Source organism: Ruegeria sp. AI3, from assembly GCF_056541245.1.
The window spans coordinates 1-226,617 of the sequence record NZ_JBQFYA010000009.1; the positions used below are offsets into that span (position 1 = coordinate 1).

Sequence of the window (226,617 nt, forward strand, 5' to 3'; positions counted from 1 at the left end):
TCACCTCGTTAGGCTCATAACCTGAAGGTCGCAGGTTCAAATCCTGCTCCCGCAAACATCACAGTCGAACAAAGTACCGAACAAGCCGCCCTGAACCGTTTTTTGTGTCCGGTCCATGCCCGGTTCGTGATCCATCTTGACAACACCTTTCATTCGGTGATCTGAGGATAGTCAGAACCCACACCACCCTTTTCGACGGTGTTAGCCGAATACTGCGACCGCCGCGTGATCTAAAGTCTTTGAACTAGTGCAACATGCAACGGCCACTCGCGCAAGCTTCGATCCCTTTTTGTTTGATCATGATTGTGAACAGTAATGCGCAGCTTGAACAGGTGAATGCCCCCAGTCAAAAATCGCTATTTCGCGCTATTTCAACAGCTTCGCGCGGGTCTGTAAAAAAATCCAATCCCTGAAGAAATGCCCTTGTACTTCCGCTGCTTGCACGGATATACCCGTCCGTGGAGACGTGGCCGAGTGGTCGAAGGCGCTCCCCTGCTAAGGGAGTAGGCGGGAAACCGTCTCGAGGGTTCGAATCCCTTCGTCTCCGCCATAAACCTATTTCGGATAACTGGCGCGTCCTTTCTAACTTGCCGTTTAGCTATAAATTATCAGCGTTTACTATCTCATCGTATCATCTTGAGCGTTACTAAGTTAACCTTAGTACATCTCATTGAGTGGTATATTTTGTGGTATTTTAATGGCTGCGCTCTGCGGGAAGCTGGTAGATAATCTTGGCCTAGGTCGGCATGGCGACGGTTCTGGACTGTATCTTTTTGTTGATCCCTCTTATGCGCTGCGCTGGATCGTGCGCGTAACGGTCAAAAGACACGAGAACCACAAGGGTGTTCCGCTGCGCACGGATTTCGGCTTATCCGCATCGGACGGAGGATCGCTTGTTACAACGCGGATCTGAACGCCTGGCTGGCGGCGCGGCGCACCGATCCCGACAACCAGGCTACATAGTGAAAAACCCCAACTCCAAGCGCGGACATGGGGCTTTTCCAGTGACATCAACTGCCAACCTAGCAAGTCCAGTTGATGCCACAGGATGCCCCGCGCCGACAAGACAAAACAAGCGCCGGTACTACTGGTCGCCGCTGAGCCACCCGGTCGAACGGGTGATCGTAGGGAAAGGAAGGATCGAGCATGGCTGATATCTCCCTTTCCAAGTCGATCAATACCTCACACGACAGGGGGCTAGACACATGCTCGCTTCCCCGAACTGATCATCGAGAAACCGCTGAGAACTACAGCGGCGAGCTCTTGCGCCATGGTGTCTACCGCATCGCCGTATGTCGGGACGGCGTCCAATGGCTGTTTCAGCGCCAGAGCCCCCAATTTCCCGCTGGGGGAGCAGCATGGGACACGCTAGGGTACTGTGTGTCCAAATCCGGTCTGACCCGGCTCGTCCGGGCGCATATCGGCTGCGACGTTCCGAAGTCAGATGCCATTCCCGAGCATTTCCAGAGGAGGTGCCGCGATGAGTAGGCGTCGATCTCCGAAGGGCAAACGGTCAGATGAGGGCCAATAAGTCCCTCTGCCCTACGCCATGATCAAATCTCCGGCATGGCGGGCTCAGTCCGGACCTGCAGTGAAGCTCTGGCTGGAGCTTCACTCCCGCTCTAACGGCAGCAACAACGGCAAGGTGTTTCTGTCGATGAACGAGGCGGCAGAAATCTTGGGGTTGGCGATGCATTAGCTTGGCACAGCAGACTACCCGTTCTTCGAAGGCGTTATGGATCAAGTCGCGACTCCCGGACAGCAGGACAGTTCTGTCTCGGAGACAACATCGAACTTCGTGATGTCGGTTGTTGCCGGGGTTAAACCGCAAGACGAGATCGAAGAAATGCTGGCGATCCAGATGGGAGCGATCCGATTTGTTCCATTCTTCTGCCTTCATACGTTTAGAATGAATGACCGGATAGCGCGCAGAGCAGACTTAAAGTTGAATTCGAGGAACGACTGTTTCGAGCACAATGCAGACACTTGGTTCAAGCGCAGCATCTGTCGAAAAGGACTAGAAACGTTCATTCGCTGCGTCCTGCGCCTTGGTTCACGAAGCAAAGTTAAGCCACCATTGCTTTTTCATTCTGTACTAGTCCACACTGACTCTCCGTGAATGGTAAAGGGAGACCTCGATGAGCGAAGAAACGATAGGATTTGTTGGTGTTGGCTTGATGGGTCAGGGTATGGCCGCAAATCTGCTAAAAGCCGGCTTCAAAGTTAATGTGGTTGCTCATCGAAACCGTGGCCCTGTCGGTGACTTGGTCGCTCAGGGTGCGATGGAGGCGGAAAACCTCGCGGAGCTCGCTGCAGGTTCCTCAGTTATCCATATTTGTGCACCCGGTTCACCTCAGGTCGAGGCAATTGTCGCGGCGATGATGCCAGCCATGCAGGCCGGTAGCGTCGTTGTGGATTGTTCCACGTCAGACCCGAATTCCACTATGGCACTCGCGAATAAGTTAGCGCAGGCCGGTCACCATATGGCGGACGCGCCGTTGGGCGGGACACCCGTGCAGGCACAAAACGGAGAGCTGGCGACCATGGTCGGCGCTGACCCTGTTGTTTTTGAGCGGTTGAACCCGGTTATCGCAGCTTGGGCAAAAACCATCGTTCACATTGGCCCATGTGCTGCAGGACACAAAATGAAGCTTCTGAATAACTTTCTTTCACTGGGATATGCGGCGCTCTATTCGGAAGCGTTGGCACTGTCCGAAAAAGTCGGAATTTCCACCAAGGAATTCGACTCGGTCATTCGTGGCAGCAGGATGGATTGCGGGTTTTATCAAACCTTCATGGGGTACGCCGTTGAAGGCAATCGAGAGTCCCACAAATTCACTCTGTCCAATGCTCTAAAAGATTTGCGTTACCTCGAAGCCATGGCAGATGAAGTGGGGCTGTCCAATCCAATCGGAAACGCCGCAAAAAACAGTTTTGCAATGGCGCTGGCCGCTGGAGGTGATGGGCCGAACGACTATGTTCCCCACCTTGTCGATTTCGTGGCTGCGAGAAACGGCGTATCCAAGGCGTAGTTCTGGTCGCGTTGTGCGCGCAGGTAAGAGCGAAATCTTTAAGATGCAGGAACTTTGATTTCAGGTAGTCCCGACAATCATGCTGAGGATCAAAACCGAGAAGTTTCTTTGCCTTGGCGTTTGAATGGAAGGTTTGATCCTGCGTCATTTCCTTCTTAACATCAAAGCCTTCGTAAAACCGCGCTACTAACTCTGACGTCGTTAAATTTACAGAGTGGTTGTCTTTTGTTGCTTTGAAATCCGGATACCTCAAATCACGGATGCTCACGAACTGTTGGCGCTCGGAGCAAAAACCTATCAATTGACCTCCTCCGAACCGCTTCCAAATGCGGCCTGCTGCCGGTTAGTTGAGCTCAACTGACGGGCTGAATGAAAAGGCGCGGGACTTCTTTGCCAAGTCACTCACGCAACAATAAAAAAGAATAATGAAATACTTACTCCAAACCCCAAGTGCCAGAGCAATCCTGATGGCACTCTTCATAACCATTGTTGTGAGGGTGTGCAGCCATGAAGGAGCTGGATATCAAGAGCCTGATAAAGCGTTTTTGGACAGTAGAGGCAGGCCCTAACTCGCACTGCCACACCCTTGTGTGTCTTCTTTCCGTTCATAAGCTGTCATCTGAGAAAAATGTTCAGATGGCCAAGTTGATCCCAAACCTGACCTTCGGCATACTTAAAAATCTTAGTTCAATGGTCGGTTTAAACGTGCCCGTTCTTTGGTCAAGGAGTTACGCTTGATGATCGGAGGCGCTAAGACTGCATTTGAGGAAACAGGCAGGTTAACGTTATGCGAAGTGCAATCTTCTTGCCCTTAGTGGCTTATTTCTTAGGCACCAATGTTATAGCTCAATCCGCAACGGCAGCTTCACTTGGGCAATACGAGGTTTTTGGCGTTGAAGACGGAGGCATGCTGAAATTGCGTGCAGGACCCGGAATAGGGTTCAATGTTATAGTGGGCCTTCCAAATGGAACCGCTTTAAGAGTTCACAGTTGCGAGCAGACCGGCAGCACCCGTTGGTGCCGTGTGTCCTTGCAACGTGCGCGTGGTCTAAAGGGATATGTCTCTTGGGCATATTTGCGAAAGTTGTAAGTATAACTTTGTAAGTATAACTTTGTTGCGGTGCCATCTTAGATGCCCAGATTTTGTCAGAAGAACCAAAATTGAGTCGGTTAAGGTGTTGTCCTAAATTCGGCCAATATTGCAATCATAGTAGCTATTCAACCGAATGGCAGCGAGCGACTGCTCCGAACCCTTAGTGAACGTTGCGGCGCGCTCAACCGACGAAAGCTATGCGAAGGAAGCGGACTTTGCAAAGCGCGGTGATCGAAATATTCCAGCGGTTCACTTACAGAGCTAGTGTCAAAGAGCGGCCTACCATTGCAAACATAACTTACAACTGCGCAATCTGGATGTTTTTGAGCCAACACGTTGATCCCACAAAGCCGATCCTGTTGAAGGGGCGAATTCCCTTAATTCGAGTTCTCAGGTAATACGTAGTAATGGATATTGTCGTCATTACGACCATCATCACTTCATTTTTTGTTGTAATCGGCGTGGCAGAACCGTTGGCTGCACGTATGCGCCTGCCTTACAGCGTTATCCTAGCGGTCCTGGGGATAGTGATCGGACTTGGCGCAACGTTCTTTCTCAACACTGACTTGACGGATGCACTGAACCCGGGAGCGCAGGCGATTATTGATTTGCCGATCCGGTCAGACGTCTTCCTCTATGTTTTCCTGCCAACGTTGCTCTTCCAAGCGACACTTGGCATGAACCTGCGCAGGATGCTGGATGACTGGATGCCCATCCTGATGATGGCCGTTGTCGCGGTGATTGTGGCTACCCTCTCTATTGGCTATGCGCTCAGTTGGGTAAGTGCTTTACCGCTGGTCGCCTGCCTGTTGATTGGTGCTATCGTATCGACAACTGATCCCTCGGCGGTTGTAAGCATTTTTAGGTCAATCTCCGCACCACGCAGGTTGTCGCGAATAATCGAGGGCGAAAGCCTCCTGAACGATGCTGCCGCGATTGCTCTTTTCGGGCTATTCATGAGCTTTGTGATGCTCGGGAGACCTGATCCATCATTAAATGAAGCCGTGGGGCAGTTTCCGCTGTTGATCGCCGGCGGAGCACTCACCGGTTGGCTTATGGCGCGTATAGCGGTTTGGATGATGGCCTTCGTAGACCGTTGGGACAAGGCACAAATTTCAATTTCTGTCGCGCTGCCGTACCTCGCCTATATCGTTGCGGAACAAAGCGCCGGGGCTTCGGGTGTTATCGCAGTGGTGATCACAGGACTAACGCTCAACCTCACCGGCCCCGGTCGTTTGTCACCGATCGCATGGACAAATCTGCAAGAAGTATGGGATCTTCTTGCACACTGGGCCGGAGCGCTAATTTTTATTCTTGCAGCATTGTTGATACCTCGGCTTTTGGAAGGGGTGCAGCCGTCTGACTTTGGCCTGCTGGCAGTGGTGGTTCTTGCTGCAACACTGGCGCGGGCGGCGGTTCTGTTCGGCTTGTTGCCCTTGCTCACGACAATCGGTCTGTCGCCAGTTGTGGAACGCCCCTATCGCACCGCAATGCTTTGGGGTGGGCTGCGGGGCGCTGTGACTTTGGCATTGGCACTAGCAGTCACCGAAAGCACTCAAGTACCGCTCGAAACAAAGCGTCTGGTCGGCATTTTGGCCACTGGCTTTACGCTGTTTACACTGATTATCCAAGGGACAACCTTGCGAACGGTGATCACAAAGCTAGGGCTCGACGAACTCACTCCGCTTGATACGGCATTGTCGCGCCAGGTGGTCGCGGTCGCCTTGCAATCGGTCCGCGAGGATGTATCCCGCACCGCAGAAAACTACGACCTGACCCACCAAATTGTAAGAAACGAAGCCAAACAGTTTAGCGAACGCCTCGACGAGGCTGTAAAGGCCGCCGAGGACAGCGCGGAGATCCTTGATCGCGACCGGGTCACGCTTGGCCTTATTGCGTTGGCCGGTGCGGAGCGTGATTCAGTTTTGGCCCGAATGCGAGAGCGCACCATGTCATCCGTTCTCAGCGAAAAAATTCTGTCAGACGCGGATCGGCTCATTGAAGGCGCAAGGACCGGTGGGCGGATCGGCTATCAGCGCGCGTCCAATCGATCCGTCGTCTATGGCAAGTCTTTTCGGATCGCCGTGTTCCTGCACAACCGCCTACGAATCTCGTTTCCGCTCACTCGTATAACAGCGGACAGGTTCGAAAGACTGCTTATGCAACGTCTGATCCTTCAGGATCTCGATGGGTTTGTCCGTGGTCGCATACGCCGGATCCACGGTCGCCGGGTTGCGGAGTTGCTAGACGACCTTTTGGAGCGCCGATCCGAGGCGGTTGAAACAGCGCTTGAAGGATTGCGGCTCCAATATCCAGGCTATGCGGAAAAGCTGGAGCGGCGGTTCATCCGAAGGACGGCATTGCGACTGGAGGAGCGAGAATACTTGGTCATGCGCGAGGATGGCCTGGTAGGCGAAGAGCTCTATTCAGTGTTGATGCAGGAAGTGGCGGCACGACGTGCTTTGTCCGAAGGGCGTCCTGTACTTGACATCGCCCTGAAGGGGCGGGATCTGGTCAGGCAGTTTCCACTATTCTCTGATCTCGACAAAGCTTCATTGCGAAAACTCAGTAGAGCGCTTCGTACCCGTTACGCCAACGCGGGTGACACGATCCTTTCCAAAGATGAATTGACCCGGAGTGTGTTTTTTATCGCTTCTGGGGCAGTCGAAGTGGAGTTCGGCAGACACATCACGCGGTTAGGTCGTGGCGAAATGTTTGGGCAATTGGCCATGCTAATGAAACGACCCCGTCGCGTGAACGTGCGGGTGTTGGCACCTTCGACATTGCTTGTGCTCGACGAAGCGCGTTTTCGGAGATTGCTCCGGCGGAGTAAAGCCATGCGGAACTCAGTCAGGATGAGCGCGAGCAAACGCATGATCGACCCTGCGGTTTTGGACCTGGACGAGCATGAAGATTCTCCTGATTAAGGATAGCTGTAAAGAAAGCTCATCAATTAGAATGGAACCGCTACAACTGTTTTTTCATTTCGCGATAGCGCGATGTCCATTTTTTGGTCGAAGCGAATGCTTTAACTGAGGTGATGCACTTCTTGAAGGCCGTAGACCGGCGTCGGGATACCCTCCATTCGGGCCTTTATCTGCAGCGACAGGAATTGTGAATAATGCCGAGACTGATGCAGGTTTCCACCATGCATCCAAAGGTTTGAAACCTGTGTCGGCTTCCACATATTGCGTTGCTCGCCTTCCCAAGGCCCTGGGTCCTTGGTTGTGTCAGAGCCCAGACCCCAGCATTTCCCAAGCCGATCTGCCGTATCCTGACCCATCAGGTCCGCGACCCAGCCGTTCATCGAGTTATACCCGGTCGCGTAGACCACCAGATCGGCATCCAGATGCGTGCCGTCATCAAGGATAACTCCGGTTTCATCAAGCGCGGTGACCTGACCGCGTTTCAGCTTGATCTCACCATCAATGATCAACTGACTGGCCCCGATATCGATGTAGTAGCCTGATCCGCGACGCAGGTATTTCATGAACAACCCGCTATCGTCATCGCCCCAATCCAGCCAGAACCCGGCCTTTTCCAGCCCGTCATAGAACTCTTTGTCCTGCTCTTTCATCGCGGCATAGGCCGGAATCTGGAATTCGTGCAGAATGCGATAGGGCAGCGATGCAAAGATCAGATCGGCCTTTTCGGTCGTCATGCCAGACCGCACCGCACGTTCAGAATAAAGATCGCCCAGACCGATTTCCATGAGGGTGTCAGAGCGGACAATATGGGTTGAGGACCGCTGCACCATTGTCACATCGGCATCGTTTTCCCAAAGCGCCGCGCAGATGTCATGGGCCGAGTTATTGGACCCCACCACGACAACTTCCTTGCCCGCCCATTTGTCGGGACCTTCATGTTCCGACGAATGCACCTGTTCGCCCTTGAAAACATCCATACCCGGAAAATCGGGCATGCGTTTCTTGCCGGACATCCCCGTCGCCATGATCAGTTGCTTGGGCCGCAGTACAACCTCTTCGCCGTCCCGGTCCACCGTGATGGTCCATTCGCCCTTACTTTCATCGAACGTTGCGGATTTGGCCGCCGTGCGGGTCCAATAGTTCAGCTCCATCACCTTGGTGTACATCTCAAGCCAGTCACCGATCTTGTCCTTGGGCGAGAAGACGGGCCAGTTTTCCGGGAACTTGATATAGGGCAGATGGTCGTACCAGACCGGGTCGTGCAGGCAGAGGGATTTGTAGCGATTGCGCCAACTGTCGCCGGGCCGATCATTCCGTTCGACGATGATCGTCGGTACACCCAGCTGACGCAGCCGCGCGCCCATAGCGATCCCGCCCTGACCACCGCCGATGATGACGCAGTAGGGCTGTGTTTCGAAACCCAGTTCAGCCTCTTCCTTCGCCCGTTCTTCTGCCCATGTGGTCCTGTGTTTGCCCGCACCGTGCTTGGCCCCAAGTGGACGGTTGAACCCTTTGGGCTCTTCATGACCTTTCAGCTCGAGCATCGTGGTCAGCAATGTCCAAATCTTGCCATCCTTGAGGCGGATCAACCCGTAGCCGCGTGCCACTTCGGTTTCGAACTCGATCCAAGCGGTGGTTATTCCGCCGTCTTCAGTTGGAACTTCACCTTCGGCTATTTTCCAACCACTCGGCTTGGTTGTGGCCAACTGATGCGCGAGCATATCTGCTACCTGCGCCTTGCCCTCGACCGTCTTAATATTCCAGGTAAAGCTTACCAGATCGCGCCAATAGCAATCGTCCTGGAACATATCACAGGCGGCATCGATATCGCCTTGGGACAAAGCCGCGCCGAAGTCATCCAGAAACCCCTGCACCTGATCCGAGAGTGTTGTGTCGAGCATATCATCCTCCCTATCTCCACAGAGCAGAAGGCTGGCAAATCCGCGACCCTTCGGGCAAGCGGATTTGGCGCATAAACACTTGGTGCGGTCCAAAAACGCCATTGCTTGTTGCGCGCGCAACAAGGGCGCAACACGGGTACATATTCGTTTAAGCGGGCGGTCTAAGCCCGGCTTTTCGCATACGGCGCAGGATCGTCGATCGGTTCACACCAAGGCGCCTTGCCAGTTGGGACATGTTCCAATCGCAAGCACGCAGAAGTGCTTCCAGATCATCTGAGTCCTGCTTTTGCGTAGGGGCTAGTGCCGTGGCGGGCAAATCCGTTAAGTCGATGATGTTGTCCTGACACAGGGCGACCGAACTTTGTAGCAGGTGTTCCAGTTCACGAATATTGCCGCGCCACAATCGCGATTTCAGGTCGGCGCGGGCAGCGGTCGAGAGGCGAATATCATGGCTGGCAAACCGTCGGAGCAGACGATCAATCAGCCAATCCAGATCCGCACGGTGGCGCAAAGGCGGCAGAGACACTGTGGCCCCCGCAATCCGGTGCAGCAGATCTTCGCGCAGACTGCCCTGCAATCCCGCCGGGGGCTGCCCGCATGACGCGATGATCCTCAGATCAGCCCGCCGCTCAAGCACTGCTAAAAGAGAGGCCTGAGCAGGCTCACTCAGGTCTTCAACGCCACGCAGGAACAGTGTGCCGGGTTCGATACCATGGCAGAAATTGAATGTTGGCGTATCGCAACAGATCACGGTGTGGAAATCCTGTGTCGCAGGATCAGCCATATGGATCGCGCGCGCCAGCTTGGTCTTGCCCGTCCCGCTTTCACCGGTCAGCAAAAGCGGCAGATTGGTCGGCGCAAGACGGGCCGCTTTGTTCAAAAGTTGCTGAAGGCCCGGATCCGGCCCTGCAAAACTACCAAGGGCACCAGGCAGAACCTGTTCCCGTTTGCGCAGAGCTGCCGTCATCTGCGGCGTCTGTGGAGCAACGGCATGACCATAGAGCGCGCGCCCGTCCTTTAGGTGTAGAACGCGGTCTTCGGACGGTCTGCCACGCATGAACTCGGGCATGTCATCAACACTGATTTCAAGCCAGTCCTGCAATTGCGACCCGATCAGGTGGCCCGAACCGTCCGGGTCCAGCGCACGTCGGGCCCCCGAGGTCATACCGATGATCTTGCCACCTCCGTCCACTGCAACCGCCGCTTCGGGATCGACCTCAAGAAACTCGGGGCTGGCTGAAAAGCGCAGGACCCAATCTCGCCGGGTCGATGCCATCAGGTTTGCCATTTCGACGCGACGGGCGGAGTTCGTCACCAATGTCATGGCCAGATTCTGCGACGCCTTTGGTGAGGGTCCACGCAACAATGACACATCCAGAACAGCCGCAAGAGCTCCTTTGGTGTCAAAAATAGGCGCTGCCGTGCAAGACAGCGGCGTATGCGTGATCGAAAAATGATCGCCCTGATGGATAGTCACTGGCTGACCTGTAACAATGCACGACCCCACTCCGTTCGTTCCTGCCAACTCTTCCGTCCACTTGAAACCCAGATGAAGACCCGCAGTTCTGAGCTCGTCCTCGAAGTTCCGGTCGCCAAAGAAATCGACGCAGACGCCATCTGCATCCGCAAGCAGCAGGACGTAGTTCTGCCCTGCCACCTGCGCAAACAGCGATTGCAGCCCCGAACGCGCGGTCGCGATCAGACGTTCGGATTGCTCCAGATGTTCTCGGAATTTGGTGTCAGGCAGGATGTGCGCAGGTTCTTGTCGTGAGGGATCCATACCGTAGGTTTCAACACAGCGCTGCCAGCTATCCGCGACAAGTCGGTCTCGCCCTGTATCGAAACCGCTTAAGACGCGGTCAATCTCTTTTGAATGCTGGCGATCCAACAGCTTCCCGCCCTACAAACCCATCTTAAAAATAGCATGAGTATGGCTTCGCGCCTATGTTCAAATTTCGTCTGGCAGACGTTTGGCGCTTTGCCTTGTCAAGCTGACCTGCGTCGAACGCGCAGCGTTGGGCCCTTTAGGCTCAGAGTTGTCATTCTCTGAAATTTGTATGAGTGGCAGCGATGTGTTTCGAAACGAGAATTCTAGCATTCTAACCTTGGGCTTTGCTCCGCTAGACACCAAGTTCAGTTCAGTACTTTAATAGTTTAACCCACTGTTTTTCAAATTCAATATATACCTTTCAGTAACTTGCAGGCATAGTTCCGCACTTCCACTCCGCCGCAACCTTAAATATTGGCAAATTTCGGATAAACTTCTAGGCCAACTCGGCCAGAGCCGTGTCGATCCGGGACAGCATCGGGGATTGGCCCGCGGTTTCAACGATGACGCGGGCTTTGCTCAGGTGTTGCACGGCCAATTGCTTCTTCTTGCGCGCTTTGTAGAGCAACCCAAGGATCATGTCGCAGCGGGCGATATAATGCCCTTTGTCGTCGAATTGGGGGTTGCTGCGCACCTCGTCCAGCATCGCAACCAGTTTCTTTTCGCCAAAGAACAGCACCCAAAGGATTGAGCGGAAGTTCCGAAGAAAGACACCAGCCGACGCTCCGCCCTCACCCGTCAGGATGGCAAGATACATTTCGCACAGGAATAAACGCGCCCAATCGGCCGAGACTTTGGTGCCTTCGTCCGTGCGCTTTTGAACGGCTCGCTCGATCTGCCGTAGCCCGTCGGCGATGCGTCCCTTCAGAGCGTAGGCTACCCCGAGCATCGTTGCCGGGCCCATGGTGAACAGGGTCCAGCCGTGTTCATTGCAATTGTCTATATGGGCCTCAATGATCTCGATCGCGCCGGGTGTTTCCGTGGGCACCATGGCTGATACGCGGGCGGCCTCGGCGATGGCGCGTTCGAACTCGACTTTTGAAGCCTTGTGCGCCTCTTCCGCGATGGCCAGCGCCTTTTCGTGGTCATCGGCGACCATGGCGATCAGGGCTTTCATCGCTGTGCCATAGCCCAAAGCCCTTGGGTCGTTGGTCTTTTTGCCCAGTGCTATCATCTTGTCTGCGGTGGCGTGTGCGCGGGCGACCCGTCCGCGCGTCAGTTCGTTCCAACCGATGGTGGCGAGGTAGAAGTTCTGGATATAGGCGTCGTCGATCTTTTCCAGTTCGGCCTCGATCATGCGCGCCTTTGCTTCGAACTCGGCGTTAGAAATCGGGGAGAAATAGATCGACACCGAAAGCTCATTCACCATGGCATAGGCCCGTGAGGCCGGATCGCCAAGGCGCTCAGCCATGGCGGTCAGATCCTGTTGCACCCAGTGCGCCTCACGGTATTTGCCATTACAGACAAGACAGGACACGTAGTGGTGCAGGAACAGCGCGTGATGAGAGCTGTCGCCCACCTGTTCAAGGATGGGGCGCACGGACCCGGCAAGGTCAATGATCGTTTTGACCCTGAGCGAGATGTTCGAACACAGCGCAAAGCTGGCCAGAAACGCGGCGAACTCGGACTTTGAGGCGCAGTCTGGGTCGCTTTCATAGAGGGCATAGGCTGCCGTGTAGTAGTTGTTGGCCTCATCCAGCGAATAGACACCCAGAGACTTGTCCCCGGCCATCGCCGTATACCGGAACGCTTTGTCGGTCTGGTCCGTCTGGCTGTAGTGATAAGCCAACATTTCGGCCACTTCCTGCAGGCGGTTTGCGTTGCGCAGAACCAGACACTCGGCCACTTCAAGATGCAGGCCCGCGCGGCGGGTGGCCACAAGGCTTTGATACACGGCATCGCGCAGTAGGACATGCTTGAACACGTAGTCCGAGGAGTTTTCGTCGCGATACAGCACGTCCTGAGCCTGAAGTCGCTGCAGGGCGTCACCGGTTTCGCCGGGGTCTTTGGCCAGTTGCGAGAGCAGACCGGGATCAAACCGTCGCCCAATTACGGCGGCGGCTTGCAGCAGGTCTCGATCTTCGGTCGACAGACGATCAACGCGGGTGGTCAGCAGGTTAAGCATGCTGGCCGGCAGATCGGCCTGCGCCATGTCGATATCCAGATGCGCTTCGGCAGCGTCGACCCGCAGACTGCCTTGTTCCAGCAGATAGGTTAGGATTTCTTCGCCAAACAGCGGATTGCCACCGGCACGTTCGGCCAGTTGCCGGTCCAGTCCAGCGGGCAAAGTGGTCACGCCCAGCCGATTGCGCGCCAGGTTGGCGAAATCTTCGGTCACCAGCGGTTTCAGCGCGATGGTCCGAACCTTGTCGTCATCGCGCCAAGCAGGCGTGTATTCCGGGCGGTGCGTCTGGATCAGCAACAAGTTGGTCAGGTCCGACCGGTTGACGATGCCCTGCAACAGCTCTTCCGAGGCGCTGTCGATCCAGTGGCTGTCTTCGATGAACAGGATCACGGGCTGCTTGGCGCATCGCGCTTTCAGCAGCTCGGGCAGCAATTCACGGGTGCGCAGGCCAATGAGAACGCCGTCAAGCCCGTCCAATGCGTCCGGCGGTGGTGTCAGGCCAAGCAGGTTCATCAGCAGGCCCAAATTCTGTTGAGAAAAGCACTCCCAAGCTTTCAGGCCGGTTTCGATCTTGTAGGCGATGCGGGTTGGGTTGTCCTGATCCTTGATGCGGAACCCGGTTCGGACAATCTCGATGATCGGGAGGAAGGGAACCTGCTGCCGATCCGCAAAACAATAGCCAGTCAGGACGTCAATCTGATCGCGGGGCAGGCGGTTGAGGAACTCGAACACAAGCCGGGTTTTGCCCAAGCCTGGTTCCGCCACCAGATCCACCACCGAAACGCCGTTGCGCGCCCGAGCCAATGAATCAGCCAATTGAGTCAGTTCGCTTTCGCGCCCCACATAGGTGCTGAGACCACGCGCGACCGAGGCATCAAATCGCGAGGCATCGGCCCGTACGGATTGCAGTTGCCACAATTTCTGAGGGGCAGCGAGACCTTTGAGTTGATGTTCCCCATCAAAGCGCAGCTCAGTCACCCATTCGACAAGGCTGCGGGTCTTGTCGCAGATCAGCGTACCCCCCGATGGGGCCAGGTTTTCGATGCGCGACGCCATGTTGACCGTGCTGCCCACCGCTGTTGCCGGGCCGTCTGCGCCCTGTACGGCAGCCATCAGAACGGTGCCGGAACTGATGCCGACCCGCATCTGAGGGCGCACACCAAAGCGGGCCTCGATCTTTTGGGCGGATGCGCGGAAAGCGTGATGAATGGCGTCGGCGGCGCGGCAGGCCCGTTCGGCCGGGTCCTCTAGCGCGTCAGGGATGCCGAACAGCGCCATGATGCTGTCCCCGGCAAAATCGCGGACCGTGCCGCCATGCTGTGATACCGCACCCGAGAGGGTGTCGTAGACCAGACGCACAAACTCCAACGCTTGTTCTTCGTCCAGTTTCGAGACGATCGATGTATAGCCAACCATATCCGCAAACAGGACCGAGACCTGGCGCCGCTGCCCCAGATCGCCCTGTTGTTGTGAAGATATGACCCCGCCGTCCTGCATTACCACCGGAGTGATACAGCAGCAAAGCACGCGCCGCCAGCCGTTGCGGACATGTTGGTGTTATTGGCCTGTGAAATGTACGCGAAAATGTCACGCAGATACGCGCAGATGCCCGCAGCCCTGTGATCGGGCTGCGGGGCGTGGACTTACTTGAACACGTCCACCAGATCTGAGACGCTGACACCTTCCTTGATCTCCTTCAGGCGAGCAAAGATCAGCGCGATGGTGATGCTGAGCCAACCGTAGGCAATCGCGTTGAGCGCGGCCTCAAAAAAGACCCAGGGACCCAAAGATGCCGTTGGATCAGCAATTCCGGAAAACCCGAACGCAGCTGCGAAAACAAATGTGACTACCATGACGACCAGCACAATACATATACCCATCAGGATCAGCGCGCCGATGATGGGCCATCGGTAGTTCTTGGTCAGAGTCGCGCTGCGTCCCATCGCGCCGAACCCGGCCTTGTCGATCACGATGGCCGGTACGATGACGGAGAATACGGCGTAGATCCAGATACCCGGCACGACCAGAAAAACAAGTCCGATAAAATACAAGATCGTGGTTACGATCGACAGAACTGCAATGGCAGGCAGGTTGACGACAGCCGCCGAGAAATAACTGCCAATACGCGCCGCGCGCCCCAGTTTTGCGTCATAGGCGAACTGTATTATCACGGCCGTGGTGACGGCATATGCGAGCAATGTGATCAGAGCCGACACGATCACACCAGAATAGAAGGCGGTATTGTCGAAACTGGCGGTGCCAATATCGTCGAAAGACTGCGCCACCGTGTAATTGTTCACAATGACTTCGATCAGGGCCGGAATGAACCCCAACAGAAGCACAAGGTGGAGCTTTTTGAAAAAGATCGAAAACGTCTCGCCGACAATGGCTCCGACGCCTAGGGGCATGTGAGCCTCGGGGTATTCGGGATTGGCTGTATCTGTCATTTTTTGTTCCAAACCATTCTAATGTTCTGTCTCTGATAGAGCCTTTAGAACGGGTTCATCCTCAAGACGAGTTTCGTTTTTCTGCTTCTCGCTTGGGTAAATCTGCAACAGGCGTGGTTAGCCTTGTTTGTCTGCCTCGCCGTGGAATTTATCGGCGCGTTTGTCGCCGAACAACTGGCGCTGTTCCAAGAAGGCGCGTTGTGCTTTGTAGAAGGCCTCGAGAAAGGCAAGCTGGTCTTCGGGGCGGACCGCATCGGCGTAGTCGATCTTGCGCCGGACCTGTTCGAAAATTGCGGCCATGGTTTCCTTTTTCCGTTTGTGTGCCTCGGGCCCGGTCGAGCGTGCCGCGCCGCGCAAAAACCCTTCGAGGGTCTGCAACTCGAACGCGCCGTAATGTTCAAGCTGATGGGTCAGAAATTGGAATCGGGGCTGGGTGGCGGTGGCGGGCTTGATTGCTTTGGACATATCGGGCAGCAGGATCGGCTTGGGCAGGTGGATCACATAGGTGCCTGCGATAATGTCCCCCAGCCGTTGGCTGCGCTTGTTGAACACCGGCACCGCAACCACGCCCAGTATCCAGGCCAGCGAGATCAGCGAAGGGATCAGGGCCTCGGCATTCAGGGTCAGAACCAGCGTGCCAGGCAGAAAAATCTCGGCCTCTTTCATCAGGTTGCGAACGACGAGGGATTGCGTTGTCAGCGCCTGACCATCGGCCGAGACCACCTTGATCTTCATCATGCGCTTACCGATGGTCTGGCCATTCCACACCAACTCGGACGCGGCGTAGTAGGGGATGCGGATGATGAAGAACAGCATCGCGGCAACGGCCACAAGCGCCTCGGGCGGGACAACGTCGATGGCCAGCAAAAGCAGGAAGAAGGCGACGGCGCCGACCCCAGTAATCAGGATGTCGGCGAATTGGGCGGCCATGCGCACGCCCACACCCGCAACCCGGAAGTACAGCGGCACACCTTCGGGGGGCAGTAGACGGTCGAGTTTGGGTTGGGTCATGACCGTTTCCTTCCGCCCATGCAGAACCACAGCAGCCACAGCGCACCGATCCCCCAGCCGATGGCGATGCGCGTGGTGCGGTCCTGTACCAACTGCCTACCGAAACCTTCCAGCAGGGCGGCGGCGACCAGCATCATGGCGGCAATCAGCGCCAGTTTCACCGCATCATGCCCGGCGGCCCGCAATGCCGCGCGGCGTGTGAGCTGGCCGGGGAACAATACGGCGAGGCCCAGTTTCAACCCGCCCGCGCCCGCGATGCAGATCGCCGAAAGCTCGGTCACGCCGTGGATCGACAACCAGCCGAAAAGGTCCCAGCCCAAGCCCCGATCAATGTGCAGCGCATAAAACACGCCCAAAATCAGCCCGTTATAGAATAGCAAGAGAACCGTTGGCGCGCAGAGGAATGCCCCAAGCCCAAACACAAAGATCGCGATACGTGTGTTGTGCGAGAACAGGTAAGTAGCAAAAGCCCCCAGCCCGGATCCGTCCTCCTCGCCATAGATGGCCGAGCGCAGATAGTCCGTACTGGCATCTGGCCCGCGCCCCCCGGCCAGTTCGGTGGGCATGAAGACGAAGAACCATTCGGGATTGTCGAAGTAGAAGAAATACCCGGCGATAGCGCCAGCCGCCATGCACAGAAACCCCAAAAGGGTGACGCGCCAGGAGGACCGCATCGCTTGTGGCCCACCGCTGGTCAGGAACTTGCGGATGATCCCGCCCAGCCGTTGTTGCGGGGCGTAGACACTCAGATAGGCGCGGCTTGTCAGCGCCTCGAGATACTCCAGCAACCCGCGATCCAATGAGATTTCGCGCGCGATGGATAGTGATGTTGTGGCCTGCCGGTAGAGGTCGGCCAGATCGCGCGCCTCTTGAAAGCTCATGCGGTGCAGGCCCTGACCTTCGGCCTTGTCGACCAGATCGGACAAGCGTCGCCAGTCGCCTTCGCGTTCCTGCCGGAACCGGGCCGAGCGGATCAGGTCAGCGTTGGACATCAGATCATCTCTCGCGCTTTGATTTCCAGATAGGTGGAGATCAGCCGCGCCGAGATCTCGCTCGGTTCGGCGTCAATCACGGTCACGCCGATCTGTTGCAGCCGTTCCAGCACAAGGCGGCGTTCGCGCAGAAGCTGCCCGGTCGAAACGGTCTCGGCCACGTCGTTCATGTCCTGCGGAGCCGTGTTGACCTGCGCATCGAGGACTGGATCACGCAGGGTGACGAAAACGATCAGGTGCCGCTTGGCCAGCGCGTTGATGTTCTCGACCATCAGCTCTGCCGAGGTGGTATCGACGAAATCCGAAAACACGGTGATCAGGCTGCGTTTCGGGGTGCGCCCGTTCAGCTCGGTCATGGCGAGGGTGTGGTTGGTCTCGACGCTTTCATATTGCAGCTCGGCTGTGCGGCTGCGCAGTCGGGTGAACGCTGCGCGCCCCGGTTCGGGGGGCAGGAACATGCGCGGCTTGGCGTCATAGGCGTAAAGTCCGACCAGATCCCCCCCGATGGCTGCGGCCCAGGCGGTGGCAAGTGCCGCGGTGATGGCATGGTCGATCTTGGGCAGGCCCGCAATCTCCTCGCGCATCTGATAGCCGTTGTCCAAGGCGATGATGACATGGTGGTTGCGCTCGGCCCGAACCTCTTTGGCGACCAAAGACCGATGCCGCGCTGACCGCTTCCAGTCGATCGAGTTCGCATCCATGCCGGGTACGAAATCCCTCAACTGGTGAAACTCGGTACCCTCACCGATGGCGCGGTTTTCCTTTACGCCGAACAGACGGGATTGGACCGTTGTCGAAATTTCACCCGATTGTACACGGCGGATGTTGGGCACGATCGCCAGTTCAAGCCCAAAGGCGATTTTCGGGACGAATTCGAACAGTTTGAACCGGGAAGACCAGCTGAGCCATAGATGCGAGAGGCGCCATTTTCCCCGGCGAATGGCGCGAAATGGAATGCGCATCTGACCGCTGGACAGATCGAACCGGGCCGGTCCTTCTATGCCTTCGGGCCAGTGTACCTGTCCGGTCATGCCTGAGGTCGCTGGGGTGACGATCAAGGCGATCTCGTCCTGTTCGCCCACGAATATATCGCCCAGCGGCTCGACCGAGACAGAACGGCGGCGTGGCCAGGACAGTAGCAGGTCACCTACGGCCAGCACGCACAGAACCACCCACGGCACCCCGGCTACGGTGCGGGTTGCTTCGCCCATGACAACGGCGACCAGTGACAGGCCAAGCGCCACGCAGGCCGCCACCAGCAATATGCGCGAGGGACGGATCAGCGGGGGGCCTCGATCTGGTTGAGGATGTTCTCCAATACCTGCTGAGGCCCGCGGCCTTCGATTTCGGCGGCGGGGGACAGAACGATGCGGTGTTGCAGCGCGTGGATGATCAGTGTTTTGACGTCATCAGGAATGGCAAAATCGCGCCCGTTCAGCGCAGCCGTTGCACGGGTCGCCCCGGCAATGGCATCCGCCGCGCGGGTCGAGGCGCCAAAGGCGATATCCGCGCTTTCACGTGTCGCGCGCACGAGACGCAGGATATAGGCCAGAATGTCGTCATCCAGCACGATCTCATCAATCAACTGCCGGGCCGCTGCCATTGTCTGGGCATCCAGCAGAGGGCGCACTGTTTGCGTCGCACTCAAGGGGTCCAGAGGTGCATTGGCGTGTTTGCGCAGGATCGATAGTTCGACGTCTTCGGGCGGGAAGCTGAGGTTCACTTTGAACAGGAAACGGTCCAACTGCGCCTCGGGCAGCGGGTAGGTGCCTTGTTGTTCGATCGGGTTTTGGGTGGCAACAACGATGAACTCGGACCCCAGCGAATGGTCGGTGCCGTCGATGGTCACCATGCGTTCGTTCATCGCCTGCAGCAAGGCGGCTTGGGTCTTGGGCGGCGCGCGGTTGATCTCATCCGCCAGCAGAATCTGGCTGAAGACGGGGCCCTTGGTAAGAACAAACTCACTGGTCTGGAAATTGTAGATCGAGGTACCCAGAACGTCGCCCGGCATCAAGTCAGGTGTGAACTGAATACGCCCGAACTCAAGGTTCAACGCCCCAGCAAAGCTGCGCGCCAGAAGCGTCTTGGCGGTGCCCGGAGGCCCCTCAAGCAGCACGTGACCTCGCGCAAACAACGCCGTTAGCAGCAGGTCAACCGCCTCTTGCTGGCCTTGCACAACTTTACCGATTTCAGCCCTGAGGCTTTCGGCATGGGAAAACAATTCATCAAGCGTCATCGGCAAGTTGCTCCAGTATCAACTCAAATTGGTCCACATAGGGAATGGCATGTTCCGGTCCAAGATGCGGGGGCAGGGCGCGGATGGATGCGACCAGATCTTCCAATTTTGCAGTCAGGTCCGGCTTTCGGGCGCGAATGTAGGTGAGGTACGCCTCCTCAGGCGCGCCGCGCAGGGCGTGCGAGGTACCGAACACCGATGCCGCGCGGGCGCGCAGGCGGGTGTCGACGAAGTCCGACAGCAGCGCACCGTCCTGATCCGTCATGCGCATCAATCGGGCCCGGACCCGGTTGGCGGTGCGTTTGCCCGAACCGAGGCCAAGCGATAGATCAGCGACCGGCCCGCTGCGCACCCCACCGCGCCAGACCGCAAGGGCCAGCAGAAGCCCCGCACCGATCCAAAGGGTCAGGAAGGGTGGTTCGAACAGGCGCTTCAGGTCGTCCCAGGTGCGTTCGCGCGCGACATGCTGTTGCGGGTCGGTCAGCCAGTTGCGGTCGCTATAGTCGATGATGATCCGCTTCTCGCCCGCGATCCCGGCCAACACTTGCGCCGCGATCCGGGCGTTGTCCCCCAAAACCAGCCCATGGTTGTTCATCAGATCCGGGTCGGACAGAACATAGATCTTCTGTTGTTCACGGTCGCGCGGCAGTGGGCAAAGGCCTAAAACCATAGCGCCCCGACGCCCCACCAGCGGCTCGCAGCCTTGCCCGTCAAAGACCTGCGCCGCATAAAGGCGGGCGGTCAGCGCATCGTCAGAGGCCACGTCAAAGTCGGTGAATGGAACGCGGGCCGAGCGGATTGTGCCGACATCCGAACCAACAATCCCATGTAGAACGCCCTCGATCCCTTCTTCGGGGGACAACAGAATAGGGTGCCCCAACCCGGTCAGCCTCAGGCCCGAGCGCCATTTGGGCAAGATCACAAGGCTGGGGGTGGACTGCGCCTTGTCGCGGATCACGTCCAGAGTCTGATCGAACTCATCCGGTTGCAGTAGCAGTTCGTCTTTGGTCTGCGCGCGCGCGCGATCTTTGCCCGGCTGAGTGTCATAGATGGGCTGGATCAACAGGCCAATAGTGCTGCGGTCCAGCGGCCAGCCGCCGGTAAAGGTTTGTGCGATGTGGCCTTGATCACGCAGCCATAGCTCTAGCCCGTCGAACCCGGTCGAGGAGTCGCGCAGCGCATATTGCCGGCCGGCCATCACATAGAGGAAAATGCCGATGCACAGCGCGCCGATGATGCCAAAGATGATCCAGTCGACCCGGACCCGCTCGGGTGCTGCAATATTGGCCGTATCGCTCATGCGCGGACCTCGCGCAGAATTGGGCGGATGCGCGCCAGCAGCGCGTTGAAGTCGGGATCGCTGATGGAGCGGTGGCCGAAATGCACCCGTTCACTTTCCAGCACCAGCGCGCGCAAGTCGGAGATGTACCAGAGGCTCTGCGGCAGTCTGCGCAGCGCCTCGCGGTGGGTCCAGCTGCGCTTGAAAAGAACCTCATTGGCGCTGAGGCAACGGGTCAGGACCAGTTGCGCCAGCCCGACGACGGCCTGGTTGCGATCCTCCTGCCTCAGAATGGCGTCCAGATCGGGCAATTCCTCGTCTGTCTCGGGCGCGTCCACTGACGGCTTTCCGGCGCGCTTTGCGTTGCTTGCCCCCGACCCGAAAGAAACCGACGTTCGACCCACGCTGAGGTACAGGATCCATGCCAACACGGCCAGAACCAGTGCCGCGATGATCCCCACCGTCCAGTTGGTATCAAGAGAGACGGTCTGAGATTCCGCCTCGGGTTTGGGTGAGAATTTGGTGTCCAGCGGAGGGGCCGGTTGGGTGGGGTCGAAATACACCACATCCGTGTCGATCCCGCGATAGCGAACGGTCTTTAGATAGTCCTGTCCCGAAGGGCTAAGTTCAGTCGGCGAAAGCGCTTTGTCTTGCGCTGTCGCCAGTGTGGGAGCGCAGAAAAGAAACGATAGAAATAGGGCCGTCAAAAAACGCATTGGGCTATCGTTAGTTCACTCTCGTCATGCATGCAATCGGCAGAATGCGCCTCGCGCATGGATTGACCACGGCGGGTACTCGACCGGTGTTTGTCGCGCCCATGTGGCGATTTCATGACAGGTTTGCAGAGCGAGGTCGGGTGTGACTATTCGGGCTCTTCCGCGTAGAGGCCAAGCTCATGCCTGCGCTGGTGGAACCGCGCGACGCGATCAACGATTTCATCACTGGAAACGGCGATCACGAAGGACAAAAGCGTCTCAAGCAAAGCAATGGTCGAGACCGACGAGGGGAAGAACTGCGGCGTGTCCGCAGACAGAACAAACCCGTGCTGTGCGTTCAGGATCACAGGGCTGGCCGGGCTGTCCGAGATGCCAACGACCGTCATACCTTGCTGGCGCGCCAGCTTGATCGCCTCGATCACTTCGGTCCGATAGGGGTGGCAGGTAATCGCAATGAGCACGTCCTGTTCATCCGCCCAAGCCAGATCGTCCACCGGGGTCGAGCCGGAACGGGGGATGGCGTGAAACTGCTTCATGCCGGTCGAGGCGAGATAGGTGAAGTTGCGGGCGTTCGAGTTGTTCACCCCAACGCCTAGCGTAAAGATCTGGCGGCAATTCCAGATATCCTCGGCAGCGGCCTGCAGTTGTTTGGCGTCGATCCTGGCAAAGGTCTCTTCGATATTGCGGATCGCCGCGCCGATCATATCGGCATAGAGCCCGCCCAGCTCACCGGACTTACCGATATCCTGAAGCCACCGGGCGCGGTCAGGAAATGAGACCGATCCCTGCCGGATCGCCTGTCGGAACGGGGCGCGAAAATCCTCATAGCCTTCAAAGCCGACTTGTCGGGCCATGCGGACAAAGGTGTTGGGTTTGACATTGGCGGCTTCGGCAATTTCACGCACGGTTGAGACACCGACATCGGTGGGGTTCTCCAACACATAGCGCGCGGCCTTTTGGGCCTCGGGTGTCAGGGCCTCCCACTCCTCGGCCAGACGGTCGAGAACGATTGATGATACATTTGTGTCATTCATTGTTGACCGTGGTACACTTGTGAAATTAGCCTGTCGAGCAGATTCGCACACCGGGCGCACCAAGATGGTCGAAAACGCCGGTATGTGGCCCCCGAAACACCTCTGCCGACCTGCGGCGCATTTGAGGAGACTACTGGATGAGTTTGCCTGACACAATGAAGGCGATGGTGACCATGGGTCATGGCGGGTTGGAGCAGATGGTGCTGCACGAAAACTGGCCCCGCCCCGAGCCCGCTGCTGGTGAGGTGTTGATCAAGGTTGCCGCTTGCGGGCTGAACAACACGGATGTGAACACACGCTCGGGCTGGTACTCCAAGACCGTCACAGATGCGACCACGGGCGGTGCGTTTGAAGAGGTGGGCGAGGATGACCCAACCTGGGGCGGCGCTCCAATTACCTTTCCTCGCATTCAGGGTGCCGATATCTGCGGTGAAATCGTTGCCGTCGGTGCAGGCGTGGATGCAGCGCGGATTGGCCAAAGGGTGATCACCGATGGCTGGCTGCGCGATCCGGATGATCCCGAAAACATGGACAAAACGGGCTACTATGGGTCCGAACGGGATGGCGGTTTTGCTGAATACGCAACGACGCTGGCCGTCAACGCGGTGCCGATCACATCAAACCTGTCGGATGCCGAGCTTGCGACCTTCTCCTGTTCCTATTCCACGGCCGAGGGCATGCTGACCCGGGCAAATGTCACGGAAAAAGACACGGTTCTGGTTCCGGGGGCCTCAGGTGGCGTCGGAGGGGCGCTTGTGCAACTGGCCAAGCGGCGTGGCGCTCGGGTGATCGCGTTGGCGTCTGAAGCCAAACATGCCGATGTCGCAGCTCTGGGGCCAGACATGATCCTGCCGCGCGCGCCGGAAAACCTGCGTGCTGCGCTGGGCGATGAGAAGATCACTGTGGTGGCCGACGTGGTCGGTGGTCCCTACTGGGCGAAGCTGATCGACATTCTGGAACGGGGCGGGCGTTATACCTGTTCAGGTGCCATCGCTGGCCCCATGGTCGAGTTTGACCTGCGAACCTTCTACCTGCGCGATCTGACCTTCACAGGCTCGACTGTGATTGACCCGCAGGTCATGCAGAACCTCGTGAAGTACATTGAAGCGGGTGAGATCAAACCTGCACTTGCAGCCACCTATCCGCTTGAGGAACTTCGGGACGCGCAAGCCGCGTTCATTGCCAAGCAACACACTGGCAATATCGTGGTGATCCCATGACCTTGGATGATGTGCTGCAGGCCGCGCAGTTGGTGCATCAAACGCACCCCAATCTGTCCGCCTTTGGAGAATGGCCATCGGACCTTTCGGCGGTAGAACTTGAACCGAACCATATCCCTGCTGCGGATCAGGTTCGCGAGCTGACCCTCTCGGGCAGTGCTGAGACGCAGGCTTTGGTTGAGGCGATAAAGGCGACCACCCATTTGGCCCAGTGGAAACACACCTACACGGTGGAGGAGGTCGGTGCCGAGTTTCTCAGCCGCTATGGCTACTACGAATTGTTCGGCCCGACCGGTCATTTTCATTCAACCCAGCTGCGCGGCTATGTCGGCTATTGGGGGCCGGGTCTGGCCTATGGCTGGCACAGCCATCAGGCGGAGGAGCTTTACTTGACGCTGGCCGGGGGTGCTCTGTTCAAGGTCGATGGGGAAGAGGTGTTTGTCGGCCAGGGTCAGACCCGCAGTCATGAAAGCTGGCAAAGCCACGCGATGATTACAACGGATCAGCCGATCCTGACCTTCGTGCTTTGGCGTGGCGAAGGGATGGGGGATTTGCCCAGAATGGACGCAGCATGAAGATCACCCGAATCCGCGTGTTTCAAACCGGGCTGCCCTATGTCGGCGGCGCGTATGTCTGGGGTGCGGGGAACGCCATTGAGACGGCCACGGCCTCAGTCGTGGTCATCGACACGGATGCAGGTGTGCAGGGTTGTGGCGAGTTCACGCCCTGCGGCGAGAACTACATGGTCGCGCATTCCGAAGGCGTTGTGGCGCTGGCGCGGCTGGTCGCGCCGCACTTGCTGGGAGAAGATCCGCGTCAGGTTGGCCGGATCGAGCAGTTGATGGACCATCTGGTGCAGGGGCATGGCTACGCGAAGGCTCCGTTCGATGCGGCGTGCTGGGATATCCTCGGGCAGGCCTGTGATCAGCCAGTCTGGATGCTACTGGGTGGGAAGCTGACGGATGGCGCGCCTATGTACCGGGTCGCGCCGCAAAAGGCGGTAGATGAGACGGTGGCCGAGATGAATGCCTATCGCGATCAAGGCTACCGGCAATTCCAGATCAAGGTCGGGGGTGACTGGGCCGCCGATATTGACCGTATCCGGAGCACGGTTCCTTTGTTGCAACCGGGTGAAAAGGCGATGGCGGATGCCAATCAGGGCTGGCGGGTCGACAATGCCATCCGGGTGGCGCGCGCGACTCGGGATCTGGACTTCATTCTCGAACAGCCCTGCCGCACCTATGAAGAATGTCAACAGGTCCGCCGTGTCGCCGAACAACCGTTGAAGCTGGACGAATGCGTGACCGGTATCCACATGGCGCAACGCATTGTCGCAGATCGTGGGGCCGAGATCTGCTGTCTGAAAATCTCGAACCTCGGTGGGCTCAGCAAGGCGCGGCGCGTGCGGGACTATCTGGTCGAAAACCGCATTCCTGTGGTCAGTGAAGACACCTGGGGAGGTGAAATCACAAGCGCGGTCGTGGCGCATTTTGCGGCCTCGACTCCACCCGAGTATCTTCAGAACACGACTGACCTGATGAACTACAACACCCGGTCGACCGGAATTGGCGGCCCGGTGTCGCGGAATGGCAAGCTTTATGCCTCGGATACGCCTGGCTTGGGGGTCGTGCCGGATTTCGAAAGCCTCGGCGCGCCGGTAGAGGAGTTCCGCCTGTGAGAGACCAAGCCAAAGCAACCCAGATGATTGACGACGCGCGCGTACGGGTCACGCGGTTTGACTTTGCCCCCGGCGCCGAAACCGGCTGGCACCGCCACGCGATGGACTATGTGATCACCGCCGTCACCGATTGCCACATGCGTTTGGAATTGCCCGATGGAACAGTCAATGAGGTGACAGTGCCTGCCGGAACATCCTACCGCCGGGACCAAGGGGTCGAACACAATGTGATCAACGCGGGGGACCACCGCATGTCCTTTGTGGAAGTGGAACTGAAATGAAGATCACTCGACTAACGGTTTTTCAGGTCGATCTGCCGCTGGAGCATCCCTATTGGCTGTCTGGTGGGCGGCTGAAGTTCGAAAACCTCGACGCAACGATTGTGAAGGTTGAAACGGATGCGGGTCTGACGGGATGGGGTGAAGGCACGCCCTGGGGCCACACCTATGTGCCGGCACATGGGCCGGGTATCCGGGCCGGGATCGAAACCATGGCTTCTTTCATTCTGGGTCTTGATCCTCGTAAGGTGCTGGAGGTCGAGCGCGCGATGGACCTCGCACTGCCCGGTCACCTCTATGCCAAAAGCCCGATTGATATGGCCTGCTGGGACATCGCTGGTCAGGCCGCGGGTCTGCCGATTGCCGATCTGATGGGCGGAGGCTCGCGCACGCCGCGCCCGATTGCCTCGTCCGTCGGGGCGAAGACCGTTGTGGAAACCCGCGAAGTCATCGAACGCTATCGCAGCCGGGGTTACATCGCGCATTCGGTCAAGATCGGTGGTGATGTGGAGAGAGACATCGCCCGCGTTCGGGATGTGGAAAGCCTCCGCCGACCGGGTGAAATTGTCCTCTACGACGTCAATCGAGGCTGGACTCGGCAACAGGCTCTGCGCGTGATGAGCGCCTGTGAGGACCTGAACGTGATGTTCGAACAGCCGGGCGAGACGCTGGACGACATCGCAGCGATATCGGCGAAACATGCCTCGCCCGTCTCGGTGGATGAGTCGCTTGTCACCTTGCAGGACGCCGCCCGGATCGCGCGGGATGGTCTGGCCGAGATATTCGGGATCAAGCTGAACCGGGTTGGTGGGCTGACCAAGGCTGCGCGGATGCGGGACATTGCGTTGGCTCATGGGATCGACATGTTCGTCATGGCCACTGGAGGCTCCGTGCTGGCCGATACTGAAGCGCTGCATCTGGCCGCCACCATCCCCGATGACAATTGCCACGCCGTCTGGGCCTGTCAGGACATGATCACCGTCGACATCGCAGGTGGGCGCGGCCCGCGCAACGTGGACGGCCATCTGCATCTGCCCGACACGCCCGGCCTTGGTGTGCATCCCGACGAAGACGCTCTGGGCGCCCCGGCGGCCGTTTATAGCCTCTGATTTTCTTGACGATGGAGATCGCGTGATATGCTCAAGATAAACACTCAATCCGAATGGATCGACCGCGCCAAGGCGGCTCTGCCGGCGGGTGGGTTCGGCAATTTCGACCCTGGCATCATGGTCTCACGCGGCGAAGGCAGCCGCGTCTGGGATGAGGATGGGAACGAATACATCGACTACCTGATTGGCTCGGGCCCGATGCTTTTGGGTCATGGCCACCCCGAAGTGCTTGAGGCCGTTCTGGAGCAACTGCCCAAGGGCATGACCTTCTTTGCAAATAACAGCAAAGGTGTCGAACTGGCCGAGGCGATCATTGACGCCGTGCCTTGCTGTGAACAGGTGCGCTTTGTCGCCTCGGGCGGTGAGGCGGATATGTACGCGATCCGTCTGGCGCGCGCCTATACCGGTCGGGACAAGATCCTGAAATTCGAAGGCGGCTATCACGGCATGAGCGCCGAAGCGCAGATGAGTCTCGCCCCCAGCCGCGAGGTGAATTTCCCGCAAGCCGTGCCTGACAGTGCTGGTATTCCTTCAGGCGTCGCCGAACAGATGCTGATCGCGCCCTTCAACGACCTTGAGGCGGTCGAGACCTTACTAAACGAACATGACGATATCGCCGCGATCATGGCAGAGCCTTTGCAGCGCATCATTCCCCCACTGCCGGGATATCTGCAGGGCCTGCGCGCGCTGTGTGACAAATACAATGTGCTGCTGATCTTTGATGAGATCGTCACCGGTTTCCGTCTGGCCTATGGCGGGGCGCAGGAACGGTACGGTGTGACACCCGATATCTGCACGCTGGGTAAAATCACCGGCGGTGGCTTCCCTCTGGCCGCGCTGGGCGCAAGCGCTGAGATCATGAAGCATTTCGACAAATCGCAGGTGGGTGAGGCCGGATGGCTGATGCAGTTGGGCACTCTGTCAGGTAACCCTGTGGCCTCGGTCGCCGGGTTGAAAACGATGGAGATTTTGCGGCGCGAGGGGACATATGAGCAGCTGCGCGCAACAGGCGCGGCCTTGCAGCAGATGCAGGTGGATGAGCTAACGAAAGCGGGTATTCCCCATCAGATCTGCGGCGACGAAACGCTGTTTGACGTCTATTTCACCGAAACCCCCTGCCGCGACTACCGCAGCGCTAGACACGACGACCCCAAACGGAACGCGCTCTACAATGATGTTCTACGGGAGAACGGGATTTTCAAATCTCCGGGCAAACTCTACCCGTCTCTGGCGGTGACCGAGGCCGATCTGGAGCAAACGCGCGAAGCGGTGAAACAAGCGGTCGCGGCACTGGGCTGATCAAAAGAAAACGGGCCGCTGTCGAAATTGACAGCGACCCGTTCACCTATTGCAGTCTGGGCGTAGCCTCGCCCCCTCGAATACTTGTTAAAACACCAACAATCTGAAAACTTTCGATACTTTCGAGGCTATCCAGTCTTGCAACCGGTATAGCCTATTAATGCCTGTCTTTTCGGAATGCCACAGTGAACAAGTTCACTTTGGTTAAAATTATTTAGGATTTTTTCCAATCGAAGAAACCGGGGCCTGCCTGACGCAGCAGAGTGCCGGCCATTTCCCAGCCCATCTCGGTGGCGTCTTCAATTGCGCCCGTTGTGTTTTCCGCAATGGCCTCGGATCCGTCGGGGCGCAGAACCTCGCCCCGCAGCCGCATTTGACCGTTCTCGATTTCGCAAAGCCCGGCGATGGGGGTCTCGCAAGATCCGTCCAGCCCGGCCAGTAGCGCACGCTCCGCTGTCAGACGTTGACCGGTTTCAGCGTGATGAATCGCTTCAAGCAGTTCGGCGGCCCGGCTGTCTGTTTCGCGGCGTTCAATGCCGATCGCGCCTTGCGCGATGGCGGGCAGTATATCGTCCGTCGAAATCGCGGTGGCAGGGACGTCCTCCATCCCCAGTCTACGGATGCCGGCCATGGCCAGAAAGGTGCAATCAGCCACGCCGTCCGCCAGTTTCTTCAGGCGGGTCTGCACGTTGCCACGAAATTCAACCACATTCAGGTCAGGGCGGCGGTTCAGCAATTGAGCCCTACGCCGCAGGGATGAGGTGCCGACAACGGCGCCCTCGGGCAGGTCGTGGATCGAAGTGAATTGCGGGGAAATGAACGCATCGCGCACATCCTCTCGAGGCAAAAACGTATCCAACACCAGCCCAGCGGGCTGTTCGACGGGCATATCCTTGGTCGAATGAACGGCGATATCGATATCGCCGCGCAGCATCGCCTCTTCGATTTCCTTCGTGAAAAGGCCTTTGTTGCCGATCTCTTTCAACGGGCGATCTGCGTCGATCATGGCGCGGTTGTCGCCGGTGGTTTTGATCACCACGATCTCAAACGCCTCATCGCTCAACCCAAATGCATTGCGCAGCCTCTGGCGGGTCTCATAAGCTTGCGCCAATGCCAGCGGAGAGCCTCGGGTGCCAATTTTGAGCGGCGATGCGGGGGTGGGCAGAGTCAGTGTCATGGACACCAGCTTTAGTCGCGTCACATTGCCCTGACAATGGGGGCAGTGCTTGACAAATTGCCACTGAGCGCCGACCCGTGGACGAAACGCAAGATTGAGGGCGATGATGGCTGAGACGAAGAAATTGCTGCGGGCACTGGCCGGAGAGGTTCAGGACATTCCGCCGATCTGGATGATGCGTCAGGCCGGGCGGTATCTGCCGGAATATCGCGCGACACGCGCGCAAGCAGGAGATTTCCTGTCGCTCTGCTACAATCCCGAACTGGCGGCCGAGGTCACCTTGCAGCCCATTCGCCGCTATGGGTTTGACGCCGCAATCCTGTTTGCTGACATCCTACTGGTTCCCCAAGCGCTGGGTGCGGACTTGTGGTTTGTCACAGGCGAAGGCCCGCGCTTGTCTACGATCACGCAGCAATCCGACTTTGACGTGTTGAAGCCGGTTGAGGACATTCATGAGACCCTGTCCCCGGTCTATGAAACTGTGCGTATCCTGTCGAAGGAACTGCCGTCCGAGACGACCTTGATCGGATTCGCAGGCGCGCCTTGGACTGTCGCAACCTATATGATCGCAGGGCGCGGCACGCCTGATCAGGGTCCTGCGCATGCGCTGCGCGAGGAGAATAACGCCCTGTTTGAGGCTCTGTTGGAGCGGATTACACTGGCGACGATCGAGTATCTGTCGGCTCAGATCGACGCCGGGGCCGAGGTGGTCAAGATCTTTGACAGCTGGGCCGGGTCGTTGAAAGGCGACGCCTTCCAGAAATACGCGGTTGAGCCCTGCCGCGTGATCACGCAGGCCATTAAGGCACGCCATCCCGGTATTCCAGTCATTGGCTTCCCGCGTGAAGCGGGCGAGGGCTATGTCGGGTTTGCCAAGGCAACTGGTGTGGATTGTGTGGCGCTGGACAACTCGGTCGCGCCTGACTGGGCGGCGGCGCATGTGCAGGTGGACGGTTGTGTGCAGGGGAACTTGGCGTCGTCCCATATGGTGACGGGCGGTCAGGCGCTGGTGGATGAGACGCGGCGGATTGTTGAGGCGTTCCGCAAGGGGCCGCATATCTTCAACCTTGGCCACGGGATTACGCCGGATGCGGATCCTGAGAACGTGCAGTTGATGATCGACACGGTGCGCGGGCGATAGAGGGAAGGGGGCCAGCCCCCTTCTTGGCCTTCGGCCAATTCATCCCCCGGGATATTTTTGGCCAGATGAAGAGGCGGATCGGTCTTGGCCGGAGAGTTCGTCCAGAATGTCTTGCGTGTGTTCGCCTCGGGCCGGGCTGGGTTTGGCACTCCATTGCGTGTTCAAAAAACGGGGCGCTGCGGCGGCTTGCAAGGTGCCATCCACAGATTGCCAGGTTTGGCGGGTGGTGTTCATGGGGTGGTTTTTCGCCTCAATCGGGTCAAGGACCGGGGCGACGCAGGCATTGGTTTCGTGAAACAGCGCGGCCCAGTGATCTCGGGGCTTGGTCAGGAATAGGTCCGTCAGTTTCTTCGTTTGGTCCGGCCAGAGTTTTGGGTTGAATTGCTCCTGCAACTCGGCGTTTTGTGACAGGCCCAGAACGTTCAGGAATTCGGCGTAGAATTTTGGCTCAAGGCATTGGACCGTGACGAAGCCATCATCGGCGCAGCGGTAGGTGCGGCTCCAATGTGGACCGTCAAGCAGGCTTTGGCCGCGCGTCTCGGACAGGTTTCCGGTTTGGCGCATGCTCATCAGCAGGTTCATCATATGCGCCGAACCATCGTAGATGGCCGCGTCGACGACGGTGCCCTGACCGGTGTGCCGGGCGTTGAGCAAACCGGCGAGGAGGCCGGTGACCAGATACATCGCGCCGCCGCCAATGTCTCCGACGAGAGTAGCTGGGGTTTGCGGCGGTGTTTCAGGTTGCGCCGCGTACCAAAGCGCGCCCGAAAGGGCGATGTAGTTGAGGTCATGCCCGGCGGTGTGTGACAAGGGGCTGTCCTGTCCCCAACCGGTCATGCGTCCGTAGACCAGTTTGGGGTTCAGCGCATGGCAGATGTCGGTCCCCAGTCCCAATTTCTCCATCACGCCGGGGCGGAAGCCTTCGATCAGTGCGTCGGCGGTGGTGATGAGTTCCTTGGCGGTGTTCAGGTCGGTTGCATCCTTTAGATCAAGCGCAATGGACCGTTTGCCCCGGTCCAGCACCGAGCGTTCCGGCATGCCGGGTGTCACACTGCCGCCCTTGCGATGGATGGTGATCACATCTGCACCGAGATCAGCCAGCAGCATGGCCGCGAAGGGGCCGGGGCCCAGGCCTTCGATCTCGATAATGCGTATTCCGTTCAGCATGGATCTCTCCGGTATATGCAGCGTTCCCCGGACCCTACAGCAATTCTGCGCAGAGCTCTGTGCGAAATTGGCCTGTTCCACCGGGAGGCGAAACGATAGGGTCTCTGCCAGAACGGGGAAACAGGCATGACTACCATTTTGTCGATCAAGGATTTGCGCAAATCCTATGCGGACGGGTTTGAGGCGCTGAAAGGCGTGTCGCTGGACATCGAGGAAGGTGAAATCCTTGCTCTGCTCGGGCCGAACGGGGCGGGGAAGACAACGCTGATCTCGACCATTTGCGGGATCACCACACCGACCTCGGGCAGTGTCTCGGTTGGCGGGCACGATATCCAGGCCGAGTTCCGCGCCGCCCGCAAAATGATCGGTCTGGTGCCGCAGGAAATCGCGTTGGAGCCGTTCGAGAAGGTCTATAATACGGTGCGGTTTTCCCGAGGGCTGTTTGGCTATGGCAATGACAGCGCGCGGATCGAAGAGATCCTGCGCAAACTGTCGTTGTGGGATAAACGCAAGAACGCGATCAAGGAACTTTCCGGGGGCATGAAGCGCCGGGTTCTGATCGCCAAGGCCTTAGCCCATGAACCGCGCATTCTGTTTCTGGATGAGCCCACCGCCGGTGTCGATGTCGAGCTGCGCAAGGATATGTGGGAGATCGTCGCTGAGCTGAAGCAGGCGGGCGTAACCATCATTTTGACAACGCATTACATCGAAGAGGCCGAAGCCATCGCTGACCGTGTGGGTGTCATCGACAAAGGTGAGCTGCTGCTGGTTCAGGATAAAGACACTCTGATGGCGCAGATGGGTAAGAAACAGATCGAGGTCATGCTGACCGAGCCCATCTCGGCCATCCCGGACGGTTTGGCCGCGCATAATCTGGTTTTGAACGGAAATCGCGACGCGCTGATCTATACCTATGACACCAATGCGGATCGAACCGGGATTACGACGCTGCTGAATGACGTGGCCCAATCGGGGCTGGTCCTGCGGGATGTGCAGACAAGGCAATCCAGTCTGGAAGAGATCTTCGTCAATCTGGTATCGGGAGAGGCCGCATGAACTGGACCGCCATTGCCGCCATCTACCGGTTTGAGATGGCCCGCTTTTTCCGCACTCTGGCTCAGAGCTTTCTGTCGCCGGTCCTGTCGACCTCGCTGTATTTTGTGGTCTTTGGCACGGCCATCGGTAGCCGGATTCAAGAGGTTGAGGGCGTCTCATACGGGGCATTTATCGTGCCCGGGCTGATCATGTTGTCGGTGGTCATGCTGGCGATCTCGAACGCATCGTTCGGGATCTATTTTCCCAAGTTTCTGGGCACGATCTATGAGTTGCTCTCCGCCCCAGTCAATTTCATCGAGATTGTCATAGGTTACGTAGGCGCGGCCGCCACCAAGGCGCTGTTCGTCGGTCTGGTGATCCTTGCGACTGCGACATTCTTCGTCGACATCCGGATCGAGCATCCGCTGGCGATGGCCGCGTTTCTGGTGCTGTCCTGCCTAAGCTTCTCGCTGTTGGGGTTCATAATCGGGATATGGGCCAGTAACTTTGAGCAGATGTCGTTGGTGCCGCAGTTGGTTGTCACACCGCTGATCTTTCTAGGGGGCACGTTCTATTCGATCTCGATGCTGCCGCCGCTATGGCAGACGATCACCTTGTTCAACCCGGTGGTTTACCTGATTTCGGGCTTCCGCTGGTCGTTTTATGGGCTGGCAGATGTACCGATCGTGTTCAGCCTTTTGGCCATCGTGGCCTTCACCGGACTGTGCCTTGCGATCATCTGGTGGATCTTCAAAACAGGCTGGCGCATCCGCAGCTAGTGCGTTGCATTTTTGCCCATCGGTGTGAGGAAATTGTCTAACGCCGCGTTTTGCATTCGGCGAGTCCCTTGTTTAGCCGATGGGGGCACTCTACATCGGCACCCATGAAACTCAGCCTGCCTTTTATCAAAAAACCGCCCGTTGTGGCCGTCGTTCGCCTGTCCGGTGCCATCGGTATGGCCGGGCGTGGCGCGTTGAATGATACCTCGCTGGCACCTGTGCTGGAAAAGGCCTTTCGCAAAGGCAAGCCTGCGGCCGTCGCGCTCGAGGTCAACTCGCCCGGCGGGTCGCCTGTGCAAAGCTCTCTGATCGGCGCGCGTATCCGACGGCTGTCGGATGAGCTTGAGATACCGGTCGTGGCCTTTGTCGAAGACGTGGCGGCGTCGGGCGGGTATTGGCTGGCGGCGGCAGCAGATGAAATCTGGGCTGACGACAGCTCGGTCCTTGGGTCGATCGGTGTGATCTCGGCCGGGTTCGGAGCACATGAGTTTCTGGTGAAACAGGGTTTTGAGCGGCGTGTTCACACGGCCGGGAAGTCGAAATCCATGCTCGACCCGTTCCGCCCGGAAAAGGAAGAGGATGTCGCGCGGCTGGAACGCCTTTTGGAAGACATCCACGGGAATTTCATCACCCATGTCAAAACCCGTCGTGGGGACAAGCTGGACGCAGATGCTGATCTGTTCACAGGCGAAATCTGGCTGGCGCGACGCGCGCAGGAGCTGGGCTTGATCGAAGGCATCGCCCATCTGAAACCCAAGATGCAGGAGCGTTTCGGCGACAAGGTGAAGTTCCGCCGCTACGGCGTGCGTAAACCACTTTGGTCACGTTTCGGGGCCGCGCTGGCGCAGGACGCCGTAGCGGGGCTAGAGGAGCGGGCGGCCTTCGCGCGTTTCGGTCTGTAGCGTGATCATCAAGATCGTCACTCTGTTTCTGGTCGCCATGGGTGTATTGGCGATGTTCGGAAAGCTGCGCTTTCCGGGCCAAAACCGGTTGAGTTCTGCCAAATGTCCGCGTTGCGGTCGGTTCAAGATCGGCAAAGGCCCCTGTGCCTGTGAAAAAGGAGGCCGGACATGACGGCATGGCTGCTCTCCGGCCTCGGATTGGTGATCTTGCTGCTGGCAGGTGATGCGCTGGTGCGCGGTGCGGTCAACCTAAGCCTGCGGTTGGGCGTGCCCGCCCTGATCGTCAGCCTGACGATCGTTGCCTTTGGGACGTCTGCACCCGAGCTTTTGATTGCGATCAGCGCGGTGAAGGAGAACGCACCGGGCATCGCATTGGGTAACGTCGTCGGCTCCAACACCGCGAATATCCTTTTGGTTCTGGGCTTGCCTGCCTTGTTGGCAACGCTGCACACCAGCGAATGCGATAGCCGCAAGAACTATGTCTTCATGCTGTTGGCGAGCGTCCTCTTCATCGGCCTGGCCTTCTGCGGGGTATTCAATCTGATCAGCGGCGCCATTCTGCTGGCTGCCCTTGGGCTTGTGTTGTGGAACGCGTTTCGCGAAGCCAAGGCTCATCGCAAAGCCTGCGCCGATGCAGCCGGGGCATGTGGCGACGACGAAGAGCTGGACGGTTTGGAAGAGGCCGATCCGAACATGCCCTATTGGAAGATATCGATCTACGTGGTCCTTGGCCTGATCGGTCTGCCCATGGGCGCGCATCTATTGGTCGAAAACGCCACCGAAATCGCCCTGATGTACGGGATCACCGAAACGGTGATCGGTTTGACACTTGTGGCTGTCGGAACGTCTCTGCCTGAACTGGCAACGACCGTTATGGCGGCGCTACGGCGCCAGGCGGACGTTGCGCTCGGCAACGTGATCGGCTCGAACATGTTCAACCTGCTGGCAATCGTCGGTATTGCCACGTGGTTCGGAAACATCCCAGTCGACCCGGAATTCCTTGAATTCGACCTGTGGGTCATGCTGGGCGCCTCGCTGTTGCTGATCCCGTTTGTGTTCTTCAAACAGGATATTTCGCGGATCTGGGGTCTGGTGTTGACTTTCCTTTATGCGCTTTATGTCACCACATTGCTGATGTGATCTGACGGAAAGAGGTATCCATGTCCCGAGCGCTAGTAACCGGAGCCGGCATCCGCTTGGGCCGAGCCATGGCCCTTTATCTGGCAGGGCGCGGGTATGATGTCGCCGTACACTATGCGACCTCGGAACAGCCCGCGGCTGAGACGGTTGCAGAAGTTCAGGCGCTGGGCCGCAAAGCTGTGGCGCTACAGGCCGATCTTCTGGATGAGGCGCAGGTGACCGCCCTGCTGCCTCGCGCGGCTGAGGCTCTGGGCGGGCCGATCACTTGTCTGGTCAACAACGCGTCGGTCTTTGAGTATGACAATATCCACACGGCCACGCGCAAAAGCTGGGACCGGCACCTCGACAGCAACCTGCGCGCGCCCTTTGTTCTGACTCAGGCCATGGCCGAACAGGGCTTGCAACCTGAGACGGATGCGCAGGGAGAGCCGCAGGCCTCTGGCTTGATCGTCAACATGGTCGATATGCGGGTGCGGAAACTGACGCCCGAATTCATGAGCTACACCATCGCCAAGATGGGCCTGTGGGCGCTGACGCGCACGGCTGCCCAAGCGCTGACACCCGCAATCCGCGTCAACGCCATTGGTCCCGGACCGACCATGCAGGGACATCGTCAGAGCGAACAGCACTTCAAAACCCAGCGCGCCAACACAGTGCTGGAGCGGGGCTCGAACCCGTCAGATATCACCGCAGCACTGGGCTATTTTCTGGACGCGCATGCTGTCACTGGGCAGCTTTTGTGCGTGGATGGTGGGCAGCATTTGGGATGGCAAACGCCGGATGTGCTGGGCGTAGAATAAGTAAATCCGCTGCAAGTTTTGCACCGCTCTCATTGGCGTTACTTAGCCGTTACAAAAACGTCTTATTTTTCATACACTTGCTAAGCGTGTAAAAAAATATCGATAAAAAACAATCACTTAAGTATGTGCCTGTTTTTTGTGCAAATTGACGAACAAGCAAGGAAACAAGGAAGATTCTACGCTCACGGAAACTTATCTTCATACTTATCCACAGAAACCGTGGATTTGTTTTCTCTTGAACTGAAGCGCCCAAGATTGCAGCCATAGACAGAGAATCATATCTCAGGCCCATGACAACCCAGGACGAATCGACACCCGAGCTTCAGCCCACCGGTTATGCCTGCATCCAGCGCTATGTGAAAACGCTGGACAGCTCGCCCGGTGTGTATCGGATGTTGGATGCGGACAGTCGGGTTTTGTATGTAGGCAAGGCGCGGAACCTTAAAGCGCGGGTGTCGAACTACACGCGCCCGGGGCATTCGGGACGGATCGAGAAAATGATCGCGTCGACCGCCTCGATGATGTTCCTGACCACAAGGACCGAGACCGAGGCGCTGCTGCTGGAGCAGAACCTGATCAAGCAGCTCAAGCCCAAGTACAACGTGCTGCTGCGCGACGATAAGAGTTTCCCGAACATTCTGGTCGCCAAGGATCATGCTTATCCTCAGATCAAAAAGCATCGCGGTGCCAAGAAAGAGAAGGGCGCGTATTTCGGCCCATTTGCCAGCGCAGGTGCAGTGAACCGGACGCTGAACCAGCTGCAAAAAGCATTCCTTCTGCGCAATTGCTCGGATTCCATGTTCGACAGCCGCACGCGCCCCTGTCTTCTCTATCAGATCAAGCGGTGTTCGGGACCATGTGTCGGTTTGATTTCCGAGGGTGACTACCGCGAAAGCGTCAAGGATGCCGAACGCTTCCTCTCGGGCCGGTCCACCAAGGTGCAGGAGGAGTTGGCCGAACAGATGATGGCCGCCTCGGAGGCGATGGAGTTCGAACGTGCCGCCGGCCTGCGGGATCGTATTCGTGCGCTGACGCAGGTTCAAACCAGTCAAGGCATTAACCCGCGCGGCGTGACCGAGGCGGATGTGATTGGCCTTTATATGGATAGCGGGCAGGCCTGTGTGCAGGTGTTCTTCATCCGCGCGAACCAGAACTGGGGGAATAAGGATTTCTACCCTCGGGTCGGTGCGGATGTGTCCCCGGCTGAGGTGATGGAGGCGTTCCTCGGCCAGTTCTACGACAACAAGGAACCACCGCGTCAACTGATCCTGTCGGACGGGATCGAAAACGCGGATCTGATGGAGCAGGCGCTGACTGAGAAAGCCGGGCGCAAGGTTGAAATCCTCGTGCCCCAGCGCGGTGAGAAACAGGAACTGGTCGCCGGGGCCCTGCGCAACGCGCGTGAATCTCTGGCCCGTCGCATGTCTGAAAGCGCCACGCAGGCCAAACTACTGCGCGGTGTGGCTGAGGCGTTTGAGCTCGACGCGCCTCCGGCCCGGATCGAGGTCTACGACAACTCGCATATTCAGGGGACCAATGCGGTCGGCGGTATGATCGTCGCTGGCCCCGAGGGGTTCATGAAAAACGCCTATCGCAAGTTCAACATTCGCGGTGACGATCTGACACCCGGCGATGACTTTGGGATGATGAAAGAGGTTCTGACCCGCCGCTTCACCCGCCTGCAAAAGGAAGACCCGGATCGTGAAAAAGGCATGTGGCCCGATCTCCTGCTGATCGATGGCGGGGCCGGGCAGGTGAGTGCCGTGCATGAGATCATGGTCGAGCATGGCGTTGAAGACATCCCGATGGTTGGTGTCGCCAAAGGCGTTGATCGGGATCACGGCAAAGAGGAATTCCACCGCATCGGTCAGCGTGCTTTTGCCCTGAAGCGCAACGACCCCGTGCTGTATTTCATCCAGCGCCTGCGGGATGAAGCGCACCGTTTCGCCATCGGCACCCATCGCGCGAAACGGGCCAAGGCTGTGGGCGCGACACCATTGGATGAAATCCCCGGTGTAGGGGCCGCTCGCAAACGTGCACTGCTCACTCATTTCGGCAGTGCCAAGGCGGTCAGCCGGGCCAATCTTGCGGATCTGAAAGCGGTCGAAGGGATCTCGGCCGGGTTGGCGCAGAAGGTCTATGATTTCTTTCACGACAAGGGCTAGGCCTTTCGGCCGCGCCATAGAATATACAATCCCGAGGCCACGATCAGCGCGCTGCCGATCCACATGGTCTGATCCAGCGTCTCGCCAAACATTATAACGCCCAGCCCGACGCCAAACAGCAGGCGGGAATAGCGGAACGGCGTAACGGCCGAGACCTCGCCGGTTCGCATGGCTTTCATGAGCGAGGCATAGGCGGCAGTGCCCATCAGGATCGCTCCGCCCATGTGCAGGCTCGTATTCAGGTCCAGCGGAGCCATCGGCACCCCTTCCCAGAACTGATAGGCCAGACCGGCGACGATGATGCAGAGGAAGCCGTAGAAGCCCAGAACCTCGGTCCCCAGTGTCGCGGGTGCGGCGCGGCTGGCCAGATCGCGCCCGGCAAAGCCCAGCATGCCCAGGACGGCCAGGATCGACAGAGCCGAGAAGCTGTCTCCGGTCGGTTGAATGATGACCACGACGCCAATCAGACCAACCAGAATCGCGCTCCACCGTCGCCATCCGACGGTTTCGCCGAAAAACAGCGCGGCACCTGCCACTACCACCAGAGGGGTCGCCTGCAGGATCACGGTCGCCGCTGACAGAGGCGTCAGCGTGATTGCCAGCACGTAGAACATCCGCCCCAGGATCTCGAACAGAACGCGCACCTTCATGGGCCGTGACAGCACATCCCGATGCAACAGACTGGCGCCACGCAGCAGGGCGACGGCGGCGAAGATAATCGCGCCACCGGCACCGAACAGGATCAGGATCTGCCAGATCGGCAAATGCGCCGAGGCGCCTTTCAACAGCGCATCCTCGAGCGCGAAAAGTGCCATGCCCGCGATCATCCATGCGCTTCCGATCAGGTTTGATCGGGGGTCGGTTCGAATATGTGCAGTCATGGTCTTCCGTCGCTGCTGAGCCGTGCGCCAATCTGACCGCAAAGGCGCCCCGGGCCAAGCTGTATCTGGCCGAGAGTTCCCGGTTGCGACCCTTTGACTTTTTGCCCCACAACCCTCTGTGAACGGGTCAGTTTTTCATTTGTCTGTCTTTTCTGTCCGTAGGTGGCGATGTAGTGTCGGTTCATGAAGTGGAACTTGCCCAATATCCTGACCCTGCTCCGCCTACTGGCCGCGCCCGGTTTGGCCGTGATGTTTTTGTATTTCACCCGCCCTTATGCCGACTGGTTCGCCCTGATCCTGTTTATGTCCGCCGCGATCACCGACTGGTTTGATGGCTATCTGGCGCGGGCTTGGAAGCAGGAAACCAAGATGGGCGCGATGCTGGATCCGATTGCCGACAAGGCCATGGTCGTCATCGCGCTGATGATCCTTGTTGGCTATTCGACCGAGCATTGGACCCCGTGGCTGGTGCTGCCGGCCACCGTGATCCTGTTTCGCGAAGTGTTCGTCTCGGGCCTGCGCGAATATCTGGGTGATGTCGCCGGAACGCTCAAGGTGACGAAGCTGGCCAAGTGGAAAACCACGGCCCAGATGTTTGCCATCGCCATTCTGTTCTCGCAGGGGATATTCGAGCACAACTTCGTTATGGCCACGTTTGGTATGGATCCCACGATCATAGATCAGGTCTTGACCGGAGAGGCTGAGGACATCAACAACATCCGCTGGCACCTTGAGGGGATGTTCTGGTCAGGACGCATTGGCCTGTGGTTGCTGTGGATTGCCGCCACGCTGACATTGATCAGCGGCTATGATTACCTACGTAAAGCCATGCCGCATCTGAAGGAGAGCTAACCGATGGACGTGCTGTATTTCGCTTGGGTTCGCGAACGTATCGGCCTGCCGAAAGAAAAGGTCGAAACGCAAGCTGCGACCGTGTCTGATCTGGTAGCTGAACTCAGCGCACGCGAGGATCGCTATGCCGCGGCCTTTGCCGATCTCTCTGCGCTTCGGGTGGCATTGGATCAGGAACTGTCGGATTTTGATGCCCCTCTGGCCGGTGTGCGTGAGGTTGCGTTCTTCCCGCCAATGACGGGCGGCTGAGATGCGGATCGCGGTTCAGGAAGAGGCGTTTGATCTGGGGGCCGAGGCCAATGCCTTTGCCGCTGGTGATGACGCCAACGGGGCGATCGTGACTTTTACGGGTGTCGTGCGCGATCTGGCCTCGGGCGATCTGGATGTGATGGAGATCGAACATTATCCCGGCATGACCGAACACGCTCTGACAAAGATCGCGGAAGAGGCCAAGGAGCGTTGGTCTTTGGGTGATGTTCTGGTGATCCACCGCCACGGCAGGCTGGCTCCGGGCGACCGGATCATGATGGTCGCGACAGCCGCACCGCATCGCAAGGATGCGTTTGAAGCGGCAGAATATCTGATGGACTACCTGAAATCCCGCGCACCGTTCTGGAAGAAAGAGATCACCAATTCAGGTGCCGAATGGGTGGCCGCGAAGGACGAAGACGAAGACGCCCTGACGCGGTGGTAGAGGTCGGCTCCGGCACCCGTTTCCAAGTGCCGGGCCAAATGGAATAGCTTAGCTATTCTGCTCCGTATTGCAGGTCCGCGCCGCCTCGATCGCTTTCAAGGTGCCATCAAGACTTACGGTAAATCCGCTCTCTTTTTCCGGGAAGACTGTCATATCGTACTTTTTCATGACGTCCTCAACGAATTGCGGGTTGTTGGCCAGAATGTAGCCTCCTGTATACCCTTCCGCGAGATGCTTGGTCTTCTTGTAGGCTTTGGCTTCGTAGACATTGCCGTCCAGCGACAGGATAATGTCTTCCTTTTTGCCTTTTAGGCCAATGTCATTCTGAGTGAAGACACCAAGGTATCCCATTTCCTGATCCTTGGTCAGGCCCATCTGTACGACGTTGTTATTTTCGTCAACACGCTCAATGAGGCATGAGCCGCGGGTATCATCGACATAGATAGTCCAGCCGGATTCCTCACCCCATTTCGAAAACGTGTCATTCTCGGACGGGATAACATCACTTGAGGCGAAGGCGGCAGTTGCGCCAAATGCGGCAAGGGTAGCGGCGGTCTTCAAAGTAACTTGGAAATTCATGATAGACTCCAGTTTTACAGAAAAAGGACAGTTCTGTGTGCAGGCAAAAACACACTCATTCATTATGTTGAATTTGTTGAAAAACTAAAGAAACCGGAGTCAGACCGGCTAAAATCCGCCGACCCAAGCCGCGCAGGCGCTTCGGGTTTAACCGGGATACGAAGACTCTGCCGCGCTTTCAGCAGACTTGGGACGTTCGTGTTGCCGGATGACTCAGGTAAAATCCGAACCGCCATCACTAACTTCGACGGCGGCGCATGCTCCCGTGTCGTCGTCTGAACGGAGCGCGAGACAAAAGACCCGGCGGGTCTTACTAGTCCGCGTTGTTGATGCGTCCGCGCATTTCTTCGGCCTCTTGCCGGGCGGCGCGGAGGCCGTCCATGGCAGCGGCCAGTTCTGCCTCGGTTTGGGTCAGCTGGTTGGTCAGCTCGGCCTCGCGCTGCTGCAGATAGGTGATGGCCTGATCGCGGGTTTCCTCGGCCTCGTGCAGTTCCTGGCTCATACGGTCCAGATCGGCGACGTCACTTTGGCGCACGCGGGACAGGCGATGGGCCAGCCAGTTTGCAAACCATCCCATGCAGAAAGCCGCGAACAGGATGACGGCGGTGGCGATGATGAATTCTACTCTGTTCAACTTACTGGTCCTCTGCTTCCGCATCCGGCGCGGTCGTCTCGGTCTGATTTTCTGATGCGGACGTCTCGGTCTGGTCTTCCGCCCCGGTCTCAAGCGCCTCGAGGCCGGTTTCCGAGGCCTCGGTGGGTTCCGGCCGGATAAGGCGGAACTCAATCCGGCGGTTTTCTTCGCGGCCCTCTTCGGTGTCATTGTCGGCGATTGGCTGTGTTTCGCCATAGCCGACGGCTGTATAGCTTGAGGTCGGTATGCGCCGTCCGCGTAGCTCGTTCAGGATCGACTGCGCGCGCGCCTGGCTGAGCTGTTGGTTCATTTCTTCGCGGCCCTGACTGTCGGTATGGCCCTGAATCTCCATCCGGATCGGACCGCAATCACGCAAGATATCGGCGATCTGATTGACCGTATCGCGCGACTCTGCAGCTATGGTGGCCGAGCCCGGCTCGAACGCGATTTTGCTGGTGGCCTGAATTTCAGCGATACCTTCTTCACAGAGTTCAGGATCGGGCAGTGCGTCTTCGGGTTCGGGCGGGGCGACATAGGTGATCGACAGGTTGAAGTTCTGCGCATCGCCCAGCTTGTCCGACAGCAGACCCGCGATCCGAGCCTTGGATTCTTCATCATGGCTGATGCCGTTCAGGTCGACCAACTCGGGCGTTACAGTCAATGCGCCGTTATGCAGTTGGGACAGGGCCTCAAGCCCGGCCAGAACGCGTACGGGCCAGTCCATCGGCAAATCCGAGGTGATGCGGGTCGCGGTATAGACATTGTCGGACCCAAACGCCGCACGGGCATAGCTGTCGACCATGTCGCGCAGAACGTCGTCACCGACGCGGCCGCGCAATTGGATCAGGCCCTCAGGGCTGCGGGTGGCAGAGAACTCAACGGGCCCGGTCTCATCCGCAACCTCGGGTTCAGGCAGCACGGCATGCAGGGCGAACACCTCGGGCAATGCGTTTTCCAGCTCACCCACGACGCGGTCGAACAGCGCTGAGTTCGTGCCTTGAGCTGCGACCAGAGTGATATCCGCATCCGACATCGTCACCGATCCTTGCCCGATTTCAGCAAGCGCGTTGATGCTCTTTTCTGCGGCTTCTGCCCAGCGGGGGGAGGGTACACCCAGACCAATGGTGCAGAATGAGGGTCCGGCAAGACCGGCCTCCTCCGCTACTGCGATGATCTGATCACGGGCGTCTTCATCCTGGGCGGAACAGGCGTCGAACTGCCCTCCGGCCTCGTCAATCAGGTAGCGCAGGGTAAAGGGCGTGATCACCGGACGCGGGGCTGATATGGACAAACCGATGCGGACACTTGGCGGCGCGGCGCGGGTCAGATCTTGCTCCAACCTGTCTTTTTCCTGCTGGCTGTTGGCAATGGCAGTGATCCGGACAAGGCCGGGGCTGGCCGAGATCTTGGCGCGGGGCAGGTCGGACAGGGCCAGCACGGCATAGGCCAGCGCATCGTCCCAGCCATCGGGTTTTGGGTAGTCGGCTGTCTCAACTAGGTCCGAGACGGTATGGTCGCCGTCCAGCGCCTGTAACCCGTCCATAAGGGACTCACGGTCCTCGCTGGCCGGGATCAGGCCGATCACCGAGACACCGCTATCATTGCGCAAGATTTCCACGGAAAACCTGGGGGCGGCCAGCTCCGAGGTGGCGGCCACGTCCATCTCGTCAATGACGCGAGAGGTATCGACCTCGGTCCCAGCAGCGGTCAGGGCATTGAAGCGGATCGCCTCATCCGGCGCGGTGCCTGTGAGGATGACGCGCAGACCGTCGGATTCGACCTCGGCCCAGTTGTGACCTTTCAGGTCCAGCGCGCGCCGGACGGCGAATTCCGAGGCGTCTTCGACCTTTGTCACGGCAAAGCCCGCAGCCAAAAGGGACAGGCCGGCAGAGACGAGAAAGATCAGGCAAACAGCTACAAAATAGGGCAGACGCATATGCGGGCTTCAGACTCCTCGGGCGTTTGGGCGGGGTTGTACAGGCCCCGGCGCGCAGGTGCAATCAGAGCAGCAGCGCGACGCAGAGGAAGATCAGCGGAATTAGGCCGGTATCCCGGTTCGACCGGAAAAGCATCAGCAATTTGGCATTGTCCTCGATGTTCAGATTGCGCAGCTGCCATAGCATATGCCAGCCCATGGCCCATGGTCCGCCCAACGCAATCGTGACAATCCAGAACGGTGAATCCGGCACGCCAGCATCAATGATTGCCAATCCCATCAGCGAGATTGTGGCGATTAGAAAATACTTCAGCCATCTAGCCGTATCCGCCCCGAACAAACGCGCGGTGGATTTGATACCGATCAGCGCGTCGTCCTCGGTATCCTGATGCGCATAGATCGTGTCGTAGAACAGCGTCCACGCGATACCCGCCAGATACAGCATCACCGCAGGCCAGCCCAGCGACCCGGTATGGGCGACCCAGGCCAGCAGCGCGCCCCAGTTGAAGGCAAGTCCCAGAAACACCTGCGGCCACCATGTGAAGCGTTTGGCAAAGGGATAGAGGGCAACTGGCACCAGCGACAGAACGCCCATGAGGACAGCTGCAGTATTGAAGCTGAGCAGAATGCCCAGCGATATCAGTGCCTGCAGACCCATCCAGATCACGGCTTGCCGCACGCTGACCTGACCCGAAGGGAGCGGACGGGATTTTGTGCGTTCGACTTGCGCGTCGAAATGACGGTCGGTGATGTCGTTCCACGTGCATCCCGCACCGCGCATCAAAAAGGCCCCAATGGCACAGCCGACCACAATCCATGCATCCTCCAGCCGCGGCGTGCCATCGCTGAGGATCGCCAGCGCCAGCCCCCACCAGCAGGGGATCAGCAACAGCCACGTTCCGATCGGCCGGTCCGCCCGGCTCAACCGCAGGTAGGGGCGGGTGAAGGCGGGCGCGCGGGTGTCCACCCAATTGCCGGTGACAGCATCAGCGACCTGACCGTCTGGTGTTGGAGCATTGCCTTGCATATGTAGGGTCTCATGAGTGCGAAGATCAGACTGTATGTAGAGCAGCCCTTGGGTCAGGGGCAATCGGTTCCTTTGACGCGTGAGCAGGCGCATTACCTGTTCGGCGTGATGCGGCAATCCATCGGCGCGCAGATTGCGCTGTTCAATGGCCGGGATGGCGAATGGCTGGCCGAAGTCTCTGAGGCGGGCAAGCGCGGTGGCGTTCTGTCCTGCCGGCAGCAGACCAAGCCTTTGCAATTGCCCCCGGATTTGTGGTTCCTGTTTGCGCCGATCAAGAAGGCGCGCACGGATTTCATTGTCGAGAAAGCCGCAGAAATGGGGGCCGCGCGCATTATGCCTGTGCAGACGGAGTATACAAACTCCGAGCGTATCCGACAGGACCGGCTTCAGGCGCATGCGGTTGAGGCCGCCGAACAATGCGGCGGTACTTTTGTGCCCGAGGTCGTGGATCTGCAAAAACTGGACCGTGTGCTGGAGGATTGGCCTCAGGATCGGCAATTGATGTTCTGCAATGAGGCCGAGGTCGGTTCAGCCCTACGATTGGCCGCGCAGGAAAAAGGCCAGCCCTGGGCCATTCTGATTGGCCCCGAGGGCGGGTTTTCGGACCAAGAGCGCATGCGTTTGACTGCGCTGCCCTTTTCGCACGTGGTTAGCCTCGGCCCGCGAATCCTGCGCGCGGATACGGCGGCGGTAGCCGCGCTGACCATGTGGCAGCAGGCCTTGGGGGATTGGTTTTAGTGTGAGTTCAATTTGGGCAGGCCCTGGCTGCTCGCGGACAGTGGCGGCAATTTGACGAGTTTGTATCGCAGGAAAATACAGTCTGAAAAAAGTATCGACCACGTGATCAAAATTATTTGTCGTGGCAGATTTCGAGAAATTGGTAGCTTCTCTCAAAACGATACAAATTATATGAATGTTTGCAGGCCTGCATTTCTGGTCAAGCCTTTGAAAGTAAACTGCCTCTTCAGGGTCCGAAAAGCATCAAAATGTTGACTAAATTTTAATTTCTCTATTTCTTGATTTAATGTGAACTTAACAAGTGAAGTGGACGCCGCTGGTCGTCATGAAAAACGCGCTGATTGATTTCGTTGATGCTTTGGCCGGACTCACCTCTGCAGAAGACCGATGGAATGAAGCTGTCGCGCAGTCTCAGAAACAGGGTATTGAGGCGATCCTGGTCGGTGAGGCCGACGGGATAAAAAAGCAGATCTTCTGGATGAACACCAACATGCCAGAAGACTGGATCACCGAGTATCTCGAAGAAGACTACATGTCGGTGGACGCCATGCTCGAGACATTGGCCTGGCAGAACGAATACCACATTGTTGAATCCGGCCAGATGAAACGCGTTGATGCGCGATCTGACAAGGAATACGCCCTGGATCACGGGTTGAAGTCTGCCGGCCTGGCCTCATTGATCGGGTCTCGCTTTGGCGAGCCTGGGCGTCGCGGGGTCTATGTGACGCTTTGTTCTAGCGACAGTATGAAAGCTGCGCATAACAACAGTGCTGTCGATTTGACGATGCTGGCGGCTTTGCTGGCCACTTCCATTACCGAACCCATTCACTCACCAGCCAATCTAAAGTTGAAAGCAATGACTCAGGTCCTTTCGCAACGTCAGCAAGAAGTATTGGAGTTGCTGGCCAGTGGGTGTCAGACGGCCCGCATCGCCGAACGTCTCAACATCAGCGAAGCGGCGGTGAACAAGCATTTCTCACTGGCGCGCAAGGCGTTGGGGGCGTCGACCCGTGAACAGGCGCTCGCCATAGCTTTGAAAGAAAACCTAATTAACCTGTGAAGGTATATATATCTCTACCTTGGGCGAACGCCGCCTGTTTCCTAGAGTGAGGTAGCAAATTTTCGCCGACGAATAGTCGGGGTCCGTTTTTGGCCTCGCTTTACCAGTATTTTCGATGGAGCCACCTCTCACATGAATATGCAGTCGCAACTGACAGGCCGCCTGGCCCGCACGCCTTCGTTCTCCCTATCTACTGTTGAGCTGCGCGGTGTCTCAGCCGAATTCGATCAGTCTATCAATGCGCTGCCAGAGACATTGGCGCAACCTGTGCGGGTTCCCACCGACACCAAAGAGCGAGGCGACTTTCTTAAGCAACTGGCGGCCAAATCCGCTGCCAAGCTGGCCGCTGGTAGTACCGCGCTAGTCCTTGTTTTGTTGAGTGCTGAGTCTGCCCAAGCGCAGTCTTCGGAGGTGTCTCTGCGCACATTGGACGGGGTGAAGTCCATTGAGGTTCTGCCCGATGGCACCGCCGAGGTCACATTGGAAAACGGAGCCGTCATGCGCCTGCCTGCGGGTAGCTTCACCGTGTCTGGCAGCGATGTTCTGGTCTCTGAGGCAGTTGCGCTGCAGATGACAGAAGCCGCAGCCGCGGGCGGAGGTGTGTCCGGGGGAACGCTGGCCGCAGTCGGCGGAGGGCTTGCCTTGGCCGGAGCCGCCGGTGGTGGCGGAGGTGGCGGTGGCAGCAGCGATGGAGGTGGCTCGGGATCGACGACTGCCCCCACCACGGGTACGGTCGTAGACGGCTATTTGGTCAACGCCACCGTTTTTCAGGATTTGAACGGCAACACGATTTTTGACGCCGGTGAGCCGAATACAACCACTGATGCACAGGGCAACTATTCCATTACCCTGGATCCGTCCAACCCGACTGCCAAGATTGTGTCGATTGGTGGTACGGATTCCTCGACGGGCCAGGCGTTCACGGGCACTCTGACGGCACCGGCGGGTTCAACCGTCATCACCCCGCTGACCACACTTGTACAGAGCCTTGTCGAAGCCAGCGCCGATAGCGACACGCCGCTGACCGCAGCCGAAGCAAATGAGCAACTGGCCGCCGCGCTGGGTTTGGGCAGCGACACCAACCTGTTGGAGCTTGACCCAGTTCAAGAGATCGAAAGCGCCAGCGACCCTTCGGATGCCGCAGCGTTTGCGGCGGCCGCTCAGGTTGCCGCAATCATCTCGGCAGCGGCGGCAACGCAATCCGATGCTCAGGGCAGTTCAAACGCCTCCGAGGCCGTGGCCGCATCGCTCGCTCAACAATTGCTGGACGCGGCGGCTGGCCCCGGTGATCCCGATCCGTCTTCGGTTCTGAGTGACGCCGATGCGATTGCAGAAGCGTTGGAAGAGGCTGAGGTTGAAGCGGGCGAGGCCAGCGCGATCGCAAATGGTGTTCAGGCCCTGAACGAGAATATTGATGAAGCCGTAGAGAATGCGGATCCCGGTGATCTTGATGCCCTGCAAAACGAGATCGTCGCCAACCAGGAAGTTGCACAGGGTACATTGGTCGATTTGGTTGAGTCGGGTGATATCGCCACGACTGATCCTGCAGATCTTGCCGATGAGGCGGACAATATCGTTCCGCTGGAACCGGTTGTCCTGTCTGAGGACTTCTTGAGTACCTACGGCCCGTCAAACTTGGATAGCGCTCCGGTCATGTCCGGCACTGGCCGCCCTGGCAGCATCGTTCGTGTGACCTTCAGCGATGGCGATGATGCGACACCTGACGCCAGCCGGACCACGACGGTTGATGGCGCTGGCAATTGGTTGTTCACGTTCGACGCCTCTGATTTCCCCGCTGCAAGTGGGGCTTACACGGTTGAGGTTGCGGCTGCGCCCTCTGGGGCATCTGTGTTCACCGTTCCGGCCGTCTCGGGTGGCAGCTTTGATGTTGATCTGACACCACCGGATGCACCTGTCCTGGGCACGTTGTCCAGCGATGACGCTCTGGCATTGGAGGAACGCGAGTCGGATCTGACGGTTTCAGGCACGGCCGAGGTGGGCGCCACTGTGGCCGTGACGATCGGCGGGGTCACTCTGACGGATAACGCCGCCGCCGATGGTTCGTTCAGCGTCACGTTCGATGCAAGCGACATCCCGAATAGCGACTTTACCATCACAGCCGAGGCTGCTGATAGCCTAGGTAACACTAGTGACGCTTCTGATCGTGACATCATGGTTGAGCCTGAGGTGAATCTGGACCCGACCATTGATCCAGTCTCTGGTACGCTGGGGTCTGCGGAACTGGCATCGGGCCTGACGGTCACCGGCACAGGCCGCGCAGGCAGCACGATCACCGTGTCCATCGACGGCGAGGATCAGAGCGCAACCGTTGGCGGTGACGGTACGTGGAGTGTTACATTTGCCGAGACAGATCTGCCAGGTGCAAGTGGCGACTATACGGTTTCTGCCGTGGCAACCTTGCCGCCGACCTCGTTCACCAGCGGGCCGGTTGACGGCGGAGGGTTCTCGGTCGATCTGACAGCCCCCGATGCGCCGTCGCTCGACACCATCGCGGGCAACAACGCGCTGGAGCTTGAGGAGCAGGGCGCGGACCTGACTATCACCGGTACCGCCGAGGCCGGCGCAACGGTTGAGGTTACCCTAAACGGCGCGGTTGAAACAGCGATTGCGGATGCGGGTGGCGCGTTCTCGGTCACCTTCGGCGCGGCCGATGTTCCTGGTACGGATTTCTCGGTAAGCGCCACGGCGACGGACCCGCTGGGCAATGAAAGCAGCGCGGCGACGCAACCCGTAACGGTCGAGCCGGTCTCGGCCCTGACCCCGACAATCACGCCGGTCTCGGGCACGTTTGGTCCGACCGAACTGGCCGCAGGGCTGGTGGTGTCCGGCACGGGCCGCGTGGGTAGCACCGTGACCGTCGATATCGACGGCGTCACGCAGGACGCAACCGTTGATGGCGACGGCAACTGGACAGCCACCTTTGCTGAGGCCGATTTGCCGGACGCGACGGGGGACTACACGGTCTCTGCTACGGCGGCCTTGGCGGGTACTTCTTTCTCCAGCGGTTCGGTCTCGGGCGGTGGGTTCTCGGTCGATCTGGACGCCGCCGCCGCGCCTGTTCTCGATGTGGTCGCAGGCAACAATGCCATCGAGTTGGAAGAAAGTGGCTTGGACCTGACCGTAACCGGTACCACGGATGAAGGTGCGACGGTTGAGGTCACAATCGGCAGCGTCACCCTGACAGACGTGGCCGGTGTGGGGGGCGTGTTCAGCGTCACATTCGATGCCGCTGACGTTCCGACCTCGGACTTCTCCATCAGCGCTGTGGCGTCGGATGATCTGGGCAATACCAGCGCTTCGGCAACGCAGGCGATCTCGGTCGAGCCGGTCTCAGCCTTGACCCCGACCGTTGATCCAGTCTCGGGTGTCCTGGGTGCGGATGATCTGGCAGCCGGCCTGACGGTCACCGGGACAGGCCGCGCCGGCAGCACGGTCACCGTGACGATTAATGCTGAGGATCAGGAGGCCGTCGTGGACGGCGACGGCAACTGGAGCGTGACCTTCGCTGAGGCAGACCTGCCTGCGACGACGGGCGACTACGCGGTGTCTGCCGTGGCGACCTTGCCTCCAACCGCGTTCACCAGCGGATCGGTTGATGGCGGCGGGTTCTCGGTCGATGTGACCGCGCCCGATGCGCCGGTGATTGACAGCGTCGCGGGCGACAACGCTCTGGACCTGGAAGAGCAGGGCGGAGACCTGACCATCATCGGCACCGCCGAGGCCTTCGCCTCGGTAGAGGTAGAGATCAACGGGGTCGTGGAAACCACCGTCGCCGACGATGGTGGCGTGTTCTCGGTAACCTTTGCAGCGGCGGATGTACCGGACGCGGATTTCTCGGTCAGCGCAACGGCCACGGACGCGGCAGGCAATACCGGTGACGAGGCCACTCAGGCCGTGACGGTTGAGCCGATTTCGACCCTGACGCCCACAATCACCCCGGTCTCGGGCACGTTTGGCCCGACCGAACTGGCCGCCGGGCTGGTGGTATCTGGCATGGGCCGTTTGGGCAGCACCGTCACCGTAACGATCGATGGTCAGGATCAGCAGGCCGTCGTTGACCCCGATGGCAGCTGGAGTGTGACCTTCGCTGAGGCAGATCTGCCGGACTCCAGCGGCGACTATTCGGTGTCTGCCGTGGCAACTCTGCCGCCGACCTCTCTGTCCAGCGGGTCGGTTGATGGCGGCGGTTTCTCGGTTGACGTAACCGCACCTGACGCGCCGCTTCTGGACGCGGTCGCTGGTGACAATTTCATCGACCCGTCCGAGCAAGCCGATGATCTGGTCATCTCGGGCACGGCCGAGGCGTTCAGCACCGTCACCGTCACAATCGGTGCGGAATCCCAGCAAGCAACTGCTGACGTGAATGGTGATTTCTCGGTCATCTTCGCTGCGGCGGATGTGCCGACCTCGAATTTCCAGGTGACTGCGGTCGCCGAAGATGCGCTTGGCAATACCAGCGCGGCAACCGATCGGTCGGTTCTGGTGGGTGCGGTTGGTCAGACGATCACCGGCACCAACGGCGATGATGAGCTGTCGGGCACACCCGGTGACGACACGATCAACCCGGAAGGCAACGACGGTGAGGCCGGTGGTCTCGATATCATCAATGGCTCTCTGGGAGATGATGAGATCGACCTGAGCACATCCGGCGGCACCAGCTTTGTTGAACTGAACTACGCCGTGCTGGACGGCCCGATCAACGTTACACTGGACTATGCCAACAACACGGGTTCGGTGGATAAAGATGCCGATGGTACCGACACGCTGATCAGCCCGGAAACTCCGGGCGAGGCGTTCGGGATCGGCCTTGTTGGGACGCAGGGCGACGACACATTTACTGTCGTTCAGGACGGTGTCGAGACATGGGCGGGCATCTTCTACGAAGGCGGAGATGACACCGTCAACGTAACGTTGGACACCGGCATCGTGCGTGTGAATGCGGTGACCACCGGCCCGGTGGAAGAAGATGTCACGGCGGATCTGACCACGGGCGATATCACTTTCGCCAGCGGCTCGATTGATCTGAACGTGACCGGCTCCGGCGGCCAGATTGAATTGGAAACCGGCGATGGTGATGATGACGTAACCGGCTCTGATGCGGATGAGCGTTTCATTCTGGGCGCAGGCACTGACACGCTGGATGCGGGCGGTGGGTTCGACCTTGTGCGCTATGACCGTGCTGTCGTGACCGATGGTGTGACAGTCAACCTGCAAACCGGGGTCGCAACCGGTATTTGGGACGGTCAGGCCTTTACCCATAGTCTGTCTAACGTTGAGCGCGTGCGCGGTTCACGCACGGGCGACGACATGCTGACGGCGGCTGATACCGGTTCGCGGCTTGAGGGGCGTGGCGGCGACGATACGCTCGTCGGCGGTGCTGGCGATGATCTGCTGATCGGTGGTGATGGTGCGGATACGTTCTTTGTCGGACGTGGCAACGACACCATTCAGGACTATCAGGGCGACACCATCGACACAATCGAGCTGGACCCTGCCTATACCGAGGCCGAAATCGACGCAGCCGTTGCGGCGGCGGTGCAGGATGGCGACGCTGTGGTGGTCACTTTCGTCTCGACCGGTGCAACGCTCCGGCTGGAAGGCTGGACGGTTGCCGAGCTACAGGCCGAAAATGCAGGTGGTGGTTCCGACGTCATCGGCACTCCGGGTGATGACGTTCTGGATGGCACACCCGGTGACGACACGATCAACCCGGAAGGCAACGACGGTGAGGCCGGTGGTCTCGATATCATCAATGGCTCTCTGGGAGATGATGAGATCGACCTGAGCACATCCGGCGGCACCAGCTTTGTTGAACTGAACTACGCCGTGCTGGACGGCCCGATCAACGTTACACTGGACTATGCCAACAACACGGGTTCGGTGGATAAAGATGCCGATGGTACCGACACGCTGATCAGCCCGGAAACTCCGGGCGAGGCGTTCGGGATCGGCCTTGTTGGGACGCAGGGCGACGACACATTTACTGTCGTTCAGGACGGTGTCGAGACATGGGCGGGCATCTTCTACGAAGGCGGAGATGACACCGTCAACGTAACGTTGGACACCGGCATCGTGCGTGTGAATGCGGTGACCACCGGCCCGGTGGAAGAAGATGTCACGGCGGATCTGACCACGGGCGATATCACTTTCGCCAGCGGCTCGATTGATCTGAACGTGACCGGCTCCGGCGGCCAGATTGAATTGGAAACCGGCGATGGTGATGATGACGTAACCGGCTCTGATGCGGATGAGCGTTTCATTCTGGGCGCAGGCACTGACACGCTGGATGCGGGCGGTGGGTTCGACCTTGTGCGCTATGACCGTGCTGTCGTGACCGATGGTGTGACAGTCAACCTGCAAACCGGGGTCGCAACCGGTATTTGGGACGGTCAGGCCTTTACCCATAGTCTGTCTAATGTTGAGCGCGTGCGCGGTTCACGCACGGGCGACGACATGCTGACGGCGGCTGATACCGGTTCGCGGCTTGAGGGGCGTGGCGGCGACGATACGCTCGTCGGCGGTGCTGGCGATGATCTGCTGATCGGTGGTGATGGTGCGGATACGTTCTTTGTCGGACGTGGCAACGACACCATTCAGGACTATCAGGGCGACGCCATCGACACAATCGAGCTGGACCCTGCCTATACCGAGGCCGAAATCGATCAAGCCATTGCAGACGCAGTGCAAGATGGCGACGCAGTAGTTGTCACCTTTGTCTCAACCGGTGCGACTGTGCGGTTCGAGGGTTGGACTGTAGCGGATCTACAAGATGAAATCGGGGGTAGTGGTTCCGACATTATCGGCACGTTTGGTGATGATGTTCTGGACGGTACCGCTGGTGATGACTTCATCGACCCGCAGGGCAATGATGATGGGTTTGACCTCATCAACGCCTCGACTGGAGATGATGAGATCGACTTCTCGAACTCGGGTGGTGAAAGCTTTGTCGAGCTGAATTATTCAGTGCTAGACGGCCCGATCACGGCCTCGATCGACTATGCCAACAATACGGGCTTTGTCGACAAGGGCGCGGACGGGTTCGACTCGCTGACCAACCCCAACACAACCGGGGAATCTCTTGGTATCGGTCTTGTCGGAACCGCTGGCAATGACACCTACAATATCACGCAGGGTACTGGCTTTTCGTGGGCTGGGATTGTTTATGCCGGTGGCAATGACGTGATCAATGCCAGCCTGAACGAAGGTATCGTCCGTGTCGATACAAGTGGTGAGGCGACCACGGCCGATCTTTCGACTGGCCTGATCAGCTTTGCTAGCGGAAGCATCCAATTGAATGCGACAGGCTCTGGCGGTCGGATAGAGCTGCGGACATTTGACGAAGACGATTTCATCACCGGTTCGGACGCGGATGAGCGGTTCATTTTGGGTGCAGGGACCGACACGCTTGACGGTGGCGCAGGTTTTGACACCGTGCGCTATGACCGTGGTGATGTGACGACGGGTGTGACCGTGAACCTTGCCACCGGGATCGCGACCGGCTTGTGGGATGGTCAGGCTTTTGAACACAGCTTGTCCAATGTCGAAGCAGTGCGCGGTTCTCGGACGGGAGATGATACCCTGACTGCGGCGGATACGGACGCGTTCCTGGATGGTCGCGGTGGCAATGACACCATCACTGGCGGCGCGGGTGAGGATATCCTCATCGGCGGCGAAGGTGATGATACGTTGCAGGGCAACGCTGGCGAAGACTTGTTCATCGTTGGACGTGGTAATGACATCATTCGCGACTTTGAGGCCGGGATCGACGACATCGAACTGGACAACAATGCCACAGATGAAGAGGTCGCTCTGGCCGTGCAAAACGCCGAGCAGATCGGCGATGATGTCAGGATTACCCTGCCGGATGGCGCGACGATCCTGTTCGAAGACTGGACGGTTGCGAACTTCCAGCAGGAATACGCGGATCGCTTTGCGGTCAATCCGATCATCGGAACGGACGGTCCGGATGTTATCGATGGAACCGATGGCAATGACTTCATCAACCCGCTGTCTAGCGGTGATGGAGATGACGTCATCAACGGCTCGCTCGGGGATGATGAGTTTTTTCTGTCAAACGTGGACAGTGAGAGCTTTGTCGAGTTGCGCTATGACGGGCTGACCGGACCGATAGAGGCCTTCGTTGATTTTGCCAACAACAATGGTGTGGTCAACAAGGGCGGGGATGGCGTGGATACCATTACCGATCCGCTTGCAGCTGGCGAAGCCTTTGGTCTGGGAATCTCGAGCACCTCTGGGGATGACACGATCAACATCACTCAGGGCAGCGGTTTCTCGTGGTTCGGAGCATTTTATGCGGGCGGCAATGACACCATTAACGCCAATCTGAACTCGGGCATCATCCGCATTGATACGGGCGGTGGCGCGACGACTGCAAACCTTGATACCGGCGACATCACCTTTGCAGGTGGTTCCATTGACCTGAACGTGACCGGCTCGGGTGGTCGGATCGAGCTGAGGACCTTTGACGAGGATGACAACGTGACCGGCTCGGACCGGGATGAACGCTTCATTCTGGGCGCAGGTACGGATGTTCTGAATGCGGCTGGTGGGTATGACGTCGTGCGTTATGACCGCGGCGATGTCACCACCGGCGTGACGGTGAACCTGGAAACAGGTATCGCAACCGGTATTTGGGACGGCCAAGCCTTTACCCATACGTTGTCGAATGTCGAAGAGGTTCGTGGCTCGCGTACCGGCGATGACACACTGACGGCGGCGGATACCGGCTCGGTCCTTGAAGGGCGCGGCGGTGTAGACACCTATACGGGTGGTGCGTCCGAGGACATCTTCATTGTGGGTGAGGGTCATGATGTCGTCTACAATTTCGATATCGACGTCGATCAACTACAAGCTCGGAATGGTGCCTTTGAATTCGGGCTGCCGGACTATGAGGATGTCATCTTCGACGGTCAGCCGTCCCTGCGCTTCAACCTCAGCCCTGACGACTCTGTCACACTGGTCGGATGGCGCGCACAGGACCTTGAAAACTCGATCGCGGAGGAGCTTCTGTCGCTGACACCCGGGCGGATGAACAATCCGGCCACGCTGACAGTCGCTGGTGCGGGGAACCTTGCTCTTATCGCGTCGGACATCACCGAGTTCCTGCAGACGCAATCGACGACCGAGTTCACATTCTTCGAAGTTGGTGCAGCGGAAAACTACGCCTTGTCGGTCACCGGCAGTGGGTTGTCTCTGTCCGGCCTACCCGGCAGCGAAGTTCTCTCGGGCACGGTCGACGCAGCCAACCTTACCTTGGATGGCAGCCCGGTCTGGTCGCTGACTGATCTGGGAATTCCGTTTGCTGACTTTGCTGCAATGCTCGACAGCGCCACGAATGAAGGTGCGATCGACTACTCGCTCGGCCTTGGCGCGCGCGATCTGATCGTTGTCGCCGATGATGCGGCGCAGGATATCCGTATCGAAGGCGTCGATCACTGGATCGAGGCGGGCGGTAGCGACGATGCTGTCACCTTCAACGGCGGCGGCAATGCGGCCATCATCGTCGGGGATGGAGCCGATACGGTTGATATCGCAGGAAGCACCCCGGCAGAGGATCGTGCGTTCATCTATATCGACCCAGCCGACTCGGGCACCAATGTGATCAACGGCTTCCGCTTCACCGATAGCGAAGACTCCGGCGATCGCATCGTAGTCGAGTATGATCCGGCCGAGTTCTCGATCGCGTGGGAGGTCGATGACGCGACTGATCAGGCGGACCTGAATTCCATCGCGGCAACGTTTGATCCGATTGGACCGGGCGAATACGCTCTGTTCTTCGATCAAGGCGGCAACGCCGTGCTGCAGGATCTGATCGAAAGTGGCGCACCGGGGGTCAACTATACCCTTGGCGACACAATCGCGAGCTTCACCAATGCGGATGTCAGCGGGCTTTCGGGCAGCAATCTCGGTGGTTACAATATTGAAGGTTTCCTGCAATATTCCGAGATCGATCTGCCACCCGCGTCCGAGCTGGTTTAACACCCCGGAGGGTGCCCATGACTTCACCCGTCGCGATCACGCCGCGACCTCTGACACACAAGGACTGCGCCGGTTTACACTGGCGCAGTCCTTCCGATTTCGGTTTTGTTGATCATGTGCCCTCGGTTCTGGTCGGGGCGTCGGAACTGTCCTCGGTAACGCTTGAGATGCCCTGGTATTTTGCGCAGGCCAACGGCAAGTGGCACGCGCTTGCGCCCTTGCGTTCGGACGCCAGGCTGAAATTCAACCATGTGCCGTTCTTGCTACGCATGTATCCGTTCACCCTTCTGTCGGACGCGGACAGTTTCGTGCTTGGCATCTGGCAAGACCCTGACTGTATCGGCGAAACCGGGCACCCGATTTACGACGGTGCGCAATTGCACCCGAGGTTAGAGCCGGTTGCCAACGCGTTCTCTCGTTTTGTCAAAGGCTTGGATGCGCTGCGTAAAATCGGTGCTGCGTTGCATGAGGCGGGTATTCTGCAACCGACCCCGCAGCAAGCCAGTGACACGGGCCAGCTGTTCCAAACGGATGAGGACGCCCTGCGCGCTCTGCCAGCAGATACCCTGTCTGAACTTGCGAAATCCGGTGCGCTGGGGGCGGCATATGCGCAGTTATTGTCACGCACGCATTTAAAAAGAACGGCAAGGCCCGAGGTTGCTTCCCAACCGCAAAATACTCCTGTAACGCGAGAAGAAGACCGCGCCTTTCTGGATGCATTGACCGATGATCTTCTGGAGGGCGCTGAACTAAAACCAGGAGCGTTGGCACCATGAAGACTTGGTTGTCGGTTGTGATGACCACACTTGTTTTGGCGGGGTGCAGTGAGGATTTGCAGGGCACGCAGTCGTTCGACCCTGCAGCCGAACCCGCCGCGCAGCCTGCGGCGGCGCAAAGCAACCTGAAGGGTAGCGTCGCGCGCACGGACTTTGCCGAACTGGTGCGCAGATCTGTCGCCACGTCGCCGACGACTGCGGCTGGAACCGCCAATGTTCTGGCCTCGCAATCCCGGATCGAGGCCGAAAGGGGTGCGTTCCGACCCCAGCTAAACGCCGAAACCTCTCTGACCTCTGACGGGGATACGGTTCCGATCCTGAGGTTGAGCCAGATCATCTATGACGGCGGCAAGGTTTCAGGCCGTGTCGGGCTGCGCCAGATCGAGGCGCGTCAGACCTGGTTGAGCGAGCTGTCAGAGCTGAGCGCTCAGAGCTTTGAGGCGATTGAGGCCATCATTGACCTTGACCGCAACCGTCGTCTTGAAGATCAGGCCCGACAAAACCTTGAACGCACCAAGGCGTTGGTCAGCGATTTGCAATCCCGGTTCGATGCCGGTGCCGGATCGGTGGCGGATCTGCTGGCGGGTCAGGGCCGCCAGTCCAATGCAGAAACCGAGCTGGCGCAGGCCGAAACAGATGTCGAACTGGCAACCGCCACCTGGATCGAAGTGTTCGGCAGCCGCCCGAGTGCCATTCCAACCATCCCTCCGGCACCGGTTCTGGCGGGCACAACCTCGCAGGCTATGGTCGAACGCAGCCCGCGACTACGAACACAGGTCGCCGTCAGTGAGGTACGCCAGCAAGAGGTTGTCGTGGCCGAGCGCGCGACGCGCCCGACCCTGTCCGCGATCCTTGAGACCGACTTCAACGAAGGCAGTATCGACAATGGGGCGCAGGCCCGTCTGGGCGTGAATGTCCCGATCTATCAGGGTGGCTCGGCCCGCGCCAATGTGGAAACGGCAAGGGCCAATCTGCAGCAAAGTGAGGCCGATGCAGAAGAGCTGCGCCGCGAATTGCAGCGCAATCTGTCTCAGGCTCTAGAAGAGACGAACTCGATCCAGCGACGACTTGCGACGGCCCGCCGTGCGGTCGAGATCAACGAACAGGCACTTGATGCAGCGCGGGGGCAGTTCAACATCGGACGGTCGACCATCGTGCAGATTCTGGATGCTCTGCGCGAGCTGAACCTGGCTCAGGTCCGGGTCATCCAGCTTGAGGCACAGGCGCGCCGGGCTGAATATGCGGTGCTTGCGGTGACAGGCGATATTCTGGATGCGCTGGGCGTCGCACAACCGACTGATCCAACCTTGTGATATTCCCATGACCCCAACCGCCACAGACCCGCTGATCACCCATCTTCAGCTTTTGACAGAGCGGTTGGGCCACGGGCTGTCCGAAGCGGATCTGTTTCGCGTTTTCAAAAGCAGCAGTGAGGCTTACGCGGTCAAAGACGCGGTTAGCGCGCTTGAAGCGGCGGGCTACAAGGCTGATTTTGGTAAGGCACGCTTGCTCAAGCTCGACCCGATCCTGTTCCCGGTCCTGGCTTTCGATGCGGATGGGGTGCCGTTTGTGGTGCTCGACCGCGAAGACAAGGACCGCTTTCTTGTCATAGATGCCAGTAGCGGATCGTCGGAGCCTCAGATCTGGCGTCGCAAGGACCAGCGTATTGCCAAAGCGCGCTGGATCCTGCGCGCCTCACGCGCCCGGCGCTCGGAGGAGGATCGCACGACGCCGCAAGGCCATTGGTTCTGGTCGGCGTTCAGCGATCTGCGTGGCGTGTATGTTCAGATCATCCTCGCCGCGATGGTGACCAGTATTCTGGGGCTGGCGACCTCATTGTTCACGATGGTTGTCTATGACCGCATCCTGCCGAATGAGGCCGTGGACAGCCTGTTGGCGCTGGTCGCCGGGGTCGGGTTCGCGCTGCTGTTCGACTTTTTGATCAAGAACCTGCGGTCGCGCTTTATCGATACGGCCGGAAAGCGCGCGGATATGAAGATTGCAGAGCGTCTCTTCAACCAACTCATGGCGCTGAAGATGAAGGCGCGGGGCGGGCAGAACGGGCGCATGGCCTCAATCCTGCGGGATTTTGAGGTGGTGCGGGATTTCTTCACCTCGGCCTCTCTGGTCGCGCTGGTCGATCTGCCGTTCCTGCTGGTGTTTATCGGGGTGATTTGGGCCATCGGCGGCCCGCTGGCGCTGGTCCCGGCGATTGCGGTGCCGATTACTCTGCTGTCCGGCCTGCTGGCGCAGCCGTTCCTCAGCCGCTATGCGCGCGAATCCAGTGTTGATGGGCAGACCAAACAATCGGTTCTGATGGAAACCCTGACGGGGATGGAGACGCTCAAGACCACCGGTGCGGAACCGGTCATGCGCGCTCGCTGGGACGATACGGTGCGGGCGCAAGCGGACAGTTCCGGCAAGACGCGGTTGGTGTCTCAGGGCACGGTGAACCTGACGCTTCTGGTGCAGCAGATCGCGCAGGTCGCCATCGTGTTCTATGGCGTTTTCCTGATACGGGACGGGGTGATCTCGATGGGCGCGCTGATCGCCTGTGTGATCCTGACGGGCAAGACGCTGGCCCCGCTGTCGCAATTGGCGCAGGTGCTAACGCGGCTGAATCAGGCGCGGGTCGCCTATGGCCAGATCGACGCGCTGATGCAGCAGGAAGTCGAGCGTGAGGCCGGTCGCCGCTACCTGTCGCGCCGCACGATCGCGGGGCAGATCGAATTCAAAGGCGTCAGCTTTGCCTATGATGAGGCCTTGGGCTCGATCCTCAAGGATATCGACCTGTCGATCAAACCCGGTGAGAAGGTGGCCATTCTCGGCCCTGTCGGGTCGGGCAAAAGCACGCTGGCGCGCCTCATTCTGGGCCTCTACGAACCCGATGACGGTGCGGTGCTGCTGGACGGTCTGGATGCGCGCGCCGTGGATCCCGCAGACAAGACGCGCAACATTGGCGCCGTCTTGCAGGATTGCTGGCTGTTCTCGGGAACGCTGCGCGAAAACATCATCGCCGGGCGCTTTGGCGTGACGGATGATGAGGTTCATAGCAAGGCCGCCATCTCTTTGGCCGACCGCATCGCGGCGGCGCATCCGCATGGCTACGATATGCAGGTGCATGAGGGCGGCGCAGGTGTGTCTGGCGGGCAGCGTCAAGCGGTGGCCATCGCGCGGGCGCTGATTGGTGATCCGCCGACGCTTGTGATGGACGAGCCGACCTCGGGCATGGATGTGCAGACGGAATCGCAGGTGATCGAGAACCTGAAAGGCTGGCTATCGGAGGACCGGACGCTGGTGCTGGTGACCCACAGAACCAGCCTGTTGCAATTGGTCGACCGGGTTATTGTTCTGAATGGCGGCAAGGTCACTTATGACGGCAGCAAGGACGATATGTTGGTCCGCAACCGCCCGGCAGCGCGCGCCGTGAAGGAGGCGTAAGGATGGCCGGGGCAGATTTCACCGCAACAGCGCGCGAGCTGCGCGGCAGGCGTGGTGCCGCCGGTGGCCTGATCCTGCTGTCGGTCGTGACTTTGCTGGCCGTTGTGCTGACCTGGGCCTATTTCACCGAGATCGACGATGTAACGCGGGCCGAGGCGCGCGTGGTGCCCTCGCAGCTTGTGCAGGTGGTTCAGGCGGCGGAAACCGGCACCATCACTGAGATCAACATCCGCGTCGGCGATACGGTTGAGGCCGGGGACGTTCTGATGCGCTTCGACCCCGCGCTTCTGCGGGCCGAGCTGGACACCGCCGTATCCGAGGCCACCGCCCTGCGCCTGCGCCGCGCCCGGCTTGAGGCGCAGATTGACGGAGAGCCATTCGACATGCCTGATCGCGAGGGCGTTGAGGGGAAACTGCTAAACGCGGAACGGGATCTGTTCTCGGCCATGGCAGCACATCTGACCGCCGATCTTGAGGTTCTGGACGCCCGCCGCGAGATCAAGCTGGCCGAGATCGAGGCCGCCCGGATCAGCAAGGATGTGAACAATGAGACCATCGGCCTGCTGGAGGAAGAGATCAGCGTGATCCAGCCTCTGGTCGAGCGTCGGATCGAAAGCCCCATCGCTATGATCGACCTGCGCCGGGAACTCAGCCGTCAGAACGGGCAGTTGAGTGACGCCGGTAACCGTATTCTGATGGCGCAGGCTGCACTGACCGAGATCGACAGCCAGATCGTGGCCCGCAAGCGGGAGTTTCGCTCGATCGCCAACCGCGAATTGACCGAAACGCAGGCCGGGCTGGCCGCGCTTGAAACCCGCATTCCTGCGCTTCAGGCCCGATTGGCGCGGGCGGAAATCCGTGCCCCGGCGCGGGGTGTGGTCAATCAGGTGTTGATCTCGACGCTGGGCGGAGTGGCGCAGCAAGGCCAGACCGTGGCCGAGATCGTGCCCTTTGGCGACACCGTCACGGTCGAGGCCTATGTAGCCCCCGATGACATCGCCTTCATCCGGCCCGATCAGGATGTGAAGGTGCGTATCACCGCCTATGACGCCTCGCGCTATGGCGCGCTGGATGGGCGGGTGACGCGGATCGGCGCGGATACGATTCTGGCCCCGGATGGGGAAACCTCGGTCTATGTGGTCGAGATCCAGCTGGACGGCTCGCTGACCGATGCCGATGGGCAGAAACTGGATGTGATCCCCGGCATGGTCGCGCAGGTCGATATGCTGTCCGAGCCGAAGACGGTGCTGGAATATCTGACCAAACCGGTGATCCGCGTCAAAGACCGCGCCTTCCGGGATTAGGTCAGGAAACCAAGCCCCCTCTTGAACTCTGTACCGCTCGGCCCGATTTTGAGGGGGCTGGGGATCGCCCACCATGTCCAAGCGCTGAAACAGGAAAACCGACATGAGTTTCATTCGACCCGAAGCCAAATTGGCCCTCTGGCGCTGGCGCGAAGTTGTCGCTGCCGGTTTCGTTCTGGTTTTGGGCCTCAGCTGGGTCAGTGGACCCGGCGGTCTGCTGGGCGTTCTGGGCTGGGTACTGGTGGCTGTCGCAGTCGCTCTGACCGTGATCGGCGTGCAGCGTGCCCGGTTCCGTACCGGCGCAGGCGGGCAGGGCGTAGTCAGCGTCGATGAGGGGCAGATCACCTATCTCGGCCCGCTGGATGGCGGCATGGTGGCAACGCGCGAGATCGAGCGACTCGCGCTTGATCCAACCTCAAGCCCGGCGCATTGGGTGTTGGACCAACCGGGTCAACCGACGCTTCACATTCCTGTGAATGCAGAAGGGGCCGAGGCGCTATTCGACGTGTTCTCGGCGCTGCCGGGGTTGAAAACGCAACAGATGCTGGCCGAACTCCACGGCGGGTCGCGCCATCCGGTAGTGATCTGGGAAAAAACCTCCTCGCGCCCGGCCCACCTTAGGCTGCATTGACACTGGCGCGGTTTGCGCTCAGGACTGACCGATAAGACAGACACATCAGGATCGGAGATCGGTTCATGTCCATCCCTCAGTCCGGCGGCGGTCCGATCGAGCGCCACGAGCAATTGGCCGAATATCTGGAATCGGGCTGCAAGCCCAAGGCCGATTGGCGTATCGGGACCGAGCATGAGAAGTTCGGCTATTGCAAAGACACCCTCAAACCGCTGCCATTCGAGGGCAAGCGTTCCATCGTTGCGGTGCTTGAGGGGCTGCGCGACCGCCATGGCTGGGCCGAGGTGCGTGAAGCGGGCCATCTGATCGGGCTAGAAAAAGACGGCGCAAATGTCAGCCTTGAACCCGGCGGCGCGTTGGAATTGTCAGGCGCTCCGCTCGAGACGATCCACGAGACATGCGATGAGGTTAACACCCACCTACGCGAGGTGAAGGATATCGCCGATGAGATCGGCGTGGGGTTCATCGGTCTGGGCGCGGCTCCGATCTGGACCCATGAAGAGATGCCGCTGATGCCCAAGGGGCGCTATCGGCTGATGAACGACTACATGGAAGAAGTTGGCACCATGGGCCGCGCCATGATGCGCCGGACCTGCACGGTTCAGGTCAATATCGACTTCGGATCCGAGGCCGACATGGTGCAGAAACTGCGCGTTGCGCTGGCGCTGCAACCGGTGGCGACGGCGCTGTTCGCGAACTCCCCGTTCTTTGAGGGCAAGGTGAACGGCCAGAAAAGTTGGCGCAGCCACATCTGGCGGCATCTGGACGATGCGCGCACCGGCATGCTGCCTTTCGTGTTCGAAGAGGGCTTCGGGTTCGAGCGCTACGTGCAGTACGCGCTCGATGTGCCGATGTATTTCGTCTATCGCGACGGCCAGTATATCAACGCGCTGGGCATGTCCTTCCGCGACTTCCTGAAGGGCGAGCTGCCCGCACTGCCGGGTGAGACACCGACTCTGTCCGACTGGGCCGATCATCTGACCACGGCTTTCCCCGAAGCGCGGATCAAGAAATTCATGGAAATGCGCGGTGCCGATGGTGGCCCGTGGCGTCGTCTGTGCGCGCTGCCGGCTTTCTGGGTCGGCCTGACCTATGACCAAACCGCGTTGGATGCGGCGTGGGATCTGGTCAAAACCTGGGATGCTGAAACCCGCGAGGAACTGCGTGTTCAGGCGGCGGTCAAAGGCCTGCAGGCCCAGGTCGGAGACATCAACATGCACGATCTGGCGCGTGAGGTCGTGGCGATCTCTGAGGCTGGTCTGAAAGCCCGTGCTTTCCCCGGTGCTGGCGGTCTGGTCCCGGATGAAACGCATTTCCTGAACGCGTTGAAGGAAAGCATTGACACCGGCAAGGTGCCTGCCGATGAGTTGCTGGAACACTACAATGGCGACTGGAACGGCGACCTGACCCGGATTTTCCCCGAATACAGCTATTGATCCGCCCGGTCCCGCTTGCATTCGCGGGGCTGGCCCGATAGCAGGTTGGCGACCAAATTCAGAGGGCGTCATGGACGATCTTAAGGCAAAATATCTGGGCCAAATCGCCGAGGCCGGCGACGAGAACGCGCTTGAGGCGATCCGCGTCGCTGCCGTGGGCAAAAAAGGCGAGGTCGCGCTGAAGATGCGCGAGCTGGGCAAGATGACCCCCGAGGAACGTCAGGTCGCAGGCCCGGCGCTTAATGCCCTGAAGGATGAGATCAACGCGGCGCTGGTCGCTAAAAAGGCTGCTCTAGCCGATGCTGCGCTGGATGAGCGTCTGCGCACCGAATGGCTGGACGTCACCCTGCCGACCCGCGCGCGCCGTGAGGGCTCGATCCACCCGATCAGCCAGGCGACCGAGGAACTGACCGCGATTTTTGCCGAGCTGGGCTTTGCCGTGGCTGAAGGTCCTCGGATCGAGGACGACTGGTATAATTTTGACGCTTTGAACATCCCCGGTCACCACCCCGCGCGGGCCGAAATGGACACGTTCTACATGCATCGTGGCGATGGCGATGACCGCCCGCCGCATGTGCTGCGGACGCATACGTCTCCGGTGCAAATCCGCTCGATGGAGAAACAGGGCGCGCCGATCCGCGTGATCTGTCCGGGCGGTGTATACCGCGCCGACTATGACCAAACCCATACGCCGATGTTCCATCAGGTCGAGGGGCTGGCGATTGATAAAGACATCTCGATGGCGAACCTGAAATGGGTTCTGGAAGAGTTCGTGAAGGCCTTCTTCGAGGTCGATGATGTCGAACTGCGCTTCCGCGCCTCGCACTTCCCCTTCACCGAACCTTCGGCCGAGGTCGATATTCGCTGTTCCTGGGATAACGGCCAGCTGAAGATCGGCGAGGGTGACGACTGGATGGAGATCCTCGGCTCCGGCATGGTCCACCCCAAGGTGATCGCCGCTGGTGGGATTGATCCAGAGATCTACCAAGGCTTTGCGTTCGGGATTGGGATCGACCGTCTGGCGATGCTGAAATATGGCATTCCGGATTTGCGGGCGTTCTTTGATTCTGACCTGCGCTGGTTGCGGCACTATGGCTTTGCGGCGCTGGATATGCCGAACCTGCATGGTGGTTTGTCGCGGTAAGTGTATCCGCTGGGCGTTTATCTGGCTCGCTACTTCGATTGGTGGAGTGAGCGAATAACGAGCGCTCCGGTGCGGTGGGTCTTAGCTTTATTTATTGGTCCTGTCGTGTTGTCTTTGGCCCCCACCATGCCAGCGTTTGAGATCACCTTAGCGCTACTAGGCTTTGCGCTTATTGTTTTTGTCTATCCTGGTCTGTTGGTCGGTTACGTCCGGTATGGAATCCAGTTTCGGCAAGAGCGCGAAGAACTAGAGCAGATTAAAAAAGTGCAGGTAGCGATTAAGCAGACTAAAGCCCAAAGCGCGGCTTGTTACAGCTTCCCACAGTGTTGTGACGTGACAGTTGGCATCAGGCGGCTAGGCTCCGGCCTATGATCTATCGACTGCTTCTTCTGCTGCTTACCGCAACCCCGGCACTCGCCATGGGGCCTTGGAAATCCGATTGCCATGGCGATACGGCCTGTGAGGTCGGCGACCGCTCTTACCATGTGCTGGAGCCTGAGGGGTGGGACGGCGAAACGCCTCTGCCAGTGTTGTTGCATTTCCACGGCTGGGCGCGGCAGGGGACCGTGGTGGTGAACCATCAGCGGATTGCGGGCGCGACCAAGCTGCGGGGCGTGCTGCTGGTGGCCCCGAACGGGTTGGGTAAAAGCTGGGATTTCTGGACCTCGGACACCGGCGACGTGCCCTTCGCCGACCGGGTTTTGGAGGATGTGGCCAAGCGCTATCCGATTGATCCCGAACGCATCTATGTCTCGGGCTATTCTTTCGGCGGCGCGATGGCGTGGCGCTATGTCTGCCAGTCAGGCAATGACGTCGCCGCCCTGCTGGCCGTTGCGGGCAGCATTCGCCAGACCGAGGACTGCCCGGAAGGCCCGCGGGAGGCGCGCCATGTGCATGGTCTCAGCGATACGGTGATGGATTTTCCCTATGGCGAGAATGGCGATACGACCTATCCGGTGGCCCTTTGGCGCTCGAAATACGACTGCCACGACGCGACCCCGCGCGGGGATTGGAGCGTGGTGCCGATCCTGACCCTCAGCCGGGTGGAATGGACCGATTGCGCGCAGGGGCAGGTGGTGCTGGATACCCATCCCGGCGGGCATTTCATCCCCCACGGCTGGATCGGGCGGCAATTGGACGAGCTTTTGGGCCGCACCCCTACCTATCCGTGACCCGCAGCGCTTGCACCTTGGCGCATTCTTTGTCATTGCCTGTGCCGACTGGATATCTGCCAAAAAAGGCCCCGAGCAATGAAATTCACTCTGTCCTGGCTGAAAGACCACCTCGACACCGATGCGTCGGTTGATGAGATCACTGAGGCGCTGACCGATCTTGGCCTTGAGGTCGAAGAGGTCGTGAACCCGGCGGACCGTCTGGCGGGCTTTACCTTGGGCCATGTGAAACATGCCGAGAAACACCCCGACGCCGACAAGCTGCGCGTCTGCACGGTGGCGACGGATGAGGGCGATCTGCAGATCATCTGCGGCGCGCCCAATGCGCGCGAAGGCATCACCGTCGTGGTCTGCAAACCGGGCATGTATATCCCGGGTCTGGATATCACCATCAGCGTCGGCAAGATCCGAGGCGTTGAGAGCTTTGGCATGATGGCCTCGGAGCGCGAGCTGGAGCTGTCGGATGAGCATGACGGTATCATTGAACTGCCGTCAGGCGAGGTCGGCGACACATTTGTCGATTGGCTGGCCGAGAATGACCCCTCCAAGATCGACCCGATGATCGAGATTGCGATCACCCCCAACCGCCCGGACGCGTTGGGCGTAGCAGGTATCGCGCGCGATCTGGCTGCGCGCGGCGTTGGCACGCTGAAAGAGCGCGCCTATGCGCCGGTGCCCGGCGATTTCGACAGCCCCATCAAGGTGACGATCGACGAGGATACGCTGGACGGCGCGCCTCATTTCACCGGCCGTCTGATCCGTGGCGTCAAGAATGGCCCCAGCCCGCAGTGGTTGCAGGATCAGTTGAAGGCAATCGGTCTGCGTCCGATCTCGGCCTTGGTCGATATCACCAACTACATGACCTACGACCAGAACCGCCCGCTTCACGTGTTTGACGCGGACAAGGTGCAGGGCAACCTGCGCGTTCACCGTGCCAAGGGCGGCGAGAAGCTGGTGGCGCTGGACGAAAAAGAATACACGCTGCAGCCCGGCATGATGGTGATCTCGGACGACAAAGGACCTGAGTCCATTGCCGGTATCATGGGCGGTGAGGAAACCGGCTGCACCGAAGAGACTGTGAATGTCTTCCTCGAAAGCGCGTTCTGGGATCACGTGCAGATCGCACTGACCGGTCGTGCGCTCAAGATCAACTCGGATGCACGCTATCGGTTCGAACGCGGTATCGACCCGGAATACACGCTGGAAGGGTTGGAGCAGGCGACGCAGATGATCCTGGATATCTGCGGCGGTGAGGTATCCAAAGTGGTTGAGGCCGGCAAGGCTCCGAACCATGCACGGGCCTACAAGTTGGATGCGGCGCGAGTGCAGTCTTTGGTCGGGATGGATATTCCCGAAAGCGAGCAGCGCCAGACTCTGACCCGTCTGGGCTTCCGTCTGGAAGGCGAGATGGCGCATGTGCCCAGCTGGCGTCCAGATGTCATGGGCGAGGCCGATCTGGTGGAAGAGGTCGCGCGGATTGCATCGCTGACCAAGCTGCAGGGCAAGCCCTTGCCGCGCGTGAGTGATGGCATCCCGAAACCCGTAATAACCCCGACACAACGTCGTCAGTCGATGGCGCGACGTACCTGTGCCGCGTTGGGGTATAACGAATGCGTCTCATATACCTTCATCGATCAGGCCTCGGCCGCGCTGTTTGGCGGCGGTGATGATGCGACGCGTCTGGAAAACCCAATCTCATCCGAGATGAGCCATATGCGCCCCGATTTGCTTCCCAGCCTGCTGCAAGCGGCGGCGCGCAATCAGGCACGCGGTTATGCTGACGTGGCCTTGTTCGAGGTCGGTCCTGTCTTCCATGACGGCGAACCGGGTGATCAGAAGACACAGATCTCCGGCCTGCTGGTTGGCCGCAACGGTCCCAAAGACGTCCACGGCGCGTCCCGCCCGGTTGACCTCTTTGATGCCAAAGCGGATGCCGAGGCAGTTCTGGCCGCAATCGGCGCACCGGCAAAGGTTCAGATACTGCGCGACGGAGACGCCTGGTGGCATCCGGGTCGTCACGGCAAGATCTGCCTCGGCCCGAAAAAGGTTCTGGGCGTGTTTGGTGAGTTGCACCCGCGCATCCTGCAGGCGATGGATATCAAAGGCCCGGCGATGGCATTCACCATCTGGCCGGATGAGGTGCCGCTGCCTCGTAAATCCGGCGCAACCCGCGCCGCGCTGGAACTGCGCGATCTGCAAGCCGTCGAGCGTGACTTTGCCTTTGTGGTCGATGATACTGTCGAAGCTCTGACTTTGGTGAACGCTGCGGCGGGGGCCGATAAGGCCCTGATCGAAGACGTTCGCGTTTTTGATGAGTTCATCGGCGGGAGCCTCGGTGAGGGCAAGAAATCTCTGGCCATCACCGTGCGGTTGCAGCCGAAAGACGAGACGCTGAAAGAAAAGGATATCGAGGCAGTGGCTGAGAAGATCATTGCCAAGGTGTCAAAAGCCACAGGCGGCGTTCTGCGCGGCTAAGGGTTATCCACCCTCGGTCACAAGATTTTTAGAAAGATGAAGGGGCGAATGCGCCCCTTTTTCATGGGAGGAAACGCAAGATGTTGAAAGTTTATCTTTCTGGTGAGATTCACACCGATTGGCGTGAGCAGATCATTTCGGGTGCGGAGGGGCTGGATGTCACGTTCAGCAGCCCAGTGACCGATCACGCGGCCAGTGATGATTGTGGTGTCGCCGTCTTGGGCGCAGAGCCGAACAAGTATTGGCACGACCACAAGGGCGCGATGGTGAATGCGATCCGTACGCGCAAGGGGATCTCGGATGCGGATGTAGTGGTTGTCCGGTTCGGTGACAAATACAAGCAGTGGAACGCCGCCTTTGATGCGGGCTACGCCGCCGCTTTGGGCAAATCGATCATTGTGCTGCACGGCCCCGATCATCAGCACGCGTTGAAAGAGGTCGATGCCGCCGCGCTGGCAGTTGCGGAGGAACCGCGCCAGGTGGTGGAGATCCTGCGCTATGTTCTGACCGGCGCACTGCCGGGCTAGGTTGCGAAAAGGGCTTGCGCGCCGGGATGGTCGCAAGCCCTTTTGGTGTCAATCGCGGGCGGGTGTCACCAAGCCTTTTTGCACGGCGGGGCGGTCAAGGAACCGATCTAGATAGGCGGTGAGATTGGCGTGGTCATCCCACCCAACGACCTCTTTAGCGCCATAGAAATCCAGCCCGCGCAGCCAGGGTGCGATGGCCATATCGGCGATCGAGTAGTCTCCGGCGATCCAGTCCTGACCCTCGAGTTCCTGGTTCAGGACGTTGAGCAGGCGTTTGACCTCATTGATATAGCGCTCGCGCGGGCGGGGGTCTTCGATCTCGCTGCCGGCGAATTTGTAGAAAAAGCCCAATTGTCCGAGCATCGGCCCTAGGCCACCCATCTGGAACATCAGCCATTGCGTGACGCGATGCTTGTCGGTGGCGGATTGGCCAATGAACTGCCCGGTTTTTTCGGCCAGATAGAGCAGGATCGCGCCACTCTCGAACACGCCAATGGGGGTGCCATCCGGGCCATTGGGGTCAATGATCGCGGGGATCTTGTTGTTGGGGTTCAGCGACAGAAACTCGGGGCTTTTGACATCGGCATCGGCCAGGGTAACCTTGTGCGCCTCATAAGGCAGGCCGGTTTCTTCCAACATGATCGAGGCCTTGACACCGTTGGGTGTCGGGAAGGAATAAAGTTGTAGGCGATCAGGGTGTTGCGGCGGCCATTTGGCCATGATCGGGAAAGAGGCGGTGTCCAGCATGCGAAAGCTCCTGTTCGGGCGATTCCGTTCGAGTAAGGCACGGAGCCGTGTATTTGTCAGCCCCCCAAGCTGTGCAGTGTAGGTCACCCTTTGTTTGCTGGCGAACAATGGGGAAAACTGCCGTAACTCGCACCTAGACCGATTTGCGTTTTTCACTCACAATTCAGCGAGTCCCGCGCGAAAGCCGCGGGATTGATGTTTGAGAAAGGAAATGCGCGTGGATGAAGTTGCAACACAGGTGGGTGCATTTGCGCCTCTGATCATGAGCGCGGTCAAGGCGCTGATCGTACTGATTTTGGGCTGGATCGTTGCTGGAGCAATCGCTGGCATGGTGCGGCGGCGCATCAACGCAACGCCGCAGATCGACCCGACACTAGGGAACTTCATGGCCAGCCTTGTCAAATGGGCGATCCTGGCGATGGTTCTGGTCGCTGTTCTCGGGATTTTCGGGATCCAGGCGACAAGCATCGTGGCCATTCTGGGTGCCGCGTCTCTGGCGATTGGTCTGGCGCTGCAAGGGACACTCAGCGACTTGGCAGCAGGTGTGATGCTTGTGGTGTTCCGGCCGTATAAACTGGGCCAGTTTGTCGACATCGGCGGGACAGCGGGGACGGTGAAAGACCTCAACCTGTTCACGACCGAATTGGTGACGCCGGACAATGTGCAGATCATTGTGCCAAACGGACAATCCTGGGGGTCGATTATCACCAACTACTCGGCACATGACACGCGCCGTGTGGATTTGGTGTTCGGGATCGACTATGGCGACAGTGCGGATGAGGCGATGAAGATCATTCTGGATGTTGCGAACGCGGATGCGCGTATTCACAAAGATCCGGAGCCCTGGGTGCGTGTGACCAACCTCGGCGATAGCTCGGTCGATCTGACCGCACGTCTGTGGTGCGCAGCGGCGGACTATTGGGATGTGAAATTCGAGCTGACCAAAGCTGTGAAAGAAGCCTTCGATGCGAAAGGCGTCTCAATCCCCTACCCACATTCGGTGGAGATCCACAAAGAGGGCTGAACGCTCCCGCCCGTCGCGCGGGCATTGGGAATGCCCTCCTCCCGTTGGGCCAAGCGCCGCACATTCGTGCGGCGCTTTCGTTTTTTGCGCATGAGGCGTCAATCAAGACCAACCGCGCCGCGCCAATAGGCGTGGCGCCATGCCCAACGCTGTAAATCGCCTTTTGGTAAAAAGGCGATTTCAGGGGCGGGAGTTGTTACGACTTGATCACCACGTTGGGGGAGACAACGTCGATGCCAAGGGCTTTGCCCACCGCATAGTAGGTCAGTTGCCCGGCGTGAACGTTCAGACCCGCCAGCAAGTGCGGGTCGTCCTGACACGCCTGTTTCCAGCCTTTGTCCGCCAGTGCCAGCATGAACGGCATCGTCGCGTTGCCCAAAGCGATGGTCGAGGTCCTGGCCACCGCGCCCGGCATGTTGGCCACGCAATAGTGCATCACTCCATCGACTTCGTAGATCGGATCGGCATGAGTCGTTGCGCGCGAGGTTTCAAAGCAGCCGCCCTGGTCGATAGCCACGTCCACCAGCACCGCACCTGGCTTCATCGTCGACAGCTGCTCTCGACTGATCAGCTTCGGAGCGGCAGCGCCAGGGATCAGAACGGCTCCGATCACCATATCGGCGTCCCGGATCAGTTCAGCCGTAGCGCCAGCCGTCGAGTATTGGTTTTTGAATTGCCCGCCGAATACGTCATCCAGATAGCGCAGCCGAGGCAGTGAGCGGTCAAGAACCGTCACATCTGCGCCCATACCTGCTGCGATCTTAGCCGCGTGAGTGCCGACGACACCTCCACCAATCACGACGACCTTGGCCGGACCAACGCCGGGAACGCCACCCATCAGCACGCCTCGGCCACCATTGGCCTTCTGCAGGGTCCACGACCCGACCTGAGGCGCCAGACGGCCCGCAACCTCGGACATGGGCGCGAGCAGAGGAAGACCGCCGCTTGCGTCTGTGACGGTCTCATAGGCGATTGCGGTACAGCCCGAGGCCAGCAGGTCGTGGGTCTGATCCGGGTCCGGAGCGAGGTGCAGGTAGGTGAACAGCAACTGGCCTTCGCGTAGCATCTTGCGCTCACCGGCCTGAGGCTCCTTTACCTTGACGATCATGTCGGCCGTGGCAAAGACCTCTTCTGCTGTGTCCACGATGCCCGCGCCAGCAGCGACATAGGCGGCATCGTCGAATCCAGCGCCAATGCCGGCACCGGATTCAATCAGCACGTCATGTCCGCGCGCAACCGCTTCCTGCGCGGCGTTGGGCGTCATGCCGACGCGAAATTCCTGGGGTTTGATTTCCTTGGGGCAACCGATTTTCATCTGCACCGTCTCCGTTCATAAACTGCCTAAATTATGTGCAATTCAAGGCGCAATTTTTGTGAAACAAGACGGGGCTTTGTGTTTTTTGTCGGAAGATTTTCGCGTAAACTGCTAAAATCTCGCAAAGGATTTGCAGCAATGAGCCTAGACACGACTGATCGGAAGATACTTTCTGCACTGCAGCGCAATGGTCGAATGTCAAATGCCGAGCTGTCGGAGCAGGCGAACCTGTCCCCCTCGGCCTGCCATCGCCGGGTACAAAGGCTTGAGGCTGACGGCTATATCCGCAATTACGTGGCTTTGCTGGATGCGCGCAAGATGAATGTGCCGACGACCGTCTTTGTCGAGATCACATTGCAGGGCCAGGCCGAAGAAGTTCTGGACGCGTTCGAAAAGGCGGTTTCGCGCATCCCGGACGTTCTGGAATGCCATCTGATGGCCGGAACTGCTGACTACATCCTGAAAGTGGTGGCCGAAGATACCGAGGATTTCGCCCGGATCCACCGTCAATACCTGTCACGGCTGCCCAAAGTGGCGCAGATGCAAAGCTCTTTTGCTTTGCGCACGGTGTTCAAGACAACCGCCCTACCGGTTTGAAAGGCGCCTATTTTCTGCGCGTAGAAAGGCAAAGGACTGCCTTGCGTCAATTCTACGGCTTGTATCCCCGGGGCGGGGCGTCCAAAATTGAGACGACGAGACCCTCGCGCTGCGCCTCCCCCTGATCCCGGCAGCGCGATGTCATCAATTGATCTGATGACATCAGGCGGTTACACAAACCTGCCAGGGTGGGAACCCGAAGAATAATAAGGAGTTGACCTTGGCCTACGAAAACGATGGCGCCCCCAAAGACTGGTTGGAGGCTGAGCTGGAAGATACGCTGGATGAGGACTTCGAGATCGAATTCAGCGAGCCGATGCTGTCGATGGAAGTTCGCAAGATCTATCGGGAACAGCATCCGGACATGCTGGACCGAAAGGTCTATTTCCGAAACCTGCTGCGCCTTCAGGCTGAGTTGATCAAGGTGCAGGACTGGGTTCAGCACACCGGTGCCAAGGTCTGTATACTGTTTGAAGGCCGTGACAGTGCGGGCAAGGGGGGCGTGATCAAGCGGATCACCCAGCGCCTCAATCCGCGCGTGGCGCGGGTGGTTGCCCTGCCAGCCCCCAGCCGCCGGGAACAAAGCCAGTGGTATTTCCAGCGCTACGTGCCGCACCTGCCGGCGGCCGGTGAGATCGTTCTGTTCGATCGCTCCTGGTACAACCGTGCAGGCGTGGAACGCGTAATGGGTTTTGCGACCGAGGATCAGGTCGAACAGTTCTTTCAGGACGTTCCGGAATTTGAGCGTATGTTGGTGCGCTCTGGGATCATCTTGCTGAAATACTGGTTCTCGATCACGGATGAAGAACAACAGCTGCGCTTCCTTATGCGTATCCATGACCCGATGAAACAGTGGAAGCTTTCGCCGATGGACCTGGAATCCCGCATCCGGTGGGAATCCTACACCAAGGCGAAAGAGGATATGTTCTTCCGCACCAATATCCCCGAGGCGCCATGGTACATTGTGGAAGGTAATGACAAGAAACGCGAGCGCCTGAATTGTATCGAGCATCTTCTGACCATGATCCCCTATACGGACGTTCCGCATGAGAGGGTCAATCTGCCCGATCGCCGCTACAATCCGGACTACGAACGCCGCGTTCTGCCCGACGAGCTGCACGTGCCCAAGATCTACTGATCGTGTTGTGAGGATGCGAGGCAGCGGACTGCCTCGCATCAAGATAAGCCGTCAGGCGACGTCCATCATGCAATCGAAATTGAAGAAGTTGACGAAGAAGACGTCTCCGGAATCGTCCGATGCCATCTCCGGGCACGACTTGTCATCCGAGGATGGGTCCATATCGTCGACCATCACCAGATCCAAGTCATCCTCGGGTTCTTCCGGAGTCATGACGTCATCATTCCAGGCGAATTGATCCAACTGCGTCTGCAGCTGTTGAATGAACGCCTCAATTTCGGCGAGGAAAGCTGCGACGTCGAAACAACCGCTATCAGGGTCCTCGGTCTCGGTGACATCGGTCTCGGGCTGCTCAGGTTCCGGATCTTCGGTCTCTGTGACGTCAGTTTCGGGCTGCTCGGGTTCCGGGTCTTCAGTCTCAGTAACGTCAGTTTCGGGCTGTTCGGGTTCCGGGTCCTCGGTCTCGGTGACATCGGTTTCGGGCTGTTCCGGTTCCGGGTCTTCGGTCTCTGTGACGTCAGTCTCCGGCTGTTCAGGTTCCGGATCATCCGTCTCTGTGACATCGGTTTCGGGCTGCTCGGGTTCCGGGTCCTCTGTCTCTGTGACATCAGTCTCAGGCTGTTCCGGTTCCGGATCTTCCGTCTCGGTGACATCGGTTACCGGTTGTTCCTGAGTTGCGTCTTCGGTTTCCGTCACATCTGTTTCCGGCTCCTCGGGCACTGGATCTTCAGCCGGGGGCGGCGTCATAGCGGTGTCGTCGCTGTCCAACACGACCTCTGCGTCAGTGGTGGCAAAGTTCTGCGTCACCATGACCGCGTCAAAGCCCTGCATGTCGCCCGTCTCAACCCCGATCCCGATATATTTGAAATCGGGGTTCAGAATGTTGGCCCTGTGGCCGGGGCTGTTCATCAGGTTCTGATGCAGTTGCGCGACATCATCGCTGATGCCTGGGGCGCCGCGCTCGGATTGCCAGGCGATATTCTCGCCCGTGCGCCAGCTGCCTTCCAGATCGAAACCGGCCGACTGCATGCGCTGGGTTGCGCTGGATCCGCCCGATCCGGTGTGGCTGAACCGGTCCGTATTCAGCATCCATGCGCTGTGGTCTTCTGATGACTCGTTAAGCTGTCTTTCAAGTTGCAGGGGGTCCAGACCGCGGGATGTGCGCTCTTGGTTGATGAGCGCCAGCATCTCTCGTTCTACTTCACTTGCTGTAGACATTTTTGCCTCCGTTTTATGTTTTGTCTGAGTGGACGAGCCCAGTTATCGGGGCCACCAAAGACATGAACAGAGAGGCGATGAAAATCGGCGCTTTTCGGCGGGTCGGTGCAGTCGGACGCAGATTCGCTGCGCTGGAAAACGCCGAGAAAGAGGCGAGACTAAGGCTCGGCGAGTTATCGCACTGGTTGTGCAGGGGCGCGGGCAAAAACGCACTTAGAAACGACAAACCCCCGGGCGATGCCTCGGGGGTCGTCAAATAGTGTCATCCAAAGCTGGACGAGCGTCAGGTACTTAGAGCAAACCTTCGCGCTGTGCTTTCTTACGTGCCAGTTTACGGGCACGACGGATCGCTTCAGCCTTCTCGCGCGCTTTTTTCTCGGACGGTTTCTCGAAATGTTGCTTCAGCTTCATTTCACGGAACACGCCTTCGCGCTGCAGCTTTTTCTTCAGGGCACGAAGCGCCTGATCGACGTTATTGTCGCGAACACTAACCTGCATGTGGTTGTCACCACCTTTCTAGATAGAGTTGCAAGGAAATTGCAGGAGTTGGCCGTATAGCAAAGCCGCTCTATCTTGTCTAGTACTGTGCCCAAGCACCGGAGAACCGCCATGACCGTCACTTACGAAGACACCAAACAACAGCTGCTGGACGCGATCCTGATGCATGTTCCGTTCGATGGCTGGTCCGAGGCCAGTTTCCGCGCGGCCGTTGTCGATTGCGATCTGGATGACGGTCTGGCCCGTGCGATCTGCCCGCGCGGCGCGGTCGATCTGGCGCTGGCCTACCACGCGCGGGGCGATCAAGTCATGCTGGACAGAATCAAGTCCACCGACATGAGCGAGCTGAAGTTTCGCGAAAAGGTTGCCGCCGCCGTTCGGTTCCGACTTGAGGCGGTCGAGGACAAGGAGCTGGTGCGCCGGGGCATGACCCTGTTTTCACTGCCCAACCACGCCGCGGACGGGGCCAAGGCCGTTTGGGGCACCTGTGATCTGATCTGGGATGCGCTGGGTGATACGTCGGATGATGTAAATTGGTACACCAAGCGCGCAACCCTTTCGGGGGTCTATTCGTCGACGTTGCTGTTTTGGCTGGGGGATGATTCGCCGGATCACCAGAACAGTTGGGCGTTTCTGGATCGTCGCATCGAAAACGTGATGCAGTTCGAAAAGCTCAAGGCGCAGGTGAACGGCAACCCGCTGCTCAAGCCCTTGCTGGCCGTTCCGAATTGGTTTGCAGCTCAGGTGAAACCTCCGATGAAGATGCGGGCTGATTTGCCGGGGATGTTGAACCCGCGCAAGTAAGCATCTGGGCCTTTGCTTTTTGGCCTGCTAGGCATTGGGCAAAGGAGATTTGCCCATGACCTCGCCCGAAACCCAGACAATGCGTGCCGTCGAAATCACCGAGCCCGGCGGCCCTGATGTCCTGCAACTAACCGAACGACCGATTCCTGAGCCGGCGGCCGGTCAAGTCGTGTTGAAGGTGGCCTATGCCGGTGTCAACCGACCGGACGCGTTGCAGCGCGCGGGGGCCTATGATCCGCCTCCTGGTGCAAGCGATCTGCCGGGGCTTGAAGCCTCGGGCGAAGTGGTTGCCCTTGGCGCGGGTGTTGAGGAGCTCTCGATCGGTGACAAAGTCTGCGCGCTGCTTCCGGGCGGCGGATATGCTGAATATGTCGCCACGCCCGCCGCGCATTGCTTGCCTGTCCCCGATGGCATGGACCTAAAGCAAGCCGCCTGCCTGCCCGAGACCTTTTTCACAGTCTGGTCGAATGTCTTCACACGCGGAGGCCTGAAAGCAGGTGAGCGGTTCCTTGTCCATGGTGGCTCAAGTGGTATTGGGACGACCGCGATCCAACTGGCGAACGCGTTTGGCGCGCGTGTCTTTGCGACGGCGGGCTCGGCTGAGAAATGTGAGGCCTGCCTCAGCTTGGGCGCCGAAAAAGCGATCAACTACCGGGATGAGGATTTTGTCGGGGTTATGCGGGCCGAAGGGGGCGCGAACCTGATCCTCGATATGGTTGGAGGCGATTATATCCCGCGCAACGTGAAAGCGCTGGCCGAGGATGGGCGTCTGGTTCAGATCGCCTTTTTGCAAGGACCCGTGGCCGAGTTGAACTTTGCCCTGATGATGGTGAAACGCCTAACGCTAACCGGCAGCACGCTGCGTCCGCAAAGCGATCTGGCCAAGGCAAAGATCGCTCAGGACCTGCACGAGGCCGTCTGGCCGCTTCTCTCTGCAGGCAAGGTCGCGCCGGTGATGCACAGCGAATTCCCTCTGGCCGAGGCTGCCGCGGCGCACGCGCTCATGGAAAGCTCGCGGCATATTGGCAAGATCGTTCTGAACGTCTCAGGCTGACGCCTTTTGGGTCACGCCACGGCGCGCCGATAGAGGTGCCATGTTGCGTGACCCAGAACGGGCATTACTATGATCAGCCCCAGCAGCATCGGGATCGCGCCCAGCACCAGCAGGGTCGCGACGATGAAGCCCCAGCCCATGATGACGCCGGGATTGTGGCGCAGCACGCGAACGGATGTCACAACGGCCACGGGCAGCCCTACCTTACGGTCCAGCAGAAGCGGGAAGCTGACAACGCTGACCGCCAGCGCAATCAAGGCGAAAAAGAACCCCGCAGCGGTGCCGAAGATGACCATTGTCCACCCCGCACCGGTGGTCAGGACCTCGGTCGCAAATGCGCCCAGCGAGGCAGGCGGTTCGGGGCCGAGCGTCTGCGCATAGACGCTCTGGGCAACCATCAGCCAGACAAGCAGCAGCAGGACCAAGTAGAACCCAAGCGCCAGAATGGCCCCGAAGGAGGGCGATCGGAATACGCCGAACGCGTCCAGCCAATGGACCTCTCCGCCTTGTTCGCGCTTGCGGCTGATTTCATAAAGACCAACGGCCGCGATCGGGCCGATCAGGGCAAAGCCTGCAATCAGGGGGGCCAGCAACGGCACCAAGTCCATGTTCATTGCAAAGCCCACCATCAACAGCCCGGCAATCGGATAGATCAGCACAATAAAGATCGCATCCGCGCGGGTTTCCAGAAAGTCCGTGTATCCGGCCCTGAGGCAGTACTTCAGGTCGTCGAATGTGAGTGGCTGCACCATTGGCAGGTGGCGCACGTCCGAGCTGCCCAGGTGCGAGACGCTTTCCGAGACGTGATCGCTGGTTGCTCCAAGGCTTTGGGCCGCCCAGCTGATCGGATTACCGATAGTTTTTGCCATTTTGTTCCCTTCCTTGGCGAGTGGTGCGCCGCGGAATGGATCCGGCTGAGGGTTGCTCGTGGCCGGACCAGCCGGCAACGCCTGCATGCAGTATAGCACAGTTTTGGAAATTCCCGAATTGCCGCCGCCGCATCGCCCGGATTGTCTTGCCGCGCAGGCGTGTTAGCTTGAGCAAAGGCAAGAGGAGGTCAGAATGCAGCAAACTGCGCGTACAGTTGTCATTGAGGAATTCGGCGGGCCTGAGGTCCTACAGATAAAGGACCAGCCTTTAGGCGATCCCGGCCCCGGCGAAGTTCGCATTCGCCACGAGGTGTGCGGGTTGAACTTCATTGATGTCTATCAACGAACGGGCCTCTATCCTCTTGAATTGCCGCATGCGTTGGGGATGGAGGCTGCGGGCGTAATCGATGCCGTCGGCGAAGGCGTCACGCATTTGCAGCCGGGCCAACGCGCGGCCTATGCCAGCGCTCCGTCCGGCGCCTATTGCGAGGCGCGGGTGATGCCCGCAGCGCAAGTATGCCCTCTACCGGATAGCATCCCCTTCGAAATAGCCGCCGGGATGATGTTGAAAGGTCTGACAGTCGAATATCTGTTCCATCGCACCACCCCTTTGAAGCGCGGCGACACGGTTTTGTTTCACGCCGCTGCAGGCGGTGTCGGCCTGATCGCCTGCCAATGGGCGAAATCCGAGGGCATCAAACTGATCGGAACCGCGGGAACGGATGAGAAGTGCAGCCTGGCGCAATTCAACGGCGCGGCCCATTGCATCAACTACCGGACCGAGAACTTCGCCGAACGCGTCGCCGAACTGACCGGCGGCAAGGGTGTCGATGTGGTGATGGATTCCGTCGGGGCCGATACGTTTGACGGTTCATTGGACTGTCTGAAGCCCTTGGGCATGATGATTTCCTTCGGCAATGCATCCGGACCGGTGCCGCCGGTGAATATTGGCATTCTCGGGCAAAAAGGCTCGCTCAAGATCACCCGCCCGACGCTGTTCACGCATATTGCGGACCATGCGGTCTGTCAGGCGATGGCGCGGCGGTTGTTTGGCAAGGTTCAGGGCGGCGAGGTCAAGATCCATATCGACCAGCGCTTCCCTCTGGATCAGATTGCCGAAGCGCACCGCGCGCTAGAGGCGCGGCAAACCACCGGCAGCACAATTCTGGACTTGTAAACGCAAAGACCCGGCGCAGGACGCCGGGTCTGCTCCAGCACAAAACCAGAAAAATCAAAAGCGGTAGGCCGCTCGAATCTGCAGTGTTGTGGCGTCAACATCCACGCTGGACGAGTTGAAGTTGTTGAACTCGTGATACAGCAATTCGCCTGCGATGCTGACATTCGGGGCCACGATCTGCTCATAGCCTGCGCCGATGAACCAGCCGTCGTCGCTGCCCAGATTGTCGGTGCCTGCATCCGCATAGCCGCCAACGCCGTATAGAAGACCCTGAGGGTTAACCTTGTAGCCAGCGCGCACTTTGATCCGCCAGACGTCCTCGACAGTCGCGGGGCCGAGATCGATATTGGTCCAGTCATAGTCAAAGCCGCCACCCACGACCCAGTCGCCCAGATCGTAGTCATATCCAAGGATGATACCGCCAATCGCGCCATCACCATCGACGCCGGAGAAGCTGGTGTCCACGTCGATATAGCCCAATTGCAGACCGCCGTAGAACCCTGTCCAGTTGCCCGAGGATTGGGCCATCGCGGCCCCTGCCGCCAGGGTGGACGCCGCTGTCACAATTGCCAATCTGCCTATCATGTCTTGATCCTTTCATTCCAAATAACCGCGCGCCAATTTGTGGGTCTGGCTACGCATATCCATACTCAAATACGGCCCTGCCTCAGGACCGGATCATCGTTTGTGGCATATTCCGTACTAGGTCTTGGATCGTTCAGGCCGTCTGGCCCGATGTCCGCCCGTTAAATCCGGGTCTGTCTCAATAAGATAGTTAGTGTTTTCAAAGCTTCAAATAAAATGCGGCGGCAGATCACTCTGCCGCCGACGCGTGCTGTCAATTTCAGCGGATTATTGCTGCAGTTCAGCCGGGCTTTTGTCTGCGATGGTTTCCCAGTTGGTGCTGGCTTGCTCGATGAAGCCCGGGATGTCGCCTTCCCAACGTTCCTGAATGTCTTGCGACAGGTTCAGGTACAGTTTGTTGTCGACGATTTTCCAGTGGTTCGGGTCACCGTCGAATTTGAAGCCCATGGCCGCGCCGAAGGCGCAGTAGCCACCATATGCGGGCAGGTAGGCTTCGGGGTTGGCTTCAAATGCCACTTTGTTTTCTTCCGACGAGAAGCGGTACAGAGCGTCGTTGTGCAGGGCGGTGATGCGGTAGTCGCCTTTGGTTGCTTCGCCAGCGGTGAAATAGGCAACCGGGTCATAGCCTTGCATCGCCAGGCCGGTCGAGCTTGCGTTGAGTTCAACACCTGCGGCCAAGGTCGAAGTGGCCAGAGCAACAGACAGGGCAACGCCGCCGATCAGAGATTTAAACGTTTTCATAGCTTCACCTTTCGTGAAAGGGCCGCGCGACCTCGCCTGAATTGCGATTTGCGGACCCGGGGATTTTATCTTGTGAGACCGGTAATTGGCCGCCACGGACTGCAGATGGGAGGCGGCTTGATCACGTTCAAAACAATGAATTGTGATTGTGCCACGACACAGAGGTGCTGTGCAAAAATGCGGAATATCAATCAGATATCCGGGGTCAGCGCCAATACGAAATCCACCACTTTGGGGGCGGGCATTTCACAGGGACGCAGCAGCGCGCCGCTGTTTCGCGTCTGGTAGAGGTTCAGGCTGATATAGTCTGTCCCGCCTAGCTCATGCGCGACAAGCTTGTGGGATTTGCCCCCGGCCAGAACCTGCCGCGAAATCACATAGCGCTTGGTGTCTGCTCGGCCAGAGAACGTACCGGTGGGCAGGGCAAAAAATGCCGTCAGAAAATCCTCTGGCGGGGTCACGATTTCCCGATTTTCGGCTCGGTCCTGGATTTGATGCGGGCGACGTTGTCCTTATGGCGCCAGTAGATCAGGAAGGTCAGGGCAATTCCGAGGATGAATGTCGAACCGTCTGTTAGGGTGATGATCCAAGTGGTTGACAAGGCCGCTGCGGCCAGCGCTCCGGCCGAGGACATGCGCCAGATCGCGACGGAGACCAGCCAGGTCAGACAGCAAGCAACACCAACGCGCCAATCCAGCGCCAGCCAAAGGCCGATGAAGGTTGCAACGCCTTTACCGCCCTTGAAGGCAAGCCAAACAGGCAGGCAGTGGCCGAGAAAGGCCATCAGGGCGGCAATCTGCGCCGCGTCCTCACCTGCATAGGCGCGTGCCAGCAGGACCGCCAACGCCCCTTTGCCGCCATCCAGCAGCAGCGTCAGCGCGGCGGCCGGTTTGCTGCCGGTGCGCAGAACATTTGTTGCGCCGATATTGCCCGATCCGATCTGCCGCAGATTACCCAGCCCCATGACGCGCGCGATGATCAGACCAAAAGGGATTGATCCGATCAGGTATCCCAAGGCCGCCCACAGGGCGAGTACGGTCATTGAGCTGTCGATTTCGGGCATCAGGTTCTCCGGTACACGTCTTTGCCGGCCACATAGGTTGCAAGGACCTTACCTTGCATGCGCTGCCCGTCAAACGGTGTGTTCTGCGATTTCGATTTCAGGGCAAACCGGTCCAGCACAAAGGGCACATCCAGGTCGAAAAGAACCAGATCGGCAGGCGCACCCTCCGCCAGACGCCCGCTGTCCAGCCCCAACCGTTTCGCGGGATTCAGCGCCATGGCCCGGAACAGACTGGGCAGGTCCAGTTGCCCTGCATGGAACAGGCGCAGAGCTGCAGGCAGGAAGGTCTCCAACGCAACCGCGCCCGAGGCGGCCTCTTCAAACGGCAGGCGTTTGCTTTCTTCGTCCTGCGGCGTGTGCATCGAGCTGATGATGTCGATCAGGCCGGTGCGCACCGCTTCGATCACGGCCTGCCTATCATCCTCGGACCGCAGGGGCGGCTTGACCTTGAAGAAGGTGCGATAGTCGGCCACGTCCAGCTCATTCAGCGCCAGGTGGTGGATTGAGGTCCCGGCGGTGATGTCCAGCCCGTTGCGCTTGGCACGCTCCAACGCGGGTAGGGCGCGGGCGGTGGTTATCTGGTCGGCATGATAGGCGGCCCCGGTCATCTCTAGCAGGGCGATGTCACGGTCCAGCCCCATTCGTTCCGCCATGGGCGAGACGGCTGGCAACCCGCGCAAAGCAGCAAACTTACCGCTCGTGGCGGCGGCCCCTTTGCTCAATCCCGGTTCCTGAGGGTGCGCGATGACCAGCGCGCCGCAGGATTTGGCATAGGTCAGCGCGCGAGAGAATACCTTGGTGTTGGTGATGACATGATCGCAATCGGTGAAGGCGACCGCGCCCGCGTCCTGTAGAAATCCGATCTCAGTCATCTCACGCCCTTCGCGCCCCTTGGTAAGGGCGGCCATGGGCAGGACGTTTACAGGCGCATCCGCTTGCGCCCGCCGAGTGGCAAATTCCAGCGTTTCCGGCGTGTCGACCGCAGGCAAAGTGTCCGGACGAGTGACGATGGTGGTCACACCGCCCGCAGCGGCGGCCAGACCGGCGGATTTGTAGCTTTCCTTGTGCCGTTCACCCGGTTCGCACACCTTGACGCCGATATCGACAATACCGGGGGCGAGGCATTTGCCGTCGCAGTCGATGACCTCTGCGTTGATGGCAGGGGCGTTTCCGCCCCCCAGCGCCACGATGTGTCCGTTTTCGGCGTGTAGCCAGCCCAAGCTGTCCGTACCGGTTTCCGGGTTGATCAAGCGGGCATTGGTGAAAACGACAGAAGTCATGCTGAGGCCTCTCGGGCTTGGTTCAAGGCCGCCAAAGCGGCATCAGGGTCGGACAGGTATTCGAATACAAGAAACAGGCGGCGTGAAAACACCACGTTCTGACCGCTGCGATGGTAGTTCAACGCGTGGTCGATAGGGACGTGTTTGGGCTTGAAGATCTTGCTGATCCACCATGCGTTGCGGGTGGTCACCACATAGACACGACACGCGCGCAGCAGACGGTCGTACCACATGAGGAACATGACGAACCCCGTGGACCCGATGAGTTTCCAATAATCGCGCAAGGTGTCGGCGAACCACGGGCTGGCCAGCCAAGCCAGACCGAGGCTCAGGATCAGAAGCCGGTAAGCCCATCCCACATGAGGTGGAAAAAACCCCTGATGCGGTTGCCCGGTCCAGAGGACCTTTTCGCCCTCGGGGATATGGGTTCGCCACCAACCGTCGCTCATCCCGCGGCCCTTTCAATGGCGGCTTTGGTGGCGGCGGGGTTCGCTTGGTATTTGATGAGGTGCTTGTCGCCGGTCCGTGTCACAACCTGCACAAAGCTGCCCATCGTATTGACGGCTTCGATCTGGTTCAGCGCGACGACCCGAGGGCCGGGGCCGGTGAGGGTGGTGTCAGACAATTCCCACGTATTGTTCAGCTCTTCCGAGGCCAGATACCAGGCGCGAAAACCGATGGCGGCCAGCCCGGCTGGCGCGCCGGTCCAGACATAAGGGTTGCCGATCAGCCACAGCACCAGCATCGCGCCCGCCATCGCAATGGCGGCGAGGGTCAGGTTGGTCTGGATATAGGCGCGTTTGTCCGGGGTGAAGGTTACAGGATCAGCCATAGGGCACCTCCGATAACAAGCAGGGCGAGCACCGCCATCAGGGCCGATCCGACACGGCGAGGGGCATCATTGTCGATGGGCGCCTGCGGGGCCGCGAAAGGCTTGGCGCTTTCAGTTTCTATCGCACCGCCGGTCCAGTTCGTCGACTCTTCGGTGAACAGTCCCAGCAAATGCAGACGAGGATCAGGGTTCAGCTGCGCCGCGCGTCCACCAAAGGCCGCGCTGCGGACGACCATGACCCAGCCTTCGATGGCGTCAAGCATGCTGCGATCCAATTGATCCTCGAACACACCGCCGCCCTCGTGCAAATAGCCAAAAAGCCCAAGGTCTTCGAGGTCGGAGACCGGGAAAATGTCAATTTGATCGGCGTCCAAACCATCGACACCCAGAACCTGATCGGCCGCGCCGGGTTCGCGTAGGAACTTGGCCTCTTCCGGGCGCATGTCCAGCGCGAACAGGCGGATCACGCCGTGTTCATGGGGGGCGACGGTCAGATCGCTCATGCGACCTCACGCAGGTTGCGGGCCAGAAGCTCCATCGCGGCCATGCGGACGGCGACGCCCATTTCGACCTGTTCCTGAATGACGGATCGGTTGATGTCGTCGGCCAGCGTGCCGTCGATCTCAACCCCGCGGTTCATCGGTCCAGGGTGCATAACAATGGCATCGGGTTTGGCCTGCGCCAGTTTGGCGGCATCCAAACCGTAGCGGTGATAATACTCGCGCTCTGAGGGGATGAAGCCGCCATCCATCCGCTCTTTCTGAAGGCGCAGCATCATGACCACGTCGACGTCTTTTAGGCCCTCGTTCATGTCGTCATAGATCTCGGCGCCGAACTCGGCGAATTGCGAGGGGACCAGCGTCGGCGGGCCGATCAGGCGGATGCGGTTCTCCATCTTGCCAAGCAGGATCAGGTTCGATCGCGCCACGCGGGAATGTGCGACGTCGCCGCAGATCGCGATATTCAGGCGATGCAACCGGCCCTTGGCCCGGCGGATCGTCAGAGCGTCCAGCAAGGCCTGTGTCGGGTGTTCGTGCCGCCCGTCGCCCGCGTTCAGAACCGCGCAATTCACCTTCTGTGCCAGTAGGTCCACGGCGCCTGAATGAGGATGCCGCACCACCAGCAGGTCGGGATGCATCGCATTCAGTGTCATGGCGGTGTCGATCAGCGTCTCGCCCTTTTTGATCGAGCTGGCCTGCATCGCCATGTTCATCACATCCGCGCCCAATCGCTTGCCTGCTAGCTCGAAACTGGCCTGCGTGCGGGTCGAGTTTTCGAAGAACATGTTGATCTGAGTTAGCCCCGACAGAACGTCCGAATGCTTGGTCGACTGGCGGTTCAGGTCGACGTATTTTTCGGCCAAATCCAGAATGGCGGTGATATCGGATTGCGACAGATGCTCGATGCCAAGAAGGTGACGATGGGCAAAACGCATGGCGGGCTCCTGTCTGACAATCGGACCGCTTATAGAAAGCCACGCGGGCAGAGGCAACCTAAAGCGTTTCGGGTTTTATCTGAATCACTCTACGACACGAATGTGCCCCCGAACGCCGCAGGCGTGGCAGGGTATTCGTGTCTTAAGTTAAACCCGAAACGCTCTATGGTTCCGACCCTTCGGGCAGATTCTCGCACCCGCCTTCGGGCAGGCATTGCTCGCCGGGTTTGCACCACTTTCCATAACCACAGTCGATGGCCTTGATCGGAACGCATCCCTGATGGTCCGAGCATTTGAAACCGGGGCGGCATTGCGATCCGGTTTCCTCGCACAAGAACCATCCGGGACGCGTGCATCCGCCTCCCGGCAGGCACGACGACCCGCGCGCGCAGGTCAGGCCATCATCGCATATTTGCGGCGGGTCAAGGGCCTCAGGCAAACTGGGGTTCAAGTCGGGTATGGTTTTTTCACATTGCCCGCGCGCACTGCAAAAGCTGCCTGAGGGACAATCAAGACTTGAGGTGCAAGCGTTTGCCGCGGCAGGCGCGCAGCGTGTGCCACCCGCGACGCAGCGCTCGAACGCGCCACAGCTGCGACCGCCGCCGCAATAGGTTCCGCCCAAGGGAATGCAGTGACCATCAAAGCTGCACCTCTGCCCGCCCGAGCAGCAGCGGCTGCCGCAGGCAAACTGACCCGCCCGGCATTGATCCGCCCCGCCAAGCAACTGGGCCGAGGCGGGTTCGCCGCCGAGGGCAAGCGCCAAAGCTACCAGAAGGAATCGCAGAAAAGACAGCATGACGCCCGCATGGTCGGTCTGTCCCGGTGCCGAGGCAAGGTCTATTCGCTTTCCCTCAGGCAAAAGCTGGTTAGATTGAGGGCATGGAATCGGGCTTGGACTATCACACTGCAAAGGCGCTGCTGGAATGGCAGATCGAACTGGGCGCGACCGAGGCGATCGGGGACGCGCCGATTGATCGCTATGCCTTGCCGGATACGACGCCCAAGGCGAAGAAGCCTGCAACCCCGCAAACCGCGCCGGAAAAGCCCAAACAGGTTGATCCAGTTGCGAATGCCAAAGCGGCCGCTCAAGGTACCGCGTCCCTCGACCAGCTGCGCGCGGTGATGGAGGCGTTCGATCATTGTGAGCTGAAGCGCGGCGCGCGACAGTTGGTCTTTGCCGATGGCACTCCGGGTGCGCGGGTGATGATCATTGGCGAGGCTCCGGGCCGGGATGAGGATCGCGAAGGTAAACCCTTTGTTGGTCGGGCCGGGCAGCTGTTGGACCGTATGCTAGCGGCGATTGATCTGGACCGCGCGCAGGATGTCTACATCACCAATGTGCTGCCCTGGCGCCCACCGCAGAACCGCGACCCAAAACCCGAAGAGATCGGCATGATGAAGCCGTTCTTGGAACGTCACGTGGCGCTTGCCAAACCCGAAGTGCTGGTGGTGATGGGCAATATCAGCTGTCAGGCGGTTTTGGGCAAACGCGGCATCACACGCTTGCGCGGGAGTTGGGATCAGGCGCTGGACCTGCCTGTCATCCCGATGTTCCACCCCGCGTACCTGCTGCGACAGCCGCAGATGAAACGACAGGCTTGGGCTGATTTGCTCGAGCTGAAAGCGCGACTAGGGGCTGGATGATGCGTATCCTGGCGTTCTCGGACTTTCACATGGCACGTAACCGGGCGGCTGATTTGGTGGCGGCCAGCGCCGATGCGGATTTGGTAATCGGGGCCGGGGACTATTGCAACATGCGGCAGGGGCTGGATGAAGCGATGCAGATGCTTTCTGGCATAGCGGCACCGCTGGTTCTAATCCCGGGCAATGCCGAAAGCGCGGCCGAGTTAATGGATGTCGCCCCCGATGGCGTCCATGTGCTGCATGGCACGGGCATGACCGTCGACGGGTTGCGCTTGTTTGGCTTGGGCTACGGCGTGCCGGTCACGCCGTTTGGCGACTGGTCCTGTGACCTGAGCGAGGCCGAAGCCGCAGAGATGCTGGACCGTTGCGATGGGACGGATGTGCTGGTTGTTCACTCTCCGCCCAAAGGGTTTGGCGATACTACGTCGCAAGGGATGTCCGTCGGATCGGTCGCCGTGCGCGATGCGGTGGAACGCCTGCAACCGGAACTGGTCTTTTGTGGGCATATCCACGATAGCTGGGGCTATCGCGGGTCATTGGGTCGTTCAGAAATCGCCAATCTTGGCCCCAGAACAAATTGGTTTGAGGTTGCGATATGATCGAAACCGTTACTCTGCTGGCCTTTGTCCCTGCCGCGATGTTGCTGAATCTCACACCCGGCGCGGATATGATGTTCTGCTTCGGGCAGGGCCTGAAATCCGGACCCCGTCCGGCGCTGGTGGCAAGCGCCGGGATATCGCTGGGTTTGATGGTGCATGTCCTGCTGGCAGGGCTGGGCCTTGGAGCCTTGGTTAATTCGATGCCATGGCTGTTTGATGTCATCCGCTGGATGGGTGTTGCTTATCTGCTGTATCTGGCCTGGGGCGCAATCCGCAACGGAGCGGTCTCGACCGCAGGGCCAGCAAGGCCGACGCGCATGGCGTTTCGGGATGGGATGGTGGTGAACCTGACCAACCCCAAGATCGTTCTGTTCGTTCTGGCCTTTATCCCTCAATTTGTTGATCCTGCGGCAGGGCCAATCCTAGGGCAGTTTCTGATCTTTGGCGTGATCATCGCGCTGGGCGGGTTTGTCGTAAACGGGTTGGTGGGCGTGTTCGCCGGAGGTGCTGGACGTTTGCTGATCGGAAACCCGCGCGCCTCACGCATTATGGGGTGGGTGACGGGCGGGATTTTCACCGCGCTCGCGCTGCGGCTTGCAATCATGGAAAGGGCCTGACGCCTGATGTCACGTATCGACGAAACGATCGACTTTATCCCGATCCGCATCGCGGTTCTGACCGTCTCGGATACGCGCTCGGTTGATGAGGATCGTTCGGGCCAGACATTGGTGGACCGCATCGAAAAGGCGGGGCACGTGGTGGCGGATCGCAAGATCATCCGGGACGAGCGCGCCCAGATCGCCGATCAACTGCGCGCCTGGGTTGCGGATACCGGAATCGACGTGGTGATCTCGACGGGTGGCACCGGGCTGACCGGGCGGGACGTTACGGTCGAGGCGCATCGCGACGTCTATGAAAAAGAGATCGACGCTTTCGGGACTGTATTCACCATCATCTCAATGGAGAAAATCGGAACTTCGGCGGTTCAGTCGCGCGCTACGGGTGGCGTGGCGGGCGGCACCTACCTGTTTGCGCTTCCGGGCAGCCCCGGTGCCTGCAAGGACGCTTGGGACGGTATCCTCGAGAAACAGCTCGATTATCGCCACCGCCCCTGCAATTTCGTGGAAATAATGCCCAGATTGGACGAACATCTGCGACGGAAGTAGACTGGTCGCACGTTCAACACCTTATAACCGCTTTGTGGCTTGGCATATTTCCTGCCTCCGCTACATTTTCCGCAGGGCAGCTCATTTGCAACCGGGATGAATAGAAGATGCGATTCTTAAGGCAGAGTCTGGTCGGTGTGTTTCTTGCGTCGCTGACGCTGGCCTTGCTGTTTGTTGCCGTTCAGATCGTCACTGGTGCCGTGCAAGAGGTCCTGACCCGCGAGAATGAACAACCCCAAGCGCGCGAGCGGGTCTTTGCGGTGACTGTTCGCCCGGCTGTTTTTGAGACCGTCACGCCCAATCTCGAAGCCTTCGGCGAAGTGCAAAGCCGCCGGCGTCTGGAGTTACGCGCAGCGCTGGGTGGTCGCGTAATCTCATTGGCGGATGATTTCGAAGATGGCGGCACCGTTACCACAGGTGAGGTCTTGGTTGAACTTGACCCGGCGGATGCGCAATCGGCGCTGGATCGTGCCAAGTCGGACGTTCTGGATGCCCAGTTCGAAGAACGCGACGCCGAACGGTCTTTGCTGTTGGCGCAGGATGAATTGAAATCGGCCGAGGCGCAGGCCGAGCTACGTGAGAGGGCACTGCAGCGTCAGCGCGATCTCGAATCTCGTGGCGTGGGAGCAACCGCCAGCGTCGAAGAGGCCGAATTGACCGCCGCCGCCGCTCAGCAATCCGTACTGGCACGTCGCATAGCGCTGGCGCAGGCGGAATCGCGGGTGGATCAGGCCACGACCCTGCTGGCCCGCGCGCGGATCGCGCAGGAAGCGGCCGAGCGGGATCTGGAGGACATGACCATCCGCGCCCGGTTCGGAGGCACACTGACAGATGTCACGCTGGTCGAAGGGCGCCTGGTTTCAGCAAATGAGAAGCTAGCCGAATTGGTGGATCCCAACGCGTTGGAGGTGGCCTTCCGCGTTTCAACCGCGCAATTCGTGCGTTTGTTGGACGAAGACGGAGAGTTGATCAGCGCACCAGTCACCATTTCGCTTGAGGTCACGGGAACCGACCTGACCGCTACGGGCCGGATCAGCCGCGACAGCGGCTCGGCGGGTGAGGGGCAGACCGGGCGGTTGATCTATGCGCGGCTCGAGGATGCCTCCGGGTTCAAACCCGGCGATTTCGTGACCGTGACGGTGCAGGAGCAGCCCCTTGAGCAGGTCGTGCGCCTGCCTTCCTCGGTTCTGGATGCCGCCGGAACCGTTCTGGTGCTGGGTGCGGATGATCGCCTAGAAGCCCTGCCTGTACAACTGATCCGCCGTCAGGGCGATGAGGTTCTGCTGCGCGGCGAAGGGCTGGAAGGGCGCGAGGTCGTCGTAGGCCGCACCCCTCTGCTGGGGTCCGGGGTTCGCGTGCGCCCCCTGCGCGCCGAGGCCAGTGCCGATCCCGATCTGGTGGAATTGACCGATGCGAAACGGGCCGAACTGATCACCCATGTCGAGGCCAGCGAGGATATGCCCGAGGCCGAGAAAACACGCATGCTCGGTCAGTTGGAAGAGGCGAAAGTTCCGGCCTCGCTGGTGCGCCGTATTGAAAACCGGGCCGGGGGCTAAACGCCATGATGCGCGAAATTCCCAGCGCTGCCGGAGGTATCCTGAGCTATTTCACCCGCCACAAAACTGTGGCCAACCTTCTGTTGCTGGTGATGCTGGTTCTGGGGGCGGCGGCCATTCCGAATATGCGTGCACAGTTCTTTCCGGATGTGGTTCTGGAACGAGTCGACGTGAATGTCGAATGGGAAGGGGCCGGTCCCGAAGATGTCGACAATGGCATCGTCCAACTGCTCGAACCTGAATTGCTGGCGGTCGAAGGCGTGGCAAGCACCACGGCGACCTCTCGTGAAGGCTCTGCCAGTATCCGGCTGGAGTTCGAGCCGAACTGGGACATGTCCCGCGCCGTTGAGGAGGTGCGCACCGCCGTCGACAGCGTCACCAATCTGCCCGAAGATGCCGAAGAGCCCACGATCCGACGGGGGGCCTGGCGCGATCGGGTGACAGATGTTGTCGTCACCGGCCCGGTTGATCCGGACCAACTGGCCAAGTTCACCGATGAGCTGATCAACCGCCTGTTTGCCGCTGGCGTGACCCGGACAACGATCCGCGGTCTGGCCGCCCCGCGTGTGGTGGTTGAGGTGCCCACAGCGCAGCTGATTGCCAATGATGTGGCTTTGGCCGACATCGCCTCGGCTATTTCGGCTGAGGTCAATGCCAGCCCAGCGGGGGACGTGACGGGCGCCAACGCGCGCATCCGGACCGGCGCAGAAAAGCGTACGCCGGAAGAGATCGAGACCATCGCTCTGAGGACCTTTGCGGACGGATCGAAACTGTTTGTCGGCGACGTGGCGCAGATCCGGGTGGAAGGGGTCAATCGCAACCGCAGTTACTTTGTCGGCGACAACCCGGCCATGTCGGTACGGGTGGACCGGTCCAATCTGGGGGATGCCATCGCGATCCAGCACACGGTCGAGGATGTGGTGAGCGAGATGCAGGCCAGCCTGCCCGAAGGTGTCTCGGTCGAGATGATCCGTACCCGCGCGCAGGCCATTACCGACCGTCTGGATATTCTGATCGACAACGGTCTGGTCGGCCTTGGCCTTGTCGTGTGTCTGCTGTTCCTGTTCCTGAACGCACGCATTGCTTTCTGGGTTGCGGCGGGTATTCCGGTTGCGATGTCGGCAGCGATTGCGCTGATGTATATCGGTGGTTTGTCGCTGAACATGGTGTCTCTGTTCGGTCTGATCATCACGCTTGGGATCGTGGTGGATGACGCAATCGTTGTGGGCGAACACGCCGATTTCCGAGCCCGCCGATTGGGGGAGCCGCCTATCGTGGCCGCCGAACGCGCCGCCCGCCGGATGGCCATGCCGGTTTTTGCCGCCACGATCACCACCGTGATCGCCTTTTTCGGCCTGACCCTTGTGGGTGGCCGGTTCGGAGAGTTGATCCGTGATATCCCCTTTACGGTGATCGCGGTGCTAGCGGCCTCACTCATCGAATGCTTCCTGATCCTGCCGAACCACATGTCCCACGCCATTGCACATTCGGCCAAGGAACACTGGTATGACCTGCCCAACCGGGTGGTGAACCGGGGCTTCCGTTGGGTGCGGGACACTCTGTTTCGCCCCTTTATCGGCTGGGTCATCTGGGCGCGCTATGTCGTGGTTGCACTGATGCTGGTGATCCTGGCGACGCAGGCTGCCCTGTTCATTCGCGGCGATGTGAACTGGCGGTTTTTCAACGCGCCCGAGCGTGGCTCGGTCACCGGCAATTTCATCATGGCCGAAGGGGCAACCCGCGCCGACACGATTGCCATGATGCGCGAATTGCAGCGCGCCACCGAAGAGTTGGGTCAGATCTACGAGGACCGCCACGGGCGCAATCCTCTGGAATATGTTCTGGCCGAGGTTGGCGGCAGTGCGGGGTTCGGTCTGTCCGCGGCCGAGGGCAAGGATGACGATCTGCTGGGCGGTATCTCGATCGAGCTGATCGACGCCGACCTGCGCCCCTATTCCAGCTTCGAATTTGTGGGCGAGTTACAGGATTTCGTCCCTCGCCATCCCAAGGTTGAGCTGCTGAGCTTCAGGGGTTGGCGTTCGGGTCCCGGAGGGGACGCGATTGATGTGCAGTTCTACGGCGCGGATGTAGACACGCTGAAAGCCGCCTCTGAGGACTTGCAGACCGAATTGTCAAAATACCCCGAGGTCTCGGCGCTTGAGGACAATCTGGCCTATGACAAAGAGGAATACATCCTCGACCTGACGGCACAGGGTCAGGCGCTGGGCTTCCGCATCGAAACGCTGGGCCGCGTGCTGCGCAACCGGTTGAACGGGATCGAGGCCGCGACCTTCCCCGACGGCCCCCGCAGCGCTGAAATCCGCGTGGAACTGCCCGAGGGCGAGCTGACCGCCGATTTCCTGGAACGCACCCTCATGCGCACGCCAGACGGGGTCTATGTCCCGCTGGCCGACATCGTCTCGGTTGAGCGTAAATCAGGCTTTTCGACCGTCCGGCGCGAGAACGGGCTGCGGGTGATTTCGGTGAATGGCGACATCTCCGAGGATGACCCCGCCCGCGCTGCCGAAATCGGGCGCGCAATGAACGAAGAGATACTGCCGCGCATTGCGGGCGAATATCAGGTCGACTGGCGCATGGCGGGCTTGAGCGAACAAGAGGACGAGTTCCTGTCCGAGGCGCGCACCGGTCTGATTCTGTGCCTGACCGGCATCTATCTTGTTCTGGCTTGGGTGTTTGCCAGCTGGTCGCGGCCTCTGGTGGTGATGTCGATCATTCCGTTTGGCTTGGTGGGCGCGATCTGGGGGCACTACATTTGGGACGTGCCGCTAAGCATGTTCACCGTTGTCGGGCTGTTGGGTATGACGGGCATTATCGTCAACGACTCGATTGTCCTTGTGACCACGATTGACGGCTATCAGCAGGAGAGGGGGTTGGTGCCCTCGATCATCGAAGGCACAGCCGACCGGTTGCGTCCTGTGATGCTGACCACGCTGACGACGGTGCTGGGGCTAACGCCACTGCTTTATGAGGGCTCGCAACAGGCGCAGTTCCTCAAGCCGACTGTGATCACGCTGGTTTATGGGCTGGGCTTCGGAATGGTCTTGGTGCTGGTACTGGTGCCCGCTCTGCTGGCGATCCTGAACGATTTCGCGCGTCCAATGACCGCGATGCGTCGGGCGATCTATGCGCGGGACCGTGTGGTGCAGGCCGCCCTTGGCGCGACCGCTTTGGCGCTGTTGCTCTGGTTCGGCGTGACGCTGGTCTGGCCAATGGTTTCAGGTGCGCCTTTAGACCCATTGGTTGGTCTGTACGGAGGCGCAGAGGCCCCCGAGATTCTGCGCATGGGGCTAGGGGCGTTTGTAGCCGGAGCGATCCCCATCGTGATCCTGAGCGTACTGCTGTCCGGGATGTTCTATGCCAGGTTCAAAAACCGGGCCGGGGCCTAGTGTGCCTTTAGCGCAAGCTGCAAAAGGCTGGCCACACGGTTGCTCATCGGCAGGTCGCCTTTGAGGATCTGCTCGATAGGAAACCATTGCGCGTCCAGCGCGTCATCCCCTGCCAAGGGCGTACCCGATTGATAACGGCAAGCCACCCCGACCAGCAAATAGTGCGACAAGACCTGCCCATCCGTATCCCTACGCAGCAGATCTAGATTGTCCAGATAATGCAGCGGTTCAGCCGCGACCGATGTTTCCTCAAGCAATTCCCGTTCTGCGGCCTGAAGGACGGTTTCACCCCATTCCACATGGCCGCCGGGAAACCCCCACAGGCCTCGATCCGGTTCCTTGCTGCGTTGCACTAGCAGAACGTTTTCCTGATGCAGGACAACGGCCAGCGCACCGATCTTGGGGGATTGCGTCATAGGGTCAGCCTGCAGAGCATCCCTGAATGTCCACAGCGTGGTTGGCGCCCAGAACCGTGATCCGAATCTCGGACCGATCCAGCGCAAAAGGTGCGCCCGAGGCGCTGATCACCTCGGATCGGGCAATCAGTGTGGCACCCTGCCGCTGCGTTTCGGGTTGCGAGGCCCAAAGGACCGGGTTCCCCGGCTCGATCACCGCAACCTCTTGCCCGCCGGCCGAAGGCATGGTCACCCGCGCCTCGATCTGCATACCGTCCGAGGTTGGGGTCAGATGGCAGCTGGCCTTTGCCACACGCGCTTCGCGGGCCGAGTAGGGGCGTTGCGCCAAAGCGGCTGCGATTGCGGGGTTGCGACCTGCATCAGAGTCAACCTTGTGGTCGAAATCTAGACGCTGCGGGATGCAAACGTCCTTGCACACCCCCAGATCCATCTCACCCCGCAGGCGCACAGGTTTGGCGGGGTTCTTTGGGGTAATCTCGACCGGCAGTACCAGTTGATCCTCGTAGCCGATGGATTTCAGGCCGTTCTGGTCGAAAATCTCCGGCGCGGGCCAGGTGATACGCACATCGCCCACGTTTCCGGACCCGCTCCAATCGAATTGCGGCGGGATCCCGGCGTCGCCCGGCGCGCGCCAATAGGTCTTCCAACCCTCTTTCAGGGTCAGACGTAGCGCGCCCAGATAGGTCCCATTGGCCGTGCGTCCTCCGTCCAGAACATCCAGCGCTACAACCCCGTCCAAACCCTGCGCCGAGGCGGGTGCGGACAGGCCCAGACAGGCGATCAGAAGGGCAACCGAGGATTTCATACGAGTCATCATACCCTATTACATGCGCCGTGCGGACCTGAAATCCAAGTCACGTTCGGGTCACCTTTGTGAAATCTGCTGAAATCAGCTTTGCTCCCTTGCCAATACCAGTGCCACAGGGTCATTGTTGAGGGGTAACGAGCAAGAGAAACCTCGCATGGACCTGACCGGAAAACTGTTGATTGCGATGCCGGGGATGGGCGATCCGCGCTTTGATCACTCGGTCGTGTATATCTGCAGCTACGGCGACGATGGCGCGATGGGGTTGATCATCAACAAACCCTCTGATCTGCGGTTCAAAACCCTGCTGGGGCAGCTCAACATCCCGTGTCGCATTCCCATCATAGGTGAGCGTCTGGTGCATTTCGGAGGCCCGGTCGAGATGTCGCGGGGCTTTGTACTGCATAGCTCCGACTATGATGCCAACCTGCACTCGATGCAGATTTCGGAAGACTTCAGCATGACGGCCACGCTCGATGTGTTAGAGGATATGGCCGCGGGGCGTGGCCCGCTGAACGCGATGCTGACGCTGGGCTATTCCGGCTGGGGGCCCGGCCAGCTGGAGGATGAGATCGCTATGAATGGCTGGCTGACGGCGGATGCATCCTCGGAGTTGGTGTTCGATGTGCCCGATGAAGACAAATGGGAAAAGGCCCTTGCCACGCTGGGTGTCGACCCGCTGACCCTATCGGCCAGCGCTGGCCGTGCCTAGCTAACTGTCGCGCGGCGCGGCGGCGCGGCGTAGACGGTCATTGATCGCAGCCCCCAGCCCATGATCGGGGATCGGTGAGACGGCGATCGGACGCCCGGTTTCATTCAGGCTGTGTAGCGCGGCGAACAGATTGGCCGCAGCCTCGGTCAGATTGCTTGTTTCGGACAGGTTCATGTCACAGGTGACCGGGCCGAAGCCTAACAAAACCTCATCCCCCTGCACAATCTCAGCATTCAGTCGGACAGGCGCATCTGGCGCGTAGTGCGATTGCAACTGCCCCGGAGCGGTCAGTATATCCCCCGCTTTGTGCAGGTGAAGGCGGGTGTTCAGGACGGTCTCGATCTGTTCCAGCGCGACGCCTCCGGGGCGCAGCAGACTGGGCTCTCCGACCAGTCCGACGATGGTGGATTCCAACCCGACACCGCAGGGGCCGTCATCCAGAACGGCGGCGATCCGACCACCCAAGCCCGCATGCACATGGGCCGCTGTTGTCGGGCTGATCTGACCCGAGGGATTGGCCGAGGGTGCCGCAACCGGTCCGTCAACAGCCGCCAACAAAGCGCGCGCCGTAGGATGCGCGGGAACGCGCACCGCCAGAGTATCCAACCCTGCAGTAACCAGCGTCGACACCCCGTGCCCCGGCTTCAGCGGCAAAACCAAGGTCAGCGGACCGGGCCAGAACGCATTCGCCAAACGCTCGGCCTGATCCGACCATTGTACAAACCGCTGTGCCGCCTCGACCGAGGCGACATGGGCGATCAGCGGGTTGAAACTGGGCCGTCCCTTGGCCTCGTAGATCCCGGCCACGGCCTCACCGTTTCGGGCATCACCTCCCAGGCCATAGACCGTCTCGGTCGGGAAGGCGACCAGCAGGCCCTGACGCAACAGATCAGCGGCCCGGGCAATACCTTTGGGGTCAGCTGTCAGCTCAAGAGTGGTGGGGATCATATCTGGTGACGCCGCGTTTTGGTTGCTTGCAACATGGGGAAGAGTAGGTAATCCCAATACGCAAAGATGCATACCGGCGCTGATCGCAGATTCCAAGTGCGGCCGTGCCGACAGACCGCAAGGGAAGCCATGCCATACCGCGCCCCAGTTTCTGACTATGAATTCCTGTTCCGCCATGTGGTGGGTCTCGATCAGATCACGGCTACCGAGAGATTCGCTGACGCAACCCCGGATGTGGTCAGCGCGATCCTTACCGAAGCGGGAAAGATGTGCGAAGAGGTTCTTGCCCCGCTGCAACGCCCCGGTGATCTGGAACCCGCGCGTTTGGAAAACGGCGTCGTGCGCACCTCACCCGGATACTCGGACGGTTGGAAAGCCATCGCCGAAGGCGGGTGGATCGGGATGAGCGGCAGCCCCGATTATGGCGGCATGGGTCTGCCCATGGCCGTCACGTCGGCGGTCAATGAGATGATGAGCGCGGCCTGCCTGTCGCTGCAGGTGGCCCCCTTGATGTCGCAGGGTCAGATCGAAGCGCTTGAGGCGCATGCCAGTGACGCGCTCAAGGCGCTGTACCTGCCCAAGCTGATGTCTGGCGCCTATTCGGGCACGATGAACCTAACCGAGCCGCAGGCCGGGTCAGATGTAGGTGCTTTGACGACACGGGCAGAGCCCAATGGTGACGGCACTTATGCGGTCACCGGGCAGAAGATCTATATCTCCTGGGGCGACAATGATTTCTGCGAGAATATCTGCCACCTGGTTCTGGCCCGTCTGCCCGACGCGGTTCCGGGCACCAAGGGGATTTCGCTGTTTCTGGTGCCGAAATACCTGCCCGACGCACAGGGCAATCCCGGCGCGGCCAATGACCTGAGCGTCGTGTCTCTGGAACACAAGTTGGGCCTCCATGGCTCTCCGACCTGCGTCATGCAGTATGATGGGGCCACAGGTTGGCTGGTCGGGCAAGAGCATGGCGGTATGGCAGCCATGTTCACCATGATGAACAACGCACGTCTGGGTGTCGGCGGTGAGGGTGTCGGCGTCGCCGAGGGCGCGTATCAGCACGCGCTGGCCTATGCTATGGAGCGGAAACAGGGCAAGACGCCCTCGGGCACGATCATCGACCATGCGGACGTGCGCCGGATGCTGACCGAAATGCGGGCGGATGTATTTGCGGCGCGAGCAATCATGCTGGCGAATGCCGCAGCGATTGATATGGCGCACGCGACCGGAGATACCGACTGGGCCGCACGAGCTGCTCTACTGACCCCGATTGGCAAGGCCTTTGGCACCCAGACCGGGATGCGCGTCGCCGAGACCGGTGTACAGGTTCATGGCGGCATGGGCTTCGTCGAAGAAACAGGGGCGGCGCAGTATTACCGCGATGTCCGCGTTACCGCGATTTATGAGGGAACAAACGGCATCCAAGCAATGGATTTGGTCGCCCGCAAGATGATGGATGGCGGAGACGCCGCCGCCAGCTTGCTCGATGAGATCGAAGATCATGCCGAACAGGCCCGCTCCAAGATGCCCGATCTTGCCGGTCCGGTGTGGGAGGCCACGGAATCCCTGCGCGAAGCGACCGAATGGATGGTGGCGCAGGACAATATGAACGCGCGCTTTGCCGGTGCAGCGGCCTATTCGCGCGCTTTTGCACGGGTCTTGGGCGGACACTACCATTTGGCCGCAGCCTTGGCCGATCCGGACGGCCCGCGGGCGCGACTGGCGCGCTTTTACATCAATGCCTTGCTGCCCGAATATCTCGGTCTGCTGGCGCAGGCGCAGAATGGGGCGGATGACCTCTTTGCTCTCAGCGCCGAGGATCTGGGCGCGTGATGGACGGCGTGGAGCCTTCGGGCATCAGATACCCGTGGCCTGAGCCGCCCGCCCCCGGTGAAGCAACCGAGATAGCCGAGGGCGTGTTGTGGATGCGCCTACCCCTGCCGATGGCGCTGGACCATGTGAATGTATACGCGCTGGACGACGGCGACGGGTGGACGGTGATTGATACCGGGATGTCCTCGAACAAAACCCGTCGCATCTGGGCTGAGTTGATGTCGGGCCCTCTGGCCGGAAAGCCCATTCGTCGCGCTGTTGTCACCCATCACCACCCCGACCACGTGGGCAATGCCGGCTGGTTTCAGGCCGAGCATGGGGTCGAGCTGGTGACAAGCCGCACCGCTTGGCTGTTTTCGCGGATGCTGACACTGGACGTGCAGGAGAACTGGCCGCAAGAGACGCTGGATTTCTATCAGAGCGCGGGTATGGACCCTGCGTTTCTGGAAAAGCGCAAGGCCGATCGTCCCTTCAACTTTGCCGATACGGTTTATCCCATGCCCCTTGGTTTCACGCGGGTCAAACAGGGCGACGTGATCCACATCGGCGGGCGCGACTGGGATGTGCATACGGGCAATGGTCACGCACCCGAACACGTAACACTCTGGAGCCGCGATGATCATTTGGTGCTGAGTGGCGATCAGATCCTTGGCTCAATCAGTCCCAATCTGGGCGTCTATGCGACCGAACCCATGGCCGACCCGGTCTCAGACTGGATCGAGGCCTGCGAACGGCTGCAAAAGCTGGCCCGCCCGGATCATCTGGTTCTGGGTGGCCACAAGCTGCCCTTTACCGGTCTGCCGCTGCGCATGCGGCAGCTGATCGAGAACCATCACGGCGCGTTGGAGCGTCTGCTGGAATATCTGGACCAACCCAAAGCCGCCGCAGAGTGCTTTGCCCCGCTCTTCAAGCGTACCATTCGTGAAGGCGAATACGGGCTGGCTCTGGTCGAAGCGGTTGCACATATGAACCATCTTCATCACAGTGGAGCTGTTACCCGGACGCGACGCGCGGACGGGGCGTGGACGTTTCAGCGCAAAGGGTGATGCATGCAGGACAAGATCGAAACCTCGGCCGAGGCTGCTGAAGCGGATGCACTGCCGCGGTGCTATGAGGTTCACGCGGATTCCGAGGCCGAGTCCGGCACCCAACCCCTGCCGGGGCAGTTGAAAAAACCTGTTGAAACCAAAAGTGCCGCGCAATGGGCATATGAGCGTCTAATCCTCTATATCCAGAACTTCGAGAAAACACTGGATGGCGATCACGAGGTCGCAATGGGTTTCACCGGAGGTGACGCGGGTGTGATGCGGATTCAGGGGATGGGCTATTTCGACCCAGATATCATCACGTTCTTCGGCTCGGACGGAACGGGCGCGCGAACGCAGCTGGTGCAGCATGTCAGCCAGTTGAACGTGATGCTGCGCGCCTTGCCCAAATCGGTCGAGGACAAGCCCGCCAACCGCATCGGGTTCCGTCTGGCTGCGGATCTCGAAGACAGCTGACTTGCAATTCATGCCTGCACACCCTTGAATGCATGCATCATTCAAGGGTGTTTACATGTCCATTTTTTCAACCGTTACAAATGCCTATTCCGGCGCCTGGGCAAGACGCAGGGTCTTTGTGCCCATCTATCTTGCGGTACGGCTGCTGCTGATCGCACTGGTCGCGCCCGGTGTCGCTCTGGCGGTCAATCTGGCGGTTTCGCTGTCCGATCAGACTGCGCTGACGGATCAGGATATCGCGGCCTTCATCCTTTCGCCCGCCGGTTTCATCGCGGCCATCGTGGTGCTGAGCCTTTTTCTATTGGCCGAGGTGTTTGTCTTTGCGGTCATGGCAGCCTCTCTGCGGATGGGAGAGGCTGATCCGTGGCGCGCAGGCAGTGCGGCGATCGGCTTGGTCCTGTCGCGCCTGCCGTCGCTTTTTGGCTTTGCGGCCCGGTTTATTCTGCGGGTTCTGCTGTTGGCGCTGCCGTTTCTGGCGGTCGCGGCGTTGATCGCATGGTGGACGCTGACCGAATACGACATCAACTACTACCTGACCTTCCACCCGCCCGCCTTTATGGTGGCTGTGGCCCTGATCGGCGCAGTGGCTCTGGCCATGGCTTGGGTGCTGATCCGCAAGCTGTCGGGCTGGGCTCTGTCACTTCATCTGGTGCTGTTTGAAAACGTCCACCCGGCGCATGTGTTCAATATCAGCACGTCCCGGATGGAGGGCAAACGCGGGCGCTTGAAACTGGCCTTGGTCGCATGGCTGGCGATGCGCCTTGCGATTGCAGCGGCGATTGCATGGGTGGCCGGGCTTTTGTTTGGACTGGTGCCGTTGCAAGGCAGCAGTAACCTAAAATTGGCGCTGACCTATAGCCTCGCGATTGCAGGGCTGTGGTCTCTGGCCGGGCTGGTGCTGGCCGCCTCTGCGCTGGGCGCATTGGCGGTTCTGCTGGACAAGTTCTTTGAACCTCAGACGGATGAGCCGCCCCATCCCGCGCCGCGCCGCATGCAGGCCTCGCTGTTCACAGCGGTCGGGCTGGCGGCAGCTGCTCTTCTGCTGGGTGGCTGGTTCGGCCACAATCTGCTGGAACGCGTTCAAGCCGAGGATCATGCCGATGTTATTGGCCACCGGGGGGCTGCGGCGCTGCGGCCCGAAAACACCATGGCCTCCGTTCTTAAAGCGATCGAAGATGGTGCGGATTGGGTTGAGATCGACGTTCAGGAGACAGCCGATGGTGTTGTTATCGTGGCCCATGACAGTGACTTCATGAAACTGGCCGGGGTCCCGACCAAGATCTGGGACGCCACGATGGAGGATGTGGAATCCACCGACATCGGCAGCTGGTTTGGCCCTGAATATGCCGACCAACGCACCCCAACCCTGCGTGAGGTGCTGGAGGCGACAAAAGGCAAATCCAAAGTCATTATCGAGCTGAAATATTACGGCCACGACGTTGACCTGGAAAACCGGGTCGCCGCGTTGGTCGAAGAGTTCGAAATGCAGGACGACATCGCCACCATGTCGCTCAAATATCCGGCCGTGCAAAAGATGAAGGCGCTGCGCCCGGATTGGCGCGCGGGTGTGCTGGCTGCGACGGCAGTGGGCAACCTGGCGGGGCTGGAAGGCGATTTTGTTGCTGTGAACGCGGCAACCGTGTCTCCGGGACTGATCCGCTCGGTACACGCGGCGGGCAAGGAGATCTATGTCTGGACGGTGAACGACCCGCTGCAGATGTCGGCAATGGCCTCGATGGGGGTGGATGGGTTGATCACGGACCGCCCGGCCATGGCGCGCGAGGTTCTGCGCGTCCGCGCTGAGATGGGCCCGGCGGAACGCGTGCTACTTTGGCTGGCCACAACTTTCGGCATGACCGTCGATACCGAGGCGATGCGCGATGACAGCCCGTAATCTGGCGCTGGGTCTGTTTCTGCTGGCCAGCCCGGCCACGTCTCAAGACCTGATGCGCGCGGTCGAGATGCCCTCTCACCGCGCCATGATTGCACAACGCGGCCACGCCGAGCTGATCCCGTTCGAAACTGATGGATGCTCGGGCGGCTTGTCGGCCAGCTGGCGCTGGGTGGCCGATACGTTCCCTCAGATCGGTGAGTTGTATCAGGAACACCCGCCTTGGGAGTATTGCTGCGTGACCCATGACCGCGCCTATCACAACGCCGGTGGCGCGCAGACGGCCGCTGAAAGCTATGATGCACGCCTTGCTGCCGATCAGGCTTTGCAGGTCTGTGTCGAAACCCATGGCGAGACCCACGCGCAGGCCTATGCGGAACGCTATGACATGACGCCCGAGCAGATCCGCTCGGTCCATTCGCTGACCTCGGACGCCCTCTACGGCGCGGTCCGATTCGGTGGCGGCCCCTGCAGCGGACTGCCGTGGCGCTGGGGATTTGGCTATCCGGGGTGTTTTGTGTTGGGTGACAGGACCCCTGCGCTGGAATGACGTGGTGACAGGCCCGAAAATTTCGATTATCCAGCGGATAAACACGCGAACTGGGAATCTGAGACTCATGGCTGAACACAAGCACGGCGAAATGGACATCACCGTTCAAACCAAAACCTTTGAGGGCTTCATCAAGGCTACCGTCTGGTGCTGTGTCGCCATCGCGATACTGGCGTTCCTGCTGGCGCTTTACGCTTCCTAAATCTTTCGGGGTCGACCGTGTTCAGGATTTTGATCGCCTGCCTTTTGGCGGCAACAGTGGCTGGCTGCGCGAATTCTAAACGCCCTCAGGCAGAACAGGCTGAGATCGTATCGAGGTCCTACCGTGATCCTGGGCCGTCGACCCTGACGCTCTATACGATGATCAACACGCGCTCCGGTTCGGGGGCGCATACCTCGTTGATGATCGGTGCCAGCGAGAGGGTGATTTTTGACCCAGCAGGCTCGTTCCGGGCGGATATCGTTCCGGTGCGGGATGATGTTCTATACGGCATCACCCCAGCGGTTGAGCGCGCCTATCGCAGCTCTCACGCGCGCGAGACGCATTTTGCCCGCATCCAGACCATTCAGGTGACGCCGCAACAGGCTGAGATCGCGCTGCAATTGGCCAAGCAGACCGGGCCTGTCGCAGGGTCTTTTTGCGCCAATTCAACCGCGCGGCTGTTGCAGCAGGTACCCGGATTCGAGCAGATCGAAGTGACTTTCTTTCCGATCAAGCTTTCGGAACAGTTCGCCGAAATTCCCGGTGTCATCACTGAAGAATATCGCGAGAATGACGATGCCGATCTGCAAAAAGGTCTGGCAGCCAATAACGCCGCTCTGAACCAGCTGGACGCGGCTTCAAGCCAGTAGATAAAGCAGACCGTACAGTGTGGCCGCGCCGGAAAAGATCGCTGCCAGCACGTTTTTGGTGAACACTCCAACAGACAGCGTCACCGCCGCAGCCGCCATTCGGGCTGCATCCGGTTGGCCCTCGGTCGCGGCGGGCCATACGACCAGCGGCGCGATCAGCGCAGGCAGGATCGCCACGGCGGTGTAGCGCAGGTGGCGCAGCAGCCAGGGTGGCATCGGGCGGTCTCCGACAAAGCCGATGAACACAAAGCGCAGGGCAAAGCTGCCGATGGCCAGGCCGATAATGACGGTCCACATGGTGGTGGGGTCGATCTGCGTCATGCGTGCGCCTTTCTACGATCCAATATCACCTCGGCCTGAGCACCTGCGATCATGCCTGCGGTTCCGGCGATCAGCAGGCCCAGATTGAACGGCACGCTCACGGCCAGCAACGACACGACCAGCGCCACAAGGGCTGCAATGACATGGGGCAGCGTCCGCATCATCGGCCCCAGCATGGCCAGAAAGGTAATCGGCAGGGCGAAATCCAAAGCCCAGCTTTCTGGAATCCGGGTGCCCAAAACCGCGCCCAGATAGGTCGCCAGAATCCAGCACGGCGTGATCGGCGTGACCGAGCCGATGAAATACGCCATGCGCTGCGGCACGGTCATCTTCGGCTCTTTTTCGAACTGCACGATCGAGCAGGCATAGGATTGGTCAACCGTCAGATAGGCGGCGCAGGCCCTTTGCCACATGGGGGCAGCCCCCAGAAACGGCGTCAGTGAGGCTGAATACATCGCCACCCTCAAATTCACCGCAAGGGCCGAGGCCAGTACAATGGCTGTCGGTGCGTTCTCCTGCAGCAATTGTAGGGCGGTGAATTGCGCTGCTCCGGCGAAAACCGTGGCCGAGAAGGCGACGACCTGCACGATATCCAGCCCGGCCTCGGCGGCGAAAACCCCGAACAGGGTTCCAAAGGGAATCGCGACAAAAATGAAGGGTGTCCCGTCGCGAAACCCTTTCCAGAAGTATGACTTGGATGTGGCGTCTGCCATGGCTAAATCCTATGGTATTCGCAGCAGCAGTAGCGGTCTTGGGAAGGGGTTGCAATTGGTGACAGAACTGGACGTCTCGGACTACATCATCGCCCCCGATCCCGGCGCGGCCCGTTTGACGCGCGCCGTCGAAGGTGTGGACCAGAATGGCGAAGTCAGCCAGATTTCGGTGGTCGAAGAGCGCCCGCTGACGATCTTCCTCAATTCCCAGGAAATCGTGACCGCAATGACCATTGGCGACTATCCCGAGTATCTGGCGTTGGGCTTTCTGCGCAATCAGGGGATGCTGCTGGTTGATGATGAAATCACACGGGTCGACTATGACGATGACCTTGAAACCGTAGTGGTGCGGACGGCCCGTGAAACCTCGTATGAGGACAAACTGAAGAAAAAGACACGCACCAGTGGCTGCGCCGTTGGCACGGTCTTTGGGGACATGATGGAGGGGTTGGAGGACGTGCGCCTGCCGCAAGTGTCGGTCCGGACCTCGTGGCTTTACGATCTGGCCGCCAAGATCAATCGCACGCCGTCTTTGTACCTCGAGGCCGGTGCGATCCATGGCACGGTTCTCTGCCGTGAAAACCGACCGCTTGTGTATATGGAAGATGTAGGCCGCCACAACGCCGTCGACAAAATCGCAGGCTGGATGCTGTCCGAGAACGAGACGGCGGAGGACAAGATCCTCTACACCACCGGGCGTTTGACCTCGGAAATGGTGATCAAAACGGCGATGATGGGCATTCCGGTTCTGGCATCCCGGTCCGGTTTCACCGCGTGGGGCGTCGAGATCGCCCGCGAGGTCGGCCTGACCCTGATCGGCCGCATGCGTGGGCAGCGCTTTGTGTGCCTGTCAGGCGAGGACCGCCTGCTGCGCGACGTGGACCTGGCAAGCGTGGCCGCCGAGGACAAGAAACATCGCCGGAAAAGTGCCAATGGCTGATGGTATGACCAAACCCCTCGGAGTGATCCTCGCAGGTGGCCTTGCGACCCGGATGGGCGGTGGCGACAAAGGGCTTTTGCAGATCGGGGGACAGAGCTTGTTGTCTCATGTCATCGACCGGCTCGGCCAGCAGGTGGATGGCCTTGCGTTGAACGCCAACGGAGACGCAGTGCGGTTTGCGGAATGGAACCTGCCCGTTCTGCCGGACTCGATTGAAGGGTTTGCAGGCCCCTTGGCGGGGGTTCTGGCCGGGCTGGATTGGGCGGCAGAGCAGGGGGCTGACAGTATTGTCACCGCTGCTGCAGACACGCCGTTCTTCCCGCGTGATCTGGTGGTGCGGCTGACCGAGGTGGCTCAGGGTCAAACGGATCCTTTGGTCCTTGCCACGACGCCCCGTACCGGAGACGAGGCCTTGAAGTCAGGCGGCAAGAAGGTCAATCGGCACCCGACATTCGGCCTCTGGCCTGTGGCGCTGCGTGACGATCTGCGCGCCGCTTTGAACGACGGGCTGCGTAAGGTCGTACTGTGGACCGACAAGCATGACGGGCGCGAGGCGCTTTTTCCCGCAGACCCGTTCGATCCGTTCTTCAATGTCAACACACCGGACGACCTTGCACGCGCTGAAAAACTGTTGGAGCAGGCATGAGGATTTACGGCGTCACCGGCTGGAAGAACGCAGGCAAAACCGGGCTGATGGAGCGGCTGGTGGCCGAGATCACCGCACGCGGCTACACCGTCTCAACCGTCAAACACGCGCACCATTCCTTTGACGTCGATCAGCCGGGTCGCGACAGCCATCGCCACAGAATGGCAGGCGCGAGCGAGGTTCTTCTGGCCTCGGGTCAACGCGTCGCCCTGATGCAGGAGCTGCGCGGCGCGGATGAGCCTACGCTGGCCTCTCTGCTGGCCCGCCTCTCGCCGGTCGATCTGGTGTTGATCGAGGGCTATAAACGCGAACGCCACCCCAAGGTCGAGGCCTTCCGCGCAGAACCGGGCAATGACCTGATCGCCCCGTCGGATGACACGATCCGCGCTGTGGCCAGTGATACTCCGCTGGAGTTGGACCGACCCGTGTTCGATCTGAACGACACGGCGGCCATTGCGGATTTCATCCTCTCCGAGGTCGGTTTGTGAGCCTTTTCGATAGCTTTGCGATGGTTGATTGGTCCGGTGGCAACGACACTGGGCCGCGCCCTCGCAAAGATGCCATCTGGGGCTGTGTAGTGCGCGACGGCGCGGTGCAGGTATTGGACTACCTGCGCAACCGGGTGGTCGCCGAGGAGTGGCTGCACAGTCTGATCGACACTGAACTGTCTGCAGGTCGCCGCCTGATGCTGGGCTTTGATTTCCCCTTCGGCTATCCCGCAGGCTTTGCCAAGGCGATCACCGGAACACATGATCCGCTTGTCCTGTGGGACTGGTTTGAAGATCGGATTGAGGACTCTCCGAGCTCCAACAACCGCTTTGACCTCGCGGGGGAGATCAATTCGGGCTTTTGCGGCAAAGGCCCGTTCTGGATGAATGGCCTGCGGCGCGACATCGCTGGCCTGCCGCGCACGAAACAGGACTATCACAACCCGTTTCCGGATCGACGCGCGGTGGAGCATTTGGCCAAGGGCAGTTTTACCTGCTGGCAAATGGCAGGCGCAGGCACCGTCGGCGGACAGGTGATGATGGGTCTGCCCGTGTTGAACCGGCTCCGCCACACTTTCGCGGGCAAGATCGCCGTTTGGCCCTTTCAGCCACTGGATAAACCGGTGGCGTTTGTCGAGATCTGGCCCTCGCTCAACCTTGGTGCAGCGCCGCCAGATCGGATCAAGGATGCGTGGCAAGTCGAACAGGTTGCCTTGACTCTGTCGCTGATGACGGATCAGGAATTGGACAGACAGTTGAACGTTTCAGCCTCAGAGGAGGGGTGGATCTTGGGTGTAGCGCAGGACAAACCGAACATATCGCCTCCGCCATTGCGAAACGATTGTTTTGCTTTGCCCGCCGGGGTGAACTGGACGCCGGTGGATGATGCGCTCGCGTTGCTGCGGGATCGTTTGCGCCCCGTCACAGGGGCCGAGGTTGCGCCGCTTGCGCAGGCGATGGGTCGCGTTCTGGCCGAGGACGTCGTGGCGCAACGTTCGAACCCGCCGCAGCCCAACACGGCAGTGGATGGCTATGGGTTCGCAGGCCCCGCTGCCGAAGGCGCGCAGGTGATGCCGCTGACCGAAGGGCGTGCAGCGGCGGGTATTCGGTTCGATGGCACGGTGCCTGCTGGCCGCGCGTTGCGAATCCTGACTGGCGCGGCCCTGCCCGAAGGCGTGGACACGGTCATCTTGGAAGAGGACGTGACGGTTCAGGACGGCCATATTGCCTTCCACGGCCCGTTGAAGCAGGGAGCAAACACGCGTCGCGCGGGGGAAGATATAGCGGCGGGTGAGGTCGCCCTGACAGCCGGTCGCAAGCTGACACCGGCCGACATGGCGCTTTTGTCAGCGGTCGGTATTTCCAAGGTGGCCGTGCGCAAACCTCTGCGCGTGGCCGTTCTGTCCACCGGGGATGAGCTTGTCGAGCCGGGCGAGACAGCAGGTGTCGGGCAGATATATGACGCGAACCGGCCAATGCTGCTGTCTTTGATCGACCGCATGGGATTTGTGCCGGTCGATCTGGGACGTGTCGCCGACGACCGCGAAACCCTAAGGGTAAGGTTGGATGAGGCCGCAACGCAAGCCGATGTGATCCTGACCAGCGGCGGCGCTTCGGCAGGGGATGAGGACCATGTCTCGGCCCTGCTGCGCGAGGCGGGCGCAATGCAGGAATGGCGTATTGCCCTCAAACCCGGTCGCCCTCTGGCTCTGGGCATGTGGTCGGGTACACCGGTTTTTGGCCTGCCCGGCAACCCGGTGGCCGCCAAGGTCTGTACCTTGATCTTCGCTCGCCCGGCCCTGTGCCAGATGTCGGGGCAGGGGTGGGAGGAACCACAGGGCTTCGAAGTGCCCGCCGGTTTTGAGAAACGCAAGAAACCCGGTCGCCGCGAATATCTGCGCGCGCGTATTCGCGAGGGGCGGGTCGAGGTTTTCCACTCGGAAGGCTCTGGCCGGATCAGCGGGCTAAGCTGGGCCGAGGGGCTGGTCGAGATCGAAGACGGCGCGCGCCACATTCAACCGGGCGATCTGGTGCGCTTTATCCCTTACGGCAGTTTTGGACTGTGACGGTCACGGTTTCCAAAGGGTTCAGTGAGGCTGAAAGGCCCCAAGCCGCAGCCCTGTTCTGGCAGGCCTTTGCGGCCAAGCTGCACAAGGTGATGGGGCCGGATGAAAAAGGTTTGGCCTTCTTTGAAACGGCCCTCGACCCGGAATTCGCGCTGGTTGCGCGTGACGCTGATGGCCGGATGCTTGGCCTTGCGGGGTTCAAGACCAACAAAGGCGGCTTGGCGGGCGGCAGCCTGTCGGACCTCGCCCGCGCCTATGGCTGGTTCGGGGCGCTCTGGCGTGGTGTGGTTCTGAGCGTGTTGGAGCGTGATCTGCAGCCCGGTGTGTTCCAGATGGACGGCATCTTTGTCGCGGCTGGGGCCCGCGGGAGGGGCATTGGCACAACGCTGCTCTGTGCCATCAAGGCTGAGGCGCAGCGACGTGGTATGGCCGAAGTGCAGTTGGATGTGATCGATACCAATCCACGCGCGCAGGCCTTGTACGAGCGCGAAGGGTTCAAACCTGTGGGTGTTGAGAAGACGGGTCCATTTCGGCACCTGTTCGGCTTCAGCCGCGCCACCAAGATGAGCTGGCCTGTGCCTGCCGCCTAGTCGAAGGTTCCGGCCACACGCCCCAGCAGCATGAAGGCCCTTGCGGTTCTTGTATCACCAAGGGCGGTCAGTTCCGCGTCGCTGGCATTGGCTTCGAATTCGACGATCATGTTGTCGAACCGGCGCAGGAAATGGTGCGCCGCATCCCGGAAGATCGGATCCTGTTTCATCCGCGCTGCCGTCAGCGCCAGCGACGAACGATCCCGAATCCCGCCCAAAGCCGCGACCGAGCGTCCACGTGCGCCCTGCGCAAACTGACGCCAGACCTCGGGGCGTGCCATATCGGGTCGGAGGTCATCCATATAGATGCCCTCCTGGCTGAGCAGGGTCAGAACATCCTGCGAGGCCTGCACCAGTTTGGAGGCTTTTCGATCCTTCAAGGCCATCCGAAGCGCGGTGAAGCCTTCGGTGTCTTTCTCGGTCTCGGGGAAGTTCAGCGCGCGGATGAAGGTATCGGTGGTCAGCGGCGGTGTGATCTCTTCAGCGGTGGTGCCCAGCGCCAGCGAGGTCTGTCCTCCTTGCGCAGGTGGGTCGACCTGCAAGGGTTCACGCCGCTTGCTGGAGAAGGTGGCAAGCGCGTCCTCGGCCTTTTTCGTCACAGCGGCGATTTCGTCCAGCTTCTTGGACACCGTCGGCTCATACGAGCTGGCGGCGCGCTGTTGCTGAACGACATAGGCCTGACGGATCGCATCAATCGCGGTTTGCAACCGTGCGCTTTCCTCGCGCATGACGCGGCTGGCACGCATCGCCGTTGCGGCAACCCAAATCATCGCTACCGGCAAGAAAACCGCCAATAGGGTCACAATGAACCCGCCACCCTGTGTCTGGTCGGGCAGAACAAGGAATACGACCGAGACCACCAGCCAGATGACACTCAGCACCCCGGCGGCAATCTCGATCGAGGTCACAGACGGGCGCTGAGGGCGATCATAGATGCCCAGCGAGGTTGGCCGTTCGCTTTCCTGGTCAGGTTGTGGCCCCGACATGACAGACCCTCCGGGTCAGGCGAATTCGATGTTGAGAACTTCGTAAGAGCGGACACCGCCGGGGGTGCGCACCTCGACACTGTCACCTTCGTCCTTGCCGATCAGGGCACGGGCCATGGGCGACTTGATGTTCAGTAGGCCTTTTTCGATATTGGCCTCGTATTCACCTACGATCTGCCAGGTCTTTTCCTCATCGGTGTCTTCATCGACCAGCGTCACCTTGGCGCCGAACTTGATTGCGCCTGACAGTTTGGCCGGATCAATCACGTCGGCCAGCGACAGGATGCCCTCAAGCTCCTTGATGCGGCCTTCGATGAAGCCCTGCTTTTCACGGGCCGAGTGGTATTCGGCGTTTTCCTTCAAATCGCCCAGTTCGCGGGCCGAAGCGATGGCTTCGATGATCGCCGGGCGCTCGACGGATTTGAGGTTTTTCAGCTCCGCCTCGAGCGCGGCATTGCCCGCAGGCGTCATTGGAATTTTTTCCATAATCTTGTTGTCCACGCATAAATTGAGCCGCCCCGCCGCGGGGAAAGCGTCGGGGCGAATGATGGGTCGTTCAGTACCTGACCTAAATGGAGCGTGAAATGCAAGAGGCCAAGAGGGCGTCACACGTCGATTTGCGACTTAGCGCCGTTCCGCTGAGGCGGTTCGCGCCTGTGGCGGTGATCCGGGGGCTTGTTCCTGCGCCACCGCTGTGACGGGGTGCAGAGCCACAACATCTCAATCATATTGCACCACCTCGAACTCGATCCCGTTGTCATCGTTGAAATAGAACCGCTTGCCCGGCTCATAATCGGCGTGGTTATGCGGTGTAAAACCTGCCGCGCGCACCTTGGCCTCGGTCGCATCGATATCCTCGACCAGAACGCCCACATGGTTCAGGCCGCCGACCACGTCGTAGCTGCTTTCGTTTGATGGCTCGGGGTGTTCGGGGCGGTAGAGGGCAAGATAGGTGTGTTTTGTGCCCACATGCACCGTATAGCCGCCCGCCATCGCGGCGCCTTCCCAACGGATGTCCCATCCAAACACTTTGTGCATCCAGGCGGCCGAGGCTTTGGGATCGTTGACGGTAAAGTTGGTGTGTTCAAGCGAGGCCATCATGGCAGGTCCTTTCATTTTTCAGGCTTGTCACGACTCAGCGTAATTCCTAAACCTAACTTTAGGTCAAGGTATTTTTGCGAGGGTGAAATGGCGGCTTCCGAAGGTCTGGCAATTGGCGCTTTGGCGCGGCGTACCGGGTTGGCGGTGTCGGCTATCCGGTACTATGAGGCGCAAGGGTTGATCTCGCCCTGGCGCAATGCAGGCGGGCAGCGGCGGTATCAGCGGGCCGATATCAGGCGGTTGAGCTTTGTGATGATCGCCCAGCAATTCGGCCTGACCCTGCCCGAGATCCGTGAGGTTCTATCGGGCCTGCCTGGTAACCGAACCCCTACGCCGCAGGACTGGAAAGACATCAGCGTCACGCTGCGCGCCCATCTGGATCAGCGAATCAACACCCTGACGCGATTGCGCGATAATCTGGACGGCTGCATCGGCTGCGGGTGCCTCAGCCTGCCGAAATGCGCCCTTTACAACCCCGATGACCGTGCCAAATCACATGGTAGCGGTCCCAGATACCTTATGGGCGACTCGCCAAACACGTGAAGTGTCGAATAGCGGCATTGTTACGCCGTGTTTCGATTGACCTGAGTCTTTCACACCATGTAATCAGCCGAGAAACAAAATTGCGCCGACCGCATGAGAAAAGCGCCAATTCGGAAAGTTAGCTAAGGAGCCCGCGATGGCCGAGATTGAACGCGAAGCGATGGAATACGATGTGGTGATCGTGGGCGCAGGCCCTGCGGGCCTGTCGGCGGCCATCCGTCTGAAACAGCTGGATGCCGACCTGAATGTCGTGGTTCTGGAAAAGGGCTCGGAAGTGGGCGCACATATCCTGTCGGGCGCTGTGCTGGATCCCTGCGGTCTGGACGCTCTGATCCCGGATTGGAAAGAAAAAGGCGCACCGCTGAACACACCGGTGAACGAAGACAACTTCTACATGCTGGGTGAGGCCGGAAAGCTGCGCATCCCCAATGCTCCGATGCCACCGCTGATGAACAACCACGGCAACTACATCGTCTCGATGGGCAACGTCTGCCGCTGGATGGCTGAACAAGCGGAAGAGCTGGGCGTGGAAATCTTCCCTGGCATGGCCTGTTCCGAGCTGGTCTACGGCGAAAACGGCGAAGTCAAAGGCGTGGTCGCCGGTGTCTTCGGTCTGGAAGCAGATGGCTCCTACGGCCCCGGCACCGAACCGGGCATGGAGCTGCACGGCAAATACGTGTTCTTGTCCGAAGGCGTGCGCGGCTCGCTGTCCAAGGAAGTCATCGCCAAATACGACCTGTCTGCTGGCAAAGAGCCGCAGAAATACGGCGTTGGCATGAAAGAGATCTGGGAGATCGACCCGGCCAAGCACAAGGAAGGCTCGGTCACGCACACGATGGGCTGGCCTCTGGGCAGCAACGCAGGTGGCGGTTCCTTCATCTATCACCTGGAAAACAACCAGGTGTATGTCGGCTTCGTGGTTCACCTGAACTACAAGAACCCGCATCTCTATCCCTACATGGAGTTCCAGCGCTTCAAGCATCACCCGATGGTGGCTGAGCTGCTGAAAGGCGGTAAGCGCGTGGCTTACGGCGCTCGCGCGATCACCGAGGGTGGCTATCAATCTATGCCGAAGCTGGTCGCTCCGGGCGTGGCGCTGCTGGGCTGCTCAGCGGGTATGGTCAACGTGCCGCGCATCAAGGGCAACCACAACGCGATGCTGTCGGGCAAAGCCGCAGCCGAGGCCGCCTTTGACGCCATCAAAGCCGACCGGTCCGGTGATGAACTGACGGCCTATGAAACCGACGTGCGCGAAGGCGCCATTGGCCAGGACCTCAAGAAAGTGCGTAACGTCAAGCCGATGTGGTCGAAATGGGGCCTCATGCCCTCGCTGGCGCTGGGTGGTCTGGACATGTGGACCAACACGCTGGGCTTTTCGCTGTTCGGCACGATGGGTCACGGCAAGAACGACGCAGAGTCGACCGAAGAGGCCAGCAAGCACAAGCCGATCGACTATCCCAAGCCGGATGGCACGCTGTCCTTTGACCGTCTGACCAACGTGTCCTTCGCAATGACAAACCACGAGGAAAGCCAGCCCTGCCACCTGAAGCTGACCGATCCATCGATCCCGGTTGCCGTCAACCTGCCCAAATTCGCCGAGCCTGCGCAGCGTTATTGCCCGGCTGGCGTCTATGAAATGGTCGAGGATGACGACGGCCCACGGTTCGTGATCAACTTCCAGAACTGCGTCCACTGCAAGACCTGCGATATCAAGGACCCGAGCCAGAACATCACCTGGACCACTCCGCAGGGTGGCGACGGCCCGAACTATCCCAACATGTAACTGAAAACTCCGGCAATGGCGGCGCGACCCTGCCGCCATCCCGCCCTTGTTCCATGCCACCGGTCCCGCCGGTGGCATTTTTTGTCGTTGGTAAGAAAGTCTGTGTCGCAAACGGTGATGTGCAGGTAGAGTGATCGCTCTACCACTGTGACATGACTGAGACACAGCAGAAAATCGCAGAAAACCTTGACCGGCAGTTTTCAGAGATGGGATTTGCCACCCAAGGTGTTGAAGCCTTGCGAGAGGGCGCGAATGTTTCCCTGCGCACGCTCTACAAGTATTTTCCCAGCCGCGAAGCGATGGTCATAGGCGCGTTGGATCACCGCGATGCCGCCTATTCCGATTGGATCGGCACCGATCAACTCCAGGGGGCGGATCACGTGTTGCACGTTCTGACCCGCCTGGCGGACTGGCTGCGCGAGGTTTCAAACACCGGATGCCTGTTCCGCAATGCGCTGGCGGCCTACCCCGAAAGTGATGCGATCCGCGATGCCGTCACGACGCATAAACAGCATGTGCGCGACATGTTCCGCGCCCGGCTGATCCACGTGGCCCCCGATTGCGATGTCGAGGCTTTGGCCGAGGCTCTGTTCATCCTGCACGAAGGCCTGACTGAGAGCGCGCGTTTGATGGGGGCCGAGGCCGCAACCTCGGCCACGATGCGCTGTGCCCGCGTGTTGCTGGCAGCTGCCGATATTCACTAGGCCGGGCCTCCGGTACACGAAAAAAGAGACGGATATGAAGATCAAGGAAATCCACATCTACGCCCATGATCTGCCGGTCAAGAACGGCCCCTACACCATGGCCAACGCCGAGGTCTGGGCGCTGGACACCACGCTGGTCAAGCTGGTGGCTGAGGACGGCACGACCGGCTGGGGAGAGACCTGCCCGGTCGGCCCAACCTATGCCGAAGCGCATGCAGAGGGCGCGCGGGCTGCGTTGAAGGCGATGGCAAAAGGTCTGATCGGTGCGGATCTGTGGCCTGTGGCCCTGCATCACCGGATGAACGGGCTGCTGAACGGGCACAACTATGCCAAGGCCGCCATCGACATCGCGGCCCATGACCTGATTGGCAAGAAACTGGGCGTCAATGTCGCCGACCTGCTGGGCGGCGCACAGACCGATCGCGTGCCGTCCTACTATGCGACGGGTGTGGGCGCGCCGGACGATATCGCGCGCCTTGCCAAAGAGAAGTTGGCCGAGGGCTATCCTCGCCTGCAAATCAAGGTCGGCGGGCGTCCGGTCGAGATTGATATCGAAACCATCCGCAAAGTCTGGGAGGTTGTCGGCGGAACCGGCATGCGCCTTGCAGTCGATGGCAATCGCGGGTGGACCACGCGCGATGCGCTGCGCGTCAGCCGCGAATGCCCGGATGTGCCCTTCATCATGGAACAGCCCTGCAACACCTATCAGGACCTGGAAAAGATCCGCCCTCAGGTGACCCATGGCATCTACATGGATGAAAACAGCGTTGACCTGAACACCGTGATCTCGGCCGTCGGGACCGGGCTTGTTGACGGGTTTGGCATGAAAGTCACCCGGATCGGCGGCCTGCAGAACATGCGCACCTTCCGCGACATCTGCGAAGCGCGCAATCTACCGCATACCTGCGATGATAGCTGGGGCGGGGACATCATCGCCGCCGCCTGCACGCAGATTGCATCCACCGTGCGTCCGACGCTGATGGAGGGCGCATGGCTCGCCGCCCCCTATATCGAAGGCAACTACGATCCCGAAAACGGCATCACTATCCAAGGCGGTCACATCCAACGCCAGACCGGGCCGGGTCTGGGCGTCAGCCCCGACGAAACGCTGTTCGGCGCGCCCGTCGCCTCATACTAAGGAGAATACCATGATCCCCGAAACCATGCATGCGGTTCAACTGACCGGCCATGGCGGTATCGAGATGCTGGACTACCGCTCGGACGTGCCAGTCCCGGCGCCTGGGCGCGGAGAGGTTCTGATCCGAGTAGCTGCCGCGGGTGTGAACAACACCGACATCAACACGCGGATCGGCTGGTACTCCAAGGCGGTTACCGAGGACACCAATACCGGTGGTGCCTCAGGTTTTGAGACTGTGGACGATGACGATGCCAGCTGGTCTGGCACGCCCTTGACCTTCCCCCGCATTCAGGGCGCTGATGTCTGTGGCTATGTTGCTGCCGTAGGCGATGAGGTCGACCCGGCGCGCATTGGCGAGCGTGTGATTGTGCGCAACATGCTTCGGACCTATGTGGACTACCGCCCTTTTGAATGCTGGACCATCGGCAGTGAATGCGATGGGGGTTTTGCCCAGTTCTGCGTCGCACCTTCGCGGGAAACCCATGCCGTGAGTTGCGACTGGGAGGATGTGGAACTGGCAGCAATCCCCTGCGCCTATTCCACAGCCGAGGGCATGCTGCACCGCGCCAGCGTCGGGGCCGAGACCGTTCTGGTCACCGGTGCCTCGGGCGGTGTTGGGTCGGCTGCGGTGCAACTGGCGAAACGGCGCGGCGCGCATGTGATCGCAATGTGTTCGCCTACAAAGGCCGAGGCCGTTCGGGCTTTGGGCGCAGATCGCGTGCTGGACCGCAATGCCGATCTGGTGGCGGAACTGGGGGAGGGCTCGATCGGCGTGGTGGTCGATCTGGTGGCCGGCCCACAATGGCCCAGCCTGTTGGACGTGCTGCGCCGGGGCGGGCGGTATGCGACCGCCGGGGCCATTGCCGGACCGATCTGTGAAATCGACGTGCGGACGCTCTACCTGAAAGACCTCACCTTGTTGGGCTGTACGTTTCAGGAGGACATCGTGTTCGAAAACCTCGTGAAATACATCGAGGCCGGGGAAATCCGCCCTCTGGTCGCCAAGACTTATCCGCTAAGCGAGATCGCGACGGCGCAGGAAGAGTTTCTGACCAAAACACATACCGGGCAGCTGGTGCTGATCCCGCCGCAGGTGACCTCATGAAAATCCGTAAGATCGAGCTTTTTGAACTGCACCTGCCCTATGCGGGTGGCTCTTATGAATTGTCGGGCGGGCGCATTTACACCGGGTTTGAAAGCGTCATCGTCTGTATCACCGCCGATGACGGGACTGAGGGTTGGGGTGAATCCACGCCCTTCGGCCCGAACTACATCGCCGCCCATGCACGAGGTGCCCGCGCCGGGGTTGAAGAAATCGCCCCCTATCTGATCGGTCGTGACCCGCGCGATGTGGATCGGATCAACGACGCGATGGATGAGGCGCTGCTGGGCCATAACCACGCGAAATCGGCCCTTGATCTGGCCTGTTGGGACCTGTTCGGTAAATCGGTTGGCCTGCCGGTCTTTAAACTGCTGGGCGGCGCGACGGGCAATCGTCTGCCCGCGATCAGTTCGATCTACGCGGGTACGCCCGAGGATATGCGTGCCCGCGTCGCGGAACACCGCGCGATGGGCTATATGGGCCATTCGGTCAAGGTCGGTGCGGTGGATTCCGAAGGCGGCCCGGCGCTGGATGCCGAACGTATCGCGGCCTCATTGGCGGATCGGCAGCCGGGTGAATATTTCATCGTTGACGCCAATGGCGGCCTGATCCCGGAAACCGCGCTGCGGATGCTCCGCGCCCTGCCGAACGGGCTGGAATTCGTGCTGGAGGCCCCCTGTGCCACATGGCGCGAGACGCTTTCCCTGCGCCAGCGTTGCGATGTGCCGATCATTCTGGACGAGTTGGCGCAAGAGGATGGCGATATCGCCAAGCTGGTGGCGCTGGATGTGGCCGATGGCGTCGGGCTGAAAATCTCAAAAGCCGGGGGGCTGACCCATGCCCGACGTCACCGCGACATCTGCCGCGCCGCCGGGCTGACGATCAGTGTGCAGGACACGGTGGGATCAACTCTGTCCGCCGCGTCGATCTTCCATATGGGTGCGACTGTGCCCGAACGGCTGCTGCGCTGTGTTCTGGATCCGCGCGACATGGTGACGATCCAGACCGGGGCGTTCGACGCCCCAATCGAAAACGGTGGCGTTCTGCCGCCCGATGCGCCGGGCCTCGGTGTGACAACGAACCGAGACCTGCTTGGGCAGGCCGTCGCAATCTGGGAAGACTAAGACATGTTTCAAGACAAAAACGCCCTCGTCACCGGCGCGGCCGGAGGAATCGGTCAGGCCATCGTCAACCAGCTGCGCGCGCAGGGTGCTCGGGTCGCGGTTGCGGATCGTTCGACCGACGGGATTGAGGCCGAGGCGCATCTACCCGGCGATCTGCTCGACCCGGCTTATTGCGACCAATTGGCCTCTGCCGCGCAACAAGCTTTGGGTGGCCTCGACATCGTGATCAACAATGCCGGTGTCATCACCCGTGGCCCGGTGACCGAGACCTCGGACGCCGACTGGAGCTTGTCCATGGGCGTGAATGTCGAGGCTCCGTTTCGGATCTGCCGCGCTGCCATTCCGCTGATGGCTGAAACCGGCGGAGGGGCCATCGTCAACACCGCGTCCTGCTGGGGCGGCAAGGCGCCGGGGCCGAACCATGCGCTTTATTGCATGACCAAAGCGGCGATTGCCTCGCTGACCGAATGTATGGGGATGGATCACGCACATCAGGGCATCCGCATCAACGCGGTGTGCCCGAATGAGGTCAACACGCCGATGCTGCGCTCGGGCTTTGCCAAGCGCGGGTTTGATCCTGACGAGGCCGTGACCGAACTGGGTAAAACCGTGCCTCTGGGCCGGATTGCCGAGCCTGAGGATATTGCCGATGTGGTCCTGTTCCTCGCCTCGGATGCGGCGCGCTACATGTGCGGCACGCTGGTCGAGGTCAATGGCGGGAAGCCGGTCGCATGAGGCGGTTTGAGGGCAAGGTCGCGCTGGTCACCGGCGGCCGCTCGGGGATCGGGCAGGCCATCGCGGCACGGCTGACGGAGGAGGGCGCGCGCGTCTTTACCGCTCAGCGCGGTGGGGATGATCACTTTGAAGGGATCGCGGCCGATTTCACCGATCCAGCCGCGCCTGCACAGGTGGTGGCCGAGGTCATCGCCCGCGCCGGGCAGCTGGACGTTCTGGTCAACAATGCCGGGATGATGCAGGAGGCCCGCGTCGAAGAGATGACGTTGGAGGACTGGCAGAAAAACCTGACCGTCAACCTGACCGCGCCTTTCCTGATGATTCAGGCCGCTTTGCCCCATCTGCGCAAGACAAAGGGCAGCATCGTCAATACCGGCTCGATCGAGGGGCTGGGCAGCAATCCGGGCCACGCGGCCTATTGCGCCTCCAAAGCCGGGCTGCACGGGCTGACCCGCGCCGTGGCGGTGGATCACGGGGCCGAAGGTATCCGCTGTAACGCCATCGCTCCGGGCTGGATCGACACCGAGTTGAACCTCGACTTCATTGACTCAATGCCCGACCCGGATGCGTTTCGCCGGGACATCGGCCAGATCCACCCGGTCGCCCGCACCGGCAGGCCCGAAGAAGTGGCTGCCTTGGCGGCGTTTCTGGCCGCCGAGGAAAGCGGCTTTATCACCGGGCAGGTCTATACGGTCGATGGCGGGCGGATGGCAAAGCTGAGCCTGCCCTGACCTTAGAACCGGTCCGGGCTGAAGGCCTGAATGTCGATTGAGGGCGCACGGCCCGCGATTTCATCCTTCACCAGCCGCGCGGTCGTGGCCCCAAGCGTCAGGCCCAACTGCCCATGGCCGGTGGCGAAGGTGACATTCGCCAATCGGCCGCTGCGGCCGATGATAGGCCGGGTGTCCGGAGTGAAAGGGCGTCGCCCCATGCGGCGCTCGGCCTTGTCCGTTCCAAGCCCCGGCAACACGCGTTTTGCGCGTTTGACCAGAATATCGGCGCGGTTCCAGTTGGGTTTCGCGTCGGCATCCGCGAATTCGATGGTTCCGGCGACGGCCAGAGCGTCCTCATACGGTGTGATCCCGAACCCGCCCTTGGCGTAGAACACGGTGTGGGCCAGGTCGACACCGCTGTCAGGCAAGGCGGTGGAGTAGCCAATCACCCCTTCCAACTGGATGGGTACGCCCAGATCCTGCGCCAAGCCGCGCGAGTGTGTGCCCGCCGCAAGAACGAACTCGTCCGCGGTCAGAACCTGACCGTCTGCAAGGCGCACGCCCTGCACATTGCGCCCGCTGCGTTGGAACACTTCGGCCTTGCCGGTGACGACAGTACCGCCACGGCTGGCAAAGGCCTGGTGCAGGGCTTCGACCAGCCCCTTTGGCTCGGTCACGAAGCTCCAGTCATGCAGCAGGGCGGCGTGTTTGAAATCGGGCGCGATGGCCGGATCAATCTCATGCGCTGCGGGGCCGGGGATGTCTTCGATCGAGCAGCCCAGCTCTCGGGCCAGATCAAAGGCGGCGGCCATGGTGGCGCGGTCGCTGTCATCGTCGAACAGTTTGATCACCGGCTTTTCGACCAGCAACTCGGGCCGACCGATATCGGCCAGTTGCGCCTTGAAATCATCGGTGGCGGCAAAGGTCAGCCGCGCCAGATCCGCCGCGATGGCCCGCATTCGCGCCCGGCGCGCATTCGCGGTGAAGCGCGCGAACCAGGGCAGGACCCGCAGCGCCGAGGACGGACGCAGCGCCAAGGGCGCCTCGGGGTCCAACAGCCAGCCCGGCACCTTCATCAGCATGCCCGGCTGCGACAGCGGTACGATCTCACCGATGGCGATACAGCCGCATGAGGCCCAGCTGGCCCCTTCACCCACGGGTCCGGGTTCGACAACCGAAACCGCGTGCCCATCGGCCTGCAAGGCCAGCGCGCAGGAGATACCCACGACGCCGCCGCCGACCACAACCACCTTTGCCATTGGTTCGAGCCCTTACTGCAAGTCTTGCAACTGCGACAGCAACTCGGTGCTGACGCTGACGCCACCGTCCTGAGATGCGGCGCGGTTCTTCAGCCGCCCGTCACCGGGGATGCGGGCGGTGCCGTTGCCGTCGATCTCGGCGCAGATGCGCGTGACATAGTCGTTGAAAGCGGCATTTCCGAACCGCGTCGGATCCATCGCGATCAGGGTCGCGCCGCCCTTGACGTTCAGCGCGCCATGCGCCTCGCGCTCGGCATTGTCGACCGAGAGGGTGCCCCCGGCCAGCGCCGCGCCCATGACCTCGATCAGGAAGGCGATCGCGGCCCCTTTGTGCTCGCCAAAGGGCAACAGGCTGCGGGTTTCCAGAATGGCGTTGGGATCGGCGCTGGGCTGGCCATCCGGGGCCAGACCTGCAGGGCGCGGCAGGTCATGCCCTTCGGCGGCGGCCATGCGGATATCCATCAACGCGACCGTCGAGGACGCCTGATCCCAAACGATGGGCTCCATTCCGTCACGCGGGCAGGCAAACGACATCGGGTTGGTGCCAAAGACAGGGCGCGCGCCTCCCTGAGGCACCACCATCGACAGTGAGTTGACGACAGCCAAAGCCACCAACCCCGCCTCGGCCAGCGGTTCGGTGTCAAAGCGCAACGCCCCAAGGTGATGACTGTTGGCGCAGGTGAAGGCGGCGATCCCGTTTTCACGGGCCATCGCAATCAGCTCGTCCCGTGCTGCGGCCGCAGCGATCTGGTAGTATCCATTGTCTGCGTCACCACGCAGAACGCCCGGTGCGATACGCTCGAATGTAGGGTGGGCTGCGGGGTTGGCATAGCCCGAGGTAAAGCTCTGCGCGTAGACCGGTAGCATGCGCAAACCGTGGCTGCGTGGGCCGTCGCGTTCGGATTTGACGACGATCTCAGCAATCATGTCGCTGCCCGGATCATCCATGCCCGCAGCCACAAGGACGGATTTCGCCAATTCTCTAACCTCTTGGAGTGAGAGCGTTTTCGTCGAGATATCGGTCATTGGCTAAATCCTGTCCTTGTGTTTGTGAAAGGGGTCGCAAGCCCCCCCGTTGTTCTTGTCAGGCGCGTGCGCGAGCGCTTGAGGGATCTACGGCGCAGGTGTCGATGACCTCGGCCTCGCGCATCTCGTTATGGACCAGCACCTGCATTCTGGTGCCCGGTGCCGTCATGTTCTGCGGCACCAGCGCCATTGCGATGTCATGGTTGCAATAATATGAGAACCCGCCCGAGGTGACACGCCCGATCAGTTTGCCGTCGGAATAGACACCCTCGTCAAACATCACCGAGGTATCGCAATAGGGCAGTTTCAACGTGACCAGAGTGTTGTATCCGCGCGCGTCCTGCTGTTTCAGCAGAGCGGGTTTGCCGATGAAGTCTCGTTCAACTACTTGCCCGCCGATCTTCTCGGTTATTGCGACGAACCGGCCCAGATCGGCCTCATACGGGGTTAGGTCCTTGCAGATCTCACGGTTGATGGCACGGTAGGATTTCTCGAGCCGCATGGACTCCAGCGCCTCAAGACCGAACGGTTTCACGCCCGCCTTCAGCAACAGATCCACGAGATGACGGTTGTAGCCCGCCGGATGGTGCAGCTCCCATCCCAGCTCACCGGTGTAGGAGACGCGCAGCAGGTGAACGCCCTTGGCATAGCCGACTTCACCCATTTGCGCCGAAAGCCACGGGAAGGCCTCGTTCGACATATCATTGTCGGTCAGTTTCGACAGGATCTCGCGCGATTTCGGACCGGCCAGAGCGATCACGCCCAGCTGTTCCGAGATATCTTCCATCACGACTGAGCCGTCTTTGGGCAGCAGACGCTGCATCTGGTCCCAGTTATAGGCCTGCCAATTCGGGGTCGAGATCAGGTAGAAATCATCCTCGCCGTAGCGCACGATGGTGTATTCCGCATCCATCCCGCCCTTGTCATTCAGCATTAGCGACAGGGTCATGCGCCCTACCTTGGGCAGTTTGTTGGCCATCAGACCGTCCAGCCATCCGGCCGCACCCGGCCCGCGCACGGTGAATTTGGTCATCGGAGACATCTCGATGAAGCCCGCCTCTTCGCGCGTGCGGCGCACTTCTTCCTGAACCAACCCCATATGATTGGTGCGGCGGAAGGAGTGTTCGGGGATCGCCTCTTCGGGTGATTTGGCGAACCAGCGCGGGAATTCATATCCGTTGAAGCTGGTCCAGACGGCACCCTGCGCGGTCAACAGATCGTAGGAGCCTGCAGTTTTCATCGGGCGGGCTTCGGGGAAATCCTCACCGGGGACATGGGCATCCATATGGGTGCCCCATGTCTCGCGCACCTTGTCCATGGTCCACCGTTTCGAGGCATAGTCCGAGAACCGGCGCGGGTCGAGTTCCGACATGTCCATGCCCGGATCGCCATCCACGATCCACTTGGCCAGACGGTTCCCGACCGTGCCGCCCCACAGGATGCCGCCGGGCATCCCTTCGGCCAGCCACAGGTTCTCGTGCCCGGGTGCAGGACCGGCCAGAGGCAGCTCGTCCGGGGTCATCTGGAACGGGCCGCGGGTGTTGGCCTTGATGCCAACCTCGCCCAGCGTCGGAACCCGTTCGATGGCGCGTTCCCACTGGGTTTCCACGGCGTCGAAATCTTCGGGCAGAAGGTCGGCGCCGAAATCCGGTGGCACGCGATCTTCGGCGAACAGCTTGAGGTCCTTGGTGAATTCATAGGGGCCAAACTGGATGCCGCCCACGTCTTCGCGCAGATAGGCACCATAATCCTCGTCCCGCAGGATCGGGAATTCCGGCAGGCCCTGTGCCTTGCGTTCTTTCAGCAAGGGCACGGTCTCGGTTGTCCAATATTGGTGAACGATCGGGATACAGGGCAGGTCCAGACCCACCCGGCGCGCGTTTTCGCGCGCATAGTTACCGGTGGCAAAGATCAGATGCTCACAAGTGATCTCACCCTGATTGGTGGTTACCTTCCAGTGGCCGTTCTCGAGCTTTTCGTAAGCGGTGGCTTCGGTGTTCTGATAGACCTTGGCCCCGGCATCGCGCGCCAGCTTGGCCAGCGCCATGGTGATGTCGGCGGGATTCACATAGCCGTCTTCGGTATGCAGGATGCCGCCACGAATATCCGGGCTTTGGTTCAGCAGAGGGTGCACCTCGGCAATCTCTTCCGGTGTCAGCAGCTTGCAGGGCACCCCGGCGGCTTCGGCGATCGAGATATAGGACCGGAACTCATCCCAGCGCTTTTCGGTATTGGCAACGCGCAGCTGGCCCACTTTGCGAAGGCCCACCGAGGCGCCCATCTTTTCCTCAACCTCGGTATAAATGCGGATGGTTTCCATGGTCATCTTCGACACGTTTCGCGACCGTACAAAGGTCACAAGCAAACCGGCGGCGTGCCAAGTGGACCCTGACGTTAGCGTCGTCCGCTCCAACATCACCGCATCTGTGCAGCCATGTTCGGTCAGACCATACAGGATCGAGGCGCCAACGCAGCCGCCCCCGACCACAACAACTTTCGCATGTGACTTCATCGTATGTTCATACCGTGTCTGGTTTGCCAACAGTGTTTGGAAGCACCATTCCGTCAGTCGGTCTTTTGCGCAATCGCAAAAATACTTCACTCTGAATGAGTTGAAGTCACTCAAACCGAACATGTGCCTTATGAAACGCGAAAGGTACCCAAATCCTCCGCCAGGGTGAGCCAACCAAAAGCCCTATTGATGAGCTGCCATTGAGTGTTGGACGGCGCTCCTGCTTGATCCGTGCAACAGGGCGGCCAGTTCTTAGGCGAAAACCGGTGCAATGGCGGCGTCGTGAACCTTGAGCCATTGCCTCTTGCCGACCGAGGCCCTAGCTTAACGTGCAGTCAACGATAGCAAGGCAGGATTTTGGTGGTTTCCCTGGTTCGTCGCGTGGCACTGGCCGCGCTGCTTTCATCCTCGGTCGCAATCCCGGCATTTTCGGATACCGGGTCCGGGGCCTATTTGGCCGGACGTCAGGCAATCTACGAAAACGACTATGCCGCCGCCGAAAGGTATTACGCGCAGGCATTGCGGTCTGATCCGCAGAACGCCTTGCTGTTGGAAAGCGTGGTCGTTGCCCGGCTGGCGCTGGGCGAGGTTGAGCGCGCATTGCCCATCGCCCAGACGATTGAAGAGATTGGCCTGCCAAGTCAGGCAGCCCGGATTGCCATCGCCGCCAACCTGATCGCCGAGGGCGATTGGGAGACCCTGCTGTCTCGTGATCCCGAAACGCAGGGCGTGGGTCCTTTGGTCGATGGGCTGATGACCGCATGGGCCTATCTTGGTCAGGGTGAGATGACCAAGGCGATGGAGCAGTTCGACACGGTCACAACGCAAGAAGGGCTACGCGAGTTTGCCCTCTATCACAAAGCGATGGCCCTGGCGTCGATCGGTGATTTCGAAGGGGCCGAGGCGATTTTCGCAGCCGATGACGGGGTCGTGGCCCGGTTCACCCGCCGCGCCGCGCTGGCCCGAACCGAGGTTCTGTCGCAGCTTGACCGGAATGAGGATGCTCTGACCTTCCTAGCCGACGTGTTTCAGGCCGGAAGCGATCCATCGATCGCAGACTATACAAGCCGATTGTCAGACGGCGAAACGCTGCCCTTTACCCATGTAGTGACGGCGCAAGACGGCATGGCTGAGATCTTCTTTTCCGTCGGTGCCGCGTTGAATGACGAGGCCGCGCCGGACTACGTTCTGCTCTATGCTCGCACGGCCAGCTTCCTGCGGCCCGATCACGTCGACGCCCTTTTGATGAGCGCCGAGCTTCTGTCGGAACTCAACCAGCTTGATCTTGCGGTCGAAGCGTATCGCGCGGTTCCCAAGGACAGCACCGATCACCACGTGGCCGAACTGGGCCGGGCTGATGTTCTGGGGCAATCCGGCAAAACCGATGCGGCGGTTGAGGTTCTGCAATCGCTGGCTGCGGAAAAGCCTGATCTTCCCAGTGTCCATGTCGCTTTGGCCGATCTTCAGCGCCGCGAGGAAAACTATGCCGCCGCGGTTGATTCCTACAACACCGCAATTGATCTGGCGGAGGGTGTCTCGGCCGCGAATTGGTTCCTGCACTACGCGCGCGGGATTTCTCATGAGCGTCTCAAGCAATGGGATCAGGCTGAAGCCGATTTCCGTCGCGCGCTTGAGCTGAACCCGGATCAGCCGCAGGTTCTGAACTATCTGGGCTATTCGCTTGTCGAACGTCGCGAAAAACTCGATGAGGCGCTGGACATGATCGAACGCGCCGTCGCGGCTCGCCCCGACAGTGGTTATATCGTCGACAGCCTGGGCTGGGTCCTGTTCCGCCTTGGTCGCTATGACGAAGCGGTCGAGCATATGGAGCGCGCGGTTGAGCTGATGCCGGTGGATCCGGTGGTCAACGACCATTTGGGCGATGTCTACTGGGCCGTCGGACGCGCCCGCGAGGCTGAGTTCCAGTGGAAACGGGCGCTGTCCTTTGTTGATCCCGAAGACACCGATGGTGAGGCTGATCCCGAACGCATCCGACGCAAGCTCGAGGTCGGTCTGGATTCGGTTCTGTCCGAAGAGGGCGCGGATCCGTTGAAGGTTGCCAATGGCAACTAGCGCCTTTGCGCCCGCCAAGGTCAATCTAACCCTGCATGTCACCGGCCAGCGCGCCGATGGCTATCATCTGTTGGATTCACTAGTGGCTTTTGCCGACATTGGCGATCAGCTGACGTTTGACCCGGGCGTAGGTATTTCGATCTCGGTGAGCGGAGAGCATGCCGACGGGGTTCCCACAGACAGCCGAAATCTGGTCTGGAAAGCCGCCGAGGGCACTGGTTGGACAGGCCATATCACGTTGAACAAGGTGCTGCCCCATGGCGGCGGCATTGGCGGAGGGTCCTCGGACGCGGCGGCCATGCTGCGCCACGCGGCGGCGCAAGGATTTGATATCCCGCCGCATCTTCCGACCGCGTTAGGGGCCGATGTATCGGTCTGCTTGGCGGCCGAGGCTGCGCGGATGCGTGGGATTGGCGAACAGGTGGATCGGATCGCTTTGCCGTCATTGCCAGCCCTGTTGGTCAATCCGGGTGTCGAGGTTCCGACCGGATCGGTCTTCGGCGCAATGGCGTCGCGGGACAATCCGGGATTGCCAGATCAAATCCCCTCATTCGCGGGCGTGGAAGACTGCGCCGCGTGGCTCTCGAACCAGAGAAACGACCTTGAACAGCCCGCCATAAGCCAGGCCCCGCAAATCGGGCGCGTTTTGGAGGAGTTGGCGGACACAAGGGATGTGTTGCTGGCCCGAATGTCCGGGTCAGGCTCGACCTGTTTTGCGCTTTATCCGTCGATGAAGGCCGCGCATTTCGCAGCCTATGAGATCGGCGCGGCCCAGCCCGATTGGTGGTGCCGCGCAACCAGCCTCAGTTGAGGCGCGAGACCACGTAGTCAGCCAGATCGCGCAGCAGAGTGCGGATTTCGTGATCAGGCAGAACCTCGAGCGAGGCTTTGGCCTTGTTCGCCCAACCCAGCGCGTCCTGACGGGTCGCCTCGAGCGTCTGGTATTTGTTCATCAGCCCAAGCGCATGTTCCAGATCGCCGTTCTGCTGGCGGCCTTTCTCGATCGTACGCTCCCAGAAGATGCGCTCATCCGCGGTGGCCTGCGCGACGGCCTTGATCACCGGCAGGGTCAGTTTGCGTTCGCGGAAATCATCGCCCACATTCTTGCCAGTTGCCTTGCTGTCACCCTGATAGTCCAGCAGATCGTCGGCGATTTGGAAGGCAATGCCCAAGGCATCTCCATAGTCGAACAGAGCTTTGACCTGCGCGTCCGAGGCTTCCGCAATCACGCCGCCAACCTCGGTCGCAGCGGAAAACAGGGCCGCGGTCTTGCCGCGCACGACCTGCAGGTAGATGCTCTCATCCGTGTTCAAATCGGTGGCGGCGGTCATCTGCAGTACCTCGCCTTCGGCAATCGTTGCCGAGGCATTGGCGAGGATGTCCAAAACGCGCAGTGACCCGGTTTCAACCATCAACTGGAAGCTGCGAGAAAACAGATAGTCGCCCACCAACACGCTGGATTTGTTGTCCCACAACAGGTTCGCCGTAGGCCGCCCGCGTCGTTGGGCGCTTTCGTCGACCACATCGTCATGCAACAGGGTCGCGGTGTGAATGAACTCAACCGTCGCGGCCAGACGCACGTGATGTTCGCCCGTATAGCCAAACAGCCGTGCCGCAGCCAATGTCAGCATCGGGCGCAGGCGCTTGCCACCTGCTTCGACCAGATGCGCGGTCACCTCGGGGATACGGGGCGCGTGTTCGGACGCCATCCGGGTCCGGATCAGCGTATTCACCGCCTCCATTTCGCCGGTCAACATTTCGGCCAGCCGTTCGTGCGGCCTCGAGATTGTGCTGATGCCCATCACACTCCTGATACAAGGCTCGACTTTCGCCTTGCCTTGCCCTTACATCCATCCCCATGAAAGAACTATTGCGCAGCACCGATCCGACAATCCTGGCCTTTGCATCCGCTCTTCTTGAGGGCGAGGATATAGACTGCTTTCAGATGGACGTAAATATGAGCATCCTCGAAGGCGGTATCGGAATTTTCCCCCGTCGTCTGATGGTTCGGGCCGATGACCTGACCCGAGCGGAGCGTGTGATGCGCGACAACGAGATTCCGCTGGGGCGATGAGCGGATTCACGGAGGATGAGCTAAGCCGGAATGATTTCCTCGGTGGGCGTTTGCGCCTGTGGCAACCCGTGTCGGGCTATCGCGCTGGGGTCGACCCTGTTTTGCTAGCGGCCAGCGTGCCCGCAACCTCTAGTCAGTCGGTGCTGGAGCTTGGCTGCGGGGCAGGGGCGGCAATACTGTGCTTAGCGACACGAATCCCCGGATTGGAACTGTGCGGCGTCGAATTGCAACCGGCCTACGCAGATCTGGCTCGCCGCAATGCCGCAGATAACAATTTGGTGTTGGAAGTCCTTTCCACTGATCTGACCGAACTGCCCTCCGATCTTAAGCAGCGCCAGTTCGACCACGTGATCGCCAACCCGCCCTACTATCGCGCCGGGGCCCATAGCGCAGCTACGGACAGGGGGCGCAGTGTGGCTTTGGGGGAGCAGACGCCTATTGCCGATTGGATTGATGTCGCGGCCAAACGGCTGGCCCCGCGCGGCTATCTGCACATGATCCAAAAGGCGGATCGCCTGCACGATATGCTTTTGGCCTGTAGTGGGCATCTGGGCTCGGTCGAAGTGCTGCCGCTTGCGGCCCGCGTAGGGCGAGAGGCCGAGCTTGTGATTCTACGGGCCCGAAAAGGCGGGCGGGCGGCGTTCCGGCTGCATGCGCCTATCATCCTGCATGCGGGTCAACGGCATGAGCGCGACGGTGACAGCTATACGCCGGAACTCTCGGATGTGCTGCGACAAGGCGCGGCGTTGGGGCCGTTTCACGTCAATCGGCAATGACCAGCCGAATTTGTCGGATCTATCACGTTTTCTTCGCGTCTGCGGCGTGACAGGGTGGAAACGATATGCTCAACTTCTTACGTGACATCTAGACACGTAAACAAGGAGGATCGCCATGAGCGTGAGCGCACATCTGACGGAACTGAAGAAGAAGCACGAATCTCTCGGTCTCGAAGTGGAACAAGCTCAACGCGCGCCAGGCATTGATGATCTTCATATCGCCCAGCTAAAGAAACAGAAGCTAAGGCTGAAGGAAGAGATCGAGCGCTTATCGACCTAACCTTTAAGACTGGCGCGCGCCGCAACCACGGCCCCGCCGGTGATCAAGACCGCCGCGATCGCCAATGTCCATGTCGGCATGGCGATCCCGGCAAAAACCAGAACCACGGTAGACAGCAAAGGTGCAGCATATGAGCTCGTACCCAGCATCTGAATGTCGCCCTGCTTGACCCCGATATCCCAGACATAGAACGCCAGACCGACCGGCCCCAGACCAAGAGCCAGTGTCGATAACCAACTGAGCGTGGTGTCCGGCCAGACCGGTGCCTCAAGCGCGAAATGCAGGCCCCATGAGGCGATCGCCGTGAACACGCAGAACACCGCGACCGAGCTTGTGGGCGTTTCACCCAGTTTCCGCGACAAAACGGAGTAGCCTGACCATGTCAGTGCGCATAGGAACGCCAGCGCGTATCCCGGTAGGTGGTCGGCTTGAAACCCGGCGCTGCCGCCTCCGGTGATGATCAGTGTTGCTCCGGCAAAGCCCAAGCACGCTCCGATCAGGTGGCCAGCCCGCAGATTCTCTCCGGGTAACAGGCCCGAGAACAGGACGATAAGCAGCGGCCAGAGATAGGCGATCAGCCCCGCCTCGGCCGCCGGGGCCATCCGCAGGGCCGAGAAGTATAGCGCGTGGTAGCCGAACAGTCCCACCGTTCCAAAGGCGTAGACTTTCCAGCTGATGCGTCGCAGCTGGGACAATCCACCCGATCGCCACGTCCAGACAAGCCCCAAAGTACCGCCGATACTGAAGCAGATTGCATTCAGCAGCAGCGGCGGTGTTGGGGCTGACCCGACTGTGAACAGGGCCAATAGCGCCCAAAGCAAAACCGCAATGAAGCCAATACCGGTGGCGCGTTGTCTGGTCATATGGATGAGACGTCTTCTACAGGAACAATGGTGAATTCGTCCGAGATATGAGCGGTTTTTTCAATCTCCGCAACAAACCAATCGCGAAATGCTGCGACCTGAGGCCGGTTTTCCGCTCCGGGCAGGCAGAGAAATCGAAAGCGGCCTTTGGTCTCAATGGCGGTTTTGAACGGCGCGACCAGCCTCCCCTCCATCATGTCCTTGATGATCATCGCTCGTCGCCCCAAGGCCACGCCCACTCCAGCGACGGCCGCGTCAATCGCGTGGTCTGCGTTGGAAAAATGCGCCCCGTGGGTCGGCGTGAACTCCACGCCAACAGCGCGGAACCACGTCGGCCAATCCGCCGGAGGTTTCAAAAACGCAATCGAATCGTCATGAATCAGAGGCGCGTCGCGCAGGCTTTCGGGAGTTGTGAACTCGGCGGCCAATTCGGGTGTCATGACAGGGGTTAGCCACTCTTTACGAACCGGCAGGCAATAGAGCCCATCATCCCCGCCATAGCCAAACCGGATCGCGACATCCACGTCGTCCCTCTCAAGGTCCATATTGCGCAGGGTGGCTGAGAACCTCAGGTCGATTTCGGGATGGGCGCGGGCAAAATCATAAAGGCGTGGAGCCAGCCATTTGGCCGTCAGCGCAGGTCCGGCCGTCACGGTGAGGGTGTTGTTGTCCTGAAGCCTTCGCGTAGCGGCCCAAGCAGCCTTGAGTGACGCAAACCCCTCGGCAGCTCCTGGGGCGAGGGCTTTGCCCGCCTCGGTCAGTTCAACCGCGCGATTCAGGCGGCGAAACAGCGGATGGCCCAAATGGTCTTCAAGCGATTTGATCTGAAAGGACAGCGCCGCGGGCGTGACGTTCAACTCGTCTGCGGCCTTGGCGAACGACATGTGTCGCGCGGCAGCGTCAAAGGCGCGCAAAGCGGTGAGAGGGGGGAGGCGATCACTCATGTCACTTAAGTAATACTTATCTGAATGCTTGAAAACTCTCGTTTGTGCCTTTTTCAATCAAGGGTCATGTTTAGGGCAAGTCAAGTTCAGCTTTAGCAAAGGGGATCCGCCATGATCGAGATGTCAACAAACCCGTCTGTCCAGATTGCAATTCGTCGTGCCCATGAAGAGCGCAGCAAGCTTGTTCACAAAGTTCTGGGATGGGTGTTTGGTTCCCGCTGACCGCAGCGCGCGCGGACTTACGGGATAAAGAAGGGCCGGTCCAAAAGGACCGGCCCGTTTTCGTTCAATGCTCTGAAATCAGACGAAGAACTGAGCGCCGTTGGCCGAGATGGTCGACCCATTGATGAACTGCGAATCGTCCGACGCAAGGAATGCGACGCAGCGCGCGATTTCTTCTGGCTCACCTAACCGGCCGGCCGGAATCTGGCCGATGATTGACTCGCGGACCTTCTCAGGCACGGCCATAACCATTTCGGTTGCGATATAGCCAGGGCAGATCGCGTTGGCAGTGATGCCCGCACGCGCGCCTTCCTGCGCGAGCGACTTCACGATACCCAGATCACCCGCTTTGGTCGCTGCATAGTTCACCTGAGCGAACTGGCCTTTCTGACCGTTGATCGAGCTGATGACGACAACGCGGCCAAACTTGCGTTCACGCATGCCGGGCCAGACGGGGTGTACGGTGTTGAAAACGCCGGTCAGGTTGGTGTCGATGACCTGATGCCACTGTTCAGGCGTCATCTTGTGAAAAGGTGCGTCGCGCGTGATGCCCGCATTAGCGACGACGATGTCGATGGGGCCGACTTCGGCCTCGACCTTTTCGATGCCCGCTTTGGATTCGTCATAGTCGGCCACGTTCCACTTGTAGGTGGCGATGCCGGTTTCCTCGGTGAATTTTGCAGCGGCTTCGTCATTCCCCGCATAGGTGGCGGCAACATTGTATCCTTCGGCCTTGAGCGCCTTGGAAATTGCTGCGCCGATGCCGCGAGAACCGCCGGTTACGAGTGCTGTACGTGCCATGGATGACTCCTCCAATTTTGGTCGTCTTGGTAATTCTGTTACTCTGAGAGAGAATGTTGCGCAATATCGTTTCGTGTTCGATCTTGTCTTTCTGTCTGGCGATATTGTCGCAGCGGTTGTGTAAAGCTTGATTGTAACAAAAAAGGGCGTCCAGTGGACGCCCTTTTTTATTTAGATGTCAACGCACTTAGTCGCGCTCCACGCAGAGGGCGACACCCATGCCGCCACCGATGCAGAGGGTGGCCAGCCCCTTCTTGGCATCACGGCGCTTCATTTCGAATAGCAGCGTGTTCAGAACCCGGCAGCCGGATGCTCCGATCGGGTGGCCGATGGCAATTGCGCCCCCGTTCACGTTTACGATCGATGGGTCCCAACCCATGTCTTTGTTCACGGCGCAGGCCTGCGCGGCGAAGGCTTCGTTGGCTTCGACCAGATCCAGATCGTCAACCGACCAACCTGCTTTCTCCAACGCTTTGCGCGAAGCGTAGATCGGGCCAACGCCCATGATCGACGGGTCAAGACCGGCAGTCGCGTAGGATGCGATACGGGCCAGAGGCTCAATCCCGCGCTTTTCGGCGTTCTCAGCCGACATCAGCAGGGTCGCCGCCGCGCCGTCATTCAGGCCCGAAGCGTTTGCTGCGGTGACCGAGCCGTCTTTGGTGAAGGCCGGGCGCAGTTTGGCCATTGCTTCCATTGTTGCGCCGTGACGGATGTATTCGTCCTTGTCCATCACGATGTCGCCCTTGCGGGTTTTGATGGTGAACGGAACGATCTCGTCGGCAAATTTGCCTGCGTTTTGCGCAGCCTCAGCTTTGTTTTGCGAGGCAACGGCGAATTCGTCCTGCATGTCGCGGCTGATCTGCCATTTCTCGGCGACGTTCTCGGCGGTTTGACCCATATGGTAGCCGTTGAACGCATCCCACAGACCGTCGCGGATCATGGTGTCGATGTATTTCATATCACCCATCTTGTGACCCGCGCGCAGGGCGGCAGCGTGGGGAGACAGTGTCATGTTTTCTTGCCCGCCAGCGGCGACGATATCCGCATCGCCCAGTTGGATGTGCTGAGCACCCAATGCAACAGCTCGCAGGCCCGAGCCACAAACTTGGTTAATGCCCCAGGCCGCGCTTTCCTGCGGTAGACCGGCGTTGATATGCGCCTGGCGTGCGGGGTTTTGGCCCTGAGCGGCGGTCAGGACCTGACCCATGATGGTTTCGCTGACTTCGCCTTTGTCGACGCCGGCGCGTTCGACGACGGCTTCGAGGACGGCAGCGCCCAGATCATGTGCGGGGGTATTGGCAAACGAGCCGCCAAAGCTGCCCACACCTGTGCGTGCGGCGGATGCGATTACTACATTGGTCATATAATTTGTCCTTTACCGTCGTGGTCCAGCGGGAAATGTGACGACACGGACCGCAGAGGGCTCCCTCTGCCCGTACCAGAGCGCCAATTTCTCCCCCCTCTAGTGACTTCTGCAATAGCGCAATGCTGCACTTGCAGCAACGGACAGCTTGCCTCAGGCGGCAATCAGGCAAGTGTTCGCGTGCCGATTGCCCAACTAAGTCCCTGTTTTGGAATTTCTTTCTGCGTTCCACAGCGGCAACAGCGACGGCGCGCCAAATAGGAAACCCTGCATGCAGTCGACACCGCTTGCGCTCAGAAAAGCTGCGTCTTGCGGATTCTCGACTGATTCGGCTGTGACCAGAATTTCGAACTCTCGCGCGACTGCTATCAATGCGCGGACGAGGGCTTGGTTGTCGGGGTCGGTACTGATACCGCGAATGAACTGACCGTCGATCTTGGCGGCATCAAACAAGAATTCCCGGAAATGTCGAAAGCAGAAATTGCTTGCGCCAAAGTCATCCAGAGCAAAGGCAATACCACGCTCCTGCAACCTGTCCATCAGGTCGATCACCAGTTCGGGCACCTGCATCGCCGATTTCTCGGAGATCTCCAAAATCAGTCGTTCGCCTAGATTGCTGTCCCGTTTGAGAAAGCGGTCCAGAATACGTGACCAGTGCGAATACCCGATCGAACGCGCCGACATGTTGATCGACAGCCGGATCTGAGGGTTCCTGACCAGTGTTTGCAACCCCATCTCAAGCGCGATGCAATCCAACTCGCGCCCGATTGGCGTGTTTTCTACCTGAGGCATGAAATCCCGCGCAGGGATGACCCGCCCGGTTTCATCCAACACGCGGATCAACCCTTCGTAGAAGGCAACGTTATGAGGAGCCTGTGCCTGCATCACCGGCTGAAAGGCCAGTTTGCATTGTTTGTGCCGAACCGCATCCGAGGCCATCTGCAATACAGATTGATCCCGACCGGAAACTGCCGAGGTCAAAGGGCTGTCGGGCCCTTCCCCTGACTCTGCAACTGTCTTGTCCCGCATGCGCGCTGATCCCGAATGGCTCTTCGGTTGCAGTGTCGCAGGAAACAGATGAATCTGGGGTTAATGCAGGTGATGATTAGCGCGCAGATTGCCACGCATGGCTGAGCGAGGCCGCTGCTCCGAACACCGCGCCCATCACGCCAAGGATCATCATGGAGAACCCGATCAGGACAAGCGCTGACGCTGCCGTTGCGATGGCGGCGAACATGGCCAGAAGCACACCTAGCAGTCCGACTGTGGTTGATACGGTTGTCACTCGGGTCATTCCGGCCTCCGGTCACTGGTTACGTCACGCGTGACACTCCATATGGACCGTTCAGGCCGGATTTCAACCAAAGCGACGTGGTGTAACGCCGGGATCAGGCCTGTTTTGCTGCGGAATTAGGCAGGTTTTCGCGGGTTTGCTCGAATCCGGGCGTTCCGAGATCTTCAGGATGGCGGGCCAGATGCTTTGCCTTGATCTGCTCTGAGCTATCCCGGCTTCCATCGTGGCTATAGCCGGGCGGGGCAAAACAATAGGCGAGGCGTTGCTTCAGCGTCAGCCCCGGTTGGGTCGCATCGCGCCAGATGCAGACCCATTCGTGAAAGGCGACGCGCAGCGGGTTGAAGGTGGCGATGTTGTGAACCAGCCCGTAGTCGACCCGGTCGTTCTCTTGTTCGGGGACAAAAGTGCCGAACATCTTGTCCCAGATGATGAAAACGCCAGCATAGTTGCAATCCAGATAGCGCGCGTTGCGTCCGTGATGCGCCCGGTGATGGCTGGGGGTGTTCATGACCGCTTCGAACCAGCGGGGCATTTTGCCGATGGCTTCTGTGTGAATCCAGAACTGGTAGATCAGGTTGATGCCGCCCACGAACAGCACCATCGCCGGGTGAAAGCCCAGCAGGATCAGCGGTGCGCGTACCACCATCATGAAGGTAAACGTATAGGTCCATGTCTGCCGCAGCGCCGTGGTTAGGTTGTAGTGCTGCGAGCTGTGGTGGTTTACATGGCTGGCCCAGACCCAGCGGATACGGTGGCCGAACCGATGCACCCAGTAATACCGCAGGTCATCCAGCACAAAGCACAGGATGATGATCGGGATCGACGTGCCCAGATCGAGCGGCGTGATCCGCCACAGCCACATGAAGAACCCATAGGCGATGAACCCCAGAAGGAGCCCCGACGCAATATTACCTGCCCCCATGATCAGAGAGGTCACGGCATCGCGCGTCTCATACCTCCCGCCGCGGCCTTTGACAGCGATCCAGACGAACTCGGCCAAAATGGCGGCGATGAAGAACGGGACGGCCCATTGGACGGCATCGGGAAAGGTGATCTGGTCGGTCATTCGGGCTCCATCAGGTTGCGCCAGTGGGGGCGCTCGAGGTCATCCAGATGGATGATGGCTTTGGGGGTGCCGAAATCGTGGAACAGAAGCTCGAACCCGTCGGTGCGGTCCAGCAAGTCATAGTCCAGCAGATGCTGCGCAACAGTATCCGCGCCAAAGGACCAGAGGAGACCCGGCCCATTTTCCGTCCGCACCAGCGCGGCGTGACGATCATGGGCAACCGTGACGTCAATGACGGTGTCTTCCGGGAAATGCCGAACCCATTGAGCGCGGGCTGTTTCAGGCGACAGAACGCACCGCTGCGATTTGCCGGTCAAATGCAGCAACAGAGTGACCCCGGCGATCCCGCCGACCACAAGCACCAACAGAATTTCCAGTGGCATTCCATCCTCCTGCGCACAGGGTGCGGATCGGAGGATGGGCTGTCAAAGGTGGCGTCGCGTCAGCTTAGCTGATGGCCTCGACCAGAATCGAAATGATTGCCTTCGCGCTGTCCGAGTTCCATTCGGCATCACCGATCAGGCGGGCGATTTCATTGCCATCTGGGTCGATGATGACCGTGATTGGCAGACCTATGACGCCCATCTCACGCGCCACTGCTTGTGAGGGATCTTGATGGCGGGGCAGGTTGTCGATGCCGTTTTCCTCAAAGAACTTCTTGATCCCGGCAGGCGAGTTGCGCCCGGTCGCCAGTGTCAGAACCTCGAACTTGTCGCCTCCGAATTCGTCCTGTAGTTCGGCGATCTGGGGCATTTCCTTGCGGCAGGGCGCGCACCAGGTGGCCCAGAAGTTCAGCAGGACGTATTTGCCCTTGTAATCCGCAAGTGAGGCGGTGCCGCCGTCATCTTCCAGTTGGAAATCAACCGGCGTCACCGGCTTGGGTTCTTTATGCAGGATCAGCCGTTTCAGGCTGTCTTCGCGCAAGGGGCCGAGCGTTTCGGCATCGGTCGCCAAAGCGGCATTTGCACCCAGCGCAAGGGCCATATAAAGGGGGATCAGACGAAATAGGCGCATATCAACTCCGGGTTTTCTTACATGACCGATCAATCCTCGAACCAGATGTGGGGCGGCCGCTTTGCCGCCGGTCCAGACGCGATCATGGAGGCAATCAATGCCTCGATCGGGTTCGATCAGCGGATGGCAGCCCAGGACATCGCAGGCTCGCGCGCCCATGCCGCTATGCTGGCGGCGACAGGCGTTATTAGTGATAGTGACGCGCAGGCCATTCGGGAAGGGCTACTCACAGTCTTGTCAGAAATTCAGAGCGGAGAATTTCAGTTCTCGACAGCGCTGGAAGACATCCACATGAACGTCGAAGCGCGCCTGAAAGAAGTGATCGGTGAACCCGCGGGCCGTCTGCACACGGGTCGGTCGCGCAATGATCAAGTGGCAACCGATTTTAAACTCTGGGTCCGCGATCAGTTGGATGCGGCAGAAACCGGCCTTCTGGCCTTGATCCGCGCGCTTTTGGCGCAGGCCGAGGCGGGGGCGGATTGGGTCATGCCAGGCTTCACTCACCTGCAAACCGCGCAGCCGGTGACGTGGGGCCATCACATGATGGCATATGTCGAGATGTTTGGCCGCGATCTCAGCCGTGTGCGCGATGCGCGCGCCCGGATGAATGAATCCCCCCTTGGTGCCGCCGCGCTGGCCGGGACATCCTTTCCCATCGACCGACATATGACCGCCGAGGCGCTGGGCTTTGACCGCCCTGCCGCGAACTCGCTGGATGCCGTCAGCGACCGCGACTTCGCGCTGGAGTTCCTGTCCACTGCCTCGATCTGCGCCGTCCACCTGTCGCGGTTTGCCGAAGAGTTGGTGATTTGGTCCTCTGCTCAGTTCCGGTTTGTGACGCTCTCGGATCGCTTCTCGACTGGGTCGTCGATCATGCCGCAGAAGAAAAACCCTGACGCAGCGGAGCTGATCCGCGCCAAAGTCGGCCGCATCTACGGCGCAAACACCGCGCTGATGATGGTGATGAAGGGTCTGCCGCTGGCCTATTCCAAGGACATGCAGGAAGACAAGGAACAAGTCTTTGACGCCGCCGATAACTGGATGCTGGCGCTGGCCGCGATGGAAGGCATGGTCAAGGACATGACCGCCAACCGCGACAGCCTTGCTGCCGCTGCGGGGTCAGGGTTCTCGACCGCGACCGATCTGGCCGATTGGCTGGTGCGGGTTCTGGGCCTGCCGTTCCGCGATGCTCACCATGTCACTGGTTCGCTGGTGGCGATGGCTGAAAACAAGGGCTGTGACCTGCCTGATCTGACCCTGGAAGACATGCAGTCGGTCCATGCGGATATAACCGATGACGTCTATTCTGTTCTTACTGTCCAAAACTCTGTAAACTCGCGTCAGTCCTATGGTGGTACCGCCCCGGATCAGGTGCGGGTGCAGGTTGAGCGATGGAAGGCGCTGGTGTGATGACAGTTCTACGCATAGCGGCGATTGTGGCGGCTGGGTTCGCGCTGTCCGGATGTGGCGCGGATGGTGAGCCGGTGCAGCCAACGGCAAGCGTGGGTGTTGGCGTCGGCTCGAGCGGAACGCATGTGGGCGGAGGCATCGGCTTCCGCCGCGGAGGCTTCGGCCTCTATCTGGGCGTTTAGTCGCTGATCCCGTTGTAATTCTGGGTAAAACACCCAAGTAGGGTCTGGCACGCCAAAGCGCGGTCCTTAATTCCAGCACTCAGAGACTAACCTCATGCGAATTTTCGGATTTTTTCTGGCGCTCGTCGCACTTGCGGCCTGCGAGCCAACCTCCAGCCAACGGCCGGCGCCGCAAAAAGAGCCCAGCTCAACCGGAGTCTCAGTGTCCGGCTATGCGCGTGTCGGGGTGTCGAACGATTTCTGATCGCCCTGCGGCGTATCGTTTTAGCGCGAATCCATTGATCCATAGGGCGGTTTTGGTCTAATCGCGCTTTTATGGATCACTTTCTCTACCGCGACGGCGCGCTTTTCGCCGAGGATGTCCCGATCTCCGAAATCGCAGCCGCGGTCGGAACCCCGTTCTATGTCTATTCGACTGCGACCCTGTTGCGGCATTTCAAGCTGTTCGATGACGCGCTTGAGGGCACCGATCACCTTGTCTGTTATGCGATGAAAGCGGCCAGCAATCAGGCGATCCTGAAAACGCTGGCGCAGGCGGGTGCTGGAATGGACGTGGTCTCGGGCGGGGAATACCTGCGCGCTAAGGCCGCCGGTGTGCCGGGCGACAAAATCGTCTTTTCGGGCGTTGGCAAGACGGCGGATGAGATTCACACAGCGCTGACCGGTGGTCTCCGCCAGTTCAACGTCGAATCCGAGCCCGAGATGGAAGTGATCAACGCGGTAGCGACGGAGCTGGGTGTGGTTGCGCCGATCACCGTTCGGGTGAACCCGGATGTGGACGCCAAGACTCATGCCAAAATCGCAACCGGCAAGTCCGAGAACAAGTTTGGCATCCCGATCTCGCGCGCGTCCGAGGTCTATGCCCACGCGGCATCTCTGCCGGGGCTGGAGGTCATCGGCATCGACGTCCATATCGGCTCGCAACTGACCGAGCTGGAGCCGTTTGAGCTGGCCTATACCAAGGTCGCCGAACTGACCGAGCAGTTGCGCGCAGAGGGTCACAATATCCGCCGCCTCGATCTGGGTGGTGGGCTTGGCATTCCCTACACCCGCTCAAACGATGCGCCGCCTTTGCCGTTGGAATATGGTGCGCTGATCAAGAAGACTTTGGGCCATCTGGGCTGCGAGATCGAAATCGAACCCGGTCGCCTGATTGCGGGTAACGCTGGTTTGATGGTCAGCAAGGTGATCTATGTGAAATCCGGCGAAGGGCGTGATTTCCTCATCCTTGACGGCGCGATGAACGATCTGATCCGCCCGGCCATGTATGAGGCGCATCACGATATCGTTGCGGTACAGGAACCCGCAGCGGGGGTCGAACAACAGCCCTATGACATCGTGGGGCCCGTCTGCGAATCCGGTGATACTTTTGCCAAACAGCGCAACATGCCGCCGCTTGCGCCGGGTGATCTAATCGCCTTCCGCAGCGCCGGGGCCTATGGCGCGGTGATGGCCAGCGAATACAACACGCGCCCCCTGATCCCCGAGGTTTTGGTGAATGGGGATCAATTTGCCGTAATTCGTGAACGCCCAAGCTTTGACGAAATCATAAACCGCGATACCATACCTGAGTGGCTTTGACGCGGTAGGCGCGCGGGCCAACTCTGGAGGCCCGCTTTGAGCGACAAACAAAACCTGCCCATTCCCCGTCTGTCCGTGTGGATGACACATGCCGGATTGCTGGCCGAGCAGGTTTTGCGCGCGTTTTGGCCGTTTTTCTCGGTTTTGATGGCTGTTTTGGCCGCGTTGATGCTGGGTCTGCATGATCTTGTGCGGGTTGAGATCGTGTGGGGCGCAGCTGTCGTCGTAGCCATTGCGCTGCTGGTCAGCGCGATCTGGGGGATTCGGCAATTCCACCTGCCATCACGAGCCGAAGCGCTGGCCCGATTGGATGAGACCCTGCCCGGGCGTCCGATTCAGGCATTGATGGATGATCAGGCGATTGGTGCGGGGGATACGGATTCGGTTGCCCTCTGGCAGGCGCACAAGGCGCGGATGGCGGACCGCGCGGCGCAAGCGCGCGTTGCCAAACCCGACCTCCGACTGGCGTCGCGCGATCCTTATGCCCTGCGCTACGCAGCTTTGCTGGCGCTGGTGGTCGCGGCCCTGTTCGGTTCGTTCTGGCGGATTGGCTCGGTGGCCGAGATGGCCCCCGGCACGGCGGTAGCAGGGCAAGGGCCTACATGGGAAGGCTGGGTCGAACCACCACGCTATACCGGGCTACCGACGCTCTATCTGGCCGATCAGACCGGCCCCACGCTGTCGATCCCGCAAGGCAGTCGCGTTACTCTGCGTTTTTATGGCGAGGTCGGTGCGCATAGCCTGACCGAAACGAGCTCTCCCCTAGGTGCCGAGGCCGCGACCGAAACAGAGCAGGATTTCACCGTCTCCCGCTCAGGCCAGATGCGTATTGACGGCCCTGCCGGGCGGGATTGGATGGTGGATGTCATCCCCGACACCCCGCCCAGCATTGCGGTTGCCGACAAGGCCGAGGCCGAGGCAGGTGGTCAGATGAAGCTGCCCTTTGCGGCCTCGGATGACTACGGGGTCGTCTCTGGCTCGGCGGTGATCGAATTGGACATGGCCTCGGTTGATCGTCGCTATGGTCTGACGGCGGACCCGGAACCACGCGAGGTGATCGAGGTTGAATTGCCGATGCCGATCACCGGAGATCGCGCGGATTTCACCGAAGATTTGATCGAGGATTTCTCGCAGCACCCATGGGCGCATCTGCCGGTTCGTATCACGTTAATGGCGCGCGACGCCTCGGATCAGGAAAGCACGTCCGAGCCATATTTGACCGATCTCCCCGCGCGCCGGTTCTTTGATCCCCTGGCGGCTGCGGTGATCGAACAGCGCCGCGATCTGCTCTGGTCGCGGACCAATGCACCGCGCGTGGCTCAGGTGCTGCGGGCGATCTCGCACCGGCCCGAGGAACTGTTTCGCTCCGACACCGCCTATCTGCGGCTGCGGGTCACCCTGCGGCGGTTGGAAACCTTCAACGACTACGGTTTGAAGGATAAACAACAGGCCGAGATCGCGCAGGCCCTTTGGGATCTGGCGGTTTTGATCGAAGAGGGCACTCTGGCAGATGCGCTGGAGCGGATGCGCCGGGCGCAGGAGCGTCTCACTGAGGCGATGCAGAACGGGGCCAGCGATGAGGAAATCGCCGAGCTGATGCAGGAACTGCGTGAGGCCACGCAGGACTACCTGAACCAGTTGCAGCGCCTTGCGCAGGAAAACGGCGATAGTGATGAGCGCCAGTCCGGTCAGAATGGCGAAAGCATGCAGATGACGCAGGACGATCTGCAGGCCATGATGGATCGCATTCAGGAATTGATGGAACAGGGCCGCATGGCTGAGGCGCAGCAGGCGCTGGAAGAGTTCCAGCAGATGATGGAGAACATGCGTGTCACCCAAGGCCAGGGGCAGGGTGGTCAATCCGAGGGGCAACAGGCCATGGAAGGCTTGGCCGAGACTCTGCGCGAACAGCAAGGCCTAAGCGATCAGGCGTTCCGCGATTTGCAGGAACAGTTCAACCCCGGCGCTCAGGCCGGAGAAAATCAGGGTAATGAAGGCCGCAATGGCGGTCAGGGCCGTGGTGAAAGCCACGAGGGTCAGGGCGGCCAGGGTCAGGGTTCGGATCAGGCGGGCGAAGGCCAATCGGGTGAGGGGTCTCTGGCGGATCGGCAGCAGGCCCTGCGGCAGGAACTGAACCGACAGCAACAGGGCTTGCCCGGTGCAGGCACCCCCGAAGGCGACGCGGCGCGCGATGCTTTGGGCCGCGCGGAAGGTGCCATGGAAGAGGCCGAAGAGGCGCTGCGCGGCAATGATCTGGCCGAAGCGATCGACCGTCAGTCCGAGGCGATGGAGGCCCTGCGCGAAGGGATGCGATCCTTGGGTGAGGCCATGGCGCAGAACCAGCAGAACCAATCCGGACAAGGCACCGAGGAAGGTGAGGCGCAAGCCAACAGCCGCGACCCGCTGGGCCGCAATCCTGGTGCGGCCGGGTCGATTTCAACCGATGACAACCTGCTGCAGGGCGAAGACGTCTATCGCCGCGCGCGTGAGTTGCTGGACGAAATCCGCCGTCGGACCGGCGAAACCGACCGGCCCGAGATCGAGCTGGAATACCTCAAGCGTCTGTTGGAACGGTTCTGAGCCGCTATATCGTTTCGGCTTAAACCTGAGACACGAATACCCTGCCACGCTTTCAGCGTTGTCGGGACATTCGTGTCACTTGATGGCTAAGGTAAAACCCGAAAAGCTTTATTCCTGCGGCGCGCCTGCCCCGGCCTGCGTCTCAAGCCAGATACGGGCCTGATCAATCAAAGAGACGTAGGAGTCCAGCACGGGATCGGCTTGCGGTACGGCCTCGCTTATCTGTTGCGCATTGCTGTAGATCAGATAGAGGATCACGCCGATGACCAGCATCACGGCAAAGCCGCGCACGAAGCCACGGGATTGTTTGACCGGGGGCGTGTCGTCGCCCTCATCGCTCATCATGCCTGAATTGATGGTCTCAACGTCAGGAAGCTCATCCTTCTGGCCCGCATCCTCGGCGGTCTCGGTCGCAGTCGGGCGCCTGATCTGAAACTCGGGTTCGACAGAGTCCTCCAGCGCCAGATCCGGTTGCGTCTCAAGGCTGCTGCCTTCTTGAGAGCGCAGTTCCGCCTCACGCGCAGCCTCCTCCTTCAGAATGCTGGCAACAACGGGGTCAACATTGCCGGTCTTGCCGGTATCGGACGGAGTCTCTTCAACGACCTCGACTTTTGTGTCGGGTTCAGGTGTGGGCTCTGGCTTAGCTTCCGGCTCGGCGGTGGCATCAGGCGCCTCAGTAATGGGTGCTGCGTCTTCGGGTTGCTTGGACTGAAACCACGTCTGGTCACAGGCGGAGCACTGCACATCGCGCCCCTCTTCGGGGATAACCTCGTCCGGCACTTCGTACTGAGCGCCGCAATTCGGACATGTAAGTCTCATACTGCCTCCCCGGCCTGACGTTCGGCCCGATAGTAGTTTTTTCAGGGATGATATTCCGTTAAGACCCAACAGCAAAGGGCGTTTTCGGTTTCATGGGGCAAGTGTCGCCAATTGGACTCGGTGCAGGCATTGAAACCGCAGGCAAGCTCGGGCATGAAGATCGGCAAAAGAACTGGGGACACCTGTGATCGAGCTGGAAAATGTCAGCTATACCTATGGCGACGGTGCATTGCTGAGCGATGTCTCGGTCAAATTGCAGCCCGGCTCGTTCCATTTCCTGACCGGACCTTCGGGCGCGGGTAAAACCACGTTGCTGAAGCTGTGCTATGGCGCGTTGTTGCCGACCTCGGGTCGGTTGAGCGTGTTTGACGAAGATATCGCGCGTCTGGACCGGGATCAGATGGCCCTGTTGCGGCGTCGGGTCGGTGTTGTGCATCAGGATTGCCAGTTTCTGGATCATATGACGCTGGCTGAAAACGTGGCCCTGCCTCTGATGGTGTCGGGACGGGCCGAGTCAGAAGAGCAGGACAACCTGACCGAGCTTTTGTCCTGGGTTGGGCTAGGGGCCCGGCTTGACGCCCATCCGCCCGAACTGTCGGGTGGTGAACGTCAGCGCGCGGCTTTGGCCCGAGCCGTGATCCTGTCGCCAGACGTTGTGCTGGCGGATGAGCCGACCGGCAACGTCGATTGGGAGATGTCGCAACGGCTACTGCGCCTGCTGATCGAGCTGAACCGCATGGGCAAGACCGTCCTGATCGCTACCCACGATCTCAGCTTGATCCGCGCGGCCAAAAGCCAAGTTCAAGCCCGCGTGTTGCGCATCTCGCAGCGCAAACTGCATCTGGCCGGAGCGGACCTATGAGCAACGGTGACATCCGGAACCTGCTGCGCCGGGATACACGCGCGGATCGCGTTGTCCCTCCGACCGGGTATACCGCGCATCTGACCCTGTTTGTCTCGGGCGCAATGGCGTTTCTAGCGGTGTTTGCCCTGGCGCTTTCGCTCGCCTCTGGTCGGATCGCAGATCGTTGGGCCTCGGAGCTGGCGGGGGCTGCCACCTTGCGTATCAACGCCCCGGCCGAGCAGATGGCGGCGCAGACGGAAACCGCCCTGACCGTTCTTGGCCAGACACCCGGCGTCGCCTCGGCCCGCGCGCTGACGGCCGAGGAACAGGCCGCGCTGCTGTCACCATGGTTCGGGCCGGACTTGCCGATTGAAACGCTACCTATCCCGCAACTAATTGAAATTGTTGAAGGTGAGCCGGGTCTGGACACGGCGGGTCTTCGCCTGCGATTGGGCGCCGAAGTACCCGGAGCGGTTCTGGATGACCACACCCGTTGGCGTGAACCCTTGGTGGATGCAGCGATGTCCCTGCGACGGCTGGGCTGGGTATCGATCCTGCTGATCGGTGGTGCAACTGCGGCGATGATCACGCTGGCGGCAAATGCCTCGCTTGCCGCGAATGCCAGTATCATTGCAGTGCTGCGGCAGGTGGGCGCGCGGGATCGGTTCATCGCAGGCGCATTTGTCCGCCGCTTTACCTACCGCGCCTTCTTTGGCGCATTTGTCGGAACGATGTTGGGGATGACAGGCGTTCTGCTCTTGCCCGACCCCTCGGACGAAGGCGGATTTCTGACCGGAGTAGGGTTTCAGGGGCTTGGCTGGGTGTTGCCCTTGCTGATCCCAGTTCTGGGCGCTGTGGTCGCCTTCTTCGCCACCTGGACCGCCGCCCGCCGCAAGTTGAAGGAGCTTTCCTGATGTCACAGGGCTTTCAATGGATCCGTTCCCTGATCTTCATGATTGTGATCTACGTTTGGATGTTGATCCTTGGAATCGTCTATCTGCCATATGCGATCTTCACGAAACAGGGCGCTTTGCGCGCATGCAAAACTTACGCGCGCAGCACGATGTGGTTGGCGCGATGGATGGTTGGCATAAAGTGCGAGGTGCGTGGCACGGTACCCACCGGCGAGGTTGTCATCGGGGCCAAGCACCAGTCTTTCCTTGATATCATCATGATCTTTGACGCCATCCCGCATGGCAAATTCATCATGAAACGAGAGCTTCTCTGGACCCCGGTCATCGGAATGTATGCGCGTCGTTTGGGCTGCATCCCGGTCAATCGCGGCAAGAAGGGTGCGGCAGTGGCCAAGATGGTCAAAGACGTCGCCAAGGAGTTCGCCGAACCCGGCCAACTGGTGATCTACCCTCAGGGCACCCGCGTCGCCCCCGGTGTGTCCAAGCCCTATAAGGTCGGTACGGCGATCCTGTACAGCGGGCTGGGCTTTCCCTGCGTGCCGGTTGCGACCAATGCCGGCGTATTCTGGCCGCGCAGCGGTATCTTGCGCAAACCGGGGTTGGCGATTGTCGATTTCCTCGACCCGATTGAACCGGGCGTCGAACGGGACGCGTTTCTGAGTCGTTTGGAAGATGTGATCGAGACACGCTCAGACGCTTTGATGAAAGAAGTGGGGTTTGATCCGGATGGAGTTCATTGAAGACACTGCGAGCCTGGAGGCGCTCTATGGCACGCCCGCTGCTCCGTCGTTGCGCAAGGTCGCGCGCAGCCTGACGCCGCTTTACCGGCAATGGATCATGGCATCGCGCCTATGTGTCCTCAGCACCGTTGGCCCCGAAGGCGTCGATGGCAGCCCGCGCGGGGATGATGGGCCCGTTGTTTTAGAGCTTGATCCCAACACGCTGACAATGCCGGATTGGCGGGGGAACAATCGCCTGGATTCCTTGCGCAACATTGTTCGAGACCCGAGGGTTTCGCTGCTGTTCATCGTACCTGGCTCCAGCAATGTGGTCCGCTTGAACGGGACGGCGCGTGTATCCGCGGATGAAGGGTTAACGGCGCGGTTTGAAAAGCAAGGCAAGAAACCGGCCACAGTGATCGTCATCCAGATTGCCGAAATCTACACCCAATGCGCCCGGGCCTTGATGCGGGCGGGTACATGGAGCAGCGGCGATCAAAGCGAAGGATTGCCCACGGTTGGCGAGATCCTTGCAGAAGCCTCATCCGGTGAGGAAGGCGGCGCGCAATACGACTCCGAATGGGGTGCGCGCGCCGCAAAGACGATGTGGTAGGCACGGCACCTAGATAGCCTCTGCGCCAATTCTGGCGACCTTTGATATCCAGCGATCGACGCTTCCCGGCTTTGGCTCACTGGCCCCTGCGAAATATGTAAACCGTGTTGGCTTGAAGCCGACGAAGCCGAGTATCTGATCGCGGACTTGCCGGATCAGTGCTTGACGGTAGATCAGGCGCATGAACCAGCCAGGTGTGTCCGAGGTCAGGATGACGCGTGCGGTGCGGCCGGTCAGCATCGGGGCCGGAAAGCCCAGCTTGGTGGTGTTTCGGGTATCGAAGGTTCGTCCCGGGATGAACATGCGATCGATCAGGCCTTTAAGCTTTGCGGGCAGGCCACCCCACCACATAGGCGCGGTCATAACGAGATGGTCGCTCCATTCGAAATCTTGCAACAGCTTCTCAAGCTCGGGCTCAAGAGGTTTGTACTCGTGATAGTTGCCCTGTCCAAAATCGAGATCGAACTGAAGGTCGCTCAGATGGATCAGGCGGACGTCATGACCGTTCTGACGCGCGGCGTCGCCGTAGGTTTTCGCAAAAGTACGGGACAGGCTGCTTTCGGCAGGGTGTCCGTCGAGAATCAGGATTTTCTTGGCATGCATGGGATGTCTCCTAAAAATGACCGTGGTCAGTTTGTAAAGTATAGAAATGACCGCGGTCAATATAAAATTTGACCGCGGTCAAAAAACATGCAATCTGGCCTCATGCAAAAGACAGTCCAGAAACGCACGTTGAAAACCCGCGCCCGCCTGATGGCGGTGTCGGAAGAGTTGATTCAGAAAAGCGGGTATGAGGGCCTTCGGGTGGAAGAGGTGGTGCAGACGGCTGGTGTCGCCAAGGGCACCTTCTTTGCACATTTTCGCGACAAGGACGCGTTAATGGAAATCCTGATCGCGGACAGATTGAATGCGTGTCTGGATCAGGCCGAGGCGGGGACATCGCCCAAAAACGTAAAACAGCTTATCGCTGCCTTGGAACCGGTCCACGGCTTCATGATGTCCGAACGGTATGTTTTCGATCTGCTGATCCGGTATTCCGGCGCAACCGCCATCGCGGATGTTGGGCCGATCGCCTATTGCTTTGAGCGGTATTTCCGGGTGGTGATGATGTGGCTTGAAGTGGCCGAGACGCGCAAGGATGTGCCGTCCGAACTTTTGGCCGAAGGTGTTCAGGCCTTTGCGATTCAGGCCATGTCTCTCAGGTTCTGCGCGTTGCATTCGGCGACAACCTTCACCGACAGGCTTGAAACTTACCTGAATGCCTGGTTGACCCCGACAGGCTGATCGCCGCCGGGGTCAGAGACCTTTAGCTGTGAATTGGGCCGTCACCACAGGCCAGAGCGGCCTCACGCACGGCTTCCGAATAGGTCGGGTGGGCGTGACAGGTCAGCGCCAGATCTTCGGCTGAGGCACCGAATTCCATCGCAACGCAAACCTCGTGGATCAGATCGCCTGCAGCGGGGCCGATGATATGCGCACCCAGAATCCGGTCGGTTTCCTTGTCGGCCAGAATCTTGACGAATCCGTCAGAGGCAAAGTTGGCCTTGGCCCGGCCATTGCCCATGAACATGAATTTGCCGACTTTGTAGGCGCGGCCCTGTTCTTTCAGTGTCGCCTCGGTTTCACCCACATTGGCAACTTCGGGCCAGGTGTAGATCACGCCGGGGATGACGCCGTAGTTTACGTGGCCGTGCTTGCCTGCGACCTGCTCGGCTGCGGCCATACCTTCGTCTTCGGCCTTGTGCGCCAGCATCGGGCCTTCGGTGACGTCTCCAATCGCGTAGATGCCCGGCACGTTGGTCTGCCAGTCCGCGCCGACCTTGATCTGACCGCGCGGCGTCATCTCGACACCCAGCGCATCCAGCCCCAATCCGTCCGAGTATGGCTTGCGACCGGTGGCGACCAGGACGGTATCGGCTTCAATCACATGTTCACTGTCATCCTTGAGTAGCTTGTAGGTGACTTTCGCTTTGGTTTTCGACGCTTCGGTCTTTTGTACCGCCGCACCCATCACAAAGTTCAGGCCCTGTTTCTTGAGGATACGCTGGAAGGTCTTCTGTACCTCGGGGTCCATGCCCGGCGTGATCTCCTTGAGGAATTCGATCACCGTCACTTCAGCACCCAGACGGCTGTAGACCGACCCCAGTTCCAGACCTATCACACCGGCACCAATCACCACCATCTTCTTCGGGATCTTCCCCAGCGATAGCGCCCCGGTCGAGGTCACAACGACCTTCTCGTCAACTTCAACGCCCGGCAGGGCCGACGGCTCGGAGCCTGATGCGATGATGATGTTCTTGGTGTCGTGAACCTCATCACCCACTTTGACCTTGCCGGCAGCCGGGATTGACCCCCAGCCTTTCAACCAGTCGATCTTGTTCTTCTTGAAGAGGAACTCGATGCCCTTGGTGTTGCCCTCGATCACCTCGTCCTTGTAGGCCTGCATCTGTTTCCAGTCGACGGACGGAGATTTGCCCTTCAAACCCATCTTGGCAAAGTTATGCTCGGCCTCGTGCAGCTGATGAGAGGCATGCAACAACGCCTTGGACGGGATGCAGCCAACGTTCAGGCAGGTGCCGCCCAGCGTCTCACGCCCTTCGACAACGGCGGTTTTCAGACCCAGCTGGGCGCAGCGGATGGCACAGACATAGCCGCCGGGACCGGCTCCGATTACGATGACGTCATAGCTGGACATTGAGGGCACTCCTTGGTGTGTCTTGGCCGCTTCTGGGTGCGGCGTACTAAGCTATAGGGCTAGCAGGTAAAGGTAGATCGTCGCAAGAAACCCAGCCATCCACACGATCGTGCGCAGGAAGGGAACCGGGATTGCGAAAGCGTAGACCGGAACGAAAACGACACGCGCGATCAGAAAAATCTGCGCGGCCAGCAGCGATCCGGAGGTGAAAGCGTCCTTGGCGGACAGGATCAGAATGGCAGGTGCAAACAAGGCCATGGCGACGACTGAATTGGTCAGAGCCCGCTCGACCCGGCCCGCAACGCCGGTCAGGGCGGGCATATCATCTCGTGCGCCACCCAATGTCATCAACCCGACCTGCGACATGGCTGTCAGCACATTCAACAGAACTACTGCGACGATCAGAAGGCCGTACAGAGCGAGAATGGAAAGTTCGGAAGACATGACGAGTATCCTTTTTCAACCAGAGTCCGTTTGTCGGTTAGCATTCTCTGACATCAATAGCAGGCGCGCTTCACGTGTATTTGCGGGGCTGTGTTCGGGGCGGTCCCGCACACAGTAGAGTTTTTTACGGTAAGACCGGGTCCAGAAGTTTCACCTGGATATGGGCGACCCCACCGCGTTCGAGATGCATGGCCAGCTCTTCCGAGTCGAAGAAAGCGCGGGCTTTTTGTATGTCATCCACTTCGAACATGGCGATGGCGTGATCCTTTTGATCGGGGTCACGCCAGACATGCAGGTCGTGGATGCCGGCGGCCTGGCGCATCGCAATGTCTTCGCGAAACACCTTCAGCCAGGCATCAAAGTCGGCAACATCGGCTTGCCACAGAACATGCGTTGCCATGATTACAGATCCATCAGTAGGCGGCGCGGGTCTTCCAGCGCCTCTTTCACGCGGACAAGGAAGGTCACCGCGCCTTTGCCGTCAACGATCCGGTGGTCATAAGACAGCGCCAGATACATCATCGGACGGATCACAACCTGACCGTTGATCGCCATCGGGCGGTCCTGAATCTTGTGCATGCCCAGAATACCCGATTGCGGGGGGTTCAGGATCGGCGAAGACATCAGCGAGCCATAGACGCCTCCGTTCGAGATGGTGAAGGTGCCGCCTTGCATCTCGGCCATGCTCAGCTTGCCGTCACGGGCGCGTTTGCCTTTCTCGGCGATGGCCTTTTCGATCGCTGCAAAAGACATCGAGTCCGCATCGCGGATGACCGGAACCACCAGACCTGTAGGTGTACCGGCGGCGACACCCATATGGACGAAGTTCTTGTAGACGATGTCGGTGCCGTCGATCTCGGCATTCACCTCGGGCACTTCTTTCAGCGCGTGGCAGCAGGCCTTGGTGAAGAATGACATAAAGCCTAGACGCACGCCGTGCTTCTTCTCGAACTGGTCTTTGTACTGGCTGCGCAGGGCCATCACCTCGGTCATGTCCACCTCGTTATAGGTGGTCAGCATGGCGGCGGTGTTCTGGCTGTCTTTCAGACGCTTGGCGATGGTCTGGCGCAGGCGTGTCATCTTGACCCGCTCTTCGCGCGCGGCGTCATCGGCAGCCACAGGCGCACGCGGCGCAGGGGCTGGAGCCGGAGCGGCAGCAGGCGCGGGTGCAGCAGCCGTTGCCACGGCGCGGGCCACGTCTTCCTTCATGATGCGACCATCACGTCCGGTGCCAGAGACTTGAGCTGCGGACAGACCGGCCTCGGCCATGGCTTTCTCTGCCGACGGAGCGTTGGCGACATCCTTGCCGGTTGCTGTTGCTGCTGGGGCTGCCGTGGCGGCAGGGGCGGGTGCAGGGGCTGCCGCCGCGCCGGAGCCCGAGATCACGGCCAGTTTGGCCGAGGCGTCCACGGTTGTGCCTTCGGGCGCTGTGATTTCCGCCAGAACACCAGCGGCAGGGGCGGGAACCTCGACCGAGACCTTGTCGGTCTCCAGCTCACACAGCATCTCGTCCTGCGCGACCGCGTCACCAACCTGTTTGAACCAGGTCGAGACGGTGGCTTCGGTGACCGATTCACCCAGCGTGGGCACCATCACATCAACACTGCCACCCGACGCTGCCGGAGCGGCCGCTGGGGCGGGCGCTGCTGCTGCCGGAGCAGGGGATGCGCCTTCGCCTGCGGCGATGGTCGCCAGCAGGGCGTCGACGCCCACGGTCTCTCCTTCGACGGCAACAATCTCGCCCATGACGCCAGCGGCGGGGGCGGGCACTTCGACCGTCACCTTATCGGTTTCAAGCTCACAGAGCATCTCATCCACGGCCACGGCATCACCGGGTTTCTTGAACCAGGTCGCAACCGTGGCTTCGGTAACAGACTCGCCTAACGTGGGAACACGAACTTCAATGGTCATCGTTTACTTTCCTTCGAGGCTCAGCGCTTCGTTCACGAGCGCTTCTTGTTGAGCTTTGTGTTGGCTGGCCAGACCCGTCGCAGGCGAGGCCGAGGTTGCGCGGCCGACATAGAGCGGCCGTGTATGTTTGGCGCCGATACGGGTCAGCACCCATTCGATATTTGGCTCGATGAAGGTCCAGGCACCTTGGTTTTTAGGCTCTTCCTGGCACCAGACGATCTCAGCCCCTTTGAAGCGCTCAAGCTCGTTGATCAACGAGTGCGCCGGGAACGGGTAATACTGCTCGATCCGCATCAGGTAGACGTCGTCGATACCACGGGCGTCGCGTTCCTCCAGCAGGTCGTAATAGACCTTGCCGGAACACAGAACCACGCGCTTGATCTTGTCGTCCGCGGCCAGCTTGGTGTCTGAGTTGCCCTGCTGCGCATCGTCCCACAGCACCCGGTGGAAGCTGGAGCCGGTGGTGAAATCCTCGGCCGTGCTGACTGCCAGCTTGTGACGCAGCAACGATTTCGGGGTCACCAGGATCAGCGGTTTACGGAAGGTACGGTGCAGTTGGCGGCGCAGGATGTGGAAGTAGTTCGCCGGTGTCGTGCAGTTCGCCACGATCCAGTTGTCCTGACCGCACATCTGCAGGAACCGCTCCAACCGCGCCGAGCTGTGTTCGGGGCCTTGACCTTCGAACCCGTGCGGCAGCAGCGTCACAAGACCGGACATCCGCAGCCATTTGCTTTCACCCGAGCTGATGAACTGATCGAACATGATCTGCGCACCGTTGGCGAAGTCGCCAAACTGCGCCTCCCAAAGGACCAGAGCGTTGGGTTCGGCCAGCGAGTAGCCGTACTCAAAACCCAGAACCGCATATTCGGACAGCATCGAGTCGATCACTTCGTAATGCGACTGTCCCGCGCGGATGTTGTTCAGCGGATAAAACCGCTCTTCCGTATCCTGATGGACAAAGCCCGAGTGACGTTGGCTGAACGTACCGCGCGTCGCGTCCTGACCGGACAGTCGAACTGGAAAGCCCTCGGTCAGCAACGAGCCAAAGGCCAGCGCTTCACCTGTGGCCCAGTCAAAGCCTTTGCCGCTGTCGAACATCTGTTTCTTGTGATCCAGCAGACGCGCAACGGTTTTGTGTACCGCAATATCCGCAGGGGCGTGGGTGAGCGCGTTGCCGATCTCGGCCAGAGTCGCCGGGGCGATGGCGGTTTCGCCGCGCACGTAGTCCTCTTTGTTCTTGTCCAGATGCGACCAGCGCCCATCCAGCCAGTCGGCCTTATTGGGTTTGTAGTCTTTGCCGGCCTCGAACTCATTATTCAGATGGGCCTGGAAGGCGGCCTTCATATCCTCGATCTCGCCTTCGGGGATCAGGCCGTCTTTGACCAGACGCTCGGTATAGAGCGACAGAGTGGTCTTATGCGTCTTGATCTTCTTGTACATGATCGGGTTGGTGAACATGGGCTCATCGCCCTCGTTGTGACCAAACCGGCGGTAGCAGAAGATATCGATGACCACGTCCTTGTGGAACTTCTGGCGGAACTCTGTCGCGACTTTGGCGGCGTGAACAACCGCCTCGGGGTCGTCGCCGTTCACGTGGAATATTGGCGCTTCAACCATCAGCGCGATATCTGTCGGATATGGGCTGGAGCGCGAGAAGTGCGGCGCAGTGGTAAAGCCGATCTGGTTGTTCACGACGATATGCATAGTGCCGCCGGTTTTGTGGCCCTTGAGGCCGGACAGACCAAACCCTTCGGCGACCACACCCTGACCAGCAAAGGCCGCGTCACCGTGCAGCAGGATGCCCATAACCTTGGTGCGGTCGGTGTCGTTCAACTGATCCTGTTTGGCGCGGACCTTGCCCAGAACCACCGGGTTCACCGCTTCAAGGTGCGAGGGGTTGGCAGTAAGCGACAGGTGGACGCTGTTGCCGTCAAACTCACGGTCGCTGGAGGCACCGAGATGATATTTCACATCGCCAGAGCCATCCACATCTTCAGGCTTAAAGCTGCCGCCCTGGAACTCATTGAAAATCGCGCGGTAGGGTTTGCCCATCACGTTGGCCAGGATGTTCAAACGGCCTCTGTGCGGCATGCCGATGACAATGTCGCTGACGCCCAGTGCGCCACCGCGTTTAATAATCTGCTCCATTGCCGGGATCAGGCTTTCGCCACCATCCAAACCGAACCGTTTGGTGCCCATGTATTTGACATGCAGGAATTTCTCGAAACCCTCGGCCTCGACCATCTTGTTCAGGATCGCCTTACGGCCTTCCTTGGTAAAGGCGATTTCCTTGCCGTAACCTTCGATCCGCTCCTTCAGCCACGCGGCTTGTTCCGGGTCTGAGATATGCATGTATTGCAGCGCGAAGGTGCCGCAGTAGGTCCGCTTCACGATCTCGACGATCTGCCGCATCGAAGCCATCTGCAGGCCCAAAACATTGTCGATAAAGATCGGCCGGTCCATGTCGGCTTCGGTAAAGCCATAGGTCTTCGGATCGAGTTCCGGATGTGTGCTGGCCGCGCGCATCCCCAGCGGGTCCAGATCGGCGGCCAGATGGCCCCGGATCCGGTAGGCCCGGATCAGCATCAGCGCTCGCAAGCTGTCCAGCACGGCGCGCTTGATCTGGTCATCGCTGACCTCTACGCCCTTGTCTGCCGCTTTTTCCTTGATCTTCTTGCCCGCAGCCTTGGCATCGATCTCGGCCCACTCACCGGTCAGCGCCCCAGTCAGATCATCCGCAGGCATCGGCGGCCAGTCGGTCCGCGCCCAGGATGGCCCCTCGGCCTCGCGCTGAACATCCGGAGAAGCGTCACCCATTGCCTTAAAGAACTCGGCCCAAGCGGCATCCACCGCCCCGGGGTTCTTGGTGTATTGGGCATAGAGCTGCTCCAGATACTCGGCATTGTGGCCTTGCATAAAGCTTGAGGCATGGAACGCGGAATTGGGCGTATGTTCGGTCATTGGGCTACCTCATATGGGTTGGGACCGTATTGGTTGGTGCCTGGTTGAGACGGGCGGGTCAGCCACCACAGAACCAGGAGGGGCGACACAAATAAAACAAGCAGTGTCGGAATGACGATCAGCAGAGTGGCACGTGTGAACAGAATGTCCAGATTACCGCCATGCTGGAAACTTGAGGCAAGGCCGATGCCGAAAATCAGAACCGCGAAGGCCCCGAGGATCAGCAGGATCGGCAACAGAGCGTAAAGCCCACTGCGCCCGGAATCGTGCATCCGCCGCCACGCGACGGCCAGATGCGGGAAGAACACAATCAGGCTGACGATGCTTTGCACCGGTTGACGGGATGTGGCGGTGACGGATTTCACGCCGTCCCCCTCAGTCACCGAGACCTGAGTGAAGAACTGCGCATCAATGATCCCGGCGAGAATGCTCCAGATCACGATGAACAGGAAAAAGAACCAATACTCGGTCCGCGAGGCACGACCCGAGAAAGTAAAGAACTTCGAGAAACAAGTGCGGATGGCGTCGGAGAAGGTCATTGCAGTCAATTCACCCCCTTGCGTCGTCACATGAAAAAGAAACGATCAGCGCACGCTCCCTTCCGCGATTGGCTGAGAAAACGGCCCTGTCGCTGCCTATCAAATCGCAAACATAACCAACGCGTTGCACTATTTCATCCTTGGTGGATTCTTTGTTTGCGCGAAAGCGGAACTGGTATTTTTTGCTCCCCGATAGCTCGAGGTCAAAAAAACCTTTTGCCTTGGCAACGTTGTGTATGCCGCAAGCCTCGTCCTGAATAAACTGACCCTCACTGGACCAGCCAATTCGAACTTCACATTCCATTGCTTTGGCTTGCCCAGCGGTAGAAAATGCGAACATCGCAGTCGCGAACGAAGACCACAGCCAAGCTAAAGATGAGAAGGATGGACGCAACGCGCCCACCCTTTTTTCGGGCGCCGCCCTTAGAGCGTATGCCCGGCAGTTGATCATTTACCCAATCGCTTCCAGCACGGCCTCACCCAGCGTTGCCGGGCTTTCTGCCACAACGATACCGGCCGAGCGCATGGCTTCGATCTTGTCCTCGGCGCCGCCTTTGCCGCCCGCGACAATCGCGCCTGCATGGCCCATGCGGCGTCCCGGAGGGGCTGTGCGGCCTGCGATGAAACCGGCAACCGGCTTCTTGCGGCCCTTCTTGGCCTCATCCGCCAGGAACTGTGCGGCTTCTTCTTCGGCCGAGCCACCGATCTCACCGATCATGATGATCGAGTGGGTCTCGTCATCCGCCAGGAACCATTCCAGCACGTCGATATGCTCGGTGCCTTTGATCGGGTCGCCGCCGATACCAACGCAGGTGGACTGGCCCAGACCCACATCGGTGGTCTGCTTGACGGCCTCATAGGTAAGAGTGCCCGAACGGGACACAACGCCGACCGAGCCACGCTTGTGGATGTGGCCGGGCATGATGCCGATCTTGCAGGCGTCAGGTGTGATGACGCCGGGGCAGTTCGGGCCGATGAGGCGCGATTTGCTGCCTTCGAGCGCGCGCTTCACCTTCATCATGTCCAGAACCGGAATGCCTTCGGTGATGCAGACGATCACTTCCATCTCGGCGTCAATTGCTTCGAGGATCGAGTCAGCCGCGAAGGGCGGCGGCACGTAGATCACTGAGGCATTGGCTTCGGTCACGTGCTTGGCTTCGTGGACCGAGTTGAACACGGGCAGGCCCAAATGCTCCATCCCGCCTTTGCCGGGGGTCACGCCGCCGACCATTTTAGTGCCATATGCAATGGCTTGTTCAGAGTGGAATGTGCCCTGCGAGCCAGTAAAGCCCTGACAGATCACTTTGGTATTTTCGTCGATGAGGACTGCCATTTGGCGTTCTCCTATTTAAGGCGGGCCAGGGCCTGCCAGAATTCTTCGGAAAAGTGGGGCGAAACCCACTCCACGGAATTGGGCTTAGCCTTTCACGGCTTTCACGATCTTCTCGGCACCGTCTTTTAGGTTGTCCGCCGCGATCACGTCTAGGCCAGAGGTGTTGATGATCTCTTTGCCTTTCTCAACGTTCGTGCCTTCCAGACGCACGACCAGCGGAACCTGCAGGCCGACCTCTTTCACCGCGGCAACAACGCCCTCGGCGATGACGTCACAACGCATGATGCCGCCGAAGATGTTGACCAGAATGCCTTTGACGTTCGGGTCCGAGGTGATGATCTTGAACGCCTCGGTCACTTTCTCTTTGGTCGCACCGCCGCCCACGTCGAGGAAGTTGGCCGGCTCGGCACCGTAGAGTTTGATGATGTCCATCGTCGCCATCGCCAGACCAGCACCGTTGACCATGCAGCCGATCTCACCATCCAGCGCGATGTAGTTCAGGTCGTATTTGGAGGCTTCGAGTTCCTTGGGGTCTTCCTCGGTCTCGTCGCGCAGCTCGGAGATGTCGGGATGGCGGTAAACTGCGTTGCCGTCAAAGCCGACTTTGGCGTCCAGCACCTTGAGGTCGCCGCTGTCTGAGACGATCAGCGGGTTAATCTCCAGCATCTCCATGTCCTTCTCGACGAAGGCTTTGTAGAGGATGCCCATCAGGCGCACACATTGTTTGACCTGCGCGCCTTCCAGACCCAGCGAGAACGCGATGCGGCGGCCGTGATAGGCCTGATAGCCGGTCACAGGGTCCACCGAGAATGAGAGGATTTTCTCAGGCGTGGACGCGGCCACTTCTTCGATATCCATACCACCTTCGGTCGAGCAGACAAAAGAGATGCGGCTGGTTTGGCGATCTACCAGCAGGGCCAGATACAGTTCTCGCTCGATGCCGGAACCGGCTTCGATATAGATGCGGTTGACCTGCTTGCCCGCGGGACCAGTCTGGTGGGTGACCAGAGTGCGACCCAGCATCTTCTTTGCTTCCTCGGCCGCTTCTTCCACCGACTTGGTCAGACGGACACCGCCCTTTTCACCTGCGTCGGCCTCTTTGAAGCTGCCTTTGCCGCGTCCACCTGCGTGGATCTGCGCCTTCACAACCCACAAAGGGCCGTCCAGCTCACCGGCTGCGGTTTTGGCTTCCTCGGCGCGCAGAACCGCGCGACCGTCGGAGACCGGAGCGCCATAGCTGCGAAGAAGCGCCTTGGCTTGGTATTCGTGAATGTTCATCGAAATTGTCCCGTCTGACTACGATTAAACCGATATAGAGGTGTCTAGGGCGCAATTATAAAGGCTTTTTTGAACTCGGAGTGGTTTTTAGCGAAGATTTTCCATATTTGTGATCACAGTATTTTAAGGTGTGATCACAAATATTCAGACTGATTCTTTCAATATTTTGTTCCTTCGCAGCTTTGGCGCAAAATCACTTTCTTGGCCAGTTGGCATTGCCTATAGAGGATATGCTAATAGTGTACCTGATTTTGGAGTGATCAATGCTTGAGGCGGAACGGCTTTGGAGTCTTAAGCGACGTTACCTGCCCGAGGTATTCAGGTTCCAATATGTTCTGGACAAAACCGGACTTAGTGTCGGCTTTTTGAAGAGCTTGAAATTTGGTGCGTCACAACTGCATGTCGGGCAGGATCTTCCAGTTTGCGAACTAGAGGATTCGGATGGGCTCGTGGTTGGCTATTTGCTGGGGGTCGCTGTTGGTCCGGAAGGTTTGATCGATGGCGATGAAATGCTGCCGTTTTCGACCCGAGACGGCGATGCATGGAGAAAATTCGAGCGATACTTGAACGAGTGTGCAGGCCGGTTCGCCTTTTTCCTGCAGATCGGCGGTGAAGAGCGCCTGTATACCGATCCAGTTGGAATGATTGGCGCGGTTTACGAACGCGACGCGCAGCGCGTCGCAAGTTCACCGCTGCTCGCGATTGACCGAGAGGTTGTTCCAAACATTCGATATCAAGCGGACTGTTTAGCCGAACTTCCCACACGGTATTCGCTATTTCACACTTGTGATGAAAAGGTGAAGCGGTTGAACCCAAATTTCTACCTGAACCTAAACACATTTGACGTTGAAAGGTTCTGGCCTAGAGATGAGGTGTTCTCGCTTGAAAATTCGAACCATGCCGAAACCTATGACGAAATCACCAAGCGACTGGCTTTCAACATTGATAAGATCACCGAACGCCACAAGTGCGCCATGCCGATTACGGGAGGAAGAGATAGTCGAATTTTGGCGGCAGTTGGCCGCGAAAGTTTGCACAAAATTCCTTTTTTCTACACGCATGTGAAAAACTACAATTCTAAAGTAGACGCCCATGTCGGTGCTGCGGTTGCCAAAAGCCTAAACACTCCGCATGTCGTTTTGGGAACGCGTTTTGGGAAGGAAACTAAGCGCTGGGAGCAGAGATTTCTGGCGCAAGCTTATCAGATTTCGCACGGGTCCGATACCGCCCCTCCAAAAGAGTATGTGACCGGAGCAACCAACGCTATTCCGTCCGATCACCTTATCTTGAGGGGGCATCAAACCGACCTTTTACGTGCTGTCTATGTGTTTAAGCCCAAGGCCATGTGGAGTGACGCGGAATGGCAGATTGAACGGATGCTCATTGTGCCTCGGCGATCGTACAATTCAGATATCTGTAAGCATTTCGAAGGAGATTTTTTTGCATGGCAAGCTACCCTTCCAGCCAATGCGATGGAAAAAGCAGCCGACTTTATGTTTTTAGAAGTCTACTATAATTCGACAGTCGGAGCATCTTTTCCCGCCTTGTGGCAGCACTTCTATCTTTCACCTTTCAACAGTCGACGGCTTGTAGAATTGTCTTTGCGGTTTGACGAGGCCGAACGCAGAGGTTGCCTGCCTGTTTTTGACATTGTCCAAAAGGCATCGGCTGATTGCGCAAGGGTGCCATTTTTAGGGGAAGGCGGCACACATTTTTTCGAAATGAACCGACCATCAGACTATGAGCCGCTTTCACAGCAGCGTGTCATAAGCACCGAGCAACGACTTGCCGCGCACTATGGTGGGTTGCCCCTAGTCGAAGCAAACGCGAGTGAGAGCAGGTAGCATCGAACAAATTCGGGTGGACCAAAAAGTCCGCCCGAATTTGTCTCAATTCCTGTTTTTAAGTCAGCGAGCCGTCGATGCCTTTGCAAGCCTCAATCAGGCCCTTCACGGCGTTGACCGAGTTTTCAAAGCCCGCTTGTTCGTCTTCGTTCAACTTGATGTCGACGATACGCTCGATGCCTCCTGCACCGATGACGGTCGGAACGCCTACATACATGCCGTCAACGCCGAACTCGCCGTTGCAATAGGCCGCGCAGGGCAGAACGCGCTTCTGATCTTTCAGGTAGGCTTCGGCCATTTCGATCGCCGAGGTCGCAGGCGCATAGAAGGCTGAGCCGGTTTTCAGCAGGCCAACGATTTCGGCACCGCCATCACGAGTGCGCTGAACGATTGCGTCCAGTTTCTCTTGCGTGGTCCAGCCCATCTCGACCAGATCGGGCAGCGGGATGCCGGCGACGGTCGAATAGCGCACCGACGGTACCATGGTGTCGCCGTGGCCGCCCAGAACAAAGGCGGTTACGTCGCGCATCGAGACGTTGAATTCTTCCGACAGGAAATGTGCGAATCGGGCGGAATCCAGAACGCCAGCCATGCCGCAAACTTTGTTGTGCGGCAGGCCTGAGAATTCGCGCAGAGCCCAGACCATCGCGTCCAGTGGGTTGGTGATGCAGATCACGAACGCGTCGGGCGCGTGGGCTGCGATGCCTTCGCCGACCGATTTCATAACTTTCAGGTTGATGCCCAGCAGGTCATCGCGGCTCATCCCCGGTTTGCGGGCGACACCTGCGGTAACGATGCACACGTCCGCGCCTGCGATGTCCGCATAGTCGCTGGAACCTGACATTGCGGCGTCAAAGCCTTCGGATGGGCCGGACTCGGCGATGTCGAGCGCCTTGCCCTGAGGCAGTCCGTCAGCGATGTCAAACAGGACGACGTCACCGAGTTCTTTGACAGCTGCAAGATGCGCAAGCGTGCCGCCGATGTTCCCAGCGCCGATCAGCGCAATCTTGGGTCTGGCCATTTGGAATATCTCCGGTCGGTATTGAAATCGCGGGTTTGCTAGTCGTTAAATGGCTTTTGCGCAAGGGTCCTGCGGCGCGGCATGCCACCGCATACCGTTTGCCATCCCCAATCCGGTTGCGCTAAACCGCCTGTGAAACAAGCCAATTCCCGGGACGCTGCATGTTTGAATTGAACCTGATGTTTTTTGCAGTCGCGATCCCGGCGGTGATCTTTGCGGGCATCTCGAAGGGTGGGTTTGGCTCGGGCGTGGCCTTTGCGTCGTCGTCGATTCTGGCTCTGATACTGACTCCGGGGCAGGCGTTGGCGCTGATGCTGCCGATCCTGATGGTGATCGACGTGGCCACGCTGGGACCCTATTGGAAACGCTGGAGTTGGCCGGATTCACGTCTGCTGATCCTGGGCGCGGTTCCGGGTGTTCTGCTGGGCACCTGGCTATACCGCGTGACAGATGACGACCTGCTACGCCTGCTGATCGGAGGGATCTCGGTCGGGTTCGTGATCTGGCACGTCGCCCAAAGCAAAGGCTGGATACGCGGCTTCACCCGCCGGTTGCCTGCCTCTGCTGGTCTGTTCGCGGGGCTTGTCGCGGGGTTTACCAGTTTCGTCAGCCATGCAGGAGGTCCACCGGCTGCCGTCTATCTGTTGTCCCAGCGCCTGTCTAAGACCGAGTTTCAGGCCTCGACCGTTTTGGTGTTCTGGGTGATCAACGCAGCGAAATTCGTGCCCTACGCCTATCTCGGCCTGTTCACCTGGCACACGGCGTTAGCGGATCTTCTTTTGACCCCGTTCGCCATTCTGGGAGCCTGGCTGGGCGTCCGGGCGCATTTCATGCTGTCCGAACGCCTGTTCTTTGGTATCGCCTATGTGTTGCTGACCCTGACCGGAGGCAAGTTGATCTGGGACGCACTGACTTAGGTGTTTGGCGGCAGGACATCGGCCATCTGCTCATAGGCCCGCCCCGAGGCTACAAGGCAGGTCATTCCGTCCGGCAGGGTCACCGTGATCGTCCAGCTGCTAGATTGGTCCGAGGCAAACAGCTCCATCACCGCACCCTGGCGGGCAATGCCGATCCCCCGGCGCGTTTCGCCATAGTCTTCCGCAAGGCGTTGCAAAACATCGGCCCGAGGGGCGCAATTGCGTGGCTGCGCCTGAACCTGTTGCGCCGCGAGGACCATGATTCCCAGCCCGATTGTCATCTTCAAAACTGTCTTCTTCATCTCTGACCCCATCTGTCACCAGTCGCCTAAAGCCTGCGGTCAAGAGGGCGATATTGCGTTAAAGCAAAGAGCGTTGCGTCATTTATGCTGCGTTGCGGCGATTTTTACCTTGAACTTTCCTGAGAAAAATGCCCCTTTCTGCGCAATATTATTTCAACGGGAGAGGCCAATGCACCCGCGTCAGCGCCCATATCGCTCGGTTCTTTACATTCCCGGTTCGCGCGACCGGGCCTTGGACAAGGCCCGCACCTTGCCGGTTGATGCCATCATCTTCGATCTCGAAGATGCGGTGTCTGCCGACGAAAAGGACAATGCACGCGAGACGCTCAAGGCAGCGCTGGCCGCTGGCGGATACGGCCCTCGGGTCAAGATCGTGCGCATCAACGGGCTGGATACTCCGTGGGGTGCAGATGACGCCAAAGCCGTGCGCGAGATGGATGCCGATGCGGTTCTGTTGCCCAAGGTGAACTCGGCGGCGGATGTGGATGCTTTGGCCGCGATCACAGGGGACCTGCCGATCTGGGCCATGATGGAGACCCCGCGTGGTATGCTGAACGCAGCTGAGATTGCAGCGCATCCTCTGATGGCGGGTTTCGTGATGGGGACCAACGATCTGGCTAAGGACCTGCAAACCCGGTTCTGTCCCGACCGTCTGCCGCTGATGACCTCGCTCGGCCTATGTCTGCTGGCGGCCAAGGCCGAAGGGCTGATCATCGTTGATGGCGTCTACAACGCCTTCAAGGACACAGACGGTTTGACAGCGGAATGCGAACAGGGCCGCGATATGGGCTTTGATGGCAAGACGCTGATCCACCCGGCGCAGATTGAGGTCACCAATGCAGCCTTCGCCCCGTCGGATGACGAGATAGACCTCGCCCGCCGTCAGATCAGCGCGTTTGAGGAAACCGAGGCGCAAGGGCAGGGTGTTGCCGTGGTTGACGGCAAGATCGTTGAAAACCTGCATGTTGTAACTGCCCGCGAAATTCTGGCAAAAGCGGAGGCGATTTCAGCTTTGCAAGCGGGGTAAGCCAGCATGGGCTTTGTTCTTCTGATCCTTGGTGTGGCGCTATGGTGGGCCGCACATCTGTTCAAACGCGTCATGCCTGCGCAACGCGCGGCTATGGGCGATGGCGGCAAAGGGGCTGTGGCGCTGGCGCTGGTGGCCGCGATCTTGTTGATGATCTTCGGTTACCGCATGACCGAGTTCATCTATGTCTGGGCACCGCCAAGCTTCATGACCCATATCAACAACCTGTTGGTGCTGATCGCGATCTACATGATGAGCCCGGCCCCTAAGAAAGGCCGCTTGCTGCACAAGCTGCGCCATCCAATGCTGGGCGGGTTCAAGCTGTGGGCCTTTGCGCATCTGCTGGTGAATGGCGATCTGGCGTCGATCATCCTGTTCGGTGGTTTGCTGGCCTGGGCTGTGGTCGAAGTGATCGTGATCAACAAATCCGAACCCGACTGGACCCCTGGCGAACCCGGCACCTATGGCATGGACGCGATGTTCTTTGTTGCCTCGATCGTGCTGCTGGGCGTGATCGGCTATATCCACGGGCTGGTCGGCCCGTCTCCATTTGGATGATAAGGACCTTAAAGAATGGCAAAACTCTATCGCCTGCTGACCGAGGAGGACACCTCGGCCTTCTGTCACAAAGTGTCGGATGCCTTGGCAAAAGGGTGGGAGCTTTATGGCGATCCCTCCTATGCCTTCGATCAGGCCAACAACGTCATGCGGTGCGCGCAGGCCGTGACCAAAGAGGTCGACGCGGACTATTCACCTGAGATGAAACTGGGACAGCAATAATGGCAAAAACCAATCCGGGCCGCTTTTTTGAGGATTATTCCGTCGGACAGGTGCTGCCGCACGCCGTCCCGCGCACCGTGACGGAAGGAGAGCGCGGCCTCTACCATGCGCTCTATCCTGCGCGTCATGCGCTGTATTCCTCGGATGAGTTCGCGCGGTCCTGTGGTTTGCAGGAAAGCCCGATTGATGATCTGGCGGCCTTCCACGTCGTGTTCGGCAAAACGGTGCCCGATATCTCGCTGAATGCAGTGGCCAATCTGGGCTATGCCGAGGGGCGTTGGCTGCTACCGGTTCATGCGGGTGACACGCTGCGGTCGGTGTCCGAGGTGATCGGGGTCAAGCAGAACTCGAACGGCAAGACCGGAGTGGTCTGGGTGCGGACGCGCGGTCTGAACCAGTTGGACGAAGTGGTCATGGAATATGTCCGCTGGGTGATGGTGCGCAAGGCAAACCCGGATGCGCCGGCACCGGAAACACTCGTGCCCGAATTGAAGAAAGTGCTGGAGCCGAGCGATCTGGTCATCCCCGAGGGGCTTGATTTCTCGAATTACGATTTCACCCTGGCGGGTGAGCCGCATCGTTGGGGCGACTATGAGATCGGCGAGACCATTGACCACGTGGACGGCGTGACGGTGGAAGAGGCTGAGCATATGTTGGCCACACGCCTATGGCAGAACACGGCCAAGGTGCATTTCGACCTGACCTTCCGCCCTGAAGGCCGCCTGATCTATGGGGGCCACGTGATCTCGATGGCGCGGGCCTTGTCGTTCAACGGCCTCGCCAATGCGCAGATGATCGTGGGTCTGAATGGCGGCGCACATGCCAACCCCTGTTTCGCAGGAGATACGATCAAGGCGTGGTCCGAGGTTCTGGACAAGGCCGAAACCGACGTGCCCGGGGTTGGAGCAATCCGTCTGCGTTTGGTTGCGACCAAAGGCGGCGCGCCGTTCGAGCTGCGCGGCGAAGACGGAAAATACACGTCGGACGTGCTGCTGGACCTCGACTATTGGGCCTTGATGCCGATCTAAAGCGTTTCGGGTTTACCTGAATCATCAAGTGACACGAATGTCCCGAGAACGCTGCAAGCGTGGCAGGGTATTCGTGTCACAGGTTTAACCCGAAACGCTAAAATCGGGTTACAGTGATGTGAACACAGCAACCGCAATCCGTGCTAGGGTGGCGGCATGTTTCTGCGCTTTCTCACCCTTTTCCTGTGCCTTACACGCCCCGCCTGGGCGTGCGATCTGGCGCTGGCCTTGGCGGTGGATGTCTCTGGCTCTGTCGACAGCAGCGAATACCGCATTCAGATGGATGGCCTCGCCGCTGGGTTGCGTGACCCGATCGTGTCCGAGGCCTTGGTGCGCGGGCAGGCGCAATTGATGTTGGTGCAATGGACGGGCGAATCCCGCCAGCGAGTGACGATCCCGTGGACGAAAATCGACAGCTTTATCGCTCTAGAGAAGTTTGCTGATCAAGTTGCGCAGGATCCAAGGGTCTGGCGAAACTTCTCAACCGCGATCGGAGAAGCTTTAGAGGCCACCCTGCTGCGGTTTGACGAAGTGGCAGAGTGCAGGCGACTGCTGATTGATATCTCGGGAGACGGGGTTTCCAACGAAGGGATTGAGCCGACGCAGATTCATGGCCTTCTGAAAGATCGAGGCGTGACAGTAAACGCCATAGCTATTGAAGAAAGTGAACCGGATCTGACGGCCTACTTCTTTGAGAACGTCATCTTCGGAGAGGGGGCTTTTGTCGTGTCGGCCTCAGGGTTTGCAGACTACCCAGAGCGCATACGTAAAAAGCTGCTACGCGAGGTGACGCAGCAATCTGCCGGTTTTCGCTGATCTACAGGGATTCGTGATCACAATGCTTCGACGTTGAAAACGCTAACATAGAATGATCGCATTGTATTTTGTGATCACACTTTTAAAGTGCGTGATCACAATTAGTCAAAATCACCGTTTTTGAGGCAATTTTACCTGTTTTTGCAGGTGCAGCACGTGACAGAAGCGCAAAAACAAGTAAAAAGTCTGGTAGCCAAAGTAAGAGGAGCCGCCATGGCCGATGTCAATCGGGGCAACCGCCCGCTCTCGCCACATATTATGATCTATCGCCCGCAGATGACCTCCATGTCGTCCATCATGGTCCGGTTTTCCGGCCTCGGGGTGTTTGCCGTTGCCATTCTGGTTGTCTGGTGGCTGCTGGCCGCGTCAACTTCGGAAAGTGCATTTGCGCTGATCGACGGGTTCCTGACCAGCTGGTTCGGTAAGCTGATCCTCATCGTCGCGACCTGGGCGCTTTGGTATCACACGCTGGGCCGCCTGCGTCACGTGTTCTGGGACTTCGGCTACTGCCTCGACGTGAATACCTCGGAAAAACTGGGGATGGGCATGTTCATCGGTGCCACAGTCCTGACCATTCTCACCGTGCTTGTGGTTTAAGGAGACGGAGATGCGATATCTGACCGACCGCAAACGCGCGCAGGGCTTGGGCGCAGGGAAATCGGGAACACAAACCCATTGGCGTACCATGGTGCGCGCGATGATCCTGACCGTGCTGGTTCCCATATTTATCATCACCTTCGGAATAGGCCTCGGCGGCACGTATGAAGAGGTTCTGGCCTATTTCAGCCGCCCCTTCCCTGCGATTGTCACCGCTCTGACGCTGGTCGTGGGCCTGCAGCAGCTTATGTATGAGGCGCAGGAAACCATCGAAGACTATATCCATGGCATTCTTGAGAAAATCTCTCTCGTTGCGATGTGGGCGCTTGGTTACACGCTGATGGCTGCGGGGCTGTTTGCCCTGGTCAAGCTGGCCCTGTGACGCGCGATAAGGAACAAGAACAATGACAGCAGCATATGAATATGAAACCCACGAATACGACGTGGTCGTCGTAGGTGCAGGTGGGGCCGGTCTGCGGGCGACATTGGGCATGGCCGAGCAGGGCCTGCGTACAGCCTGTGTCACCAAGGTGTTCCCGACACGCTCACATACGGTTGCCGCGCAAGGTGGTATTGCAGCGTCCCTGTCCAACATGGGGCCTGACCATTGGCAATGGCACATGTACGACACCGTCAAGGGTTCGGACTGGCTGGGTGATACCGATGCGATGGAGTACCTTGCGCGCGAAGCTCCCAAGGCAGTTTATGAGCTGGAACACTACGGTGTGCCCTTCAGCCGTACGGAAGAGGGTAAAATTTACCAGCGCCCCTTCGGCGGTCATACCACCGAGTTTGGCGAAGGTCCCGCCGTGCAGCGTACCTGTGCAGCCGCAGACCGGACCGGTCACGCGATCCTGCATACGCTTTATGGACAGTCGCTGAAAAACAACGCTGAATTCTACATCGAATATTTCGCCATCGACCTGATCATGTCCGAGGATGGGCAGTGTCAGGGCGTCGTCTGCTGGAAGCTGGACGACGGCACGATGCATGTCTTCAACGCCAAGATGGTTATACTGGCGACCGGCGGTTACGGTCGTGCATATTTCAGCGCGACCTCGGCCCATACCTGCACCGGCGACGGTGGCGGCATGGTGGCCCGTGCCGGTCTGGCGCTTCAGGATATGGAGTTCGTTCAGTTCCACCCAACCGGCATCTACGGCTCGGGTTGCTTAATCACCGAGGGTGCTCGGGGCGAAGGCGGTTATTTGACCAACTCTGAAGGTGAGCGGTTCATGGAGCGTTATGCGCCCCAGTACAAGGACTTGGCGCCGCGCGACTATGTCTCGCGTTCGATGACGATGGAGATCCGCGAAGGTCGTGGTCACGGCGATGACGGGGATCATATTCATTTGAACCTGAGCCACCTGCCAGCCGAGGCGCTGGCGGAACGGTTGCCTGGAATCTCGGAATCGGCACGTGTCTTTGCTGGTGTTGACGTTACCAAGGAACCCATCCCGGTTCTGCCGACCGTGCATTACAATATGGGCGGTATTCCGACGAATTATTGGGGTGAGGTTCTCAACCCAACTGCAGACAACCCAACCGCAGTTGTTCCCGGCCTGATGGCAGTGGGCGAAGCGGGTTGTGCTTCGGTCCACGGTGCCAACCGTCTGGGCTCTAATTCTCTGATCGATCTGGTCGTCTTTGGTCGCGCGGCGGCCATCCGAGCCGGTAAAGTAGTGGACGCAGACGCGCCGAACCCTGTGCTGAACCAGGCATCGGTTGATAAGGCATTTGATCGGTTTGACGCCGTACGGAACGCCTCGGGCGCAGTCCCGACCGCTGACCTGCGGCTTGAGATGCAAAAAACCATGCAGCAGGACGCGGCTGTGTTCCGGACCGCCAAGACCATGGCGGAAGGCGTCGAAAAGATGACGGCGATCGCGGCTAAGATGGACGATCTGAAGGTTTCGGACCGGTCTCTGGTCTGGAACAGTGACCTGATGGAGTCGCTGGAACTGACCAACCTGATGCCAAGCGCTCTGGCGACCATCGTGGGGGCCGAAGCGCGCAAAGAGTCCCGTGGCGCACATGCGCATGAGGATTTCGCGGAGCGCGACGATGAGAACTGGCGTGTCCACACCGTCAGCCGGGTCGAGGGTAACAAGGTTGAACTCAGTTACCGTCCGGTGATCGTTGATCCTCTGACCAACGAGGATCAGGGCGGCATCAGCCTCAAGAAAATCGCGCCGAAAGCGCGGACGTTCTAAGTAGGAGCAACCATCAGGCAATGCGGTGCAAGCGCCACATACCCACCGACACGACAAACGCCCCATGCGGGCGCGGTGAGGGGTGCTTGCCATGACGGTTGAACAGCTGCCCTCGGGTCCGCGGGATCCCAAGATCATCCTGATCGGCCTGAACCGCTGTGCCACCACGTCGCTGCACAAGCTGTTTCAGAACAGTGGCATCGCGTCGGTGCATTGGGTGGACGATCAGGGCAACAACTTGGCCCAGAAAATGGTGACGAATATCGCCATGGGTCGGAAACCGCTGGATGGGTTCGGCTCGGTCCGGGCCTTTACTGACATTGCCTTTGTGAATGCCCGGTTCATGCTGGATGGCACGCGGTTTTTCCGCGAGTTGCATGCGGCTTATCCGGATGCCTATTTTCTGCTGAACACGCGCGATCGCGAGGATTGGATTTCGTCGCGCGGGCTGCACAGCAATGGCGGCTATCTTGAACGCTGCTGCAAGGCCAACGGGATGGGCGCAGACGAGGTCAAACAGGGCTGGCGCCGGATGTATGACATACACCACGCCGAGGTGCAGGCCCATTTCGACGGGAACCCAAGGTTCCTGCGCTTTGATATCGACCGCGACGACCCTCAGGCGATTGCCGACTGGTTGTCTGCGGATTTTGACGTGAACACTGCCCATTGGGGGCACCACAATCGAGGCGCGATCGATCGCGCCCGGACAGGCTGAATGGAGAATTGACATGGTTCAACTGACCCTGCCCAAGAATTCCCGGATCACCACCGGTAAGACATGGCCCAAACCGGACGGCGCAAAGAACCTGCGTAAGTTCCAGATCTATCGCTGGAACCCAGATGACGGCCAGAACCCCCGTGTCGACACCTATTTCGTCGATATGGACACCTGCGGCCCGATGATTCTGGACGCGCTGATCAAGATTAAGAATGAGATTGATCCGACCCTGACCTTCCGCCGTTCGTGCCGGGAAGGGATCTGTGGCTCCTGCGCGATGAATATCGACGGGATCAACACGCTGGCCTGTATCTACGGCATGGATGAGATCAAGGGCGACGTGAAGATCTATCCGCTGCCGCATATGCCGGTGGTCAAAGACCTGATCCCCGATCTGACGCATTTCTACGCGCAGCATGCCTCGATCATGCCGTGGCTGGAAACCAAAACCAACCGCCCCGCAAAAGAGTGGAAGCAGTCCATCGAAGACCGCAAGAAGCTGGACGGCCTGTATGAATGCGTGATGTGCGCCAGCTGTTCGACCTCGTGCCCGAGCTATTGGTGGAACGGCGACCGCTATCTTGGCCCCGCAGCTTTGCTGCACGCCTATCGCTGGATCATCGACAGCCGCGATGAAGCCACGGGCGAGCGTCTGGATGAGCTGGAAGATCCCTTCAAGCTGTATCGCTGCCACACGATCATGAACTGTGCCAAGACTTGCCCAAAGGGTCTGAACCCGGCGGCAGCGATTGCTCAGATCAAGAAGATGATGGTCGAACGCTCTGTCTGATTGACCGATGCGCTTGCCGTGCTGCGGCAAGCGCATGCCCCCTTTGCAAAAACGTCCGATGTCGTCGGACCACCGACGCCGTATATTCGCAGAAGGGAGGAGTGATGAAATCAGGATCACTCCGATGAGTACACAAGCAAACACACCGAAAACCGACGCCGAGGAAGCTCTGACCTTGTTGGAGCAAGTTTGGGCGTATTACACGCCAGAACCGGTTGGCGCGCACGATCAGCGAGAGCCTGAGTTGTTCGAATACGCCAACGCGGCGTGACACCAGCCTTGCCATTTGCGGCTGGAGCGGGCCAAACAGAACTATGCCTGTTATTCTGCTTCTTCTGGCCGCTGGGGTTTTCGCCTATTTCTTCTGGCGGTCCCGCACGTCTTCGCTGACACGCGATTGTCGCTGGCGACAGCATCGAGACGAGGATCTGTGGGTCTGCGCCTTTTGCGGCGCGAGATCCGACGGATCAGATCGTCCTTCGAAATGTCTGCGACAATCAATCGGCAAATAGAAATCGGGCCGAGACATGCTCGGCCCGTTTCACTCTATGCTGCGTCCGGGAAGGCCGCTTGCAGTGCGATCTCGACCATGTCGCCAAAACTACGCTCCCGTTCAGATGAGGGCAGGGCTTCACCCGTCAGCAGGTGGTCCGAGACGGTTAGAACCGCAAGAGCACGGCATTTGTGTCTGGCGGCGAGGATATACAGCTCGGCCGCTTCCATCTCGACCCCCAGAATGCCGTGACGCACCATCTGTTCGTTCAGATCAGGGCGCTCATCGTAGAACACATCGGACGAATAGATCCCGCCCACATGGGTTGGTGTTCCCTTGGCTGCCGCCGCATTGGCCGCGGCCTGCAACAGCCCCCAATCGGCGCAGGGGGCGAAGTTCAGTTCCTTCATGATGCCCCGCGACGGTGTGCTGAGCGTGGTCGATGTCATAGCCAGGATAACATCGCGGACATTGACGCTGTCCTGCATACCACCGCAGGAGCCAATGCGGATCAGTGTCTTTGCGCCGAAATCCTGGATCAATTCGTTCACGTAAATGGAAAGTGAGGGCATCCCCATGCCGCTGCCCTGAATGGTGACAGGGTTTCCTTTCCACGTACCGGTGAACCCGAGCATGCCGCGCACGTCATTGACCAACCTAACGTCATCCAAAAACGTTTCCGCCGCCCATTTCGCCCGATAGGGATCTCCGGGCAATAGAACGGTTTCTGCGATGTCGCCTTTTTCTGCGCCAATGTGGATTGTCATTTCTGAAAAGACCTCAAATTCAGATTTCCAACTCGGCGATATCGGTGCCGGAATTCAGCGCGTCATGCACCCATTGAGGTTTGCGCCCACGACCCGTCCAGGTTTGTTCCGGGGCGTTTGGATTGCGGTATTTCGCTTTTGATTTCTGTGACTTGGCGCTTCTTGGCCCGGTGTCCGAAAGCTCGGACAAGGAAAACCCGAATTCGGCTGCGGCTTTTTCGGCAGCTTCCAGAGCGGCTTTGCGCTCGCGCTTTTCAGCATCTACCAGGGCTTTATCTATATCGTCGCGCAATTGCAGAAGTTCATTGCGTGACATTTTTTCAAGCTCAAGTCCCATTACTTTTCCTCTTTCAGGCGTGAGTGGCTACGGTTGAAAAATACAAGCCGTATTTCCATACGCCGATATAGGCTATTCCCGGTATTTCGGGAATAGCCATCAAGAGTTTTTCAAAACGGGTGTTATTCGGCGGCGATTTCCTGCGGGTCCACCAGCGCGACGATGTCGCCCATGATTGCGTTCAATTCGAAATTCTTGGGCGTGTAGATTCTGGCGACACCCATTTTCTTCAAAGCGTCTGCGTCATCGTCCGGAATAATCCCACCGACGATGACAGGCACGTGCGACAGGCCTGCCTGTTTCAGGCGGGTCATTACGTCTTCGACCAGAGGCAGATGACTGCCAGACAGGATCGACAAACCGATCACATGGGCATCATCCTCGGATGCGGCCGAGACGATTTCTTCTGGTGTCAGGCGAATGCCCTCATAGCTGATATCCATGCCGCAATCGCGGGCGCGGAAGGCAATCTGCTCGGCTCCGTTGGAATGGCCATCCAACCCCGGCTTGCCGACCAGGAATTTCAAACGACGCCCGAGCCGGTCACTAACCGCATCGACCGAGGCGCGCAGGTCCTCCAACCCTTCGGTCTTGTTCGAGACCGAGCCGGACACGCCGGTTGGGCCACGGTAGGTGCCGAAGACCTTGCGCATTTCCTCGGCCCATTCACCCGTGGTTGCACCGGCCTTGGCCGCAGCAATCGAGGGCTCCATGACATTCGCCCCGGTTTGTGCCGCCTCACGCAGAGCACCTAGAGCAGCAGCCACGGCTAGGTCATCACGCTCTGCCCGCCATTCGTTCAAGCGATTGATCTGCTCCTGCTCGACCGCAGGGTCCACAACCATGATGCCGCCATCCTCGGTTTGCAGAGGCGAGGGTTCACCGTCGACCCATTTGTTCACACCGACCACAATGGTTTCGTTCCGTTCAATGCGGTTCAGGCGTTCCGCATTGGAATCGACCAGTCGTGACTTCATATATTCGATCGAGGCCACGGCACCACCCATGGAGTCGAGATTGGCCAATTCGGCCCGCGCGCCTTCCTTGAGTTCTTCGACCTTGGCATCAACCGCCGGATTCCCGTCGAACAGATCGCCATATTCCAGCAGGTCCGTCTCATAAGCCAGAATCTGCTGCATGCGCATCGACCACTGCTGGTCCCAGGGGCGGGGCAGGCCCAAAGCCTCATTCCAGGCAGGCAATTGAACGGCACGGGCGCGCGCCTTTTTCGACAGGGTCACAGCCAGCATTTCGATCAGGATGCGGTAGACGTTGTTTTCCGGCTGCTGTTCGGTCAGCCCAAGCGAGTTGACCTGAACGCCATAGCGGAATCTGCGGAACTTGGGGTTCTCAACGCCGTATCGTTGTTGAAGGATTTCATCCCAAAGATCGACGAATGCCCGCATTTTGCACATTTCGGTGACAAAGCGGATACCTGCATTTACGAAGAAGGAAATGCGTCCACATAGGGCAGGGAAGTCCTCGGCAGGCACACGAGGGCGTAGCTCATCTAGCACCGCAATGGCGGTGGCGAGCGCGTAGGCCAGCTCCTGTTCCGGGGTCGCGCCGGCCTCTTGCAGGTGGTAGGAACACACGTTCATCGGGTTCCATTTTGGCACGTTGGTGTAGCAATACTCAGCCACATCCGCGATCATCTTCAGTGACGGCTTTGGCGGGCAGACATAGGTGCCGCGGCTGAGATATTCCTTGATCAGGTCATTCTGAACAGTGCCTTGCAGCTTTGAGACATCCGCGCCCTGTTCCTCGGCCACGGCGATGTAGAGCGCCAGCAGCCATGGGGCCGTCGCGTTGATCGTCATCGAGGTGTTCATCTGCTCTAGCGGGATCTGATCGAACAGGACCCGCATGTCGCCCAGATGGCAGATCGGCACACCCACTTTGCCAACCTCACCCCGCGCTAGCGTGTGGTCGCTGTCATAGCCTGTTTGAGTCGGCAGATCGAACGCCACCGACAGGCCAGTCTGACCTTTGGCGAGGTTGCCGCGATACAGCGCGTTCGAGGCTTTGGCGGTGGAATGACCAGCATAGGTTCGGATCAGCCAGGGGCGGTCTTTCTGCATCTGCGTCATGGGCGGGCCTCGTGTTTCGGTGGGTAACAAAATTACGTCTACGGGTTCTAAATCGCAATTTTCAGGCATTGTCAATTCGCTGCGTTGCGGCATATGCGAATTGTCTAGATTGTGAGCCGCCTCGTTTGGTGGCAGTGTGGCCCGATGTTGAGAACCGTGGAACTTCCGCTGTGGCTATTCCTGTTGATCGTGGTCTTTGCCATGGTCACTTTTGCCTCGCATTTTCTGTTCCCCTCCGTCCGCTGGTTCTTTCGCCGCAGGCTTGAGAGGGCGGTCTCTCGGTTAAACCAACGCCTGCAGAGGCCGATCCAGCCGTTCAAACTTGCGCGGCGGCACGACATGATCCAGCGGCTCATCTATGATCCTCAGGTCGGGCACGCGGTGCAGCAGCACGCCCATGAAGAAGGCATCCCCGAAGCCGTTGCGTTCGAACAAGCCCGCCGGTACGCGCGTGAGATCGTGCCCTCCTTTTCGGCTTTTGCCTATTTCAGCTTCGCCATTCGTCTGTCCCGGTTGCTGAGCAACACGTTCTACAACGTGCATCTCAGCTACAAGGATGAAAGCGCGATCAAGGATATCGACCCCGAGGCGACAGTTGTCTTTGTGATGAACCACCGCAGCAACATGGACTATGTTCTGGTCACTTATCTGGCGGCGCAGCAATCCGCCCTGTCCTATGCCGTGGGCGAATGGGCGCGGGTTTGGCCGCTCAGCCGGTTGATCCGGGCAATGGGCGCGTATTTCATCCGGCGCAAATCAGGCAGCGAGCTGTATCGCCAGGTTCTGGCCAGCTATGTCCGCCACGCGACCGAAGCGGGTGTAACGCAGGCAATGTTCCCCGAAGGCGGGCTCAGCCTGACCGGGGCTTTGGGGCGACCTAAACTAGGACTACTGAAATACATTATCGACGGCACCTCGCCCGACGGGCGCGATGTCGTGTTTGTGCCGGTGGCCCTGAACTATGATCGCGTGCTCGAAGATACGATCCTCACGCGTGCCGCTCTCGGAACTGATCGACGTTTTCGTGCACGGATCGGGGTGATCACAAGTTGGGTCCTCAAGCAGATCTGGCGTCGGCTGATCGGTCGCTACAAGCGGTTCGGATTGGCTGCGGTTCGGTATGGTAAGCCGATCTCGCTGAAAGACTTCGAGGCACGAGCCGGTGATGACGTCATGACCGACCTAGCCCGCGCGTTGATGAAACGGATTGGCGCGGCGATTCCCTTGGTGCCGGGGCCGGCCGCATGCTGGCTGCTGCGCGAGAATGGCCCTATGCCCGAACAAGAGGTGCGAAGTCGAATCCTTGCCCTTATGGAATCTGATGGTCTTGCGTTCGCGGAGGCTGAGGACGCTATCACAAGCGCGGTGGATCAAATGGTCGAACGGCGCATTCTGACGCGTGAAGACGGGGTTTTGAATCTGTCCGGGGAGCGCGAGGATCTTATGCAATACTACGCAGAGTCAGTGCCCGAACATGTGAAATCCGCCAATGCTGCGCCCGCAAAAGACGTTTCTGCACCCGCTGGGTCATAAAATTACAAAAATAGACCAAAGATGGTTGCAATGTTGCGCAACCCCTCCTATCCCTCTGTAGGAGAGGCGGCGATTCTGCGCCGCGGCAAAGATATTGAAAAGGAGGCCAGCATGGCTTTGGACACCGAAAGCGGTATCGCGTCGTACGAGGCACCCGAAAAGGACCTCTATGAAATGGGGGAAATCCCTCCGATGGGGTTTGTGCCCAAGCAGATGTACGCCTGGGCGATCCGCAAAGAGCGTCACGGAGAACCAAATACTGCGATGCAGCAGGAAGTGGTCGATGTTCCCGAGCTGGACAGCAACGAGGTTCTCGTCCTCGTGATGGCGGCGGGCGTCAATTATAATGGCGTCTGGGCTGCTCTGGGCCAGCCGATCAGCCCGTTTGATGGCCACAAGGCCCCGTACCACATCGCTGGTTCGGATGCGTCGGGCATCGTTTGGGCTGTGGGTGAAAAGGTCAAGCGCTGGAAGGTCGGTGATGAGGTCGTGATCCACTGCAATCAGGATGATGGCGACGATGAGGAATGCAACGGCGGCGATCCGATGTACTCGCCCAGCCAGCGTATCTGGGGATATGAAACTCCGGACGGGTCGTTCAGCCAGTTCACCCGCGTGCAGGCGCAACAGTTGATGCCGCGTCCCAAGCACCTGACCTGGGAGCAGGCGGCGTGCTATACCCTGACGCTCGCCACGGCCTACCGGATGCTGTTCGGGCACGAGCCTCATGACCTGAAGCCCGGCCAGAACGTTCTGGTTTGGGGAGCCTCGGGTGGTTTGGGCTCTTACGCGATCCAGTTGATCAACACGGCCGGTGCAAATGCGATCGGTGTGATCTCGGACGAAAGCAAACGGGATTTCGTGATGGGGCTGGGCGCCAAAGGCGTTCTGAACCGCAAGGACTTCAACTGCTGGGGTCAGCTGCCCACAGTCAACACGCCCGAATATGCCGAGTGGTTCAAAGAAGCCCGCAAGTTCGGCAAAGCGATCTGGGACATCACCGGTAAGGGCAACAACGTTGATATGGTGTTTGAACACCCTGGCGAAAGCACCTTCCCGGTGTCGACCTTCGTGGTGAAAAAGGGCGGTATGGTCGTGATTTGTGCTGGTACCACCGGGTTCAACTGTACCTTTGACGTGCGCTACATGTGGATGCACCAGAAGCGCCTGCAGGGGTCGCATTTTGCGCATCTGAAGCAAGCGGCAGCAGCCAACAAGCTGATGGTCGAACGCCGTCTGGACCCCTGCATGTCGGAAGTGTTCGCGTGGAACGATCTGCCCGAAGCGCATATGAAAATGCTGCGCAACGAGCACAAGCCGGGCAACATGTCGGTTCTGGTTCAGGCCCCGCGCACCGGCATGCGCACTTTGGAAGAGGTTCTGGACGCGCGTCCATAAGCCCATCCTGAAATATCTAAAAAAACACCCGCGAATCGGAACTCCGATACGCGGGTGTTTTGCCGTCTTGGAGGGTCCTTTTTTGTTTCAACAGGTTGGAATTTTGCCCCTCACTATTTTTGGGGAGTAGAAACCGGTGAATAGGTCAAAAAGATCGCACATGTTATGGTTGTGTTAACACTTCGTTAACTGTTTCAGAGAGACCCTAATGGCGCAAAATGAGTGGATACTGGACGTATTGTCGGACCTCAACGCGTTCGCTGTTGCGAATGGGTTGACTGCCTTGGCCGAACAGCTGGACGACACCAAGCTGATTGCCGCAGCCGAGATCGCGTCCATGACAGATAAGGCACGGGCGCCCGCAGATGGGAACAGAACTCGATTTGGGTCAGATCCTGAAGGATTTGGAAAACACCAGCACGCTTGATGAGCTTGGCTCGGTCGCCATTCGCCTGCGCGACTGTCTGAAAGTCGAACATCTAACATATCATTGGGTGGATGCCGCCGGGGATCAGTACGGCTATACCACCTATTCCGATGCCTGGGATGAACGGTATCGAGAAAAAAACTATCACCGCATCGACCCTGTGATACTGGGGTGTTTTCAACGATTTCAACCGGTTGATTGGAAATCGCTGGACTGGTCTGGCAGGGTGTCCAAAGCGTTTCTTCAGGATGCATTGGAACATGGGGTGGGCAATCAGGGTTATTCGATCCCGATCCGAGGGCCGAACGGGCAGTTTGCGCTGTTCACCGTCAATCACAGTTGTGACGACGGCACTTGGCAGGATTTCATCTCGACTTTTGGCCGAGAATTGATTCTCGTGGCGCATTACATCAACCGCAAAGCACTGGAGTTTGAAAAGGACAGGCAGCCTGAAGCGACCCGAGGTCTGTCCCCACGTGAAATTGATGCGATGACGTTGCTTGCGCAGGGCTTCAGCCGAGCGCAGGTTGCGCATTCACTGTCGATCTCGGAACACACTCTAAGGGTCTATATTGAAAGCGCGCGCTCGAAACTGGGTGCGCAAAATACGACGCACGCCATCGCGACCGCGCTCAGCCGTGGGTTAATAGTCGTTTAACAATAAACATATAAAAAACAATTACTTAGACACATCACCCGTAATATTCCCGTGATTGTGCAATCATTCCCGTAATCAACCTATAGTAGAACATGACATACGTTTTGCAACTTGACATTAGAATACTTTTATGTTATATTACAAAGACTTACGAGAAAGCTGACGCAGACTACGCCGGAACTGCTATACCAAAACCCGGTTACTCGACGCAAGTAGGCGCTGCGTGGTCCCCCGCCTTGGGGGATGAGGCTACTCGGAATGGAATCCGACGAATTTTGGACCGCTACAGAACTGGCTGAACGCTGGAAAACTACCACTATGGCTTTGGCCCAGCAACGGCACCGCGATCTAGGCCCGCCGTATGTCAAAGTCTCTCAACGCCATGTGCTATACCGCAAGTCTGACATTATCGCCTATGAGAGTGGTAATACTAAGCAGGTGGCAGCGGAATGAGCGCGCCTAACGTAGACATGCTGAAAGACGCTGAATTAGACGACCTCAAAGAAATCATCATGTACCAACAGGGGCAAATTCAGGCTCTTACGAACGTGGTGCAGAAGGTCGCTCAAGACAACGTAGACCTAGCCAAGAACGACAACACCCTGAGCAACAACCAGCGGCTCATGTCTGAGGACATGGCAAAGTTGCGCGATGCTGTTCTATCACTCTCAACCCCCGCAAAGGAAAAGCACTGATGCAGCAATCAATCCTAGACGAAATCGTATTTGGCGTAGCGGAACAGACACCGCCGCAGGGCTTCGAAACTACTGAGTTCGGACATACGCTGCTAAGAGGCCCAGAGGCACAGCTACGGTTGCGGATCATGCAGCTTGAGGATGACCGCGCTATACAGGATGAGCGTATCAACAAGCTAGAAAAAGCGGTCAACGTCATGGTGAAGGCGTTTGATGACCGCTTTAAGAACTTAGACAACTCCGTAGACGGAAACACTATGTTCCGCTTTCGGATCATTCACACGCTGGTAGAGGCGGGGCTGATCCCAGAGCATACAGAGAGCGACCCCAAGGCGGTGCCAGCGGCGCTTATGGAGATTATCAAGTCCGTAAACGATATCTGGGACTTTGCCCGCACAATCGACGCTAAGGCGTCCAGAGCGCACAAGCAGATTGAGGAAGTTAAACAGTCAAGCCAAGTCAAGAAATGACTGGTAAAAACATGTGCTTAGAGCGTAAATATAGCGGTGGTATTTTGGTATAAATCATATGTCCTTCGCGGGACAAGGCAGGGCGAGGACTAGCTATCCGCTGACCCCTGCCAACCGCGAAGGCGAATAAACCGCGAAGAGGCAAATTTGATGAGTAAATTAAAGAAATGGGTTTTAGGGATAAGCGTGTCGGGCATTGTATTAGTCGGCGGTGCCGCGCTTTATGGTTATTCTACCGAAGATGGTAAGCGCTGGTACAACTCTGAATTTGGGTACGTAAAAGCTCACAACTGCGTAAAGCTGTTCAAGTCTACTTGCGCTCTTTTTAAAGAAACCGATGGGGAAGAGCGCCCGATAGAGTCCAATATTTATAGCCAAAAAGAGTTTGAGTACTTGTCGGTCGAAGAAGCGGCCAAGGCGCGTGAACAACGTGAAGTGTACTTGAACACGGCGAAAAGGAACAAGGCCGAAGAGTATGCTCTTGGTGTGTTTCTTGTTTGGCTAGCTCTACTTGCGGTCGCTCTTGTAGTGGCTGTTCTTGTTAAAATCTTCCGGGCCATGTCATTTTATAGCTCGGTCAAAAAGAAAGAGCTTCTGGCGCGCAAAGCCGAAGCAGAAGCAACGTTGAGCCGTTACAACAAAGACGGTGAATAGAGCCGAAGCGAAGGCGAATTGCCGACCTTAAATCTTGGACAGAAAACCCCGCCTAGCGAAAGCTAGAGCGGGGTTTTCGCGCTACAGAGAGATATCACTTATGGCTGTGTTATCCCCTACAGTATATCTCTAAGCTACTGAAAAGTATAGATTTTACTTGACTTTTGTATATACATATGCTATAATAAGTATGCTACAGTATAGGGGGATATACACGATGGCTAACAATCCGGTCACGCCACCGCTCAATTCTGGCTACATGACGCCAGCAATGGTCTGCGCCATGACTGGCCTTGCCTACATTACGCTTTCCAAACAGCGCCAAATCGGTACGGGTCCTAAGTTCATCAAGTCTGGAAACGGGCAGGTGTTCTACGATCAATACGAGGTCGTAAAATGGATGGCAGAGACCAACCGTTTTTACCCTGATGGCTCTTTCGGTCCTGACGTGCTTGCCCGGTATGTCACTACCATGACTGCGCCGATATCCCCTAACGAGGGGGATGAGGAACTAGACGTACCCGCGACAGCAGCGGAGTAACGGCCATGACAGATAAGCAGTTCACGGACGACGAATGGCCGTTTGACGGTAAAGGTTTCTTTGCTGACGACGATCTGAACACAGACGATTGGACAGAGGAAGAGTGCCGCGAGGCATCAGCGAACGCGACCGAGTGTCTACATACGTTTCAAGGCCCGCAAATCCCGATAACTGAGGACTGGCTGTATCAGCAGGTGCTACCGGGGTTCATGCGCAAGCGGGAAGAGTACCGAAAGCAGCTAGCGGCAGATGAGTTTGTCAAAGAGCAGGGCAAGCTGATTGACCTGTCAGATGATGCTTTCATCCTAGATAACTTTGACTTGGTTGAGGGCTTAATTCCTGTACGTGGCAGGGTCGGCATACTTGGCAAATACAAGTCGGGCAAATCGGTTATCTCGACAGCGCTAGGCTTACACATCGCCACTGGCAAAGACATTGGAGACAGGTTCGTAGAACAGGGCGTTGTCATGCACATCATGTCTGAGGGTGACGCCCAAAGGAACAAGAACCGCGTCTTAGCGTGGTGCAGAGAGAACGACGTAAGCACTAAGGATATTCTAGGGCGCTATATCCCGCTTTCCTATAAGTACAACCTGACCGAGACACACAAAGAGCTAGCAGATGACGTCATTTTCTACGGCGGCGCTGATCGCGTTGACGTCGTTATCATTGACCCGCTGATTGAGAATTTCAGGGGCAATGAGAATAGCTCAGAGGACATGATTAGCTTTCTCGACAACGCCCACAAAATAGCAAAGCTGATTGATGGCGTTGTCATCATCCCGCATCACACCGGCATGGATCAATCCAGAGGCGCTAGGGGCAGCACCGCCTACGAGGGCGCTATGGATATTGTGCTGAAAATCGAGAACACGGGCACTCAAGTCAAAGTCAAGTCAAGCGCATCCCGCGACGGTATTCTAGGCGATGGCATCAAGGGCGAAATCATCAGCCACGAGATAGGGACCAACAACCGCAACCGCGCCGTGTCATCGCCTGTTTTCATGTTCAAAGGCAACCTGAGTGGGCAAGAGGACGGGACCGGAGACTACAAACACTGGAACGATTTGACGCCCAATCAAGAACGTCTTGTCACCGCCTTGTATGGAAGGTTCAAGCGTGACCGAGGCAAGCCAGAGCGTGAAGAGTTTGTAGAGCAGATGGTGAGCAACTGGCCGGGGGATAACTTGCCGAGGACTAAGCGCCAGTCAGTCAACCGCACGATTACCTCACTCATGAAAAAAGGCGTGTTGGCAGAGGATGGCACAATGCTTGGCTTGGCGTTTGACTTCCACCAGTTCTGGCAAAATCAACCACGCCCTATAGCTGACGAACCCGCTGAATAGTCCCCCAAAATGGGGGAGATAAAAAAGTCAATAAAAACAATGGCTTATAGGTGTAGCAGGTGTAGCAAGGTGTAGCAGAGGTGTAGCAAGCTACCGTGTGCTACAGTGTAGCAGTGTAGCAAGCGCAGCGCCCCCCTTGGGGGCTGCTACACTGCTACGCTACACCGCTACACCGATTTGGCCGAAATTTGGTTGGCGGGGTCGAGAAATCGACTAACCCCATGTTTTCGTTGAATTTTTTGCTTGACATCCCGTAGGGGATGTGGTATAGTCATTGTATAGACGAAAAAGTCAAAAACCGCGCCCGACAGCCTTGCTAGGTCGCAAGCCAAGTCAAACGAAATCAATGACTTGCAAGCAATTAGGTAAGGCTATGGCACGGCAACGGCGAACGAGTGCCAGCCAAATCTTAGGTGCAATGGAATTCTCCCCCATTCGTACCTTGGTGAGGCAAGCAAAGGCACTGGAAAAGAACGACCCGAACTCGAAAGAGCTTCGGGCCTTATGCGTTGAGCTATTGCAGTATGAGCTACCCAAGCTCAAAGCCGTTGACGCCAACGTAGCAGTAGAAGGTCAAGTCACCGTAACCATCGGCACCGTCGCCCCTATCGTGGGGGACCAAGATGGGGATTGAGCTTCAAGTCAATTTCAGACCTGAGCAGTTGTCGCTGTATAACTCAGCGGCGCGCTTCCAGTGCCGTGTACTGCATCGGCGCTTTGGCAAGACGTGGTTAGCGGTGTGTGAACTGCTCATCAAAGCGTTGACTACAAAGCGCAACGATTGGCGCGGCTACTACATCGCACCGACATTCAAGCAAGCCAAGCGTATCGCATATGACATGCTCAAGACGTTCTGCCGTGGCATCCCCGGCGTGTCGTTCAATGAGCAAGAACTGCGCGCTGACTTCCTCAACGGTTCACGCATCCAATTGCTTGGCGCTGAAACGTATAATTCGCTGCGCGGTATCTACATTGATCACGCCGTACTTGATGAGTGCGCGCAAATACCATCGGCAGCGTGGTCGCAAGTCATCCGTCCAGCGTTGTCAGATCGTCTTGGTACAGCGGTGTTGATGGGTACGCCAGCAGGTAGGCATAACCTGCTGTTTGACTTGTTCAGCTACGCCGACACAAGCAACGATCCAGATTGGGACGCAACGCTGCTGTCAATCAATGACACCAACGTATTGCCTACCCGTGAAGTCAAGGCGATGCAGCGGGAAATGAGCCAGTCAGAGTATGAGCAAGAACTGCTTTGCTCATTCAATGCAGCCATCAGGGGCGCTTACTACTCCAAAGAAATGATGGCGCTGGACGCGCGCGGTCAGATCACCAGCATAAAGTATGAGGCTACAGCGCCCATCTACTGCGCTATGGACCTTGGCTGGTCTGACTTGATGGTGTGTCACTTCATCCAGCCAGTCGGGACAGAGCATCGTTTTCTGACAACCAAGGCGTATGCAGAGACCAAGCTGCCAGACGTTGTGAACGACTGGAAATCGCTGCCATTCGATATTGATACAGTCATCATGCCACACGACGCGGTGCAGCATGAACTGACTAGCGGTATGACCCGTGAACAGGTTGTGCGGAATATGGGCCACAACGTCCGTATAGCGCCGCGCGTCAAGTCAAAGCATGAGGGCATTGAACAGGTGCGGGCGTTGTTGCCTCACTGTTGGTTCGACAAGGACGAATGCGGCACGACAGTTGAGGCGTGTTTTTCCTACCGCGCCGAGTACGACGAAACAAAGCGCGTAGTGAAGCTAAGCCCGGTTCACGACTGGTCTAGCCACTACGTTGACGCAATCCAAACCTACGCGACTGGACGTCCTGACCACTTGGTCAATTGGGACAGCTTCCCGCGTTCCAGATCACCCAGCGCAAGTGTGAGGTTCTAAGATGGCTATCAAGCAGACAAAGAAAGAGCAGCGACTGCGTAGCGTGATCCAAAGCGAGATTGCGAACGGCGAGAACAGCACACAGTCGGAGACGTACCAGAACCGACAAAACGCTCTGGACTATTACGAGGGCAAGAAGCCCGCACCGGGCGAGGACGGTACAGAGGACTTTATCGTCTCTACTGACGTCGCAGACATGACCAATGCAGTGTTGGCGCAGCTAACGCCAATGCTCAGCACAGACGCGCTTGTCACTTTCGAGAGCAACGGCAAGCAGGACGAACAGAACGCTCGGGCAGAGTCAAACGCAGTCAACAACGTGATCATTGAACGCAACCAAGGCTTCATTGAGCTTGAGGAAGCAATCAAGGACGCGCTGTTGATGCGCAACGCCGCAGTCAAAATCTATACCGACGATGAGGTAGACGTTAGGTACATCAACACTGAACTGCCCCCCTCTGATGGGGGAGAACCTGAGACGCTTCCTCCTGAGCAGATTGCAGCGTTGCTACAGCCACGATCACCGCAAGAGACCCGTGAGCTAGTCGGTAAGCGTATCAAGGTCACGACTACAAACCGTCAATTCCGGTTTGATGCAGTGCCGATTGACAACATCATCTATGAGGCCAACGCCACTACGTCGGACGTGCAGAAACTGCGTTTCCTAGCTGAGCGCCTTTACTACACACGCTCTGATCTGGTCGAAATGGGTTTCGATAAGGCCGAGGTGGCGCAGCTACGCTATGTGACTGACGCTCAGCAATTGGTTGAGCGTAAGCGGAACAAGTCAAACCAGACACCGCACCTAGCGCAGACACATGACCAGCAGGTGATTGAGTGTTACGAGGTCTATCTACGCTACGACATTGACGGTGACGGTATCTCAGAGCGCTTGCGCATCCTCTACGCAGGCGGTGCAGGCGGCTATGTGCTTGATTATGAGGAAGTAGACGTAACGCCCTACGCAATCGGGACAGCGTTTGTCAGTAGTCACCGCATTCAGGGCGAAAGCCTGTTTGACCATCTACAGCAGACGCAGGTGTATAAGACCTACCTGCTGCGTCATTGGATGGACAATATCGGCTACATGAGCGGCGGGCGCTGGGTCGCTGATCCTATGGCCGTTGACTTCCGTGACTTCATAAACGGTAGCAAGGTCATCAAGACCAAAGACCCGAACAGACCCCCGCTCAGAGTTGATGAGGCTGACATAGGCGGCAGCATCCTCAACGCTCTGACGTACCAAGACAAGATGCGGACAGAGCGCGGCGGCGCTGCGCTGGATATGATGAGCGCAGACGCGCAGCTAGTGGGCGAAACTGCCTACGGTATTGAGCGCCAGTACGGGCAACGTGAGTTGCTTGTGTCGTTCATGGCCCGCAACCTAGCAGAGACGCTTATCAGGCCCGCTTACCTGCTCATGCACCATTACATGCGCAAGTATTCCAACGCGCCGCTTAGCCTCAAGTTCAATGGCGATTGGGTGCAGATTGATCCTACGCAATGGCCGCAACGTGTGCGCTGCAACGTCAAGGCGGGCATGAGCGCAGGAGAGCGCACACACATTCAGCGTACCTTGTCGCAAATGCTGCAAATCCAGATGAGCGCAATCGGGCAGGGCATGAACGGTGTGCTTGCCGACGTGAATACGATCTATAACACGATCCACGATTGGGCGGTGATGGCTGGCCTAGATGAGCCTGATAGCTACTCGATCAATCCTAACTCTACAGCCGCCAAACAAGCAGCGCAGCGCAACCAGCAGGGCCAACAGGCACAGCAACAAGCGCAGCAGCAAATTCAGCAGGCAATCTACCAGCTTGAAATGCAGAAGCTGCAACAGGCCGCGAAGGAAGCCCAAGACGAGCTTGCCTACAAATACTGGTCAGACCGTCTCAGCGCAGAAGTCAAAGAAGCGGAAATAACCGCAAAAGGCGTGATCGACCTAGAGCGCGTCCAGATGGAAGGGGAGACCCGTGAACGCATCGCACTTAACGGCGCTGAGAGACGCGCTGACAACAATCAAGAAGATAGAGGAACAGCATGAACGAGAGTTCTATGAACAGTGGCTTACTTGCGGAGACGCAGCCTCAGCCGAGAAGCTCAGAAACGAAATCAACGGAAGCCGCGCAGCCTTCCGAAGCCTCTACTTCGAAATCGAAAAAGGGCCGGAGCAAGGGTCGTCAAAGCCAGCAAGACAGGCTGGCAGCGGTAAATGACCTTCTGCAAAACAGCGCGTCCCCCACTGAGGGGGAGCAGCGACCGAGCCAACAAGAAACCGCCGGTTCATCCACTGACAGCGGCGGCTCTGCTGGCGTCCCCGACGATGGAACAGCCACCATCCCGGCGCATGGAGGGGACGTCAGCGACCTATCGGTAAAGGAACTAGCCGAGCGGCTAGGGACAACGCCAAAAAAGCTGTACGACAGTGTGCAGATTACTACCCAAGAGGGTGAAACCTTGACTTTGGGTGAGGTCAAAGACCGCATTCAGAGCCAAGAAGCGGCCACGCGAGAGATCGTGAAACGTGAGACCGCGATTAGTGAGCGCGAGAGCGCGACGTTGCAGAACATGCAACTGCTTCAAGAGGTCATGAGTGATCTGAAAGGCAAACTCAACCCGCAAACCATCCAGAAGCTACAGCAGCGGACAGCAGAAACAGAGGCGCGAGAGCGTCAGATGATGCTGCAAGTCATGCCAGAGCTACAGGACAAGGCGCAGCTTGATACGTTCCGCTCAGAAGCGGCAACGCACATGGAGGCGTTTGGGTTCCGTCCGAATGAGCTAGTGATACGCGACCATCGCATTGCGCTAGCCATCAAGGACGCAATCCAGACTAAGCGACAACTGCAAAAGCTCATGGACTTTGAGCCGACGCAAGACCCGCCGAAGCCTCACAAGCCGCAGGGTAAGAAACGCCGACAGTCAAACATGGCCGAGACAATCGCAACCGGGCGTAAGAGCGCGAGACCACAAGACAAGGCCCGCGCTGCTAACGCCATCTTACATGAGGCCAAACGATAATGCCTAATCCTTCAACACATCAGGATTTTGCCAACGTTGATTTCAACGGCACGATCCACGAGGACGTAATGGACGCTATCTGGGATATCTCAGACTATCCGCTTCCATTCACTGATCTGGTCGGTTCAAGCACCGCCGAAAACCACTACCATGAGTGGGTAGAGGACAAACTGTCCGATCCTGCTGCGGGTGGCTGGGTTGCTGACGGTACGGACAGCGACAAAGACGACAGCAAACTCGGTACACGTCTGGGCAACCACACCGGCATTTTGACTAAAGAAGTCAAGGTGTCTCAGGCTGCGCAGGACGCCAACAGCATCGGCAATATTGCATCGCTGGGCTATCAGGTCATGCAGCGCCAAAAGGAACTGCGCCGCAACTATGAGGCCAACTATCTTGGCTTGCAGGGCAACACCGCAGACAGCGGCGACGGGGTAACGCCCGGTGTTCCTGCTGGTCTGGCTTGCCAGTTGACCCAGGTAGATACAGGCTCAGGCGCAACAGGCGGCGGCTTTGCTGCTGGCGTATGGACCGGCATCACGCCCGGTACGCGCACACCGTTGACTGAGACGCTGGTACGCGATGCGTGTCAGGCAGCATGGGAAGATGGCTCAAACCCGAATGTGATCATGTCGGTTCCGTCTGTGATCCGCGCACTCAGCGAGTACATGTTCACGTCGTCCAGCCGCATCGCCACTCTGACCCGCGAAACGGTTGGTGTAGGCAAAGGCGGCGCTGCGGAGGCAATGGGTTCGGTCAACGTGTTCATCACCGACTTTGGCGTCACGTTGGACATGATCGCAAACCGTCTGCAACTGACCTACCAAGACGTAGGAACCGACATTGCAGCAGCGGTGTATGTGATTGACCCCATGTACGTCGATATCAGCTGGTTGACTGGCTACACCGTCGATGAACTGGCGAAAACCGGACTTGCCGACAAGCGTCTGATGCATGCCAACGGCACCGTATGCGCTCTGAACCGGGACGCGGGCCGTGTCCTTCTGGATATCAACCCAGAAGCCGCAGTGACGACCTAAGCGCTAAGCTAGTTCCCCCATCTTGGGGGAGCTAGCCCACATAGTCTGGGGGGACACTATGGAGGGCGAATACAAGCGCGGTCAGCGCAAGCTAACAGAAGAAGAAGTGCATGACATAAAGTACGGCGATTGGGATGGGTGGACGCAGAAAGAGATAGGCGACCTTTTCGGCATAACTCAAGGCGCTGTCTGTAAAATACAAACCGGGGTTACTTGGAGAAAAGCATAATGGCGAAGTTAGCAGCACCATACGTAGCCAGAGGCGGCAGAGCCACGACTAAGAGCGCTTTCAATGAGGGAATTTCCGTCCCGCAGAAGGACTTCGACGCCATCGCCAAGCGTAACCCAGCGCTCAAGTCAAAGAACCGCCTAGAACGCTCTGAGGCGATGAAAAAGGAAATTCTGACTGGCGAACTAGCCAAGTATAGGAGGCGCTGACATGCCCGGTAAACTAGATATCGGTAGAGACCCACACTACGGCTTTTATCCGAAGCTAGCAAAGCTTGAGGCCGAGGGAGCCAACGCGGTAGCGGCGTTTAACGATATCAGGTTTTCGCAAGTTACTAGCGGGCCGTATTCGTCTGCCAACGGTCCCGACTACTCGGTAGCTGAGAACCTAAACGGGTCTTACGTGCTGGTTGAGGGCGATACGTGGTTTCTCAGCACGTTCATGGGGCTACCGACTTACAGCCAAGCGTACAAAGACGCTGTGTACGCAAAGGCCGTAGCGCAGTTGCAGAGTGTGGAGTGATGGGAAAGCTAACGCCGCTCAAGCAGACGCCCGCGACCATTGTACGCAAACCGGGGCAGTTGATTGTGCCCAAGAAGCCGCCGAGGAAATCCAGCTAATGCAGATGATACGACACAGACAGCGCGTCATTTCCGCAGTACGCAGACCGGGGCAGGCACTTGTGCCTAACCGTCGCGCAACCACCCAACTAGGTTTTGTGGTAAGCGGTGCTGAGGACTTGGGCGGCGGGCAGTACCGACTGACAGGACCAAGCGACGAAATGTCGATTAGCCTAGACAGCGCAGCCCAAGCGGAGTGGGGGCCGATAGGTGGCAGGTTCAGGCTCTACTTTGATGTCATCAACTGCTTTAAAGGCGGTGTTTTGTACGACACGCCAAAAGGCGACAACTATTTTGACACTCGTAGGTCTATCTGTAGCGACCCGCTGCAAGATGGCGAAACCCAGAACCTTGCGGGCATGATCCCCAGCCAAAACGGTAAATACTACGCGCTGCAACTTACACGCGGCGTACCTGCCAATAGCGACTTGTCCAAACCGCTTTTCAAGGTTCGGTTCTGTAGCAATGTGCCTGCTGGTGACTACGAAACCTACGGAAACTTCAAGCTAGAGAGGTACTTGTAATGTCGATCGGCGGTAAAGCATCCGAGGACAACACTTATAGCTACACTAACCGGGATGCGTTTGACTTTAGCAGCGCAAGCGGCGGCACGTTCATTGATCCGAGCCAAGCACCGTTTCTAGACAGTCTGCGAAGCATGGCGATGGGGCAGTATTCGAATGAAAGCCCTGCCTTTGGCAACACCGCCGCAGCCGTTGATGCAGTTGGTACAGGTGCGGTAAACAACCTAGGCGCTCTAGGTAACACCGAGCAAGTTGTAAACGCGCAGCTTACAGGTCTGCGCTCTGGGCTGGATCAGATACATCAAAAAGGGCTGAACACGCTGGGCGACAATGCTGCCGCCGCTGGTGCCTTTGGTGGGTCACGGCACGGCGTAACTGAGGCAGCGTTAGCGGGCGAAATCGGTGACGCTTACACGCGCGGTTATGGCGACATCATTGCCAATGCTAACCGCCAGTCAATCGACGCCAACCTAGGCGCTATTGCTGGTGGTAGTCAGGCACTAGGCAACGCTCTCACCGGAAACTTTGGGATGCTGCAAGGGCTGCAAGGCTTGCTTGGTGATCCAACCATTCTGAGCAGTCAAGAAAGCATCGGGTTTGGTTCTGACACGACCAGAAGCGAGAGCTTTGGTGACTCTCAAAGCGCAGGGTTCGACATCGGGATTAAGTGATCCCCCTCAGTGGGGGACTTGGAGGATAGACAATGGTAGCACCAGTTTTACTAGGCATCCTTGGGGCGGGGCTTGCTACCCAAGCAGCCGCGCACGGTTGGGCTATACCCAAGTTCAAGGAGCGCCAAGGACAGAAAGCCAAAAGCATTCTGGACGAACTGCCTGACGATGCGGGTATTGACGACAAGCGCCGCGCTCTGATGGCAGGCGGTCTGCTTGACCCTGATCGGTTTGCAGAAATCGGCTTTGACGACGCCGCCAGTAGCCGTGACTTCTTTGAGGCATTGCAGCTTGCCAACACGAACAACGCCGCCGCAATGGATCGCGCTATTCTGGGTGAGGAAGGCGCTAACAATCGCACCCAAATCACTCAGGCAGGCGCAGACAGGCGGCAAGAGAATAGCCAAAACTTCACCGCTGAACAGAACGAGCTAGACCGTCAAGCTGATCAAGACGTGATCACCGCTAACCAGTGGCGTGAGGCTGACGACACGTTCTGGGCTACGCAGAACGCCCTAGAAAGCGTGGTTGCACCAGTCAACAACAACATTGCGATGCGTAACCGCGCTATTGAGATTGCGCAGACGCTGCAAGATCAAGGCAGGATTGGCGGTGTCTTGTCGCCAGAAGAACGCAACGCCCTGATGTTTGAGTTGAGTGAAATCGACGACCAACTGTTCTTTGAATACAAGAACAAAGTGTACGGCGAGGCAGAGCCGCCGCCAGCGGTGCTTGAGCAACTGCGTCAGTCCTACCCAACGTTTACAGACCAGCCGCGTAGACGCTGGAATGAGACGTTGAAGCAGTACACGCGACGAAACGATGAGGACGCCGGGACTGTTCAAGGTGCAATCGACAAAGCGCAGCAGACCATTGACCGGATTAACCAGCGCTTCCCCCAAAGTGGGGGAGGATGGGCGCTAGAGAACCCTGACCAGTACGTTGTTCAACCGTGGCAGTCGGGCGGCGGCGTATCTGACGACGAGGTAGTGAGGGACTAAGCCAATGCAAACCGGACGCACAAAAGACGGTCGCTTTGTCATCAAGCGTACTGAGGATACTACGTGGACCGAAGTACCAGAGGACGTGTACCGCGCCGCAAAGGCAGGACCGGCTGAGGCTTTTGGGCGTAGCGCTGTTGAAGGTACGCGGGACTTAGGGGCTGGCGGTACTGAGCTACTGGCAGGTGGTCTACAGGTTGGCGAGAGTGGGCCAAACTTTGACTTGCTCAACCTCATGCCCGGCGGTGCCTTGGTGAGGCAGGGTCTAAACGCCATGCAAGGCGTCAGCAGCGTTGACGCTACCGAACTTGCGCGTGAAATCCGCACTGAGAACGACCCACGCCAAGAAGCGCTGAGAGAGGGACAGCCCGTCGCTAGCTTTGCTGGTGAAATGCTTCCAGAACTAGCCCTAGGAGCGCCAGCGCGGACTATTCGCGGTGCTATGGCCCTAGACGCCGCTCTAGGGGCCGCTAGGAACCCTGACGACCCGCTTACAGGGGCAACGATAGGGGCAGGCATCGGCGGGGCTGCTAACGTCGTTACAAAGGGCGTCACAAGAGCTACGCAGCGGGGTTTGAACATCGGGCAGAACGTCGTGAACACTGTCAGAGGCAGACCACGCGCTGATAGCGTGAACGCCGCTAGAAATCCTGACCCAGAGTTCACCAGAACTGAGCGCGAGCTTAGGGGCTTTATTGAGCCTAGCCGCGCTGAGCAATTGGGTTTCCGTTTGACACCGGGCGAGCGCATGGCGCTAGAGGCTACCAGCGCTGAACAACTCGCAATTGCTAACCGTATCCGTGACACAGAGGACTTGGTAGCAAGTACGAATATCACTGGTACTGGCATCAGAGGCAGCGACATACCGGGCGTAAGCCGCTTTGCGCGTGACGATCACCGCCAAGCCTTCACAAGCTATATCGGTGACATTCTGGATGAACCCAACGTAGACACGCTGACACCGCGCCGCCTTGGTGACTTGTTGGCTGATACGCAAGCGGTGTTCAAAGAGAACATTGACGAACTGGACGCGCCTATCCCTTCTGCGACCATCGTTGACGACGTGTCAGAAATGGCCGAGGAAATCGGACCTACTGGACAGTCTCAGCTAGCTAAGCTGGCTAAGGATATCCAGAAGCTAGGCGAGGATGGCAACCTAGACGCTCAGGCAACAACGTCGCTCATGAACATACTGCAACGCCGCTCTAAGGCTGCGTTTGATGCAGGCAACTATGAGCTTGGGTCTGCTTACTCAGCGGTGCGTAACTCGCTGAATGACGCGATTGTAGCAGTTGCAGAGGAAGTCAGACCGGGGGCAGCGGTAGAGCTAAAGCTAGCGCGTCAGAGATACGGCATCATCAAGTCTCTGCAACGTGGTAGGGCTGTTGATCCCGGTGGTATCATCAACGCGCAGACGTTCAGCAACAACTACGCCAAGACACATCGCCGTTACGCCAACGGACAGGACGACAGCGAACTAGCGCAGGTCATGGACACCATGAACTATCTGACAGCGCGTCAGACAGGCGATAGCGGCACCGCTGCGCGCCTCATTGCTGCTGGCGTAGGTAGCGCACCAGCCACTGCAGCAGGGGCAGGAGCCGCCGCCGCTGGCTACAACGCACTGTTTGGCCGATGAACGTAGTCACGCCGCCTGAAAGTCTCACTGAGACGCTGCTTAGGTACAAACCTCAGATAGAGGCTGCGTTAGGGTACGCGGATTCCTCCCACAGCTTTGATCAGATTGTGCAAGCGGTACTGTCTGGGAAGCTGCACTTCTATCCGCTAGAAAACAGCTTTGTCATCATGGAGCTACGCCAGTTTGGTAACTGGTCTAGCTATCACTGTTTTCTAGCGGGTGGTCTTTTTGAGGAAATCAACGCGCTAACTGAGATAGCCGCCGACAACGCCCGCAAGCTAGGCGCAAAAAAGCTGACACTGACAGGGCGTAGAGGGTTTGAGCGGCGGCTAAAGCCGCATGGCTGGAAAGCAACGCATATCCTTATGGAACGTTCCCTTTAAATGCAGCTACATCGCTTCGCAGACGAAGAGTAGTGCTGTCACTGTGTCCCTTTGGTCGTCTTCATCTTGTGTCGCGCCAAATAGGTGGGAAAAACCTCCGCGCATTGTATGGACACTAAAATACAAACTGGCTCCGAACTTATCACCGCATTGATACAATCCGGTAGACGTATTTGTGCAGTCTATGTAATCCGAGTTCAGGTCGCCAGCTTCAAGGATTGTTGATCCATCTGTTTTAATGAAAAATGGAGGTCTAACTCTGAAGCCAGACCGCTCCCATCGCCCATTATTGAAAATAAAGCCGATGGCGTCAGAATACTGACAAGCATAAACCTTGGCTAACTCAGCGTTTGCCGTTGTTGACAGCCCAGCAACAACACAAGCTGCGGCGCACAATACTCTTTTCATTTGTTTCTCGTGGTTTGATCGGGAATTACCATACCCGCCAGAGTATGAGGGCGAGTAGTACAATTTGGATAACGGCAAAGCTGGCTAAGACAAAAAATACGGCCTTTATTTGATTTTGTACTGTGTCCCTACTCATCAATACCGAGAGTTCAACACCTTCTAGCGTTGATGGTTCTATTTGCATTATGTTTCACCTTTGATGATCAAGCAGGCTCTCTGGCGTGATATGCGTGTATCGTTTTAAAGTGTTCCAGTTCTTATGACCAGATACCAAGGCCACTTGCGGAACGCCGTAGCCTTTTTCGAACATCCTAGAGATACCTTCATGGCGGCAGGTGTGCGCGGTGATACCTTCCAACCCCGCTTTTTCTACTGCGGCGGTGATAGCTTCATTGACTTTGCCTTGACTGAACGGGAAGGGCCGCAAGGTGGCAGTGCCGCTCAGTATCTCATACGACCTACCCAACAGCGGTACGCGGTCGATACGTCCCCTCTCATGGGGGTCTTTGCGGTCACGAATTGTTATGATCTGCCCGTCAATATCGTTCTTAGTCAAAGCGCACATTTCGCCAGAGCGGATAGGCGTATCTATCAAGAACGGCACAACGTAGGAGGGGATGCGGTTGCTCTGCCAGTTGCGGATAATGGCGTTTTCTTCCTCTATGCTGATGCGCCTGTCACGGTGCTGCACCTTCGGCATATCACCGCCCTTTTCTAGCGACATTCTAGCCGCCTGCACCGCGTCTACATTGGTCTCTATAAACCAAACCTGCTTAGCGTGTTTGAGCATCCCTTGCAGCGTGGCTAGGTCGATCCGCGTAGTACCCAGACCAAAGCGACGCTTTAACGCCCACTCTCTAACAGCGCTTGGCGCTAGCTCATCAGTGGTCAAGTCAAAGTCAGAAATCAGCCGCCCTACAGCGCTAGCCTTGCTCTCTGACCACGTATGGCCCTGCTCTTTTTCATACCGAATTAAGAGTGAACTGATCGGTACACCTACGGGATTTTCAAAACCTGTAAGCTGTTTAGCCTCTAGCAAGCGCTCTGTATCCTCAGCCCACCGCTTTGCTAAAGCCTTGTTTCTAAATGTCTTACTCTTACGCTGGCCCTGCTTATATACCTGCGCTTCCCATCCCGTAGCTGTCTTTTTAAAAGTAGCCATTTCTCACTCACAAATCCGTAAAATTCCCGTAAACGATATATAATTTGGGTCAATCAACGTCAACCAAGTCAAGCCAAAAGCCCTTATTTTTATGGACTATTGCTGTGACATATGAGTTATAATCTTAATAGTCGTTTAAGCAACGTACGGTCTTAGAACAGTAAATTAACCACGACTTCGTACCCCTTTCGTTCCTGCACAGGACGACAAGGGGAATTAGTCATGTTGCGTTATTTGTATGCTGATGAGCTGCATAAATTTCCAGCTTTGGCCGACGGGATGTTTCGCGATCGCGCGGATCAGTTCAAGACCCGGCTGGGATGGGACGTTTACGTTAATGAAAAAGGGGAAGAGCGGGATCAATACGATGACCTCAACCCGCTCTATGTGATTTGGGAGGAGCCGGATGGTAGCCATGGCGGCTCAATGCGGGTTCTGCCGACCACTGGCCCGGTCATGGTGAACGAGGTGTTCGGTCATCTCAACGAGGGCGAGCCGATCTGCAGCCCTCTGATCTGGGAGGTCACGCGCTTTTGCCTATCGCGCACAGCCAGCCCCCATACGGCTGGGGCTATCATGCTGAGCGGCGGTGAAATGATGGAGGGGTTCGGCCTGACCCATATCGCCGGCGTCTTTGATGCGCGGATGATCCGGATCTACCGGTTGATCGGGTCGTCTCCGATTGTGTTGGGGTCCGAGGGGAAAGGGCGCGATCAGATCTCGGTCGGCCTGTGGCCCTATTCCGCGGATGATTGCAACCGCGTGGCCGAACGGGCGGGCATCCCGCGCGAGCTTTCGCGCCTGTGGTTCAAAACCGCGTTCGGCCCGGCGAAACAGCACCGATTTGCGCTGTCGGCTTAGGAGCTTGAAAACCCAAATCCGTATCTGGTGAAGGGTGGCGCGGCCCTGTAGGGTCGCGCCATGTCTTTGCCCAACGTGACCTTCTCAGAAGATCAGGCCGCCGCCTATGACAGCATCGCCGAGATGCTGCGCTCTGCCGGGGTGGACCTTGAAGATGATGCGCTGCTGAAACTGCCAGGACACGGTGAATCGGGCGTTATGGCCGTGATCGGCAAGGCCGGTTCGGGCAAGACCCTTTTGCTGGCGGAACTGTACAAGGCGCTGGCCGAGACGGGCGTTCACATCGTCTCGGGCGACTATGAAAGCCGCAAGTCTCGCGACAAACGCAGTCTGGCGATTCTGGCCCCCACCAACAAGGCCGCCAGCGTTTTGCGCCTGCGGGGGGTACCCGCGACGACCATCCATCGCATTCTCTATACCCCTGTCTACGACCCGGAATACGAACGCATCGCCGAATGGCTTGAGGGCAATGATGAACGGCCCGAGATCGAAGGCCTGACGGATGAGGCGCTGGACCGGGCGGCTGCCTTCTACCAGAACAACAAGTCGATCCCGGGTGCTCTGGCCGCAGCCGGTTTGCGCGGGTCGGATTTCATCACCGGCTGGAAGCGCCGGGAAGAGCCGCTGGATATCGGTTTTGTCGACGAAGCCTCAATGCTGGATGACCGCCAGTTTGATGATCTGAAAGAGATCTTCCCGACATTGCTGCTGTTTGGCGATCCAGCACAGCTGGCACCGGTCAACCAATCCGGCAGCATGGTATTCGAAACCCTGCCCGAGCCGCGCAAACTGACCCTACACCGCATACACCGTCAGGATGCCGACAATCCCATCCTCGATCTGGCCCATGCGCTTGCCGACCCCGCCATGGGGTTTGAGGAATTCGAGCGTCTGGTCGAAGACACCGCGCGTCGCGATGACCGTGTGGTCTGGGGGCAGCGGGTCGAGGTCGACCTGATGGCCCGCAGCCCGGTTCTGGTCTGGCGCAACGCAACGCGCATCCGTCTGATCCAGGCCTTCCGGCAGGTCCACGGCGCACCCGAGACCGAGTTGCTGGAAGGTGAGCCGCTTATCTGCGACGGGATCGAGCTGCCTCTCAAACACCGCAAGAAACGGCTGGATCTTGAGGCGCGCGGCCTGATCAAGGGTGCTCAGGTGGTTTATCTGGGGCCGGGGCGAAAACCCGGTTTCTCTCGCCTGCATGTCATGGGGGCCGAGGACCCTCAAGTCAGTGCCGCGTCGATTGTGCAGATCGAAAAGCCGGATGAAGAGGAACCGTTCATCCCCTATGCAGCGCGTATGGGCGCGACCTTTCTGCATGGGGCGGCGGTCACTATCCACAAGGCGCAGGGCTCGCAATGGGATACGGTGCAGGTCTTTGCGCCAGACATCTACGCCGCGGCCCGCATGGGCCGAACCGAGGCCGGACAACCCTTGTGGAAACGACTGGCCTATGTTGCCATCACCCGCGCGCAGGAACGGTTGATCTGGGTGGTTCGTAATCGGTTGTCCAAACCCACCCATCCTCTGCGCGTCGATGATCTGCGCGCCATACCGGCGGCGACCCTGACACTGGAGGCTGAAGAGACATGAAATCCATCCTCATAACCGGCGCGAGTTCCGGGATCGGAAAAGCCACGGCAGAGCTGTTTCTGACCGAGGGCTGGACTGTTGGTCTTCTTGCCCGCAGCGAAGACAAATTGGTGGAAATGGCCGAAGGGCATCGCAACGCGATCCCTCTGGTTGCGGATGTGACGGATCCGGTGGCGGTTGCGCGCGCCTTCCGGTCTTTCTCCAACAGGGCCGAGCGGTTGGACGTTCTGTTCAACAATGCTGGCATCTTCGCGCCCGGCGGTACGATTGATGAAATCGCACTGGAGGACTGGTACCAGAGCGTCAGCGTCAACCTCAACGGCATGTTCCTGAGCGCGCGTGAGGCGTTTCGGATCATGCGTCATCAAACCCCGCAAGGCGGGCGCATCATCAACAACGGCTCAATCGCGGCGTATGTGCCGCGCCCGAACTCGGTGCACTATTCGGCAACGAAACATGCCATCACCGGGCTGACGCGCAGCCTGTCGCTGGATGGGCGCGATTTTGGCATTGCATGTGGCCAGATCGATATCGGGAATGCCCGCACTCAGATGGTGCAGGGGCTAGTCGATGCTGCGATTGCCGACGGTGCGACGCCCGATCCGACTATGGATGTGGAAGATGCCGCCAAGTCGGTGCTGCACATGGCCAATCTACCGCCCGAGGCCAATGTGCAGTTCATGACCGTGATGGCTACGACCATGCCGTATATCGGCCGGGGCTGAGGGCTACTTTTCGCGGAGCAGACGGAAAGCCGTCGAGGCCCCCCAACCAGCGGCGATTGCGATGACCAGTGACATCAGCCCGTACCAAACGGGCTGTTCGCGGGACATGTTGTAGAGAAACCGCTCCAGCCCCACTTTGCGCACGTCGATCGTGGTTTCGTATTGCGACACCACATTGCCGCCCCGTGTCAGGAAAATACGCGCGGCGTAGTCGCCTTCAGTCAAGTCGGCGGGCATGTCGATGGAGGTGCGGAACAGGGTCTGTTCGTCCACCGCAACCGTGTTTTCGCGGATCGAATACAGGCTCTCGCTTTCGCGAATTCGTACCACGGCATCGGCAAAGTCCTGAGCGGCCTCGATATGCATGGCCGCCCCGACCGAGCGGATGGCCCGCTCGATGGAAACCCGATAGCGGAGATCCTCGGTATTGGTGAGGATTTCTTTGAATGGCCCGCTGGTGGCAACAGCGTAGAAGCTGGGGGCCAGATCGACCTCGACGCTGTCGGAGTTCACCCAGATTCCCAGCTTGCGCTCTTTACGACGCACGGTCAGAGGCTCGGACGGGCCTGCAACAGTGACGATCACCTCAAGCGGAGGGCCTTCGGGGATCGGGGCTTCGCGCTTGATGGCCCCGAAGATCAGAATTTCGGACCCGTCGAACGTAGCAGTAATGGCAACCCGGTCCTGGCTGAGGCCCAGTACCACCTGCTCTTCCGCGGCAGCGGCGGGCAGGCAGAACAGGCACAGGGCGGCGATCAATGAGCGGACCATAGTCAGTGTCCCCCGCTGGCGCCAAGCGAATACAGCTCGGACGGTTCCAGAAGCAGATCAAGTGCCAGCTTGCCACATACGACCAGCACCAGCGCGGCCAGCAAAACCCGCAATTGCTCGGCTGGCATCCGGGCGCCGATCACGGTTCCGATCTGAGCCCCAATAACGCCGCCGACCAGAAGAAGCACAGCTAGAACCACGTCCACGGTGTAGTTCGTGGTGGCGTGCAGCATTGTCGTGAAGGCGGTGACGAAGATGATCTGGAACAGGGATGTCCCGACTACAACCTTGGTGGGCATGCCCAGCAGGTAGATCATCGCGGGCACCATGATAAAGCCGCCGCCGACGCCCATGATCGCGGACAGAACCCCCACGCAGAGGCCCACCAGAACCGGAGGGATGACCGAGATATACAGGCCCGAGGTGCGAAAGCGCATCTTGAATGGCATCGCATGGACCCAGCCGCGCTGACGACGCTTGGCAGGTGCCGCCCCGCCTTTCTTGGCCTTGCGCAAGGCGCGCAGGCTTTCGATGAACATCAGGCTGCCGATCACGCCAAGGAAGACGACGTAGCACAGCGTCACCAGCAGATCGACCTGGCCCAAGCTCTTGAGGTAGTTGAACACGACAACGCCAAGCGCGGCCCCGATGAGGCCGCCGATCAAAAGCACCGTGCCCATCCTGAAATCGACCGTCCTTCGCCTGAAATGAGCCAGAACGCCCGAGAAGGACGAGGCGACGATCTGGTTGGCTTCGGTCGCGACGGCAACTGCCGGAGGGATGCCGATAAAGAACAGAAGCGGCGTCATAAGGAACCCGCCGCCGACCCCGAACATGCCCGACAGAATGCCGACCATGCCTCCAAGCCCTAGCAGTAGAAAGGCGTTTACGGAGACTTCGGCAATCGGAAGGTAAATTTGCATGGCATGCTCTAGTCGTATTGAGTTCGGCTGTGCAAAGCGGTGAACCCGCCGGCATCGGAAATGCGTGCAGCCTGAATATCGGGCGCTGCGGTCACAGGCCTACCACCCGCCTTTGGCAAATACGAGGGGAGGTTTGCACTCTTTTCTATCAGAGGAAACACGCACATACCCTCTTAGAGCGGTTGCGGCATGCAAAATCAACTCTGCATGCCGCTCTGCAGCGAACAGGACCCAGAATTGGCCCTGAACTGGACTTATCAGCGTTCTTTCACGTAAGGCTCGCCACCAGCGCGGGGCGGAACCGCCTTGCCGACGAAGCCCGCGAGAATCACCACGGTCAGGATATAGGGCAGGGCGTCCATCACCTGCACAGGGATCACGATGCCGCCCAAGTCGATATTCTGGAATCGCAGCGCGATGGCCTGTAGCAGGCCAAACAGCAAACAGGCCCACATCGCGTGCCAGGGACGCCATTTCGCAAAGATCAGCGCCGCCAGTGCAATGAACCCGCGACCGGCGGTCATTTCCTTGACGAACCCGGCCTGCAGCGCAGTTGCAAGATAGGCTCCGGCGATACCGCAGAGTACGCCGCAGATGGCGACAGCCGCAAAGCGCAGGCCGACGACCGAGACACCGGCTGTGTCCACGGCAGCCGGGTTTTCACCCACAGCGCGCAACCGCAACCCGAACCGGGTGCGATAAAGGATCCACCACGTCGCAGGCACCATCAAGAAGGCGATATAGACGAGGATCGAATGGCCGGACAGCAGTTCGGAATAGATCGGGCCGATGAAGGGCACCTCACTTAGCGTTTCGGCGAAGGGGAAGTTGATCGGTTCAAACCGGCCTTGCCCGAACAGCGACGGGGTGCGCCCGCCTTGTTGGAACCAGCTTTGAGCAATCAAAACCGTCAGGCCAGAGGCTAGGAAGTTGATCGCCACGCCAGAGATCAGCTGATTGCCCCGGAACGTGATCGACGCCACGCCGTGTAGTGCCGACAAAACCAAAGACGACGCAATCCCCGCGAGCAATCCCAACCAGACCGAGCCGGTCACTGCAGCAACAGCGGCCGAGAAGAAGGCCGAGATCAGCATTTTGCCTTCAAGCCCGATGTCGAAAATCCCGGCGCGTTCGGAATAGAGGCCGGCAAGACAGGCCAGCAGCAAAGGCGTCGCCAGACGGACGGTGGAATCAAGGACCTGGATCAGTGTTACGAACGAATCCATCACTGAGGCTCCTTCCGCAGGGCAAGGAACAGCTTTTCAAGCGGCATCCGCACCATGTTGTCCAACGCTCCGGTAAACAGGATCACCAGCGCCTGAATGACGACGATCAATTCGCGCGGGATGGATGTCCACAAGGCCAGCTCTGCACCGCCTTGATACAGGAAGCCGAACAGAAGCGCCGCGAGGAACACGCCGAACGGGTGCGAACGGCCCATCAACGCCACGGCGATCCCGATGAAACCCGCGCCTTCGGTCGAGTTCAGAACCAGTCGCTCTGCCTCACCCATCACGTTGTTGATCGCCATCAGACCTGCCAACCCGCCCGAGATCAGCATGGCGATGATAGTGATGCGAACCGGCGAGATTCCCGCATAGACGGCACCGGTCTCCGAATGACCATAGGCCCGAATTTCATAGCCTAACCGAGTGCGCCAGATCAGCGCCCAGACCACGAAACAGGCGATGATCGCCACGAAGAACGAAATATTGGCAGGTGCGCCGCGGAACATCACGTTTTCGGCGGTTGAGAACATGGATTGGAAGGTCGGCAGGTGTACCGCCTCGGGGAAGCGCGCTGTTGCCGGGTCCTGCGAGCCTTGCGGGCGCATGACATTGACCAGCATGTAGTTCAGGAAGGCAGCCGCGATAAAGTTGAACATGATCGTGGTGATCACGATGTGGCTGCCACGTTTGGCCTGCAGGTAAGCCGGGATTGCGGCCCATGCTGCGCCAAATACAGCGGCCCCCAGTCCTGCAGCGATCAGAGCGATGCTCCAATGCGGCCAAGGGATGTAGAGACACACCATGGCAACGCCAAGACCACCCAGCATCGCCTGACCTTCGCCACCGATGTTAAACAGCCGCGCGTGAAAGGCTACGGCCACCGCAAGCCCGGTGAACATGAAGTTGGTCGCGTAGTAGAGCGTATAGCCCCAGCCATAGGTCGACCCAAGCGCGCCTGTGACCATTAGGTTCACGGCCTCAATCGGGTTCTCTCCGATGGCGAGGATCACCAACGCCGACAGGATCGTGGCCAACACCAGGCTGATGATGGGGATCAGCACGACGTCGGCCCATTTGGGCATTTTTTCCATCTTACGCGGCCTCTCCCGCAACACCGGCCATCAGCAGGCCCAGTTCTTTTTCATCTGTCTCATGGGGTAGACGTTCACCCATGATATGTCCGTCAAACATCACGGCGATCCGGTCCGAGAGCGAGAAAATCTCCTCCAGCTCGACCGAGACCAGCAGGATCGCTTTGCCTTGGTCGCGCAGGGCTACGATCTGTTTGTGAATGAATTCGATCGCGCCAATGTCGACGCCGCGGGTCGGTTGGCCAACCAGCAACAGGTCTGGGTTCCGCTCAATCTCGCGCGCGACGACGATTTTCTGCTGGTTGCCTCCGGAAAAGCTTTTGGCGGTCAGCCAGCCGTTCGGGGGACGCACATCGAATTTCTCGATCTTGGCTTCAGTGTCCGCGCGCAGGGCGGCGTTGTCCATGAACAGGCCGCGCTTGTAGGCCGGGTCGCGATGATAGCCGAAGGCGACGTTTTCCCAGGCATGGAAATCCATGATCAGACCTTCGCGCTGACGGTCCTCGGGTACATGCGCGATGTGCTGCGCGCGACGCGCCTGACCGTCGGATCCAGCCCCGCTGAGGGGAAGCGGTGTACCATTCAGCTTGATCGACCCCTGACCGGGGCGCATCCCGCCCAGAACTTCCAGCAGTTCCGACTGCCCATTGCCTGCGACGCCCGCAATGCCGACGATCTCACCGGCACGGACGGTCAGGTCGATGCCTTTAACGCGTTCAACACCTGCCGCATCGAACACGCGCAGGTCTTGGACCTCAAGAATGGGTTTCCCGGGCTGCGCGGGCACCTTGTCGACCTGTAGCAGGACCTTGCGGCCCACCATCAGCTCGGCCAGATGCTCAGGGCTGGTCTCGGACGTTTTGACCGTTGCCGTCATCTCTCCGCGCCGCATGACTGAAACGGTATCGGTGTTCTCCATGATCTCGCGCAGCTTATGCGTGATCACGATGATCGTCTTCCCTTCGGCCCGAAGGCGATCGAGGATGCGGAACAGCTGGTCTGCCTCGGCCGGGGTCAGAACCCCGGTGGGCTCATCAAGGATCAGGATCTCGGCCTTGCGATACAGCGCCTTGAGGATCTCGACCCGTTGCTGCATGCCCACGCCGATTTCATCGATGCGCTTGTCAGGGTCGACGAACAACTCGTATTCTTCTTCCAGCGCTTTCAGCTCTTTCCGGGCCTTGGCCAGAGACGGGGCCAGCAGCCCGCCATCCTCGGCGCCCAGAACAATGTTTTCCAGAACGGTGAAGTTTTCGACCAGCTTGAAGTGCTGGAACACCATCCCGATACCCGAGGCGATGGCCGCCTGACTGTCTGGAATGTCGGTCTTGGTGCCGTTGATCCAAATCTCACCTTTATCGGCTTTGTAGAAGCCGTAGAGAATGCTCATCAGCGTGGATTTGCCCGCACCGTTTTCACCGATGATCCCATGGATCGTGCCGGGGGCGACGCTGATGGAAATGTCTTTATTGGCCTGAACCGGCCCAAAGGCTTTGGAAATCCCTTTGAGCTCAATGGCGGGGACTGTCATGTCTTGTCCTTGGGTTGCCGAAGGGCCGCGCGGTTCGCGGCAGAGTGGGACCGAGGCGGAGGTCACCCCCCGCCCCGTGCGATATCAGAACTGCAGCGCCGGGCAGCTGTCGTTCTCGTAGTAGCTGACAACGGAGATGTCGCCGTTGATGATCGCTTTGCGTGCTTCGTCCACGGCGTCGTTCATACGAACCGAGACAAGTTCTTTGTTGTTCTCGTCCATGGCAACACCAACGCCGTCCTCGGCCAGGCCCATGGCGAACACGCCGGTTTCGAGGTTTTCACCCGCTTTCATCGCGTCATAGACGGCCACGTCCACGCGCTTGAGCATCGAGGTCAGAACCTTGCCCGGGTGCAGGTGGTTCTGGTTGCTGTCCACACCGATCGACAGGATGCCTTCATCCGCCGCGGTCTGCAGAACACCAACACCGGTGCCGCCCGCGGCTGCATAAATCACGTCAGCGCCCTGGCTGATCTGCGCTTTGGTCAGCTCGGACCCTTTAACCGGGTCGTTCCATGCGGCTGGGGTGGTGCCAGTCATGTTGGCAACAACGTTGATGTCAGGGTTCACAGCCTTGGCGCCTTGCGCATAGCCGCAACCAAAGTGGCGGATCAGCGGAATATCCATGCCGCCGATGAAGCCGACAGTGCCCGATTCCGACGCCATCGCAGCCATCATACCAACGAGGTACGAGCCTTCATGCTCGGCAAAGCCGATCTGACGGATGTTCGGGGCGTCCAGCCAGGTGACGTCAACCGCAACGAACTTGGTGTCAGGATAGTCGCCGGCAACGGCGGACAGAGGATCGGCCATGGCAAAGCCCATGGTGATCACCGGGTTCGCGCCAGCTTCGGCGAAACGGCGCAGGGCCTGTTCACGCTGTGCTTCGGACTGAAGCTCAATCTCGCGATAGGTGCCGCCGGTTTCGTTGGCCCAACGCTGTGCGCCGTTATGTGCGGCTTCGTTGAACGACTTGTCGAACTTGCCACCCAGGTCAAAGATCAGAGCCGGTTCGGCCAGTGCGGCACCCGCGGTCAGAGCGACGGCGGCGGCAGCGCCCATCAAGGATTTCATCAGGGTCATTTGGTACTCCCGTTGTTTTTGTCGGTTCGAGGTTAAACTAGCCTCGTTTACCCACCTATAGCGAGCATAACCGTTGTGATGACGGGAATTAAGGCCGTATGCAACAGGCAGGGTCAACTGATTTTTGACCACTTGGTCTAAAAAATGGCGACTTTATTCAAGGCAGGGCGCGTTCCATCACAATTGCATCGCAATTTGAGACGGAATCGCGTGTATAATAGGCTTTTCGCCGCCCGCATGGGCTGTATCCGAAGCGTTCATAGAGCGCGATAGCGGCCCCATTGTCTGCCGCCACGTCAAGAATCGCGCGCGCCGCGCCCAGATCAGCGGCAACCGCATGCCAGTTTTTCATGCTGGCTGCAGCCAAACCCTGACGCTGATACAGGGGGTGAGTCGCGATGGTCAGCAACTCGGCCTCGTCCGCGATGACCTTAAACAGGGCAAAGGACTTGGGGTCTCCGACAACATGGGTGAAGCGGTTTTGCAGCAGGTCTTCGAACTCGGCAGCCGTCCACGGGCGCGCCTGTGTGAAGGCCGCAGCGTGGGTCAGGGCCATGTCGTTCGGGGTCATTCGTCCAGCAGCACAGGAGGGAGGTCGCGAGAAGGCGCCGCATCCGCGGGACGAATGTAGAGCGGTGCGGGTGGTTCCGTTTCCGTGCCGAACCTGCGCGCCGCGACATGGGCGATGGCCTGAACATGCGCGTTTGGGTCCGTGGCAGTGAAGAGGGGGCCAAGCCCCTCGGCCTCGGCCCGAAGCATCAGGCGTGGGCCTTCTGAGGTCTGTACATAGACCTGATCGCGCGGGGCCGAGATCGCGGGTAGGTGACCGTCGGGCACGTTCTCGGTCAAGGCATCAAAACCTGACACGCCGACGGCCGGGATGTTCAGACCCAATGCAAGCCCACGCGCCGCTGAAACCGAGATTCGAATGCCGGTGAAGTTTCCTGGGCCGATGCCAACACCGATGGCGTCCAGGTCTTTCCAGCCAAGACCGGCCTCAGACAGAACCTCCTCCAGCAGCGGCAGCAGGCGTTCGGCCTGCCCACGTGACATGGCCTCGGCCCGCGTGACAACAATTTCAGAGCCACGCAACAAAGCGGCCGCGCAATGCGCGGCCGATGTGTCAAATGCCAGAAGGGTCGGTTCAGACGGCAACGGGGCGAACCTCGGTCACTTCGGGGATGTAGTGGCGCAGCAGGTTCTCGATCCCCATTTTCAGGGTCAGGGTCGAGGACGGGCAGCCCGCGCAGGCCCCTTGCATATGCAGGTAGACCACGCCGCGGTCAAAGCCGTGGAAGGTGATGTCGCCACCGTCCTGAGCCACCGCTGGGCGCACACGGCTGTCCAGCAGGTCCTTGATCTGATCGACGATTTCCGAATCCTCGCCGGTATGTTCGGCATGGCCGGATGCGGGTGCCGCTTCGGCCCCCATGACGGGCTGGCCGGATTGGTAATGCTCCATCACCGCGCCGAGGATGCTTGGCTTGATATGGTCCCAATCGACGTCATCCGCTTTGGTCACGGTGACAAAGTCATTGCCAAAGAACACGCCGGTCACGCCGCTGACCGCAAAGATGCGCTGGGCAAGCGGCGATTTTTCGGCGGCTTCTGCGGATGGGAAGTCGGCTGTGCCTGCCTCAAGCACCGTCTGGCCGGGCAGGAACTTCAAGGTTGCCGGGTTCGGGGTGGATTCGGTCTGAATGAACATGAGGCAGCTCCGTTTTCGTTGCTTCTGATATGCGGGCAGCCGCCGTGGAAGTCAAGATTTGGAACCGTTCTAAATTGCGAGAGCGTGGTTTATCGCGTCAACCAACCGGTCATCACCCCAGAAAACCTCATCCCCGACGACAAAACTGGGTGCGCCGAACAAGTCGAGTTCTTTGGCGCGGCTGGATTGAGCAAAGAGCGCCGCTTTTACCTTTGGGTCTTGTGCGCTCTCTATGAAAGCGGCGGGCAGACCTACGGCTGCAAGGCAATCGGTCAGTGTCGATGCGGCCGAGATATCGCGGCCTTCGCCGAACTCGGCCATGTAGACGGCACGGGTAAACGCGGCCCGCTGGTCTTGGGACGTGATGGCCACTGCCAAACGCGCAGCGGTCAGGGAATTCTGCGGAAACGGATCGGGGCGCTGAAACGGCAGCGCGCGCGCGGCGCATAAACGCTCCATATCGCGCCACATGTAGCGGCCCTTGGCGGGGTAGATCGTGAATGGAGACGTGTTCCAGCCCTGTTCGGCAAAGATGGGCCCCAAAAGAAAGGGCTGCCAATCTATGGGCACCCCCTTTTCAGCGGCCAGTTGCTCGATCCGCATCGCGCTGAGATAAGAATAGGTTGAGGCGAACTCGAACCAGAACTGAACGGGTGCTGCCATGGTGCCTCAGGTAATCTCTTCCAGTTTTTCCTTGCTCAGATCACCTGGCACGATGGTGATCGGGATCGGCATGCTGCCCGAGTTCTTGGTCAGCTGAGTCACCAGCGGACCCGGCCCTTTCTTGTCGGTGCCGGCGCCCAGAACCAGGACCCCAATCTCCGGGTCGGACTGCACGTGTTCGATGATCTGTGCAACCGGATCGCCTTCGCGAATGGCCAATTCAGGCTCAACGCTTTGCTTGTCGCGCATCCATTTGGCGAAGACTTCGAAATGGGCGTGGATGCGTTCGCGGGCCTCTTCGCGCATGGTTTCGGCCACACCGATCCAGTGATTGAATTCATCCGGCGGGATCACCGACAGGATTGTCACGCCGCCGCCGGTATGCGCGGCCCGCATCGCGGCAAAACGCATGGCGTTCAGGCATTCGCGGCTGTCATCCAGAATGACGAGAAACTTGCGCATTTGGGTCCTCTTGATTTTCTGGGATCATGCCCGACCGATAGCGTGCTGGCAACTCGGGTAAATCCCTAGCGCTCGCTTGCTGCCCAATCCCAGTAGAGCGCGCGGGCGCGACGGGCGATAGGGCCAACCTGATATTGCGTGTCGTCCAGAGCGGTCACGGGCGTCACCTTGTTCATGTTGCCGGACATGAACACCTCATCCGCCGCATGGAAATCATCAAAGCTGAGGACTGACTCATGTACATTAAAACCATCGGCGCGCAGGTTCTTGATGTGCCGTGCGCGCGTGATCCCGGCCAGAAAGGTGCCGTTGGGCATGGGGGTAAAGACCTCACCGTCTTTGGCCATGAAGATATTGGCCGTGGCGGTCTCGGCCACATTGCCCATCGCGTCGGCGACCAGCGCGTTCGAGAACCCTTTGGAGCGCGCCTCAGTCAGCATCCGGGCGTTGTTCGGGTAGAGACACCCGGCCTTGGCATTCACCACGGCGGATTCCAGTACCGGACGGCGGAACCGGGTGGTCGTCAACGTTACCGAGGCCGTTTCGGGCGCCATTGGGATCTCTTCGAGACAGATGGCGAAACCGGTAATGTCTTTCTGGGGCACGATGGCCGTGACGTCTCCGTGGATGCCCCAATACATCGGGCGAATATAGACAGCCTGATCCGGGCCATAGGATTGCAGCCCCTCGCGCACCAGATCGACCATCTGTTCCGGCGTTACAGTCGGGGTCAGCATCAGCGCCTCGGCGGAGCGGTTCACCCGGGCGCAATGGGCCAGCAGGTCAGGGGCCATGCCGTCAAAGTAGCGCGCGCCATCAAAGACTGAGGACCCAAGCCACGATCCATGATCCGCCGCCCGCATGATCGGTGCGTCCCCTTCATGCCATTGGCCTTCGAAATAGGTGCGGATATTCTTGCCGACTGCCATAGCGCCCTCCCTCAGCTTTCGGCAAACCTAGGAGGGCGTCAGGCGAAGGTCCAGTGCAATCAGCGCGATGCAGCGCCGACCATGCCCACAATCTCGTAGGTTTGTTTCAGGATCGGGGCAGCAATCGCGCGCGCCTTTTCCGCACCACGGGCAAGGATCTGGTCAATCTCGGACTGCTCGCCCATCAGGCGGGCCATCTCGGACGAGATCGGAGACAGCTTTTCGACCGCCAATTCCGTGAGCATCGGTTTGAACTCACCGAACTGCTTGCCGCCAACATCGGCCAGCACCTGCGCGGCCGAGCTGTCGCTGAGCGCGGCGTAGATATTGACCAGATTGCGCGCCTCAGGGCGATCTTCCAAACCGTCGACTTCTGAGGGCAAGGCATCCGGGTCGGTTTTGGCCTTGCGGATTTTCTTGGCGATCGTGTCCGCATCGTCGGTCATGTTTATGCGGCTCATGTCTGACGGATCAGACTTGGACATCTTCTTGGAGCCGTCACGAAGGCTCATGACCCGTGTGGCCGCCCCTTCGATCACGGGTTCGGTGACCGGGAAGAAGTCGACGCCGAAATCGTTGTTGAATTTGATCGCGATGTCGCGCGTCAGCTCAAGATGCTGTTTCTGGTCCTCACCCACAGGAACATGGGTCGCGTGATAGATCAGAATGTCCGCGGCCATCAGCGCCGGATAGGCAAACAGGCCCAGCGAGGCGTTTTGCGTGTTCTTGCCCGCCTTGTCCTTCCATTGGGTCATGCGCTGCATCCAGCCCATACGGGCCACGCAGTTGAAGATCCACGCCAGTTGCGCATGTTCGGGCACCTGGCTTTGGTTGAACAGGATGGATTGTTCCGGGTCGATGCCCGCCGCGATATAGCCCGCGCACAGTTCGCGCGTGTTGTGCGACAAGGCGGCGGGGTCCTGCCAGACGGTGATCGCATGCAGGTCGACCATGCAATAGATGGTTTCGAACTCTGGCCCCTGCATATCCACAAAGCGCTTCATCGCGCCCAGATAGTTGCCCAAGGTCAGCCCGCCCGAAGGCTGGATGCCGGAAAACACGCGCGGCGTGAATTGGGTCTGGGTCATCGAAGGGAACTCCCGTCTGGAAAAATCAGCCCTCGTCGCTTACCCATGAGGCCAAGGGACGTCAACAGCCGCGAAAGGCCAGCCCAATGAGCAGTGAGCATTATACACCCGCCGTGAACCCTCTGCCGCCTGTCGTGGTGGCCTTGGTTCTGTTCATCATGGGGATCGAACTGGCGTTTACGCTGGGCGCCCGGGGTCTGGTCGGAGGGCCCGGCGCGGTCGGATGGCGGCTGGATGCGCTGCAGAGCTACGCGTTCTCGGCCGATATCTTCGATTGGATGGTCCAGAACGGGCGCTGGCCGTTCGAGCATGTTATCCGCTTTGTGACCTATCCGTTCGTTTCGGGCAGTTTTACGCAGGCGGTTTTTGTCTGCGTGTTCGTGCTGGCAATGGGCAAGATGGTGGGTGAGGTCTTTGGCGGCTTTCCGATGCTGCTGATCTTCGTTCTGTCGGGTGTTGGTGGCGCGCTCGCCTATGCGCTGTTTCTGGACCCGTCTTATCCGCTGCTCGGAGGGTTCCCACCGGTCTACGGGTTGATCGGGGCATTTACTTGGTTGCTGTGGCGCAAACTTTCTTTGGTTGGGGCCAATCAGGCGCGGGCATTTCAGTTGATTGCGGTGCTGATGGGCATTCAGCTGCTGTTTGGCCTGATCTTTGGCGGCACATCCGATTGGGTGGCCGATCTGGGCGGTTTTGCCACCGGGTTCGGCCTGTCCTTCTTTTTGGCGCCGGGTGGTTGGGCGCGGATCAAGGGCCGCATCCGGCGTGATTAATCATGACCGGCGCAGGGCCGTTTTGAACTCGGACAGTCTAAATGCCCCCAACAGGTGGCCAAATGCGAAGTAGCTGACCGCTGCAACCATGATCAGCGCAAGCAGAGCCAGATAGCGCCACCCGGGCACATCAAGCGTCCAGCCGAACAGTTGAATGGCGGCAAACAACACCGCGCCCATCCCGACAGATGCCAAGATGATCCGCCCCGCGCGCCGCCGGAAGCGGTCGTCGAACCGAGTCTCATCGCCCATATTCCGCGCGCCGAAGGCCAGTAAGCCAACCATGGCCCAGCCAGCGGCAGAGGCTGCGATGGCAGGGGCAATCCATCCGAAAATCGGGTAAAGACCGAAGGCAAGCGCCGCGTTGACGATCATTGCCACCAAAGCATAGTGGAACGGAGACCGCGTGTTCTCGCGCGCGAAATACAGCGGTTGCAGCAGCTTCTGTAGCATGAATGCGGGCAGGCCGATGCCATAGATTGCAACGGCCAGGGCTGTTGCGGCTGTATCCTCGGCGGTGAACTGGCCCCGCTGAAACAGGACTGACACCAGCGGGTTCGGGATGATCAGGAAGGCTACGGTCGAGGGCAGGGTGAGCAGCAACATGAACTCTCCGGCCCGCGAAAACGCATTGCGCGCGCCTGCTTTGTCATCCGCGCGCAAGCGGCGAGACAGGTCGGGCAGCAGCACGATTCCGATGGCAATCCCAACGACGCCCAGAGGCAGCTGATACAGACGATCTGCAGCAAATAACCAGCTGACAGCTTTCTCGGTCTTTGAGGCCACGAGTTGCCCTACGACCAGATTGACCTGCGTCACCCCCATGGCCAAGGCGGCGGGTACGGCGATGCGGACCATATTCCGCATCTCGGGCGCCAGACGCGGCAACCCAAAACGTATGCGGATACCGGCGCGTTCGGTGGCAAACCAGACCAACGCCAACTGCGCCACACCTGCCAAAGGGATCACGGCGATGAGCCAGCGAATGACCTCGCCTCCGGATATCGCGCCAGCGATCAGGGCGGTGCAGGCGAAGATGTTTAGAAGAACCGGCGCTGCGGCGGCGGCAGCAAACCGCCCGGTCGCGTTCAGAACGCCCGAAAACAGCGCCGCCAGTGACATGAAAAGAATGTAGGGGAAGACGACATAGCCATAGTCGACGGCCAGATCAAAGCGTTCATCGCCGTAAAACCCTTCGGCCGTCAGCCAGACGAGGCCCGGCATGAAGACCATTGCCAGCCCGACCAGGGCCAATACCGCGGCGACCAAAAGGTTGAAGGCGTCTTGCGCGAACCCTTGCGCGTTCTCTCCGCCTTCTAGCCGCTTGGAAAACATCGGCACGAAAGCTGCGTTGAATGCGCCTTCGGCAAAGAAGCGGCGGAACATGTTGGGCAGACGGAAAGCCGCGACGAAGGCGTCCATCACCGGGCCGGGGCCGATGAACGCGGTCAGCAGGATTTCACGCAGAAAGCCCAGAATGCGACTGGCCAGTGTCCAGAAGCCGACTGTGAAGAAGCCGGAAAACAGCCGGATCTGCTTCATGACGCCGCTCGCTCGGCGCCCTCGGTTATGGCTTTGCGCAGTTTGGTCTCAAGCCCGCGCTGTTTGCTTTCCGAGTGGTATTTCAGCCCGAACATGTCCTTGACGTAGAATGTATCCACCACCTGCTCGCCATAGGTCGCGATCACGGCGTTGGCGATATAGACATTGGCCGCTGCCAGCGTGCGCGTCAGGTCATAAAGCAAGCCGGGGCGGTCGCGGGTATCGACCTCGATGATCGTGTAGATCTCGGACCCGTCATTGTCGAAGGTGATATGGGTCGGCACGTTGAAAGCGCGTTCGCGTTTCTTGATCTTGTCGCGCGATTTCAGCGCGTCGCGGGCCACGACCTCGCCTTTCAGCGTTTTGTGAATCATCTGGGTCAGACGCGGCAGACGGCTGGCTTCGAACGGGTGACCTTCGGCATCCTGTATCCAGAACGCATCCGTTACATAGCCATCCTTGGTCGTGTAGCTGCGGGCATCCACGACGTTAGCACCGACCAAGGCCAAGGCCCCGGCGATCCGCGCAAAGATACCGGGGTGATCACCCATGGCAAAGCAGGCGCGGGTGGCGTCTCGATCCTCGTCCGGGTGCAGGCGGATTTCCATCGCGCCGGGATCGCCGCTGTGTTCCAGCGCCCGTAGCATCTCGGCAAATTCCACATGGGTCGAGACGTTCAGGCCCTGCCAGTACGGAGCATAGTGCCGCCCGGTTTCCGTCTTCAGATCGGCCTTGGACCATTCGGCCAGTTCTGCGCGCAGAAGTTTCTTGGCCTCGGCCCCGCGATTGGCACGGTTCAGATCCTCCATGCCGGTTTCCAAGGCACGTTTGGTTTCCGCATGCAGCGCGCGCAGCAACGTTGCTTTCCAGTTGTTCCACGTATTGGGCCCGACACCGCGAATGTCACAGACGGTCAGCACGGTCAGCAGATCCAGCCGTTTGACCGTTTGCACAGCCTTGGCAAAATCCCGTACGGTCCGAGGGTCCGAGATATCGCGTTTCTGCGCCATGTCCGACATCAGCAGGTGATAGCGCACGAGCCATTCGACGGTTTCGGCGTCGGATTTGTTCAGCCCCAGCCTGGGTGCCACTTTCCGCGCGATTTGTGCTCCGAGGATCGAGTGATCTTCAGGCCGGCCCTTGGCGATATCGTGCAACAGCAGCGCAACATAGAGGACTTTGCGGTTCACGCCCCCTTCAAGGATCGAGGACGCCAGCGGCAGCGATTCAACAAGCTCTCCGCGTTCGATCTGGGCGAGGTTGACGATGCACTGGATGATATGCTCGTCCACCGTGTAGCTGTGATACATATTGAACTGCATCATCGCTACGATGGGTTCGAACTCGGGTATGAAGGCTGATAGCACCCCAAGTTCGTTCATCCGGCGCAGGGCGCGTTCCGGGTTGCCATGTTTCAGCATCAGGTCGAGGAAGATTCGCTGGGCTTCCTTGTCGTTGCGCATATCTTCGTCGATCAGGTGCAGATTGGCCGTGACCAGCCGCATAGCATCCGGATGGATCAGCATGCCTGTGCGCAGGCCTTCCTCGAACAGGCGCAACATGTTCAGCTTGTCGGTCAGGAATGTATCCGGATCGGCAATGTCCAGACGACCATGAACCATGCTGTACCCGGGTTTGACCCGAGGGCGGCGGCGGAAAATCCGCTCCAGCAGCGGAGCGCCTTTCATGTGCAGGGCTTCCAGCTTGGTCAGGAAGATCCGTGTCAATTCCCCTACGCTGGTGGCATGGCGGAAATACCGCTGCATGAACACTTCGACGGCTCGCCGCCCGGCCCGGTCTTCATAGCCCATGCGCGCCGCGACCTCGACCTGCATGTCGAAGGTCAGCTGCTCGGTCGGGCGCCCCGTCACCAGATGCAGGTGCGAGCGTACGGCCCAGAGGAAATTCTCGGCCTCGGCAAAGGTCTTGAATTCATCGGGTGTGAACAGGCCCAGCGGGACCAGCTCGGCCACGTCTTGCACACCATAGATGTATTTCGCGATCCAGTAGAGCGATTGCAGATCGCGCAGCCCGCCTTTGCCCTCTTTCACATTGGGTTCGACCACGTAGCGTTGACCCTGTTTCAGATGGCGTTCGTCGCGTTCCTGAAGCTTGGCCTCGATGAACTCTCGCTCAGTCCCCTTGAACAGATCGGCCTTGAGGCGTTGGTCCAGCTCCCAGGCCAAACGCGTGTCTCCTGCCAAATAGCGCTGTTCCAGCATCGCGGTCCGGATGGTGAAGTCTTCGGTCCCGAGACGCAGGCAATCCTTGATCGTGCGCGAGGAATGGCCGACCTTCAGGCGCAGATCCCATAGGATATAGAGCATGGATTCAATCACGCTCTCGGCCCAGGCGGTGATCTTATAGGGCGTCAGAAACAGCAGATCGACATCCGAGGCGGGTGCCATCTCACCGCGCCCATAGCCGCCGACCGCCAGAACAGCGATGCGTTCCCCCTGTGTCGGGGTGGCCAGAGGGTGCAGATGCTCGCTGGCGACGCGCATCGCAGTGCCGACCAGACAATCCGTGAGGTAAGTATAGGACCGGGTCAGAGGGCGCGCGTCGAATGGGCGGGCGGCAAACGCCTCGGCGATGGCGGCGCGCCCGGCCTTTTGCGCCTCACGCAGAATGCGCACCGTTTCAGCACGCAGCGTGGAGTTGTCAGTGCCTGCCTCGAACGCTGCAGCAAGCTGAGCGTCAACGCGGGCGCCGTCGAAAATATCCTCTGGCGGGCAGATAAGTGAGTTTTCAGGCACTGCAGTCAGGTGAGGCTGGTCAGAAACCGGCCCCTGAGAAGCTTTGCGGGGCAGGGTCAATCACAACCACCTGTTTGTTCTGGATCGTGGCAACCGCCAGACCGCGTTCATTGGTACCGTCCGAGCGCAGGCGGAAGATGCCGCCAACACCCTGGAAACCGGCGCTCTGCGTCAGCGCAGCCCCGGTCAGAGCGTTCGATTTGCCTTGGCTGACAAGCGCCCCGATCGCGGCGATCCCATCATAGGCCAATCCGCTGATCGGATGAGGTGCTTCGCCATAGGTCGCATTGTAGCGCTGACGATAGGCCTGCGCTTTTGCGGGATCAGGCAGGGCAAACCAACCGCCCTGAACGCCGGGCAGTTCCAGCGTTTGGGCCGGAATGTCCCACCGTGTCAGACCGATATACTGGGAGGTCGATGGCGAAACCCCCGCTTCGGGCAACAATTGCGAGAACAAGGGCAGCGCGCCTGCGGTGGTTGCAGTCAGGAAGACCGAGTCCGCCCCCGTCGAATCCATGGCGGACTTGATGTTGGGCACCGCGTTGATCACGCCCTGCTGCGACCGGTCGTAACCGACGCTGCCAGCGTTGTTCATGCTGCTGCTGGCCAGCGCATTGGCAATGGCCGAGCGGCCGGCCTCTCCGGCTGCGTCATTGCTGTGTACGATGATTGCTCCGGTCTTGCCCTGTCTTCCGCCATAATTGGCCAGTCGATTGGCCGTGTTCTGGAATGTCGGCCCCAGCACAAAGACATTTCCACCCGCGATGCTGGTGTTGTTCGAGAAGGACAGGACGTTCACGTTGTTGTTCAGCACCGCAAGGCCGGCCGCGTTGGCCGCCTGTGCATAGACCGGTCCGATGATGATCTTGGCACCGTCAGCCACAGCCTGTTGCGCCACGCCTGAGGCCGTGCCAGCATTACCCGCCGTATCATAGACACGCAGGTCAATCTGGACGTTCGGCAGGTCCGACATCGCCAGACGTGCTGCATTTTCAAGGCTTTGCGCCAGCGCCGCGTCGCCGGACTGGCCTGATCCGCGCGGAACCAGAAGCGCAACGGGCACCGGTTCCGAGGTGTTGATCGAGGGGCCTCCGCCGACGCCAGTGGTTTCACATGCGGCCAGAAAAACGGCGGTGGTCAGGGCGATCGTGGTTTTGGCCAACTTGCTTACGGACTTGCAAACGGTAAACATCTAAAAGAAAACTCCCTGATCCGGCGGCTTGCGACGCTGCTGTTCTATCGAGCCGCGATAATAAACGTCACGCTGTGAGGGTCCAGCTTTGAATTTCCAAAACATAAGTTTGGCTGCTGGCCTGTATTTTGTTGCCACTCCGATCGGTACGGCGCGCGATATTACGCTCAGGGCGTTGGATGTGCTGGCTTCGGCCGACATGATCGCGGCGGAAGACACCCGCAGTCTACGCCGGTTGATGGAAATCCACGGTATCCCCTTGGGTGGACGTCGCATTCAGGCGTATCACGACTACAGTGGAGCAGGCGCACGCGGCAAGATCATGGATGCTTTGGCTGCAGGGCAATCCGTTGCCTATGCGTCCGAGGCCGGTATGCCGCTGATCGCCGATCCAGGCTACGATTTAGGGCGGCAGGCGGCCGAGGCCGGGCACACCGTCACTTGCGCTCCGGGCCCGTCCGCCGCGCTGACGGCGCTGACGCTGGCGGGTCTGCCAACGGATGCGTTCTTTTTTGCGGGCTTTTTACCGAATGCGTCTGGCGCTCGTCGCAGCCGAATCGAGGCGCTGCGGGATATTCCCGGAACGCTGGTGTTCTACGAGTCACCCAAGCGCGTGGCTGGATGCTTGTCCGATCTGTCCGACATCCTCGGCTCCGACCGGCAGGCGGCTTTGTGCCGCGAGCTGACGAAGAAGTTCGAGGAAGTCCGACGTGGCTCTTTGCAAGACCTGGCAGAGGCCTACCGAGACCAAACCCCCAAGGGTGAGGTCGTTCTGCTGGTGGATCGCAGCCATTCGCCAAGCGTTAACGAATCTGACGTAGAAGAGGCTTTGAAACAGGCCTTGCAAACCCATTCGGTTCGGGATGCGGCGGATTTGGTGTCAAAGATGTATGATCTTCCTCGACGCCCCATTTACCAGCAGGCCCTCAAACTGGGAAAGGGATGACATGGCGCAGCGTGCGGTGCGGGGGTCGGTATCTTATCATGCAGGGCAATCTGCGGAATTGCGGGTTGCAGCCGACTATGAACGCCGTGGATTCTCGATCGCTCACAGACGCTGGCGCAGTACCGGGGGTGAGATTGACCTGATTGCGCGGGGTGACGAAGGGCTCGTTTTCATTGAGGTCAAGAAAAGCACCAGTTTCGACAGGGCTGCGGCTCGGATCACCCCACGGCAGACCCAGCGTATCTGCGCATCAGCGGCGCAGTTTCTTGAAAATGAACCGGACGGGCAATTGACGAATGTTCGGTTCGACGCGGCGCTAGTCGATGGCACAGGCGCTGTTCAAATCATCGAAAACGCCTTCGGACCGGTCTAAGCCCCATTGAACCCCTCGGCCTGCTGCGCCATGTATCTGGCGTGAAGTTGAGGGACATGCCATGAAAATCGCCTTTCAAATGGACCCGATCGGGGCCGTGGATATCAACGCCGATAGCTCTTTCCGCCTTGCGGAAGAGGCGCAGACCCGCGGGCATGAGCTGTTCTTCTACGGGCCGGATCAATTGGCCTATCAGGAGGGGCGGATCACCGCGCGAGGACAGGACATGCAAGTTCAGCGCGTTGCTGGAGATCCCGCGATCCTGGGTCCCGAGCGTGAAGTTGATCTGGCTGAGTTTGACGTGGTGTGGCTACGTCAGGACCCGCCGTTCGACATGCATTACATCACCTCGACGCATCTGCTGGATCGGTTGAAGGGGCAGACATTGGTGGTCAATGACCCGTTCTGGGTACGCAATTACCCCGAAAAACTGCTGGTTCTGGATTTCCCCGAATTGACCCCTCCGACCACGATTGCGCGGGATATGCAGACCATCAAGGCCTTCAAGGACAAGCATCAGGACATCATCCTGAAACCTCTCTATGGAAATGGAGGGGCTGGGGTGTTCCGGTTGGATGCCAATGACCGCAACCTGACCTCGCTGTATGAGCTGTTCACCGGATTCTCGCGCGAGCCGTTGATTGTTCAGAAATTCCTGCCGGATGTGAAGAACGGCGACAAACGTGTGATTCTCGTGGACGGAGAGCCGGTGGGTGCCATCAACCGCGTCCCGGCCGAAGGTGAGACGCGTTCCAATATGCATGTCGGAGGGCGACCCGAAAAGATCGGTTTGACCGAGCGGGATCTCGAAATCTGCGCGGCCATTGGGCCTCTGCTAAAAGAAAAAGGTCAGATCTTTGTCGGGATCGACGTGATCGGAGACTACCTGACCGAGATCAACGTCACCTCCCCCACCGGCATTCAAGAGCTTGAGCGCTTCAACGGTGAGAACATCGCTGAAAAGATCTGGCAGGCGATTGAGGCCAAAGTCTAAGCGCTACAGGCGTTGGGCGGCGATTAGGTTTTCGATGCGGTCCGTTCATTGGAATGCACGGTTGCACTGAAGGTCGATTTCTTCGCTTGAACATGGCGCAAGCGGTAAGCTACCGGACTTGTCTAGGACAACGGGCAATGATCAGTTCCGCCGTAATTTGTACCCCAAACAGCCTCGCAACAAACTGAGTGCGAACATCTAAGCCATGGCCCGTGCGCCGATCCGAAAACTTAGCGCTTCGGCCACGTGTGGTCGCCGGATATCAGGGGAGCCATCAAGATCAGCTATGGTTCGCGCGACCCGTAGGATGCGGTGGAATGCGCGTGCTGACAGGCCGAACCGGTCGGCGGCCTTGAGCAACAGCTCTTTGCCCTCAGCATCTGGGGTGGCGACTTCTTCCAGTAATTTTCCTTCGATATCAGCGTTTTGACGTACGCCCTCGTGACCTTCAAACCGAGCGGCCTGAACGGCGCGGGCCTGCTCCACACGCGTAGCCACGGTGGCCGAACTGTCGCCAGACGGCGGCAGATCAAGGTCGGTGAACGCTACCGGAGGCACCTCGATGCGCATATCGAACCTGTCCATCAATGGGCCTGAGATGCGGTTCAGGTAGTCCTCACCACAGCCAGGTGCGCGGGAACAAGCGCGGGACGGATCGGTCAAGTACCCACATTTACACGGGTTGGCTGCCGCGACCAGCATGAAACGGCAGGGATATTTCACATGGGCGTTGGCGCGGGCAACCATGACCTCTCCCGTCTCAATCGGTTGGCGCAGGGTTTCCAAAACGGTGCGAGGGAACTCGGGGAACTCATCCATGAACAGTACCCCATTGTGGGCCAGAGAGATCTCTCCGGGTTTTGCACCCCGCCCACCGCCGACAATCGCCGCCATCGAGGCAGTGTGATGCGGTTCGCGAAAGGGCCGCGTCCGGTTGATGCCGCCTTCGTCCAATAATCCGCAGAGGGATTGGATCATCGACGTTTCCAGCGCCTCGATCGGGGTCAAAGGCGGCAGGATGCCGGGCAGGCGCGCGGCGATCATGAATTTGCCCGATCCCGGCGTGCCGATCATGATCAGGTGGTGCCTTCCCGCCGCAGCGATCTCAAGCGCGCGTTTGGCGCGTTCCTGTCCTTTGACGTCGCGCAGATCGCGGGTGTTGGAGGACAGGCTGACTTCGCCCGGTTTGGCCGCTGCCAATGGGGCCTGGCCCGAGAAATGGCGCACCACGTCACCCAGCGAACCGGCTCCGATTACCTGAGTGGCGTCCACCCATGCAGCCTCGGCGCTTGAGGCGCGGGGGCAGAGCAGGGCGCGATCCTCGGCCGCAGCTGTCATCGCGGCGGGCAAAGCGCCTACGACTGGAACCAGCGACCCGTCCAAGGATAATTCGCCTAACGCAACAGTGCCCTCGGCCGCGTCTGCTGGGATGATTTCCAAAGCGGACAGGAGGGCGACGGCGATGGGAAGGTCGAAATGGCTGCCCTCTTTGGGCAGGTCAGCGGGGGACAGGTTGATGGTGATCCGCTTTGACGGCAAGGCGATGGCCATGGAACCAAGCGCGCTGCGCACTCGATCTCGCGCCTCGGATACCGCCTTGTCCGGCAGACCGACGATTGAAAAGGCGGGTAGGCCCGGTGAGACGGCGCATTGCACCTCGACCGGGCGGGCATCAACCCCTTGAAACGCAACCGTGTGAGCGCGGGCAACCATGGCAATCCTGTTCTTGGTTAACAGGACGTTGCTGCCATGGCCGAGGTTTAAGAATGGTTAACGGCTGCGCGCATTGCGGTGAATTTGGGCCATGCGCCCGGGTCGGCGACTGTTTTGTCGCGGCAGAACGCGTTGCAGAACCCCCAGCGATGGCCGTCGAGGTCGAGGAAATCGGTGACCGGGTCGCCGGAATACGGGCAGTGCGCGTTGACCGAGGGGCCTTCGTCGGCGGGTCGTGCCTCGGACGGTTCGCCAACTGGCCAGTGGGCCGAGGGGTAGTGTTCCGGGTAGGGGTACGGATCGTATTGAACGGTTAGCCCCATCGCGCGCCATTGTCGGACCGATGTGTCCGACAGCAGGCTGAGGCAATAGTTGCGATTTTCGGCTGAGACCGGCAGATCATACCCAATGATCCGAGCAGCGACAGGGGTGTAGAAGACATCGACCAGCGAGTAGGCTCCGAACAACGGCCCCTCTGACGCGCCTGAGATCGTCCGGGCATGCGCCCAAAGACTCTCAATCCGGGCGAGGTCTTTCAAAGTGTCCGGTGACGGCTGAAAACCCTTCCAAACATGCGCCAACTGCATCGGGCATTCACTGCGCAGTGCAGTAAAACCCGCGACCATTTCGGCGCAGAGCCAACGGGCGGTTGCGCGCGCGGCTGGGTCTGATGGCCAAAACCCAGCTTCGGGGTGGCGTTCAGCCAATGTCTCGGCCATCGCGAGGCTTTCGCCCACAACCGTACCATCGGGCAGACGCAGAGCAGGGACCAGACGGGCCGGGGCAAGGGATTCCAAATCCGCGGCCATGGTGCCGGAATAGAGGCCAACTAAGTGGCTACGATAGGGCAGGCCGAACTTCTCGAGCATCAACCAGCCGCGCATGGACCAGCTGGAAAACAGGCGGTCACCGACAAAGAGGTCATAGGTCATGATCAAAGGATGACGGAGCCGGAAGCGCTCGTAAATCAGTGATTTGTGACCTGTCGGATCACGGAAGATGATTGATGGCGCCGACGGACCATTCGCCCGCGTTATAGGCGATTTGGGTAACCGACAGATTGTCGATCCGGTGTGAAAACGCTTGTTGCGCCTCAATATCCAAAGCGCGCTGTACTTGCGTCAGGATCACTCCGAAATGGGCAACAATGACCAAATCCGCGCTCTCATATGCAGCCATCAGCGCATCCACGGTTTTGTCGACGCGTGCGCGGACGTCGTTCCAGCTTTCTCCGTTCGGCGGTCGCACTTCGCCGGGATTGTCCCAATAGGCAAAGGCAAGCTCGGGGTCTTCGGCTTCGATTTCGGCGAAACCGCGCAGCTCCCATGTGCCGAAGTTGATCTCGCGCAGGTCAGGATGGTGGGGCAGGCGCAGGCGCTGGCCTTGGATCGCCGTTGCCGTATCCGCCGCGCGCGACAGGTCGGATGAGACAACAACCGCGTCCGCAGGGATGTGATCATGCAATCGCTGAAGCGCGGCCTGATCGCTCAGATCGGCGGGGAGATCGGACCAGCCGACCATCGTTTTAGCATGGGTAGGACCGTGGCGGACCAGGTGCAGACGCGTCATGGCAATTGTCCCTTCAAGACCATCGGCAGCCCCGCGGTGACCTGAACCACCTGGTCGGCCTGTGCTGCTAGCGCGATGTTCAGCCGGCCCTGCGCTTCGCGAAACTGGCGGGCGAGGGCGTTTTCGGGCACGATGCCGTGACCAACCTCATTCGAGACGATAACAAGCTGCGCCGGGCAGCTGCGCAGGGCGCTCAGCAGTTGGGTCTGGGCCTGTTCCAGATCGTTCTCGGCCAGCAGGTGATTGGTCAGCCACATCGTGGCGCAGTCAATCAGGCAGGCTTGGTCAGGACTCAGTTCCGCTAAAACCTGGGCAAGGTCCAACGGTGCCTCGATGGTTTCCCAACCGGACCCGCGTTGTTCGATGTGGCGATCGATCTTTTGCTGCATCTCGCCATCAAACACTTGTGATGTCGCAAGGTAGACCCGGTTTTTCCCTGAGGATACAACCAGTTGTTCAGCATAGACCGACTTTCCCGATGCGGCTCCTCCCAGCACAAAGGTTAAATTGGCGGTCACAATTCTTACCTTTCTGGTGATCCACTTGGTGATGATCTGCGTATCGACCCTAAGTCGGCAAGGCAAGCCCGGCTGATGCCTACAAAAAGGGAGATTTTCATGGCACTGGACAACGCATCCGATTTCTCGATGTCCCGCAAAGCGATGAAGGCCGAACTGCTGGACGCGGAAACCGAATTGCAACTGGCCTATGCGTGGCGTGACAACCGCGACGAACAAGCACTGCACCGACTGATCACCGCCTACATGCGTCTAGCTATTTCGATGGCGGCCAAGTTCAAGCGCTACGGCGCTCCGATGAACGACCTGATCCAAGAGGCCGGTCTTGGATTAATGAAAGCCGCAGACAAGTTTGACCCTGATCGCGGTGTGCGGTTCTCGACCTATGCGGTGTGGTGGATCAAAGCCAGCATCCAGGATTACGTGATGCGTAACTGGTCGATGGTGCGGACCGGTTCGACCTCATCCCAGAAATCCCTGTTCTTCAACATGCGCCGCGTTCAGGCACGATTGGAACGTGAAGCCGCCACCGAGGGGCAGGAGTTGGATCGGCATCAGCTGCACCAGATGATTGCTACGGAAATCGGTGTGCCCTTGCGCGATGTCGAGATGATGGAAGGGCGTCTGTCCGGCTCGGATTTTTCGCTCAACGCGGTGCAGTCAGCGGATGAAGATGGGCGCGAGTGGATTGATGCGCTGGAAGATGATCGTGAGCAGGCCGCCGAGGCGGTCGAACATCGCCACGACACCGAGCAGCTGCGCGAATGGTTGCTGATGGCGATGCAATCCCTCAATGACCGCGAAAGATTTATCGTGCGTGAACGTAAGCTGCGCGAACCGGCCCGGACCCTTGAAAGCTTGGGGAATGAGCTGGGTCTATCGAAGGAACGTGTACGGCAGCTTGAGGCCGCAGCCTTCACCAAGATGCGCAAGAACCTTGAAGCCCAATCGCGTGAGGTGCAACACTTCATCGCATGACAAGATTTGCGATTCTGTTGTGTGTGCTGGCGTTTACAGCCAGCGCGGTGCGCCCGGTCCAAGCCGGTGAGTTGATCCCCGATGATGTCCTGGCAGCCATGCAGGACGCAGATGTGGTGATTCTTGGTGAAATTCACGACAATCCGCGTCACCACCTTGTGCAGACCGAGGCGTTGGGCGCGATCGCTCCGTCGGCTGTGGTGTGGGAGATGGTAACCGAAGAAGGCGCGCAGCGTCTGGCTCAGACAGCCGCCTCCAACCCAGAGGAATTGTCTCGCATCCTGCGCTGGGCGGAGTCTGGCTGGCCCCCACTGAGTATGTATTACCCAGTCTTTCAGGCGTCGGACGCGCCAGTCTATGGCGCCATGGTTCCACGCACAGCTGCGCGCGCCGCGATGGAAAAAGGTGCGGCCACGGCCCTTGGTGCAGACGCTGCGCGCTATGGCCTGACCGTTCCTCTGTCGCCAGAAGATCAAGCCGCGCGCGAGGCGGATCAACTGGCTGCCCATTGCGATGCTCTGCCAGCCGAAATGTTGCCGCAAATGGTCTCGATCCAACGTCTGCGAGACGCGGTGCTCACCCGAGCGATCCTGCGCGCGGACGAAGAAACCGGTGGTCCGATTGCTGTGATCACCGGCAATGGCCACGCTAGGACAGACCGGGGCATCCCGACCTTTTTGTCGCGCCTGAAGCCTGGGCTGAAGGTCTTTGTGCTAGGCCAGTCCGAAGGCGGCGCAATTGACGGGACCTTCGATGCGGTGATCGACAGCCCGGAAATAGAGCGTGAAGACCCTTGCAAAGCGTTTGAGACGCAGAATTAACCGCTGGAACTACCCGGTGGCCTTGCCTAATGTCAGGACCGACCGGGACGGGAAGGGCTGAACATGCTGGCATCCAAACGCATTCTGCTGATCATCGGCGGTGGCATTGCGGCCTATAAGTCGCTCGATCTGATCCGACGGCTGCAAGAGCGCGGTGCGCAAGTCACTCCCGTTTTGACCCGCGCCGCTGAGGAGTTCGTGACGCCGCTGTCGGTCTCCGCGCTCTCCGGTCAGAAAGCCTATCGCGATCTCTTCGACCTGACCGATGAGGCCGAGATGGGGCATATCCAGCTGTCGCGCTCGGCTGACCTGATCGTGGTTGCCCCAGCCACCGCAGATATGATGGGCAAGATGGCGGCAGGATTGGCCAACGATCTGGCCTCGACCCTGCTGATGGCCACGGATACGCCGGTTTTGTGCGCGCCTGCGATGAATGTCCGCATGTGGGATCACCCGGCGACCCAGCGAAATCTGAAACAATTGCAGCAGGACGGCATACGCTTTGTAGGACCCAACGAGGGCGACATGGCCTGTGGCGAATATGGCCCGGGCCGGATGTCCGAACCGCTAGAGATCGTTGCTGCCGTTGAGGCGCAACTGGCCGACGGGCCGTTGAAAGGTAAACGCATCCTTGTAACCTCTGGCCCGACACATGAACCGATTGATCCGGTGCGCTACATCGCCAACCGCTCATCCGGGGCGCAGGGGACTGCCGTTGCCCGCGCCTTGGCGGCGCTTGGGGCTGATGTGGTTTTTGTCACTGGTCCCGCCGACGTTCCGCCGCCCCAAGGCGTGCAGGTCGTGCAGGTCGAGACAGCACAGCAGATGTCGGACGCAGTGGATGCGGCGCTCCCTGTGAATGCAGGTGTGTTTGCCGCAGCGGTCGCCGACTGGAAAGTGGCCACCGCCTCGGATCGGAAACTAAAGAAAAGCCGTGATGGTCTGCCCTCGCTGGAGTTCGCCGAGAATCCCGACATCCTGAAACGCGTCTCGCAGATGGGTGCGGGTCGCCCTGATCTGGTTGTGGGCTTTGCAGCGGAAACCGATGATGTGATTGACAACGCGACTGCAAAGCGCGCCCGCAAGGGATGCGATTGGATCGTGGCAAACGACGTCAGCCCGGCGACCGGCATCATGGGGGGCTCGGAAAATGCGGTCGTCCTGATCTCGGATCAAGGGGCTGAGAGCTGGCCGCGCATGGGCAAAGACATGGTCGCCACGCGTTTGGCACAAAAGATCGCCGACGCGCTGGCCGAATGAGACAGAAGGAATACAGATGGTAGCTATCCGCGTGATCCGGGAAGAGGGTGCAGACGTTTCTGTTCCTCTGCCTTCATATGAGACCTCGGGCGCGGCCGGTGCTGATGTACGCGCCAACCTGCCCGACGGCGAGTCGATCTTTCTGGATCCGGGGGAGCGCGCCCTTGTCCCCACCGGCCTGCGAATCGAGATCCCGGCGGGCTATGAGGCTCAGGTCCGCCCACGCTCCGGGCTGGCATTGAAGCACGGCATCACCCTGCCCAACACGCCGGGGACCATCGACAGCGACTATCGCGGCCCGCTGGGGGTGATCGTTATGAACGCAGGGCAGGACCGTTTCGAGGTCACCCACGGAGAACGCATCGCGCAGCTTATCGTAGCGCCTGTCGTGCAAGCCACGTTCGAGCTAACCGAAACCCTTGGCGAGACCGCGCGTGGCGCTGGCGGGTTCGGCTCAACCGGGCGCGGCTGATGCTGCTGGTTCTGGTCCTTGCCGCGGGTCTTTGGGGCGTCGGCTATATCGCGGGCGTGTCCCGGACGGCGCGTGTGACCTCAGTCAGTGTGCTTATGGCCGGTGTGATCCTGTCGCATCTGGTTTTGCCGAGCGGCCATCCCTTGCGCGAAGCAACCGGAGGATCGGCAGCGCTGTGGCTGATGCTGGCCGGAGCGGCTGCGCTGATCATGGTCTATGGCAAGGGGCTGAAAGCGCTGCGTAATCGGGCGCAGCCCGAAGCGGACAAGACCGAGGCCAAACCCTCGGACCGGTTCGCTGAAACAGAGCTGGACCGCTATGCCCGCCATATCGTTCTGCGCGAACTGGGTGGACCGGGGCAGAAACGGTTGAAAAAAGCGCGCGTGCTGGTGATTGGGGCCGGGGGTCTCGGCGCACCAGCCTTGCAGTATCTGGCTGCAGCGGGTGTAGGCACGATCGGAGTGATCGACGACGACGTGGTCGAAAACGCCAATCTTCAGCGTCAGGTCATTCACCGCGACGCCGATATCGGAATGCCCAAAGTGTTCTCGGCCCAGCAGGCGATGGAGGCTCAGAACCCCAACGTCACCGTCCTGCCCTACAATCGGCGTCTGAGTGAAGAGATCGCGCGAGACCTATTGGGCGACTTTGATCTGATCCTGGATGGTACCGACAATTTCGAAACCCGCTATTTGGCCAATCGCACGGCCGTTGCGTTGGGCAAACCGCTGATCTCGGGCGCACTGTCGCAATGGGAAGGGCAGCTGAGCGTCTTCGACCCGACCAAGGGTGCGCCCTGCTACCAGTGTATTTTCCCGGAGGCCCCCGCGGCCGGTCTGGCCCCATCCTGTTCCGAGGCGGGCGTTATCGGCCCCTTGCCGGGTGTGGTTGGGTCCATGATGGCGGTTGAGGCGATCAAGGTCATCACCGGGGCTGGCCAAGCGCTGCGCGGCGAAATGCTGATCTATGACGCGCTTTATGGGGAAAGCCGCAAAATCACCCTGTCCAAACGCTCTGACTGCCCGATTTGCGGTGCGGGTGGTGAATAAACGCCGTGTTGCTCTGGATCATCTGATCGGCCCTTCCTAGGTTGTGGTCAAAGGAGATCTGAATGACCAACCCGATCCTGTCCGACTGGACCACTCCGTTCGAACTCGCCCCTTTTGCCAAGATTTCGGATGATGATTTCGCCCCTGCTCTGGATGAGGCACTGCAGGCGCATAACGCGCAGATCGACGTGATCGCTGCAAACGCTGAAACTCCGAGTTTCGCCAACACGATCGAAGCGCTTGAGGCGGCGGGTGAGCAACTGGACAAAGTGCTGTCGGTTTTCTTCACAGTTGCGGGCGCGGACAGCAATCCGAAACGTGAGGAATTGCAGCGAGAATTCTCGCCAAAGCTAGCGGCGCATTTCTCGGGGATCTCCTCGAACAAGGCGCTGTTCAAACGCGTGGCGGACCTGTGGGCGCGGCGCGATGATCTGGGTCTGAGTGATGAACAGGCGCGCGTGCTGATGCTGTCTCATCGCGGTTTTGTCCGGGCTGGTGCTGCGTTGGAGGGCGAGCAGGACGCCCGGATGCAAGAGATCAAAGCGCGGCTGGCGTCACTGGGAACATCCTTCACCCAAAACCTGCTGGCGGATGAGCGCGACTGGTTCATGGACCTGTCCGAGGATGACCTGCAGGGCCTGCCGGATTTCGTTGTCGATGCCGCACGCGCGGCAGGTCAGGAAAAGGGCGCCGCTGGTCCCGTAGTCACTCTCTCGCGGTCAATCATTGTGCCGTTCCTTCAGTTCTCCCCCCGTCGC

219 protein-coding genes and 1 tRNA gene (1 of these 220 only partly in view) are annotated in these 226,617 nt (G+C 59.1%); 127 read left to right on the top strand and 93 right to left on the bottom strand.

Translation table 11 applies throughout. The annotated features are described in order from the left end of the window. The first annotated feature begins 460 nt into the window (after positions 1 to 460). Positions 461 to 550: transfer RNA gene (locus ACRZ95_RS14040), tRNA-Ser, on the top strand. A 236-nt stretch (positions 551 to 786) separates the two neighbouring features. On the opposite strand, the gene ACRZ95_RS14045 is transcribed toward ACRZ95_RS14040, so the two are convergent. Next, positions 787 to 1,011 (bottom strand): hypothetical protein, encoded by a 225-nt coding sequence (locus ACRZ95_RS14045; protein ID WP_170681544.1) that lies wholly within the window; start codon positions 1,009 to 1,011, stop codon positions 787 to 789. A 1,127-nt stretch (positions 1,012 to 2,138) separates the two neighbouring features. On the opposite strand from ACRZ95_RS14045, the gene ACRZ95_RS14050 reads away from it, so the two are divergent. The 3 genes from ACRZ95_RS14050 to ACRZ95_RS14060 all read left to right on the top strand — a co-directional run bounded on the left by ACRZ95_RS14050 (position 2,139) and on the right by ACRZ95_RS14060 (position 7,052). Beyond that, positions 2,139 to 3,032, top strand: coding sequence for an NAD(P)-dependent oxidoreductase (locus ACRZ95_RS14050; RefSeq protein WP_170681546.1), 894 nt, complete (start codon positions 2,139 to 2,141; stop codon positions 3,030 to 3,032). Positions 3,033 to 3,819: 787 nt separating this feature from the next. Further along, positions 3,820 to 4,122, top strand: a complete 303-nt coding sequence (locus ACRZ95_RS14055) for an SH3 domain-containing protein (RefSeq protein WP_170681548.1) — start codon at positions 3,820 to 3,822, stop codon at positions 4,120 to 4,122. A 410-nt stretch (positions 4,123 to 4,532) separates the two neighbouring features. After that, a complete protein-coding gene (locus ACRZ95_RS14060) occupies positions 4,533 to 7,052 on the top strand; it encodes a cation:proton antiporter (protein WP_170681550.1) in 2,520 nt (839 codons plus the stop codon). A gap of 101 nt (positions 7,053 to 7,153) precedes the next feature. Here the strand turns inward: ACRZ95_RS14060 and ACRZ95_RS14065 are convergent, their stop codons facing one another. The 11 genes from ACRZ95_RS14065 to ACRZ95_RS14115 all read right to left on the bottom strand — a co-directional run bounded on the left by ACRZ95_RS14065 (position 7,154) and on the right by ACRZ95_RS14115 (position 22,621). Beyond that, the gene (locus tag ACRZ95_RS14065) at positions 7,154 to 8,953 is read right to left on the bottom strand and encodes an NAD(P)/FAD-dependent oxidoreductase (RefSeq protein WP_170681552.1); all 1,800 of its coding nucleotides are present in this window, start codon (positions 8,951 to 8,953) and stop codon (positions 7,154 to 7,156) included. Positions 8,954 to 9,101: 148 nt separating this feature from the next. Continuing rightward, the gene (locus tag ACRZ95_RS14070; protein ID WP_170681603.1) at positions 9,102 to 10,844 is read right to left on the bottom strand and encodes a sigma-54-dependent Fis family transcriptional regulator; all 1,743 of its coding nucleotides are present in this window, start codon (positions 10,842 to 10,844) and stop codon (positions 9,102 to 9,104) included. Positions 10,845 to 11,217: 373 nt separating this feature from the next. Continuing rightward, positions 11,218 to 14,403, bottom strand: a complete 3,186-nt coding sequence (locus tag ACRZ95_RS14075) for an adenylate/guanylate cyclase domain-containing protein (RefSeq protein WP_170681555.1) — start codon at positions 14,401 to 14,403, stop codon at positions 11,218 to 11,220. Positions 14,404 to 14,549: 146 nt separating this feature from the next. After that, positions 14,550 to 15,353: a hypothetical protein gene (locus ACRZ95_RS14080; RefSeq protein ID WP_170681557.1), complete on the bottom strand. Its 804-nt coding sequence runs from the start codon at positions 15,351 to 15,353 to the stop codon at positions 14,550 to 14,552. Between the two features lie 117 nt (positions 15,354 to 15,470). Then, positions 15,471 to 16,364, bottom strand: a complete 894-nt coding sequence (locus ACRZ95_RS14085; protein ID WP_170681559.1) for an RDD family protein — start codon at positions 16,362 to 16,364, stop codon at positions 15,471 to 15,473. Next, positions 16,361 to 17,356 carry a stage II sporulation protein M gene (locus tag ACRZ95_RS14090; protein WP_170681561.1) on the bottom strand — a complete coding sequence of 332 codons (996 nt, stop codon included), beginning with the start codon at positions 17,354 to 17,356 and terminating at the stop codon, positions 16,361 to 16,363. Before ACRZ95_RS14090 ends, ACRZ95_RS14085 begins: the two co-directional genes overlap by 4 nt. Continuing rightward, positions 17,356 to 18,600: a DUF58 domain-containing protein gene (locus tag ACRZ95_RS14095; RefSeq protein ID WP_480555086.1), complete on the bottom strand. Its 1,245-nt coding sequence runs from the start codon at positions 18,598 to 18,600 to the stop codon at positions 17,356 to 17,358. The genes ACRZ95_RS14090 and ACRZ95_RS14095 overlap by 1 nt, the downstream gene beginning before the upstream one ends. A gap of 35 nt (positions 18,601 to 18,635) precedes the next feature. Further along, a complete protein-coding gene (locus ACRZ95_RS14100; protein ID WP_170681562.1) occupies positions 18,636 to 19,592 on the bottom strand; it encodes an AAA family ATPase in 957 nt (318 codons plus the stop codon). After that, positions 19,582 to 20,892, bottom strand: a complete 1,311-nt coding sequence (locus ACRZ95_RS14105) for a hypothetical protein (RefSeq protein WP_170681564.1) — start codon at positions 20,890 to 20,892, stop codon at positions 19,582 to 19,584. Before ACRZ95_RS14105 ends, ACRZ95_RS14100 begins: the two co-directional genes overlap by 11 nt. After that, positions 20,889 to 21,587, bottom strand: a complete 699-nt coding sequence (locus tag ACRZ95_RS14110) for a DUF4129 domain-containing protein (RefSeq protein WP_170681566.1) — start codon at positions 21,585 to 21,587, stop codon at positions 20,889 to 20,891. Before ACRZ95_RS14110 ends, ACRZ95_RS14105 begins: the two co-directional genes overlap by 4 nt. 146 nt (positions 21,588 to 21,733) lie before the next feature. Next, the gene (locus tag ACRZ95_RS14115) at positions 21,734 to 22,621 is read right to left on the bottom strand and encodes a MurR/RpiR family transcriptional regulator (RefSeq protein ID WP_170379200.1); all 888 of its coding nucleotides are present in this window, start codon (positions 22,619 to 22,621) and stop codon (positions 21,734 to 21,736) included. 137 nt (positions 22,622 to 22,758) lie between these two features. Here ACRZ95_RS14115 and ACRZ95_RS14120 point away from each other — a divergent pair, with 137 nt between their 5' ends. Genes ACRZ95_RS14120 through ACRZ95_RS14145 form a run of 6 tightly spaced genes read left to right on the top strand, consistent with a single transcriptional unit; the run spans position 22,759 to position 28,205 of the window. Continuing rightward, complete coding sequence (locus ACRZ95_RS14120; RefSeq protein WP_480555089.1) at positions 22,759 to 23,841, top strand: alcohol dehydrogenase family protein; 1,083 nt, start codon at positions 22,759 to 22,761, stop codon at positions 23,839 to 23,841. Then, positions 23,838 to 24,416: a dimethylsulfonioproprionate lyase family protein gene (locus ACRZ95_RS14125; RefSeq protein ID WP_170681569.1), complete on the top strand. Its 579-nt coding sequence runs from the start codon at positions 23,838 to 23,840 to the stop codon at positions 24,414 to 24,416. Before ACRZ95_RS14120 ends, ACRZ95_RS14125 begins: the two co-directional genes overlap by 4 nt. Beyond that, complete coding sequence (locus ACRZ95_RS14130; RefSeq protein WP_170681571.1) at positions 24,413 to 25,519, top strand: enolase C-terminal domain-like protein; 1,107 nt, start codon at positions 24,413 to 24,415, stop codon at positions 25,517 to 25,519. The genes ACRZ95_RS14125 and ACRZ95_RS14130 overlap by 4 nt, the downstream gene beginning before the upstream one ends. Before the next feature lie 23 nt (positions 25,520 to 25,542). Continuing rightward, complete coding sequence (locus tag ACRZ95_RS14135; protein ID WP_170681606.1) at positions 25,543 to 25,800, top strand: cupin domain-containing protein; 258 nt, start codon at positions 25,543 to 25,545, stop codon at positions 25,798 to 25,800. Continuing rightward, complete coding sequence (locus ACRZ95_RS14140) at positions 25,797 to 26,906, top strand: mandelate racemase/muconate lactonizing enzyme family protein (protein WP_170681573.1); 1,110 nt, start codon at positions 25,797 to 25,799, stop codon at positions 26,904 to 26,906. The genes ACRZ95_RS14135 and ACRZ95_RS14140 overlap by 4 nt, the downstream gene beginning before the upstream one ends. A gap of 27 nt (positions 26,907 to 26,933) precedes the next feature. Further along, positions 26,934 to 28,205 carry an aminotransferase class III-fold pyridoxal phosphate-dependent enzyme gene (locus ACRZ95_RS14145; RefSeq protein WP_170681575.1) on the top strand — a complete coding sequence of 424 codons (1,272 nt, stop codon included), beginning with the start codon at positions 26,934 to 26,936 and terminating at the stop codon, positions 28,203 to 28,205. 214 nt (positions 28,206 to 28,419) lie between these two features. Here the strand turns inward: ACRZ95_RS14145 and hemC are convergent, their stop codons facing one another. Continuing rightward, positions 28,420 to 29,382, bottom strand: coding sequence for a hydroxymethylbilane synthase (gene hemC, locus ACRZ95_RS14150; protein WP_170681577.1), 963 nt, complete (start codon positions 29,380 to 29,382; stop codon positions 28,420 to 28,422). Between the two features lie 106 nt (positions 29,383 to 29,488). Here hemC and hemE point away from each other — a divergent pair, with 106 nt between their 5' ends. Beyond that, positions 29,489 to 30,523 (top strand): uroporphyrinogen decarboxylase, encoded by a 1,035-nt coding sequence (hemE, locus tag ACRZ95_RS14155; RefSeq protein WP_170681579.1) that lies wholly within the window; start codon positions 29,489 to 29,491, stop codon positions 30,521 to 30,523. A 39-nt stretch (positions 30,524 to 30,562) separates the two neighbouring features. Here the strand turns inward: hemE and ACRZ95_RS14160 are convergent, their stop codons facing one another. Then, on the bottom strand, positions 30,563 to 31,690 hold the full coding sequence (locus ACRZ95_RS14160) for a CaiB/BaiF CoA transferase family protein (protein ID WP_170681581.1): 1,128 nt from the start codon (positions 31,688 to 31,690) through the stop codon (positions 30,563 to 30,565). A 126-nt stretch (positions 31,691 to 31,816) separates the two neighbouring features. On the opposite strand from ACRZ95_RS14160, the gene ACRZ95_RS14165 reads away from it, so the two are divergent. The 7 genes from ACRZ95_RS14165 to uvrC all read left to right on the top strand — a co-directional run bounded on the left by ACRZ95_RS14165 (position 31,817) and on the right by uvrC (position 38,511). After that, complete coding sequence (locus tag ACRZ95_RS14165) at positions 31,817 to 32,746, top strand: ABC transporter ATP-binding protein (RefSeq protein ID WP_170681583.1); 930 nt, start codon at positions 31,817 to 31,819, stop codon at positions 32,744 to 32,746. After that, complete coding sequence (locus ACRZ95_RS14170) at positions 32,743 to 33,504, top strand: ABC transporter permease (RefSeq protein WP_170379180.1); 762 nt, start codon at positions 32,743 to 32,745, stop codon at positions 33,502 to 33,504. The genes ACRZ95_RS14165 and ACRZ95_RS14170 overlap by 4 nt, the downstream gene beginning before the upstream one ends. A gap of 104 nt (positions 33,505 to 33,608) precedes the next feature. After that, the gene (locus ACRZ95_RS14175; protein WP_170681585.1) at positions 33,609 to 34,406 is read left to right on the top strand and encodes a S49 family peptidase; all 798 of its coding nucleotides are present in this window, start codon (positions 33,609 to 33,611) and stop codon (positions 34,404 to 34,406) included. A gap of 1 nt (position 34,407) precedes the next feature. Next, positions 34,408 to 34,578, top strand: coding sequence for a hypothetical protein (locus ACRZ95_RS14180; RefSeq protein ID WP_170553847.1), 171 nt, complete (start codon positions 34,408 to 34,410; stop codon positions 34,576 to 34,578). Further along, positions 34,575 to 35,546, top strand: coding sequence for a calcium/sodium antiporter (locus tag ACRZ95_RS14185; protein WP_170681587.1), 972 nt, complete (start codon positions 34,575 to 34,577; stop codon positions 35,544 to 35,546). Before ACRZ95_RS14180 ends, ACRZ95_RS14185 begins: the two co-directional genes overlap by 4 nt. Positions 35,547 to 35,566: 20 nt before the next feature. Beyond that, positions 35,567 to 36,346, top strand: coding sequence for an SDR family oxidoreductase (locus ACRZ95_RS14190; protein WP_170681589.1), 780 nt, complete (start codon positions 35,567 to 35,569; stop codon positions 36,344 to 36,346). Positions 36,347 to 36,636: 290 nt separating this feature from the next. After that, positions 36,637 to 38,511 carry an excinuclease ABC subunit UvrC gene (gene uvrC / locus ACRZ95_RS14195; RefSeq protein ID WP_170681591.1) on the top strand — a complete coding sequence of 625 codons (1,875 nt, stop codon included), beginning with the start codon at positions 36,637 to 36,639 and terminating at the stop codon, positions 38,509 to 38,511. On the opposite strand, the gene ACRZ95_RS14200 is transcribed toward uvrC, so the two are convergent. Further along, entirely contained in the window at positions 38,508 to 39,392 is an 885-nt protein-coding gene (locus tag ACRZ95_RS14200; RefSeq protein WP_170681593.1) for a DMT family transporter, read from the bottom strand. The genes uvrC and ACRZ95_RS14200 overlap by 4 nt on opposite strands. A 183-nt stretch (positions 39,393 to 39,575) precedes the next feature. Between ACRZ95_RS14200 and pgsA the strand changes: the two genes are divergently transcribed. The 3 genes from pgsA to ACRZ95_RS14215 are packed head-to-tail and all read left to right on the top strand — an operon-like array spanning position 39,576 to position 40,938. Next, the gene (pgsA, locus tag ACRZ95_RS14205) at positions 39,576 to 40,244 is read left to right on the top strand and encodes a CDP-diacylglycerol--glycerol-3-phosphate 3-phosphatidyltransferase (RefSeq protein ID WP_170379168.1); all 669 of its coding nucleotides are present in this window, start codon (positions 39,576 to 39,578) and stop codon (positions 40,242 to 40,244) included. A 3-nt stretch (positions 40,245 to 40,247) separates the two neighbouring features. Then, positions 40,248 to 40,493: a molybdopterin converting factor subunit 1 gene (gene moaD / locus ACRZ95_RS14210; protein ID WP_170379166.1), complete on the top strand. Its 246-nt coding sequence runs from the start codon at positions 40,248 to 40,250 to the stop codon at positions 40,491 to 40,493. Between the two features lies 1 nt (position 40,494). Further along, positions 40,495 to 40,938 carry a molybdenum cofactor biosynthesis protein MoaE gene (locus ACRZ95_RS14215; RefSeq protein WP_170681595.1) on the top strand — a complete coding sequence of 148 codons (444 nt, stop codon included), beginning with the start codon at positions 40,495 to 40,497 and terminating at the stop codon, positions 40,936 to 40,938. 48 nt (positions 40,939 to 40,986) lie between these two features. Here ACRZ95_RS14215 and ACRZ95_RS14220 read toward each other — a convergent pair whose 3' ends face one another. The 4 genes from ACRZ95_RS14220 to ubiA all read right to left on the bottom strand — a co-directional run bounded on the left by ACRZ95_RS14220 (position 40,987) and on the right by ubiA (position 45,114). Next, complete coding sequence (locus ACRZ95_RS14220) at positions 40,987 to 41,517, bottom strand: hypothetical protein (protein WP_170462571.1); 531 nt, start codon at positions 41,515 to 41,517, stop codon at positions 40,987 to 40,989. 313 nt (positions 41,518 to 41,830) lie between these two features. Beyond that, entirely contained in the window at positions 41,831 to 42,151 is a 321-nt protein-coding gene (locus ACRZ95_RS14225; protein ID WP_170379160.1) for a hypothetical protein, read from the bottom strand. 1 nt (position 42,152) lies between these two features. After that, positions 42,153 to 44,087 carry an OmpA family protein gene (locus ACRZ95_RS14230; RefSeq protein ID WP_170681597.1) on the bottom strand — a complete coding sequence of 645 codons (1,935 nt, stop codon included), beginning with the start codon at positions 44,085 to 44,087 and terminating at the stop codon, positions 42,153 to 42,155. 64 nt (positions 44,088 to 44,151) lie between these two features. Then, a complete protein-coding gene (gene ubiA / locus ACRZ95_RS14235) occupies positions 44,152 to 45,114 on the bottom strand; it encodes a 4-hydroxybenzoate octaprenyltransferase (protein WP_170681599.1) in 963 nt (320 codons plus the stop codon). Between the two features lie 12 nt (positions 45,115 to 45,126). Here ubiA and ACRZ95_RS14240 point away from each other — a divergent pair, with 12 nt between their 5' ends. The 13 genes from ACRZ95_RS14240 (at position 45,127) to ACRZ95_RS14300 (ending at position 69,838) form a co-directional block, all read left to right on the top strand. Continuing rightward, on the top strand, positions 45,127 to 45,852 hold the full coding sequence (locus ACRZ95_RS14240; protein ID WP_170681600.1) for a 16S rRNA (uracil(1498)-N(3))-methyltransferase: 726 nt from the start codon (positions 45,127 to 45,129) through the stop codon (positions 45,850 to 45,852). A 325-nt stretch (positions 45,853 to 46,177) separates the two neighbouring features. Next, positions 46,178 to 46,912 carry a helix-turn-helix transcriptional regulator gene (locus tag ACRZ95_RS14245; RefSeq protein ID WP_480555094.1) on the top strand — a complete coding sequence of 245 codons (735 nt, stop codon included), beginning with the start codon at positions 46,178 to 46,180 and terminating at the stop codon, positions 46,910 to 46,912. Between the two features lie 132 nt (positions 46,913 to 47,044). After that, positions 47,045 to 56,932: an Ig-like domain-containing protein gene (locus ACRZ95_RS14250; protein ID WP_480555096.1), complete on the top strand. Its 9,888-nt coding sequence runs from the start codon at positions 47,045 to 47,047 to the stop codon at positions 56,930 to 56,932. Positions 56,933 to 56,949: 17 nt separating this feature from the next. Then, entirely contained in the window at positions 56,950 to 57,708 is a 759-nt protein-coding gene (locus tag ACRZ95_RS14255; RefSeq protein WP_170639838.1) for a SapC family protein, read from the top strand. Beyond that, positions 57,705 to 59,021 carry a TolC family protein gene (locus ACRZ95_RS14260; RefSeq protein ID WP_170678617.1) on the top strand — a complete coding sequence of 439 codons (1,317 nt, stop codon included), beginning with the start codon at positions 57,705 to 57,707 and terminating at the stop codon, positions 59,019 to 59,021. The genes ACRZ95_RS14255 and ACRZ95_RS14260 overlap by 4 nt, the downstream gene beginning before the upstream one ends. Positions 59,022 to 59,028: 7 nt before the next feature. Then, positions 59,029 to 61,149 (top strand): type I secretion system permease/ATPase, encoded by a 2,121-nt coding sequence (locus tag ACRZ95_RS14265; RefSeq protein ID WP_170678619.1) that lies wholly within the window; start codon positions 59,029 to 59,031, stop codon positions 61,147 to 61,149. A 2-nt stretch (positions 61,150 to 61,151) separates the two neighbouring features. After that, positions 61,152 to 62,453, top strand: a complete 1,302-nt coding sequence (locus ACRZ95_RS14270; protein WP_170678621.1) for an HlyD family type I secretion periplasmic adaptor subunit — start codon at positions 61,152 to 61,154, stop codon at positions 62,451 to 62,453. A gap of 103 nt (positions 62,454 to 62,556) precedes the next feature. Then, the gene (locus ACRZ95_RS14275) at positions 62,557 to 63,084 is read left to right on the top strand and encodes a hypothetical protein (protein ID WP_170481003.1); all 528 of its coding nucleotides are present in this window, start codon (positions 62,557 to 62,559) and stop codon (positions 63,082 to 63,084) included. A gap of 65 nt (positions 63,085 to 63,149) precedes the next feature. After that, entirely contained in the window at positions 63,150 to 64,520 is a 1,371-nt protein-coding gene (locus ACRZ95_RS14280) for a glutamate--cysteine ligase (protein WP_170553793.1), read from the top strand. Between the two features lie 70 nt (positions 64,521 to 64,590). Further along, positions 64,591 to 65,664, top strand: coding sequence for a phenylalanine--tRNA ligase subunit alpha (pheS, locus tag ACRZ95_RS14285; RefSeq protein WP_170678623.1), 1,074 nt, complete (start codon positions 64,591 to 64,593; stop codon positions 65,662 to 65,664). Positions 65,665 to 66,032: 368 nt separating this feature from the next. Next, the gene (locus ACRZ95_RS14290) at positions 66,033 to 66,836 is read left to right on the top strand and encodes a prolyl oligopeptidase family serine peptidase (RefSeq protein ID WP_170678625.1); all 804 of its coding nucleotides are present in this window, start codon (positions 66,033 to 66,035) and stop codon (positions 66,834 to 66,836) included. A gap of 78 nt (positions 66,837 to 66,914) precedes the next feature. Further along, positions 66,915 to 69,311, top strand: coding sequence for a phenylalanine--tRNA ligase subunit beta (pheT, locus tag ACRZ95_RS14295; RefSeq protein WP_170678627.1), 2,397 nt, complete (start codon positions 66,915 to 66,917; stop codon positions 69,309 to 69,311). Between the two features lie 80 nt (positions 69,312 to 69,391). Further along, on the top strand, positions 69,392 to 69,838 hold the full coding sequence (locus tag ACRZ95_RS14300; RefSeq protein ID WP_170379140.1) for a YtoQ family protein: 447 nt from the start codon (positions 69,392 to 69,394) through the stop codon (positions 69,836 to 69,838). Between the two features lie 48 nt (positions 69,839 to 69,886). Here the strand turns inward: ACRZ95_RS14300 and ACRZ95_RS14305 are convergent, their stop codons facing one another. Further along, positions 69,887 to 70,585 (bottom strand): glutathione S-transferase N-terminal domain-containing protein, encoded by a 699-nt coding sequence (locus ACRZ95_RS14305; RefSeq protein WP_170678629.1) that lies wholly within the window; start codon positions 70,583 to 70,585, stop codon positions 69,887 to 69,889. Positions 70,586 to 70,796: 211 nt separating this feature from the next. On the opposite strand from ACRZ95_RS14305, the gene ACRZ95_RS14310 reads away from it, so the two are divergent. Beyond that, positions 70,797 to 71,609, top strand: a complete 813-nt coding sequence (locus tag ACRZ95_RS14310; RefSeq protein WP_247748119.1) for a mechanosensitive ion channel family protein — start codon at positions 70,797 to 70,799, stop codon at positions 71,607 to 71,609. 196 nt (positions 71,610 to 71,805) lie between these two features. Here ACRZ95_RS14310 and ald read toward each other — a convergent pair whose 3' ends face one another. Further along, the gene (gene ald, locus ACRZ95_RS14315; protein ID WP_170678631.1) at positions 71,806 to 72,924 is read right to left on the bottom strand and encodes an alanine dehydrogenase; all 1,119 of its coding nucleotides are present in this window, start codon (positions 72,922 to 72,924) and stop codon (positions 71,806 to 71,808) included. 138 nt (positions 72,925 to 73,062) lie between these two features. On the opposite strand from ald, the gene ACRZ95_RS14320 reads away from it, so the two are divergent. Beyond that, the gene (locus ACRZ95_RS14320; protein ID WP_170462590.1) at positions 73,063 to 73,521 is read left to right on the top strand and encodes an Lrp/AsnC family transcriptional regulator; all 459 of its coding nucleotides are present in this window, start codon (positions 73,063 to 73,065) and stop codon (positions 73,519 to 73,521) included. Between the two features lie 220 nt (positions 73,522 to 73,741). Then, positions 73,742 to 74,659, top strand: coding sequence for a polyphosphate kinase 2 (gene ppk2 / locus ACRZ95_RS14325; protein ID WP_170379135.1), 918 nt, complete (start codon positions 73,742 to 73,744; stop codon positions 74,657 to 74,659). A 51-nt stretch (positions 74,660 to 74,710) separates the two neighbouring features. Here ppk2 and ACRZ95_RS14330 read toward each other — a convergent pair whose 3' ends face one another. Further along, on the bottom strand, positions 74,711 to 75,877 hold the full coding sequence (locus ACRZ95_RS14330; protein ID WP_170678633.1) for a CAP domain-containing protein: 1,167 nt from the start codon (positions 75,875 to 75,877) through the stop codon (positions 74,711 to 74,713). A gap of 291 nt (positions 75,878 to 76,168) precedes the next feature. Continuing rightward, complete coding sequence (rpsU, locus tag ACRZ95_RS14335) at positions 76,169 to 76,375, bottom strand: 30S ribosomal protein S21 (protein WP_005614280.1); 207 nt, start codon at positions 76,373 to 76,375, stop codon at positions 76,169 to 76,171. 111 nt (positions 76,376 to 76,486) lie between these two features. On the opposite strand from rpsU, the gene ACRZ95_RS14340 reads away from it, so the two are divergent. Beyond that, on the top strand, positions 76,487 to 77,179 hold the full coding sequence (locus ACRZ95_RS14340; protein ID WP_170379132.1) for a COQ9 family protein: 693 nt from the start codon (positions 76,487 to 76,489) through the stop codon (positions 77,177 to 77,179). 55 nt (positions 77,180 to 77,234) lie between these two features. Beyond that, complete coding sequence (locus ACRZ95_RS14345; protein WP_170678635.1) at positions 77,235 to 78,233, top strand: NAD(P)H-quinone oxidoreductase; 999 nt, start codon at positions 77,235 to 77,237, stop codon at positions 78,231 to 78,233. 11 nt (positions 78,234 to 78,244) lie between these two features. On the opposite strand, the gene ACRZ95_RS14350 is transcribed toward ACRZ95_RS14345, so the two are convergent. Then, a complete protein-coding gene (locus ACRZ95_RS14350; RefSeq protein ID WP_170379128.1) occupies positions 78,245 to 79,102 on the bottom strand; it encodes a DUF2189 domain-containing protein in 858 nt (285 codons plus the stop codon). 193 nt (positions 79,103 to 79,295) lie between these two features. Between ACRZ95_RS14350 and ACRZ95_RS14355 the strand changes: the two genes are divergently transcribed. Further along, entirely contained in the window at positions 79,296 to 80,279 is a 984-nt protein-coding gene (locus ACRZ95_RS14355; protein WP_170678637.1) for a quinone oxidoreductase family protein, read from the top strand. A 54-nt stretch (positions 80,280 to 80,333) separates the two neighbouring features. On the opposite strand, the gene ACRZ95_RS14360 is transcribed toward ACRZ95_RS14355, so the two are convergent. The 10 genes from ACRZ95_RS14360 to ACRZ95_RS14405 all read right to left on the bottom strand — a co-directional run bounded on the left by ACRZ95_RS14360 (position 80,334) and on the right by ACRZ95_RS14405 (position 87,011). Next, positions 80,334 to 80,864: a porin family protein gene (locus ACRZ95_RS14360; RefSeq protein ID WP_170678639.1), complete on the bottom strand. Its 531-nt coding sequence runs from the start codon at positions 80,862 to 80,864 to the stop codon at positions 80,334 to 80,336. A gap of 267 nt (positions 80,865 to 81,131) precedes the next feature. Continuing rightward, entirely contained in the window at positions 81,132 to 81,605 is a 474-nt protein-coding gene (locus ACRZ95_RS14365; protein WP_170678641.1) for a YHS domain-containing (seleno)protein, read from the bottom strand. A 191-nt stretch (positions 81,606 to 81,796) separates the two neighbouring features. Continuing rightward, positions 81,797 to 82,066, bottom strand: a complete 270-nt coding sequence (locus ACRZ95_RS14370) for a hypothetical protein (protein ID WP_170639853.1) — start codon at positions 82,064 to 82,066, stop codon at positions 81,797 to 81,799. Then, complete coding sequence (gene plsY, locus ACRZ95_RS14375) at positions 82,063 to 82,668, bottom strand: glycerol-3-phosphate 1-O-acyltransferase PlsY (protein WP_170678643.1); 606 nt, start codon at positions 82,666 to 82,668, stop codon at positions 82,063 to 82,065. The genes ACRZ95_RS14370 and plsY overlap by 4 nt, the downstream gene beginning before the upstream one ends. Then, positions 82,668 to 83,948: a dihydroorotase gene (pyrC, locus tag ACRZ95_RS14380; RefSeq protein ID WP_170678645.1), complete on the bottom strand. Its 1,281-nt coding sequence runs from the start codon at positions 83,946 to 83,948 to the stop codon at positions 82,668 to 82,670. Before pyrC ends, plsY begins: the two co-directional genes overlap by 1 nt. Continuing rightward, a complete protein-coding gene (locus ACRZ95_RS14385) occupies positions 83,945 to 84,397 on the bottom strand; it encodes a hypothetical protein (protein ID WP_170678647.1) in 453 nt (150 codons plus the stop codon). The genes pyrC and ACRZ95_RS14385 overlap by 4 nt, the downstream gene beginning before the upstream one ends. Further along, positions 84,394 to 84,780, bottom strand: coding sequence for a hypothetical protein (locus ACRZ95_RS14390; protein ID WP_170678649.1), 387 nt, complete (start codon positions 84,778 to 84,780; stop codon positions 84,394 to 84,396). Before ACRZ95_RS14390 ends, ACRZ95_RS14385 begins: the two co-directional genes overlap by 4 nt. Then, positions 84,765 to 85,283 (bottom strand): hypothetical protein, encoded by a 519-nt coding sequence (locus tag ACRZ95_RS14395; RefSeq protein ID WP_170678651.1) that lies wholly within the window; start codon positions 85,281 to 85,283, stop codon positions 84,765 to 84,767. Before ACRZ95_RS14395 ends, ACRZ95_RS14390 begins: the two co-directional genes overlap by 16 nt. Further along, entirely contained in the window at positions 85,280 to 86,215 is a 936-nt protein-coding gene (locus ACRZ95_RS14400; RefSeq protein ID WP_170491099.1) for an aspartate carbamoyltransferase catalytic subunit, read from the bottom strand. Before ACRZ95_RS14400 ends, ACRZ95_RS14395 begins: the two co-directional genes overlap by 4 nt. 163 nt (positions 86,216 to 86,378) lie before the next feature. Continuing rightward, positions 86,379 to 87,011, bottom strand: coding sequence for a scavenger receptor class F, member 2 (locus ACRZ95_RS14405; RefSeq protein WP_170678653.1), 633 nt, complete (start codon positions 87,009 to 87,011; stop codon positions 86,379 to 86,381). A gap of 83 nt (positions 87,012 to 87,094) precedes the next feature. On the opposite strand from ACRZ95_RS14405, the gene ACRZ95_RS14410 reads away from it, so the two are divergent. From ACRZ95_RS14410 to ACRZ95_RS14435, 6 genes are all read left to right on the top strand, one after another. Further along, on the top strand, positions 87,095 to 87,859 hold the full coding sequence (locus ACRZ95_RS14410; RefSeq protein WP_170678655.1) for a uracil-DNA glycosylase: 765 nt from the start codon (positions 87,095 to 87,097) through the stop codon (positions 87,857 to 87,859). Further along, complete coding sequence (locus ACRZ95_RS14415) at positions 87,859 to 88,458, top strand: metallophosphoesterase family protein (RefSeq protein ID WP_170678657.1); 600 nt, start codon at positions 87,859 to 87,861, stop codon at positions 88,456 to 88,458. Before ACRZ95_RS14410 ends, ACRZ95_RS14415 begins: the two co-directional genes overlap by 1 nt. After that, a complete protein-coding gene (locus tag ACRZ95_RS14420; protein ID WP_170639861.1) occupies positions 88,455 to 89,075 on the top strand; it encodes a LysE family translocator in 621 nt (206 codons plus the stop codon). The genes ACRZ95_RS14415 and ACRZ95_RS14420 overlap by 4 nt, the downstream gene beginning before the upstream one ends. A 6-nt stretch (positions 89,076 to 89,081) precedes the next feature. Then, complete coding sequence (gene moaB, locus ACRZ95_RS14425; RefSeq protein ID WP_170678659.1) at positions 89,082 to 89,624, top strand: molybdenum cofactor biosynthesis protein B; 543 nt, start codon at positions 89,082 to 89,084, stop codon at positions 89,622 to 89,624. A gap of 107 nt (positions 89,625 to 89,731) precedes the next feature. After that, positions 89,732 to 91,180: an RND family efflux transporter gene (locus tag ACRZ95_RS14430; protein WP_170678661.1), complete on the top strand. Its 1,449-nt coding sequence runs from the start codon at positions 89,732 to 89,734 to the stop codon at positions 91,178 to 91,180. Between the two features lie 5 nt (positions 91,181 to 91,185). Continuing rightward, a complete protein-coding gene (locus ACRZ95_RS14435) occupies positions 91,186 to 94,587 on the top strand; it encodes an efflux RND transporter permease subunit (protein WP_170678662.1) in 3,402 nt (1,133 codons plus the stop codon). Here the strand turns inward: ACRZ95_RS14435 and ACRZ95_RS14440 are convergent. Next, entirely contained in the window at positions 94,584 to 95,003 is a 420-nt protein-coding gene (locus tag ACRZ95_RS14440; protein WP_170639865.1) for an NUDIX hydrolase, read from the bottom strand. The genes ACRZ95_RS14435 and ACRZ95_RS14440 overlap by 4 nt on opposite strands. A 4-nt stretch (positions 95,004 to 95,007) precedes the next feature. Further along, the gene (locus ACRZ95_RS14445) at positions 95,008 to 95,820 is read right to left on the bottom strand and encodes a protein-disulfide reductase DsbD domain-containing protein (protein WP_170678664.1); all 813 of its coding nucleotides are present in this window, start codon (positions 95,818 to 95,820) and stop codon (positions 95,008 to 95,010) included. 145 nt (positions 95,821 to 95,965) lie between these two features. Between ACRZ95_RS14445 and ACRZ95_RS14450 the strand changes: the two genes are divergently transcribed. Next, on the top strand, positions 95,966 to 96,520 hold the full coding sequence (locus ACRZ95_RS14450; protein ID WP_170678666.1) for a YqgE/AlgH family protein: 555 nt from the start codon (positions 95,966 to 95,968) through the stop codon (positions 96,518 to 96,520). Here ACRZ95_RS14450 and ACRZ95_RS14455 read toward each other — a convergent pair whose 3' ends face one another. Then, the gene (locus ACRZ95_RS14455; protein ID WP_170678668.1) at positions 96,521 to 97,468 is read right to left on the bottom strand and encodes an L-threonylcarbamoyladenylate synthase; all 948 of its coding nucleotides are present in this window, start codon (positions 97,466 to 97,468) and stop codon (positions 96,521 to 96,523) included. 129 nt (positions 97,469 to 97,597) lie between these two features. On the opposite strand from ACRZ95_RS14455, the gene ACRZ95_RS14460 reads away from it, so the two are divergent. The 7 genes from ACRZ95_RS14460 (at position 97,598) to ACRZ95_RS14490 (ending at position 104,096) form a co-directional block, all read left to right on the top strand. Further along, the gene (locus tag ACRZ95_RS14460; RefSeq protein ID WP_170678670.1) at positions 97,598 to 99,301 is read left to right on the top strand and encodes an acyl-CoA dehydrogenase; all 1,704 of its coding nucleotides are present in this window, start codon (positions 97,598 to 97,600) and stop codon (positions 99,299 to 99,301) included. Continuing rightward, positions 99,301 to 100,347, top strand: a complete 1,047-nt coding sequence (locus tag ACRZ95_RS14465; protein ID WP_170678961.1) for an MBL fold metallo-hydrolase — start codon at positions 99,301 to 99,303, stop codon at positions 100,345 to 100,347. The genes ACRZ95_RS14460 and ACRZ95_RS14465 overlap by 1 nt, the downstream gene beginning before the upstream one ends. A gap of 3 nt (positions 100,348 to 100,350) precedes the next feature. After that, positions 100,351 to 100,803 (top strand): DUF6173 family protein, encoded by a 453-nt coding sequence (locus ACRZ95_RS14470; RefSeq protein WP_170379083.1) that lies wholly within the window; start codon positions 100,351 to 100,353, stop codon positions 100,801 to 100,803. A 55-nt stretch (positions 100,804 to 100,858) separates the two neighbouring features. Continuing rightward, a complete protein-coding gene (locus ACRZ95_RS14475) occupies positions 100,859 to 102,697 on the top strand; it encodes a glycerophosphodiester phosphodiesterase (RefSeq protein ID WP_170678672.1) in 1,839 nt (612 codons plus the stop codon). Beyond that, on the top strand, positions 102,684 to 103,244 hold the full coding sequence (locus ACRZ95_RS14480; protein WP_170678674.1) for a hypothetical protein: 561 nt from the start codon (positions 102,684 to 102,686) through the stop codon (positions 103,242 to 103,244). The genes ACRZ95_RS14475 and ACRZ95_RS14480 overlap by 14 nt, the downstream gene beginning before the upstream one ends. Positions 103,245 to 103,311: 67 nt before the next feature. Beyond that, on the top strand, positions 103,312 to 103,446 hold the full coding sequence (locus ACRZ95_RS14485; RefSeq protein WP_170379077.1) for an aa3-type cytochrome c oxidase subunit IV: 135 nt from the start codon (positions 103,312 to 103,314) through the stop codon (positions 103,444 to 103,446). Positions 103,447 to 103,463: 17 nt separating this feature from the next. Beyond that, on the top strand, positions 103,464 to 104,096 hold the full coding sequence (locus ACRZ95_RS14490) for a hypothetical protein (RefSeq protein ID WP_170553704.1): 633 nt from the start codon (positions 103,464 to 103,466) through the stop codon (positions 104,094 to 104,096). Here the strand turns inward: ACRZ95_RS14490 and ACRZ95_RS14495 are convergent. Next, a complete protein-coding gene (locus ACRZ95_RS14495; protein ID WP_170469111.1) occupies positions 104,085 to 104,417 on the bottom strand; it encodes an AzlD domain-containing protein in 333 nt (110 codons plus the stop codon). The two genes, ACRZ95_RS14490 and ACRZ95_RS14495, sit on opposite strands and share 12 nt — an antisense overlap. Beyond that, the gene (locus ACRZ95_RS14500) at positions 104,414 to 105,130 is read right to left on the bottom strand and encodes an AzlC family ABC transporter permease (protein ID WP_170379071.1); all 717 of its coding nucleotides are present in this window, start codon (positions 105,128 to 105,130) and stop codon (positions 104,414 to 104,416) included. Before ACRZ95_RS14500 ends, ACRZ95_RS14495 begins: the two co-directional genes overlap by 4 nt. A 49-nt stretch (positions 105,131 to 105,179) precedes the next feature. On the opposite strand from ACRZ95_RS14500, the gene ACRZ95_RS14505 reads away from it, so the two are divergent. The 5 genes from ACRZ95_RS14505 to ACRZ95_RS14525 are packed head-to-tail and all read left to right on the top strand — an operon-like array spanning position 105,180 to position 109,860. Further along, on the top strand, positions 105,180 to 106,070 hold the full coding sequence (locus ACRZ95_RS14505) for a formate dehydrogenase accessory sulfurtransferase FdhD (protein ID WP_170678966.1): 891 nt from the start codon (positions 105,180 to 105,182) through the stop codon (positions 106,068 to 106,070). A 4-nt stretch (positions 106,071 to 106,074) separates the two neighbouring features. Then, positions 106,075 to 106,716: a molybdenum cofactor guanylyltransferase MobA gene (gene mobA, locus ACRZ95_RS14510; RefSeq protein WP_170678964.1), complete on the top strand. Its 642-nt coding sequence runs from the start codon at positions 106,075 to 106,077 to the stop codon at positions 106,714 to 106,716. Continuing rightward, complete coding sequence (gene mobB / locus ACRZ95_RS14515; RefSeq protein WP_170678676.1) at positions 106,713 to 107,204, top strand: molybdopterin-guanine dinucleotide biosynthesis protein B; 492 nt, start codon at positions 106,713 to 106,715, stop codon at positions 107,202 to 107,204. Before mobA ends, mobB begins: the two co-directional genes overlap by 4 nt. Positions 107,205 to 107,224: 20 nt before the next feature. After that, complete coding sequence (locus ACRZ95_RS14520; protein ID WP_170678968.1) at positions 107,225 to 109,270, top strand: molybdopterin-binding protein; 2,046 nt, start codon at positions 107,225 to 107,227, stop codon at positions 109,268 to 109,270. After that, positions 109,267 to 109,860, top strand: a complete 594-nt coding sequence (locus ACRZ95_RS14525; protein ID WP_480555105.1) for a GNAT family N-acetyltransferase — start codon at positions 109,267 to 109,269, stop codon at positions 109,858 to 109,860. Before ACRZ95_RS14520 ends, ACRZ95_RS14525 begins: the two co-directional genes overlap by 4 nt. On the opposite strand, the gene ACRZ95_RS14530 is transcribed toward ACRZ95_RS14525, so the two are convergent. The 3 genes from ACRZ95_RS14530 to ACRZ95_RS14540 all read right to left on the bottom strand — a co-directional run bounded on the left by ACRZ95_RS14530 (position 109,857) and on the right by ACRZ95_RS14540 (position 111,947). Then, the gene (locus tag ACRZ95_RS14530; protein WP_170678678.1) at positions 109,857 to 110,846 is read right to left on the bottom strand and encodes a hypothetical protein; all 990 of its coding nucleotides are present in this window, start codon (positions 110,844 to 110,846) and stop codon (positions 109,857 to 109,859) included. The genes ACRZ95_RS14525 and ACRZ95_RS14530 overlap by 4 nt on opposite strands. 15 nt (positions 110,847 to 110,861) lie before the next feature. Further along, complete coding sequence (gene greA / locus ACRZ95_RS14535; protein WP_170379061.1) at positions 110,862 to 111,332, bottom strand: transcription elongation factor GreA; 471 nt, start codon at positions 111,330 to 111,332, stop codon at positions 110,862 to 110,864. A 234-nt stretch (positions 111,333 to 111,566) separates the two neighbouring features. After that, positions 111,567 to 111,947, bottom strand: a complete 381-nt coding sequence (locus ACRZ95_RS14540; protein ID WP_170678972.1) for a VOC family protein — start codon at positions 111,945 to 111,947, stop codon at positions 111,567 to 111,569. Between the two features lie 87 nt (positions 111,948 to 112,034). Between ACRZ95_RS14540 and soxR the strand changes: the two genes are divergently transcribed. The 8 genes from soxR (at position 112,035) to ACRZ95_RS14580 (ending at position 119,807) form a co-directional block, all read left to right on the top strand. Continuing rightward, the gene (soxR, locus tag ACRZ95_RS14545; RefSeq protein WP_170379057.1) at positions 112,035 to 112,490 is read left to right on the top strand and encodes a redox-sensitive transcriptional activator SoxR; all 456 of its coding nucleotides are present in this window, start codon (positions 112,035 to 112,037) and stop codon (positions 112,488 to 112,490) included. A gap of 136 nt (positions 112,491 to 112,626) precedes the next feature. After that, positions 112,627 to 114,273 carry an electron transfer flavoprotein-ubiquinone oxidoreductase gene (locus tag ACRZ95_RS14550; RefSeq protein ID WP_170678680.1) on the top strand — a complete coding sequence of 549 codons (1,647 nt, stop codon included), beginning with the start codon at positions 112,627 to 112,629 and terminating at the stop codon, positions 114,271 to 114,273. Between the two features lie 152 nt (positions 114,274 to 114,425). After that, the gene (locus ACRZ95_RS14555) at positions 114,426 to 114,977 is read left to right on the top strand and encodes a TetR/AcrR family transcriptional regulator (RefSeq protein ID WP_170678682.1); all 552 of its coding nucleotides are present in this window, start codon (positions 114,426 to 114,428) and stop codon (positions 114,975 to 114,977) included. A 34-nt stretch (positions 114,978 to 115,011) separates the two neighbouring features. Next, positions 115,012 to 116,115, top strand: a complete 1,104-nt coding sequence (locus ACRZ95_RS14560; RefSeq protein ID WP_170678684.1) for a mandelate racemase/muconate lactonizing enzyme family protein — start codon at positions 115,012 to 115,014, stop codon at positions 116,113 to 116,115. Between the two features lie 10 nt (positions 116,116 to 116,125). Then, on the top strand, positions 116,126 to 117,220 hold the full coding sequence (locus ACRZ95_RS14565; protein ID WP_170678686.1) for an alcohol dehydrogenase family protein: 1,095 nt from the start codon (positions 116,126 to 116,128) through the stop codon (positions 117,218 to 117,220). Further along, positions 117,217 to 118,341 (top strand): mandelate racemase/muconate lactonizing enzyme family protein, encoded by a 1,125-nt coding sequence (locus ACRZ95_RS14570; protein WP_170678688.1) that lies wholly within the window; start codon positions 117,217 to 117,219, stop codon positions 118,339 to 118,341. The genes ACRZ95_RS14565 and ACRZ95_RS14570 overlap by 4 nt, the downstream gene beginning before the upstream one ends. 3 nt (positions 118,342 to 118,344) lie before the next feature. Next, a complete protein-coding gene (locus ACRZ95_RS14575) occupies positions 118,345 to 119,076 on the top strand; it encodes an SDR family oxidoreductase (RefSeq protein ID WP_170678690.1) in 732 nt (243 codons plus the stop codon). Then, positions 119,073 to 119,807: an SDR family oxidoreductase gene (locus tag ACRZ95_RS14580; protein WP_170678692.1), complete on the top strand. Its 735-nt coding sequence runs from the start codon at positions 119,073 to 119,075 to the stop codon at positions 119,805 to 119,807. The genes ACRZ95_RS14575 and ACRZ95_RS14580 overlap by 4 nt, the downstream gene beginning before the upstream one ends. A 2-nt stretch (positions 119,808 to 119,809) precedes the next feature. On the opposite strand, the gene ACRZ95_RS14585 is transcribed toward ACRZ95_RS14580, so the two are convergent. From ACRZ95_RS14585 to ACRZ95_RS14595, 3 genes are read right to left on the bottom strand one after another with little or no spacing between them, the layout of a single operon-like run. Continuing rightward, on the bottom strand, positions 119,810 to 121,048 hold the full coding sequence (locus ACRZ95_RS14585) for an FAD-dependent oxidoreductase (RefSeq protein WP_170678694.1): 1,239 nt from the start codon (positions 121,046 to 121,048) through the stop codon (positions 119,810 to 119,812). A 12-nt stretch (positions 121,049 to 121,060) separates the two neighbouring features. Continuing rightward, on the bottom strand, positions 121,061 to 122,074 hold the full coding sequence (locus tag ACRZ95_RS14590; RefSeq protein ID WP_170678697.1) for an Ldh family oxidoreductase: 1,014 nt from the start codon (positions 122,072 to 122,074) through the stop codon (positions 121,061 to 121,063). Between the two features lie 58 nt (positions 122,075 to 122,132). Further along, positions 122,133 to 124,586, bottom strand: a complete 2,454-nt coding sequence (locus ACRZ95_RS14595) for a GcvT family protein (RefSeq protein WP_170678699.1) — start codon at positions 124,584 to 124,586, stop codon at positions 122,133 to 122,135. Positions 124,587 to 124,943: 357 nt separating this feature from the next. Between ACRZ95_RS14595 and ACRZ95_RS14600 the strand changes: the two genes are divergently transcribed. Next, entirely contained in the window at positions 124,944 to 126,659 is a 1,716-nt protein-coding gene (locus ACRZ95_RS14600; protein ID WP_480555108.1) for a tetratricopeptide repeat protein, read from the top strand. Beyond that, the gene (locus ACRZ95_RS14605; protein WP_170678702.1) at positions 126,649 to 127,470 is read left to right on the top strand and encodes a 4-(cytidine 5'-diphospho)-2-C-methyl-D-erythritol kinase; all 822 of its coding nucleotides are present in this window, start codon (positions 126,649 to 126,651) and stop codon (positions 127,468 to 127,470) included. The genes ACRZ95_RS14600 and ACRZ95_RS14605 overlap by 11 nt, the downstream gene beginning before the upstream one ends. Here ACRZ95_RS14605 and ACRZ95_RS14610 read toward each other — a convergent pair. Continuing rightward, positions 127,463 to 128,461: a polyprenyl synthetase family protein gene (locus ACRZ95_RS14610; RefSeq protein WP_170678705.1), complete on the bottom strand. Its 999-nt coding sequence runs from the start codon at positions 128,459 to 128,461 to the stop codon at positions 127,463 to 127,465. The genes ACRZ95_RS14605 and ACRZ95_RS14610 overlap by 8 nt on opposite strands. A 56-nt stretch (positions 128,462 to 128,517) precedes the next feature. On the opposite strand from ACRZ95_RS14610, the gene ACRZ95_RS14615 reads away from it, so the two are divergent. The 3 genes from ACRZ95_RS14615 to ACRZ95_RS14625 all read left to right on the top strand — a co-directional run bounded on the left by ACRZ95_RS14615 (position 128,518) and on the right by ACRZ95_RS14625 (position 129,789). Next, the gene (locus tag ACRZ95_RS14615) at positions 128,518 to 128,733 is read left to right on the top strand and encodes a putative signal transducing protein (RefSeq protein WP_037316655.1); all 216 of its coding nucleotides are present in this window, start codon (positions 128,518 to 128,520) and stop codon (positions 128,731 to 128,733) included. Next, positions 128,730 to 129,509 carry a methyltransferase gene (locus tag ACRZ95_RS14620; protein WP_170678707.1) on the top strand — a complete coding sequence of 260 codons (780 nt, stop codon included), beginning with the start codon at positions 128,730 to 128,732 and terminating at the stop codon, positions 129,507 to 129,509. The genes ACRZ95_RS14615 and ACRZ95_RS14620 overlap by 4 nt, the downstream gene beginning before the upstream one ends. A gap of 115 nt (positions 129,510 to 129,624) precedes the next feature. After that, positions 129,625 to 129,789, top strand: a complete 165-nt coding sequence (locus tag ACRZ95_RS14625) for a YdcH family protein (protein WP_170379030.1) — start codon at positions 129,625 to 129,627, stop codon at positions 129,787 to 129,789. Here ACRZ95_RS14625 and yddG read toward each other — a convergent pair. The 9 genes from yddG to ACRZ95_RS14670 form a co-directional block, all read right to left on the bottom strand. Continuing rightward, positions 129,786 to 130,652: an aromatic amino acid exporter YddG gene (gene yddG, locus ACRZ95_RS14630; protein ID WP_170678709.1), complete on the bottom strand. Its 867-nt coding sequence runs from the start codon at positions 130,650 to 130,652 to the stop codon at positions 129,786 to 129,788. The genes ACRZ95_RS14625 and yddG overlap by 4 nt on opposite strands. Then, complete coding sequence (locus ACRZ95_RS14635) at positions 130,649 to 131,596, bottom strand: transcriptional regulator GcvA (protein ID WP_170379026.1); 948 nt, start codon at positions 131,594 to 131,596, stop codon at positions 130,649 to 130,651. Before ACRZ95_RS14635 ends, yddG begins: the two co-directional genes overlap by 4 nt. A gap of 300 nt (positions 131,597 to 131,896) precedes the next feature. Further along, complete coding sequence (phbB, locus tag ACRZ95_RS14640) at positions 131,897 to 132,619, bottom strand: acetoacetyl-CoA reductase (protein WP_170678711.1); 723 nt, start codon at positions 132,617 to 132,619, stop codon at positions 131,897 to 131,899. Between the two features lie 187 nt (positions 132,620 to 132,806). Further along, complete coding sequence (locus ACRZ95_RS14645; protein WP_170379022.1) at positions 132,807 to 133,982, bottom strand: acetyl-CoA C-acetyltransferase; 1,176 nt, start codon at positions 133,980 to 133,982, stop codon at positions 132,807 to 132,809. Positions 133,983 to 134,177: 195 nt separating this feature from the next. Then, positions 134,178 to 135,011: an EAL domain-containing protein gene (locus ACRZ95_RS14650; protein ID WP_170678713.1), complete on the bottom strand. Its 834-nt coding sequence runs from the start codon at positions 135,009 to 135,011 to the stop codon at positions 134,178 to 134,180. Between the two features lie 76 nt (positions 135,012 to 135,087). Beyond that, positions 135,088 to 135,276, bottom strand: a complete 189-nt coding sequence (locus tag ACRZ95_RS14655; RefSeq protein ID WP_170639893.1) for a hypothetical protein — start codon at positions 135,274 to 135,276, stop codon at positions 135,088 to 135,090. Between the two features lie 94 nt (positions 135,277 to 135,370). After that, positions 135,371 to 136,342 (bottom strand): sterol desaturase family protein, encoded by a 972-nt coding sequence (locus ACRZ95_RS14660; protein WP_170678715.1) that lies wholly within the window; start codon positions 136,340 to 136,342, stop codon positions 135,371 to 135,373. Next, positions 136,339 to 136,725, bottom strand: coding sequence for a hypothetical protein (locus ACRZ95_RS14665; RefSeq protein ID WP_170678717.1), 387 nt, complete (start codon positions 136,723 to 136,725; stop codon positions 136,339 to 136,341). Before ACRZ95_RS14665 ends, ACRZ95_RS14660 begins: the two co-directional genes overlap by 4 nt. A 64-nt stretch (positions 136,726 to 136,789) precedes the next feature. Beyond that, positions 136,790 to 137,356 (bottom strand): TlpA disulfide reductase family protein, encoded by a 567-nt coding sequence (locus ACRZ95_RS14670; protein ID WP_170678719.1) that lies wholly within the window; start codon positions 137,354 to 137,356, stop codon positions 136,790 to 136,792. Positions 137,357 to 137,377: 21 nt separating this feature from the next. Between ACRZ95_RS14670 and argH the strand changes: the two genes are divergently transcribed. The 4 genes from argH (at position 137,378) to ACRZ95_RS14690 (ending at position 143,109) form a co-directional block, all read left to right on the top strand. Beyond that, positions 137,378 to 138,766, top strand: coding sequence for an argininosuccinate lyase (argH, locus tag ACRZ95_RS14675; RefSeq protein ID WP_170678721.1), 1,389 nt, complete (start codon positions 137,378 to 137,380; stop codon positions 138,764 to 138,766). After that, positions 138,766 to 138,948, top strand: a complete 183-nt coding sequence (locus ACRZ95_RS14680) for an argininosuccinate lyase (protein WP_170678723.1) — start codon at positions 138,766 to 138,768, stop codon at positions 138,946 to 138,948. Before argH ends, ACRZ95_RS14680 begins: the two co-directional genes overlap by 1 nt. A gap of 315 nt (positions 138,949 to 139,263) precedes the next feature. Continuing rightward, positions 139,264 to 140,529 (top strand): diaminopimelate decarboxylase, encoded by a 1,266-nt coding sequence (lysA, locus tag ACRZ95_RS14685; RefSeq protein ID WP_170678725.1) that lies wholly within the window; start codon positions 139,264 to 139,266, stop codon positions 140,527 to 140,529. 36 nt (positions 140,530 to 140,565) lie between these two features. Next, complete coding sequence (locus tag ACRZ95_RS14690; RefSeq protein WP_480555111.1) at positions 140,566 to 143,109, top strand: TIGR02302 family protein; 2,544 nt, start codon at positions 140,566 to 140,568, stop codon at positions 143,107 to 143,109. Between the two features lie 108 nt (positions 143,110 to 143,217). Here the strand turns inward: ACRZ95_RS14690 and ACRZ95_RS14695 are convergent, their stop codons facing one another. After that, a complete protein-coding gene (locus ACRZ95_RS14695; RefSeq protein ID WP_170678727.1) occupies positions 143,218 to 143,928 on the bottom strand; it encodes a zinc-ribbon domain-containing protein in 711 nt (236 codons plus the stop codon). 184 nt (positions 143,929 to 144,112) lie between these two features. On the opposite strand from ACRZ95_RS14695, the gene ACRZ95_RS14700 reads away from it, so the two are divergent. Genes ACRZ95_RS14700 through ACRZ95_RS14715 form a run of 4 tightly spaced genes read left to right on the top strand, consistent with a single transcriptional unit; the run spans position 144,113 to position 147,018 of the window. Continuing rightward, the gene (locus ACRZ95_RS14700; RefSeq protein ID WP_170490977.1) at positions 144,113 to 144,790 is read left to right on the top strand and encodes an ATP-binding cassette domain-containing protein; all 678 of its coding nucleotides are present in this window, start codon (positions 144,113 to 144,115) and stop codon (positions 144,788 to 144,790) included. Beyond that, on the top strand, positions 144,787 to 145,686 hold the full coding sequence (locus ACRZ95_RS14705) for a cell division protein FtsX (protein ID WP_170661201.1): 900 nt from the start codon (positions 144,787 to 144,789) through the stop codon (positions 145,684 to 145,686). The genes ACRZ95_RS14700 and ACRZ95_RS14705 overlap by 4 nt, the downstream gene beginning before the upstream one ends. Then, entirely contained in the window at positions 145,686 to 146,426 is a 741-nt protein-coding gene (locus ACRZ95_RS14710) for a lysophospholipid acyltransferase family protein (RefSeq protein WP_170678728.1), read from the top strand. The genes ACRZ95_RS14705 and ACRZ95_RS14710 overlap by 1 nt, the downstream gene beginning before the upstream one ends. Beyond that, positions 146,413 to 147,018: a pyridoxamine 5'-phosphate oxidase family protein gene (locus tag ACRZ95_RS14715; RefSeq protein WP_170678731.1), complete on the top strand. Its 606-nt coding sequence runs from the start codon at positions 146,413 to 146,415 to the stop codon at positions 147,016 to 147,018. The genes ACRZ95_RS14710 and ACRZ95_RS14715 overlap by 14 nt, the downstream gene beginning before the upstream one ends. A gap of 9 nt (positions 147,019 to 147,027) precedes the next feature. On the opposite strand, the gene ACRZ95_RS14720 is transcribed toward ACRZ95_RS14715, so the two are convergent. Next, on the bottom strand, positions 147,028 to 147,621 hold the full coding sequence (locus ACRZ95_RS14720) for an NAD(P)H-dependent oxidoreductase (protein ID WP_170678733.1): 594 nt from the start codon (positions 147,619 to 147,621) through the stop codon (positions 147,028 to 147,030). Positions 147,622 to 147,723: 102 nt separating this feature from the next. On the opposite strand from ACRZ95_RS14720, the gene ACRZ95_RS14725 reads away from it, so the two are divergent. After that, the gene (locus ACRZ95_RS14725; protein WP_170678735.1) at positions 147,724 to 148,302 is read left to right on the top strand and encodes a TetR/AcrR family transcriptional regulator; all 579 of its coding nucleotides are present in this window, start codon (positions 147,724 to 147,726) and stop codon (positions 148,300 to 148,302) included. A 22-nt stretch (positions 148,303 to 148,324) separates the two neighbouring features. Here the strand turns inward: ACRZ95_RS14725 and lpdA are convergent, their stop codons facing one another. From lpdA to sucC, 9 genes are all read right to left on the bottom strand, one after another. Beyond that, positions 148,325 to 149,713, bottom strand: a complete 1,389-nt coding sequence (lpdA, locus tag ACRZ95_RS14730; RefSeq protein ID WP_170666822.1) for a dihydrolipoyl dehydrogenase — start codon at positions 149,711 to 149,713, stop codon at positions 148,325 to 148,327. A gap of 51 nt (positions 149,714 to 149,764) precedes the next feature. Continuing rightward, complete coding sequence (locus tag ACRZ95_RS14735; RefSeq protein ID WP_170678737.1) at positions 149,765 to 150,157, bottom strand: MAPEG family protein; 393 nt, start codon at positions 150,155 to 150,157, stop codon at positions 149,765 to 149,767. A gap of 124 nt (positions 150,158 to 150,281) precedes the next feature. Next, positions 150,282 to 150,557 carry a hypothetical protein gene (locus tag ACRZ95_RS14740; protein ID WP_170469015.1) on the bottom strand — a complete coding sequence of 92 codons (276 nt, stop codon included), beginning with the start codon at positions 150,555 to 150,557 and terminating at the stop codon, positions 150,282 to 150,284. A 2-nt stretch (positions 150,558 to 150,559) separates the two neighbouring features. Then, on the bottom strand, positions 150,560 to 152,068 hold the full coding sequence (gene odhB / locus ACRZ95_RS14745) for a 2-oxoglutarate dehydrogenase complex dihydrolipoyllysine-residue succinyltransferase (RefSeq protein WP_170678739.1): 1,509 nt from the start codon (positions 152,066 to 152,068) through the stop codon (positions 150,560 to 150,562). Positions 152,069 to 152,071: 3 nt separating this feature from the next. Then, positions 152,072 to 155,029 (bottom strand): 2-oxoglutarate dehydrogenase E1 component, encoded by a 2,958-nt coding sequence (locus ACRZ95_RS14750; RefSeq protein ID WP_170678741.1) that lies wholly within the window; start codon positions 155,027 to 155,029, stop codon positions 152,072 to 152,074. Next, positions 155,026 to 155,568: a DUF805 domain-containing protein gene (locus ACRZ95_RS14755; RefSeq protein WP_170553562.1), complete on the bottom strand. Its 543-nt coding sequence runs from the start codon at positions 155,566 to 155,568 to the stop codon at positions 155,026 to 155,028. The genes ACRZ95_RS14750 and ACRZ95_RS14755 overlap by 4 nt, the downstream gene beginning before the upstream one ends. Before the next feature lie 10 nt (positions 155,569 to 155,578). Further along, on the bottom strand, positions 155,579 to 156,019 hold the full coding sequence (locus ACRZ95_RS14760) for a hypothetical protein (RefSeq protein ID WP_170678743.1): 441 nt from the start codon (positions 156,017 to 156,019) through the stop codon (positions 155,579 to 155,581). Further along, positions 156,020 to 156,901, bottom strand: coding sequence for a succinate--CoA ligase subunit alpha (gene sucD / locus ACRZ95_RS14765; RefSeq protein ID WP_170378979.1), 882 nt, complete (start codon positions 156,899 to 156,901; stop codon positions 156,020 to 156,022). 84 nt (positions 156,902 to 156,985) lie between these two features. After that, on the bottom strand, positions 156,986 to 158,179 hold the full coding sequence (sucC, locus tag ACRZ95_RS14770) for an ADP-forming succinate--CoA ligase subunit beta (protein WP_170678745.1): 1,194 nt from the start codon (positions 158,177 to 158,179) through the stop codon (positions 156,986 to 156,988). Positions 158,180 to 158,442: 263 nt separating this feature from the next. Here sucC and ACRZ95_RS14775 point away from each other — a divergent pair, with 263 nt between their 5' ends. Next, the gene (locus tag ACRZ95_RS14775; protein ID WP_170553556.1) at positions 158,443 to 160,023 is read left to right on the top strand and encodes a hypothetical protein; all 1,581 of its coding nucleotides are present in this window, start codon (positions 158,443 to 158,445) and stop codon (positions 160,021 to 160,023) included. Positions 160,024 to 160,081: 58 nt separating this feature from the next. On the opposite strand, the gene mdh is transcribed toward ACRZ95_RS14775, so the two are convergent. Then, positions 160,082 to 161,044 carry a malate dehydrogenase gene (gene mdh / locus ACRZ95_RS14780; RefSeq protein ID WP_170468993.1) on the bottom strand — a complete coding sequence of 321 codons (963 nt, stop codon included), beginning with the start codon at positions 161,042 to 161,044 and terminating at the stop codon, positions 160,082 to 160,084. 161 nt (positions 161,045 to 161,205) lie between these two features. Between mdh and ACRZ95_RS14785 the strand changes: the two genes are divergently transcribed. Then, positions 161,206 to 161,961, top strand: a complete 756-nt coding sequence (locus ACRZ95_RS14785) for a sulfite exporter TauE/SafE family protein (protein ID WP_170378973.1) — start codon at positions 161,206 to 161,208, stop codon at positions 161,959 to 161,961. Here ACRZ95_RS14785 and ACRZ95_RS14790 read toward each other — a convergent pair. Then, on the bottom strand, positions 161,958 to 162,263 hold the full coding sequence (locus ACRZ95_RS14790; protein WP_170378971.1) for a hypothetical protein: 306 nt from the start codon (positions 162,261 to 162,263) through the stop codon (positions 161,958 to 161,960). The genes ACRZ95_RS14785 and ACRZ95_RS14790 overlap by 4 nt on opposite strands. Positions 162,264 to 162,432: 169 nt before the next feature. On the opposite strand from ACRZ95_RS14790, the gene ACRZ95_RS14795 reads away from it, so the two are divergent. From ACRZ95_RS14795 to ACRZ95_RS14845, 11 genes are all read left to right on the top strand, one after another. Then, entirely contained in the window at positions 162,433 to 163,290 is an 858-nt protein-coding gene (locus tag ACRZ95_RS14795; RefSeq protein ID WP_170678747.1) for an HpcH/HpaI aldolase/citrate lyase family protein, read from the top strand. Positions 163,291 to 163,296: 6 nt separating this feature from the next. After that, on the top strand, positions 163,297 to 163,848 hold the full coding sequence (locus ACRZ95_RS14800) for an NnrU family protein (protein ID WP_170378968.1): 552 nt from the start codon (positions 163,297 to 163,299) through the stop codon (positions 163,846 to 163,848). Positions 163,849 to 163,863: 15 nt separating this feature from the next. Further along, on the top strand, positions 163,864 to 164,070 hold the full coding sequence (locus ACRZ95_RS14805; RefSeq protein ID WP_170378966.1) for a DUF1737 domain-containing protein: 207 nt from the start codon (positions 163,864 to 163,866) through the stop codon (positions 164,068 to 164,070). After that, positions 164,070 to 165,098 carry a MaoC family dehydratase gene (locus ACRZ95_RS14810; RefSeq protein WP_170678749.1) on the top strand — a complete coding sequence of 343 codons (1,029 nt, stop codon included), beginning with the start codon at positions 164,070 to 164,072 and terminating at the stop codon, positions 165,096 to 165,098. Before ACRZ95_RS14805 ends, ACRZ95_RS14810 begins: the two co-directional genes overlap by 1 nt. Positions 165,099 to 165,254: 156 nt before the next feature. Beyond that, a complete protein-coding gene (locus ACRZ95_RS14815) occupies positions 165,255 to 165,914 on the top strand; it encodes a DUF1194 domain-containing protein (protein WP_170468976.1) in 660 nt (219 codons plus the stop codon). Between the two features lie 213 nt (positions 165,915 to 166,127). Next, a complete protein-coding gene (gene sdhC / locus ACRZ95_RS14820; RefSeq protein WP_170378960.1) occupies positions 166,128 to 166,511 on the top strand; it encodes a succinate dehydrogenase, cytochrome b556 subunit in 384 nt (127 codons plus the stop codon). A gap of 10 nt (positions 166,512 to 166,521) precedes the next feature. Then, positions 166,522 to 166,893 carry a succinate dehydrogenase, hydrophobic membrane anchor protein gene (locus tag ACRZ95_RS14825; RefSeq protein WP_170642777.1) on the top strand — a complete coding sequence of 124 codons (372 nt, stop codon included), beginning with the start codon at positions 166,522 to 166,524 and terminating at the stop codon, positions 166,891 to 166,893. Between the two features lie 22 nt (positions 166,894 to 166,915). Continuing rightward, positions 166,916 to 168,724 carry a succinate dehydrogenase flavoprotein subunit gene (gene sdhA / locus ACRZ95_RS14830; protein WP_170678751.1) on the top strand — a complete coding sequence of 603 codons (1,809 nt, stop codon included), beginning with the start codon at positions 166,916 to 166,918 and terminating at the stop codon, positions 168,722 to 168,724. A 91-nt stretch (positions 168,725 to 168,815) separates the two neighbouring features. Further along, positions 168,816 to 169,442, top strand: a complete 627-nt coding sequence (locus ACRZ95_RS14835; protein WP_170678753.1) for a sulfotransferase — start codon at positions 168,816 to 168,818, stop codon at positions 169,440 to 169,442. Positions 169,443 to 169,455: 13 nt separating this feature from the next. Then, positions 169,456 to 170,235: a succinate dehydrogenase iron-sulfur subunit gene (locus ACRZ95_RS14840; RefSeq protein ID WP_170462678.1), complete on the top strand. Its 780-nt coding sequence runs from the start codon at positions 169,456 to 169,458 to the stop codon at positions 170,233 to 170,235. Between the two features lie 124 nt (positions 170,236 to 170,359). Next, a complete protein-coding gene (locus tag ACRZ95_RS14845; RefSeq protein ID WP_170678755.1) occupies positions 170,360 to 170,506 on the top strand; it encodes a hypothetical protein in 147 nt (48 codons plus the stop codon). A 275-nt stretch (positions 170,507 to 170,781) separates the two neighbouring features. Here ACRZ95_RS14845 and deoD read toward each other — a convergent pair whose 3' ends face one another. The 3 genes from deoD to ACRZ95_RS14860 form a co-directional block, all read right to left on the bottom strand. Further along, positions 170,782 to 171,495: a purine-nucleoside phosphorylase gene (gene deoD, locus ACRZ95_RS14850; RefSeq protein WP_170468961.1), complete on the bottom strand. Its 714-nt coding sequence runs from the start codon at positions 171,493 to 171,495 to the stop codon at positions 170,782 to 170,784. 19 nt (positions 171,496 to 171,514) lie between these two features. Continuing rightward, entirely contained in the window at positions 171,515 to 171,832 is a 318-nt protein-coding gene (locus ACRZ95_RS14855; protein WP_170678757.1) for an H-NS histone family protein, read from the bottom strand. A gap of 122 nt (positions 171,833 to 171,954) precedes the next feature. Then, the gene (locus ACRZ95_RS14860; protein WP_170678759.1) at positions 171,955 to 173,922 is read right to left on the bottom strand and encodes a protein meaA; all 1,968 of its coding nucleotides are present in this window, start codon (positions 173,920 to 173,922) and stop codon (positions 171,955 to 171,957) included. Positions 173,923 to 174,066: 144 nt separating this feature from the next. Between ACRZ95_RS14860 and ACRZ95_RS14865 the strand changes: the two genes are divergently transcribed. The 20 genes from ACRZ95_RS14865 (at position 174,067) to ACRZ95_RS14960 (ending at position 192,676) form a co-directional block, all read left to right on the top strand. Next, positions 174,067 to 175,455, top strand: a complete 1,389-nt coding sequence (locus tag ACRZ95_RS14865) for a 1-acyl-sn-glycerol-3-phosphate acyltransferase (protein WP_170678761.1) — start codon at positions 174,067 to 174,069, stop codon at positions 175,453 to 175,455. 111 nt (positions 175,456 to 175,566) lie between these two features. Further along, on the top strand, positions 175,567 to 176,853 hold the full coding sequence (gene ccrA / locus ACRZ95_RS14870; RefSeq protein ID WP_170678763.1) for a crotonyl-CoA carboxylase/reductase: 1,287 nt from the start codon (positions 175,567 to 175,569) through the stop codon (positions 176,851 to 176,853). A 365-nt stretch (positions 176,854 to 177,218) separates the two neighbouring features. Beyond that, positions 177,219 to 177,938, top strand: coding sequence for a LuxR family transcriptional regulator (locus tag ACRZ95_RS14875; RefSeq protein ID WP_170678765.1), 720 nt, complete (start codon positions 177,219 to 177,221; stop codon positions 177,936 to 177,938). Between the two features lie 449 nt (positions 177,939 to 178,387). Further along, positions 178,388 to 178,633: a hypothetical protein gene (locus tag ACRZ95_RS14880; RefSeq protein ID WP_480555117.1), complete on the top strand. Its 246-nt coding sequence runs from the start codon at positions 178,388 to 178,390 to the stop codon at positions 178,631 to 178,633. Next, positions 178,633 to 179,103 (top strand): hypothetical protein, encoded by a 471-nt coding sequence (locus ACRZ95_RS14885; RefSeq protein ID WP_480555119.1) that lies wholly within the window; start codon positions 178,633 to 178,635, stop codon positions 179,101 to 179,103. The genes ACRZ95_RS14880 and ACRZ95_RS14885 overlap by 1 nt, the downstream gene beginning before the upstream one ends. Positions 179,104 to 179,253: 150 nt before the next feature. After that, a complete protein-coding gene (locus ACRZ95_RS14890; RefSeq protein ID WP_480555121.1) occupies positions 179,254 to 179,757 on the top strand; it encodes a hypothetical protein in 504 nt (167 codons plus the stop codon). A 217-nt stretch (positions 179,758 to 179,974) separates the two neighbouring features. Further along, positions 179,975 to 180,298: a helix-turn-helix transcriptional regulator gene (locus ACRZ95_RS14895; protein WP_480555123.1), complete on the top strand. Its 324-nt coding sequence runs from the start codon at positions 179,975 to 179,977 to the stop codon at positions 180,296 to 180,298. A gap of 5 nt (positions 180,299 to 180,303) precedes the next feature. Further along, positions 180,304 to 181,644 carry an AAA family ATPase gene (locus ACRZ95_RS14900; protein ID WP_480555125.1) on the top strand — a complete coding sequence of 447 codons (1,341 nt, stop codon included), beginning with the start codon at positions 180,304 to 180,306 and terminating at the stop codon, positions 181,642 to 181,644. 418 nt (positions 181,645 to 182,062) lie between these two features. After that, positions 182,063 to 182,278 (top strand): hypothetical protein, encoded by a 216-nt coding sequence (locus ACRZ95_RS14905; RefSeq protein WP_480555127.1) that lies wholly within the window; start codon positions 182,063 to 182,065, stop codon positions 182,276 to 182,278. Further along, the gene (locus ACRZ95_RS14910; protein ID WP_480555129.1) at positions 182,268 to 183,545 is read left to right on the top strand and encodes a terminase large subunit domain-containing protein; all 1,278 of its coding nucleotides are present in this window, start codon (positions 182,268 to 182,270) and stop codon (positions 183,543 to 183,545) included. Before ACRZ95_RS14905 ends, ACRZ95_RS14910 begins: the two co-directional genes overlap by 11 nt. Before the next feature lies 1 nt (position 183,546). Continuing rightward, the gene (locus tag ACRZ95_RS14915; protein ID WP_480555131.1) at positions 183,547 to 185,592 is read left to right on the top strand and encodes a portal protein; all 2,046 of its coding nucleotides are present in this window, start codon (positions 183,547 to 183,549) and stop codon (positions 185,590 to 185,592) included. Beyond that, positions 185,589 to 186,569, top strand: a complete 981-nt coding sequence (locus ACRZ95_RS14920; RefSeq protein WP_480555133.1) for a hypothetical protein — start codon at positions 185,589 to 185,591, stop codon at positions 186,567 to 186,569. The genes ACRZ95_RS14915 and ACRZ95_RS14920 overlap by 4 nt, the downstream gene beginning before the upstream one ends. Beyond that, positions 186,569 to 187,609, top strand: coding sequence for an SU10 major capsid protein (locus tag ACRZ95_RS14925; protein WP_480555135.1), 1,041 nt, complete (start codon positions 186,569 to 186,571; stop codon positions 187,607 to 187,609). Before ACRZ95_RS14920 ends, ACRZ95_RS14925 begins: the two co-directional genes overlap by 1 nt. A gap of 58 nt (positions 187,610 to 187,667) precedes the next feature. After that, complete coding sequence (locus ACRZ95_RS14930) at positions 187,668 to 187,838, top strand: sigma factor-like helix-turn-helix DNA-binding protein (RefSeq protein ID WP_480555137.1); 171 nt, start codon at positions 187,668 to 187,670, stop codon at positions 187,836 to 187,838. 210 nt (positions 187,839 to 188,048) lie between these two features. Further along, positions 188,049 to 188,360, top strand: coding sequence for a hypothetical protein (locus ACRZ95_RS14935; protein WP_480555139.1), 312 nt, complete (start codon positions 188,049 to 188,051; stop codon positions 188,358 to 188,360). A gap of 259 nt (positions 188,361 to 188,619) precedes the next feature. Further along, positions 188,620 to 188,982 (top strand): hypothetical protein, encoded by a 363-nt coding sequence (locus tag ACRZ95_RS14940; RefSeq protein ID WP_480555141.1) that lies wholly within the window; start codon positions 188,620 to 188,622, stop codon positions 188,980 to 188,982. Further along, positions 188,982 to 189,653, top strand: coding sequence for a hypothetical protein (locus ACRZ95_RS14945; protein ID WP_480555143.1), 672 nt, complete (start codon positions 188,982 to 188,984; stop codon positions 189,651 to 189,653). Before ACRZ95_RS14940 ends, ACRZ95_RS14945 begins: the two co-directional genes overlap by 1 nt. 32 nt (positions 189,654 to 189,685) lie before the next feature. Next, a complete protein-coding gene (locus ACRZ95_RS14950; protein WP_480555145.1) occupies positions 189,686 to 190,654 on the top strand; it encodes a hypothetical protein in 969 nt (322 codons plus the stop codon). A 4-nt stretch (positions 190,655 to 190,658) separates the two neighbouring features. After that, a complete protein-coding gene (locus ACRZ95_RS14955; protein ID WP_480555147.1) occupies positions 190,659 to 192,293 on the top strand; it encodes a hypothetical protein in 1,635 nt (544 codons plus the stop codon). Next, the gene (locus ACRZ95_RS14960) at positions 192,290 to 192,676 is read left to right on the top strand and encodes a hypothetical protein (protein ID WP_480555149.1); all 387 of its coding nucleotides are present in this window, start codon (positions 192,290 to 192,292) and stop codon (positions 192,674 to 192,676) included. The genes ACRZ95_RS14955 and ACRZ95_RS14960 overlap by 4 nt, the downstream gene beginning before the upstream one ends. 6 nt (positions 192,677 to 192,682) lie before the next feature. Here the strand turns inward: ACRZ95_RS14960 and ACRZ95_RS14965 are convergent, their stop codons facing one another. Both ACRZ95_RS14965 and ACRZ95_RS14970 read right to left on the bottom strand, forming a co-directional pair. Continuing rightward, positions 192,683 to 193,084 (bottom strand): hypothetical protein, encoded by a 402-nt coding sequence (locus ACRZ95_RS14965; protein ID WP_480555151.1) that lies wholly within the window; start codon positions 193,082 to 193,084, stop codon positions 192,683 to 192,685. A 190-nt stretch (positions 193,085 to 193,274) separates the two neighbouring features. Beyond that, entirely contained in the window at positions 193,275 to 194,246 is a 972-nt protein-coding gene (locus ACRZ95_RS14970) for a site-specific integrase (protein WP_480555153.1), read from the bottom strand. Positions 194,247 to 194,468: 222 nt separating this feature from the next. Here ACRZ95_RS14970 and ACRZ95_RS14975 point away from each other — a divergent pair, with 222 nt between their 5' ends. Genes ACRZ95_RS14975 through ACRZ95_RS14985 form a run of 3 tightly spaced genes read left to right on the top strand, consistent with a single transcriptional unit; the run spans position 194,469 to position 197,425 of the window. Next, on the top strand, positions 194,469 to 195,107 hold the full coding sequence (locus ACRZ95_RS14975) for an acyl-homoserine-lactone synthase (protein ID WP_170378937.1): 639 nt from the start codon (positions 194,469 to 194,471) through the stop codon (positions 195,105 to 195,107). Between the two features lie 60 nt (positions 195,108 to 195,167). Continuing rightward, entirely contained in the window at positions 195,168 to 196,700 is a 1,533-nt protein-coding gene (locus ACRZ95_RS14980) for an AAA family ATPase (protein WP_170678767.1), read from the top strand. After that, on the top strand, positions 196,697 to 197,425 hold the full coding sequence (locus tag ACRZ95_RS14985) for an SDR family oxidoreductase (RefSeq protein ID WP_170678769.1): 729 nt from the start codon (positions 196,697 to 196,699) through the stop codon (positions 197,423 to 197,425). The genes ACRZ95_RS14980 and ACRZ95_RS14985 overlap by 4 nt, the downstream gene beginning before the upstream one ends. A 3-nt stretch (positions 197,426 to 197,428) precedes the next feature. On the opposite strand, the gene ACRZ95_RS14990 is transcribed toward ACRZ95_RS14985, so the two are convergent. The 13 genes from ACRZ95_RS14990 to trpS all read right to left on the bottom strand — a co-directional run bounded on the left by ACRZ95_RS14990 (position 197,429) and on the right by trpS (position 208,903). Then, on the bottom strand, positions 197,429 to 198,196 hold the full coding sequence (locus tag ACRZ95_RS14990; protein WP_170678771.1) for a TIGR02186 family protein: 768 nt from the start codon (positions 198,194 to 198,196) through the stop codon (positions 197,429 to 197,431). Between the two features lie 2 nt (positions 198,197 to 198,198). Further along, positions 198,199 to 199,119, bottom strand: coding sequence for a sulfite exporter TauE/SafE family protein (locus ACRZ95_RS14995; RefSeq protein WP_170378929.1), 921 nt, complete (start codon positions 199,117 to 199,119; stop codon positions 198,199 to 198,201). A 257-nt stretch (positions 199,120 to 199,376) separates the two neighbouring features. Further along, positions 199,377 to 200,345 carry an ABC transporter permease gene (locus ACRZ95_RS15000; protein ID WP_170678773.1) on the bottom strand — a complete coding sequence of 323 codons (969 nt, stop codon included), beginning with the start codon at positions 200,343 to 200,345 and terminating at the stop codon, positions 199,377 to 199,379. Further along, on the bottom strand, positions 200,345 to 201,439 hold the full coding sequence (locus ACRZ95_RS15005) for an ABC transporter permease (RefSeq protein WP_170678775.1): 1,095 nt from the start codon (positions 201,437 to 201,439) through the stop codon (positions 200,345 to 200,347). Before ACRZ95_RS15005 ends, ACRZ95_RS15000 begins: the two co-directional genes overlap by 1 nt. 1 nt (position 201,440) lies before the next feature. After that, positions 201,441 to 202,970 (bottom strand): ABC transporter ATP-binding protein, encoded by a 1,530-nt coding sequence (locus ACRZ95_RS15010; protein ID WP_170462691.1) that lies wholly within the window; start codon positions 202,968 to 202,970, stop codon positions 201,441 to 201,443. 84 nt (positions 202,971 to 203,054) lie between these two features. Continuing rightward, the gene (locus ACRZ95_RS15015) at positions 203,055 to 204,053 is read right to left on the bottom strand and encodes a BMP family ABC transporter substrate-binding protein (RefSeq protein WP_170468883.1); all 999 of its coding nucleotides are present in this window, start codon (positions 204,051 to 204,053) and stop codon (positions 203,055 to 203,057) included. A 157-nt stretch (positions 204,054 to 204,210) separates the two neighbouring features. Beyond that, the gene (locus tag ACRZ95_RS15020; RefSeq protein WP_170661171.1) at positions 204,211 to 204,624 is read right to left on the bottom strand and encodes a GNAT family N-acetyltransferase; all 414 of its coding nucleotides are present in this window, start codon (positions 204,622 to 204,624) and stop codon (positions 204,211 to 204,213) included. Beyond that, positions 204,621 to 205,208, bottom strand: coding sequence for a tRNA (adenosine(37)-N6)-threonylcarbamoyltransferase complex dimerization subunit type 1 TsaB (gene tsaB, locus ACRZ95_RS15025; protein ID WP_170661170.1), 588 nt, complete (start codon positions 205,206 to 205,208; stop codon positions 204,621 to 204,623). The genes ACRZ95_RS15020 and tsaB overlap by 4 nt, the downstream gene beginning before the upstream one ends. Then, positions 205,198 to 205,761: a NifU family protein gene (locus ACRZ95_RS15030; protein ID WP_170462695.1), complete on the bottom strand. Its 564-nt coding sequence runs from the start codon at positions 205,759 to 205,761 to the stop codon at positions 205,198 to 205,200. The genes tsaB and ACRZ95_RS15030 overlap by 11 nt, the downstream gene beginning before the upstream one ends. Positions 205,762 to 205,830: 69 nt before the next feature. After that, the gene (locus ACRZ95_RS15035) at positions 205,831 to 206,424 is read right to left on the bottom strand and encodes a 2-hydroxychromene-2-carboxylate isomerase (protein ID WP_170678777.1); all 594 of its coding nucleotides are present in this window, start codon (positions 206,422 to 206,424) and stop codon (positions 205,831 to 205,833) included. 6 nt (positions 206,425 to 206,430) lie between these two features. Further along, on the bottom strand, positions 206,431 to 206,886 hold the full coding sequence (locus ACRZ95_RS15040; RefSeq protein WP_170378913.1) for a universal stress protein: 456 nt from the start codon (positions 206,884 to 206,886) through the stop codon (positions 206,431 to 206,433). A gap of 65 nt (positions 206,887 to 206,951) precedes the next feature. After that, entirely contained in the window at positions 206,952 to 207,815 is an 864-nt protein-coding gene (locus tag ACRZ95_RS15045) for a branched-chain amino acid aminotransferase (protein WP_170678779.1), read from the bottom strand. Positions 207,816 to 207,874: 59 nt separating this feature from the next. Then, positions 207,875 to 208,903 (bottom strand): tryptophan--tRNA ligase, encoded by a 1,029-nt coding sequence (gene trpS / locus ACRZ95_RS15050; protein WP_170678781.1) that lies wholly within the window; start codon positions 208,901 to 208,903, stop codon positions 207,875 to 207,877. An 86-nt stretch (positions 208,904 to 208,989) separates the two neighbouring features. Here trpS and ACRZ95_RS15055 point away from each other — a divergent pair, with 86 nt between their 5' ends. Further along, positions 208,990 to 209,676, top strand: coding sequence for a rhomboid family intramembrane serine protease (locus ACRZ95_RS15055; RefSeq protein WP_170553474.1), 687 nt, complete (start codon positions 208,990 to 208,992; stop codon positions 209,674 to 209,676). Here ACRZ95_RS15055 and murJ read toward each other — a convergent pair whose 3' ends face one another. From murJ to ACRZ95_RS15070, 3 genes are read right to left on the bottom strand one after another with little or no spacing between them, the layout of a single operon-like run. Further along, on the bottom strand, positions 209,677 to 211,218 hold the full coding sequence (murJ, locus tag ACRZ95_RS15060; protein WP_170678783.1) for a murein biosynthesis integral membrane protein MurJ: 1,542 nt from the start codon (positions 211,216 to 211,218) through the stop codon (positions 209,677 to 209,679). Continuing rightward, the gene (locus tag ACRZ95_RS15065) at positions 211,215 to 214,034 is read right to left on the bottom strand and encodes a [protein-PII] uridylyltransferase (protein WP_170678785.1); all 2,820 of its coding nucleotides are present in this window, start codon (positions 214,032 to 214,034) and stop codon (positions 211,215 to 211,217) included. Before ACRZ95_RS15065 ends, murJ begins: the two co-directional genes overlap by 4 nt. Further along, a complete protein-coding gene (locus tag ACRZ95_RS15070) occupies positions 213,994 to 215,166 on the bottom strand; it encodes a penicillin-binding protein activator (protein ID WP_170678787.1) in 1,173 nt (390 codons plus the stop codon). Before ACRZ95_RS15070 ends, ACRZ95_RS15065 begins: the two co-directional genes overlap by 41 nt. Before the next feature lie 88 nt (positions 215,167 to 215,254). On the opposite strand from ACRZ95_RS15070, the gene rsmI reads away from it, so the two are divergent. From rsmI to gshB, 3 genes are all read left to right on the top strand, one after another. Next, complete coding sequence (rsmI, locus tag ACRZ95_RS15075; protein WP_170678789.1) at positions 215,255 to 216,112, top strand: 16S rRNA (cytidine(1402)-2'-O)-methyltransferase; 858 nt, start codon at positions 215,255 to 215,257, stop codon at positions 216,110 to 216,112. A gap of 1 nt (position 216,113) precedes the next feature. Beyond that, entirely contained in the window at positions 216,114 to 216,485 is a 372-nt protein-coding gene (locus ACRZ95_RS15080; RefSeq protein ID WP_170678791.1) for a YraN family protein, read from the top strand. Positions 216,486 to 216,546: 61 nt separating this feature from the next. Further along, positions 216,547 to 217,479 (top strand): glutathione synthase, encoded by a 933-nt coding sequence (gene gshB / locus ACRZ95_RS15085; protein WP_170678793.1) that lies wholly within the window; start codon positions 216,547 to 216,549, stop codon positions 217,477 to 217,479. A 198-nt stretch (positions 217,480 to 217,677) separates the two neighbouring features. On the opposite strand, the gene ACRZ95_RS15090 is transcribed toward gshB, so the two are convergent. The 4 genes from ACRZ95_RS15090 to cobU are packed head-to-tail and all read right to left on the bottom strand — an operon-like array spanning position 217,678 to position 221,279. Next, positions 217,678 to 219,192 carry a YifB family Mg chelatase-like AAA ATPase gene (locus ACRZ95_RS15090; protein ID WP_170678795.1) on the bottom strand — a complete coding sequence of 505 codons (1,515 nt, stop codon included), beginning with the start codon at positions 219,190 to 219,192 and terminating at the stop codon, positions 217,678 to 217,680. A 47-nt stretch (positions 219,193 to 219,239) separates the two neighbouring features. Then, the gene (locus tag ACRZ95_RS15095; protein ID WP_170678797.1) at positions 219,240 to 220,124 is read right to left on the bottom strand and encodes a glutathione S-transferase; all 885 of its coding nucleotides are present in this window, start codon (positions 220,122 to 220,124) and stop codon (positions 219,240 to 219,242) included. Positions 220,125 to 220,182: 58 nt separating this feature from the next. Continuing rightward, positions 220,183 to 220,761 (bottom strand): histidine phosphatase family protein, encoded by a 579-nt coding sequence (locus ACRZ95_RS15100; RefSeq protein WP_170678799.1) that lies wholly within the window; start codon positions 220,759 to 220,761, stop codon positions 220,183 to 220,185. Then, the gene (cobU, locus tag ACRZ95_RS15105; protein ID WP_170678801.1) at positions 220,758 to 221,279 is read right to left on the bottom strand and encodes a bifunctional adenosylcobinamide kinase/adenosylcobinamide-phosphate guanylyltransferase; all 522 of its coding nucleotides are present in this window, start codon (positions 221,277 to 221,279) and stop codon (positions 220,758 to 220,760) included. The genes ACRZ95_RS15100 and cobU overlap by 4 nt, the downstream gene beginning before the upstream one ends. Positions 221,280 to 221,378: 99 nt before the next feature. Between cobU and ACRZ95_RS15110 the strand changes: the two genes are divergently transcribed. The 6 genes from ACRZ95_RS15110 to ACRZ95_RS15135 form a co-directional block, all read left to right on the top strand. Continuing rightward, the gene (locus ACRZ95_RS15110; protein WP_170378887.1) at positions 221,379 to 222,257 is read left to right on the top strand and encodes an RNA polymerase factor sigma-32; all 879 of its coding nucleotides are present in this window, start codon (positions 221,379 to 221,381) and stop codon (positions 222,255 to 222,257) included. Continuing rightward, a complete protein-coding gene (locus ACRZ95_RS15115) occupies positions 222,254 to 223,078 on the top strand; it encodes a ChaN family lipoprotein (protein WP_170678803.1) in 825 nt (274 codons plus the stop codon). The genes ACRZ95_RS15110 and ACRZ95_RS15115 overlap by 4 nt, the downstream gene beginning before the upstream one ends. A 63-nt stretch (positions 223,079 to 223,141) precedes the next feature. Continuing rightward, positions 223,142 to 224,338, top strand: coding sequence for a bifunctional phosphopantothenoylcysteine decarboxylase/phosphopantothenate--cysteine ligase CoaBC (coaBC, locus tag ACRZ95_RS15120; RefSeq protein ID WP_170678805.1), 1,197 nt, complete (start codon positions 223,142 to 223,144; stop codon positions 224,336 to 224,338). A 16-nt stretch (positions 224,339 to 224,354) separates the two neighbouring features. Further along, on the top strand, positions 224,355 to 224,810 hold the full coding sequence (dut, locus tag ACRZ95_RS15125; protein WP_170468830.1) for a dUTP diphosphatase: 456 nt from the start codon (positions 224,355 to 224,357) through the stop codon (positions 224,808 to 224,810). Further along, the gene (locus tag ACRZ95_RS15130) at positions 224,810 to 225,859 is read left to right on the top strand and encodes a molybdopterin-synthase adenylyltransferase MoeB (RefSeq protein ID WP_170678807.1); all 1,050 of its coding nucleotides are present in this window, start codon (positions 224,810 to 224,812) and stop codon (positions 225,857 to 225,859) included. Before dut ends, ACRZ95_RS15130 begins: the two co-directional genes overlap by 1 nt. A 62-nt stretch (positions 225,860 to 225,921) precedes the next feature. Next, a protein-coding gene (locus tag ACRZ95_RS15135; protein WP_170678809.1) for a M3 family metallopeptidase crosses the window boundary here: on the top strand, positions 225,922 to 226,617 show its 5' end (the start). Its footprint extends 1,320 nt past the window's final position; 696 of the gene's 2,016 nt are visible here — the first part of the coding sequence; the start codon lies at positions 225,922 to 225,924; its stop codon lies beyond the right edge, outside the window.

Coding starts and splice junctions, on each gene's coding strand:
- ACRZ95_RS14045 (WP_170681544.1), bottom strand. CDS start 1,011: ATGTCACTGGAAAAGCCCCATGTCCGCGCTTGGAGTTGGGGTTTTTCA.
- ACRZ95_RS14050 (WP_170681546.1), top strand. CDS start 2,139: ATGAGCGAAGAAACGATAGGATTTGTTGGTGTTGGCTTGATGGGTCAG.
- ACRZ95_RS14055 (WP_170681548.1), top strand. CDS start 3,820: ATGCGAAGTGCAATCTTCTTGCCCTTAGTGGCTTATTTCTTAGGCACC.
- ACRZ95_RS14060 (WP_170681550.1), top strand. CDS start 4,533: ATGGATATTGTCGTCATTACGACCATCATCACTTCATTTTTTGTTGTA.
- ACRZ95_RS14065 (WP_170681552.1), bottom strand. CDS start 8,953: ATGCTCGACACAACACTCTCGGATCAGGTGCAGGGGTTTCTGGATGAC.
- ACRZ95_RS14075 (WP_170681555.1), bottom strand. CDS start 14,403: ATGCAGGACGGCGGGGTCATATCTTCACAACAACAGGGCGATCTGGGG.
- ACRZ95_RS14080 (WP_170681557.1), bottom strand. CDS start 15,353: ATGACAGATACAGCCAATCCCGAATACCCCGAGGCTCACATGCCCCTA.
- ACRZ95_RS14085 (WP_170681559.1), bottom strand. CDS start 16,364: ATGACCCAACCCAAACTCGACCGTCTACTGCCCCCCGAAGGTGTGCCG.
- ACRZ95_RS14090 (WP_170681561.1), bottom strand. CDS start 17,356: ATGTCCAACGCTGACCTGATCCGCTCGGCCCGGTTCCGGCAGGAACGC.
- ACRZ95_RS14100 (WP_170681562.1), bottom strand. CDS start 19,592: ATGACGCTTGATGAATTGTTTTCCCATGCCGAAAGCCTCAGGGCTGAA.
- ACRZ95_RS14105 (WP_170681564.1), bottom strand. CDS start 20,892: ATGAGCGATACGGCCAATATTGCAGCACCCGAGCGGGTCCGGGTCGAC.
- ACRZ95_RS14110 (WP_170681566.1), bottom strand. CDS start 21,587: ATGCGTTTTTTGACGGCCCTATTTCTATCGTTTCTTTTCTGCGCTCCC.
- ACRZ95_RS14115 (WP_170379200.1), bottom strand. CDS start 22,621: ATGAATGACACAAATGTATCATCAATCGTTCTCGACCGTCTGGCCGAG.
- ACRZ95_RS14120 (WP_480555089.1), top strand. CDS start 22,759: ATGAGTTTGCCTGACACAATGAAGGCGATGGTGACCATGGGTCATGGC.
- ACRZ95_RS14125 (WP_170681569.1), top strand. CDS start 23,838: ATGACCTTGGATGATGTGCTGCAGGCCGCGCAGTTGGTGCATCAAACG.
- ACRZ95_RS14130 (WP_170681571.1), top strand. CDS start 24,413: ATGAAGATCACCCGAATCCGCGTGTTTCAAACCGGGCTGCCCTATGTC.
- ACRZ95_RS14135 (WP_170681606.1), top strand. CDS start 25,543: ATGATTGACGACGCGCGCGTACGGGTCACGCGGTTTGACTTTGCCCCC.
- ACRZ95_RS14140 (WP_170681573.1), top strand. CDS start 25,797: ATGAAGATCACTCGACTAACGGTTTTTCAGGTCGATCTGCCGCTGGAG.
- ACRZ95_RS14145 (WP_170681575.1), top strand. CDS start 26,934: ATGCTCAAGATAAACACTCAATCCGAATGGATCGACCGCGCCAAGGCG.
- hemC (WP_170681577.1), bottom strand. CDS start 29,382: ATGACACTGACTCTGCCCACCCCCGCATCGCCGCTCAAAATTGGCACC.
- hemE (WP_170681579.1), top strand. CDS start 29,489: ATGGCTGAGACGAAGAAATTGCTGCGGGCACTGGCCGGAGAGGTTCAG.
- ACRZ95_RS14160 (WP_170681581.1), bottom strand. CDS start 31,690: ATGCTGAACGGAATACGCATTATCGAGATCGAAGGCCTGGGCCCCGGC.
- ACRZ95_RS14165 (WP_170681583.1), top strand. CDS start 31,817: ATGACTACCATTTTGTCGATCAAGGATTTGCGCAAATCCTATGCGGAC.
- ACRZ95_RS14170 (WP_170379180.1), top strand. CDS start 32,743: ATGAACTGGACCGCCATTGCCGCCATCTACCGGTTTGAGATGGCCCGC.
- ACRZ95_RS14175 (WP_170681585.1), top strand. CDS start 33,609: ATGAAACTCAGCCTGCCTTTTATCAAAAAACCGCCCGTTGTGGCCGTC.
- ACRZ95_RS14185 (WP_170681587.1), top strand. CDS start 34,575: ATGACGGCATGGCTGCTCTCCGGCCTCGGATTGGTGATCTTGCTGCTG.
- ACRZ95_RS14190 (WP_170681589.1), top strand. CDS start 35,567: ATGTCCCGAGCGCTAGTAACCGGAGCCGGCATCCGCTTGGGCCGAGCC.
- uvrC (WP_170681591.1), top strand. CDS start 36,637: ATGACAACCCAGGACGAATCGACACCCGAGCTTCAGCCCACCGGTTAT.
- ACRZ95_RS14200 (WP_170681593.1), bottom strand. CDS start 39,392: ATGACTGCACATATTCGAACCGACCCCCGATCAAACCTGATCGGAAGC.
- pgsA (WP_170379168.1), top strand. CDS start 39,576: ATGAAGTGGAACTTGCCCAATATCCTGACCCTGCTCCGCCTACTGGCC.
- moaD (WP_170379166.1), top strand. CDS start 40,248: ATGGACGTGCTGTATTTCGCTTGGGTTCGCGAACGTATCGGCCTGCCG.
- ACRZ95_RS14215 (WP_170681595.1), top strand. CDS start 40,495: ATGCGGATCGCGGTTCAGGAAGAGGCGTTTGATCTGGGGGCCGAGGCC.
- ACRZ95_RS14220 (WP_170462571.1), bottom strand. CDS start 41,517: ATGAATTTCCAAGTTACTTTGAAGACCGCCGCTACCCTTGCCGCATTT.
- ACRZ95_RS14230 (WP_170681597.1), bottom strand. CDS start 44,087: ATGCGTCTGCCCTATTTTGTAGCTGTTTGCCTGATCTTTCTCGTCTCT.
- ubiA (WP_170681599.1), bottom strand. CDS start 45,114: ATGCAAGGCAATGCTCCAACACCAGACGGTCAGGTCGCTGATGCTGTC.
- ACRZ95_RS14240 (WP_170681600.1), top strand. CDS start 45,127: ATGAGTGCGAAGATCAGACTGTATGTAGAGCAGCCCTTGGGTCAGGGG.
- ACRZ95_RS14245 (WP_480555094.1), top strand. CDS start 46,178: ATGAAAAACGCGCTGATTGATTTCGTTGATGCTTTGGCCGGACTCACC.
- ACRZ95_RS14250 (WP_480555096.1), top strand. CDS start 47,045: ATGAATATGCAGTCGCAACTGACAGGCCGCCTGGCCCGCACGCCTTCG.
- ACRZ95_RS14255 (WP_170639838.1), top strand. CDS start 56,950: ATGACTTCACCCGTCGCGATCACGCCGCGACCTCTGACACACAAGGAC.
- ACRZ95_RS14260 (WP_170678617.1), top strand. CDS start 57,705: ATGAAGACTTGGTTGTCGGTTGTGATGACCACACTTGTTTTGGCGGGG.
- ACRZ95_RS14265 (WP_170678619.1), top strand. CDS start 59,029: ATGACCCCAACCGCCACAGACCCGCTGATCACCCATCTTCAGCTTTTG.
- ACRZ95_RS14270 (WP_170678621.1), top strand. CDS start 61,152: ATGGCCGGGGCAGATTTCACCGCAACAGCGCGCGAGCTGCGCGGCAGG.
- ACRZ95_RS14275 (WP_170481003.1), top strand. CDS start 62,557: ATGAGTTTCATTCGACCCGAAGCCAAATTGGCCCTCTGGCGCTGGCGC.
- ACRZ95_RS14280 (WP_170553793.1), top strand. CDS start 63,150: ATGTCCATCCCTCAGTCCGGCGGCGGTCCGATCGAGCGCCACGAGCAA.
- pheS (WP_170678623.1), top strand. CDS start 64,591: ATGGACGATCTTAAGGCAAAATATCTGGGCCAAATCGCCGAGGCCGGC.
- ACRZ95_RS14290 (WP_170678625.1), top strand. CDS start 66,033: ATGATCTATCGACTGCTTCTTCTGCTGCTTACCGCAACCCCGGCACTC.
- pheT (WP_170678627.1), top strand. CDS start 66,915: ATGAAATTCACTCTGTCCTGGCTGAAAGACCACCTCGACACCGATGCG.
- ACRZ95_RS14300 (WP_170379140.1), top strand. CDS start 69,392: ATGTTGAAAGTTTATCTTTCTGGTGAGATTCACACCGATTGGCGTGAG.
- ACRZ95_RS14305 (WP_170678629.1), bottom strand. CDS start 70,585: ATGCTGGACACCGCCTCTTTCCCGATCATGGCCAAATGGCCGCCGCAA.
- ACRZ95_RS14310 (WP_247748119.1), top strand. CDS start 70,797: ATGCGCGTGGATGAAGTTGCAACACAGGTGGGTGCATTTGCGCCTCTG.
- ald (WP_170678631.1), bottom strand. CDS start 72,924: ATGAAAATCGGTTGCCCCAAGGAAATCAAACCCCAGGAATTTCGCGTC.
- ACRZ95_RS14320 (WP_170462590.1), top strand. CDS start 73,063: ATGAGCCTAGACACGACTGATCGGAAGATACTTTCTGCACTGCAGCGC.
- ACRZ95_RS14330 (WP_170678633.1), bottom strand. CDS start 75,877: ATGTCTACAGCAAGTGAAGTAGAACGAGAGATGCTGGCGCTCATCAAC.
- rpsU (WP_005614280.1), bottom strand. CDS start 76,375: ATGCAGGTTAGTGTTCGCGACAATAACGTCGATCAGGCGCTTCGTGCC.
- ACRZ95_RS14340 (WP_170379132.1), top strand. CDS start 76,487: ATGACCGTCACTTACGAAGACACCAAACAACAGCTGCTGGACGCGATC.
- ACRZ95_RS14345 (WP_170678635.1), top strand. CDS start 77,235: ATGACCTCGCCCGAAACCCAGACAATGCGTGCCGTCGAAATCACCGAG.
- ACRZ95_RS14350 (WP_170379128.1), bottom strand. CDS start 79,102: ATGGCAAAAACTATCGGTAATCCGATCAGCTGGGCGGCCCAAAGCCTT.
- ACRZ95_RS14355 (WP_170678637.1), top strand. CDS start 79,296: ATGCAGCAAACTGCGCGTACAGTTGTCATTGAGGAATTCGGCGGGCCT.
- ACRZ95_RS14360 (WP_170678639.1), bottom strand. CDS start 80,864: ATGATAGGCAGATTGGCAATTGTGACAGCGGCGTCCACCCTGGCGGCA.
- ACRZ95_RS14365 (WP_170678641.1), bottom strand. CDS start 81,605: ATGAAAACGTTTAAATCTCTGATCGGCGGCGTTGCCCTGTCTGTTGCT.
- plsY (WP_170678643.1), bottom strand. CDS start 82,668: ATGCCCGAAATCGACAGCTCAATGACCGTACTCGCCCTGTGGGCGGCC.
- pyrC (WP_170678645.1), bottom strand. CDS start 83,948: ATGACTTCTGTCGTTTTCACCAATGCCCGCTTGATCAACCCGGAAACC.
- ACRZ95_RS14385 (WP_170678647.1), bottom strand. CDS start 84,397: ATGAGCGACGGTTGGTGGCGAACCCATATCCCCGAGGGCGAAAAGGTC.
- ACRZ95_RS14390 (WP_170678649.1), bottom strand. CDS start 84,780: ATGGCTGATCCTGTAACCTTCACCCCGGACAAACGCGCCTATATCCAG.
- ACRZ95_RS14395 (WP_170678651.1), bottom strand. CDS start 85,283: ATGAGCGATCTGACCGTCGCCCCCCATGAACACGGCGTGATCCGCCTG.
- ACRZ95_RS14400 (WP_170491099.1), bottom strand. CDS start 86,215: ATGCGTTTTGCCCATCGTCACCTTCTTGGCATCGAGCATCTGTCGCAA.
- ACRZ95_RS14405 (WP_170678653.1), bottom strand. CDS start 87,011: ATGCTGTCTTTTCTGCGATTCCTTCTGGTAGCTTTGGCGCTTGCCCTC.
- ACRZ95_RS14410 (WP_170678655.1), top strand. CDS start 87,095: ATGGAATCGGGCTTGGACTATCACACTGCAAAGGCGCTGCTGGAATGG.
- ACRZ95_RS14415 (WP_170678657.1), top strand. CDS start 87,859: ATGCGTATCCTGGCGTTCTCGGACTTTCACATGGCACGTAACCGGGCG.
- ACRZ95_RS14420 (WP_170639861.1), top strand. CDS start 88,455: ATGATCGAAACCGTTACTCTGCTGGCCTTTGTCCCTGCCGCGATGTTG.
- moaB (WP_170678659.1), top strand. CDS start 89,082: ATGTCACGTATCGACGAAACGATCGACTTTATCCCGATCCGCATCGCG.
- ACRZ95_RS14430 (WP_170678661.1), top strand. CDS start 89,732: ATGCGATTCTTAAGGCAGAGTCTGGTCGGTGTGTTTCTTGCGTCGCTG.
- ACRZ95_RS14435 (WP_170678662.1), top strand. CDS start 91,186: ATGATGCGCGAAATTCCCAGCGCTGCCGGAGGTATCCTGAGCTATTTC.
- ACRZ95_RS14440 (WP_170639865.1), bottom strand. CDS start 95,003: ATGACGCAATCCCCCAAGATCGGTGCGCTGGCCGTTGTCCTGCATCAG.
- ACRZ95_RS14445 (WP_170678664.1), bottom strand. CDS start 95,820: ATGATGACTCGTATGAAATCCTCGGTTGCCCTTCTGATCGCCTGTCTG.
- ACRZ95_RS14450 (WP_170678666.1), top strand. CDS start 95,966: ATGGACCTGACCGGAAAACTGTTGATTGCGATGCCGGGGATGGGCGAT.
- ACRZ95_RS14455 (WP_170678668.1), bottom strand. CDS start 97,468: ATGATCCCCACCACTCTTGAGCTGACAGCTGACCCCAAAGGTATTGCC.
- ACRZ95_RS14460 (WP_170678670.1), top strand. CDS start 97,598: ATGCCATACCGCGCCCCAGTTTCTGACTATGAATTCCTGTTCCGCCAT.
- ACRZ95_RS14465 (WP_170678961.1), top strand. CDS start 99,301: ATGGACGGCGTGGAGCCTTCGGGCATCAGATACCCGTGGCCTGAGCCG.
- ACRZ95_RS14470 (WP_170379083.1), top strand. CDS start 100,351: ATGCAGGACAAGATCGAAACCTCGGCCGAGGCTGCTGAAGCGGATGCA.
- ACRZ95_RS14475 (WP_170678672.1), top strand. CDS start 100,859: ATGTCCATTTTTTCAACCGTTACAAATGCCTATTCCGGCGCCTGGGCA.
- ACRZ95_RS14480 (WP_170678674.1), top strand. CDS start 102,684: ATGACAGCCCGTAATCTGGCGCTGGGTCTGTTTCTGCTGGCCAGCCCG.
- ACRZ95_RS14485 (WP_170379077.1), top strand. CDS start 103,312: ATGGCTGAACACAAGCACGGCGAAATGGACATCACCGTTCAAACCAAA.
- ACRZ95_RS14495 (WP_170469111.1), bottom strand. CDS start 104,417: ATGACGCAGATCGACCCCACCACCATGTGGACCGTCATTATCGGCCTG.
- ACRZ95_RS14500 (WP_170379071.1), bottom strand. CDS start 105,130: ATGGCAGACGCCACATCCAAGTCATACTTCTGGAAAGGGTTTCGCGAC.
- mobA (WP_170678964.1), top strand. CDS start 106,075: ATGACCAAACCCCTCGGAGTGATCCTCGCAGGTGGCCTTGCGACCCGG.
- mobB (WP_170678676.1), top strand. CDS start 106,713: ATGAGGATTTACGGCGTCACCGGCTGGAAGAACGCAGGCAAAACCGGG.
- ACRZ95_RS14520 (WP_170678968.1), top strand. CDS start 107,225: ATGGTTGATTGGTCCGGTGGCAACGACACTGGGCCGCGCCCTCGCAAA.
- ACRZ95_RS14530 (WP_170678678.1), bottom strand. CDS start 110,846: ATGTCGGGGCCACAACCTGACCAGGAAAGCGAACGGCCAACCTCGCTG.
- greA (WP_170379061.1), bottom strand. CDS start 111,332: ATGGAAAAAATTCCAATGACGCCTGCGGGCAATGCCGCGCTCGAGGCG.
- ACRZ95_RS14540 (WP_170678972.1), bottom strand. CDS start 111,947: ATGATGGCCTCGCTTGAACACACCAACTTTACCGTCAACGATCCCAAA.
- soxR (WP_170379057.1), top strand. CDS start 112,035: ATGGCGGCTTCCGAAGGTCTGGCAATTGGCGCTTTGGCGCGGCGTACC.
- ACRZ95_RS14550 (WP_170678680.1), top strand. CDS start 112,627: ATGGCCGAGATTGAACGCGAAGCGATGGAATACGATGTGGTGATCGTG.
- ACRZ95_RS14555 (WP_170678682.1), top strand. CDS start 114,426: ATGACTGAGACACAGCAGAAAATCGCAGAAAACCTTGACCGGCAGTTT.
- ACRZ95_RS14560 (WP_170678684.1), top strand. CDS start 115,012: ATGAAGATCAAGGAAATCCACATCTACGCCCATGATCTGCCGGTCAAG.
- ACRZ95_RS14565 (WP_170678686.1), top strand. CDS start 116,126: ATGATCCCCGAAACCATGCATGCGGTTCAACTGACCGGCCATGGCGGT.
- ACRZ95_RS14570 (WP_170678688.1), top strand. CDS start 117,217: ATGAAAATCCGTAAGATCGAGCTTTTTGAACTGCACCTGCCCTATGCG.
- ACRZ95_RS14575 (WP_170678690.1), top strand. CDS start 118,345: ATGTTTCAAGACAAAAACGCCCTCGTCACCGGCGCGGCCGGAGGAATC.
- ACRZ95_RS14580 (WP_170678692.1), top strand. CDS start 119,073: ATGAGGCGGTTTGAGGGCAAGGTCGCGCTGGTCACCGGCGGCCGCTCG.
- ACRZ95_RS14585 (WP_170678694.1), bottom strand. CDS start 121,048: ATGGCAAAGGTGGTTGTGGTCGGCGGCGGCGTCGTGGGTATCTCCTGC.
- ACRZ95_RS14590 (WP_170678697.1), bottom strand. CDS start 122,074: ATGACCGATATCTCGACGAAAACGCTCTCACTCCAAGAGGTTAGAGAA.
- ACRZ95_RS14595 (WP_170678699.1), bottom strand. CDS start 124,586: ATGAAGTCACATGCGAAAGTTGTTGTGGTCGGGGGCGGCTGCGTTGGC.
- ACRZ95_RS14605 (WP_170678702.1), top strand. CDS start 126,649: ATGGCAACTAGCGCCTTTGCGCCCGCCAAGGTCAATCTAACCCTGCAT.
- ACRZ95_RS14610 (WP_170678705.1), bottom strand. CDS start 128,461: ATGGGCATCAGCACAATCTCGAGGCCGCACGAACGGCTGGCCGAAATG.
- ACRZ95_RS14615 (WP_037316655.1), top strand. CDS start 128,518: ATGAAAGAACTATTGCGCAGCACCGATCCGACAATCCTGGCCTTTGCA.
- ACRZ95_RS14620 (WP_170678707.1), top strand. CDS start 128,730: ATGAGCGGATTCACGGAGGATGAGCTAAGCCGGAATGATTTCCTCGGT.
- ACRZ95_RS14625 (WP_170379030.1), top strand. CDS start 129,625: ATGAGCGTGAGCGCACATCTGACGGAACTGAAGAAGAAGCACGAATCT.
- yddG (WP_170678709.1), bottom strand. CDS start 130,652: ATGACCAGACAACGCGCCACCGGTATTGGCTTCATTGCGGTTTTGCTT.
- ACRZ95_RS14635 (WP_170379026.1), bottom strand. CDS start 131,596: ATGAGTGATCGCCTCCCCCCTCTCACCGCTTTGCGCGCCTTTGACGCT.
- phbB (WP_170678711.1), bottom strand. CDS start 132,619: ATGGCACGTACAGCACTCGTAACCGGCGGTTCTCGCGGCATCGGCGCA.
- ACRZ95_RS14645 (WP_170379022.1), bottom strand. CDS start 133,982: ATGACCAATGTAGTAATCGCATCCGCCGCACGCACAGGTGTGGGCAGC.
- ACRZ95_RS14650 (WP_170678713.1), bottom strand. CDS start 135,011: ATGCGGGACAAGACAGTTGCAGAGTCAGGGGAAGGGCCCGACAGCCCT.
- ACRZ95_RS14655 (WP_170639893.1), bottom strand. CDS start 135,276: ATGACCCGAGTGACAACCGTATCAACCACAGTCGGACTGCTAGGTGTG.
- ACRZ95_RS14660 (WP_170678715.1), bottom strand. CDS start 136,342: ATGACCGACCAGATCACCTTTCCCGATGCCGTCCAATGGGCCGTCCCG.
- ACRZ95_RS14665 (WP_170678717.1), bottom strand. CDS start 136,725: ATGCCACTGGAAATTCTGTTGGTGCTTGTGGTCGGCGGGATCGCCGGG.
- ACRZ95_RS14670 (WP_170678719.1), bottom strand. CDS start 137,356: ATGCGCCTATTTCGTCTGATCCCCCTTTATATGGCCCTTGCGCTGGGT.
- argH (WP_170678721.1), top strand. CDS start 137,378: ATGACCGATCAATCCTCGAACCAGATGTGGGGCGGCCGCTTTGCCGCC.
- ACRZ95_RS14680 (WP_170678723.1), top strand. CDS start 138,766: ATGACAGTTCTACGCATAGCGGCGATTGTGGCGGCTGGGTTCGCGCTG.
- lysA (WP_170678725.1), top strand. CDS start 139,264: ATGGATCACTTTCTCTACCGCGACGGCGCGCTTTTCGCCGAGGATGTC.
- ACRZ95_RS14695 (WP_170678727.1), bottom strand. CDS start 143,928: ATGAGACTTACATGTCCGAATTGCGGCGCTCAGTACGAAGTGCCGGAC.
- ACRZ95_RS14705 (WP_170661201.1), top strand. CDS start 144,787: ATGAGCAACGGTGACATCCGGAACCTGCTGCGCCGGGATACACGCGCG.
- ACRZ95_RS14710 (WP_170678728.1), top strand. CDS start 145,686: ATGTCACAGGGCTTTCAATGGATCCGTTCCCTGATCTTCATGATTGTG.
- ACRZ95_RS14715 (WP_170678731.1), top strand. CDS start 146,413: ATGGAGTTCATTGAAGACACTGCGAGCCTGGAGGCGCTCTATGGCACG.
- ACRZ95_RS14720 (WP_170678733.1), bottom strand. CDS start 147,621: ATGCATGCCAAGAAAATCCTGATTCTCGACGGACACCCTGCCGAAAGC.
- ACRZ95_RS14725 (WP_170678735.1), top strand. CDS start 147,724: ATGCAAAAGACAGTCCAGAAACGCACGTTGAAAACCCGCGCCCGCCTG.
- lpdA (WP_170666822.1), bottom strand. CDS start 149,713: ATGTCCAGCTATGACGTCATCGTAATCGGAGCCGGTCCCGGCGGCTAT.
- ACRZ95_RS14735 (WP_170678737.1), bottom strand. CDS start 150,157: ATGTCTTCCGAACTTTCCATTCTCGCTCTGTACGGCCTTCTGATCGTC.
- ACRZ95_RS14740 (WP_170469015.1), bottom strand. CDS start 150,557: ATGGCAACGCATGTTCTGTGGCAAGCCGATGTTGCCGACTTTGATGCC.
- odhB (WP_170678739.1), bottom strand. CDS start 152,068: ATGACCATTGAAGTTCGTGTTCCCACGTTAGGCGAGTCTGTTACCGAA.
- ACRZ95_RS14750 (WP_170678741.1), bottom strand. CDS start 155,029: ATGACCGAACATACGCCCAATTCCGCGTTCCATGCCTCAAGCTTTATG.
- ACRZ95_RS14755 (WP_170553562.1), bottom strand. CDS start 155,568: ATGACCTTCTCCGACGCCATCCGCACTTGTTTCTCGAAGTTCTTTACT.
- ACRZ95_RS14760 (WP_170678743.1), bottom strand. CDS start 156,019: ATGATCAACTGCCGGGCATACGCTCTAAGGGCGGCGCCCGAAAAAAGG.
- sucD (WP_170378979.1), bottom strand. CDS start 156,901: ATGGCAGTCCTCATCGACGAAAATACCAAAGTGATCTGTCAGGGCTTT.
- sucC (WP_170678745.1), bottom strand. CDS start 158,179: ATGAACATTCACGAATACCAAGCCAAGGCGCTTCTTCGCAGCTATGGC.
- ACRZ95_RS14775 (WP_170553556.1), top strand. CDS start 158,443: ATGCTTGAGGCGGAACGGCTTTGGAGTCTTAAGCGACGTTACCTGCCC.
- mdh (WP_170468993.1), bottom strand. CDS start 161,044: ATGGCCAGACCCAAGATTGCGCTGATCGGCGCTGGGAACATCGGCGGC.
- ACRZ95_RS14785 (WP_170378973.1), top strand. CDS start 161,206: ATGTTTGAATTGAACCTGATGTTTTTTGCAGTCGCGATCCCGGCGGTG.
- ACRZ95_RS14790 (WP_170378971.1), bottom strand. CDS start 162,263: ATGAAGAAGACAGTTTTGAAGATGACAATCGGGCTGGGAATCATGGTC.
- ACRZ95_RS14795 (WP_170678747.1), top strand. CDS start 162,433: ATGCACCCGCGTCAGCGCCCATATCGCTCGGTTCTTTACATTCCCGGT.
- ACRZ95_RS14800 (WP_170378968.1), top strand. CDS start 163,297: ATGGGCTTTGTTCTTCTGATCCTTGGTGTGGCGCTATGGTGGGCCGCA.
- ACRZ95_RS14805 (WP_170378966.1), top strand. CDS start 163,864: ATGGCAAAACTCTATCGCCTGCTGACCGAGGAGGACACCTCGGCCTTC.
- ACRZ95_RS14810 (WP_170678749.1), top strand. CDS start 164,070: ATGGCAAAAACCAATCCGGGCCGCTTTTTTGAGGATTATTCCGTCGGA.
- ACRZ95_RS14815 (WP_170468976.1), top strand. CDS start 165,255: ATGTTTCTGCGCTTTCTCACCCTTTTCCTGTGCCTTACACGCCCCGCC.
- sdhC (WP_170378960.1), top strand. CDS start 166,128: ATGGCCGATGTCAATCGGGGCAACCGCCCGCTCTCGCCACATATTATG.
- ACRZ95_RS14825 (WP_170642777.1), top strand. CDS start 166,522: ATGCGATATCTGACCGACCGCAAACGCGCGCAGGGCTTGGGCGCAGGG.
- sdhA (WP_170678751.1), top strand. CDS start 166,916: ATGACAGCAGCATATGAATATGAAACCCACGAATACGACGTGGTCGTC.
- ACRZ95_RS14835 (WP_170678753.1), top strand. CDS start 168,816: ATGACGGTTGAACAGCTGCCCTCGGGTCCGCGGGATCCCAAGATCATC.
- ACRZ95_RS14840 (WP_170462678.1), top strand. CDS start 169,456: ATGGTTCAACTGACCCTGCCCAAGAATTCCCGGATCACCACCGGTAAG.
- ACRZ95_RS14845 (WP_170678755.1), top strand. CDS start 170,360: ATGAGTACACAAGCAAACACACCGAAAACCGACGCCGAGGAAGCTCTG.
- deoD (WP_170468961.1), bottom strand. CDS start 171,495: ATGACAATCCACATTGGCGCAGAAAAAGGCGACATCGCAGAAACCGTT.
- ACRZ95_RS14855 (WP_170678757.1), bottom strand. CDS start 171,832: ATGGGACTTGAGCTTGAAAAAATGTCACGCAATGAACTTCTGCAATTG.
- ACRZ95_RS14860 (WP_170678759.1), bottom strand. CDS start 173,922: ATGACGCAGATGCAGAAAGACCGCCCCTGGCTGATCCGAACCTATGCT.
- ACRZ95_RS14865 (WP_170678761.1), top strand. CDS start 174,067: ATGTTGAGAACCGTGGAACTTCCGCTGTGGCTATTCCTGTTGATCGTG.
- ccrA (WP_170678763.1), top strand. CDS start 175,567: ATGGCTTTGGACACCGAAAGCGGTATCGCGTCGTACGAGGCACCCGAA.
- ACRZ95_RS14875 (WP_170678765.1), top strand. CDS start 177,219: ATGGGAACAGAACTCGATTTGGGTCAGATCCTGAAGGATTTGGAAAAC.
- ACRZ95_RS14880 (WP_480555117.1), top strand. CDS start 178,388: ATGAGCGCGCCTAACGTAGACATGCTGAAAGACGCTGAATTAGACGAC.
- ACRZ95_RS14885 (WP_480555119.1), top strand. CDS start 178,633: ATGCAGCAATCAATCCTAGACGAAATCGTATTTGGCGTAGCGGAACAG.
- ACRZ95_RS14890 (WP_480555121.1), top strand. CDS start 179,254: ATGAGTAAATTAAAGAAATGGGTTTTAGGGATAAGCGTGTCGGGCATT.
- ACRZ95_RS14895 (WP_480555123.1), top strand. CDS start 179,975: ATGGCTAACAATCCGGTCACGCCACCGCTCAATTCTGGCTACATGACG.
- ACRZ95_RS14900 (WP_480555125.1), top strand. CDS start 180,304: ATGACAGATAAGCAGTTCACGGACGACGAATGGCCGTTTGACGGTAAA.
- ACRZ95_RS14905 (WP_480555127.1), top strand. CDS start 182,063: ATGGAATTCTCCCCCATTCGTACCTTGGTGAGGCAAGCAAAGGCACTG.
- ACRZ95_RS14910 (WP_480555129.1), top strand. CDS start 182,268: ATGGGGATTGAGCTTCAAGTCAATTTCAGACCTGAGCAGTTGTCGCTG.
- ACRZ95_RS14915 (WP_480555131.1), top strand. CDS start 183,547: ATGGCTATCAAGCAGACAAAGAAAGAGCAGCGACTGCGTAGCGTGATC.
- ACRZ95_RS14920 (WP_480555133.1), top strand. CDS start 185,589: ATGAACGAGAGTTCTATGAACAGTGGCTTACTTGCGGAGACGCAGCCT.
- ACRZ95_RS14925 (WP_480555135.1), top strand. CDS start 186,569: ATGCCTAATCCTTCAACACATCAGGATTTTGCCAACGTTGATTTCAAC.
- ACRZ95_RS14930 (WP_480555137.1), top strand. CDS start 187,668: ATGGAGGGCGAATACAAGCGCGGTCAGCGCAAGCTAACAGAAGAAGAA.
- ACRZ95_RS14935 (WP_480555139.1), top strand. CDS start 188,049: ATGCCCGGTAAACTAGATATCGGTAGAGACCCACACTACGGCTTTTAT.
- ACRZ95_RS14940 (WP_480555141.1), top strand. CDS start 188,620: ATGTCGATTAGCCTAGACAGCGCAGCCCAAGCGGAGTGGGGGCCGATA.
- ACRZ95_RS14945 (WP_480555143.1), top strand. CDS start 188,982: ATGTCGATCGGCGGTAAAGCATCCGAGGACAACACTTATAGCTACACT.
- ACRZ95_RS14950 (WP_480555145.1), top strand. CDS start 189,686: ATGGTAGCACCAGTTTTACTAGGCATCCTTGGGGCGGGGCTTGCTACC.
- ACRZ95_RS14955 (WP_480555147.1), top strand. CDS start 190,659: ATGCAAACCGGACGCACAAAAGACGGTCGCTTTGTCATCAAGCGTACT.
- ACRZ95_RS14960 (WP_480555149.1), top strand. CDS start 192,290: ATGAACGTAGTCACGCCGCCTGAAAGTCTCACTGAGACGCTGCTTAGG.
- ACRZ95_RS14965 (WP_480555151.1), bottom strand. CDS start 193,084: ATGAAAAGAGTATTGTGCGCCGCAGCTTGTGTTGTTGCTGGGCTGTCA.
- ACRZ95_RS14970 (WP_480555153.1), bottom strand. CDS start 194,246: ATGGCTACTTTTAAAAAGACAGCTACGGGATGGGAAGCGCAGGTATAT.
- ACRZ95_RS14975 (WP_170378937.1), top strand. CDS start 194,469: ATGTTGCGTTATTTGTATGCTGATGAGCTGCATAAATTTCCAGCTTTG.
- ACRZ95_RS14980 (WP_170678767.1), top strand. CDS start 195,168: ATGTCTTTGCCCAACGTGACCTTCTCAGAAGATCAGGCCGCCGCCTAT.
- ACRZ95_RS14985 (WP_170678769.1), top strand. CDS start 196,697: ATGAAATCCATCCTCATAACCGGCGCGAGTTCCGGGATCGGAAAAGCC.
- ACRZ95_RS14990 (WP_170678771.1), bottom strand. CDS start 198,196: ATGGTCCGCTCATTGATCGCCGCCCTGTGCCTGTTCTGCCTGCCCGCC.
- ACRZ95_RS14995 (WP_170378929.1), bottom strand. CDS start 199,119: ATGCAAATTTACCTTCCGATTGCCGAAGTCTCCGTAAACGCCTTTCTA.
- ACRZ95_RS15000 (WP_170678773.1), bottom strand. CDS start 200,345: ATGGATTCGTTCGTAACACTGATCCAGGTCCTTGATTCCACCGTCCGT.
- ACRZ95_RS15005 (WP_170678775.1), bottom strand. CDS start 201,439: ATGGAAAAAATGCCCAAATGGGCCGACGTCGTGCTGATCCCCATCATC.
- ACRZ95_RS15010 (WP_170462691.1), bottom strand. CDS start 202,970: ATGACAGTCCCCGCCATTGAGCTCAAAGGGATTTCCAAAGCCTTTGGG.
- ACRZ95_RS15015 (WP_170468883.1), bottom strand. CDS start 204,053: ATGACCCTGATGAAATCCTTGATGGGCGCTGCCGCCGCCGTCGCTCTG.
- ACRZ95_RS15020 (WP_170661171.1), bottom strand. CDS start 204,624: ATGACCCCGAACGACATGGCCCTGACCCACGCTGCGGCCTTCACACAG.
- ACRZ95_RS15030 (WP_170462695.1), bottom strand. CDS start 205,761: ATGTTCATTCAGACCGAATCCACCCCGAACCCGGCAACCTTGAAGTTC.
- ACRZ95_RS15035 (WP_170678777.1), bottom strand. CDS start 206,424: ATGGCAGCACCCGTTCAGTTCTGGTTCGAGTTCGCCTCAACCTATTCT.
- ACRZ95_RS15040 (WP_170378913.1), bottom strand. CDS start 206,886: ATGCGCAAGTTTCTCGTCATTCTGGATGACAGCCGCGAATGCCTGAAC.
- ACRZ95_RS15045 (WP_170678779.1), bottom strand. CDS start 207,815: ATGGCAGTCGGCAAGAATATCCGCACCTATTTCGAAGGCCAATGGCAT.
- trpS (WP_170678781.1), bottom strand. CDS start 208,903: ATGACCCAGACCCAATTCACGCCGCGCGTGTTTTCCGGCATCCAGCCT.
- ACRZ95_RS15055 (WP_170553474.1), top strand. CDS start 208,990: ATGAGCAGTGAGCATTATACACCCGCCGTGAACCCTCTGCCGCCTGTC.
- murJ (WP_170678783.1), bottom strand. CDS start 211,218: ATGAAGCAGATCCGGCTGTTTTCCGGCTTCTTCACAGTCGGCTTCTGG.
- ACRZ95_RS15070 (WP_170678787.1), bottom strand. CDS start 215,166: ATGTTTACCGTTTGCAAGTCCGTAAGCAAGTTGGCCAAAACCACGATC.
- ACRZ95_RS15080 (WP_170678791.1), top strand. CDS start 216,114: ATGGCGCAGCGTGCGGTGCGGGGGTCGGTATCTTATCATGCAGGGCAA.
- gshB (WP_170678793.1), top strand. CDS start 216,547: ATGAAAATCGCCTTTCAAATGGACCCGATCGGGGCCGTGGATATCAAC.
- ACRZ95_RS15090 (WP_170678795.1), bottom strand. CDS start 219,192: ATGGTTGCCCGCGCTCACACGGTTGCGTTTCAAGGGGTTGATGCCCGC.
- ACRZ95_RS15095 (WP_170678797.1), bottom strand. CDS start 220,124: ATGACCTATGACCTCTTTGTCGGTGACCGCCTGTTTTCCAGCTGGTCC.
- ACRZ95_RS15100 (WP_170678799.1), bottom strand. CDS start 220,761: ATGACGCGTCTGCACCTGGTCCGCCACGGTCCTACCCATGCTAAAACG.
- ACRZ95_RS15110 (WP_170378887.1), top strand. CDS start 221,379: ATGGCACTGGACAACGCATCCGATTTCTCGATGTCCCGCAAAGCGATG.
- ACRZ95_RS15115 (WP_170678803.1), top strand. CDS start 222,254: ATGACAAGATTTGCGATTCTGTTGTGTGTGCTGGCGTTTACAGCCAGC.
- coaBC (WP_170678805.1), top strand. CDS start 223,142: ATGCTGGCATCCAAACGCATTCTGCTGATCATCGGCGGTGGCATTGCG.
- dut (WP_170468830.1), top strand. CDS start 224,355: ATGGTAGCTATCCGCGTGATCCGGGAAGAGGGTGCAGACGTTTCTGTT.
- ACRZ95_RS15130 (WP_170678807.1), top strand. CDS start 224,810: ATGCTGCTGGTTCTGGTCCTTGCCGCGGGTCTTTGGGGCGTCGGCTAT.